Origin of the sequence: Tritonibacter sp. SIMBA_163, assembly GCF_046535935.1 — a bacterium.
Classification (GTDB): Bacteria; Pseudomonadota; Alphaproteobacteria; order Rhodobacterales; family Rhodobacteraceae; genus Epibacterium; species Epibacterium scottomollicae.
Window position 1 is genome coordinate 509,080 of sequence record NZ_JAWJBP010000001.1, and the last position, 223,152, is coordinate 732,231.

The 223,152-nt window shown below is 62.6% G+C and carries 218 protein-coding genes, 2 tRNA genes, 1 other RNA gene and 1 riboswitch (1 of these 222 only partly in view); of the genes, 126 read left to right on the forward strand and 95 right to left on the reverse strand.

The features are described from left to right. Window positions 1-274 precede the first annotated feature (274 nt). The 4 genes from R0J92_RS02340 to trxB form a co-directional block, all read right to left on the reverse strand. Entirely contained in the window at window positions 275-1,993 is a 1,719-nt protein-coding gene (locus R0J92_RS02340) for a bifunctional sulfate adenylyltransferase/adenylylsulfate kinase (RefSeq protein ID WP_106163010.1), read from the reverse strand. Between the two features lie 203 nt (window positions 1,994-2,196). Next, window positions 2,197-3,873, reverse strand: coding sequence for an adenylate/guanylate cyclase domain-containing protein (locus R0J92_RS02345; RefSeq protein ID WP_411050593.1), 1,677 nt, complete (start codon window positions 3,871-3,873; stop codon window positions 2,197-2,199). A gap of 197 nt (window positions 3,874-4,070) precedes the next feature. Next, window positions 4,071-5,099, reverse strand: coding sequence for a fatty acid desaturase (locus R0J92_RS02350; protein WP_106163008.1), 1,029 nt, complete (start codon window positions 5,097-5,099; stop codon window positions 4,071-4,073). 476 nt (window positions 5,100-5,575) lie between these two features. Next, window positions 5,576-6,517 carry a thioredoxin-disulfide reductase gene (gene trxB / locus R0J92_RS02355; protein WP_411050594.1) on the reverse strand — a complete coding sequence of 314 codons (942 nt, stop codon included), beginning with the start codon at window positions 6,515-6,517 and terminating at the stop codon, window positions 5,576-5,578. Between the two features lie 244 nt (window positions 6,518-6,761). Between trxB and R0J92_RS02360 the strand changes: the two genes are divergently transcribed. Beyond that, complete coding sequence (locus tag R0J92_RS02360; RefSeq protein WP_106163006.1) at window positions 6,762-7,262, forward strand: Lrp/AsnC family transcriptional regulator; 501 nt, start codon at window positions 6,762-6,764, stop codon at window positions 7,260-7,262. A 74-nt stretch (window positions 7,263-7,336) separates the two neighbouring features. Here the strand turns inward: R0J92_RS02360 and R0J92_RS02365 are convergent, their stop codons facing one another. The 5 genes from R0J92_RS02365 to lgt form a co-directional block, all read right to left on the reverse strand. After that, window positions 7,337-8,104 (reverse strand): Hint domain-containing protein, encoded by a 768-nt coding sequence (locus tag R0J92_RS02365; protein WP_106163123.1) that lies wholly within the window; start codon window positions 8,102-8,104, stop codon window positions 7,337-7,339. Window positions 8,105-8,355: 251 nt separating this feature from the next. Beyond that, entirely contained in the window at window positions 8,356-8,511 is a 156-nt protein-coding gene (locus tag R0J92_RS02370) for a hypothetical protein (RefSeq protein ID WP_411050595.1), read from the reverse strand. Between the two features lie 268 nt (window positions 8,512-8,779). Beyond that, window positions 8,780-9,547: a peptidoglycan editing factor PgeF gene (gene pgeF / locus R0J92_RS02375; protein ID WP_411050596.1), complete on the reverse strand. Its 768-nt coding sequence runs from the start codon at window positions 9,545-9,547 to the stop codon at window positions 8,780-8,782. Further along, window positions 9,544-10,617: a class I SAM-dependent methyltransferase gene (locus R0J92_RS02380; protein ID WP_411050597.1), complete on the reverse strand. Its 1,074-nt coding sequence runs from the start codon at window positions 10,615-10,617 to the stop codon at window positions 9,544-9,546. Before R0J92_RS02380 ends, pgeF begins: the two co-directional genes overlap by 4 nt. After that, window positions 10,614-11,525, reverse strand: coding sequence for a prolipoprotein diacylglyceryl transferase (lgt, locus tag R0J92_RS02385; protein WP_106163003.1), 912 nt, complete (start codon window positions 11,523-11,525; stop codon window positions 10,614-10,616). The genes R0J92_RS02380 and lgt overlap by 4 nt, the downstream gene beginning before the upstream one ends. Window positions 11,526-11,639: 114 nt before the next feature. On the opposite strand from lgt, the gene R0J92_RS02390 reads away from it, so the two are divergent. The 5 genes from R0J92_RS02390 (at window position 11,640) to R0J92_RS02410 (ending at window position 15,213) form a co-directional block, all read left to right on the forward strand. After that, window positions 11,640-11,885 (forward strand): accessory factor UbiK family protein, encoded by a 246-nt coding sequence (locus R0J92_RS02390; protein WP_106163122.1) that lies wholly within the window; start codon window positions 11,640-11,642, stop codon window positions 11,883-11,885. A 615-nt stretch (window positions 11,886-12,500) separates the two neighbouring features. Beyond that, a complete protein-coding gene (locus R0J92_RS02395; RefSeq protein WP_106163002.1) occupies window positions 12,501-13,001 on the forward strand; it encodes a YbjN domain-containing protein in 501 nt (166 codons plus the stop codon). Between the two features lie 61 nt (window positions 13,002-13,062). Next, on the forward strand, window positions 13,063-13,878 hold the full coding sequence (gene proC / locus R0J92_RS02400) for a pyrroline-5-carboxylate reductase (protein WP_411050785.1): 816 nt from the start codon (window positions 13,063-13,065) through the stop codon (window positions 13,876-13,878). Then, on the forward strand, window positions 13,871-14,221 hold the full coding sequence (locus R0J92_RS02405) for a tRNA-binding protein (RefSeq protein ID WP_106163001.1): 351 nt from the start codon (window positions 13,871-13,873) through the stop codon (window positions 14,219-14,221). The genes proC and R0J92_RS02405 overlap by 8 nt, the downstream gene beginning before the upstream one ends. An 11-nt stretch (window positions 14,222-14,232) precedes the next feature. Next, the gene (locus R0J92_RS02410; RefSeq protein ID WP_411050786.1) at window positions 14,233-15,213 is read left to right on the forward strand and encodes a 2-hydroxyacid dehydrogenase; all 981 of its coding nucleotides are present in this window, start codon (window positions 14,233-14,235) and stop codon (window positions 15,211-15,213) included. Window positions 15,214-15,467: 254 nt separating this feature from the next. Here the strand turns inward: R0J92_RS02410 and R0J92_RS02415 are convergent, their stop codons facing one another. Further along, window positions 15,468-16,061 (reverse strand): thymidine kinase, encoded by a 594-nt coding sequence (locus R0J92_RS02415; RefSeq protein WP_411050598.1) that lies wholly within the window; start codon window positions 16,059-16,061, stop codon window positions 15,468-15,470. 499 nt (window positions 16,062-16,560) lie between these two features. Here R0J92_RS02415 and R0J92_RS02420 point away from each other — a divergent pair, with 499 nt between their 5' ends. After that, window positions 16,561-17,019: a hypothetical protein gene (locus R0J92_RS02420; RefSeq protein ID WP_106162998.1), complete on the forward strand. Its 459-nt coding sequence runs from the start codon at window positions 16,561-16,563 to the stop codon at window positions 17,017-17,019. A 160-nt stretch (window positions 17,020-17,179) separates the two neighbouring features. On the opposite strand, the gene R0J92_RS02425 is transcribed toward R0J92_RS02420, so the two are convergent. Further along, window positions 17,180-18,304, reverse strand: a complete 1,125-nt coding sequence (locus R0J92_RS02425; RefSeq protein WP_411050599.1) for a beta-ketoacyl-ACP synthase III — start codon at window positions 18,302-18,304, stop codon at window positions 17,180-17,182. Between the two features lie 358 nt (window positions 18,305-18,662). On the opposite strand from R0J92_RS02425, the gene R0J92_RS02430 reads away from it, so the two are divergent. Genes R0J92_RS02430 through R0J92_RS02440 form a run of 3 tightly spaced genes read left to right on the forward strand, consistent with a single transcriptional unit; the run spans window position 18,663 to window position 23,273 of the window. Next, window positions 18,663-19,145 carry a MarR family winged helix-turn-helix transcriptional regulator gene (locus R0J92_RS02430; RefSeq protein WP_106162996.1) on the forward strand — a complete coding sequence of 161 codons (483 nt, stop codon included), beginning with the start codon at window positions 18,663-18,665 and terminating at the stop codon, window positions 19,143-19,145. Then, window positions 19,142-20,206: an efflux RND transporter periplasmic adaptor subunit gene (locus R0J92_RS02435; protein ID WP_411050600.1), complete on the forward strand. Its 1,065-nt coding sequence runs from the start codon at window positions 19,142-19,144 to the stop codon at window positions 20,204-20,206. The genes R0J92_RS02430 and R0J92_RS02435 overlap by 4 nt, the downstream gene beginning before the upstream one ends. Before the next feature lie 10 nt (window positions 20,207-20,216). After that, window positions 20,217-23,273, forward strand: coding sequence for an efflux RND transporter permease subunit (locus R0J92_RS02440; protein ID WP_411050601.1), 3,057 nt, complete (start codon window positions 20,217-20,219; stop codon window positions 23,271-23,273). Window positions 23,274-23,850: 577 nt separating this feature from the next. Here R0J92_RS02440 and carB read toward each other — a convergent pair. After that, window positions 23,851-27,213 (reverse strand): carbamoyl-phosphate synthase large subunit, encoded by a 3,363-nt coding sequence (gene carB, locus R0J92_RS02445; protein WP_106162993.1) that lies wholly within the window; start codon window positions 27,211-27,213, stop codon window positions 23,851-23,853. Window positions 27,214-27,417: 204 nt separating this feature from the next. Between carB and R0J92_RS02450 the strand changes: the two genes are divergently transcribed. From R0J92_RS02450 to R0J92_RS02465, 4 genes are all read left to right on the forward strand, one after another. After that, window positions 27,418-28,557 carry an aminodeoxychorismate synthase component I gene (locus R0J92_RS02450; RefSeq protein WP_411050787.1) on the forward strand — a complete coding sequence of 380 codons (1,140 nt, stop codon included), beginning with the start codon at window positions 27,418-27,420 and terminating at the stop codon, window positions 28,555-28,557. Continuing rightward, window positions 28,512-29,162: an aminotransferase class IV family protein gene (locus tag R0J92_RS02455; RefSeq protein WP_411050602.1), complete on the forward strand. Its 651-nt coding sequence runs from the start codon at window positions 28,512-28,514 to the stop codon at window positions 29,160-29,162. Before R0J92_RS02450 ends, R0J92_RS02455 begins: the two co-directional genes overlap by 46 nt. Before the next feature lie 324 nt (window positions 29,163-29,486). Next, window positions 29,487-31,271 (forward strand): aspartate--tRNA ligase, encoded by a 1,785-nt coding sequence (aspS, locus tag R0J92_RS02460; protein ID WP_106162991.1) that lies wholly within the window; start codon window positions 29,487-29,489, stop codon window positions 31,269-31,271. Between the two features lie 38 nt (window positions 31,272-31,309). Beyond that, window positions 31,310-31,750: a thioredoxin family protein gene (locus R0J92_RS02465; protein ID WP_411050603.1), complete on the forward strand. Its 441-nt coding sequence runs from the start codon at window positions 31,310-31,312 to the stop codon at window positions 31,748-31,750. Window positions 31,751-31,878: 128 nt separating this feature from the next. On the opposite strand, the gene R0J92_RS02470 is transcribed toward R0J92_RS02465, so the two are convergent. Beyond that, window positions 31,879-32,598, reverse strand: a complete 720-nt coding sequence (locus R0J92_RS02470) for a response regulator (RefSeq protein WP_106162989.1) — start codon at window positions 32,596-32,598, stop codon at window positions 31,879-31,881. Window positions 32,599-32,783: 185 nt separating this feature from the next. Between R0J92_RS02470 and mce the strand changes: the two genes are divergently transcribed. Both mce and R0J92_RS02480 read left to right on the forward strand, forming a co-directional pair. Further along, on the forward strand, window positions 32,784-33,188 hold the full coding sequence (gene mce, locus R0J92_RS02475) for a methylmalonyl-CoA epimerase (protein WP_106162988.1): 405 nt from the start codon (window positions 32,784-32,786) through the stop codon (window positions 33,186-33,188). A gap of 86 nt (window positions 33,189-33,274) precedes the next feature. Next, the gene (locus R0J92_RS02480; protein WP_106162987.1) at window positions 33,275-33,550 is read left to right on the forward strand and encodes a DUF1467 family protein; all 276 of its coding nucleotides are present in this window, start codon (window positions 33,275-33,277) and stop codon (window positions 33,548-33,550) included. A gap of 253 nt (window positions 33,551-33,803) precedes the next feature. Here the strand turns inward: R0J92_RS02480 and R0J92_RS02485 are convergent, their stop codons facing one another. Both R0J92_RS02485 and R0J92_RS02490 read right to left on the reverse strand, forming a co-directional pair. Next, window positions 33,804-34,496: an EI24 domain-containing protein gene (locus tag R0J92_RS02485; RefSeq protein WP_411050604.1), complete on the reverse strand. Its 693-nt coding sequence runs from the start codon at window positions 34,494-34,496 to the stop codon at window positions 33,804-33,806. Then, window positions 34,493-35,071: a nitroreductase family protein gene (locus R0J92_RS02490; protein ID WP_411050605.1), complete on the reverse strand. Its 579-nt coding sequence runs from the start codon at window positions 35,069-35,071 to the stop codon at window positions 34,493-34,495. The genes R0J92_RS02485 and R0J92_RS02490 overlap by 4 nt, the downstream gene beginning before the upstream one ends. A gap of 243 nt (window positions 35,072-35,314) precedes the next feature. Here R0J92_RS02490 and R0J92_RS02495 point away from each other — a divergent pair, with 243 nt between their 5' ends. Continuing rightward, window positions 35,315-35,593: a DUF167 domain-containing protein gene (locus tag R0J92_RS02495; RefSeq protein WP_411050606.1), complete on the forward strand. Its 279-nt coding sequence runs from the start codon at window positions 35,315-35,317 to the stop codon at window positions 35,591-35,593. Between the two features lie 66 nt (window positions 35,594-35,659). Here R0J92_RS02495 and R0J92_RS02500 read toward each other — a convergent pair whose 3' ends face one another. After that, window positions 35,660-35,902, reverse strand: coding sequence for a hypothetical protein (locus R0J92_RS02500; RefSeq protein WP_106162983.1), 243 nt, complete (start codon window positions 35,900-35,902; stop codon window positions 35,660-35,662). A gap of 154 nt (window positions 35,903-36,056) precedes the next feature. On the opposite strand from R0J92_RS02500, the gene R0J92_RS02505 reads away from it, so the two are divergent. The 4 genes from R0J92_RS02505 (at window position 36,057) to R0J92_RS02520 (ending at window position 38,481) form a co-directional block, all read left to right on the forward strand. Continuing rightward, window positions 36,057-36,716 (forward strand): M48 family metalloprotease, encoded by a 660-nt coding sequence (locus R0J92_RS02505; RefSeq protein WP_106162982.1) that lies wholly within the window; start codon window positions 36,057-36,059, stop codon window positions 36,714-36,716. Between the two features lie 9 nt (window positions 36,717-36,725). Continuing rightward, the gene (locus R0J92_RS02510; protein WP_106163119.1) at window positions 36,726-37,106 is read left to right on the forward strand and encodes a YigZ family protein; all 381 of its coding nucleotides are present in this window, start codon (window positions 36,726-36,728) and stop codon (window positions 37,104-37,106) included. Between the two features lie 99 nt (window positions 37,107-37,205). Then, complete coding sequence (locus R0J92_RS02515; protein ID WP_317386698.1) at window positions 37,206-37,481, forward strand: DUF6455 family protein; 276 nt, start codon at window positions 37,206-37,208, stop codon at window positions 37,479-37,481. A gap of 175 nt (window positions 37,482-37,656) precedes the next feature. Continuing rightward, complete coding sequence (locus R0J92_RS02520; RefSeq protein WP_411050607.1) at window positions 37,657-38,481, forward strand: hypothetical protein; 825 nt, start codon at window positions 37,657-37,659, stop codon at window positions 38,479-38,481. Between the two features lie 66 nt (window positions 38,482-38,547). On the opposite strand, the gene rimO is transcribed toward R0J92_RS02520, so the two are convergent. After that, window positions 38,548-39,951 carry a 30S ribosomal protein S12 methylthiotransferase RimO gene (rimO, locus tag R0J92_RS02525; protein WP_411050608.1) on the reverse strand — a complete coding sequence of 468 codons (1,404 nt, stop codon included), beginning with the start codon at window positions 39,949-39,951 and terminating at the stop codon, window positions 38,548-38,550. 154 nt (window positions 39,952-40,105) lie between these two features. On the opposite strand from rimO, the gene R0J92_RS02530 reads away from it, so the two are divergent. Further along, window positions 40,106-41,518 (forward strand): pentapeptide repeat-containing protein, encoded by a 1,413-nt coding sequence (locus R0J92_RS02530; protein WP_411050609.1) that lies wholly within the window; start codon window positions 40,106-40,108, stop codon window positions 41,516-41,518. Window positions 41,519-41,633: 115 nt separating this feature from the next. Beyond that, the gene (locus R0J92_RS02535; RefSeq protein ID WP_411050610.1) at window positions 41,634-43,559 is read left to right on the forward strand and encodes an AsmA family protein; all 1,926 of its coding nucleotides are present in this window, start codon (window positions 41,634-41,636) and stop codon (window positions 43,557-43,559) included. A gap of 152 nt (window positions 43,560-43,711) precedes the next feature. Here the strand turns inward: R0J92_RS02535 and R0J92_RS02540 are convergent, their stop codons facing one another. Genes R0J92_RS02540 through R0J92_RS02555 form a run of 4 tightly spaced genes read right to left on the reverse strand, consistent with a single transcriptional unit; the run spans window position 43,712 to window position 48,431 of the window. After that, the gene (locus R0J92_RS02540) at window positions 43,712-45,208 is read right to left on the reverse strand and encodes a phosphomannomutase/phosphoglucomutase (RefSeq protein WP_411050611.1); all 1,497 of its coding nucleotides are present in this window, start codon (window positions 45,206-45,208) and stop codon (window positions 43,712-43,714) included. Window positions 45,209-45,231: 23 nt separating this feature from the next. After that, window positions 45,232-46,065 carry a 3-deoxy-8-phosphooctulonate synthase gene (kdsA, locus tag R0J92_RS02545; protein ID WP_411050612.1) on the reverse strand — a complete coding sequence of 278 codons (834 nt, stop codon included), beginning with the start codon at window positions 46,063-46,065 and terminating at the stop codon, window positions 45,232-45,234. Between the two features lie 4 nt (window positions 46,066-46,069). Then, window positions 46,070-47,794 (reverse strand): capsule biosynthesis protein, encoded by a 1,725-nt coding sequence (locus R0J92_RS02550; RefSeq protein WP_411050613.1) that lies wholly within the window; start codon window positions 47,792-47,794, stop codon window positions 46,070-46,072. After that, a complete protein-coding gene (locus R0J92_RS02555; RefSeq protein ID WP_106162973.1) occupies window positions 47,772-48,431 on the reverse strand; it encodes an ABC transporter ATP-binding protein in 660 nt (219 codons plus the stop codon). Before R0J92_RS02555 ends, R0J92_RS02550 begins: the two co-directional genes overlap by 23 nt. A 362-nt stretch (window positions 48,432-48,793) precedes the next feature. Between R0J92_RS02555 and R0J92_RS02560 the strand changes: the two genes are divergently transcribed. Both R0J92_RS02560 and R0J92_RS02565 read left to right on the forward strand, forming a co-directional pair. Continuing rightward, on the forward strand, window positions 48,794-49,366 hold the full coding sequence (locus R0J92_RS02560; RefSeq protein WP_411050788.1) for a uracil-DNA glycosylase family protein: 573 nt from the start codon (window positions 48,794-48,796) through the stop codon (window positions 49,364-49,366). After that, a complete protein-coding gene (locus R0J92_RS02565) occupies window positions 49,359-50,150 on the forward strand; it encodes an SseB family protein (RefSeq protein ID WP_411050614.1) in 792 nt (263 codons plus the stop codon). Before R0J92_RS02560 ends, R0J92_RS02565 begins: the two co-directional genes overlap by 8 nt. Window positions 50,151-50,447: 297 nt before the next feature. On the opposite strand, the gene yghU is transcribed toward R0J92_RS02565, so the two are convergent. Beyond that, window positions 50,448-51,326 carry a glutathione-dependent disulfide-bond oxidoreductase gene (gene yghU / locus R0J92_RS02570; RefSeq protein WP_106162971.1) on the reverse strand — a complete coding sequence of 293 codons (879 nt, stop codon included), beginning with the start codon at window positions 51,324-51,326 and terminating at the stop codon, window positions 50,448-50,450. Window positions 51,327-51,601: 275 nt separating this feature from the next. Between yghU and R0J92_RS02575 the strand changes: the two genes are divergently transcribed. The 3 genes from R0J92_RS02575 to R0J92_RS02585 all read left to right on the forward strand — a co-directional run bounded on the left by R0J92_RS02575 (window position 51,602) and on the right by R0J92_RS02585 (window position 53,499). Further along, window positions 51,602-52,414 (forward strand): NYN domain-containing protein, encoded by an 813-nt coding sequence (locus R0J92_RS02575; RefSeq protein WP_106162970.1) that lies wholly within the window; start codon window positions 51,602-51,604, stop codon window positions 52,412-52,414. Next, window positions 52,414-52,803, forward strand: a complete 390-nt coding sequence (locus tag R0J92_RS02580; protein ID WP_106162969.1) for a DUF4260 domain-containing protein — start codon at window positions 52,414-52,416, stop codon at window positions 52,801-52,803. The genes R0J92_RS02575 and R0J92_RS02580 overlap by 1 nt, the downstream gene beginning before the upstream one ends. 177 nt (window positions 52,804-52,980) lie before the next feature. Further along, window positions 52,981-53,499 (forward strand): YHS domain-containing (seleno)protein, encoded by a 519-nt coding sequence (locus R0J92_RS02585; protein WP_106162968.1) that lies wholly within the window; start codon window positions 52,981-52,983, stop codon window positions 53,497-53,499. Window positions 53,500-53,581: 82 nt separating this feature from the next. Here R0J92_RS02585 and R0J92_RS02590 read toward each other — a convergent pair whose 3' ends face one another. Further along, a complete protein-coding gene (locus R0J92_RS02590) occupies window positions 53,582-54,433 on the reverse strand; it encodes an AraC family transcriptional regulator (RefSeq protein WP_411050615.1) in 852 nt (283 codons plus the stop codon). A gap of 116 nt (window positions 54,434-54,549) precedes the next feature. Between R0J92_RS02590 and R0J92_RS02595 the strand changes: the two genes are divergently transcribed. Both R0J92_RS02595 and R0J92_RS02600 read left to right on the forward strand, forming a co-directional pair. Beyond that, complete coding sequence (locus tag R0J92_RS02595) at window positions 54,550-54,933, forward strand: cupin domain-containing protein (protein WP_411050616.1); 384 nt, start codon at window positions 54,550-54,552, stop codon at window positions 54,931-54,933. Window positions 54,934-54,936: 3 nt separating this feature from the next. Further along, window positions 54,937-55,347 carry a DUF2000 family protein gene (locus R0J92_RS02600; RefSeq protein WP_411050617.1) on the forward strand — a complete coding sequence of 137 codons (411 nt, stop codon included), beginning with the start codon at window positions 54,937-54,939 and terminating at the stop codon, window positions 55,345-55,347. An 81-nt stretch (window positions 55,348-55,428) separates the two neighbouring features. Here R0J92_RS02600 and R0J92_RS02605 read toward each other — a convergent pair whose 3' ends face one another. Continuing rightward, the gene (locus R0J92_RS02605; RefSeq protein WP_411050618.1) at window positions 55,429-56,022 is read right to left on the reverse strand and encodes a GcrA family cell cycle regulator; all 594 of its coding nucleotides are present in this window, start codon (window positions 56,020-56,022) and stop codon (window positions 55,429-55,431) included. A gap of 189 nt (window positions 56,023-56,211) precedes the next feature. On the opposite strand from R0J92_RS02605, the gene R0J92_RS02610 reads away from it, so the two are divergent. Next, complete coding sequence (locus R0J92_RS02610; RefSeq protein ID WP_106162963.1) at window positions 56,212-57,036, forward strand: ABC transporter permease; 825 nt, start codon at window positions 56,212-56,214, stop codon at window positions 57,034-57,036. Between the two features lie 19 nt (window positions 57,037-57,055). Here R0J92_RS02610 and R0J92_RS02615 read toward each other — a convergent pair whose 3' ends face one another. Further along, a complete protein-coding gene (locus tag R0J92_RS02615; RefSeq protein ID WP_411050619.1) occupies window positions 57,056-57,970 on the reverse strand; it encodes a DMT family transporter in 915 nt (304 codons plus the stop codon). Between the two features lie 379 nt (window positions 57,971-58,349). Here R0J92_RS02615 and R0J92_RS02620 point away from each other — a divergent pair, with 379 nt between their 5' ends. Together R0J92_RS02620 and argF are read left to right on the forward strand one after the other, a co-directional pair. Next, complete coding sequence (locus R0J92_RS02620) at window positions 58,350-59,525, forward strand: aspartate aminotransferase family protein (protein WP_411050620.1); 1,176 nt, start codon at window positions 58,350-58,352, stop codon at window positions 59,523-59,525. Between the two features lie 80 nt (window positions 59,526-59,605). After that, the gene (argF, locus tag R0J92_RS02625) at window positions 59,606-60,532 is read left to right on the forward strand and encodes an ornithine carbamoyltransferase (RefSeq protein WP_317386682.1); all 927 of its coding nucleotides are present in this window, start codon (window positions 59,606-59,608) and stop codon (window positions 60,530-60,532) included. 420 nt (window positions 60,533-60,952) lie between these two features. On the opposite strand, the gene R0J92_RS02630 is transcribed toward argF, so the two are convergent. The 3 genes from R0J92_RS02630 to hrpB form a co-directional block, all read right to left on the reverse strand. Beyond that, a complete protein-coding gene (locus tag R0J92_RS02630) occupies window positions 60,953-62,446 on the reverse strand; it encodes an inorganic phosphate transporter (RefSeq protein ID WP_411050621.1) in 1,494 nt (497 codons plus the stop codon). Window positions 62,447-62,561: 115 nt separating this feature from the next. After that, window positions 62,562-63,020: an NUDIX hydrolase gene (locus tag R0J92_RS02635; RefSeq protein ID WP_411050622.1), complete on the reverse strand. Its 459-nt coding sequence runs from the start codon at window positions 63,018-63,020 to the stop codon at window positions 62,562-62,564. A gap of 164 nt (window positions 63,021-63,184) precedes the next feature. Further along, window positions 63,185-65,689, reverse strand: coding sequence for an ATP-dependent helicase HrpB (gene hrpB / locus R0J92_RS02640; RefSeq protein WP_411050623.1), 2,505 nt, complete (start codon window positions 65,687-65,689; stop codon window positions 63,185-63,187). A 310-nt stretch (window positions 65,690-65,999) separates the two neighbouring features. Here hrpB and meaB point away from each other — a divergent pair, with 310 nt between their 5' ends. The 4 genes from meaB (at window position 66,000) to R0J92_RS02660 (ending at window position 68,722) form a co-directional block, all read left to right on the forward strand. Next, window positions 66,000-66,983: a methylmalonyl Co-A mutase-associated GTPase MeaB gene (gene meaB, locus R0J92_RS02645; protein WP_411050624.1), complete on the forward strand. Its 984-nt coding sequence runs from the start codon at window positions 66,000-66,002 to the stop codon at window positions 66,981-66,983. Window positions 66,984-67,301: 318 nt separating this feature from the next. Further along, window positions 67,302-67,592 (forward strand): 50S ribosomal protein L28, encoded by a 291-nt coding sequence (gene rpmB, locus R0J92_RS02650; protein WP_106162957.1) that lies wholly within the window; start codon window positions 67,302-67,304, stop codon window positions 67,590-67,592. A 177-nt stretch (window positions 67,593-67,769) separates the two neighbouring features. Beyond that, complete coding sequence (locus R0J92_RS02655; protein ID WP_411050625.1) at window positions 67,770-68,114, forward strand: hypothetical protein; 345 nt, start codon at window positions 67,770-67,772, stop codon at window positions 68,112-68,114. Between the two features lie 77 nt (window positions 68,115-68,191). Next, window positions 68,192-68,722 (forward strand): copper chaperone PCu(A)C, encoded by a 531-nt coding sequence (locus R0J92_RS02660; RefSeq protein WP_411050626.1) that lies wholly within the window; start codon window positions 68,192-68,194, stop codon window positions 68,720-68,722. A gap of 109 nt (window positions 68,723-68,831) precedes the next feature. On the opposite strand, the gene R0J92_RS02665 is transcribed toward R0J92_RS02660, so the two are convergent. Continuing rightward, a complete protein-coding gene (locus tag R0J92_RS02665) occupies window positions 68,832-69,530 on the reverse strand; it encodes an NAD-dependent deacylase (RefSeq protein ID WP_411050627.1) in 699 nt (232 codons plus the stop codon). A 112-nt stretch (window positions 69,531-69,642) separates the two neighbouring features. Between R0J92_RS02665 and R0J92_RS02670 the strand changes: the two genes are divergently transcribed. After that, window positions 69,643-70,092: a low molecular weight protein-tyrosine-phosphatase gene (locus R0J92_RS02670; RefSeq protein WP_411050789.1), complete on the forward strand. Its 450-nt coding sequence runs from the start codon at window positions 69,643-69,645 to the stop codon at window positions 70,090-70,092. A 4-nt stretch (window positions 70,093-70,096) separates the two neighbouring features. On the opposite strand, the gene R0J92_RS02675 is transcribed toward R0J92_RS02670, so the two are convergent. Both R0J92_RS02675 and R0J92_RS02680 read right to left on the reverse strand, forming a co-directional pair. Continuing rightward, complete coding sequence (locus R0J92_RS02675; protein WP_317386675.1) at window positions 70,097-71,062, reverse strand: LysR family transcriptional regulator; 966 nt, start codon at window positions 71,060-71,062, stop codon at window positions 70,097-70,099. A gap of 257 nt (window positions 71,063-71,319) precedes the next feature. Further along, complete coding sequence (locus R0J92_RS02680; protein WP_411050629.1) at window positions 71,320-71,631, reverse strand: hypothetical protein; 312 nt, start codon at window positions 71,629-71,631, stop codon at window positions 71,320-71,322. Window positions 71,632-71,843: 212 nt separating this feature from the next. On the opposite strand from R0J92_RS02680, the gene lepA reads away from it, so the two are divergent. Both lepA and R0J92_RS02690 read left to right on the forward strand, forming a co-directional pair. Beyond that, complete coding sequence (lepA, locus tag R0J92_RS02685; RefSeq protein WP_106162951.1) at window positions 71,844-73,643, forward strand: translation elongation factor 4; 1,800 nt, start codon at window positions 71,844-71,846, stop codon at window positions 73,641-73,643. A 221-nt stretch (window positions 73,644-73,864) separates the two neighbouring features. Further along, a complete protein-coding gene (locus tag R0J92_RS02690; RefSeq protein WP_411050630.1) occupies window positions 73,865-74,047 on the forward strand; it encodes a CTP synthetase in 183 nt (60 codons plus the stop codon). 7 nt (window positions 74,048-74,054) lie between these two features. On the opposite strand, the gene R0J92_RS02695 is transcribed toward R0J92_RS02690, so the two are convergent. Next, complete coding sequence (locus tag R0J92_RS02695; RefSeq protein ID WP_411050790.1) at window positions 74,055-74,213, reverse strand: entericidin A/B family lipoprotein; 159 nt, start codon at window positions 74,211-74,213, stop codon at window positions 74,055-74,057. A 306-nt stretch (window positions 74,214-74,519) separates the two neighbouring features. Between R0J92_RS02695 and R0J92_RS02700 the strand changes: the two genes are divergently transcribed. From R0J92_RS02700 to R0J92_RS02715, 4 genes are all read left to right on the forward strand, one after another. Beyond that, window positions 74,520-74,798, forward strand: coding sequence for a TraR/DksA family transcriptional regulator (locus tag R0J92_RS02700; protein WP_411050631.1), 279 nt, complete (start codon window positions 74,520-74,522; stop codon window positions 74,796-74,798). Window positions 74,799-75,120: 322 nt separating this feature from the next. Next, window positions 75,121-75,774 (forward strand): protein-L-isoaspartate O-methyltransferase family protein, encoded by a 654-nt coding sequence (locus tag R0J92_RS02705; protein WP_106162947.1) that lies wholly within the window; start codon window positions 75,121-75,123, stop codon window positions 75,772-75,774. A 143-nt stretch (window positions 75,775-75,917) separates the two neighbouring features. Beyond that, on the forward strand, window positions 75,918-77,339 hold the full coding sequence (locus tag R0J92_RS02710) for a TolC family outer membrane protein (RefSeq protein ID WP_106162946.1): 1,422 nt from the start codon (window positions 75,918-75,920) through the stop codon (window positions 77,337-77,339). 76 nt (window positions 77,340-77,415) lie between these two features. Further along, window positions 77,416-78,675, forward strand: a complete 1,260-nt coding sequence (locus tag R0J92_RS02715; protein WP_411050632.1) for a hypothetical protein — start codon at window positions 77,416-77,418, stop codon at window positions 78,673-78,675. A gap of 72 nt (window positions 78,676-78,747) precedes the next feature. On the opposite strand, the gene R0J92_RS02720 is transcribed toward R0J92_RS02715, so the two are convergent. Next, window positions 78,748-80,214 carry a cobyric acid synthase gene (locus R0J92_RS02720; protein ID WP_411050633.1) on the reverse strand — a complete coding sequence of 489 codons (1,467 nt, stop codon included), beginning with the start codon at window positions 80,212-80,214 and terminating at the stop codon, window positions 78,748-78,750. A 312-nt stretch (window positions 80,215-80,526) separates the two neighbouring features. Beyond that, window positions 80,527-80,844, reverse strand: coding sequence for a DUF6280 family protein (locus R0J92_RS02725; RefSeq protein ID WP_106162943.1), 318 nt, complete (start codon window positions 80,842-80,844; stop codon window positions 80,527-80,529). Between the two features lie 226 nt (window positions 80,845-81,070). Between R0J92_RS02725 and efp the strand changes: the two genes are divergently transcribed. Continuing rightward, window positions 81,071-81,634 carry an elongation factor P gene (gene efp / locus R0J92_RS02730; RefSeq protein ID WP_106162942.1) on the forward strand — a complete coding sequence of 188 codons (564 nt, stop codon included), beginning with the start codon at window positions 81,071-81,073 and terminating at the stop codon, window positions 81,632-81,634. Between the two features lie 171 nt (window positions 81,635-81,805). On the opposite strand, the gene R0J92_RS02735 is transcribed toward efp, so the two are convergent. The 3 genes from R0J92_RS02735 to R0J92_RS02745 all read right to left on the reverse strand — a co-directional run bounded on the left by R0J92_RS02735 (window position 81,806) and on the right by R0J92_RS02745 (window position 85,188). After that, entirely contained in the window at window positions 81,806-82,366 is a 561-nt protein-coding gene (locus R0J92_RS02735; protein ID WP_411050634.1) for a hypothetical protein, read from the reverse strand. A 113-nt stretch (window positions 82,367-82,479) separates the two neighbouring features. Further along, window positions 82,480-83,226 carry a YgfZ/GcvT domain-containing protein gene (locus R0J92_RS02740; RefSeq protein WP_411050635.1) on the reverse strand — a complete coding sequence of 249 codons (747 nt, stop codon included), beginning with the start codon at window positions 83,224-83,226 and terminating at the stop codon, window positions 82,480-82,482. Between the two features lie 102 nt (window positions 83,227-83,328). Beyond that, window positions 83,329-85,188 carry an ABC transporter ATP-binding protein gene (locus R0J92_RS02745; RefSeq protein ID WP_411050636.1) on the reverse strand — a complete coding sequence of 620 codons (1,860 nt, stop codon included), beginning with the start codon at window positions 85,186-85,188 and terminating at the stop codon, window positions 83,329-83,331. A gap of 232 nt (window positions 85,189-85,420) precedes the next feature. Here R0J92_RS02745 and R0J92_RS02750 point away from each other — a divergent pair, with 232 nt between their 5' ends. Next, window positions 85,421-86,638 carry a pyridoxal-phosphate-dependent aminotransferase family protein gene (locus tag R0J92_RS02750; protein WP_411050637.1) on the forward strand — a complete coding sequence of 406 codons (1,218 nt, stop codon included), beginning with the start codon at window positions 85,421-85,423 and terminating at the stop codon, window positions 86,636-86,638. A 347-nt stretch (window positions 86,639-86,985) separates the two neighbouring features. Here R0J92_RS02750 and R0J92_RS02755 read toward each other — a convergent pair whose 3' ends face one another. Together R0J92_RS02755 and R0J92_RS02760 are read right to left on the reverse strand one after the other, a co-directional pair. Beyond that, window positions 86,986-87,198, reverse strand: coding sequence for a hypothetical protein (locus R0J92_RS02755; protein ID WP_106162937.1), 213 nt, complete (start codon window positions 87,196-87,198; stop codon window positions 86,986-86,988). Between the two features lie 86 nt (window positions 87,199-87,284). Then, the gene (locus R0J92_RS02760) at window positions 87,285-88,403 is read right to left on the reverse strand and encodes a pyridoxal phosphate-dependent aminotransferase (protein ID WP_411050638.1); all 1,119 of its coding nucleotides are present in this window, start codon (window positions 88,401-88,403) and stop codon (window positions 87,285-87,287) included. Window positions 88,404-88,540: 137 nt separating this feature from the next. On the opposite strand from R0J92_RS02760, the gene R0J92_RS02765 reads away from it, so the two are divergent. Further along, complete coding sequence (locus tag R0J92_RS02765; protein ID WP_411050639.1) at window positions 88,541-89,338, forward strand: crotonase/enoyl-CoA hydratase family protein; 798 nt, start codon at window positions 88,541-88,543, stop codon at window positions 89,336-89,338. Between the two features lie 63 nt (window positions 89,339-89,401). Then, window positions 89,402-90,127 carry a sterol desaturase family protein gene (locus R0J92_RS02770; protein WP_411050640.1) on the forward strand — a complete coding sequence of 242 codons (726 nt, stop codon included), beginning with the start codon at window positions 89,402-89,404 and terminating at the stop codon, window positions 90,125-90,127. Between the two features lie 102 nt (window positions 90,128-90,229). Here R0J92_RS02770 and R0J92_RS02775 read toward each other — a convergent pair whose 3' ends face one another. The 5 genes from R0J92_RS02775 to secG all read right to left on the reverse strand — a co-directional run bounded on the left by R0J92_RS02775 (window position 90,230) and on the right by secG (window position 94,772). Then, the gene (locus R0J92_RS02775) at window positions 90,230-91,132 is read right to left on the reverse strand and encodes a fructose bisphosphate aldolase (protein WP_411050641.1); all 903 of its coding nucleotides are present in this window, start codon (window positions 91,130-91,132) and stop codon (window positions 90,230-90,232) included. Window positions 91,133-91,526: 394 nt separating this feature from the next. Continuing rightward, window positions 91,527-91,946: a hypothetical protein gene (locus tag R0J92_RS02780; RefSeq protein ID WP_317386661.1), complete on the reverse strand. Its 420-nt coding sequence runs from the start codon at window positions 91,944-91,946 to the stop codon at window positions 91,527-91,529. Window positions 91,947-92,040: 94 nt separating this feature from the next. Continuing rightward, window positions 92,041-92,412 carry a VOC family protein gene (locus tag R0J92_RS02785; RefSeq protein WP_411050642.1) on the reverse strand — a complete coding sequence of 124 codons (372 nt, stop codon included), beginning with the start codon at window positions 92,410-92,412 and terminating at the stop codon, window positions 92,041-92,043. Window positions 92,413-92,539: 127 nt separating this feature from the next. Then, window positions 92,540-94,183, reverse strand: coding sequence for a CTP synthase (locus tag R0J92_RS02790; protein ID WP_106162932.1), 1,644 nt, complete (start codon window positions 94,181-94,183; stop codon window positions 92,540-92,542). A gap of 223 nt (window positions 94,184-94,406) precedes the next feature. After that, on the reverse strand, window positions 94,407-94,772 hold the full coding sequence (secG, locus tag R0J92_RS02795; RefSeq protein WP_106162931.1) for a preprotein translocase subunit SecG: 366 nt from the start codon (window positions 94,770-94,772) through the stop codon (window positions 94,407-94,409). A 153-nt stretch (window positions 94,773-94,925) separates the two neighbouring features. Between secG and nthA the strand changes: the two genes are divergently transcribed. The 5 genes from nthA (at window position 94,926) to R0J92_RS02820 (ending at window position 98,298) form a co-directional block, all read left to right on the forward strand. Next, on the forward strand, window positions 94,926-95,576 hold the full coding sequence (nthA, locus tag R0J92_RS02800) for a nitrile hydratase subunit alpha (protein ID WP_411050643.1): 651 nt from the start codon (window positions 94,926-94,928) through the stop codon (window positions 95,574-95,576). Further along, a complete protein-coding gene (gene nthB / locus R0J92_RS02805) occupies window positions 95,573-96,283 on the forward strand; it encodes a nitrile hydratase subunit beta (RefSeq protein ID WP_411050644.1) in 711 nt (236 codons plus the stop codon). Before nthA ends, nthB begins: the two co-directional genes overlap by 4 nt. 2 nt (window positions 96,284-96,285) lie before the next feature. After that, entirely contained in the window at window positions 96,286-96,618 is a 333-nt protein-coding gene (locus R0J92_RS02810; RefSeq protein ID WP_411050791.1) for a nitrile hydratase accessory protein, read from the forward strand. Window positions 96,619-96,739: 121 nt separating this feature from the next. Beyond that, complete coding sequence (locus tag R0J92_RS02815; protein WP_106162928.1) at window positions 96,740-98,053, forward strand: adenylosuccinate synthase; 1,314 nt, start codon at window positions 96,740-96,742, stop codon at window positions 98,051-98,053. Further along, entirely contained in the window at window positions 98,053-98,298 is a 246-nt protein-coding gene (locus tag R0J92_RS02820) for a DUF2842 domain-containing protein (protein WP_106162927.1), read from the forward strand. The genes R0J92_RS02815 and R0J92_RS02820 overlap by 1 nt, the downstream gene beginning before the upstream one ends. Window positions 98,299-98,571: 273 nt before the next feature. On the opposite strand, the gene R0J92_RS02825 is transcribed toward R0J92_RS02820, so the two are convergent. Further along, the gene (locus tag R0J92_RS02825) at window positions 98,572-100,752 is read right to left on the reverse strand and encodes a chemotaxis protein CheA (protein ID WP_411050645.1); all 2,181 of its coding nucleotides are present in this window, start codon (window positions 100,750-100,752) and stop codon (window positions 98,572-98,574) included. Window positions 100,753-100,890: 138 nt separating this feature from the next. Here R0J92_RS02825 and R0J92_RS02830 point away from each other — a divergent pair, with 138 nt between their 5' ends. Further along, window positions 100,891-101,577 (forward strand): thiamine diphosphokinase, encoded by a 687-nt coding sequence (locus R0J92_RS02830; RefSeq protein WP_411050646.1) that lies wholly within the window; start codon window positions 100,891-100,893, stop codon window positions 101,575-101,577. On the opposite strand, the gene R0J92_RS02835 is transcribed toward R0J92_RS02830, so the two are convergent. The 3 genes from R0J92_RS02835 to R0J92_RS02845 all read right to left on the reverse strand — a co-directional run bounded on the left by R0J92_RS02835 (window position 101,528) and on the right by R0J92_RS02845 (window position 104,837). Then, window positions 101,528-102,508, reverse strand: a complete 981-nt coding sequence (locus tag R0J92_RS02835; RefSeq protein WP_411050647.1) for a DMT family transporter — start codon at window positions 102,506-102,508, stop codon at window positions 101,528-101,530. The two genes, R0J92_RS02830 and R0J92_RS02835, sit on opposite strands and share 50 nt — an antisense overlap. A 247-nt stretch (window positions 102,509-102,755) precedes the next feature. Then, window positions 102,756-104,129, reverse strand: coding sequence for an L-serine ammonia-lyase (locus R0J92_RS02840; RefSeq protein WP_106162923.1), 1,374 nt, complete (start codon window positions 104,127-104,129; stop codon window positions 102,756-102,758). Continuing rightward, window positions 104,130-104,837, reverse strand: coding sequence for a glutathione S-transferase family protein (locus tag R0J92_RS02845; RefSeq protein ID WP_411050648.1), 708 nt, complete (start codon window positions 104,835-104,837; stop codon window positions 104,130-104,132). 389 nt (window positions 104,838-105,226) lie between these two features. On the opposite strand from R0J92_RS02845, the gene rpiA reads away from it, so the two are divergent. Then, window positions 105,227-106,015: a ribose-5-phosphate isomerase RpiA gene (rpiA, locus tag R0J92_RS02850; RefSeq protein ID WP_411050649.1), complete on the forward strand. Its 789-nt coding sequence runs from the start codon at window positions 105,227-105,229 to the stop codon at window positions 106,013-106,015. 69 nt (window positions 106,016-106,084) lie between these two features. Here rpiA and R0J92_RS02855 read toward each other — a convergent pair whose 3' ends face one another. Beyond that, a complete protein-coding gene (locus tag R0J92_RS02855) occupies window positions 106,085-106,522 on the reverse strand; it encodes a PACE efflux transporter (protein WP_411050650.1) in 438 nt (145 codons plus the stop codon). Between R0J92_RS02855 and R0J92_RS02860 the strand changes: the two genes are divergently transcribed. The 5 genes from R0J92_RS02860 to R0J92_RS02880 all read left to right on the forward strand — a co-directional run bounded on the left by R0J92_RS02860 (window position 106,521) and on the right by R0J92_RS02880 (window position 112,848). After that, window positions 106,521-107,285, forward strand: coding sequence for a hypothetical protein (locus R0J92_RS02860; RefSeq protein WP_411050651.1), 765 nt, complete (start codon window positions 106,521-106,523; stop codon window positions 107,283-107,285). The genes R0J92_RS02855 and R0J92_RS02860 overlap by 2 nt on opposite strands. 149 nt (window positions 107,286-107,434) lie before the next feature. After that, window positions 107,435-108,790, forward strand: coding sequence for a glutathione-disulfide reductase (gene gor, locus R0J92_RS02865; RefSeq protein WP_411050652.1), 1,356 nt, complete (start codon window positions 107,435-107,437; stop codon window positions 108,788-108,790). A gap of 107 nt (window positions 108,791-108,897) precedes the next feature. Next, window positions 108,898-110,055 (forward strand): FtsH protease activity modulator HflK, encoded by a 1,158-nt coding sequence (hflK, locus tag R0J92_RS02870; protein ID WP_411050653.1) that lies wholly within the window; start codon window positions 108,898-108,900, stop codon window positions 110,053-110,055. Further along, the gene (gene hflC, locus R0J92_RS02875; protein WP_411050654.1) at window positions 110,055-110,942 is read left to right on the forward strand and encodes a protease modulator HflC; all 888 of its coding nucleotides are present in this window, start codon (window positions 110,055-110,057) and stop codon (window positions 110,940-110,942) included. Before hflK ends, hflC begins: the two co-directional genes overlap by 1 nt. A gap of 397 nt (window positions 110,943-111,339) precedes the next feature. Beyond that, window positions 111,340-112,848, forward strand: a complete 1,509-nt coding sequence (locus tag R0J92_RS02880) for a Do family serine endopeptidase (protein ID WP_411050655.1) — start codon at window positions 111,340-111,342, stop codon at window positions 112,846-112,848. 330 nt (window positions 112,849-113,178) lie between these two features. On the opposite strand, the gene R0J92_RS02885 is transcribed toward R0J92_RS02880, so the two are convergent. Both R0J92_RS02885 and R0J92_RS02890 read right to left on the reverse strand, forming a co-directional pair. Next, the gene (locus tag R0J92_RS02885) at window positions 113,179-113,847 is read right to left on the reverse strand and encodes a Crp/Fnr family transcriptional regulator (protein ID WP_106162915.1); all 669 of its coding nucleotides are present in this window, start codon (window positions 113,845-113,847) and stop codon (window positions 113,179-113,181) included. Window positions 113,848-113,974: 127 nt separating this feature from the next. Continuing rightward, window positions 113,975-114,454, reverse strand: a complete 480-nt coding sequence (locus tag R0J92_RS02890; RefSeq protein WP_411050656.1) for a peptidoglycan-binding domain-containing protein — start codon at window positions 114,452-114,454, stop codon at window positions 113,975-113,977. A 559-nt stretch (window positions 114,455-115,013) separates the two neighbouring features. Between R0J92_RS02890 and R0J92_RS02895 the strand changes: the two genes are divergently transcribed. Next, on the forward strand, window positions 115,014-115,337 hold the full coding sequence (locus R0J92_RS02895) for a 2Fe-2S iron-sulfur cluster-binding protein (protein WP_106162914.1): 324 nt from the start codon (window positions 115,014-115,016) through the stop codon (window positions 115,335-115,337). Further along, a complete protein-coding gene (locus tag R0J92_RS02900) occupies window positions 115,337-116,158 on the forward strand; it encodes an FG-GAP repeat domain-containing protein (protein WP_411050657.1) in 822 nt (273 codons plus the stop codon). Before R0J92_RS02895 ends, R0J92_RS02900 begins: the two co-directional genes overlap by 1 nt. On the opposite strand, the gene R0J92_RS02905 is transcribed toward R0J92_RS02900, so the two are convergent. The 3 genes from R0J92_RS02905 to purD all read right to left on the reverse strand — a co-directional run bounded on the left by R0J92_RS02905 (window position 116,155) and on the right by purD (window position 118,876). Next, on the reverse strand, window positions 116,155-117,039 hold the full coding sequence (locus R0J92_RS02905) for a bestrophin family protein (RefSeq protein ID WP_106162912.1): 885 nt from the start codon (window positions 117,037-117,039) through the stop codon (window positions 116,155-116,157). The genes R0J92_RS02900 and R0J92_RS02905 overlap by 4 nt on opposite strands. 110 nt (window positions 117,040-117,149) lie before the next feature. After that, window positions 117,150-117,614: a GNAT family N-acetyltransferase gene (locus tag R0J92_RS02910; RefSeq protein ID WP_411050658.1), complete on the reverse strand. Its 465-nt coding sequence runs from the start codon at window positions 117,612-117,614 to the stop codon at window positions 117,150-117,152. Beyond that, the gene (gene purD / locus R0J92_RS02915) at window positions 117,614-118,876 is read right to left on the reverse strand and encodes a phosphoribosylamine--glycine ligase (protein WP_411050659.1); all 1,263 of its coding nucleotides are present in this window, start codon (window positions 118,874-118,876) and stop codon (window positions 117,614-117,616) included. The genes R0J92_RS02910 and purD overlap by 1 nt, the downstream gene beginning before the upstream one ends. Window positions 118,877-119,007: 131 nt before the next feature. On the opposite strand from purD, the gene xseA reads away from it, so the two are divergent. Then, entirely contained in the window at window positions 119,008-120,537 is a 1,530-nt protein-coding gene (xseA, locus tag R0J92_RS02920) for an exodeoxyribonuclease VII large subunit (protein ID WP_411050660.1), read from the forward strand. A 73-nt stretch (window positions 120,538-120,610) separates the two neighbouring features. On the opposite strand, the gene R0J92_RS02925 is transcribed toward xseA, so the two are convergent. Beyond that, the gene (locus R0J92_RS02925) at window positions 120,611-121,018 is read right to left on the reverse strand and encodes a hypothetical protein (protein WP_411050661.1); all 408 of its coding nucleotides are present in this window, start codon (window positions 121,016-121,018) and stop codon (window positions 120,611-120,613) included. Between the two features lie 128 nt (window positions 121,019-121,146). Here R0J92_RS02925 and R0J92_RS02930 point away from each other — a divergent pair, with 128 nt between their 5' ends. Further along, window positions 121,147-121,782 carry a lysoplasmalogenase family protein gene (locus tag R0J92_RS02930; RefSeq protein ID WP_411050662.1) on the forward strand — a complete coding sequence of 212 codons (636 nt, stop codon included), beginning with the start codon at window positions 121,147-121,149 and terminating at the stop codon, window positions 121,780-121,782. Window positions 121,783-121,855: 73 nt separating this feature from the next. Continuing rightward, window positions 121,856-122,986 carry a signal recognition particle-docking protein FtsY gene (ftsY, locus tag R0J92_RS02935; RefSeq protein ID WP_411050663.1) on the forward strand — a complete coding sequence of 377 codons (1,131 nt, stop codon included), beginning with the start codon at window positions 121,856-121,858 and terminating at the stop codon, window positions 122,984-122,986. A gap of 23 nt (window positions 122,987-123,009) precedes the next feature. On the opposite strand, the gene R0J92_RS02940 is transcribed toward ftsY, so the two are convergent. Next, window positions 123,010-123,501, reverse strand: a complete 492-nt coding sequence (locus R0J92_RS02940; RefSeq protein WP_106162905.1) for an MgtC/SapB family protein — start codon at window positions 123,499-123,501, stop codon at window positions 123,010-123,012. Between the two features lie 92 nt (window positions 123,502-123,593). Between R0J92_RS02940 and R0J92_RS02945 the strand changes: the two genes are divergently transcribed. Further along, window positions 123,594-124,499 carry a DMT family transporter gene (locus tag R0J92_RS02945; RefSeq protein WP_106163109.1) on the forward strand — a complete coding sequence of 302 codons (906 nt, stop codon included), beginning with the start codon at window positions 123,594-123,596 and terminating at the stop codon, window positions 124,497-124,499. Between the two features lie 44 nt (window positions 124,500-124,543). Further along, a complete protein-coding gene (locus R0J92_RS02950) occupies window positions 124,544-125,182 on the forward strand; it encodes an inner membrane-spanning protein YciB (RefSeq protein ID WP_411050664.1) in 639 nt (212 codons plus the stop codon). A gap of 342 nt (window positions 125,183-125,524) precedes the next feature. Here R0J92_RS02950 and R0J92_RS02955 read toward each other — a convergent pair whose 3' ends face one another. After that, window positions 125,525-126,457, reverse strand: coding sequence for an alpha/beta hydrolase (locus tag R0J92_RS02955; protein WP_411050665.1), 933 nt, complete (start codon window positions 126,455-126,457; stop codon window positions 125,525-125,527). Window positions 126,458-126,705: 248 nt separating this feature from the next. Further along, window positions 126,706-126,784, forward strand: a riboswitch (SAM riboswitch). Between the two features lie 75 nt (window positions 126,785-126,859). Here R0J92_RS02955 and metZ point away from each other — a divergent pair. The 15 genes from metZ (at window position 126,860) to R0J92_RS03030 (ending at window position 143,278) form a co-directional block, all read left to right on the forward strand. Then, window positions 126,860-128,047: an O-succinylhomoserine sulfhydrylase gene (gene metZ, locus R0J92_RS02960; RefSeq protein WP_411050792.1), complete on the forward strand. Its 1,188-nt coding sequence runs from the start codon at window positions 126,860-126,862 to the stop codon at window positions 128,045-128,047. A 193-nt stretch (window positions 128,048-128,240) separates the two neighbouring features. After that, window positions 128,241-129,344 (forward strand): GTP cyclohydrolase FolE2, encoded by a 1,104-nt coding sequence (folE2, locus tag R0J92_RS02965; protein WP_411050666.1) that lies wholly within the window; start codon window positions 128,241-128,243, stop codon window positions 129,342-129,344. A 231-nt stretch (window positions 129,345-129,575) separates the two neighbouring features. Then, a complete protein-coding gene (locus tag R0J92_RS02970) occupies window positions 129,576-130,364 on the forward strand; it encodes a hypothetical protein (RefSeq protein WP_411050667.1) in 789 nt (262 codons plus the stop codon). A gap of 47 nt (window positions 130,365-130,411) precedes the next feature. Beyond that, a complete protein-coding gene (locus R0J92_RS02975; protein ID WP_106162901.1) occupies window positions 130,412-131,860 on the forward strand; it encodes a TrkH family potassium uptake protein in 1,449 nt (482 codons plus the stop codon). 136 nt (window positions 131,861-131,996) lie between these two features. Continuing rightward, a complete protein-coding gene (locus R0J92_RS02980) occupies window positions 131,997-133,235 on the forward strand; it encodes an aspartate kinase (protein ID WP_106162900.1) in 1,239 nt (412 codons plus the stop codon). Between the two features lie 350 nt (window positions 133,236-133,585). Further along, entirely contained in the window at window positions 133,586-135,823 is a 2,238-nt protein-coding gene (gene ptsP / locus R0J92_RS02985) for a phosphoenolpyruvate--protein phosphotransferase (protein ID WP_411050668.1), read from the forward strand. Between the two features lie 626 nt (window positions 135,824-136,449). Continuing rightward, the gene (locus R0J92_RS02990; RefSeq protein WP_411050669.1) at window positions 136,450-136,821 is read left to right on the forward strand and encodes a hypothetical protein; all 372 of its coding nucleotides are present in this window, start codon (window positions 136,450-136,452) and stop codon (window positions 136,819-136,821) included. Further along, window positions 136,818-137,372 carry a hypothetical protein gene (locus tag R0J92_RS02995; RefSeq protein WP_411050670.1) on the forward strand — a complete coding sequence of 185 codons (555 nt, stop codon included), beginning with the start codon at window positions 136,818-136,820 and terminating at the stop codon, window positions 137,370-137,372. The genes R0J92_RS02990 and R0J92_RS02995 overlap by 4 nt, the downstream gene beginning before the upstream one ends. Beyond that, window positions 137,369-137,599, forward strand: coding sequence for a hypothetical protein (locus R0J92_RS03000; RefSeq protein ID WP_411050671.1), 231 nt, complete (start codon window positions 137,369-137,371; stop codon window positions 137,597-137,599). Before R0J92_RS02995 ends, R0J92_RS03000 begins: the two co-directional genes overlap by 4 nt. A gap of 613 nt (window positions 137,600-138,212) precedes the next feature. Next, window positions 138,213-139,694, forward strand: a complete 1,482-nt coding sequence (locus tag R0J92_RS03005; protein ID WP_411050672.1) for a terminase TerL endonuclease subunit — start codon at window positions 138,213-138,215, stop codon at window positions 139,692-139,694. Continuing rightward, window positions 139,685-140,026, forward strand: coding sequence for a phage head closure protein (locus R0J92_RS03010; protein ID WP_411050673.1), 342 nt, complete (start codon window positions 139,685-139,687; stop codon window positions 140,024-140,026). The genes R0J92_RS03005 and R0J92_RS03010 overlap by 10 nt, the downstream gene beginning before the upstream one ends. Then, window positions 140,023-140,358, forward strand: coding sequence for an HNH endonuclease (locus R0J92_RS03015; protein ID WP_411050674.1), 336 nt, complete (start codon window positions 140,023-140,025; stop codon window positions 140,356-140,358). Before R0J92_RS03010 ends, R0J92_RS03015 begins: the two co-directional genes overlap by 4 nt. 3 nt (window positions 140,359-140,361) lie before the next feature. Then, on the forward strand, window positions 140,362-141,633 hold the full coding sequence (locus tag R0J92_RS03020) for a phage major capsid protein (protein ID WP_411050675.1): 1,272 nt from the start codon (window positions 140,362-140,364) through the stop codon (window positions 141,631-141,633). Then, window positions 141,633-142,211: an HK97 family phage prohead protease gene (locus R0J92_RS03025; RefSeq protein WP_411050676.1), complete on the forward strand. Its 579-nt coding sequence runs from the start codon at window positions 141,633-141,635 to the stop codon at window positions 142,209-142,211. The genes R0J92_RS03020 and R0J92_RS03025 overlap by 1 nt, the downstream gene beginning before the upstream one ends. 2 nt (window positions 142,212-142,213) lie before the next feature. Continuing rightward, window positions 142,214-143,278, forward strand: coding sequence for a phage portal protein (locus R0J92_RS03030; RefSeq protein ID WP_411050677.1), 1,065 nt, complete (start codon window positions 142,214-142,216; stop codon window positions 143,276-143,278). 135 nt (window positions 143,279-143,413) lie between these two features. Here R0J92_RS03030 and R0J92_RS03035 read toward each other — a convergent pair whose 3' ends face one another. Beyond that, on the reverse strand, window positions 143,414-143,692 hold the full coding sequence (locus R0J92_RS03035) for a hypothetical protein (RefSeq protein ID WP_411050678.1): 279 nt from the start codon (window positions 143,690-143,692) through the stop codon (window positions 143,414-143,416). Continuing rightward, window positions 143,685-143,987 (reverse strand): helix-turn-helix domain-containing protein, encoded by a 303-nt coding sequence (locus R0J92_RS03040; RefSeq protein ID WP_411050679.1) that lies wholly within the window; start codon window positions 143,985-143,987, stop codon window positions 143,685-143,687. The genes R0J92_RS03035 and R0J92_RS03040 overlap by 8 nt, the downstream gene beginning before the upstream one ends. A 543-nt stretch (window positions 143,988-144,530) precedes the next feature. Here R0J92_RS03040 and R0J92_RS03045 point away from each other — a divergent pair. From R0J92_RS03045 to R0J92_RS03055, 3 genes are read left to right on the forward strand one after another with little or no spacing between them, the layout of a single operon-like run. Continuing rightward, a complete protein-coding gene (locus R0J92_RS03045) occupies window positions 144,531-145,157 on the forward strand; it encodes a hypothetical protein (RefSeq protein WP_411050680.1) in 627 nt (208 codons plus the stop codon). Between the two features lies 1 nt (window position 145,158). After that, window positions 145,159-145,365 (forward strand): hypothetical protein, encoded by a 207-nt coding sequence (locus R0J92_RS03050; protein ID WP_239320942.1) that lies wholly within the window; start codon window positions 145,159-145,161, stop codon window positions 145,363-145,365. Next, on the forward strand, window positions 145,352-146,404 hold the full coding sequence (locus tag R0J92_RS03055) for a tyrosine-type recombinase/integrase (protein WP_411050681.1): 1,053 nt from the start codon (window positions 145,352-145,354) through the stop codon (window positions 146,402-146,404). Before R0J92_RS03050 ends, R0J92_RS03055 begins: the two co-directional genes overlap by 14 nt. A 74-nt stretch (window positions 146,405-146,478) precedes the next feature. Here R0J92_RS03055 and R0J92_RS03060 read toward each other — a convergent pair. The 4 genes from R0J92_RS03060 to R0J92_RS03075 form a co-directional block, all read right to left on the reverse strand. After that, window positions 146,479-146,552 (reverse strand) — tRNA-Cys (locus tag R0J92_RS03060). Between the two features lie 345 nt (window positions 146,553-146,897). Beyond that, on the reverse strand, window positions 146,898-147,443 hold the full coding sequence (locus tag R0J92_RS03065) for a YaeQ family protein (protein ID WP_411050682.1): 546 nt from the start codon (window positions 147,441-147,443) through the stop codon (window positions 146,898-146,900). Window positions 147,444-147,791: 348 nt separating this feature from the next. Further along, the gene (locus R0J92_RS03070) at window positions 147,792-149,504 is read right to left on the reverse strand and encodes a thiamine pyrophosphate-binding protein (RefSeq protein WP_411050683.1); all 1,713 of its coding nucleotides are present in this window, start codon (window positions 149,502-149,504) and stop codon (window positions 147,792-147,794) included. A 216-nt stretch (window positions 149,505-149,720) separates the two neighbouring features. After that, window positions 149,721-150,464 carry a CbiX/SirB N-terminal domain-containing protein gene (locus R0J92_RS03075; RefSeq protein WP_411050684.1) on the reverse strand — a complete coding sequence of 248 codons (744 nt, stop codon included), beginning with the start codon at window positions 150,462-150,464 and terminating at the stop codon, window positions 149,721-149,723. 181 nt (window positions 150,465-150,645) lie between these two features. On the opposite strand from R0J92_RS03075, the gene R0J92_RS03080 reads away from it, so the two are divergent. The 4 genes from R0J92_RS03080 to R0J92_RS03095 all read left to right on the forward strand — a co-directional run bounded on the left by R0J92_RS03080 (window position 150,646) and on the right by R0J92_RS03095 (window position 155,828). After that, a tRNA-Gly gene (locus R0J92_RS03080) sits at window positions 150,646-150,719 on the forward strand. A gap of 179 nt (window positions 150,720-150,898) precedes the next feature. After that, the gene (locus R0J92_RS03085) at window positions 150,899-152,701 is read left to right on the forward strand and encodes an ABC transporter transmembrane domain-containing protein (RefSeq protein ID WP_106162895.1); all 1,803 of its coding nucleotides are present in this window, start codon (window positions 150,899-150,901) and stop codon (window positions 152,699-152,701) included. Between the two features lie 179 nt (window positions 152,702-152,880). Next, entirely contained in the window at window positions 152,881-154,773 is a 1,893-nt protein-coding gene (locus tag R0J92_RS03090) for an acyl-CoA synthetase (protein WP_411050685.1), read from the forward strand. A gap of 128 nt (window positions 154,774-154,901) precedes the next feature. Further along, window positions 154,902-155,828, forward strand: coding sequence for an alpha/beta hydrolase (locus R0J92_RS03095; protein ID WP_317386566.1), 927 nt, complete (start codon window positions 154,902-154,904; stop codon window positions 155,826-155,828). Between the two features lie 145 nt (window positions 155,829-155,973). On the opposite strand, the gene R0J92_RS03100 is transcribed toward R0J92_RS03095, so the two are convergent. The 13 genes from R0J92_RS03100 to R0J92_RS03160 form a co-directional block, all read right to left on the reverse strand. Next, window positions 155,974-156,810, reverse strand: a complete 837-nt coding sequence (locus R0J92_RS03100) for an alkaline phosphatase family protein (protein ID WP_411050686.1) — start codon at window positions 156,808-156,810, stop codon at window positions 155,974-155,976. Between the two features lie 181 nt (window positions 156,811-156,991). Continuing rightward, on the reverse strand, window positions 156,992-158,629 hold the full coding sequence (locus tag R0J92_RS03105) for an ABC transporter ATP-binding protein (RefSeq protein ID WP_106162891.1): 1,638 nt from the start codon (window positions 158,627-158,629) through the stop codon (window positions 156,992-156,994). After that, window positions 158,626-159,441 (reverse strand): ABC transporter permease, encoded by an 816-nt coding sequence (locus R0J92_RS03110; RefSeq protein ID WP_106162890.1) that lies wholly within the window; start codon window positions 159,439-159,441, stop codon window positions 158,626-158,628. Before R0J92_RS03110 ends, R0J92_RS03105 begins: the two co-directional genes overlap by 4 nt. A 10-nt stretch (window positions 159,442-159,451) precedes the next feature. Continuing rightward, window positions 159,452-160,408, reverse strand: coding sequence for an ABC transporter permease (locus R0J92_RS03115; RefSeq protein WP_317386565.1), 957 nt, complete (start codon window positions 160,406-160,408; stop codon window positions 159,452-159,454). A 1-nt stretch (window position 160,409) separates the two neighbouring features. Next, window positions 160,410-161,993 carry an ABC transporter substrate-binding protein gene (locus R0J92_RS03120; protein ID WP_411050687.1) on the reverse strand — a complete coding sequence of 528 codons (1,584 nt, stop codon included), beginning with the start codon at window positions 161,991-161,993 and terminating at the stop codon, window positions 160,410-160,412. Between the two features lie 192 nt (window positions 161,994-162,185). Then, entirely contained in the window at window positions 162,186-162,656 is a 471-nt protein-coding gene (gene dtd, locus R0J92_RS03125; protein WP_411050688.1) for a D-aminoacyl-tRNA deacylase, read from the reverse strand. A 21-nt stretch (window positions 162,657-162,677) separates the two neighbouring features. Continuing rightward, complete coding sequence (locus R0J92_RS03130; protein WP_411050689.1) at window positions 162,678-163,358, reverse strand: nitroreductase; 681 nt, start codon at window positions 163,356-163,358, stop codon at window positions 162,678-162,680. 70 nt (window positions 163,359-163,428) lie between these two features. Next, complete coding sequence (locus R0J92_RS03135; protein WP_411050793.1) at window positions 163,429-164,532, reverse strand: TFIIB-type zinc finger domain-containing protein; 1,104 nt, start codon at window positions 164,530-164,532, stop codon at window positions 163,429-163,431. A gap of 113 nt (window positions 164,533-164,645) precedes the next feature. After that, window positions 164,646-165,830, reverse strand: coding sequence for an SPFH domain-containing protein (locus tag R0J92_RS03140; RefSeq protein ID WP_317386563.1), 1,185 nt, complete (start codon window positions 165,828-165,830; stop codon window positions 164,646-164,648). A 153-nt stretch (window positions 165,831-165,983) separates the two neighbouring features. Continuing rightward, window positions 165,984-166,934 (reverse strand): DUF2927 domain-containing protein, encoded by a 951-nt coding sequence (locus tag R0J92_RS03145; protein WP_411050690.1) that lies wholly within the window; start codon window positions 166,932-166,934, stop codon window positions 165,984-165,986. Window positions 166,935-166,944: 10 nt separating this feature from the next. Continuing rightward, the gene (locus R0J92_RS03150) at window positions 166,945-168,135 is read right to left on the reverse strand and encodes a toxic anion resistance protein (protein ID WP_106162882.1); all 1,191 of its coding nucleotides are present in this window, start codon (window positions 168,133-168,135) and stop codon (window positions 166,945-166,947) included. A gap of 21 nt (window positions 168,136-168,156) precedes the next feature. Beyond that, a complete protein-coding gene (locus R0J92_RS03155) occupies window positions 168,157-169,071 on the reverse strand; it encodes a 5-bromo-4-chloroindolyl phosphate hydrolysis family protein (protein ID WP_411050691.1) in 915 nt (304 codons plus the stop codon). Window positions 169,072-169,236: 165 nt separating this feature from the next. Then, window positions 169,237-170,427 carry a pseudouridine synthase gene (locus tag R0J92_RS03160; protein ID WP_411050692.1) on the reverse strand — a complete coding sequence of 397 codons (1,191 nt, stop codon included), beginning with the start codon at window positions 170,425-170,427 and terminating at the stop codon, window positions 169,237-169,239. Window positions 170,428-170,528: 101 nt separating this feature from the next. Between R0J92_RS03160 and R0J92_RS03165 the strand changes: the two genes are divergently transcribed. From R0J92_RS03165 to R0J92_RS03185, 5 genes are all read left to right on the forward strand, one after another. After that, window positions 170,529-170,981, forward strand: a complete 453-nt coding sequence (locus R0J92_RS03165) for a nucleoside deaminase (RefSeq protein WP_317386559.1) — start codon at window positions 170,529-170,531, stop codon at window positions 170,979-170,981. Next, window positions 170,978-171,802 carry an aminoglycoside phosphotransferase family protein gene (locus R0J92_RS03170; RefSeq protein ID WP_411050693.1) on the forward strand — a complete coding sequence of 275 codons (825 nt, stop codon included), beginning with the start codon at window positions 170,978-170,980 and terminating at the stop codon, window positions 171,800-171,802. Before R0J92_RS03165 ends, R0J92_RS03170 begins: the two co-directional genes overlap by 4 nt. Window positions 171,803-171,883: 81 nt before the next feature. Beyond that, entirely contained in the window at window positions 171,884-172,456 is a 573-nt protein-coding gene (locus tag R0J92_RS03175) for a TetR/AcrR family transcriptional regulator (RefSeq protein WP_411050694.1), read from the forward strand. Between the two features lie 28 nt (window positions 172,457-172,484). Next, window positions 172,485-172,778 carry a YciI family protein gene (locus tag R0J92_RS03180; RefSeq protein ID WP_411050695.1) on the forward strand — a complete coding sequence of 98 codons (294 nt, stop codon included), beginning with the start codon at window positions 172,485-172,487 and terminating at the stop codon, window positions 172,776-172,778. Then, window positions 172,775-173,377, forward strand: a complete 603-nt coding sequence (locus tag R0J92_RS03185) for a DNA-3-methyladenine glycosylase I (RefSeq protein ID WP_411050696.1) — start codon at window positions 172,775-172,777, stop codon at window positions 173,375-173,377. The genes R0J92_RS03180 and R0J92_RS03185 overlap by 4 nt, the downstream gene beginning before the upstream one ends. 208 nt (window positions 173,378-173,585) lie before the next feature. Here R0J92_RS03185 and R0J92_RS03190 read toward each other — a convergent pair whose 3' ends face one another. After that, window positions 173,586-174,755 carry a M24 family metallopeptidase gene (locus R0J92_RS03190; RefSeq protein ID WP_106162874.1) on the reverse strand — a complete coding sequence of 390 codons (1,170 nt, stop codon included), beginning with the start codon at window positions 174,753-174,755 and terminating at the stop codon, window positions 173,586-173,588. Next, on the reverse strand, window positions 174,755-175,447 hold the full coding sequence (locus R0J92_RS03195; protein ID WP_106162873.1) for a metal-dependent hydrolase: 693 nt from the start codon (window positions 175,445-175,447) through the stop codon (window positions 174,755-174,757). The genes R0J92_RS03190 and R0J92_RS03195 overlap by 1 nt, the downstream gene beginning before the upstream one ends. A gap of 24 nt (window positions 175,448-175,471) precedes the next feature. On the opposite strand from R0J92_RS03195, the gene R0J92_RS03200 reads away from it, so the two are divergent. From R0J92_RS03200 to R0J92_RS03235, 8 genes are all read left to right on the forward strand, one after another. After that, the gene (locus R0J92_RS03200) at window positions 175,472-175,738 is read left to right on the forward strand and encodes a hypothetical protein (RefSeq protein WP_411050697.1); all 267 of its coding nucleotides are present in this window, start codon (window positions 175,472-175,474) and stop codon (window positions 175,736-175,738) included. A gap of 31 nt (window positions 175,739-175,769) precedes the next feature. Beyond that, on the forward strand, window positions 175,770-176,057 hold the full coding sequence (gatC, locus tag R0J92_RS03205; RefSeq protein ID WP_106162872.1) for an Asp-tRNA(Asn)/Glu-tRNA(Gln) amidotransferase subunit GatC: 288 nt from the start codon (window positions 175,770-175,772) through the stop codon (window positions 176,055-176,057). 3 nt (window positions 176,058-176,060) lie between these two features. After that, window positions 176,061-177,548, forward strand: a complete 1,488-nt coding sequence (gene gatA, locus R0J92_RS03210; protein ID WP_411050698.1) for an Asp-tRNA(Asn)/Glu-tRNA(Gln) amidotransferase subunit GatA — start codon at window positions 176,061-176,063, stop codon at window positions 177,546-177,548. Window positions 177,549-177,588: 40 nt separating this feature from the next. Then, entirely contained in the window at window positions 177,589-178,350 is a 762-nt protein-coding gene (locus R0J92_RS03215; protein WP_411050699.1) for a hypothetical protein, read from the forward strand. Between the two features lie 9 nt (window positions 178,351-178,359). Further along, window positions 178,360-179,019 (forward strand): N-acetylmuramoyl-L-alanine amidase, encoded by a 660-nt coding sequence (locus R0J92_RS03220; protein ID WP_317386552.1) that lies wholly within the window; start codon window positions 178,360-178,362, stop codon window positions 179,017-179,019. A 114-nt stretch (window positions 179,020-179,133) separates the two neighbouring features. Continuing rightward, an RNA gene (gene rnpB, locus R0J92_RS03225) (RNase P RNA component class A) lies at window positions 179,134-179,564 on the forward strand. A gap of 158 nt (window positions 179,565-179,722) precedes the next feature. Continuing rightward, window positions 179,723-179,890 carry a 50S ribosomal protein L33 gene (gene rpmG / locus R0J92_RS03230; protein WP_050927593.1) on the forward strand — a complete coding sequence of 56 codons (168 nt, stop codon included), beginning with the start codon at window positions 179,723-179,725 and terminating at the stop codon, window positions 179,888-179,890. 231 nt (window positions 179,891-180,121) lie between these two features. Beyond that, window positions 180,122-180,247, forward strand: coding sequence for a hypothetical protein (locus R0J92_RS03235; protein ID WP_317386551.1), 126 nt, complete (start codon window positions 180,122-180,124; stop codon window positions 180,245-180,247). An 88-nt stretch (window positions 180,248-180,335) separates the two neighbouring features. Here R0J92_RS03235 and R0J92_RS03240 read toward each other — a convergent pair whose 3' ends face one another. The 3 genes from R0J92_RS03240 to R0J92_RS03250 all read right to left on the reverse strand — a co-directional run bounded on the left by R0J92_RS03240 (window position 180,336) and on the right by R0J92_RS03250 (window position 182,173). Further along, complete coding sequence (locus tag R0J92_RS03240; protein WP_411050700.1) at window positions 180,336-180,815, reverse strand: GNAT family N-acetyltransferase; 480 nt, start codon at window positions 180,813-180,815, stop codon at window positions 180,336-180,338. Window positions 180,816-180,950: 135 nt separating this feature from the next. Continuing rightward, window positions 180,951-181,730: a Bax inhibitor-1 family protein gene (locus R0J92_RS03245; RefSeq protein ID WP_106162866.1), complete on the reverse strand. Its 780-nt coding sequence runs from the start codon at window positions 181,728-181,730 to the stop codon at window positions 180,951-180,953. 230 nt (window positions 181,731-181,960) lie between these two features. Next, complete coding sequence (locus R0J92_RS03250) at window positions 181,961-182,173, reverse strand: DUF1127 domain-containing protein (protein ID WP_411050701.1); 213 nt, start codon at window positions 182,171-182,173, stop codon at window positions 181,961-181,963. A gap of 122 nt (window positions 182,174-182,295) precedes the next feature. Here R0J92_RS03250 and R0J92_RS03255 point away from each other — a divergent pair, with 122 nt between their 5' ends. Next, on the forward strand, window positions 182,296-183,216 hold the full coding sequence (locus R0J92_RS03255) for a LysR family transcriptional regulator (RefSeq protein ID WP_411050702.1): 921 nt from the start codon (window positions 182,296-182,298) through the stop codon (window positions 183,214-183,216). On the opposite strand, the gene R0J92_RS03260 is transcribed toward R0J92_RS03255, so the two are convergent. Beyond that, window positions 183,185-184,159, reverse strand: coding sequence for an NADPH:quinone oxidoreductase family protein (locus R0J92_RS03260; RefSeq protein ID WP_411050703.1), 975 nt, complete (start codon window positions 184,157-184,159; stop codon window positions 183,185-183,187). The two genes, R0J92_RS03255 and R0J92_RS03260, sit on opposite strands and share 32 nt — an antisense overlap. Before the next feature lie 364 nt (window positions 184,160-184,523). On the opposite strand from R0J92_RS03260, the gene R0J92_RS03265 reads away from it, so the two are divergent. Next, window positions 184,524-184,895, forward strand: coding sequence for a helix-turn-helix domain-containing protein (locus R0J92_RS03265; RefSeq protein ID WP_106162864.1), 372 nt, complete (start codon window positions 184,524-184,526; stop codon window positions 184,893-184,895). Between the two features lie 312 nt (window positions 184,896-185,207). Then, on the forward strand, window positions 185,208-185,990 hold the full coding sequence (gene hisN / locus R0J92_RS03270; protein WP_411050704.1) for a histidinol-phosphatase: 783 nt from the start codon (window positions 185,208-185,210) through the stop codon (window positions 185,988-185,990). An 11-nt stretch (window positions 185,991-186,001) separates the two neighbouring features. Here the strand turns inward: hisN and R0J92_RS03275 are convergent, their stop codons facing one another. Then, window positions 186,002-186,226 (reverse strand): hypothetical protein, encoded by a 225-nt coding sequence (locus tag R0J92_RS03275; RefSeq protein ID WP_106162862.1) that lies wholly within the window; start codon window positions 186,224-186,226, stop codon window positions 186,002-186,004. Between R0J92_RS03275 and R0J92_RS03280 the strand changes: the two genes are divergently transcribed. Continuing rightward, on the forward strand, window positions 186,225-187,562 hold the full coding sequence (locus tag R0J92_RS03280; protein WP_411050705.1) for an 8-oxoguanine deaminase: 1,338 nt from the start codon (window positions 186,225-186,227) through the stop codon (window positions 187,560-187,562). The two genes, R0J92_RS03275 and R0J92_RS03280, sit on opposite strands and share 2 nt — an antisense overlap. A 20-nt stretch (window positions 187,563-187,582) precedes the next feature. Here the strand turns inward: R0J92_RS03280 and R0J92_RS03285 are convergent, their stop codons facing one another. Further along, a complete protein-coding gene (locus R0J92_RS03285; protein WP_411050706.1) occupies window positions 187,583-188,116 on the reverse strand; it encodes an NADPH-dependent FMN reductase in 534 nt (177 codons plus the stop codon). 168 nt (window positions 188,117-188,284) lie between these two features. Beyond that, window positions 188,285-189,574 carry a guanine deaminase gene (guaD, locus tag R0J92_RS03290; protein WP_411050707.1) on the reverse strand — a complete coding sequence of 430 codons (1,290 nt, stop codon included), beginning with the start codon at window positions 189,572-189,574 and terminating at the stop codon, window positions 188,285-188,287. A 137-nt stretch (window positions 189,575-189,711) separates the two neighbouring features. Here guaD and mgtE point away from each other — a divergent pair, with 137 nt between their 5' ends. Both mgtE and R0J92_RS03300 read left to right on the forward strand, forming a co-directional pair. Beyond that, window positions 189,712-191,100 carry a magnesium transporter gene (mgtE, locus tag R0J92_RS03295; protein ID WP_106162859.1) on the forward strand — a complete coding sequence of 463 codons (1,389 nt, stop codon included), beginning with the start codon at window positions 189,712-189,714 and terminating at the stop codon, window positions 191,098-191,100. 20 nt (window positions 191,101-191,120) lie between these two features. Next, entirely contained in the window at window positions 191,121-191,705 is a 585-nt protein-coding gene (locus tag R0J92_RS03300; protein ID WP_317386541.1) for a 5-formyltetrahydrofolate cyclo-ligase, read from the forward strand. A gap of 88 nt (window positions 191,706-191,793) precedes the next feature. On the opposite strand, the gene R0J92_RS03305 is transcribed toward R0J92_RS03300, so the two are convergent. Beyond that, window positions 191,794-192,633 (reverse strand): 2OG-Fe(II) oxygenase, encoded by an 840-nt coding sequence (locus R0J92_RS03305; protein ID WP_106162857.1) that lies wholly within the window; start codon window positions 192,631-192,633, stop codon window positions 191,794-191,796. 307 nt (window positions 192,634-192,940) lie between these two features. On the opposite strand from R0J92_RS03305, the gene R0J92_RS03310 reads away from it, so the two are divergent. The 3 genes from R0J92_RS03310 (at window position 192,941) to R0J92_RS03320 (ending at window position 196,704) form a co-directional block, all read left to right on the forward strand. Further along, window positions 192,941-193,753, forward strand: a complete 813-nt coding sequence (locus R0J92_RS03310) for a TIGR00282 family metallophosphoesterase (protein WP_106163103.1) — start codon at window positions 192,941-192,943, stop codon at window positions 193,751-193,753. Between the two features lie 579 nt (window positions 193,754-194,332). After that, window positions 194,333-196,111 carry an SLC13 family permease gene (locus tag R0J92_RS03315; RefSeq protein ID WP_106162856.1) on the forward strand — a complete coding sequence of 593 codons (1,779 nt, stop codon included), beginning with the start codon at window positions 194,333-194,335 and terminating at the stop codon, window positions 196,109-196,111. 164 nt (window positions 196,112-196,275) lie between these two features. Beyond that, window positions 196,276-196,704, forward strand: a complete 429-nt coding sequence (locus tag R0J92_RS03320) for an META domain-containing protein (protein WP_411050708.1) — start codon at window positions 196,276-196,278, stop codon at window positions 196,702-196,704. A gap of 67 nt (window positions 196,705-196,771) precedes the next feature. On the opposite strand, the gene R0J92_RS03325 is transcribed toward R0J92_RS03320, so the two are convergent. Both R0J92_RS03325 and R0J92_RS03330 read right to left on the reverse strand, forming a co-directional pair. Continuing rightward, window positions 196,772-198,445: an FAD-binding dehydrogenase gene (locus R0J92_RS03325; protein WP_411050709.1), complete on the reverse strand. Its 1,674-nt coding sequence runs from the start codon at window positions 198,443-198,445 to the stop codon at window positions 196,772-196,774. 316 nt (window positions 198,446-198,761) lie between these two features. Next, window positions 198,762-200,537 (reverse strand): SLC13 family permease, encoded by a 1,776-nt coding sequence (locus R0J92_RS03330; protein WP_106162854.1) that lies wholly within the window; start codon window positions 200,535-200,537, stop codon window positions 198,762-198,764. On the opposite strand from R0J92_RS03330, the gene R0J92_RS03335 reads away from it, so the two are divergent. Both R0J92_RS03335 and R0J92_RS03340 read left to right on the forward strand, forming a co-directional pair. Next, a complete protein-coding gene (locus R0J92_RS03335; RefSeq protein WP_411050710.1) occupies window positions 200,531-201,376 on the forward strand; it encodes an LEM-3-like GIY-YIG domain-containing protein in 846 nt (281 codons plus the stop codon). The genes R0J92_RS03330 and R0J92_RS03335 overlap by 7 nt on opposite strands. 121 nt (window positions 201,377-201,497) lie before the next feature. Continuing rightward, the gene (locus R0J92_RS03340; RefSeq protein ID WP_106162853.1) at window positions 201,498-202,238 is read left to right on the forward strand and encodes a YebC/PmpR family DNA-binding transcriptional regulator; all 741 of its coding nucleotides are present in this window, start codon (window positions 201,498-201,500) and stop codon (window positions 202,236-202,238) included. Window positions 202,239-202,317: 79 nt separating this feature from the next. Here the strand turns inward: R0J92_RS03340 and R0J92_RS03345 are convergent, their stop codons facing one another. Both R0J92_RS03345 and R0J92_RS03350 read right to left on the reverse strand, forming a co-directional pair. Beyond that, window positions 202,318-203,118, reverse strand: a complete 801-nt coding sequence (locus tag R0J92_RS03345) for a hypothetical protein (RefSeq protein WP_411050711.1) — start codon at window positions 203,116-203,118, stop codon at window positions 202,318-202,320. 125 nt (window positions 203,119-203,243) lie between these two features. Next, on the reverse strand, window positions 203,244-204,134 hold the full coding sequence (locus tag R0J92_RS03350) for a LysR family transcriptional regulator ArgP (RefSeq protein ID WP_411050712.1): 891 nt from the start codon (window positions 204,132-204,134) through the stop codon (window positions 203,244-203,246). A 96-nt stretch (window positions 204,135-204,230) separates the two neighbouring features. Here R0J92_RS03350 and R0J92_RS03355 point away from each other — a divergent pair, with 96 nt between their 5' ends. Together R0J92_RS03355 and R0J92_RS03360 are read left to right on the forward strand one after the other, a co-directional pair. Then, window positions 204,231-204,860, forward strand: a complete 630-nt coding sequence (locus R0J92_RS03355; protein ID WP_411050713.1) for a LysE/ArgO family amino acid transporter — start codon at window positions 204,231-204,233, stop codon at window positions 204,858-204,860. Between the two features lie 94 nt (window positions 204,861-204,954). After that, complete coding sequence (locus R0J92_RS03360) at window positions 204,955-205,896, forward strand: pirin family protein (RefSeq protein ID WP_411050714.1); 942 nt, start codon at window positions 204,955-204,957, stop codon at window positions 205,894-205,896. Here the strand turns inward: R0J92_RS03360 and R0J92_RS03365 are convergent. After that, complete coding sequence (locus R0J92_RS03365) at window positions 205,874-207,493, reverse strand: ABC-F family ATP-binding cassette domain-containing protein (protein WP_411050715.1); 1,620 nt, start codon at window positions 207,491-207,493, stop codon at window positions 205,874-205,876. The two genes, R0J92_RS03360 and R0J92_RS03365, sit on opposite strands and share 23 nt — an antisense overlap. Before the next feature lie 232 nt (window positions 207,494-207,725). Between R0J92_RS03365 and R0J92_RS03370 the strand changes: the two genes are divergently transcribed. Both R0J92_RS03370 and R0J92_RS03375 read left to right on the forward strand, forming a co-directional pair. After that, on the forward strand, window positions 207,726-208,649 hold the full coding sequence (locus R0J92_RS03370) for a DMT family transporter (protein ID WP_110684116.1): 924 nt from the start codon (window positions 207,726-207,728) through the stop codon (window positions 208,647-208,649). 113 nt (window positions 208,650-208,762) lie between these two features. Continuing rightward, window positions 208,763-209,770, forward strand: coding sequence for a DUF1036 domain-containing protein (locus R0J92_RS03375; RefSeq protein WP_411050716.1), 1,008 nt, complete (start codon window positions 208,763-208,765; stop codon window positions 209,768-209,770). A 33-nt stretch (window positions 209,771-209,803) separates the two neighbouring features. On the opposite strand, the gene betI is transcribed toward R0J92_RS03375, so the two are convergent. Beyond that, window positions 209,804-210,394: a choline-responsive transcriptional repressor BetI gene (betI, locus tag R0J92_RS03380; RefSeq protein ID WP_106162846.1), complete on the reverse strand. Its 591-nt coding sequence runs from the start codon at window positions 210,392-210,394 to the stop codon at window positions 209,804-209,806. Window positions 210,395-210,588: 194 nt separating this feature from the next. Between betI and R0J92_RS03385 the strand changes: the two genes are divergently transcribed. From R0J92_RS03385 to betA, 3 genes are all read left to right on the forward strand, one after another. Beyond that, the gene (locus R0J92_RS03385) at window positions 210,589-211,797 is read left to right on the forward strand and encodes a choline transporter (protein WP_106163100.1); all 1,209 of its coding nucleotides are present in this window, start codon (window positions 210,589-210,591) and stop codon (window positions 211,795-211,797) included. 223 nt (window positions 211,798-212,020) lie between these two features. Continuing rightward, window positions 212,021-213,478, forward strand: coding sequence for a betaine-aldehyde dehydrogenase (gene betB / locus R0J92_RS03390; protein ID WP_411050717.1), 1,458 nt, complete (start codon window positions 212,021-212,023; stop codon window positions 213,476-213,478). A 144-nt stretch (window positions 213,479-213,622) separates the two neighbouring features. Next, a complete protein-coding gene (gene betA, locus R0J92_RS03395; RefSeq protein ID WP_411050718.1) occupies window positions 213,623-215,278 on the forward strand; it encodes a choline dehydrogenase in 1,656 nt (551 codons plus the stop codon). Window positions 215,279-215,432: 154 nt separating this feature from the next. On the opposite strand, the gene R0J92_RS03400 is transcribed toward betA, so the two are convergent. Further along, a complete protein-coding gene (locus R0J92_RS03400) occupies window positions 215,433-215,825 on the reverse strand; it encodes an SMI1/KNR4 family protein (RefSeq protein ID WP_411050719.1) in 393 nt (130 codons plus the stop codon). Between the two features lie 655 nt (window positions 215,826-216,480). On the opposite strand from R0J92_RS03400, the gene R0J92_RS03405 reads away from it, so the two are divergent. Next, on the forward strand, window positions 216,481-216,720 hold the full coding sequence (locus R0J92_RS03405) for a YdcH family protein (RefSeq protein WP_106162843.1): 240 nt from the start codon (window positions 216,481-216,483) through the stop codon (window positions 216,718-216,720). 57 nt (window positions 216,721-216,777) lie between these two features. On the opposite strand, the gene R0J92_RS03410 is transcribed toward R0J92_RS03405, so the two are convergent. Together R0J92_RS03410 and R0J92_RS03415 are read right to left on the reverse strand one after the other, a co-directional pair. Then, on the reverse strand, window positions 216,778-218,166 hold the full coding sequence (locus tag R0J92_RS03410; RefSeq protein WP_106162842.1) for a short-chain fatty acyl-CoA regulator family protein: 1,389 nt from the start codon (window positions 218,164-218,166) through the stop codon (window positions 216,778-216,780). A 255-nt stretch (window positions 218,167-218,421) separates the two neighbouring features. After that, window positions 218,422-219,615 carry a multidrug effflux MFS transporter gene (locus R0J92_RS03415; RefSeq protein WP_317386529.1) on the reverse strand — a complete coding sequence of 398 codons (1,194 nt, stop codon included), beginning with the start codon at window positions 219,613-219,615 and terminating at the stop codon, window positions 218,422-218,424. Window positions 219,616-219,967: 352 nt separating this feature from the next. Between R0J92_RS03415 and R0J92_RS03420 the strand changes: the two genes are divergently transcribed. The 5 genes from R0J92_RS03420 to R0J92_RS03440 form a co-directional block, all read left to right on the forward strand. Further along, a complete protein-coding gene (locus tag R0J92_RS03420) occupies window positions 219,968-221,500 on the forward strand; it encodes an acyl-CoA carboxylase subunit beta (RefSeq protein WP_411050720.1) in 1,533 nt (510 codons plus the stop codon). 12 nt (window positions 221,501-221,512) lie between these two features. Continuing rightward, on the forward strand, window positions 221,513-221,860 hold the full coding sequence (locus R0J92_RS03425; RefSeq protein WP_411050721.1) for a hypothetical protein: 348 nt from the start codon (window positions 221,513-221,515) through the stop codon (window positions 221,858-221,860). 365 nt (window positions 221,861-222,225) lie between these two features. Next, window positions 222,226-222,630, forward strand: coding sequence for a DUF6497 family protein (locus R0J92_RS03430; protein ID WP_411050722.1), 405 nt, complete (start codon window positions 222,226-222,228; stop codon window positions 222,628-222,630). Between the two features lie 214 nt (window positions 222,631-222,844). Then, window positions 222,845-222,988 carry a hypothetical protein gene (locus R0J92_RS03435; RefSeq protein ID WP_165798096.1) on the forward strand — a complete coding sequence of 48 codons (144 nt, stop codon included), beginning with the start codon at window positions 222,845-222,847 and terminating at the stop codon, window positions 222,986-222,988. Between the two features lie 69 nt (window positions 222,989-223,057). Continuing rightward, window positions 223,058-223,152, forward strand: partial view of a hypothetical protein gene (locus R0J92_RS03440; protein WP_411050723.1) — the beginning only. 253 nt of this gene lie beyond the right edge of the window; the window shows 95 of its 348 coding nt (coding positions 1-95); its start codon is at window positions 223,058-223,060; the stop codon falls past the right edge of the window.

Here is a 223,152-nt window from a genome sequence, read left to right on the forward strand (position 1 = left end):
TGGCCTCTCCGTTTTTTCACGCGAGCTGCGTGTAACGGTTTTATGACAATCCGGCAATGCGTGACCTGTGCGGTGGTGAAGATTAGATGCGGCTGTGTTCTTGCAGGGCAGGCAGCCGCGCCCTGCTCTTGGACCCTGATGGGCACATGACCTGCGCGGCACGCCGTCCAGATGGCCGCGGAAAAGGAAAACCGCCCCAACTGTTGTCGGGGCGGTTTCTGATGCCTCGGCCAAAGGCCGGGAGAGTGTTCTGAACGGGTGCTCAGCGGCGGTATCAGTTGCCGTTGATGAGGCCCATGCTTTCCAGCTTCAGCAGAACCTGATGGGCGCAATTGTCGACTTCGACATTCTCGGTCTCGACGCTCAGCTCCGGGTTCTGCGGCACGTCATAGGGGTCGGAGATGCCGGTGAATTCCTTGATCTTGCCCTCGCGCGCCAGCTTGTACAGGCCCTTGCGGTCACGACGTTCGCATTCCTCGATCGTGGTGGCGACATGCACCTCGACAAAGGCGCCGAACTGCTCGATCTCTTCGCGCACGTGGCGGCGGGTGGCCGCATAGGGCGCGATCGGGGCGCAGATGGCGATGCCGCCGTTCTTGGTGATCTCGGATGCGACATAGCCAATGCGCTTGATGTTGAGATCGCGGTGCTCTTTCGAGAAGCCCAGCTCGGAGCTCAGGTTCTTACGCACGATGTCGCCATCCAGCAGCGTCACCGGGCGGCCACCCATCTCCATCAGCTTGACCATCAGCGCGTTGGCGATGGTGGATTTGCCGGAGCCGGAGAAGCCGGTGAAGAACACGGTAAAGCCCTGCTGCGCGCGCGGTGGCTTGGTCTTGCGCAGCTCTTCCACCACTTCGGGGAAGGAGAACCACTCTGGGATTTCCAGACCTTCGGACAGGCGACGACGCAGTTCGGTGCCGGAGATGTTGAGGATGGTCACGTCATCCTTGTCGGCGATCTCGTCGGCGGGCTCGTATTGGGCACGCTCCTGCACATAGACCATGTGCTTGAAGTCGACCATTTCGATGCCGATTTCGTCCTGATGTTCGCGGAACAGGTCCTGCGCGTCATAGGGGCCGTAGAAATCCTCGCCGGCGGAGTTCTTGCCGGGGCCGGCGTGGTCGCGGCCAACGATGAAATGGGTGCAGCCGTGGTTCTTGCGGATCAGCCCGTGCCAGACCGCCTCGCGGGGGCCGGCCATGCGCATCGCCAGGTTCAGGAGGCTCATGGAAGTGGTGGCTGCCGGGTATTTGTCCAGCACTGCCTCGTAGCAACGCACGCGGGTGAAGTGGTCCACATCGCCCGGTTTCGTCATGCCCACGACGGGGTGGATCAGCAGGTTGGCCTGGGCTTCACGCGCGGCGCGGAAGGTCAATTCCTGGTGGGCGCGGTGCAGCGGGTTGCGGGTCTGGAAGGCCACGACCTTGCGCCAGCCCAGCTTGCGGAAGTAGGCGCGCAGCTCGTTCGGGGTGTCGCGGCGAGCGCGGAAGTCGTAGTGGATCGGCTGCTGGATGCCGGTGACCGGGCCGCCGAGGTAGATCTTGCCGGCCTGGTTGTGCAGGTAGTTCACTGCCGGATGCGCGTCGTCATCGGCGCCAAAGACCTTTTCGGCCTCGCGGGACTTGTTCGGCTCCCAACGGTCGGTGACGGTCATGGTGGCGAGGATCACACCTTCCTGGTCGCGCAGGGCGATGTCCTGACCGATCTCGATGGAGGCGGCGAAGTCCTCGGAGACATCAAGGGTGACAGGCATAGGCCACAGCTGGCCGTCGGCCAGGCGCATGTTCTCGACAACGCCGTTGTAGTCCTCTTCGGAGAGGAAACCCTTGAGCGGGTTGAACCCGCCGTTCATCAACAGTTCGAGGTCGCAGATCTGGCGCGGAGTCAGGTCGTGGCTGGTCAACTCGCCTGCTTCGATCTTCAGTTTCTGCGCGGAATCGTAAGATACATAAAGCTCCGGAATCGGAGCCAGATTGCTCAACATGGTCATGGGGCGTCTCTTTCGTCTGGCATCATCGCTGCGTCCGCAGCACTCGTGGCGGGCAATACCTTCTTGACATGTCCAAAGTCCACCTGCGCGTTCGAAAAAGGACAGCGTGGGCATATACTGTCTCGTTTGGATCACCATTCACCCAAAGCAGCCGATGTGTGGAACAGAATTCGCCGGGTTTCGCGCGCAGTCGGTCCAGTGGTTCAGGAGCGGAGCGTGGCCACCATCGTATCGAGGCTTGATGCGCGGGGCAGGGGCAGCGCGTCGACGGGGGCATCGACACCGCGCAGGGCAAATGTCTCATACCCAATGTCGGGGGGCGGTAGCTCCGCCGCCTCGAACACCGCGCGCGAGACCAGAAGCTCGACGCCAAGGTCCTTGGTCTTGGCCTCAAGCCGACTGGCAGCATTGACTGCCGCGCCGATCAGGGTGCGCGGGGCCTGACCGGCCGCGCCGATCTCGCCCAACACAACCGTGCCGACATGCAGCCCCATGCCGATTCGCACCGGCGCCTCTCCTTCGGAGGACAGCAGCTGGTTGAAGCGGGCAAGCGCCGCGCCGATATTGGCCGCCGCCGTCAGCCCGGCTGCGGCAGAGCTGTCAGGCGTGTGTGTCTCGAACAGGGCAAGCATCCCGTCGCCCATGTATTTGTCGACGGTCCCCCCGGCGCGGGTGACCTCGGGCACGATGGCGTCAAAGAACCGGTTCAGCAGAAACACAACATCATAGGGCAGCAATCCAGCGGAGCGTGCGGTGAAGCCGCGAATATCAAGGAACAGCACTGCGATGGTTTTCTCCTCGCCCTGTGCCGCATGTAGCTGGCGGCGGCCCTGTGGCGCATAGACCCGTTTCACACTCAGCGCCGAGGTGGGGCGGATCTGGCAGGCCAGCCGCATATTGTCGGCGGCGTTGATGGCGGCGAGGCTGCGTGCTTCGGCGGGGCTGGGGGGAGGGAGATCCTCGAACCCATCGGTGATGGCAACCCGGCAGGTGGTACAGCGCCCCTTGCCACCACAGAGCGAGGGGTGGGGTATGCCTTTCATCTGTGACATTTCCAGCAATGTCAGGCCACGGTCGGCGGTGATTGCGGGACCGTTTTCGTAGGTGATACGCACCGAGCGGCTGCGCTTTATCAGGCGACGCAGGATGTAGGCACCGCAGGCCAGCCCCAAGAGGGCGAAGAAGAGGCAGACACTGGCGCTGGTGATGGTCGCCAGTTGAGCAAACCCGGCGGCGTCGGGCCAGTTGTAATCCGCCATGATCTGCGTGGCAAAGCCGTCTTCGGCAAAGAACCCCCACATCCGGCGCCCCTCGGTCACCAGACCAGCCAGCGCCAGGGCAGGCACCAGCACCGCAAGACCGATCATATAGGGCACATATGCGGCCCACCAGCGGGTCAGGCGCAGCCACATGTGCAGGCCGATGCAGCCGTGTATCCAGACCGCGAGCAACAGCAGATATTGGTGCAGCGCTTCGGGCGAACTCCAGAGCATCAAGATCACCGAGGACATCTCGTCCTGATAGTCATAGACGCGGGCGGCGTAATTGGTGTGCACGATGTGCTGAAACAGCTGCAGTGGAATGAGGATCCCGAGGCTCAGCTGTAGCCACTGGGTGAAGCTCATCCGCAGGGTGCGCCGGGTGGCCACCTGCCAGAGCGCCAGTCCCGCATGCACAAGGAGCGACCCGTAGAGGACGACCTGGCCAACGGGGTTCTTGGTCACCGCCTCGCGCGCTTCCTGTACCGTTTCCAGCAGCTCGGGCGAAACCAGCCCGGCTGCGACGTTCAGAAAATGGAAAAAGGCGAAGGTGAACAGCACCAGCCCGGAGACCAGTCTGCTGCGTTGAATCCAGTTGCCCCGCCAGAGTGCCTGCGCCACGGGTGTTCCGCCTCTGTTGCTGTCTGGTTGGGTGTAGGCGATCCGGAGCGGCCTGTCACCTCTGCGCTACGCGCTGCAGGCCGCGCATCTCTCAACCATGCGAGGGAGGGGGATCGGTCGGGCCCCGGATGTCGGGGCGTCGCTGCCGCGCCACGGCCCGGCCTGCGATAGGCGGCGGGCTGTGGCGCGGCAGGGGCTTAGGCGGGTGTCGGCGTGAAGGCGTCGGCCAGTGTGACCAACCGGCGACGCTCTTCATCCCAGAGCTTCAGTCGCACGCAGCGCAGGCTTTCGCCGAGGCTGAGCCGCTGGGCACCTTCAAGGCCGGGATGGTCCCGCAGCACGGCGGGAAGGCGATAGAAGGGAATGCGGCTGTTGAGGTGATGCACGTGATGCAGACCGATGTTGGCGGTCAGCCAATGCAGCGGCGCGGGCAGGTCGTAATGCGAGCTGCCGTGCAGGGCGACCTCATGCAGGTTCCAGTCCGGCTCGTGTTCATACAGCGTATCTTCGAACTGGTGCTGAACATAGAACAGCCAGACGCCTATCGTTGCGGCGCAGACGGTGGTGGGAAGGAACAGAAACAGCAGCGGATCAAGCCCGCCGAACATCACGACGGCACCAAGCACGAGGAAGACGGCGATATTGGTGCCCATCGCGCTGACCCAGTAACGCGCACCGGCGCGCATCAGACCAAGGGGCAGGCGGTTCTCGAACAGGAACACCCAGGCAGGGCCGATCCCGAACAGCACCACCGGGTGCCGATAAAGCCGATACCGCAGGCGGCCCAGCCGCGATTCTGCGCGATATTCTGCGGTGGTCATCGTGTAGACTTCGCCGGGGCCGCGGCGGTCCAGGTTGCCAGCGGTGCCATGATGGGCGGCGTGGATGCGCTGCCAGACATCATAGGGAGTGACTGTCAGCACCCCAAGCGCGCGCCCGACCCAATCGCCCAGCGTCTTGTTGCTGAACAGGGCCCCATGACCGCAGTCATGCTGGATCACGAACAGCCGGACCAGAAAGAAACCGTTGAAAATCGCGATGGGCACGGCGAGCCAGGGGCTGATCGACAGAGCCCACCACCCCAAACCCCAAAGCAGCAGGAACGGACCGAGCGTCAGGCCAATCTCCAGCAGGCTGCGGCGATCCGATGGGTCGCGATAGCGCGCGAGAATGGGAACCCAGCGCCGCGCGTCTGCGGCTGCATCACTGGGGTGTGGGGCGGTCATGGCAGGAGTCTCCGGTGGAGGGCCCGAACCGGTCTGGCTCGAAGCGCGATGAGATAGAGTGTCCGGCTGCCGCAGGACGCGGACCGGGTCGTGAGCGCCTCGGCGATCTGGACACCTCACATCAGGATCGACCCAGCGCACTGGGTCGCAACGGGTTGAATGTCAGCGAGACAAAATGACGTTTCGCGCATCGGCCTTGTCGCCGTGGACTAATCGACGCAGTCCGTCAACCCCGCCCGTTGCCTTTTTGACCGGATCTGAGGCCCTGAACGCCTGCTGAAGTACCCCTGAACACGAGGAATAAAGTCGCTATTTCAAGAGCTTGCCTTGCTGGTGGCGCGGATACGCTCCCGCAGGCTGAGGCCATCCGCCGCGCGCGCCATGGCTGTCACTGGCGGCTGGAGGTCAGTCGCGAACAGGCTCCCGAGGCGGGCCGCGGGAGCCTGTTCTGATGCGTTACGGGCCAGAAGCGCGGTTTACTCCTGCTCAGCCAGGAACCGCTCCGCGTCGAGTGCGGCCATGCAGCCCATGCCAGCAGAGGTGACCGCCTGACGGTATTTGTGGTCGGTGAGATCACCGGCGGCAAAAATACCGGGGATCGAGGTCTCGGTGGAGCCAGGTTTCACCGTCACATAGCCGCCATTGTGGGTCTCCAGCACGTCCTTCACCAGTTCGGTCGCGGGGGCGTGACCGATGGCGACAAAGACGCCCTTTGCGGCAATCTCGGTGATCTCGCCGGTCTTGGTGTGTTTCACCCGCACGCCCTCGACGCCAAGCGGCGCATCGGTGCCGACAACCTCTTCCAGCTCGTGGAACCACAGCGGCTCGATCTTGGGGTTCTTCATCAGCCGGTCGATCAGGATCTTTTCGGCGCGCAGCTCGTCGCGACGGTGGATCAGGGTGACCTTGGAGGCAAAGTTGGTGAGGAACAGCGCCTCTTCGACGGCGGTGTTGCCGCCACCGATCACCACGATTTCCTGACCGCGATAGAAAAAGCCGTCGCAGGTGGCGCAGGCGGAAACGCCAAAGCCCTTGAACTTCTCTTCCGACGGCAGGCCCAGCCATTTGGCGCGCGCGCCGGTGGCCAGGATCACCGCATCCGCCGTGTAGGTGGTGCCGCTGTCACCCTTGGCCACGAAGGGGCGGGCAGAGGTGTCGAGCGAGGTGATGATGTCGCCGATGATCTCTGTGCCCATCGCCTTGGCGTGGGATTCCATGTTGACCATCAGGTCGGGGCCCTGGATCTCGGTATGGCCGGGCCAGTTCTCCACCTCGGTTGTGGTGGTCAGCTGGCCGCCGGGCTCGATGCCCTGCACCAGGACCGGTTCCAGCATCGCGCGGCTGGCGTAGACTGCGGCAGTGTAGCCGGCCGGGCCGGAGCCGATGATCAGGACCTTGGTGTGGCGCGTGTCGCTCATGGTTTTTCCCCACGTCTGAGTGTTTGCGGTCTTGCCGCCGTCGGAGACTGCATATAACTGCGGCGCGCGCATGCTTAAAGACCCTCGTTGATGCACCCTGTGCAAACCGGGCGACCCGTTCTCTGGGCCAGTCACGGTGCACGGGGCGATGGGTGTTAGAAGAATGTTGTGAGTTTGTGAAATAATGTTGCGTGAATTTGCGTCCCTGCTATAAGAAACGCAACTCTCAGGAGATAGCACCCCAATGGTCACCACACGTCTGGACCCGATTGACCGGAAGATTCTGTCGGAGCTACAGGCCGATGGCCGAATGACGAATGTCGAACTGGCCAAACGCGTCGGAATTTCTGCGCCGCCCTGTCTGCGCCGCGTGCGCGCCTTGGAAGAGGCCGGATTGATCCGCGGCTACCACGCGGAAGTGAACGACCGCGAGCTGGGATTCGAGGTTCAGGTCTTTGCCATGGTCGGGCTGGAAAGCCAGGCGGAGTCAGAGCTGACGGCCTTTGAGGAAAAATGCCGTGGCTGGCCGCTTGTGCGTGAGTGTCACATGCTGAACGGCGAGGTGGATTTCATCCTGAAATGCGTCGCACCGGATCTGTCCACCTTTCAGGCCTTCCTGACCAGCGATCTGCTGACAACGCCGAATGTGGCCAGCGTGAAGACCTCATTGGTCATTCGGGGCGCCAAGGACGAACCCGGCGTGCCCTTCGATGTGCTTGAGGCACGGCTGGCGCGTCAGGCCTAACCTCGCACCTCCGGTTGAGAACATCCTGCTGCCGCTCCTCATGAAAGGGGCGGCATTTTTGTTGGGTCTGTGCCTCAGGCCTGCAGCGCGCGGGCGCGATCAAAGGCGAGCGGGCCAAAATCCGCGATCTTGTCCACATGCGGGAACATGTTCAGAAAGAGCGTCTTGATCGGGTAGCTGACCAGCCGCAGCGCGTCGAGGCCGGGATGGTAGGTTTCAAACTCCAGCCCACCGACGCGGATCACCGCATGGCGCGCAAGGCAGAGGTGATACATGTCCACCGGCGCTGGCGGTGTGGTTTCGACAATGTTCATTCCGTCGAGGAACTCTGTAACCGGGGTCAGCAGCGGGCCATCGCCTTCGGCGTGGCGCAGGTGGGCCGGGGTGCGTAGCAACCGTGCCGAGGGGCCGCTGATTACACAGGACATCGGCTTCTCCATGCCGAGGCTGTCGGCCATGAAACTGGTGAGGGCGTGGCGCGTGCCGGTGGCAGCCTTGCGACCGGGCACCAGGGTTGTCATGCCTTTCCAGATCAACGGCTGATAGCTGCCGTCTCGGGTCAGGACCTGATCGCCGGGATAGAGATCCTCGATCGCCACAGGGCCGAAGTCCGTCTCCACCAAAGAGCCCCGGGTGAAGGCGCAGAAGGCCTGTTCGAACAGCGGCAGCGCCGGCGCAATGTGACGGGTCTCGGCCAGGTTGCCATTGGGCAGCAGGCTGGCGACCTCGTAGCGGCGCAGCTGCGGTTTCGGTCCGGCCTGCGCGGCCGCCTGATCCCGCAACACCGGTTGGGTTTCGGTAATATTTGCGGCAGCGCGCTGCAACGACTGGGGCAAGGTCATCATGCTTGGCCTTCTTTCCCTAAGGGCGCGACCTCCGGCCCCCACCGAAGGTATCGCGCGTGATCTTCAGCCCAGAGCCTGCCCGGCGCGGAGCAGCCCGTCGTCCGCAACCCCTGCCTGCAGAAAGCATGGGGCGGACACAGAAACGAGCGTCTCGGCCGTAGGGCGGGACGGGCAATGCGCCTGCAGGTGGCCTGCAGGTGGGCCGGTTTCTCCGGCGGGTCCGCTCTGTCGAACGATCGATGGATCGTTCAGGCGGATTTCGCGACAGGCGTCGCGTCAACGAGGTCTTTTTGGCGGCGTGCAATCATGGCCTTGCGGGGCGCACCACGGGTCCAGGGCAGGCGGATGTCCTGTGCCTTGGACGTGGCGACGATGGATTTCACAAAACGTGACTGCGCGGGCATTCTAAATCTCCTGTCCGCCAAATTCGGGCAGCTGAATTCTTTCTACCGTCAGTTTTCGTTGAATATTGCGGTCTGAATATGGCCAGCGCGTGGAAACACCGGTCCGACAGCGGAAAAGTCCGCCATCGCCCGGATGCGCCCTTAAGGCATTGAATTTATTGAGTGTTGTGGATGCGGCTTACGCAGGGGAAGGTGATGGCCGGTCATTACGCATTCAAATTATGGCAGAACTGCAAAGCCGCCGCCACAATGCGCGGGCTGCGGCCACTCAAAGCCGGATGCAGGAAATCAGGCGCCCGTAGTCGGCTTCCTTGGCATGGGTTGTGCGACGATAGGAATAGAACCGATCCGGGTCCGAATAGGTGCAGTGCCGGGTCCATTCGCACTGCTGGATGCCTGCGGCGCGCAGCCGTGCAAGTCCCAGGGCCGGCAGGTCGAAGAGCATGCGATCTTCTTTGCCCTGCGCGAAGAAGCGCGCGTTTTCGGGGGACTGCGCCATGAAATCGTCAAAGAACTCCGGCCCGACCTCATAGGCGCGCTGGGAGATCGTTGGGCCGATCACCGCGCGGATGCCCTCGCGGGTGGCCCCGAGCGACAGCATGGTCTCAATGGTGGCCTCAAGCACCCCATCAAGGGCGCCGCGCCAGCCGGCATGGGTCGCGCCGATGACCCCGGCCTGATGGTCGGCAAAGAGCACTGGCTGACAGTCGGCAGTGAGCACAGAGAGCGCCACGCCGGGGGTGGCTGTCACCAGCGCGTCGGCACGGGGGCGCGGGGCGGTGGGATCTTCGGGCAGCCCGTCGATGACTGTTACATCTGCGGAATGAACCTGATGCATGCCCACCAGCGCGTCTGTTGCGACCCCCATCGCCTCTGCCACGCGGGCCCGGTTCAGCATCACCGCCTCGCGCTGATCGGAGGAGCCGACACCGCAGTTCAGCCCCTGAAACACGCCGGAAGAGGCGCCGCCCCTGCGGGTGAAGAATCCATGGTGAGCCGGGGTCAGAAGATCCGAGGTGACGATTTCGAGGGTCATTTTTCCAGTCCTGCGGGGGGAGGGCATTTGGCGGGATAGAGGCCGAGCACTTTGAACAGGGTTCCCATTTCTTCGGGGTGCGTCAACCGTCGATGTGCGGCGATCAGCTGATCCAGCGGCGCGCCGTCCAGATTGGCGGCGAGGGTTTGCGCGCGTTCGGTGATGCCCAGCCGTTCCAGGAACACTCCCTGCGGGGTGACGCGGGTGTGGGCACAGCCAGAGGCCCGGGCGGCGCGGCAGAGCACCTCGAAATCCACATGCGCGGTGAGGTCGGACTGGCCCGGATCGATGAGCGGGTCGGCGGGCGCATGGGCGCGCATCGCCTGCAGCGTATCGCCAAGTGAGCGCCAGTCGCCATAATCCACCAGCAATGCGGCCCCGCCACACTCCGCAACCCGCTGGGCAATGGCTTCGCAGAGCACACCGGCGATCTCGCAGAGCTCTACCAGCTTGCCGTCGGGCGTGTCCTCAAGCCGGTGGTCCAGCGCGGGTTGCGGGGCAGGGGCGCCAAGCCCGAGGCAGAGTGCGGCGCTCTCGGTGTCATAGCCAACCCGGCGTTCGCGCCAGAGGTCGCCATCACGCTGGAACTGACGGATCGGTAGCGCGTCGAAGAACTCGTTGGCGATCAGAAAGAGCGGCTGTTGCGGCAGATCCTCGACCGAGGGCAGCCACTGCGGGGCATAGTCCCGAAGCGCGCTGGCCTGCTGGTCACGCAGGCGCGGCGAGGCCTCGATCAGCACCAGATCCATCGCGTCGTGAAACCCCGGCACCATGCGGGTGGCGCGCAGCATATCCGCCATCAGGGTGCCCCGTCCGGGGCCCAGCTCGGCCAGGGTGAACGGCGCGGGGCTGCCTTGGTCGAGCCAGGATTGCACCAGCGCCAGCCCCAGCAATTCGCCAAACATCTGGCTGATTTCCGGCGCGGTGATGAAATCGCCCTCTGCCCCGATGGCGGTGGCGGTGGTGTAATAGCCAAAACTCGGGTTCAGCAGGCATTCGGACATATAGTCCGCCAGGCTGATCGGACCATCAAGCAGGATGCGGCGACGGAGCGTGTCGGTCAGGCTCATGCTGCGGCCCCGGTCTTGGCGCTGGTGCGGCGGGCCCGAAGTGCGAACCACAGACCCAGTGCGATCATCGGGATCGACAGCGCCTGGCCCTGGGTGAGACCAAAGCCGCCGATCTGCCAGGCCAGCCCCAGCGGATTGCCGTCAGAGATGAATTGCGCGTCCGGCTGGCGGAAGAACTCAACGATGAAACGGGCGATGCCATAGCCAGCGAGAAAAGTGCCAAGGATGCGGCCCGGTGCATGAAAGGCGTGGCGGCGGTAGACCATCCAGAGGATCAGAGCGCCGAGGATCAGCCCCTCCATCGCGGCCTCGTACAGCTGGCTGGGGTGGCGGGCGCAGATTTCGCCCAGTGCCTGACCGCAGTCCTGTGCCGCACGGCCCGGAAAAGCAACGCCCCAGGGCAGATCCGTCGCGCGGCCCCAAAGCTCGGCGTTGACGAAATTCGCCAACCGTCCCAGCAGCAGGCCGGGGGCCACGGTATGGGCCACCAGATCGGCCATGGCCAGTTTGTCGATGCCCTGAGCACGCGCATAGGCCCATGCCGCCACAACCACGCCGAGAAGACCACCGTGAAAGGCCATGCCGCCCTCCCAGATGCGCAGGATCTGGGCCGGATTTTCAAGATAGACGGCAGGTTGATAGAACAACACATAGCCCAGACGGCCCCCCAGGATGACGCCGAGGATGATCCAGGTCATCAGATCTTCGACCTGACGGGGCGCCATGGGGGCGGTGCCATTGGCCCAGAGGGCCGGGGTTTTCACGGCACGCACCGCCAGATGCCAGGCGATCAGGATGCCGGCGATATAGGCCAGCGCGTACCAGCGCAGGGCGAAGTCCATTCCAAAGAGGGAGATGGAGAAAATCTCCGGCGACAGGTTCGGGAATTGGATCATCTCAGCCAGCATGGGGGTCTCTGTGCCTCTTTGGAGCAAGTGCTGTCAACGACTTGCCGTTTGGTGTTCTAGCGCCCATATAGGCAGCAAGCCTCACAGAGGTAAGACATGAAACGGGAGATGGCCATGCAGACCCGCAACAAGATTATGGATGATATTTCGCAGCTGATGACCAACGCCATGGGCGTGGCGCAAGGGGCGAAGGACGAAGCGGAAACCGCGATGTCGGGCATGATCGATCGATGGCTCGCCGATCGCGATTTCGTGACCCGCGAGGAATTCGATGCGGTGCGCGCCATGGCGCAGAAGGCCCGCGAAGAGAACGAAGCGCTTAAGGCGCGTCTGGATGCGCTGGAAGCCAAATCCAACTGAGTGCGCTGATCCTGTCCGAAGGGCGTGCGCCGTGCAATTCGCGGCGGGTCACCGGGATCTGAACGCTCTTTGTCATATGGGAAAAGGGATGCGGCAGTGCATCCCTTTTTCAGTTTGAGCCTCCGCAGGGGCGCAGGGCGCCCCCGGCAGAGGCCGTGGCGTCTGACGCTGCTCGCGATCCCACTGCCCGCATGCGGAGCGGGGGGCCTTGAGCCGGAAGAACGCCGCGGCGCGGGCATGCGGCTGCGGCGTTTGACGTCGGTACAGGGCGGGGAATCGCGGATCGGCGGCTTGGGCGGGCGTTTTACGGTGATGTATTGGTCGTGCCGTTCTGCGGTCACAAAACAGGGGCCGCCTGCCTCCATCCCGGAGCGCCAGTCTAGGCCGCTCGGGTAACGCCTGTGTGTCAGCCTAGCAGAACCCCGATATTTTGCACAAGAATTCCAGTCATCCACAACTTATTGCAGTTGTCCCCAAATAAAGGGTTGCCACGGATGCGGCACGCGCCCACCATATCTGGTAGGGAGCAGGGGAACCCTCCCTGTCCTTAGATAAGACAGCTAGCAATAGGGGCTCACTGCGGGTCCAAAAGCTAGAGACCAGAGAGGTGGCATCATGGCACTTTCCGAGCACGAGCTGCAGGACGACCTTCACCCGATCGACCTTGTCGAGAACCTCGCGTCCCATCATGACTGGGATTTCGACCGTATCGCCGATGACCAGATCGCCATGGCTGTGGAAGGGCAGTGGCGCACCTATTCCCTGACCCTGGCGTGGTCCGATTATGACGAGACATTGCGCATGGTCTGCAGCTTCGAAATGGAGCCGCCGGAGGCCAAGGTGCCGCAGCTCTATGAGCTGATCAACCACATGAACGATCAGTGCTGGGCCGGGGCGTTCAGCTACTGGCCGGAGCATCGGCTGATGCTTTATCGCTACGGGCTGGTGCTGTCGGGCGGGCAGATGGCGACGCCAGAGCAGGTGGATGCGATCGTGCAGGCCGCAGTCAGCAATTGCGAACGCTACTACCCGGCGATCCAGCTGATGGTCTGGGGCGAGCGCCCGGCCAAGGAGGCCATGCAGGTCGCCATTGCAGAGGCTTATGGGCGCGCGTAAGTCTTAGCCCCATCAGCTGACCTCGGGTCGGCATCAACCGGAACGACAGATGGTGGATATCATGGATATGGAACAGATCGCGGCGCGCGGGCTGGTGCTTTTGGGCTGTGGCAAGATGGGGTCGGCTATGCTTGCGGGCTGGCTGGAACGTGGATTGCCACGCGAGGCTGTCTATGTGATGGACCCCAAACCCTCAGATTGGCTGAAGGGCACCGGCGTGCGGATCAATTCGGCCGCGCCCGAGCAGCCTGCAATCGTTCTGGTGGCGTTGAAGCCGCAGGTGATGGCCGCGGCGCTGCCCACAGCGAAATCCTACGGCGGCGGCGACACCCTGTTCATTTCGGTGGCTGCGGGCACCTCCATCGTGACTTTCGAGAAGATGCTCGGCAGTGGCACCCCGATCATCCGCGCCATGCCCAACACGCCGGCGGCGGTCGGGCGTGGGATCACCGCGATCATTGGCAACGCCCATGTGACCGAGGCGCATCTGGCGCAGGCTGAGGGGCTGTTGCAGGCGGTGGGTCAGACCGTGCGATTGGAGAGCGAAGGCCAGATGGATGCGGTCACCGGGGTCAGCGGCTCCGGCCCGGCCTATGTGTTCCACCTGATCGAGACGCTGGCCGCCGCGGGCGTGGCGCAGGGCCTGCCGGAGGATTTGTCCATGCAGCTGGCCAAGGCGACGGTGGCGGGTGCAGGCGCGCTGGCCGAGGCCGCAGAGGAAGATCCGGCGCAGCTGCGGGTCAATGTGACCAGTCCCAATGGCACCACGCAGGCAGCGCTTGAGGTGCTGATGGATGAGACCGCCGGCTTCCCGCCGCTGTTGCAGCGCGCCGTGGAGGCTGCGGCCAAGCGCTCTGAGGAGCTGTCGCGTGGCTGAGATTTCCTTTGATGACTTTCTGAAGGTGGATGTGCGCGTCGGCAAAGTGCTGCGGGCGGAAACCTTTCCCGAGGCGCGTCAGCCCGCCATCAAGATGTGGATCGACTTTGGCGACGAGATCGGGGAGCGCAAGTCCTCGGCCCAGGTGACGGCGCATTACGCGCCCGAGGATTTGGTGGGCAAGCAGGTGATGGCGGTGGTGAATTTCCCGCCGCGCCAGATCGGCAAGTTCATGTCCGAAGTGCTGGTGCTGGGTTTGCCGGACGCCGATGGTGAGATCGTCCTGATCGGCCCTGACGGCGAGGTAACTGCCGAGGTGCCGACCGGCGGGCGGATGCACTGATGTCGGGGGCGATGACAGGCACGGGGACGGGCGCCAGGACGGGCCGGGTGCTGATCACCCGGCCCATGACAGCAGCGGTGGAGGCCCGGGCACGGGCAGAGTTTGATGTGGAGATCCGCAGCCAGACCACGCCGATGACTCCAGATGAAATGATCGCCAGCCTGCGCGATTTCGACGTGGTGGTGCCGACCTTGGGCGATGCCTATGGGGCGGAGATCTTTGCCGCCGCATCGGCGCCGCGCTGCCGGTTGCTGGCCAATTTCGGCGTTGGTTTCAACCATATCGATGCTGAGGCGGCGCGCAGGGCAGGGGTCGAGGTCGCCAACACGCCCGGTGCGGTGACCGATGCGACGGCGGATATCGCGCTGACCCTGATGCTGATGACGGCCCGGCGGGCGGGCGAGGGCGAGCGATTGGTGCGGTCCGGCCAATGGGCGGGCTGGCACCCGACCCAGATGCTGGGGCTACACCTGTCGGGCAAGCGGCTCGGCGTCGTTGGACTGGGGCGGATCGGGGATGCGATCGCGCGGCGGGCGCATTACGGGTTCGGCATGCAGATCGCCTATGTTGCGCGCAGCGACAAGGCCACCGACTATCCTGCCGAACGCGCGGAAAGCCTGATGGCGCTTGCGTCCACGGTGGACATGCTTGTGATCGCCGTGCCCGGCGGGGCGGAGACCCGGCATCTGGTCGACGCGCAGGTGCTGAAGGCGATGCGCCCCCATGCGCATCTGGTCAATATTGCCCGCGGTGAAGTGGTGGAAGAGGCGGCACTGATCGCGGCGCTGCAGTCCGGGCAAATCGCCGGTGCGGGGCTGGATGTCTACGAGTTCGAACCCGAGGTGCCGCAGGCGTTGCGCGACCTCGACAGTGTCACGCTGCTGCCGCATCTGGGCACTGCGACCGAAGAGGTGCGCAGCGATATGGGCCATATGGCGCTGGACAATGTGGCAGCACTTCTGGCGGGGCAGCGCGTGCCGAACCCCGTCTAGTCTGCATCGACCCCGGATAGAGACGGCATAGCGCCCGATGCTTCTGACGCATGCCTTCCGCCAAGACCGATCTTTCACGGCTGTATTGGCGCGGGCAGCCAGCCCGATGGGCTGGCTTTGGCACGCAAGGTGCCAAAGGCACCTTGCGTGCCGGGCCCAACCGAACCGGCGGCGCCTTGGCGCAGCCCGGGTGCGGGCGGGAGGTCCACCGGCCCTGACCGAACCTGAGGTTGGCGATTGCGGTCAGAGCACGCTCAGCTGTTTTCAGGCAGATCGCCCATAGCAGCGCGCCAGTGGCGGCGGCAGAGGGAGACGTAGCTTTCATTCCCACCGATCTGCACCTGATCGCCTTCGGTCAGAACATTGCCCTGATCATCCTGGCGCACAACCATGGTGGCTTTCTTGCCGCAATGGCAGATGGTGCGCACCTCTCGCATTTCATCAGCCAGTGCCAGCAGGGTGGCAGAGCCGGGGAAAAGCTTGCCCTGGAAATCCACCCTCAGCCCATAGGCCAGCACTGGAATACGCAGGTCATCCACCACACGGGCCAGTTGCCAGACCTGATCCGGCGTCAGGAACTGCGCCTCATCCACAAAGATCGCCGCCACCGTCCCCTGCTTTAGCCGGGCGCAGATGCGGGCGTGCAGGTCGTCCTCGGGTCGGAACACATCCGCTTCGGCGCCAATGCCGATGCGCGACGCAATGCGGCCGGCGCCCGCCCGGTCGTCAACGCTCGCGGTCAGCAGATAGGTCTGCATGTTGTTTTCGCGGTAGTTGTGAGACGCCTGCAGCAAGACGGTCGATTTACCGGCGTTCATGGTGGAGTAATTGAAGTAGAGCTTGGCCATGGGCTGGGGTCTATCCGCATCCGCGACTTTAGAAAAGGTGAAAGCTTGCGGCGCCCGAGATGCTGCAAGGAGGCGTATTCTGGCGGAAGCTCGGCGTGTCGCGGGCTGTTTCGGCGGCGTCACGAAGGGTCGGTAACACTCAGCCTAAAAGCTCCAGACCGCACGGAAACCAAAGCGACGCCGAGTGTGATGCCCCCAGAGAGCCGGAGTTGCGATCCAAGGCGTCAAAAGCCCTTCTGAGAACCACGTTCCGTCCCTGGGAGACATCTTTCTCGGCAGACCAATTGCCACTTGAAAAGACAGGCTACTCACTCACAATGCCGATCCTTCCGACCTGTCGTGACTCAAACGCCAACTCACACCACTCTTGAAGCTCAAGTCGTCACGGCAGGTCTGGCAAAGGTATTACAATTCGGTTAAGCAAACTGAATGGGAATTTAATCGTGAGGTTCCCCCAAGCCGTTGGTTCGGGGGGCATACATGTAGGTAAAAGAGTATTATGGCGGATATCGGGACGTATCTGAAAAAACATACCGAAGCACTTGTAAAGGACGTGGGGATCGAGTCCGCTTGCCAGATTACCGGCAAATCCAAGGCGACATTAGGACGGTATTATTCCGAGAATACGGAACACGCGGATCGTTTCATTCCGGTGGATGCAGTGGCAAAGCTCGAGGGGGCGTCTTCGTTCCCGCATGTCACCTCTGCGCTGGCTGATCTGAAGAACATCACCCTGTCCTATTCCGGCACGCCGGGGGCTGTCACCCGGCCCGGTGGGGTCAATACCGACGTGATCGCGTTGAGCCGCCGGTTTGCGCAGCTGATGAGCGAGTATCAGGATGCCATCGCCGATGGAATCATCACCGTGAATGAGGCAAAGCGGCTGTTGAGGGAGACGGTCTTGCTGCAGCAGGTGCTGATCGACATGAAATTGCACCTGGAAGAAGAAAGCGCCTGAAGCCTTTCCGCTGCATTTGAGCGGGGCTGAAATCTTGGTCGTTCACTGAGACAGGTTGCGCAGTTTCGAGCGGATACAATAAAGCACGCGCCCAGATCGGGCGCGTGCTTTTTATGTGCAAGCGCGCGACGCCGGCACTGCGACAGAGAAGACGCACCCGTCAGCCGTGGCGGCGCAGAATCACCGAACCGACCGAGTAGCCCGCACCAAAGGAGCAGATCAGACCGGTGTCGCCATCGCTGAGGTCGTCGGAGAACTGGGAGAAGGCGATGATGGACCCCGCCGAAGAGGTATTGGCGTAGTCCTGCAGGATGTTTGGCTGCTCACCCGCCTCGGGCGTGCGGCCAAGAACCTTCTTGCCGATGAAGTCATTCATGGATTTGTTGGCCTGATGCAGCCAGAGGCGTTTGAGATCGCTGGCGGTCACGTCCTCGGCCTGCATGTGGTCGGCGATGTGCTGGCTGACCATGGGCAGCACTTCCTTGAACACTTTGCGGCCGTTTTGCATGAACTGCATGTCGCGGCGGTCGGCCACGCCGTCGGGGCGGGAGCGGCGCAGATAACCGTTGTTGTTGCGGATGTTGTTGGAAAACTCGGTGGCGCAGCGGGTCGAGAGGATCTCGAAATGCGCGCCGGTGGCGTCCTCTTGGCGCTCGATCAGAGTTGCGGTGGCCACGTCCCCAAAAATGAAGTGGCAGTCGCGGTCACGCCATTCCAGATGGCCGGAGCAAATCTCCGGGTTCACCACCAAGGCGGAGCGAATCGACCCGGAGCGCACCATGTCAGCGGCGGCCTGAATGCCGAACGTGGCCGATGAACAGGCAACGTTCATATCGAAGGCGAACCCCTTGATACCGAGGACCTGCTGGATTTCGATGGCGACAGCGGGGTAGGCGCGTTCCATGTTGGAGGCGGCGCAGATCACCGCATCGACGTCGGCAGCGGTCTTGCCGGCCTGCGCGAGCGCCTTTCGGGCGGCGTCCACACCCATTTCGGCCATGATGCCGGGTTCGTCGTCACTGCGCTGGCGCAGCTGCGGGTGCATCACCTCCGGGTCGAGCACGCCGGATTTGTCCATTACAAAGCGGCTGTGGATGCCGGAGGCTTTCTCGATGAACTCTTCCGAAGAGTACTGCAGCGGCTCGCGCTCACCGGCGGCGATGGCCTCGGCGTGCCGGGCGTTCTGCAGGTCGACATAGGCGTTGAACGCCTGGACCAGCTCCGCGTTGGAGATGCGCTCTGCGGGGGTGAAGACCCCGGTGCCGGTAATGGCGGGTGTGTACATGTTTGCGTCCCAGGTGGCGGGGCCTGAACAGGTCCCCTGTCTCGAGGTGGCGCATATAGGGCCTTTTTCAAGTCGAGAGGTCAAGGGCGGCGGGCTGCATGCCCTCGGGTCAAGAGCAATGTGGTTGGGTCGAATCACACCCGGTGCTCGGCGAAAACCTCAGACGAATAGCTTTGGCGAAAGGTGAGGCGGGATATGCGGTCTGACCGCAGGTCCCGCAGCGGATCTGCGACATTTGCGTGAAATATACGCTTTGACCGGTGAGATGTGACATAATGCTTCGGGATGCGCGCAGAAAGAGGAGGGGCCCCCTTTAAATACTTCAGTTCGTGAACTATTTGGCTCTCAGGAGCGAGACATGACTTCAGATCATTCCGACAATTGGGATCTCCATACACCGGAAGTGCAGGCCATGATGGGGGTCTTTGCACTGCATTGGCAATTGGAGCAGCGCCTGAATGATGCACGTCTCGGGGAACAGCTGGGCCGGATGGAATGCCATCTGTTGCTGCTTCTCGTGCGACCCTGTCGCATGGGGGAGCTGGCGCGGCTGACGATGAAGGCGCCCTCGGCCGTTACGGCCGGAGCAGGGGCGCTGGAACGTCAGGGCCTGATCCGTCGGGTGCGTGATGCCGATGACGGGCGCGCCTGGCTGCTGGAACTGACGCAGAACGGACATGCAAGGCGGCGGCAGCTTGTCGCTGATGCGTCCGAGGTATTTTATGAAACGTCGGGCCTGACGCGAGAGGAAGCACGAATTCTCGCAGGGCTCGCACAGAAAATTCACAACAAGGCCGTTCAGTCGGGCGCTGTAGGACCCTGTGAAGGAGATCAGACATGACAATGACATCAATCCGGGCCGTGCTGCTGGGGGTGGTGCTTGCGGCACCGCTGGCGGCGCAGGCACAGGATGCGGAGCAGGCGGTGGACACATCGCTGAAACCGGTGAAGCTGATGACTGCCGATGGGGGCGCCGCACCGATGGAGCGGCGTTTCTTCGGTCAGGTGGCCGCCAAGGAGACCGTCGATCTGGCGTTTCAGGTTGGCGGCCAGGTGCTGAAACTGCCGGTGACCGAAGGCGATGTGGTGCCACAGGGCGAACTGATTGCGCAGCTCGATCTGGAGACCTTTCAGTTGCAGTTGGAACAGGCGGTGCTGAACAAGCAGCAGGCCGACCGCAACAAGGAACGCAATGCGCGCCTTGCGGGCACGGTGAGCCAGGTGGTGATCGAGGATGCGGAGACCGCGGCGGGCCTGTCCGAGGTATCCCTGCGTACGGCACAGACCAACCTCGACCACGCCACGCTCTATGCGCCCTTTGATGCGCTGGTCGCGCGACGTGAGGTGGCGCTGTTCTCCACGGTGTCTGCCGGAACACCGATCACACGTCTGCACGACATGTCGGAGCTGCATGTGGAAATCGACGTGCCGGAGCTGCTGTTCCAGCGGACCAACGAAAGTGATCGTTTCGAGATCGTTGCGACCTTTCCCGGGTCGGATAAGGAATATCCCCTGGAGATCCTGGAATACACGGCCGAGGCCTCAGCAGTGGGTCAGACCTATCGGGTGACCCTGTCGATGGAGCCGCCGGAGGACCGGCAGGTGCTGCCGGGGGCCTCGACCACCGTCAGCGTGCGGGTGATGATCGGGCGGCATCGGATTTCCCTGCCAGCCACCGCCATCGTGACCACACCTGCGGGGGTGACGGGCGTGATGATCTTTACCCCGACCGGCGCGGATCAGGGGGCTGTGACCTGGACCGAGGTCACGGTCGAGCCGAACCAGTTTGGTGAATTCGAGGTCTTGTCCGGTGTCAATGACGGGGACGAGGTCGTGCTGACTGGCGGTGCGGCGTTGAAAGACGGTCAGGCGGTTCGCCGCTTCACCGGCTTCAGCAACTGAGGCCCGCGACATGGACATTGCACGCGGATCCATTCAACGGCCGCTTTATACGTGGCTGATCATGTTGTTTGCCCTGTTCGGGGGCATCTGGGGCTTTCTCAGCCTCGGGCGGCTGGAAGACCCGGCCTTTACCATCAAACAGGCGGTGATCCAGACCACCTATCCCGGCGCCACCGCCGAACAGGTCGCGATGGAGGTCTCCGAACCGCTGGAATCCGCCATTCAGAAGATGGCGGAAGTGAAAGAAATCAGCTCGATGAACCGGCCCGGCGTGTCGATCATCGAGGTCGAGATGCAGGACACCTATGACGGGTCCGAGCTGCCACAGATCTGGACCAAACTGCGCGCCAAGGTGCGCGATGCGGCGCGGGGATTGCCCGATGGTGTCAGTGAGCCGCTGGTCAATGACAGTTTCGGCGACGTCTTTGGCATTTTCTACGCGGTGACGGCGGAAGGGTTCTCCGACAAGGAGAAATACGAGCTGTCCACCTATCTGCGGCGGGAGCTGCTGACGGTCGAGGGTGTGGCCGACGTCAATATCGCCGGTTTGCGCAACGAATCCATCTATGTCGAACCCGACATGCCGATCGCGACCAATCTGGGCGTTTCGGTGAATGCGATCGCCAATGCCATCGCCACATCGAACTCCGTCACACCGGCGGGGGAGATCAAGGCTGGCACTGTGAACACGCTTCTGCAGACGCCGGAAGGGACCGACTCGGTATCTGAAATCGCCGGTCTCACGGTGGGCGTGGGTGGTGAAACCATCAACATCATCGACATTGCCAATGTCTGGCGCGGGCGCGAAGTCGACCCGAACGAGCTGATCCGGTTCAACGGCATGGAAGCCTTCACGCTGGGCGTGTCGGGCGTTGCCAACGAAAACATCGTCGATGTGGGGCACCGGGTGGATGACAAGCTGGCCGAGTTGGACAGCGAAATTCCCTTTGGTGTCGAGCTGCACCCGATCTACCAGCAGCATATCGTGGTGGAGAAGGCCTCCAACGACTTTCTGGTGAACCTTGCCATGTCGGTGGCCATCGTGATCGTGGTGCTGGCGCTGTTCATGGGCTGGCGTGCGGCGATCGTGGTGGGCACGACGCTGCTGCTGACGGTGGTGGGCACGCTGTTCTTCATGGCGCTGTTCTCGATCGAGATGGAGCGGATTTCACTCGGTGCGCTGATCATTGCCATGGGCATGCTGGTGGACAACGCCATCGTTGTGGCCGAGGGCATGCAGATCACCATGCAGAAGGGCAGATCCTCGCGCGAAGCGGCGCATGAGGCGGCTGCCAAGACACAGATCCCACTGCTGGGGGCGACGGTCATCGGCATCATGGCCTTTGCCGGTATTGGTCTTAGCCCGGATGCCACGGGTGAGTTCATGTTCTCGCTCTTTGCGGTGATCGGGATTTCGCTCCTGTTGAGCTGGCTTCTGGCGCTGACCGTGACGCCGCTGCTGGGGCATTACTTCTTCAAGCGTGGCACCGGCGAGGATCTCGACAGCTATGGCGGTTTGATGTTCCGCGCCTACGGTGGCCTTTTGCGGGCGGCGCTGAAGATGCGCTGGTTCGTCGTAGCTGGTCTGATTGCAGTGACGGTGGTGTGCTTCATGGGCTTTGGCATGCTGAAGCAGCAGTTCTTCCCGAACTCCAACACGCCGCTGTTCTATGTGCACTACAAGCTGCCACAGGGCACCGCGATCGAGACCACCTCGGCGCATCTGGCGGTGGTCGAGGAGTGGCTGGACGCGCGCGATGATGTGGTGTCCACCGCGACATTCGTGGGGCAGGGCGCAACCCGGTTCCTGCTGACCTATGCCGCACAGAAGGCAAACCCGAGCTATGGTCACCTGATCATCCGCACCGAAAACATCGAGCAGATCCCGGCGCTGCAGGCGGAGCTGGAAGCCTTTGGCAAGTCCCGCTTCCCAGAAGGCGAGTTCCGCACCGAACGGCTGGTCTTTGGCCCCGGCGGCGGGGCTCCGGTGGAGGTGCGGTTCTCCGGGCCCGATCCGGCCGTGCTGCGACAGCTGGCACAAGAGGCCAAGGTGGTCCTGGAGACGTCAAGCGACCTGACGCGCGACGTCCGACATGACTGGCGTGAACAGGAACTGGTGCTGAAGCCGGTCTATGCAACGGATCGCGCCCAGACCGCAGGCGTGACGCGGGAGGCGATCTCCAACGCGTTGAAGTTCTCGACCAATGGTTTGACCACCGGGGTGTTCCGCGAGCGGGAGCGTCTGATCCCCATCGTCATGCGCCAGCCGCCGGAAGAGCCATACAACCTGATGAATCAGGTGGTGTTTTCCGAGACTGCGGGCACCTGGATTCCGATCGAGCAGATGCTCGACGGGGTGGGCTACGAGGTGCAGAACACCCTCGTCCATCGTCGGGACCGGGTCTACACCATCACCATCGGTGCAGATATCTCATCCGAGGTGACGGCGGCGACGGTGTTCAGCGAGGTGCAGTCTGCAGTGGAGGCCATCGAGGTGCCGCTGGGCTACAAGATGGAGTGGGGCGGGGAGCATGAGAACTCCGCCGAGGCGAACGAAAGCCTCGGAAAGCAGCTGCCGCTGTCGCTCCTGATCATGGTGCTGATCTCGGTGCTGCTGTTCAATGCCATCCGCCAGCCGATCATCATCTGGTTGTTGGTGCCGATGAGCGTGAACGGCGTGGTGATCGGGCTGATGGGCACCGGGCTGCCCTTCACCTTTACCGCGCTTCTGGGTCTGCTGAGCCTGTCGGGGATGCTGATCAAGAACGGCATCGTCCTGGTGGAGGAGATCGACATCGTGCGCCGCGAGGAGGCGCTGCCCTTGCGCGAAAGCATCGTCAAGGCTTCGGTGTCGCGTCTGCGTCCAGTGATGCTGGCGGCGGTGACCACCATCCTTGGCATGGCGCCGCTGATGAGCGATGCCTTCTTCGTCTCCATGGCGGTGACCATCATGGGGGGCCTGGCCTTTGCCACCGTGCTGACCCTGGTGGCCGCACCGGTGTTCTACCTGATCTTCTTCAAAGGAGTAGAACGCCGCGAGAAGGCCGAGGCGGCTGCGGCGGCCTGATGACCCGACAGACATCCGGTTGCGCCTTTCTTGGCGCGGCCGGAACAAACAAGACTGAGAAAAGCCCCGGGGATCCTGTCCCACGGGGCTTTTCCGTTAAAGGGGAGATCAAGGGTTGGCCATCTGTGAGGGGGTGAGAGAGAAGGTGATGGCCGGAGGGAACATGATCTTCCGCTGCTCTTCTGAGCTGCTCTATGCAGGACTAACTCTGCCTGCGCGATTGAGTCGTCGCAACGCAGACGTCGTGAACGCTCCGTAAACATCTGATTCAATTGTACGAAAAATCACCGAACGCGGCGAGGGATCAGATCAGCGGCACCAAGGGCACATCACATGCAGCCAGCGATAAAAACAGTGAGAGGCAGAGAAAGCGGCGGATCATCATCAGGGCACCTATCAGCAAGAGCACGCGCGTGTCTGATGCGTTCCTAGCATATATGGCGCGTCGCGTATGCAGGTGTGCCTGCCGTGCGGCTATGGCAGTCCCTGGCCCGCCGTAGACCGGACAAAGCCGTTGTAGGGCAAAAGAAAACGCCCCCGGATCGGGGGCGTCTGTCTGTCTTTATGCGATGGAGGCTCAGCCTTGCAGGCTTTTGACCTCTACCTCGCCCTCGGCCTGCGCTTGGATGGCGCGGGCGGCGGCATGGGCACCAGCTGCGGTGGTGAAGTAGGGGATCTTGTCATAGAGCGCCACTTCGCGCATCGGCTTTGAATCCTCCACTGCCTGTGCGCCCTCGGTGGTGTTCAGCACCAGCTGGATGCCGCCATCCTTGAGCATGTCGACCACATGCGGGCGGCCCTCGTAGACCTTGTTGACCACCGAACACGCCACCCCGTGACCGGCCAACCAGCCCTGGGTGCCGCGGGTGGCGACCAGTTCAAAGCCCTGACCCAGCAGGATGCGGGCGGTGTCGAGCATCACTTCGGTCTTGTCGGTGTCGCGGATCGAGATGAAGGCGCGCCCCGACGCGGGCAGCACCATGCCGGCGCCCATCTGCGCCTTGAGGAAGGCGCGGGCAAAGCTGCGGTCCCAGCCCATGACCTCGCCGGTGGAGCGCATCTCCGGGCCGAGGATGGTATCGACACCTGGGAAGCGGGCGAAGGGCAGCACCGCCTCCTTCACCGAGAACCACGGCATGTTCGGGTCGGCCAGCGTCATCGGGTCGGCCATCGGTGTGTTGACGTCATAGCCCGCGTCCGGTTCATACGGCGCGCGTTTGGGGAAATTCGACAGCGGCTCGCCCGCCATCACCCGCGCGGCGATCGAGGCAATGGCGCTGTCGGTGGCCTTGGCCACAAACGGCACGGTGCGCGAGGCACGCGGGTTGACCTCGATCAGGTAGATGTCGCCATCCTTGACCGCGAACTGGATGTTCATCAGACCAACCACATTGAGCGCCTTGGCCAGCGCAAAGGTCTGCACCTTGATCTCTTCGATGATGTCCTTGTCGAGCGAGTAGGGCGGCAGGGAGCAGGCGCTGTCACCGGAGTGCACGCCGGCCTCCTCAATGTGCTGCATGATGCCGGCCACATGTACATCGGTGCCGTCGCAGATCGCGTCCACGTCCAGCTCCACCGCGCCGGAGAGATAGCTGTCCAAGAGCACCGGGCTGTCGCCGGAGACCACCACGGCCTCGTTGATGTAGCGCTTGAGGTGATCCATGTCGCGCACGATCTCCATCGCGCGGCCGCCCAGAACATAGGAGGGGCGGATCACCAGCGGGAAGCCGATCTCGCCTGCAATTTCAAGAGCTTGCGCATCGGTGGAGGCGATGCCGTTCTTCGGCTGCTTCAGGCCCAGCTCGTTGACCAGCGTCTGGAACCGCTCGCGGTCCTCGGCCAGGTCGATGGCGTCGGGGGTGGTGCCGAGGATCGGGATGCCCTCGGCCTCCAGCGCATTGGCCAGCTTCAGCGGGGTCTGGCCGCCGAACTGCACAATCACGCCATGCAGAGTGCCGTTGTCCTGCTCGACGCGCAGGATTTCCATCACATGCTCCATGGTGAGCGGCTCGAAATACAGACGATCCGAGGTGTCATAGTCGGTCGACACCGTCTCCGGGTTGCAGTTGACCATGATGGTCTCGTAGCCCGCGTCCGTCAGCGCGTAGCAGGCGTGACAGCAGCAATAATCGAACTCGATCCCCTGGCCGATCCGGTTTGGACCACCGCCGAGAATGACCACCTTCTTGCGGTCGGAGGGGCGGGCCTCGCACTCGACTTCGCCCATCATCGGGCTCTCGTAGGTGGAGTACATATAGGGGGTCTGGGCCTCGAACTCGGCGGCACAGGTGTCGATGCGTTTGAACACCGCCTTGACGCCGAGGTTGTGGCGGGCGCGGCGCACGTTGTCCTCGTCACGACCGGTCAGCAGGCCAAGGCGGGCATCGGTGAAGCCGAGCATCTTGAGGGCGCGCAGGCCATCTTCGCGCATCGGCAGGCCGTTCTTGCGAACGTCGCGCTCGGCGTCGATGATCTCGCGGATGCGGGCCAGGAACCAGGGGTCGAATTTGGTGACGCCAAAGATCTCGTCATTCGACAGCCCGTGACGCATTGCCTGGGCGATGGTGCGCAGCCGGTCCGGGGTTTGCTGGCTGATCGCCTTGATGACCGCGGCCTTGTCGTCCGAACCGACGCTTTCCCAGTGACCGGCGGTGACGCCGGGGATGGTGACCTCGTCAAAGCCGGTGAGGCCCGATTCCATCGAGGCCAGCGCCTTTTGCATCGATTCGTGAATGGTGCGGCCGATCGCCATCGTCTCGCCGACGGATTTCATCGCCGTGGTCAGGAAGGGCTCGGAGCCGGGGAATTTCTCGAAGGCGAATTTCGGGATCTTGGTGACCACATAGTCGATGCTCGGCTCGAACGAGGCGGGCGTCACCTTGGTGATGTCGTTGTCCAGCTCGTCCAGCGTGTAGCCCACCGCCAGTTTCGCGGCGATCTTGGCGATCGGGAAGCCGGTGGCCTTGGACGCCAGCGCCGAGGAGCGCGACACACGGGGGTTCATCTCGATGACGACCATGCGGCCATCGTCGGGGTTCACCGCCCATTGCACGTTGGAGCCGCCGGTCTCGACGCCGATTTCCCGCAGCACCGCGATCGAGGCGGAGCGCATCATCTGGTATTCTTTGTCGGTGAGCGTCAGCGCCGGGGCCACGGTGATGCTGTCGCCGGTGTGCACGCCCATCGGGTCGATGTTCTCGATCGAGCAGACGATGATCGCGTTGTCCGCCTTGTCGCGGACCACTTCCATCTCGTATTCCTTCCAGCCCAGAAGGCTCTCGTCGACGAGGATCTGGTTCACCGGTGAGGCATCCATGCCGGAGCGGCAGTAGTGGATGTAATCCTCGCGGTTGTAGGCCACGCCGCCGCCTGTGCCGCCGAGGGTGAAGGCCGGGCGAATGATCGCTGGGAGACCTACATAGTCAAGCGTTTCCAGTGCCTTGGCGACGCCCGCGTCGAGGTCCGCCTTGCCGTCGTCCTTGGTCGGAGCGGTGACGATGGTGGCTTTGGGATTTTCCAGGCCCAGCCGGTCCATCGCTTCGCGGAACAGTTTGCGGTCCTCGGCCATCTCGATGGCCTCGCGCTTGGCACCGATCATCTCGACGCCGAACTTCTCCAGCACGCCCATTTCTTCGAGTGCCAGAGAGGTGTTGAGGCCGGTCTGCCCGCCCATGGTCGGCAAGAGCGCGTCGGGGCGTTCCTTTTCGATGATCTTGGCGACCACCTCGGGGGTGATCGGCTCGATATAGGTGGCATCGGCCAGACCGGGATCTGTCATGATCGTCGCCGGGTTGGAGTTCACCAGAATGACCCGGTAGCCTTCTTCGCGCAGCGCCTTGCAAGCCTGAGCGCCGGAATAGTCGAATTCGCAGGCCTGCCCGATGACGATCGGCCCCGCGCCAATGATCATGATCGACTGGATATCGGTTCTTTTGGGCATGGCGTGGCGTCCTCTTGGAAAACTATGCGGGTGGCAGTCTGAATCAGGCGCGGGCAGCGCCCAAATTGTCCTGCGTTATAGGGAGCGAGACAAAAGGTGCAAGGGGGATCGGCCCCGCAACGCAATTTGCCGCTTTCGGGCCTTTCCCGAGGCGATCAAACCGCTATATGCGGGGCTCCAACAGTCTGTGAGGAGACTTTGACGGTGCGACTCCGGTTTGACAATGGCCCTGTGTGTGGTGAGGGCGGCGGTGCGGCGCAATTTGCCGAGCCGCTGCGGATGATCCGTGCCGCCTGCGCACAGGAGGTGCCGGATGCGCTGGCGGCCCTGGATGAGGCGCGCGCCGAGGGCTATTGGGTTGCGGGCTATGCCTCCTATGAGCTGGGCTATGCGCTGGAGCCACGGCTTTCGACGCGGATGCCGGAGCGCCGGCGTCTGCCGTTGATGCAGTTCGGGGTGTACCGCGCGCCGGCGATGGCAGAGGTTCCGCGCTGGGCGGGCGATGCAGGCTTTGGCGAGGCGGTGCCACGCTGGGACGCGGCGCGCTATGCGCAGGCGTTTGATCAGGTGAAGGCGCTGATTGGCGCAGGCGACATCTATCAGGCCAACCTGACCTTTCCCATTGATGTCGCGGCCCGGGGCAGTCCGGAGGCGCTATACGCAGCCTTGGCACAGCGTCAGCCGGTGGGCCACGGGGTCCTGATCGAGCAGGAGGGCTTGCCCGCGATCCTGTCGCGCAGCCCGGAGCTGTTCTTTCGCACCACGGGTGAGGGCGTGATCGAGACCCGCCCGATGAAGGGCACCCAGCCGCGCAGCGCCGATCCGGCAGAGGACGCGCGGCGGCGCGATTTCCTGCAGGCGGACGAGAAGAACCGCGCGGAAAACCTGATGATCGTGGATCTGTTGCGCAATGACATCAGCCGCGTGGCCGAGACCGGATCGGTGCATGTGCCGGAGCTGTTCGCGATCGAAAGCTACACCACCGTGCATCAGATGGTGTCGCTGGTGCGGGCACGTCTGGCGGCGGGCTGTGGTCTGGCGGAGATCTTTGCCGCGCTGTACCCTTGCGGGTCGATCACCGGCGCGCCGAAGATCCGCGCCATGGAGGTGCTGCGCGATCTGGAACCTTGGGCCCGTGACATCTATTGCGGCTCCATCGGCTGGGCGGCGCCGGATGGCCGGTCGGAATTCAACGTGGCAATCCGCACCGTGCTTCTGGACGGCGACCGCGCCACTTTCAACGTCGGCGGCGGGCTGGTCTGGGACAGCACCGCGGCCTCGGAATATGAGGAAGCGCTGTGGAAAGCCCGTTTTGCGCAGGTGACGACCCCGATTTCCGCCTGATCGAGACCTTCGGCTATGTGCCGGGGCAGGGGGCGCGCGTGGCGCGGCTGGATCTGCATTTGGCGCGGATGGCACGGTCTGCGACGGCGTTTGGCATCCCCTTCGATGCGAAAGGAGCCAGCCGTTTGGTGGCGGGCTTATGTGGCTCGGTGCCGCTGCGCTGTCGTATGACCCTTGCGGCAGATGGCGCGCTGGATCTGGCGACCTCTCCGATGCCGCCCGCCGTACCTTTGTGGCGGTTTGCCATCGCCGAGGCGCGGCTGGAGGCAGATGACCCGATGTTGCAGCACAAGACCACTCGGCGGGCGCTCTATGACCAGGTGCGGCGCGACCTTCCGGCTGGGGTGCAGGAGATGGTGTTCCTCAACACGCGCGGGGAGCTTTGCGAAGGAACGATCACCAATATCGCCCTCACCACCGCGCAAGGCGACAGGCTCACACCACCGTTGGCCTCCGGTTGTCTGCCGGGGATCTACCGTCAGAGCCTGCTGGAGGCCGGCGCGCTGCGCGAGGCGGTTCTGACGATGGATGATTTGCGGCAGGCGCGGCAGATCCATCTGATGAACGCCCTGCGCGGGCAGATCCCGGCTCGGCTTGGCGCGTAAACACGCGCCTCTTTCCCGACGGATGTGTAAGACAGGGTGCCCGAGCGGAGGGGGGCAGCCGGTCCCCGCCGGGGACCGGCTGCGGCGCCGCGCAACGCGCGGCGCGCGGCCCAACCGCAAGGTGTTGCCCTGCCTGTGCAGGGCGGCCCGCGTGGGCGGGAGCCCCCCGCGCTGCTGCAGTGGTGCAAAACAGGGCGGTGAGGTCGGTCAATTGGCCCGGTTTGCTTGACAAGACCGGTTGAACCCTGTGTACGGGTGCGGATGAATTTTGCCCGGCGATGATGCCCCGCATCTCGCCAGCCGCAGCCGAGAGAGACCAGATCCATGCACGCATATCGCAGCCATACCTGCGCCGAGTTGAACAAATCCCACGTCGGCGAAACCGTTCGCCTGTCCGGCTGGGTCCATCGGGTCCGCGACCACGGTGGCCTCTTGTTCATCGACCTGCGCGACCATTACGGCGTCACCCAGGTCATGGCGGATCCGGATAGCCCGGTGTTTGCCGAGATCGAAAAGGTGCGCGCCGAATGGTGTATCCGCATCGACGGCGAGGTGAAGGCCCGCGACGAAAGCCTGATCAACGCGAAGATCCCGACCGGCGAGGTCGAAGTCTTCATCCGCGACATCGAGGTGCTCGGCAAATCCGAAGAGCTGCCGCTGATGGTCTTTGGCGAGCAGGAATACCCGGAAGAAACCCGCCTGCGCTATCGCTACCTCGACCTGCGGCGCGAGAAGATGCAGAACAACATGGTGCTGCGCTCGCAGATGATCCAGTCGATCCGCAAGCGCATGTGGGATCGTGGCTTCAACGAATACCAGACCCCGATCATCACCGCCTCTTCCCCCGAGGGCGCACGTGACTTCCTGGTGCCCTCGCGTCTGCACCCGGGCAAATTCTACGCTTTGCCGCAGGCGCCGCAGCAGTTCAAGCAGCTGATGATGGTGTCGGGCTTTGACAAGTATTTCCAGATCGCGCCTTGTTTCCGCGACGAGGACCCGCGCGCCGACCGTTCGCCCACCGATTTCTACCAGCTCGACCTCGAGATGTCCTTTGTCACTCAGCAGGATGTGTTCGACACCATCGCGCCGGTGATGGCGGGCGTGTTCGAGGAGTTCGGCAAGGGCCGCAAGGTTGATGCCGCCGAAGACTGGCCGCAGATCTCCTACAAGGACGCGGCCCTGTGGTATGGTTCCGACAAGCCGGACTTGCGGAACCCAATCAAGATGCAGGTGGTGTCTGAGCATTTCGCGGGCTCCGGCTTCGCAATCTTTGCCAAACTGCTGGAGCAGGACGGCACTGAAATTCGCGCCATCCCCGCGCCGACGGGCGGCAGCCGCAAGTTCTGCGACCGCATGAACGCCTTTGCCCAGAAGGAAGGTCTGCCCGGCATGGGCTATATCTTCTGGCGCGATCAGGGCAACGGCATGGAAGCCGCAGGTCCGTTGGCCAAGAACATCGGTCCCGAGCGCACCGAGGCAATCCGCCAGCAGCTCGGTCTGGGTGTCGGCGATGCGGCCTTCTTTCTGGGCGGCAAGCCAAAGACCTTCGAGAGCGTTGCCGGCCGCGCCCGCAATGTGATCGGCGAGGAGCTGGGCCTGACCGACAAGGACCGCTTTGCCTTTGCCTGGATCGTGGATTTCCCGATCTACGAGAAGGACGAAGAAACCGGCAAGGTCGATTTCGAACACAACCCTTTCTCCATGCCGCAGGGCGGGATGGAGGCGCTGCAGGGCGACCCATTGGCCGTGCGCGGTTTCCAGTATGACCTGGCCTGTAACGGTTATGAGCTGGTCTCTGGCGCGATCCGGAACCACAAGCCGGAGATCATGTTCAAGGCCTTTGAAATTGCCGGCTATGGCAAGGATGAGGTCGAGAAACGCTTTGGCGGTATGGTCAACGCGTTCCAATACGGCGCCCCGCCGCATGGTGGTTGCGCGGCCGGCATCGACCGGATGGTGATGCTGCTGGCAGATGAGGCCAACATCCGCGAGGTCATCATGTTCCCGATGAACCAGCGCGCCGAAGACCTGATGATGGCGGCACCGTCCGAGCCGCTGGCAGAGCAGCTGATGGAGCTGGGCCTGCGGGTGATCCCGCAAGACGATTGATGCTTAGACGTCGACAGATTGTGACGGGAGCTGCCAGTTTGGCGGCCCCTTTTCTTTGGCCGGAGACAGTTTCTGCGGATGCCAGTGCTGCGTCTTTCAACACAGAGGGTATTGCGTGGCACAGCTACGGTGAGGGGCTGGATCGGGCGCAGGCCGAACGCAAGCCGATCTACATGCTGGTGCACGCGACCTGGTGCCCGACGTGTCGCGCATTTCGTTCCGTTTTCTTTGAGCGCCGCGTAGAGGCGCTCTCTCGAAACCTCATATTCGTGTTGGTTGATCGGGACCAGGAACCGGAGATCAGTCAAGCCTACGCTCCGGATGGTGACTATATTCCGCGCTCAATGATCCTGTCACCCGAAGGCGTATTGCAGGAGGCGCTCGATTCCGGGCGCAGTGACTACCGTTATTTTTTGCCAGTGGAAGAGCCGGGCCCGCTGATTGGTCTGTTGGGACAGGCAATGCGCAGCACAGGCTAACGCGTTTTTGGGCGTCGAGGCTGCATCGAATGACGAGAGGCCTCTGCATCAGAGGAGCTTAGACGAGCCTGCACGACCAAGACGATGACCAGCGTCAGCGAAGCGATTAGAAGAGACTGCAGCATGGCTCAGATCGCAATCTTGCGTTGGAGCCGCTCTTGCACGAGATCCGCAATATGGGCGGTCTCAATGGCCAACGGACCTCCGGATTCGCGGGTTTCAGCCAGACGGGTCGCGGCTGTGGCCAGCGAGGAGTCCCCGACGCTGCGGGCGACGCTGCCGAGGAACTGGGCCAGATAGTCCAGCGTCTTTTCGTCCCGGGCTTCGTCGAGAACTTCGGCCGCATGTGCCATATCATCGCGAAACGCGAGAATATCGGGTTCGACCGCCTCGTCAGTGATCGGGCGCGGGCCGATCGGCTGACGCTCCGGTGGCATGTTGTTGAGGATGGCGTTCTGAAACGCGGCGACGGAGACGATGGGCTTGGGCAGAAAACCATCCGCACCGGCGGCCAAAGCGGCGCTTTCAGTGTTTTCGTCCCCCGAGATGCCGAGGATGACGGCAACCTGACGCGAGGCGCCCGACAGAGCTTCGATCAGTTCGGCGCCGGAGCCATCAGGCAGGCCCATGTCGATGATCACCACGGAGGGGCGGTAGACCTGCAAATGTCGGCGGGCGGATTTCAGACTGTCGGCCCGGCGGATGCGGGCCCCGCTGCGCAAACACAGCAGGCGCATCGCCTCGCAGGCGTAGCGGCTGTCTTCTACCACAAGGATCGTCAAACCCAGAAGCGGGCGGCGTCCACTTCCCAGCCGGGTCGCAGAGGCAAAAAGATCCGAATCGTCCATGTTCTGACCTCACTGATTACATACTCCGACGCTATGGAATCTGGGCTAACAAGTTCTTAATAGGGGCCGACGTGACGTCTCGACGCGGTCATATACATCTCTGGCGTGTGCCAGCGGGCTTGCAAGAAACGTAGGGTTTTGATCTTTACGGGGACATATTGTTTCGGATGCTGAGGGAACCTGCCATGATCGGACGACTGAACCACGTAGCTATTGCCGTGCCGGACCTGGAGGCCGCGATGGCACAGTATCGCGATGCGCTTGGCGCAAGCGTGGGGGCGCCACAGGATGAGCCGGACCATGGGGTGACCGTGGTCTTCATCGAGCTGCCGAACACCAAGATCGAGCTGCTCTATCCGCTGGGGGAGGGCTCGCCGATCCAGGGATTTCTGGACAAGAACCCGGCGGGCGGTATCCACCACATCTGCTATGAAGTCGACGACATTCTGGCGGCGCGGGACCATCTGAAATCGGAAGGCGCGCGGGTGCTGGGCACGGGGGAGCCGAAGATCGGGGCGCATGGCAAGCCGGTGCTGTTCCTGCATCCCAAAGATTTCAACGGCTGCCTGGTGGAACTCGAAGAGGTTTGAGACTAGATGGCCCCTGTCGGGCCACGTGTCCGAACTGATTGTCCCGCAGGCTGTCCTGCATTCTGGCCCCGTGAAAGGAACATCCCATGGGTATCACATCCGGTCTCGTGCTTTATGCGGTCATCTGGTTCATGACCTTTCTGGTGGTGATCCCGATCCGACTGGAGACCCAGGGCGATGCCGGAGCGGTGGTGCCCGGCACCCATGCTGGCGCGCCCGAGCGGCATTTCCTGAAGCAGAAGGCCTGGATCACGACCGGGGCGGCGGCTGTGCTCTGGGCGATCATCGCCGGGGTGATCTGGTCCGGTGTCATCAGCGTCAACGATTTCGACTGGCTCAACCGTCTGCCGGACCGTCCCTGATCGGATTATTCGAGAAATCAGCGGCGAGAGGGGCGTTCTCCCGCCCGTTGCGATGGCATGAAACATGCCATCGCGCCCGTTGGGCCGAGCGCCGGACCTGACGGCCCGGCGCGGATCACCTGGCCGGACCCGGATCGGGTCAGTGACGATGCGGTGGCAAGTGACGATGCGGTGGGCGGCGCTGGCGTGCAGGTCGTAGCTACCGGATCAAATTTGATCGCCGCGCCCGCAGGTTGGCTGGCATCTCAGGCGGTCACTCCGCACGCCATAGGGCGTGGAAGATATGGGTGAAGGTCGCCGCTCCGAGGATGGGGATCAGCAGGTTCACCAGCGGAACCGACAGCGGCATTGCCATCAGCACACCGGCCGCCCAGATGGTTGCGCCATGGCGTCGGCGCAGGCGTTTGGCCTCCACCAGTCCCACCCGGCGTGCAGCGGCGAGGGTGAAATACTCACGTCCCAGCAAAAAGCCGTTGAGCCCCCAGAAGATGAACAATGCCGCCGGGGCAAAGAGTGCGTAAAGCACCAGCGCCAGCACGTTGGCGGTGATCAGCACACCGAGGAAATTCACCGTGTCTTTGACGCCTTCCCAGACCGAAAGGCCCGGCACGGGCGCAAGATGCGGATAGTGGCGCGCCTCGACCGCGGCGGCCACCTCGTCGAGGAACATCGAGGTGATCGCCGAGGCGACCGGCACCATCAGGAACACCGACAGCAGCATCATGAAGAAGAACGATCCCACCGACAGCAGGTCGTTCATCCACGTGACCTCACCGATCAGGGGCAGGGAGGTCTCTTGCCCGACCAGCGATTGGATCAGCATCAAAAGCGCGGCATAGGCGGCCACCAGAAGCGCAAAGGTCAGCCCGATGCCAAGCAGGAGCACCCGACGAAAGCGCGGGTCCCCGACCTGGCCCAGGGCCTTGCCAAAAGCGGTAAAGATCATGCGTCGACCCAGGTGGTGATCGTCTCCAGATCCGGGCGCGGGCGCTCGGGCGGCACGGAGCCTTCGGTGGCGATGTGGATCAGCCCGGCGATCCGCTCGTTCGGCGCAAGGTCAAAGGCGGCCTCGCAGAAACCGCGATCATGGCTCATCCAGCCGGACAGCCAGTTGGCGCCCCATCCCGCAGCCAGCGCCGCGTTCAACAAGGCCAGACAGACGGCACCTGCGGAATAAGTGATCTCCAGCGGCGGGATCTTGGGATTGCTCTTCTGGATCTCGATGACCACAACGGCAAGCTGCCCAAGGTCGAACTGGCTGCGGGCCTTGGCGATATCCTCGGCGGATTTTCCGAGCCGCGCGCCTGCCGCTTCGGTCAGATCGCCGAGGCGTCCCATCGCGCCCTGTTCCACCACGATGAAGCGCCAGGGCTCCAGTTTGCCATGATCCGGCGTGCGCGCGGCGGCGGTGAGCAGGGGCATCAGCTCTTCGCGGCTGGGAGCCGGGGCGATCAGGGTCTTGGCCGGGCGAGACCGGCGGGTTTGCAGAAAATCGAGGGCGGCATCATTGCGTTGCGGCATATGTAAAACCTTATTACATCTATCCTGCCCTATGTCGGGCAGCGTGGCGTGGGTTTCAAGAGGCAAGACGCCTTGCATCTGGCCACCTCTGCGATGCAGGGGCCGGGCTGGGAACTGTCCTGTCCGGCGTGTAGTGAAGCAGGTGCGATCTGTCCACGGGCAGGCCCGCACAGGGTGCCCCGCGCCCTTGCACATGGGGTGCACGGCGCACATGGACTGGCGAGCAGGTAGGAGCAGCAGGCGATGGCAAAGCCGAAGGCGCGGCAAATGGCGGACCTCAGCGACCTCGCCGTGGCTGGGGCTGAAATTACGGTGCGGGTGACGCCCAAGGCGGCGTTCAATGCCGTGCAGCGGCAGGGTGATATCATCAAAGTTCTGGTGACAGCCGTGCCAGAGGGCGGCAAGGCGACCGCAGATGTGCAGGCGCTTCTGGCCCGCGCGCTGGGTCTGGCGCCGTCACGGCTGGAGCTGAGACGGGGTGCGACCAGCCGCGACAAGACATTTGTGGTGCGCGCAGCCTGACGCCAATGGCGACAGCTGGATCCCCACCGCAGGCGGTCCCTTGACCGGAGCCACACGGGGACGGCGTCAGCTGTTCTTTTCCAGCACCAGCCGATAGACGCCTTCTGGCAGGTCGAGCGCGGCCGCAAGATCCTGCAGCTGCTCGGGAGAGAGGGTGATGCGCTGAACCGAGTTTGTGCGCGGGTCGAATTGCTCAACCGTGACACATTCGGAAAAGGCGTTGATGATCACATCCTCGTTCAGATGCGCCTTGCCCTCGTCGACGAGGGTGATCACCGTGGAATCGAATTCATGCTCGATGGTAAACATGTCTTCAGCTTGCCACTGGCCGGGCGGCACTGGCAAGCGATGATCTTGGGCCGCGTCAGGTGGCAGGACCGGAATGTGGACGCCCAACGGCGCCAGTTGATTGCACCCTCGCCCGGAACCGGGCTAGCCTGAGTGTGTTCAACCGTGGAATGTCATGCGTCGTTTCTTGATTCTCATTGTCCTGTGGGTTGCCGGCTGTGCCGGTATCACCGCCGACGACCCGACCTATCGCGCCTTTGTCGCGGTGGCGCAGGATGTGGAGCCGGTGGCCGAGGCCGAATGCCGCAAGCGCAATCCCAACCGCAACTGTGACTTCGAGTTGCAACTGGATATGGACCCCAAGGCGCCTGCCAATGCCTTTCAGTCGGTGGACCGCAGCGGGCGTCCGCTGGTGATCTTCACGGCGTCCATGCTGGAGAGCTTCAGGAATCCAGACGAGATGGCCTTTGTGATGAGCCATGAGGTGGCGCATCATATCCTCGGCCATCTGGACCAGCAGCGGCGCAATGCCGTGCAGGGGGCCGTGTTTCTGGGAGAGCTGGTCTCGCTTGAAGGGGGCACGCCGGAGGAAATCGCCAATGCGCAGTATGTGGGCGCTGTGGTGGGCGCGCGCAGCTATTCAAAGGCGTTTGAGTTGGAAGCGGATGCGCTGGGCACGGTGATTACCCATCTGGCGGGCTATCGTCCCAGCATCGGGGTCCAGTTCTTCGATGCCATCCCGGATCCGGGGGACGCCTTTCTGGGCACGCATCCGGCCAACCCCGACCGCATCTTGGTGGTCAAGAAAACCATCCGTAAATACGGTCTGAACTGAGGGCTGATGATGACGAAGAACCCGGACGCTGCGCCCGTGGCGTTGACGAAACTTGGCGTGGTGCTGACGGATCGGGGCTCGAAATATGCGGTCACCGGTGCCCCGGTGGGCAGTCGCGCGGATGTGGATGCGGTGCTGGCGGCGCTAAAGGCAGAGCGCGCTTATGCCAAGGCCACCCACAACACCTGGGCGGCAATGCTGCCCACCGGCGGCCTCAAGGCCGACGATGGCGAGAGCGGCGCCGGCATGGTGATCCTGCGGATGATGGAGCGCGAGGGGCTGTCGGATCACGTCATCATCGTCACCCGCTGGTATGGCGGCAAGAAGCTGGGCGGTGATCGGTTCCGCCGGGTGCAGGACGCGGTGCGCGCCTATCTGGAAGCCCGCTGAGCGGGGGCGGTGGCCATAGGTCTATTTGACCTGCATCAAGGCGTCCGCCTTTGCGCGCTGGCAGAGTGATCCGCGTGAACAGGATCAGGAGCGCGTATCATGACCGACCCGGAACAGCTGAAGACACACGCGGCCCTCTTTGACCGTATGGGCAAGGCCATGGGGCTGGACCTTGAGGAAGAGGCGGTCAGCGGTACCCTGCAGTTCGAGGAAATCGCCGAGGCGGTGCTGCGCTGCACCCGCTGCGCCTGCCCGCAGGTCTGTGATCGCAAGCTGGCGAGCCTTGAGGGCGAGATCGAGCGCACGCCGGATTATTGCCGCAACGCCGATCTGCTCGCCTATCTGAAGGAAGAGCACGCGGTGGCAGCGGAGTAGGGTCCGGGCCGGGGCGAAGCAGCAAGCAGGACCGAAGTCTTCACTCAGAATACAACACAAACTGAACAACGAAAAGCGCCGCTCTTCCGGATCGGAAGGGCGGCGTTTTCTCTTGGTATTATCAGCTAGAAAAGTTAGAGTATTCTTTGGATTGTGTGCTAATTAAAGTAGGCGAATGATAGAGTTTTTTAAGCAAGTGTATTCGGGCGCGCTTGAACGAGTTCGTTCTCCGTTAGCTTTCAGTATTCTCTTGAGTCTGTTGATTTGGAATTGGAGGTCTGTTCTTGTAATTTTTTTCTCTGACTATTCTGTGTTTGTTAGGATCTTGCTGGTTGAGAAGTATAGCGATTTGCACCACTCTTTGATATATCCAGTGTCAGTAGGTTTTAGCATCGGAATTGCTTGGCAATTCCTGTCGTTGATAGGTGCATGGTTTGCAAAATTTCCAAAGTTTCTAATCTACAAGATTGACCAAAGCGAAGTAACGCGGAGAGAAGGACATAGCCTTCATGTCGCAGCAGAGAGGCTGAAAAACAAAGCAGATTTTGAAAGGGCGCGTGCCGAACTAGAAGAGAGGCAAGAGGTGGAAATCATTAAACGTGGGGAGCGGTTGCAACGCGCTTCCGAAACTAACGAGGCCACGGAAAAAGAAATTCTCGACAGTAGAAGAGTTAATTCAACAGATGCATCTGCATGGGTGCTTGAAAGTGATGCGGTGCACGTGTCTGGACGTTATGTTTTGCACATTCTTGCGGAGGCGACGGAGAGTTTGTCGAGGTCGGAAATTGCAGATATGGTTTTAAAGAGTCTTTCAAGCGAAGATAGAAAAATCTTTGAAACATTAATGCGGCTGGAGGTGGAGATTGGCGAGGCTCTTCGTAGGTTTCTTGGTGAGCAAATCGTAAATGAAATTTTGCGAGCTGGAGAGAAAAATTACATCCTCACCTCAAAAGGGTACAAGCTTAGGGATCAAGTTTTGGAGTTTGGAGAAATACTCTGAAGTAATTATTTTTGCTTTATCTCGGGGGTTGTCCGGCATTTCGGCCGGACGTGAGGCCTTGTGAGGTTAGCGCAGCGCGCCCCAAAGATCATACTCCCCGGCCTCGTCCACCTCGACCGTCACCAGATCGCCAACGTTCAGCGCATCGGTGCCCTCGTCGATGAACAGGTTGCCGTCGATCTCTGGCGCGTCGGCCTTGGTGCGGCAGGTGGCGATGCCGTCCGCGTCAATCTCATCCACGATGACCTGCATGGTCTGACCCACCTTGGCGGCCAGTTTCGCCTCGGAAATCGCCTGCGCCTTCTGCATGAACCGCTCCCAGCGCTCCTGCTTCAGCTCCTCGGGCACGTGATCCGGCAGCGCGTTTGAACGCGCACCATCGACGTTTTCGTATTTGAAGCAGCCCACCCGATCCAGCTGCGCCTCGTCCATCCAGTCCAGAAGATGCTGGAATTCCGCTTCCGTCTCGCCAGGGTAGCCGATGATGAAGGTCGAGCGCAGGGTGATCTCGGGGCAGATATCGCGCCAGGCGCGGATCTCGTCCAGCGTCTTGGCACCAGCGGCCGGGCGGGCCATGCGGCGCAGCACATCCGGGTGGGCGTGCTGGAAGGGGATGTCGAGATAGGGCAGCACCGCATTGGCGGGATCGGCCATCAGCGGGATCAGCTCGCGCACATGCGGGTAGGGGTAGACGTAATGCAGCCGCACCCACAGCTCATCTGCGGGGGCGAGTTCGCCCAAGGCGCGGGTGAGGTCGGTGATATGGCTGCGGATCTCGCCCTCTTTCCACGGGTTCACGTCATATTTGCGATCCAGACCATAGGCGGAGGTGTCCTGAGAGATCACCAAGAGTTCGCGCACGCCGGCGCCCACCAGCTTTTCCGCCTCGCGCAGCACCGCATGACCGGGACGCGAGGCCAGCTTGCCGCGCATGTCCGGAATGATGCAGAACTTGCACTTGTGATTGCAGCCCTCTGAGATCTTCAGATAGCTGAAATGCCGCGGCGTGAGGCTGACGCCAGTGGCGGGCAGCAGGTCCACAAACGGATCCGGGCTGGGCGGCACGGCGGCATGCACCGCATCCAGCACCTGTTCGTATTGATGCGGGCCGGTGACGGCGAGGATGCGCGGGTGGTGTTCGCGGATGTAATCGGGTTCGGCCCCCAGACAGCCGGTGACGATGACCTTGCCGTTTTCCTTCAGCGCCTCGCCAATGGCCTCCAGGCTCTCGGCCTTGGCGCTGTCGAGAAAGCCGCAGGTGTTGACGATCACCGCATCGGCGCCGGCGTAATCGGCGGAGATGCCATAGCCCTCGGCGCGCAGCCGCGTCAGGATGCGTTCGCTGTCCACCAGCGCCTTGGGGCAGCCGAGGGAGACCATGCCGAGGCTCGGCTGGTCCTTGCGGGGGGCAGCGCCAAAGGAGGGTTTCGGCGCGAGGTCGGGGCGGAGATCTGGCGGATTGCTGGTCATGGCCGTCCTATAGACCGCGCGCGCGGTCAAGGGAATAGGGGGTTTGCGCGCAATGTGCCCCTGATTGACGGGGCGGGGCGGCCATCTGCCTTTCACGGAACACAAAAGCTGCGCTAGGCTCCGGGCAGTTGATTTGCAATGACGTGAGGCTTTGATGCCCGATTCCGCCGACACGCGCCCACCAGAGACCCCAGAGGGCCTGCGCCCGGCCAATGAAAACCCCTGGTACATCCTGATGACGCTTCATGATGAGCAGAAAGGGGAGTTGATTGATCGGGTATTGCACGAAAAGAACCGCCGGGCGTGGAATGCCTGGTCGGGACACGCGCTGAGTGCTGAGGAGCGCGAAGCGGCGGCGAAGAGTTCTGAAATCGATATGTCAGAGCTAGAGGCCTGGGACGGACTGGCAGAGGAGATCAAGGCACGGTTCGTAGCGGAGTATCAGCGCCGCAATCCAAAGGTCGACGACGTACCAGATCTCCCCGCTCCCGAAGGCCCTATAGAGCTGTCAAAAACAGCCTTCTCCAATACAGTTGTTTTGGAGAAGGCTGTTTTTGCATCACATGCTCAGTTCTCGTCCGCGAGCTTCGCGCGGAACGCTTGGTTCGCCTCGGTCCGCTTCACTCAGGGCGCTTGGTTCGACGCCGCCACCTTCACGAAGAGCGTTTGGTTCTCCGTCGCCACCTTCACGCAGGGCGCTTGGTTTACTTCCGCCACCTTCACGCAACAGGCTTGGTTCATCTCTGCCACATTTAAGCAGGCCGCTCGGTTCGACGCTGCCACCTTTACGCAGGCCGCTCGGTTCGACGCCGCCAGTTTCAGCGGCTTTGCCTATTTCACAGGAACCCGTTTTGGGAGTTCTACTGAAGAACCCTGCATCCCGGATTTCAGTGACTGTCTGTTTGAAAAACCAACCTCCTTCCGTCAGGCGCTGTTCTGTGATGGCTATCCGGATTTCTCGGGCGCGGTGCTGCATGACAAGACCAGTTTTACCGCGCGGATGCTGCCGACTTCGGATGAAATTTCCGAAGATGAAGACCTTGAGGGGCAGACCTACTGGCCTCAGAAAACCAAACAGGACCCGGTCAGTGCGCGTGAAAGCTGCGCCACCATCCGGCATGTGCTGACCCAGCAAGGGCTGCCGGAGGAGGCGCATTTCTTCTTTCGCTGGGAAATGTATTTTGCCGGGCTGCCCAGTGAAGGGTGGAGCCTCGGCGCTCGGCTGCCTTATCTGTTGTTTGGCTGGCTGTCCGACTTTGGGTATTCGATCCAGCGGCCCCTGTGGTGGCTGGTGGGCGTCTGGTTCGTTGGGGTCGCGGTGCTTTGGGCGGTGTTCTCCTTTCCTGGCGCGGCATCCGTACTCACTCAGAGCGATCTTGGCACGGCGGCGGCGCTCAGCTTTTCCAACCTCTTTCCGCTGTTTGGCTTTGGCCGGGTATTTCTGGGGGATGTGCTTGCAGCCCTTCCGCGCGGCGCGCAGGTGCTATGCGGCCTGCAAACCGTGTCTTCACTGCCGCTGCTGTTTTTCCTCGGTCTGGGGCTGCGCCAGCGGTTCCGGCTGCGCTGAGCCATGGTTTTGAGGACACGGCCGGATTGATCCCGCGGGTGAGGGTTGTAATCTGGTGCAAAGCCCTGAACTTGGGCCAGACATCTGCTGAATTCCCAAAAAGGGGCCACGAGCCATGCGCCTGATCCTTCGTCTTCTTACCGCCCTTGTTCTGACCGTCGCTGCGGCCTTTGCCATTCTGGCGTTTATTCCGGGGCAGAAGCTGGCGGAGCTGGTGGGCCAGCAGATCGAAAAGCAGACCGGTCGGCAGGTGGTGTTTGGCGGTGACGTGCGATTCTCGCTCTGGCCGACGCTGGGCATTCAGGCCGACACCGTGGCGCTTGCCAATGCGGATTGGGCGGGGCCGGAGCCGATGCTGACCGCCGGGCGGCTGGTGATCGGCGTGGATGCGGCGGATCTGATCCGGGGCGATGTGCGCATCACCGAGCTGACGGCGATCGTGCCGCATCTCAACCTGGAAACCCGCGAGGACGGGACGGGCAACTGGGTGTTTGAGAGCGCACAGGCCGAAGCGGGCGCAGCGGGTGAGAGCGCCTCCTTTGCGATCGAGGCGGTGACGCTGAACGGGGCTTCGCTGCGCTATGCGCCGCATGGTCAGGACGTGATCGAGATGAGCCAGGTGGACCTGAACCTGCTGTGGCCTGATCCCAACGGCACCGCGACGATAGATCTGACAGTGCGCCCATCGGGAAAACCGGTGCGGGTTCAGGGGGAAGTGGGAAGCTTCAAGCAATTCCTGCTGGGGCAGGTGGCCTCGGTCGGGGCGACGGTGACGACACAGGCCAGCAAGGCGCGGCTGGATGGGCGGGCGGATCTGACCGGCGCATTTGATGGACGTGTGACGGGCGCCAGCGAGGACACCGGCGCGTTGATGGCGGCGTTGGGACTTGCACCGGCAGAGATCCCGCAGGGGCTGGGCCGGACGGTCGAATTTGCTGCCGACACCACCTACACACCGGACGGCCGCATCGCGCTGCGTGACCTGAGCCTGTCGCTGGATCAGAACACGGTGACGGGGGAGGCTGATGTGAACACAAGCGCCTCGCCGCTGCAGCTGACGGCGGCGTTGAAGGGCGATGTCCTCGACCTAAGTGCACTGGATGCTGCACCTGCGCCCTCCGCCGGGGGTGCAGGGACGGGCGGCGCTGCGGCGCGGGGCTGGTCGACAGAGCCGATTGATGCCTCGGCCCTCGCGCTGTTGGACGGACAGATCTCGCTGGATGTGCAGGGGCTGAAAACCTCCTCGCTGACGCTTGGACCAAGCCGGCTGACGGTGGCGGTTGAGCGCGCGCGTGCGGTGCTGTCGTTGCTGCCGGTGCAGGCCTTTGGCGGTGCGGTGCAGGGGGAGTTGATTGCCAACAACCGCAACGGCCTGTCGGTCGCCGGGCGGCTGAGCTTTGCCGAGGTGCAGATGCAGGAGGCGCTGGGCCAGCTGGCGGGATATGACAAGCTGCACGGCGAGGCATCCGGGGCGCTGGATTTCCTCGGTGTTGGCAATTCGATGGACCAGATCATGAGCTCGCTGGATGGCAAGGGCAACGTGGAGCTTGGCAAAGGGTTTTTCACCGGCTTTGACCTGCAGGCGATCATGGACCCGGACGGGGGCAATGGCGGTTCCACCATCTTTGAGGGGCTGACGGCCAGTTTCGCGATGGAAGATGGCACCCTGCGCAATGATGATCTGCGGGCTGCGCTCAAGGTGCTGAAGGCCGAAGGTGAGGGCCGTGTGGGGCTTGGCGCGCAGGATCTGGATTACACCTTCACCCCTACGGCATTCGCCAGCGACACGTCGTCGGGCATATCCGTGCCGGTGCGGATTCGTGGCTCCTGGTTCGATCCGGAGATCAAGCCGGATCTGAGCAAGCTGGTGCAGCCGAAGCTGGATGAGGCTGAGGAAAAGGCCAAACAGGCGGTGCGTGACAAGTTGAGCGAAGAGCTGGGCGTGCCGGTCGAAACTGAACAAGACGTCAATGACGCGCTGAAACGCCGCGTTGAGGAAGAAGCACGCAAGCAGTTGCTGAAGTTCCTCGGCGGCGACTGAGGCGAGGACGGACTGGGGCGCTGCCCCGGACCCCGAGGTATTTGAGAAAAGCTGAAGGGTGCCGTCGCGCTGGTTGGCGACCTGACATGAGAAAGGCCGCGTCTTCGGAAAGGAAGGCGCGGCCTCTTTGGTCTTTGTCGCTGAGGGCGTGCTCAGATGGTTTGGTCGTAATCGCCAACGCCCGGTTCGGTGCGGATGACATCGTCGATATCGGCAAAGATTGCGCGCATCTCGGCTTCGCTCTCAGAGCTTTCGCAGACCACCACCAGATTAGGCGTGTTCGATGAGGCGCGCACCAGACCCCAGGAGCCATTGTCGAGGATCACCCGCGCGCCATTCACCGTGACCACATCCTGAATGGCGCGGCCGGCAACTTTCTCTCCGGCGGCGTGTTTGGCGACCAGCTTGTCGACCAGACGTGCGAGTATGTCGTATTTTTCGGTGTCAGAGGCGTAGGGGGACATGGTGGGCGTCGCCCAGGTCTTTGGCAGCGCCTTGCGCAGGTCGGACATCTTCATGTCGGGGTTGCGGTCCAGCATCTTGCAGACCTCGACCGCGACGCGCATGCCGCAGTCATAGCCGCGACCGATCGGTTCCGCGAGAAAGTAATGGCCGGATTTCTCAAAGCCAGCCAGCGCGCCGATTTCCTTCACCCGGCGCTTCATGTGGCTGTGGCCGGTCTTCCAATAATCGGCCTTCACGCCGTTTTTCAGCAGCTCGGGATCAGACGCATAGAGGCCTGTGGATTTCACATCTGCAACAAAAGTGGCATTTGGATAGATCTTGGACAGATCGCGCGCCATGATCACGCCAACCTTGTCGGCAAAGATCTCTTCACCCTCGTCATCGACCACGCCACAGCGGTCGCCGTCGCCGTCAAACCCAAGCGCCAGATCAGCCCCCGACGCTTTGACGCTGTCGGACATATCATGCAGCATTTCAAGGGCTTCTGGGTTGGGGTTGTAGTGGGGGAAGGTGTAATTCAGGGTGTTGTGACTGGGCACAACCTCAACGCCGATGCGCTCGAAAATCTCTGGTGCAAAGGCCGATGCTGTGCCGTTGCCAGTGGCGCAGACGACCTTGAGAGGACGGGACATTTTGAAGTCGCCGACCAGATCGTCGATATAGGCCTCTTTCACTCCCTCAATAAATTCGTAAGAGCCGCCCTCGCGCCGCTCTCCTTCACCGCGCAGCACGATATCGCGCAGCTCGCCCATCTCGTCCGGACCATGAGTGAGCGGACGGTCAAAGCCCATCTTCACCCCGGTCCAGCCGTTGGGGTTGTGCGAGGCGGTGACCATGGCGACCGCGGGCACATCGAGATGGAACTGCGCGAAATACGCCATCGGAGACACGGCGGGACCGATGTCCTTGACCTTAATGCCAGCCTGCATGAGGCCCAGCATCAGTGCGTTTTTGATGGCAAGGGAGTAGTCGCGGTAATCATTGCCGACGGCAATCACCGGTGCGATGCCCCGGCGGATCATCTGGGTGCCGAGGCCAAGCCCCAGTGCGGTCATGCCGGGCAGGTTGATCTCTTCCGGGTACTTCCAGCGCGCGTCATATTCGCGAAAGCCCGTGGGCTTGATCATCGCGTCGCGCAGGAACTCCCAGGTGTTGGGCGTCACTTCGGGCTGAGGCTTGGTCATATGTGTACTCTTTATCTCGGAGCTCAGAGACGGATCGGATCCGCTTTCGCAAGCGCATCAAACCCCATCAATGTATCAATCAATTGCGGCATATCTTTCAGGTAAATCATATTCGGCCCATCGGAGGGCGCGTTGTCCGGATCTTCATGTGTTTCGATGAAAACCGCGGCAATGCCCAGAGAAACGGCAGCACGCGCCATCACCGGCGCAAATTCGCGCTGTCCACCGGTCGATCCGCCCTGACCGCCGGGCTGCTGCACCGAGTGGGTGGCGTCCATGACGACGGGATATCCGGTTTGCGCCATCCGGGGCAGGCCGCGCATATCGGCGACCAGCGCATTGTAGCCAAAGGAGGTGCCGCGCTCTGTCAGCAGGATCTTGTTGTTGCCGGTGCTCTCGACCTTGGACACCACATTGTCCATGTCCCAAGGCGCCAGGAACTGACCCTTTTTGATGTTCACGGCCTTGCCGGTGTTACCAGCGGCAAGAAGCATGTCGGTTTGACGGCACAGGAACGCCGGGATTTGCAGGATGTCGACGACGTCACCGGCGACGATGCACTGGGCTTCGGTGTGGACATCTGTCAGCACCGGCACGCCAAACATGTCGCGCACCTCGGCGAGCACCTGTAGCCCGGCGTCGATGCCGAGGCCACGCTTGCCGGAGAGCGATGTGCGGTTGGCCTTGTCATACGAGGCCTTGAAGACGAATTGTGCGCCGGCGGCGTCGCAGGCTTCTTTCATCTTGCCGGCAATCATCTGCGCGTGATCGGCGCTTTCCAGCTGGCAGGGGCCGGCAATGACGGTCAGAGGACAGTCATTGCCAATGGTGATACCATTGATGTCAATTTTTTTCATGAGTTTACGAAGATACCTGTTCCCGAAGAATGGATGCCGTCAGGGCACACATCAGGTAGATACCGGAAAAGATCAGGAAAGCCAAAATCGTATTTTCGAACTTGCGCGGGCTGGACGGGCTGTCGGAGGGAACCGGCTCAACCGCGGTGGTGAGGTAGCGCACCTGACGATTGGCCTCCATGCGGGTCTGTTCCACCTGCTGTAGTGCCGATTGCAGCATCATGTCGCGGGTCGCGAGATCAGCCTGCGCCATCTGAATCTTGACACTCAGAGAGGCAAGCGAGTTTTCGCCCTGCGACGCATCCGTCATCCGCTTGTTCAGGTTGTCGATCAGGGTTTCCAGCCGTTTGACATCGGCTGCAGTGCCTTCGACTTTTGCCGCGTTCGGGCGCAGGTTGTCCTGCAAGGCGGCCAGTTCCAGCTTCTTTTGCTGTAGCTGCAGTTCGAACGTGTTGATCTGGCTGCGCAAAGACGCGATCACGCCTTCCGGGTCAAGGACGGCGCCCTGCTGTTGCAGACGCACCAGTTCGGCCTGCGCGTCCCGGCGCTGCTGTTCTGCCAGTTCCAGCGCACGCTCGGCATCGCCGACCTGGTCGTCTCGTTTCTGCTCGGACAGGTGGTTCACCTTCTCCTGCGCGTAGGAAATCAGTCGGCTTGAGAATTCCGCCGCAACCTCAGGCTCGGCAGCGGATACTTCCATCCGCACCACGCCTTCGGTCGGATCATAGCCGATCTTCACATTGCGTTCGTATATCGTGTAGGCGTCGTCGTTGGTGGCGCCAGGTTCCAACCGCTGGATCGGATCAATCCAGTCCTGGGTGAAATGCGCGCGAAAGCCCGCTTCTTCGTCGAGACGGCGCATCGCCTCCTTGGATTGCAGATAGGCCTGCACGGCGATCGAGTCCTGGCTGGTGGCAAACTGAGTGCCGCTGAGCAGGCCGCCAAACCCGGAAGCGCCCGTGCTGTCGGCCTTCAGCACCAGAAATTCCGAATGGGAAGAGTACATCGGCGTGGCGACGTTGTAATAGTAAAACCCCACGACAAATGTGGGGATCATCACGAAGGCCCCAACCCGTGCGCCGAGCAATGCCATCTTGCGCCGACGGCGGCGGGCAATGTCACGTTGGATGGATTGGATTTCACGGTTGCGACGCTCAGCGGGGCTGAGGTGTCCGGGCGTGGGAGGCGCGGCTTTCTCCCGGCTGACTGTCTGCGGCAAGGTCTGTGCATCGGCCCCTGACGGTGATGTCGGGGCGGGCACTGACGCCTGTTTTGACTGCGGAACCACCAGTTCCAGCATGTTCGAGCGTTTGAACGGATCAATACCGATCTGACGCAGCTGGCGCACGGCGTCATAATCCGAGGTCGCCGGCAAATCGTGTTTCTGCGCCACGCGACGGGCCAGGCGGAGTTGGCGCCCCGTGAGGCCTTCGCGTTTGATCTCTTCGATGTCAGTGGATCCCGCGCCCGCAGCTGCGGACGCTGCCTGATCGCCACTGGTTTGCGCGGCGTTTGCGGCTGGTTGCGACGGTGCCGCGGGCGATGGACCTGACGGCTGTGCCTGCTGGTGCTCTGCCCCGGTGGGCTCGGTTGCGGCCGCAAAGGAGGCAGGGCTTTGCCGTGGCGGGTCTACCGGGCGGGCGGTCGCAGAGCTGCGTGCCTCGGCCTCCCCGAAGGAGGACGGTGAACGCCGGATGCGAAATCTCTTAGCCTTGGGTTTCGTAGTCATAGAGCTGTTTCGCTTCTTCCAAGGTTTCAAACATGTGGAGCTGCCCGTTCGACAGCACGGCGGCGCTGTTTGCGAATTTCTCCAGCGTGCTGGGCTGATGGGAGACGATGACAATCGTCGTGGTTGCCAATCGTTCCTGCAAAATGGTGCCAGCCTTGCGATTGAACTCCACATCGGTGGAGCTGGGCATGCCCTCGTCAATCAAATATATATCGAAATCAAGGGCAAGCATCAGCGCAAAGGTGAACCGGGACTTCATACCGGCGGAAAACGTCCCAAGGGGCTGGTCGAAATACTCATTAAGACCACACAGCCAGCGGCAATAGGATTCAACGTAATCCGGGTCCAGACCATACAGGCGGGCGATGTAGCGGCTGTTTTCCATTGCCGAGAGACGTCCGACAACGCCGCCCATGAACCCCAGTGGAAAGGAAATCTTGCAGCCGCGGTAAATTTCGCCATCGTCCGGCTTTTCGAGACCCGCCATCATGTTGATCAGCGTGGTCTTGCCGGTCCCGTTCGGAGCCAGAATGCCAAGCGAGGTGCCAAGCTCTACCTGAAAGGAGACCTTGTCCAGGATCACCTTGCGCTGGGTCCCGGTCCAGAAGGATTTACTGACGTTCACAAATTCCAACATGACCTGCTCGGCTTGCCGTCTCTTACCTCAATCAACAGAGTGTCCATACACCCTGCTATGTTCCCTCAGCGCATTCGCGCCATTCTTGTTGTTCGTCCGCTCGGGCGGTGTTTTCATTCGCGTGATGCGAACCATATGCCCTGCCGGGCGTTCGAAACGACCCGACACATGCCTGTGCAGCGAGTGCTAACACAGGAACGTTAACGGTTTACGCGTTGATTCAGGCGCAAATATGTCGAATTTGAGCGATGTCATGCCATAGAGCAGGAACGATTGCGTTATCGCGCGTGGCACGGTCAGGTCAGTATCGCAGCATTTCAGCGAAAGGAAAACGGGTGAAGCGGGTCTCGGAACTGCAGCAAATGATTGCCGAATGTCGCATCTGTGCCGAGCGGTTCGCGGCGACGCAAACGGCCCATCGGCCGCGTCCTGTGGTCTGGTTCGCGGGCGGTGCACGGATCTTGATCGCCGGTCAGGCTCCGGGGCTGCGAGTGCATGAAAGTGGTAAACCATTTACCGATCCCTCCGGCGACCGGTTGCGCGCATGGCTGGGGCTGAGCGAGGCGCAATTCTATGACCGGGAACGGGTCGCCATCGTGCCCATGGCGTTCTGTTTTCCCGGCTATGACGCCAAGAAGGCCGACCTGCCGCCACCGCGCATCTGTGGTGAAACCTGGCACGACAGCGTGATGGACGCATTGGACGGGGTGCGCCTGCGTATTCTGGTTGGCGGGCATGCGCATCGCTATCACCTCGGCACCCGCAAAGGCGTGACGGAGGTCGTGCGGGACTGGAGATCTCTGCCGGAGGATGTCTTCGCCTTGCCTCATCCGTCCTGGCGCAATACGGCTTGGTTGAAACGCAACCCCTGGTTCGAGGCAGAGCTGCTGCCGGTCCTGCGTGCGAGGGTGAAGGAGCTGATGGATAATGACTGAACTGACCCCGCTGGATCTGGCTCACGCAGCCATGGAGGCGGCTCCGGAAGATGACGCGGCCCGTCTGCGGTTTTTTGAGCGGCTTGCGGATAGCGAGTTGTTCATCCTGCTGGACAAGGAGCCGGAGGGCGAGCGGATCAGCCCGCAGGTGTTTGATACTGGCGAGGGGCAGTTTGTTCTGGTGTTTGACCGCCAGGAACGTCTGGCGCAGTTTGCCGACCGGATCGTGCCCTATGCCGCGCTTTCAGGTCGGGTGATCGCGCAGATGCTGGCCGGGCAGGGCATTGGTCTGGGGGTCAATCTGGAGGTTGCGCCGTCGTCGATCCTGATCCCGGAGGCGGCGATGGGTTGGCTGGCAGAGACGCTCTCGCATGCGCCGGGCGAGGTGGAGGCATCCATATCCGAGGTGCGCCCGCCCAAGGGGCTGCCCGAGGTTTTGCTGACAGCGCTGGATGCCAAGCTGGCGACTGCCGCCGGTCTGGCGCAGACCGCCTATCTTGCGGCAGTGACCTATGAGAGCGGCGGCAGCGGTCACCTCTTGGCCTTTATCGGTACAACCGAAGGGGCCGAGGCCGCGCTGGCGAAGGCCGCCGGCGAGGCATTGACCTTTTCGGGGATCGAGGCCGGAGCGCTGGATGTGGGGTTCTTTGCGGCCAGCGAGGAGATCTCGGCGCGGCTGTCGCGCGTGGGGTTGCGGTTCGACCTGCCGAAGGTGGAAGCCGCCCAAAGCTATCAGCCGCAGATGCCGGGATCAGATCCGGCCAAGCCTCCGCGTTTGAAATAACGATCCGATTGCGCAGAACAGGGACGGGAGCTCTCCCGCCCGTCGCTGGATCACTTGGGTGATCCGCTCCCGTTGGGCGTGGCGCCGGGCCCTTCGGCCCGGCGCTGCCTCCAGCCCCCGATGGGGGCTGGAGGCCCGGCCCAACCCTGCCAGGGTGCTCTGCCAAGGGCAGGGCGCCTGCAGCGGGGGCGGGAGGGCTCCCCGATCTGGGATATGTCACGGACCAAGGCTCATTGGAGAAAAAGAAAACCGCGCCGGGATGCGGCGCGGCTTTGCAGATGTTCTGGGCGGTCGGAGTTATTCCGCCGCTTCGGACTCCAGCTTATCCTGGGTCCGCGTTGCGAAATCCTCCGCCGAATGACGTTCGCGCAATTGCGAGGACAATTCGCCAAAGGATCGGTTGACCATGCGGCCGCGTTGCACGGCAGGGCGGGCGTCGATCGCCTTGGCCCACCGCATCACATGCTCGTAGCTTTCCACGTCTAGGAACTCTGCCGCATCATAGAGACGCCCCAGAACCAGCTGACCATACCAGGGCCAGATCGCGATATCGGCGATCGAATACTCTTCACCGCCGAGATAGGTCTTGCCCGCCAATTCGCGGTTCAGCACGTCCAGTTGGCGTTTGGCTTCCATGGTGAAGCGGTTGATCGGGTATTCGAACTTCTCTGGTGCGTAGGCGTAGAAATGGCCGAAGCCGCCGCCGAGATAGGGCGCAGAGCCCATCTGCCAGAACACCCAGTTCATCACCTCGGTGCGGGCGGGGCCGTCCTTGGGCAGGAAATGACCGAACTTCTCGGCCAGATGCATCAGGATCGATGCGCTTTCGAACACGCGCACCGGTGCCTCGCCAGAGCGGTCGTGCAGCGCCGGGATCTTGGAATTCGGGTTGATTTCGACAAACCCGGAGCCGAACTGATCGCCATCACCGATGTTGATCAGCCAGGCATCATACTCGGCGTCCTTCACGCCCAGTTCCAGCAGCTCTTCCAGCATCACGGTCGCTTTGACGCCATTGGGGGTGGCCAGCGAATAGAGCTGGAACGGGTGATCCCCAACGGGCAGCTCCTTGTCGTGGGTGGCACCCGCGATGGGACGGTTGATGGAGGCAAACTTGCCACCGCTTGCTTGATCCCAGGTCCAGACCTTCGGAGGGGTGTAGGTCGTATCGCTCATGGAGGGCCTCATCATGTTACGTGTCAGACTATGGTAGCGTAGCCACCCATGCTGGGGTGTCGTGAAGCAGACGTCCCGGGGCAGCGTCCCAACTCAGATGGGGACAATAATGAAAATTCCAATGACTGGAAGGTCTGGTGCGGTAAATTTTCCGACACCAAGGACGTCTCCCGGCCTGAAACGGCGAAGAATTCCACGGATCGCGCCATGCCCGGTTTCCATTTCCTGTCATGCGGGTATGTATGGACAAAGCCCTTTCACAGACAGGATCTCCGATGTCCAATAGCGAAAAACCACCCCTTCTGGCGGTCCTGATCGACGCGGATAATATCTCTGCCAAACATGCCGAGGCCATGTTCGAGGAGATCGCCTCGCTTGGCGAAGCCAGCATCCGCCGCATCTATGGCGACTTTTCCGGCGGTGGCCCACAGGGCTGGAGCAAGGAGAAGCTTGCGGCCTATGCCATTGTGCCGCATCAGCAATTCGCCAATACCACCGGCAAGAATGCCAGCGACATCGCGCTGGTGATCGATGCGATGGACATCCTGCATTCGGGCCGCTTCGACGGGTTTGTGCTGATTTCATCGGATAGCGATTTCACCCGCCTGGCCAGCCGCATCCGCGAACAGGGTCTGGATGTCTATGGCATGGGCATGCGCAAGACGCCGGCGGCTTTCGTACGGGCCTGCAAACGGTTCATCTATGTGGAGAACCTGCTGAACGAGGTGCCTAAACCCTCTCGACCGCGGCAGAAACCGGCAGCCCATGCCAGCAGCGCCACGCCGGAACAGGCCAGCGAACTTGCCAGCGACCAGATCACGGAACAGACCGCCGCGGCGCAGGACGACGAGGCCCCGGCAGAGCTGGAGGATCCGCAAAAGCTGGTGCTGCGGGCGATGGATGCGATCAGCCAGGAGGACGAGTGGTTCTCTCTGGGCCAGATCGGCCAGTATATCACCGCGGCCAGCCCGGATTTCGACACCCGCAGCTACGGCAAGCGCAAGCTGTCGGATCTGATCGCCACCATGAAGATCCTGGAAACCCGGCGCGGCGAGGGCAACCAGATCGTGGTGCGTAGGCTGGACTGATGGACGTGCCGGAGCAGTCCGTCATCCGCTGGCAAAAGGCCGAAGGCGCGGTGATCTGCGCCGTTGGTATCTGGCTTTATGCCGGTGCGGAGACGGTGCTGCCGGTCTGGGCGGCGGTGCTGGTGTTCTTTGCGCTGGATCTGAGCTTTCTCGGGTATCTGTTTGGTCGGCGCTTTGGCGCGGTTTGTTACAATCTGGTGCATGTCTATGCCTTCGGCGCTGTCACATTGGCGCTGGGGCACCTGTGGCATGCGCCGCTGGGATGGGAGCTGGGCGCGCTATGGTTAGCGCATTGCGGCTTTGACCGGATGCTGGGCTATGGGCTGAAAACGATGCAAGGGTTTGAATTCACTCATCTTGGCCGCATTGGGCGAGCCCGAAACAGCTGAGGCCGACGCGCCGTTTCCGCATCATCACAGCGATCTCACGCAGGCTCGTCTGCCAACACAGGCGCGTGAGAGCGGCTTCGCAAGGACGATGCTTCGCGTATCTTCTCCTCAGATCCTGCGCTTACTGCAGGTGTCTCAGTTTATGGTGCGCCGCGGCGCCCGAGGAGAGGAATTCGCATGAAACGTTTCGCTTTGGCTGCAGTAGCAGCCCTGACCCTTGGCCTGCCAGCGTTTGCAGGCGAACAATTCGTCGATGAGACAGGCTATGCGGCCTCCGGCTATGATGTGGTTGCCTATCGCAGCCTGACGCAGGCTCCGGTCGGCGAAGCGCAGCCCGCCGCGGTTCCGGGCAAGGCGGAGATCACTGCCGATTACAACGGTGCGACCTTTGCTTTTGCCAGCGAAGAGAACCGCGACATGTTTCTGGAAAACCCTGCGCATTACGCCCCCCAATACGATGGTCACTGCGCCTATGGCGTCTCCAAGGGGGGCAAGGTGCCCGGCAACCCGAACCTGTGGCGTATCATCGACGACAAGCTTTATCTGAACATCACCAAGAATGTGGTTGGCTTCTGGGAAGAGGACATTCCGGGCAACATTACCCTGGCTGAGGGCAACTGGCCGGAGATCGACCCGGCGCCCGCCTCGACCAGCACGATCCCGAACTTCTCCTCGCCCGCACCGGCCCAGAACTGATTCGCTGATCCTGGCCGGGGTTCTGGCCTGATGGCCTGCCAAAGCCCCGCATGTTGTGCGGGGCTTTTTTGATGGGCGGCGCTTAGTCTGGACGACACAGGCGCCGCCAGCGGCCCGGTGACATGCCAACGGCGGCAGTGAACTGGCGGGTCATATGGGACTGATCGCTGAAACCAGCCAAAACGGCGGCTTCAGCTAGGGGGATGTCGGCCAGAATCGCCTGCTGTGCGCGCTCCACCCGGCGCAGGGTCAGGTAGCGGTAGGGGCTGGTGCCAAGCGCGGCGCGAAACTGTCTGGACAGGCTGTAGCGATCCAGCTGAGTGACCTGTTCCAGCTCTTCGGAGGGCACCACCCGCGTCGCATGGGCGTCGAGATAGTCGCGGGCGCGATCCACCGCGCGCATGTCGATACGGGCGCGGCGGGCACGCCCGGCGCTCTTGTCCTGAGACAGCACCCCCTGTGCCAGAAGCGCGATCACCTGATCCTGTTGCAGCGGTTCCAGCGGGCGGTCCATGTCGGCGCAGGCCATGTGCAGCGCCTGCAAAAGGGCGGGGTTGGTCAGCACCGGATCCTTGGCAAAGGGCAGGCTGCGGGCGGCAGGGCCAAGTGCTTCGCGGATGCGGGCGGGCTCCAGATAGAGCATCCGGTAAGAAAACCCACCTTCCTGACCGGCCTCGCCGTCATGTAGCTCGTCCGGGTGGATCACGATCACATTGCCCGCCAGACTGTCGGCGCGGGCGCCGCGATAGCGGAAGCTCTGCACCCCGTCGAGTGTGTAGCCGATGGCGTAGCTGTCGTGGCGGTGCAGCCCATAGGCATGGCCGTCGAAATGCGCCTCGATCCGCTCCAGCCCGGTGACCTTTGGTGCGACGCGCAGCCAGTCGCCCGCACCGGGGAGGGCGCAGGATCGTTCAAGACCGCATGGGCGCGGCATGGCAGTTTCGGGGCCTGAGCACGTGTCGGTCATCGGAGAGCAGTCCCGGGGCGGCGCGGACCACGTCCGGCTGGCCCTGCGCGGGCCGGTTGGTGAATTCAAGAAGGAGTATCCCCGTGCCACCCGAAAAACTCAATATACTCGACCGCGTGGAGGCGCAGATTTCACAGGTCTTCGATCCGCATATCGTGGCGGATGTGAACGACGCCCAGATCAAGGTCGCCAAATTCGGCCCTCGCTTCGATTGGCACAGCCACGGATCGGAAGACGAGGCGTTTCTGGTGCTGCGGGGGCGCATCGCCCTCGATTTCCGCGATGGCGTGGTGGAGCTGGGAGAGGGCGATTTTCTCTGCGTGCCGCGCGGCGTGGAACATCGCCCCCGCGCCCTGACCCCGGAGCCGGTGGTGGTGATGGTGGAGCCAGCGGGGACGCTCAACACCGGCGATGCCGACAGCGCCCTGACCGTCTCCGCGCCCAAGCGCCTGCGGGCAGGGGGCTGAGCGATGCAGTTTGACACCAAGATCGCCATTGTCCTGCGTGCGGACCTCGCCCCCTGGCAGAAGCTGAATGTCACCGCGTTTGTGATGTCGGGGATCGTGGGCGCAACTCCTGGGCTGATCGGTGAGCGGTACCGGGACGGCGACGGCATTGGCTACAACGCGCTGGCGGTGCAGCCGGTGATCGTGCTGGGCACCGATGCGCCGGGGATTCGCAAGATCTTCGACCGCGCCGGAACACGCGGTGCGGCGCTGTCGATCTACACCGAAGAGATGTTTTCCACCGGAGATGATGCGGCCAACCGGGCTGTGGTGGCGGAATACGCCACGGCGGATCTGAACCTGGTCGGCCTGGCGCTGCGCGAGGAGCGCAAGCTGGTCGACAAGATCACCAAGGGCGCGCAGATGCATCCCTGAGCGTGCCACCAGTCTCCCGGCAAAAGAAAAACCCCGGTGCCGAAGGGCGCCGGGGTCTTGCATGTTGATCGTTCCGAAGTCTCAGCGCTTGCGGTCGCGGCGCGAGCTCATCGGCTGGAACGCGACGCCGACATGGGCCTCGCAATAGGGTTTGCCCTGCTGCACCGGCAGGCCGCAGAACCAGAAATCCTCGGTCGCGGGATCGCCCACGGGCCATTTGCAGGTGCGCTCGGTCAGCTCCATCAGGGTCAGCCGCTTGGCCTTCTTCTCGATCTCGTTGACCTTGGCCAGCGCCTCGGCGGGGATCTCGTTGGCCGAGGGCTGCGGCGGCAGCGGCTGGCCAGCCGGGATGATCTGCTTGCGCGTATGGGTCGAGGGCTTCGGCTCCACCGCGGGGGCCTCCGCCGCAACGGGCTCCGGCGTCACCGGGCGGGCCGGTTCGGTCTTTGGCTGGACCTTCGGCTTAGGGGGAGCCTTCGGCGCGGGCTTTTCCTTTGCTTCAGCTGCAGGCTTGCTGCTGCTGGTCGTGGTGCGGTTGGACAGACCGAGACGGTGAACCTTGCCGATGACCGCGTTGCGGGTCACGCCACCGAGTTCCTTTGCGATCTGACTGGCCGACTGGCCTTCGCCCCACATTTTCTTGAGCAGTTCGACGCGCTCGTCTGTCCAGGACATTAGGTGCCTTTCAAAGCGGATAGCGGCCTCAGGGGTCCTGTGGCCGCCATCGAATTCCAAGTTACCTCGCTATATTAATTACTGACGGGCGAGATACAAGTCATGAACAGGTCCGACTGCGGTCAGATCCGCAGCTTGCATCCCTGAAAACAGCCATTATGCAGGCAGGATACAGAAAATGAGGGTGGCATGTCCGACAACAGCACGCAGATGAGCTTTCGTATCGAAGTGGGCGAGCGCCGGTTCGGCCGGATCAACTGGCTGGGGCTGCAGACCCTTGCCGGTCGCGAGATCAAGCGCTTTCTGGTGGTCTACACCCAGACGTTGGTGGCGCCGATGGTGACGGCGGCGCTGTTCCTCTTGATCTTCAATATTGCCATCGGCCCGCGCCGGGGCGACGTGATGGGGGTGCCCTTCATGTCGTTCATCGCGCCGGGCATCATGATGATGACGGTGATCCAGAACGCCTTTGCCAATACCTCCTCGTCGCTGGTGATCTCCAAGGTGCAGGGCAATATCGTCGACACGCTGATGCCGCCGCTGTCGGGGCTGGAGATCCTGTTGGGCTATCTTTGCGGTGCGATTGCACGCGGCGCGCTGGTGGCGCTGGGAATCGGGCTTGGGATGGTGCTGTTCCTCGGGCTGGTGCCGGCACATCCGCTGGTGGCGCTGGGCTTTGTGGTGCTGGGCGCGGCCTTCCTTGGCGGGTTGGGTATCGTCGCCGGGGTGTTCGCCGAGAAGTTCGACCAGATGGCCGCAATCACCAATTTCGTGGTGACTCCGCTGGCCTTCCTGTCAGGCACTTTCTATTCGGTCGAGGCGCTGCCGCCGGTGCTCTATGCGATTTCCCACGTCAATCCGGTTTTCTACCTGATCGACGGGGTGCGCTATGGGATGATCGGTGTCTCCGACAGCGATCCGCTGTTTGGCGCGCTGGTGTGCCTTGGTGCGACCGCCGCCATCACGGCGCTGGCCTGGCAGATGCTGCGTACAGGCTACCGCCTGAAGGCCTGATCCTGAATGTGCTGACGGGTCAGGGCGCGGGGCGGCGCAGGGTTACGGAAGGGCGCTTGCCATTGACGCTCTCGCGCCAGGCCAAGAGCGCCGCACCGGACAGGATGATACAGGCCCCAAGCACGGTGATCGCATCCGGCAACACGCCAAAGATCGCCGCGTCATAGATCGCGGCAAACACCAGCGTGCCATAGGCAAAGGGCGCCACAAAGGACGCATCCGCCCGCGCCATTCCGTTGATGAAACAGGCCTGCGCGCAGGCCATCAGCCCGCCAAGCGCGGCCAGCGCGCCCCATTGAGCCAGCGTCGGCATCTGCCAGACGGCGACTGCTGCGGTGCTGGCGATCACCATGCCAATCAGATTGTTGACCCAAAGGACCTGTAGCGGTGGCTCGCGCCCTGCCAGTTTCTTGATGAAGATCAGCTCCGCCCCCATGGCCAGCGCCGCTCCAAGCGCCAGCAGCGCGGCGGGTTGAAAGCTCTCTGGTGTTGGACGCAGCAGCACCATGGCGCCGCCCAGGGCAATCGCCGCGGCCAGCCAGCGCCAGGGGCCGACTTTCTCGCCCAGAAACGGGATCGCCAGCAGCATGCCGATCACTGGGTTCAGAAAGGAAATCGCCGTGGCATCCGCCAGCGGGATGAAGGCGACGGAGGCAAACATCAAGGTGACCCCGCCCCAGCCGAAGGTCGACCGCCCGATGTGCAGCCCCCAATGCGGCGCCCGGATCTTCTGGCGCATCACCACCACGGCGGCGGAAATCCCGATGAAGGCAAAGACAAACCGCCCCTGGCTGATCTGCAGCGGGTGCAGCGGCGGCCCCAGCGTGTCGGTGCCGAGCGACTTTGCCAGCAACGTGGTGCCAGCGATGAAGACGGTCGCAAGCAGGATCAGCGCGGCGGCCAGCGGGGGATTCTGTGGGGTCACATGCGTCATGGTACAAGCGGTGCGCGAGCTGGGCCGCAAAGGCAAGCGCAAAGGCTGCGGTCTGCGACGCACGGTCTGACGGAATGACGGGCGACCGGACGCCATTTTGTGCGCCATTGGGTGCCAAAGGGGGTTTTCAGGTGGCAAAGCTTCCGTTATGGAGCCTTCCTATGATCAAACACGCATGCCTCCTGTCGACTCGACGTCGACGCCAATGTGCCTGACACGCTGCCACCCGCAGCGCTTTTGATCCCGCGCGCCTCGCTTGTTCATCAAGAGGGCGCGACCTTCTCAAACCCAGACCGGACCAGTTATTGACCGTCGCCCCGTGGTGGGGCACTGATTTGGTCCTGATCCCTGTTAGACCGCACTGCAAAGGATGATCCAGATGATCGCTTCCGTTCTTCCGACCTATAATCGGGCGCCCCTGACCTTCGTCAAAGGCGAAGGCTCCTGGCTGATCGAGGCGGATGGTCGACGCTTCCTGGACCTCGGCTCCGGCATTGCGGTGAACGCGCTGGGCCATGCGCATCCTTCGCTGGTGGAGGCGCTGACAAGCCAGGCACAAAACCTGTGGCATGTCTCCAACCTTTACGAGATCCCGCAGCAGCAGGCGCTGGCGGACAAGCTGGTGTCGGAGACATTTGCCGATACGGTGTTCTTCACCAATTCCGGCACCGAGGCCTGCGAGCTGGCGGTGAAGATGGCGCGCAAGTATCATTTCGAGCAGGGCCACCCGGAAAAGGTGGAAATCATCACCTTCGAGGGGTCTTTCCACGGTCGCTCGTCCGCCGGCATCGCGGCGGCGGGATCCGAAAAGATGACCAAGGGCTTTGGCCCGCTGCTGCCGGGATTTGTGCATCTGCCCTGGGGCGACGCCGAAGCCGTCGAGGCCGCCATTGATGAGACCACCGCGGCAGTTCTGGTGGAGCCGGTGCAGGGCGAGGGCGGCATCCGCCCGATGCCCGATCAGGAGCTGAAGGACCTGCGCGCGCTCTGTGATGAACACGGCATCCTACTGATCCTCGACGAGGTGCAATGTGGGGTGGGCCGCACTGGCAAGCTGTTTGCCCATGAATGGGCGGGCATTACCCCGGACATCATGATGGTGGCCAAGGGCATCGGCGGCGGCTTCCCGCTGGGCGCGGTGCTGGCAACCGAAACGGCCGCCTCCGGCATGACGGCGGGCACCCATGGCTCCACCTATGGCGGCAACCCGCTGGGCTGCGCAGTGGGCTGCGCGGTGATGGATCACGTGGCGGCGCCGGAGTTCCTCGCCGAGGTGAACCGCAAGGCGGGCCTCATGCGCCAGAAGCTCGAAGGGTTGGTTGCCTCGCACCCCGAGGTGTTCGAGGAGGTGCGCGGCTCCGGCCTGATGCTGGGGCTGAAATGCAGGGCGGTGAACGCCGATGTGGTCAAGGCGGGCTATGCCGCCGAGGTCATCACGGTGCCCGCCGCCGACAATGTGATCCGCCTGCTGCCCGCACTGACCATCACCGATGCGGATATCGAGGAGGCCGTCCTGCGCCTCGATGCGGCTGCCACGGCGGTCGAGGCTGCCTGACCTTCATCTTTTCCCAAATATCTCAGGGGTGCGGGGACTGGTCCCCGCATCACCTCCGGCACAACAAAGCGATACATCTCATGAACCATTTCCTCGACATCCATAAGACCTCTCCCGACGACCTGCGTCAGATCATCGATCAGGCCGCGCAGATGAAATCCGCCCGCGCGGGGCGTCCCAAGGGAACTCCCGACGACGATCAGCCGCTTGCGGGGCGCATGGTGGCGCTGATCTTCGAGAAACCCTCGACCCGGACCCGGGTGTCGTTCGACGTCGGCGTGCGCCAGATGGGCGGTGAGACCATGGTGCTGTCCGGCAAGGATATGCAGTTGGGGCACGGCGAAACCATCGCCGACACCGCGCGGGTGCTGTCGCGCTACGTCGATCTGATCATGATCCGCACCTTTGACGAGACGGTGCTGACCGAGATGGCGGAATATTCCGATGTGCCCGTGATCAACGGGCTGACGGATCGGACCCACCCCTGCCAGATCATGGCCGATATCCAGACCTATGAGGAACATCGCGGCCCCATCAAGGGCAAGAAGGTGGTCTGGACCGGGGATGGCAACAATGTCTGCGCCTCCTTCCTGCATGCGGCGGGGCAGTTTGGCTTCGACCTGACGTTCACCGGCCCGTCGCAACTGGACCCGGAGGAGGAATTCATCGGTCTGGCGCGCAAGGCGGGCTCCACCATCACCATCGAACGCGACGCGGCCAAGGCCGTGGCGGGTGCCGATCTGGTGGTGGCGGACACCTGGGTGTCGATGCATGACAGCCAGTCCTCCAAGGAGCGGCGCCACAACATGCTGCGGCCGTATCAGGTCAATGATGCGCTGATGGCGCACGCCAAGCCGGACGCATTGTTCATGCATTGCTTGCCGGCGCACCGCGAGGAAGAGGTGACCTCTGCGGTGATGGACGGGCCGCAATCGGTGATCTTCGACGAGGCCGAAAACCGCCTGCACGCACAGAAGGCCGTGATGCGCTGGTGTCTCGGCGTCTGATCCGCCGGCATCGATGAGGTCGCGGCGGGGAGGCTCCCGCCCGTCGCACCTGCATTGAAATGCAGATCCGCCCGTTGGGCGTAGCGCCGGGCCTTTGGCCCGGCGCGGTGCATTTGCGCAGGCGGTTCACATCTGGTCTCGCCGGGGTGGCTCAGTTAGGGTCCACTGGTGATCGTAAATGACGCTGAGACATTGATGCGTGATCTTGATGTGCCGTGCCTGGAGGTGAGGGCACGGCGCGACGTCACAGGATTACTATGGGGGCGATGCCTGCCGGAACCGGCACAGCTCTGCCCGGTCGCCGCGAAGCTGTCATCGTCGGCGCTGTCGGAGGAGAAGGCGCCAGCAGACAACAGGGCACAGGGTCGGAGGGACCACCTAAGGTCGCGGCAAGGGACATGCGATAGATGACCGCGCGGCTCAGCCTGCAAAGAAACGCAGCACCGTAAACACAAGCGCCGAGACCATGGCAGAGAGCGGCACCGTGATCAGCCAGGCCGCCAGAATGGTCAACACATGGCTGCGCCGCACCAGGCGTCGGCGGCTGCGATCTTCGCGCGGAAGACCGGGGCGGTTTGATTTCCCGCCCGCCCGCCGGGTCTGGGCGGCCGCATATTCGCGATAAAAACCGACACCAAAGACCGCGCCGACCGCCACATGTGTGGAGGAGACCGGCAGGCCAAGCCAGCTTGCGACGATGACCGTCAGGGCGGCGGAGGTGGAGACGCAATAGGCGCGGATGGGATTGAGCTTGGTGATCTGCGTGCCGACCATGTTGATCAGGCGCGGCCCAAACAGCAGCACCCCCATGGCCATGCCGAGTGCGCCGATGATCAGCACCCAGAACGGAACGCTGATCGGGGCAAAGGCGTCGATTTCGGCAGGGTGGGTGCCAATGCTCTCTTGGCCCATGACCTGAACAATGGTGGCCAGCGGGCTGATTGCATTGGCGACGTCATTGGCACCATGGGCAAAGGACATCAGCACTGCTGCGATGACCAATGGCAGGCGGAACAAGGCCTTGATGGCGCCCTTCTGGTGTTCAAGCTGCGCGGCGCGGTAGCGGATGACTGGACGGGCGATCATGAAAGAAAGCCCGCCTGCAAGTGCCCCAACGCCGAGAGCCTGTTCAGGTGTGACGGTGGCGATGGTGTCCGGTAGTTTCAGCGCGAAAAAGGTGCCAAAGGCCCCGCCCATGCCCGCCAGAAGAACTGGCACCCAGCGCCGGGCGGCGGCCATCTTGTCGTCCCGGCTGCTGATCAGGCGCTGGATCAAGGCCAGCAGCGCCATTGCCAGCGCAGCGCCGATCAGCGGGGAGAGCATCCAGCTGGTGGCGATGCTGCTGAAGGTCAGCCAGTCGACTGCTGCGACGCCCGCGGCGGCGCAGGTGGCGCCCAGAATGGCACCGATGATGCTCTGGGTGGTGGAAACAGGGGCAGACAGCCAGGTTGCGAGATTGACCCAGAGCGCCGATGCGATCATCGCCGACATCATCGCAAGCACCACCACTTGGGGGCTGTTCATTGCGGTGGGGTCGATCAGGCGGCGTGATACGGTGTTGACCACCTCGCTGCCGCCAAGCAACGCGCCGGAGACCTCTGCCAGCGCGGCGGCGATCAGCGCGGCGGTCATTGGAAGCGCCTTGGCGCCCACCGCCGGGCCCATGTTGTTGGCCACATCGTTGGCGCCGATGTTGAGCGCCAGATAAGCGCCAAACACCGCCGCCACCATGGCCATGATGGTGGTGGGCGAGGTGCCCATGACCAGCGCGGCTTCAAGCCCGGCAAAGGCCATGAAAGCAAGCGCCAGCCCCAGCCCCAGCAGCGGACGCACCACATAGCCTGTCGCGCGCTCCGTCTGATTGAGACGGGCAAGGTCCTTGTCCAGGGATCTCCAGTCGGGGCCGGTTGTCATGTCGCCTCCTCAGGATGCGCCGCGCAAGCCGGGCCAGTCGGTGGAGTGCCGACGTTCAGGCCCAGTGCGATGGCAGTCGTTTTGGCGGGGAGATGTGACACGCGGATCAAGAGGATCAAAAAACGCTCAATAAATCGCGCAACTGCGGCTCATTCACGAGTTCCGCGGCCTCGGACGGTGTCATCCAGCGGCGGCTGCGTTCATGTGCCTCGGGAAAGTCATCGCACAGCTCTTCTACCTCCAGTGCATAGACCAGGGTTTCCAGCGGTTCGACCGCGCCGCTGTCGAGACGCTTGTCATATTCATAGCGCCCAAGCGGGGTGTCATCAAAGCGCCCCTTGCGCACGCCGGCCTCTTCCCAGGCTTCCTCCGCTGCGCTTTCGGCGCTGGATTTGCCTGCCATTGGCCAACCCTTGGGCAGCACCCAACGTCCGGTGTCGCGGCTGGTGATCATCAGCACCTCGCGCCCGTCGCCCGTCTGGCGATAACACAGCGCGGCCACTTGCAGTCGGCGCGGGCGCGACAGCATGGGGCGCAGTGTCTGAAACCAGAGCTTGTGCAGGGAGCGTTGCATCGGGGTGATAAACAGTCCGGCGTGACCGGGTGTCCTTGAAGGTGAACGGATGTGATTGACCGATGGTGAGTATGCAAATTCGGCTGATAGTGCAACGGTTTTATGACACCGCAGGCCGGGGGGGCGGCGCCTGCATGATACGAATTGGTGCAAATTTTGCGATCTCAGCGCCGGGGGCGGGCGCGCAGGGTGGCCTCGGCCTGGGTCGGATCTTCGGGCCAGGGGTGTTTGGGGTACTGCGCGCGCATGTCCTTGCGCACATCGGCATAAGAGCCGGACCAGAACCCCGGCAGGTCGCGGGTGATCTGGATCGGGCGGCGGGCGGGTGACAGCAGCGTGACCTTGAGCGGCACGCCCGCCACGGTGGGGTGTCGTGTGACGCCGAACATTTCCTGCAGCCGCACCTCGATGCCCGGCACCTCACCGGCGTAGTCGATGGGGATCTTGCGCCCCAGCGGGGTGATGAAGCTGCCCGGCACCTCGCGGTCCAGAAGCTGGGTCTGATCCCAGGTCAGTGTCGCGCGCAGGGCGGGCAGCGCGTCAAAGCCTTTCCAGTCGCTGTCGTTGCGGACAGCGCCGAGCATGGGCAGCAGCCAATCGTCGAGGCTCGCCATCAGCCCGGCGTCGGAGAAATCCGGCAGGTCATGTCCTTCGGCGCGCAGCAGTTCCACGCGGGTGGCCAGCCGCGTGGCCGCCGGGGAGAGGCGCAACCCGAGATCGCGCACCCCGTCGAGCATGGCAGTGGCGACGGCCTCGGGCGGCACATCTTTCCAGATGCGGTCCTCCAGCACCAGCGCGCCAAAGCGTTCCTGCCTGCGCGCCACCACGCGACGATCCCGTTTGGACCAGCTGCAGACATCCTGCCATGTGATCTGGTCGGCAAACAATCCGCGGATCTCGGGCAGGGTGATCTGGGCCGCCAGCCGCACCTTTGCCTCGCGCGGGTTGCCGTCGCTGTCGGTCACCACCAGATAGGGGGCGGAGGCCAGCGGGTCGGAATTTTCCAGCACCGCGCCCTTGCCCCCGGCCAGCACGTAGCGCGCGTCATCGCCCTTGCGCCGCTGTGCCACCCGGTCCGGATAAGCCAGCGCGGCCATGGCGGCGGGGGAAAGGGGCTCGGATGTGAGGGATGCGGCGGGTCCGTCCTTGGCGCTGGCGGCCCTGTCGTTCTGCCCGCCGCGCCGCGTGCGCAGGCGCTTGGCCTCGGCGGTGATCGCCTGGAGGGCGGGGGGCTTGACCTGATAGGGGCGGCGGTCGCGAAAGCGGCGCAGGTCGCGCAGGGCCTCCAGGCGCAGGGCCAGATCCACCGGTGCGCCGCGCAGCGGATCGCGGTCGGCCATCAACGCCGCGAGCAGGGCGCTGTCGGGGCCGGCCACAGCCAGCATATGCGCCAGGCGTGGATGCAGCGGCAGACGGGCCAGTGCGCGGCCATGGTCGGTGATGCGCATCTGCCCATCCAGCGCGCCCAGCATCTGCAGCAACGCGCGGGCCTCCGACAGGCTGCCCGCGGGGGGCTGGGTCAGCAAGGGCAGATCATCGGGTTCTGCGCCCCAAAGCGCCAGTTCCAGCGCCAGTCCGGTGAGGTCGGCCGCCTCGATCTCTGCCGGGGGATAGGCCATCAACGCGCCTTCTTCGCCCTTGGCCCAGAGCCGATAGCAGGTGCCCTCGGCGACCCGTCCTGCGCGGCCCTGTCTCTGCGTGGCCTCGGCGCGGGTCACACGTTCGGTCACCAGTCGCGACATGCCAGCGCCGGGGTCGAACCGCGCGCGCCGGGCCTGTCCCATGTCCACCACCACGCGGATGTCCTCGATGGTGAGTGAGGTCTCGGCAATGGAGGTCGCAAGCACCACCTTGCGGCCTTCGGATGCGGGGGCGATGGCGGCGCGTTGCTCGGCAAAGGGCAGGGCGCCGAACAGCGGGCGGATGTGGCAATCGCCGGGCAGGCGGCGCTCCAGCGCGCTGGCGGCGCGGCGGATTTCTCCCTCGCCGGGCAGGAACACTAGAAGGCCGCCGCCACCACCGCCGCTGTTGCGGGTCTCGGACTCGGCGCGGGTCACGAGGTCCACCAGCGCGTCCAGTTTGCGCGCCCGGGCGGGCAGCGGACTGTCGAGCCAGCGTGTCTCCACCGGGTAGCTGCGCCCTTGGGACGTCACCACCGGCGCTTCCATCAGCGCGGCCACCGGACCGGCATCGAGTGTGGCGGACATCGCCAGCAGCATCAGATCGTCGCGCAGGGCGCCGGCGACCTCGAGGCAGAAGGCCAGGCCCAGGTCACCGTTGAGCGAGCGTTCGTGAAACTCGTCGAAGATCACCGCACCGATGCCCGGCAGGTCCGGGTCCGATTGCAGCATCCGGGTCAGGATGCCTTCGGTCACCACCTCGATGTGGGTCGCCTTGGAGGTCTTGGCCTCGCCGCGCACCCGGTAACCGACGGTCTGGCCGGTGCTTTCGCCCAAGGTTGCGGCCATGCGCTCGGCGGCGGTGCGGGCGGCGAGGCGGCGCGGCTCCAGCATCAGGATGCGACCCTCGGTCAGCTTCGCCTCCAGCATCGCCAGCGGCACCTTGGTGGTCTTGCCCGCACCGGGTGGCGCCTGCAGCACGGCGCGGCCGCTCCGGCGCAGGGCAGAGATCAGGTCGGGCAGCGCGTCATCGATGGGGAGCCGTGTCATGGCGGCGCTTATCGCCAATCGCAGGCGCGAGGTCCAGACAGTGTAACGCCGCCCCTCAACGCGATCGCATCATGAACGGAGCCGATCAGCGCCTTGTCCAGTCCAAAGCCGCGTGTTCGGTGGTCGCGGAGCACCCAGGCAGAGCAACGAGGCGGAGCCACGGGCCGCGTGGGACGGCGATGGTGCCGGTACAGCGGCGTCATTTCTGGCAGACTGTCGGCTGGGTTTTCTATGGGTTTTGCGGCGGGCGCCACTGGACAAGCGCGTCTTGCCTGCGTCATCAATGCGCGGTGAGGACAAGAGGCGCGCCATGGACATCGCACAGCTGAGTGACAGGATCTTGAACGCGGACCGGCGGGCGCTGGCCCGGGCGATCACGCTGGTCGAAAGCGCGCGGGCGGACCATCGCGCTCAAGCCGACGAACTGCTGTCATCGCTCACCAAAAGCGGCCGTCAGGCCTTGCGCATAGGGATGTCGGGAACGCCGGGGGTGGGCAAATCCACCTTCATCGAAACCTTCGGCATGATGTTGGTTGGGAAGGGGCTGCGAGTGGCGGTGCTGGCGGTGGACCCAAGCTCTGCGCGCTCTGGTGGCTCCATCCTTGGCGACAAGACCCGGATGGAGCGGTTGAGCCGCGAACCCGCAGCCTTCATCCGCCCCAGCCCGAGCCAGACTCATCTGGGCGGCGTTGCCCGCCGCACCCGCGACGCGGTCGCCCTGTGCGAGGCGGCTGGCTATGACGTGGTGCTGATCGAGACCGTGGGTGTGGGACAATCTGAAACCGTGGTCTCCGAGCTGTCGGATCTGTTCATGCTGTTGCTTGCGCCTGCTGGCGGGGACGAACTGCAGGGGGTGAAGCGCGGCATCATGGAGATTGCGGACATGATTCTCGTGAACAAGGCCGATGGCGATCTGAAATCCACCGCCACCCGCACCTGTGCCGACTATGCCGGGGCATTGCGGTTGCTGCGCAAGCGTCCTCAGGACCCGGATGGGTTTCCCAAGGCGCTGACGGTCTCTGCGGTGGAGGCGACAGGGCTTGATACCGCTTGGGCAGAGATCCAGGCCCTGGCTGAGTGGCGGCGGCAAAGCGGTCACTGGGATCGCAACCGGGCGGCGCAGGCGCAATACTGGTTCGCCGAGGAGGTGCGTCAGGCGCTGTTGGCGCGGCTCGACACGCCCTGGGCCAAATCCCGCATGACCGAACTCTCCGCCGAGGTGGCCGAAGGGGCGCAAACACCTCAGGCCGCAGCACGGGATTTGCTGACCGGGCTTGGTGTGACCAATCGCTGACGACTCGGGCGTGGGTAGGTCGGGTATAACCGGGGGGCTGCCTGCCGCGATCGGGTGCATCGCCTGACCTCGGGGCTTGTCTGATCCGGTGAAAATTGTACAAGGCCGCCAGCGCTGATGGGAAGGGTGCAGGAATGTCGGTCGGACTGCCACAAAAGCGTCGCATATGGCTTGACCATCCCGGTGATTCCTCCTAAACGCATGCAACCAGTTTTCGGGCGCAGCCAATGGCAGCGCCCTTGTAATTTGGCGACTGACTTCACACGGCCGGGCAGGCCACACAGAGGTCGGGACGCCGCAGATACGAAGGATAACACCATGTCGCGCCGTTGCGAACTGACCGGAAAAGGCCCGATGACTGGCAACAATGTCAGCCACGCCAACAACAAAACCAAGCGTCGCTTTCTGCCGAACCTGAACGACGTCACCCTGCAGTCCGAGATCCTCGGTCGTGGTGTGAAACTGCGCATCTCCGCAGCGGCTCTGCGTTCGGTTGATCACCGCGGTGGTCTGGACGCCTTCCTTGCAAAGGCGAAGGACGTTGAATTGTCCGACACCGCGCTGAAGGTCAAGAAAGAGATTGCAAAGGCACAAGCTGCTCAGGCCTGATTGGTCTGACGCGTCCTTGTGATCCTGCCCAGAATTATAAAGACCGTCGTGCGTTCGCACGGCGGTCTTTGCGTGTGTGATTGCCTCAGACCCGCGCTGGGCGCTGGGCGCGACTCTTTGCCCGCCACATACGCTTGAGGCTTGAGGCAGGGCGGGCTTCCTGAGATATCTAACGCAATGAAACGGCTCAGACAGTATATTGCCCTGCTGCTTGCTGCAGCCCTGCTGATGACCGGCCATAGTGCCGCCGCCAGCCGGTTTGCGCGTGATGCAACGGGACAGGTGATCCTGTGCACCGGCAGCGGGCCGGTGAGCGTCTATGTCGATGAAAATGGCGAACCGACGGGCGCGCCGCATATTTGCCCGGATTGCATCACCCATCTCCTTGATCTGGTTCAGGATCCTTTTGCGCTGACGGCGCCGCATGCGACCGCGCGGCGGGCCGCTCCGGTTGCACCGCGCGCGCAATGCGACGTCGGATCTGCTCCCGTTGCCCGGGCGCGCGCGCCGCCGCTGGTCTGATCTGTAGCACCTCTCACACTCAGATCGGCCGCGCCGCAGGCATCCGGCCAACACCCAGTTTTCAAAGGAGACACGAGATGTCTTTCAAATCCCTCACCCTGTCCGCTGCCCTTTCGACCGTCGCGACCCTTGCCCTCGCGGGCGCCGCCTCTGCACATATGATTATCGAGGACGCCTATGCGCGCGCCTCGAACAAGATGGCGGGCGCCGCATTTATGGAGATCATCAATCACAGTGATGTCGATGACCGGCTGGTTGATGTGCGGTCCGACGTGGCCAAGCGCGTGCAGCTGCACACTCATAGTGAAGACGAAAATGGCGTCATGAAGATGATGCATGTGGAGGAAGGCTTTGCCATTTCGGCTGGCGAGACCCATCAGCTGAAACGTGGTGGCGACCATGTGATGTTCATGGGGCTGACCCGCGAGCTGAAGGACGGTGATACCGTCAACGTCACGCTTGTGTTCGAGAACGCCGGTGAAGTCACCGTCGAGATCCCGGTCGATATGGCGCGTCAGCCCAAGGCTGGCCACGGCAGCCATGAGGGTCACGCAGACCACGCCGATCATGACGGCCATTCTGATCATGGCGACGGCGAGTCCAACTAAGAGACAGGCCATCGCTGCGGGTTTGATCTCGTTGCCATCTTGCAAAGCCCCGGCCCCTGCGCCGGGGCTTTCTGCATCCGGCGGGCTGTTTCAGGCAGGCTGGGCTGAGTCAGGCGGGGTCAGGCAGAAGGCGCGCGACCCACTGCGGCACGACCTCCGACGCGGGGCCATAGTGATGCTGTGTGAAGGCGTCGCTGATCTCTGAGGGTTCCAGGTTCAGCTCTATCGTCTCTGCGCCCTGCATCCTGGCCTCCTGCACGAAGGAGGCCGCCGGGTAGACCTGTCCCGACGTGCCGATGGAGACAAATATATCGGCCTCTTCCAGGTGGGTCAGGATCTCGTCCATATGATAGGGCAGCTCGCCGAACCAGACCACATCGGGGCGGGCCGTGCGCGCGCCACAGGCGGGGCAGGTGGTGTCAGGCGTCATCTCCGGCGGTGCCGTCCATCGGTGCTTACAATTGGCGCAGAGCGCGCCTGAGAGTGTCCCGTGCATGTGCAGAACCCGATGAGCGCCGGCAGCCTCATGCAGGCTGTCCACATTCTGGGTCACGATCACCACGTCACCGGGCCAGTCGCGCTCCAATCGCGCCAATGCGGCGTGGGCGGAATTGGGGACCGCTTGCGCAGCCTGCTGGCGACGCGCGGAGTAGAAGCGATGGACCAGGTCGGGGTCGCGTGAAAACCCGTCCGGGGTGGCGACATCCTCGATCTTGTGCTGCGACCAAAGCCCGCCTTCATCACGAAAGGTGCCGAGCCCACTTTCGGCGGAAATACCTGCACCGGTCAGGATCACGATTTTTGTCATCAGTACTGTGTCCTTCTGCTGGTCCGTGCTTGGCCTGTCGGAGTATGATTTGACACGGAGATTACGCCGGGTAAATCCTCGCATTCCATCATTTCTGATCGAAAGGGGCTATCTGATGAAACGCATCCTGTTTGTCTGCCTCGGCAATATTTGCCGTTCTCCGGCAGCAGAGGCTTTGGTTCGGGATAAATGCCCGGAAATCGAAACCGACAGTGCCGGAACATCGGATTTTCACACAGGGGCTCCGCCATATGGCCCAATGCAGGCCGCAGCGAAAAAACGTTCTATTAATATGTCGGACTTGCGGGCGCGGAAATTCACATCCGAGGATTTTTTGAAATTCGATTTCATCATCGTTATGGATGGCGAAAACCTGCGCAATGTCGAAGACCTGCGACCGAGTGGAAACACCACGCCTGTGGAGTTATTCGCCCCGATGGCACCGGGGCTCGCCGCGCAGAATGTGCCGGATCCGTATTACACCCGCGATTTTGACGGCTGTCTGGATTTGCTGGAGGCCGCGGCGACGGGCCTCCAGCGCAGGATCTTGGGGGCCGGTTAAAGGCTCAGGCGTCGATCACGCGCATCTGGCCAGCGAGCCAGGGAAGCCGGTTGACCGCCGGGGTGATCATCTGGCTCTGAACCAGGCGGCGCACGGTATCTGCAACCTCGAGCGGCACCGTATCGGGCCAGTCCGACTGCGAGAAGAGCGAGATCCGACGCGAAAATCCTGTGAAGGGCAGGGCGAAGGCGTCGATGTCATCGTGAAAGCGCACCGCTCGCATGTATCCAAGCGGCGTAGTGATCGCCCAGCCAATGCGGCGGGCCACCATCGCCATCAGCGCCAGGTGAGAGCCGATCTCAAAGCGGTCCTCGAACTCCAGCTTGCTGCGGGTCAGATGCGACTCGATCTGCTGAGAGATCAGCTGATCGCGCGCGTAGCGCAGCAGGGGGAGGTGGTTCAATTGGCTGCCAATGTCTTCTGGCGCGGTAACTGCGCCGCGCGGTGCCACAAGGATGAAAGGGTCCTCGACCAGGGGGTATTCGGTCACGCCACTGCGCAGCTCCCCGGTCGATGCGGCGATGCCGATGTGCAGGTCCTTGGCTTCCATCGCTCGATAAATATCATGGCTGGAGGACGTCACCATCTTGAACCGGCATTGGGTCAGGCTGTCGGCCAGAATGGTGGCCAGACGCGGCGTGAGGTCATTGTCGAAATCATCGATCAACCCCAGCGACAGGGCCGGCAGATGCGAAAGATCCATGACGGTCAATTCACTCTGTGCCAGTCGCAGTTCGCTGAGGACGGCCTGGGTTCGGGACAGGAAACTGCGGCCTGCTGATGTTAAAACCATAGGTCTGCGCCCATGGTCCACCAAATCGGAACTCAGCGCTTTTTCAAGATTGCGAAGCTGCTGGCTCACAGCTGGCTGGCTCAGCCCGGTAATTTCAGCCGCCTGCGCGACTGAACCCGACTTTGCCAGTGCTTCAAAAACCTCTAGCCCCCGAAGTGTGACGCCTTTCATCAGCATGTAAAAGCTCCAAAAAGTTCAATCTCTCTCAAACTCCATCACGCGATACTTCTGCCGGGGGGAGCGTCCGAACACTGCACAGCACAGGATTTTCCCGCACATGAAACAATATGCAATGGTTCTATTTTTATTTTATTAGTTTGGGAAGAGAAAAAGTTATCAAAAGTGATGATTTGCAAAGGGATTCAGTTTTTTCAAAACTATTTCGTTAACACCCGAGAGGGAATTAACCATTTCCATGTTACGGGCCGGATGATTTAGCCGCAAATCCGTTCCGCATCACTGCCAAAGGTCTTGTATCGCTTCCAGAGCCGCTCATCGCTTCGGCTGGAGGATTGACGAACCTCCTGAGCGCGGTGCGGGTCGGCAAACCATTTTGCGACGGTGCGCTGCTCGGAGCGGGTCAGGCGCAATTCCGCGACCTTCTGGATGCAGCCGCACAGCGACGCTTGTGCGGCACCTCGGTCGGAGCTGCGGCAGGCGCGTTCGATGGTCCCGGCGTCGGCAGTTGGGGCCGTGGCCAGAGTGGAGGATATGCAGAGGCAAGCGGCTAGGGCGAGGCGAAACACGATGTTTGATCTCCGGTTTTGCGCAGTTTGGAAAGGGATGAGAACTGACTGTTTATTTCACATTTCATCCAGACGGATCAATGGGGCAAGGAGGCCCGGACGTCGGGAAGTCGCAGAAGCGGCAACACGTCGCACAGGGACTGCCGGTTGCGCGCATTGCGACGCATGATCCATCTTGACCAAAGGCAAAATCCCAATCATATGCGCTTGTCATGACAGAGCTCTCCAAAATCCGCAACTTCTCCATCGTCGCCCATATCGACCACGGCAAGTCCACGCTTGCTGACCGCCTCATCCAATCGACGGGGACGGTGCAGGATCGTGACATGAAAGAGCAGCTGCTCGACGCCATGGACATCGAACGCGAACGGGGCATCACGATCAAGGCCAACACCGTCCGCATTGACTATGTGGCCGATGACGGCGAGCACTACGTGTTGAACCTGATCGACACCCCGGGTCACGTCGACTTTGCCTATGAGGTCTCCCGCTCCATGCGCGCGGTTGAAGGCTCGCTCCTGGTGGTCGACAGCACGCAGGGGGTCGAAGCGCAGACGCTGGCCAATGTTTATCAGGCGATCGACGCAGATCACGAAATCGTCCCGGTGTTGAACAAGATCGACCTGCCGGCCGCCGATTGTGCGCGGGTGGCGGAGCAGATCGAGGATGTGATCGGCATTGACGCCACGGACGCCATTCAGGTCTCCGCCAAGACCGGCATCGGCATCAAGGAAACGCTGGAAGCCATCGTGACGCGTCTGCCTGCGCCCACAGGCACCCGCGACGCGCCGCTGAAGGCCATGCTGGTCGACAGCTGGTATGATGCTTATCTGGGTGTGATCGTGCTGGTGCGGATCATGGATGGTGTCCTGAAGAAGGGCGACCAGATCAAGATGATGCAGACTGGTGCGCGCTATGGCGTCGAACGGATCGGCGTATTCCGTCCGCCCATGCAGGTCGTGGACGAATTGGGCCCCGGCGAGATCGGCTTTATCACGGCCTCGATCAAACAGGTGCGCGACACCAAGGTCGGCGACACCATCACCCACGAGAAAAAGGGCTCCGAGACGGCATTGCCGGGCTTTAAGCCTTCTGTGCCGGTGGTGTTCTGTGGTCTGTTCCCGGTCGATAGCTCGGAATTTGAGGATCTGCGCAACGCGATCGAAAAGCTGGCGCTGAACGACGCCTCTTTCTCTTATGAAATGGAAACCTCTGCCGCACTTGGGTTCGGGTTCCGCTGCGGCTTCCTGGGGCTGTTGCACCTTGAGGTGATCCGCGACCGGATCGAACGCGAATACAACATCGAGCTGATCACCACAGCACCGTCCGTTGTGTATCACGTCTATGCCAAGGACGGGGAGATGCAGGAGCTGCACAATCCCGCCGACATGCCCGACCTGTCCACCATCGACCACCTGGAAGAGCCGCGCATCAAGGCGACCATTCTGGTGCCCGACGACTTTCTCGGCGATGTGCTGAAGCTCTGCCAGGACCGTCGCGGTATTCAGCTGGATCTGTCCTATGCGGGCTCTCGCGCCATGGTGGTGTATGACCTGCCGCTGAACGAGGTGGTGTTTGACTTCTATGACCGTCTGAAATCGGTGACCAAGGGCTATGCGTCCTTCGACTACCAGATGATCGGCTATCGCACCGACAACCTGGTCAAGATGTCGGTGCTGGTGAATGACGAACCGGTGGATGCGCTTTCGACCATGGTGCACCGCGACCGGGCCGAGCAGCGAGGCCGGGCCATGTGCGAGAAGCTCAAGGATCTGATCCCGCGTCACATGTTCAAGATCCCGATCCAGGCGGCCATCGGCGGCAAGGTGATCGCGCGCGAAACCCTGTCGGCTCTGCGCAAGGACGTCACCGCGAAATGCTACGGCGGCGATGCCAGCCGGAAGCGCAAGCTGCTGGACAAGCAGAAAGCGGGTAAGAAGAAGATGCGTCAGTTCGGTCGCGTGGAAATCCCGCAAGAGGCCTTCATCTCGGCCCTCAAGATGGACGACTGAGCGCGTCTGACACCATGGATGAACAAAAAGCGGGGCGTTTGCTCCGCTTTTTTTATGACAAGACGTCTGGTTCGCGAGGGGCGTATTGAGCGCGCGTCCACGGCGCCGCGTCAAATGGGGGCGAGCCGGATTGAAGCGCAGGTCGTGACCTGACTTAGATCAATGCAAAGAGGTTCAAGGCCGCGTTAGACAGGGCCAAAGTTCAATACATGAGGTTCGACATGCTTCGCTTGGCCCTGATCTTGCACATTTTCATTGGCTCGACACTGGCAGGGAGCGCCGTGATTGCCGCGCTGGTGACCGGATACTCGACGCTTTGGTCGATATTGATCGCCGCGCTGGCGGGGTTCATTGCCGCAGTGCCGGTCAGTGCCATCATTGCCCGCAAGCTCTACTGCGGTTGAGCTGCGATCAGATCGAGTTTTGGACGTTCCGAGCCGTATTGGAAATCGTCTGCCCGGCTTTCTGCAGATCACGGCCTGCGCCTTTGGTCGTTTCACAGGCAGCAAGGCCGAGGACCATGAGGCCGAATAGGAACATGCGAATCATGGGCAAAATCTCTCCATGCATGCGCGGTTCACGAGAGAGAACCGCTTCTGAAGGTTCAAAAATCTCCGATCCCGGCGCAAATGGCAAGGAGATTGAAGTTGCGGCCCGATCCTGCGCTGGTGCCCGGCGTGTGCGCAGACGATTTGGTGATGTTTTTTCGCCCTATGGTTGTGCGATTGTTGTACAGTATTGTGGTGTGTGGACGTGCGATGCTGCCGACGCGTGGTGGCAAGATTTGGCCTGCTCGGGGCCTGATGTGCACAACGACACTTGTTTGTCGTGATGCGCGTTCCAAATCGAGGCGTAGCTGTTGCAGGAGGTGGCGCAATGGATTTCAAGGTTCAGAAGGAAAGTCTGGAAACTCGGTTGAGCGCTTTGTCGATGGGCATGCATGCAGGGGTGGGCTTGTCTGCGCTGGCGAAGATTGAGCGGCCAAGCGGCCGTTCCGTCAATAAAGGCAGCGGCGAAGTGGGGGCTATTCTCACCGCGCTCGACAGGTTGAACGCGGGTGAATACGGCTACTGCAGGATCTGTGGTGCCGACATCGCACCAGATCACCTGCGCGCGCATCCGGAGACCCCGTTTTGCGAATCCTGCTCGGCCTGACCGCTGCTTCGTCGAAATGCGGCCCGAGCGCAGCCTGACGCTGGTCTGAAGTGTTGACCCTTGGGCGCGCGGCTTGTGTGGTGACGCTCCTCTGGATGCGGCGGCTTCGCCTCAGAGAGTTTGGCGTGGAGCCGTCACGGCCGGTAGATACCTCCGCTGAGCGCGGGGGTATTCTTGCTCCGACTATAAAATCAGGCCGTGGAGGGCAGCTTGAGGGCAACAGGCGCGACCGTTCCCGTCGCATTGCACAAAAGGGGCCGTTGCCGCGCTCGCCGCGATGTGTCAGTACTCATGCAAATGCCTGAACATACGAGTTTAGCAGATGACTGATTTCGCCGACCGCCGCCGCATGATGGTAGACACTCAGATCCGCCCGGCGGATGTGACCAAATACCCGATCATTGAGGCCTTGCTTGCCATCCCGCGCGAGAATTTTGCCCCCGACGCCCAGGCCGAGGTCGCCTATGCCGACCAGAGCATTCCGCTGGGCGAGGGCCGCGTCATTCCCGAGCCTCGGACATTGGCCAAGATGCTCGATGCGCTTGATGTGCGCGAAGATGAGCTGGTGCTCGATGTGGGCTGCGGGCTCGGGTATTCGACCGCCGTCGTGGCGCGGCTGGCGCAAATGGTGATCGGTGTCGAAGAAGATGAGGCACTTGCGTCGGAAGCGCAGGACCTGTTGAGCGACAGCAACGCCGACAATGCCATCGTTCACCAGGGCGCGTTGGTCGACGGGGCTGGCGAACATGGCCCTTATGACGTGATGATCATCGAGGGCGGCGTCGAGGATATTCCTGCCGCATTGTTGGCGCAGGTCAAGGATGGCGGGCGCATTGCGGCTCTGTTCATGTCGGGGGCGCTTGGCGAGGTGAAGATCGGATACAAGAGCGGCGATCAGATCTCGTGGCGGTTCGAATTCAATGCCGGTGCGCCGGTGTTGCCTGGCTTTGGCAAGACGGCAGAATTTGCGCTCTGACAAGTTTTGTCTGTTGTGCTATGATCTTTTTGTGCGGATCGAGGGTGCAGGCCCTTTTCAATTTAATGTGACATTCACATATGTTGAGCGCAATCAGACCGTAAACGGGTTTGAACGAACCCCAACAAAACCGAGGCGACAGCATGCAACGATTTGTAAACACAAAGAGGATCAGGGCTTTTGCTGCTATAGGCGTCCTGGCGACCGCTGCGGTCAGCGCACCGCAGGTCCGGGCCGACAATGTGACCGATGCGATGATCGGCGCCTATACCAGCAGTGGCCTGCTCGAACAGAACCGCGCCTTGCTGCGCGTCGCTGACGAAGGGGTCGCGGCCACCGTCGCGCGACTGCGGCCAGTGATCAGCACAGCACTGTCGATTTCCCGTGACTATAACCGCACCGGACTTGGGTCGCTGGGCGCAAGCTCCGACCATCGGACCGGCGCTGCGCTGAGCCTGAGCATGAACTGGCTGCTGTTCGACAACGGCGCCTCACGTCTTGATACTGCCGCCGCGCAAGAGACGGTTCTGGCAACACGCCAGACGCTGTTGGATGTCGAGCAGCAAGTGCTTTTCTCGGCGGTGCAGGCCTATGTGAACGTCTTGACCCAGCAGGACATCGTGTCCCTGCGCAGCAACAACCTGCGTCTCCTGCAGGAAGAACTGCGGGCGGCCAATGACCGGTTCGAAGTGGGTGAGGTGACGCGGACGGACGTGGCTCTGGCGGAGAGCCAGGTGGCCGAGGCCCGCGCCAATCTGACCGATGCCAGGGGTGATCTGCTGACGGCCCGTGCCACCTACGAGGAGGTCGTGGGCCGCGCTCCCGGAACGGTCACATCCTACCCGCCACTGCCGCGCCGCGCGTCCAGCCTTCAGACCGCGCAAGCGCTTGCGCTGCGCAGCCACCCAAGCCTGCGTGCCCAGCAGCATGCGGTCAAGGCGGCGCAGCTGACCGCTGACAGTTCCCTGCGGGACATGGGTCCGACCGTGAACCTGTCCGCATCCGCCTCCCATGGCGAAGTGCGCGGCAACGACACGCGGACCGACAACTTTGATATCGGCGTGTCGCTGAACCAGACAATTTATGCGGGCGGGTCCCTCGCGGCCGCGCGTCGTGCAGATCTGGCACGTCTGGATGCGGAGCGGGGGGCGTTGATCTCCACCCAGCGCAGCATTTCCAGCAACACCGCCAGCGCCTACACGGCGTTTGAGACGGCTGCTGCAAGTCTTGTGTCCTCGAACGAACGGGTGCGGGCCGCGCAGGTGGCCTTCAACGGTGTTCGCGAAGAGGCAACGCTGGGATCGCGCACCACGCTTGATGTGCTGCAGGCCGAGCAAGAGCTGCTGGATGCGCAGACCGCGCGTTTGTCGGCCCGTGCAACGCAGGCGCTTGCCGCGTATGACCTGCTGCAGTCTCAGGGCCTGTTGACGGCGGAGAACCTTAACCTTGCGGTGGAACGCTATGACCCTGAGATCTACTACAATCAGGTACGCTCCGCGCCGGCATTCGTGACCAAGCGCGGTCAGGATCTGGACCGGGTGCTCAAGGCTCTTGGAAAGAACTGATCGTCTGACGTTGCTGTTGTGTGATGGGCGCAAGCTGGCTAGACTTGCCCCTAAGAGGTGATCTTGGCTCATAAAAATGTCTGAACCCGTTACGCACTCCGAAATCGAGGATGTATTGTCCTCCATCCGCCGTCTGGTCAGTGAGACCAATGGTCATGGGGACAATGCATCGCCGACACGCAACGAAGGCAGGCCTGCAACCCGCCTGGTGCTGACGCCTGCACTGCGGGTTCCGGCCTCTGACCTGTCGGAGGATACACCGCAGGAAAGCCAGAGCGCGCCGACCTCTGAAAATGGGCGCGAGGAGCAACCCCAGCAAGATCACGATGCACGCGAGAAGGCGTCGGTTGTGGCGTCGTTCAAGCCCGATGCGACTGCGGCGGCGGAGGATGCATCTGCCCGCGCAGAGTCGGTGCGCCAGATTGCGAAGGTCAACCTGTCCACGCGGCGCGATCCCGTCACCGAGCAATCCCGTAATGAGGCCACGCGCATATTGGCTTCAGCGTCAAAATCATTGCCGCAGGGTGATGCGGAGCTGTCGCCCTGCGAAGGGTCATCCGGGGCGGACAGGGATGAAGAAATTGCCGAAGCGCCTTTCGTCGCGGTGGAGGACACCGAGGAGATCGGAGCGGCGGATCCGATCCAGCTGAGACGGTCGACGAGCTCGCTTGAGGCAGCACTGCCTGCGGGAGGGCCCTCTGTGGAGGCTGGGGGTGACGCACCCTGGCGCGACCCGGAGGCGAAACTGTTTGATAGCCTGGCGGATGCAGAAACAAGCACAGAGACCAGCGCAGAAACAAATTCCGAGGCGCAGGTGACGGATGCGGTTCAGGACCCAGTTCAGGATCCAGCACCCAAGGCGCAGGACACGCCGCGCGAGCAGAGCGCCCGTGTCGCGGCCGTCGTGCGTCGTATCGCGGAACTGGAAACCGCCGGTCGGAACACAGATGAGGCGGCTGCCGACCGTAATGGCACTGCGGTGCCCGACCTGAACGAAGACGATATCGAGGCGGTGCCGCACAGTGGCCCCTCGGTCGAGACCATTCAATGGGAAGATCACCAGCAGGACGACGTTGCAGCCGACAGTTTTGTCTCCGCGCGGGAGCCTGCAGAGGATGAGATCGGTGCAGTGGCACGCGGCGCCACGGAAGAGGTCGCCATGGAGGCCTTGTCTTCTGCCGAGGATTTCCTTGACGAGGACGCGCTGCGCGCGTTGGTGTCCGACATCGTACGAGAGGAGCTTCAGGGCCCCCTTGGCGAGCGCATCACCCGCAATGTGCGCAAGCTGGTGCGCCGCGAAATCCAGCGTGCACTCGCATCTCAAGAGCTGCTCTGACCTGTGAATGAACGCACTTGGACGTCGTGCAACGCACGGCGCCGGTCGCGGCAGGCCTGACGTTTCAGAGCGTCAGCGCGTCAGGCCGGGAATGGGGTCTGCCAATTCCAGCAGGAGATCCACATTCATATATTCTTCGAGGTGCGCGGCCAGCGCATCCAGGGTATCTTCCACCCCGGCATCGTATCCGATGGATGAGCAATGATCGAGAGCGCTCAGGAAGTGGGCTCGAAACGCATCCGATGTGAACAGGCCATGCAGATAGGACCCGCGCACGCGGCCATCTGTTGAGGCCGCACCTTCGTCGCGACCCTGCACTGTCAGCCAGGCGCGCGCGCAGTCGGGGCCCGTTGTTCGGCCCATGTGGATCTCATAGCCGGAGACGGGCAGGGCGCCGTCGCGTGTCTGCGCGTCGCTCAGGGTGACGCGCTTGTCCCCGGCCATCACGGTATGCACATCCAGAAGCCCCAGCCCCTCCACCGTGCCCGGGGAGCCATCGACGCCATCCGGGTCATCTATGGTCTTGCCGAGCATCTGGTAGCCACCGCAAAGGCCGAGCACATGTCCGCCGCGCCGGTGGTGGGCGAGGATGTCGATATCCCAGCCCTGCGCGCGCAGATAGGCGAGATCGCCGATGGTGGATTTGGAGCCGGGGATCAACACCAGATCGGCGTCCCCCGGAAGCGCCCGTCCGGGCGGGACGATTTCGATGGTGACATCCGGCTCGGCGGCCAAGGGGTCCAGATCGTCGAAATTGGCCATCCGCTCCAGCTGAGGCACCACGATCTTGCAGCCTCCGCCCGCGTGGGAGGCGATATCCATCATGTCCTCGGCGGGTAGCTTCCAAGCGTCCCAGAACCACGGCACCACGCCGAGCGAGGGCCAGTCGGTCCAGCGGGAAATATCGTCGCGACCGCCGTCAAACAGGCTAAGGTCACCGCGAAAGCGGTTGACCGCAAAGCCTTTTATGCGGGCACGGTCGCCTGCATCGAGCACCGTATGAGTGCCGACAATCTGCGCAATCACGCCACCACGATGGATGTCGCCCACCAGTACCACCGGCACCCCTGCGGCCTCTGCAAAGCCCATGTTGGCGATATCGCCCTTGCGCAGATTGGTTTCTGCCGGGGAGCCGGCGCCCTCGATGAGAACAATGTCATGCTGGGCGGCAAGGCGATGAAAGCTCTCCAGTGCGGCCTCCAGCAAGCCTGTCTTGTCGCGCATGAAAGAGCCCGCCGCCCGGGTGCCGCGCCGCTTGCCCTGCACGATCACCTGCGCGCCGGTGTCGGTTTCCGGCTTCAACAGCACCGGGTTCATATCGGTATGCGGGGGCAGCCCCGCGGCACGGGCTTGCAAGGCCTGCGCCCGGCCAATCTCGCCTCCGTCAGAGGTAACGGCGGCATTGTTGGACATGTTCTGTGACTTGAATGGTGCAACCGACAGGCCCCGCCGACACAACGCCCGTGCCAGACCTGCGACAAGCATCGACTTGCCCACATTGCTGCCGGTGCCCTGTATCATGATTGCCTTGGTGCCCATCGGGAGTCTCGCTTGCCAGATCTACTGGGGACAGTTGCACCGTCGCGGGCCGCTAGGTCAATCACGCAAGCGACGGATCAGGGATCGCGAGGGGCGTCAAACGGCCGGAGCACGCTTTTCGCGTGGTGCGCCACGTGTGTTTCGGCGAGGTTGCCGCGTGGCGCCCTTGGGCCACGTGATTGCGGTCCAAAATCGCCTGAGAGCCTACGGCCTGTACGGCTCAGCGATGCGCTAAACGTATCGCCCAAAAGAAAAACGCGCCCCCCAGGACGCGCTTTTCTCAAATCAGCTTGGCAGCTTATTTATGTGCGATCAGGCCGCTTCGGCCTGCGCAGCATTCCGGCGTTCACTTTCTTCGCGCGACAGCGCGACAGAGGTCCGAACACCGCGACCAACGAAGTCCATCAGGCCTTCGACCACACGCTCGTTGGGGTCGATACCTGCGCAGGTCAACACTTCACGCCCATCGCGCGAACGTGCCCAGCGGGCGATCTGCTCGGGTCCGTTGCCGTATTTCTTGTCGTCGGCAATGGCATCATCCAAGGCAGCCAGCACAACAGCGGCAAAAAGCTTGCGCGCCCGGTTGCCCTGTTCGTTATTGAATGCGGTGCCGTCAACGAAATCTCGCATCTCGTTTCCTTTGTTGTTCTTGCTATTGCATTTTCGGCGTGTCGCTTCTTATGGCGGAATTGTGACGATTCGGGTACCCCAAAGATGCATATCATTTATGCACCTTGTGCATGCCTATTTCGCGGTCGTTAGACCATGACACACGATATATCGTCATCTTGTCAGCCTTTCCTCACCCGGATATAGGAGGGGCAAAGCTGTCATCAACCACCTGAAAGAGTTTTCCATGCCCAAGATCAACGGCAACGAGATCCGCCCCGGCAACGTTCTGGAGCACAACGACGGTCTGTGGGCCGCGGTCAAGGTCGACCATGTGAAGCCCGGCAAGGGGGGGGCCTTTGCCCAGGTCGAGATGCGCAACCTGCGTAACGGCTCCAAGTTGAACGAGCGGTTCCGGTCTGCGGACAAGGTCGAACGCGTACGTCTGGAGCAGAAGGATCAGCAGTTCCTTTACGAGACCGACGGCATGCTGGTGTTCATGGATACCGAAACATACGAGCAGATCGAATTGCCGGCCGAGCTGCTGGGCGAACGTCGCCCGTTCCTGCAGGATGGCATGACCATCGTGGTGGAGTTTTATGATGCCGAGGCGCTGAATGCGACCGTACCGCAAAAAGTGACCTGCCAGATCGTCGAGACAGAGCCGGTCGTCAAAGGTCAGACCGCGGCGAATTCCTTCAAGCCGGCGATCCTGGACAATGGTGTGAAGGTCATGGTGCCACCCTTCGTCGGCCAGGACGAGATGATCATCGTCAACACCGAGACCATGGAATATTCCGAACGGGCCTGATCCGCGCCACAAGATGACCAAAGCCCCGGGCCAGCGCATGGTTCCGGGGCTTCTTTGTGTCAGGCGTCTGGGTTGATCGCGCCGCGCAGCGGCGCCCGGCCCAACGGGAGATGTCGCATGTCCCATGCGATAGCGCCGGGCGGGAGCGCCCCCGTCGCCACCTGACATGCTCTAGCGTGGGATCTCGATCGAGTGACCGCAGCTGTCCATCATTTTGCCATAGGCTGCGGTGAAGCCGTTCATCGACGCAACATAGACCTGATTGCTCGCTTGGTAGGCATCCAGGGCGCGCACCTCCATCTGCGAGGCGGCCTTCATCCACAGCAGCATATTCTTCACATCCTGCCAGCGCGGGCTGGCAGCGGCCCAGGCGATCCCCTCTTCGTCGATGCCGCCCTCGGCAACGCCAAAGAATGTGCCCTGTTGGTCAAAGACAAATGCCACGCCCTGTGCGTTGCCCACCTGCGTGCGATAGCCGCGCGGTGCGCTGGTGGAATATGTCGGGGTTGGATAGCCATGTGGCGGGCCTGCATCGCCATCGCTGAATTCCAACCATAGCGTCGGCATGCCATCGCCACCGGTGCTTGCGCGGCAATATCGACGCACGTTCTGGCCTGCGGTTTCGTCAGTAATGTTGACCCGCCAGTCGCCATATTCCCAATAATGGTCTGCCGCTGCTGGCAATGCCAGAACCGTTAGCCCGACCGCACCCATCAGATGTCGAAAATTCATAAATTTGTTCCCTTTGCGCCTCCCAAACGGAGGCGGTCGGCGACACCTTAGAGCGCAAATTTTAAATATTCCACAACTGAGATAGGCTGGGCTGTGCTCCGGGGGAGGGCGGTTTAGGAGGTCGCGCCCGATGGCCAGCGCAGCTCGGCCTCTTCGGCTTGCAGCGCACCCTTTGCACGGTCATAGCGCAGATAGGCGATCGCCTTGCCCTCAGCCTGCGTGAAGACCTGCCCAACCGGTTTGCCGTCGGCGGTGATCTTTGCGCCGACCGGGGCGCTGCCCTCGATCTCGACCTGTTGCAGACCTTTGCGCAGTTCTGTCTTGTGCTTCATGCGGGCAGTGACCTCCTGACCGACATAGCAGCCTTTGCGGAAATCGACGCCATTCAGCCGCTCGAACCCGACTTCGAGAATGAAACTGTCCGGGGACAACTCAATCCCGGTTTCGGGGATCACATGCGCCACGCGGATCGCGTCCCAGTTGCTGCCGTCATCTCCTGCCTCTTCTCCATAGAGCCGCCAGCCGAGATCGGGATGACGGGGATCGGCAAAGGCGCCATCGGGCGCCTCTCCGGTGCCCCGGCGCAGCTTCAGCGTGCTGTCCTCAAGGGTGACATCAGCGCGCAGCTTGTACATCTTCAGGCGTTTGCTTAGCCCATCCGCGAGCTCTTCTGCCACGTCCAGCAGCACGGCATCGCCATCGGGGACCATAAAGAAATCCGCCAGGTACTTTCCCTGCGGGGTGAGCATCGCGGCATAGACCATCCCCTGATCCAGCTTGCCGACGTCATTGGTGACCAGCCCCTGCAGGAAATCGCGGGTTTCTGAGCCGGATAGGCGGAGGATGCGGCGGTCTGCCATGCTGGGTCTCCCTCTCTTGGGTTTGGGCGTTGGCCAAGATGTGACGCGGCCAGAGCCAAAGTTCAAGCGGTCGTCCAAACTGGGGAAGGGCCAGCGTATTGGTCAGCCGAACAGACGGCGGGCAAACCGACGCAACAGACCGGCTTGTTCACCATCGTTGCGGTTCTCGTTGCGTGTGAGTTGCGCATTGACCCCATCGGTATCGATCACCGTTTTGCCATCCTGAAACTGCAGCCGGTAAAGGTCGGCGTAGATCCCGCCGCGCTCCAACAGCTCCTCGTGACGGCCTTCGTCCATCACCCGGCCGCGTTCCATCACCACGATCTTGTCAGCGGCACGGATGGTCGAGAGCCGGTGTGCGATCACGATCGTCGTGCGTCCGCCAGAGAGTTTCTCCAACGCCTGCTGCACCACCTTTTCCGATTGTGCATCAAGCGCCGAGGTCGCCTCGTCCAGCAGCAGCAACGGTGTGTCGCGCAACAGGGCACGGGCAATCACCACCCGTTGGCGTTGACCGCCGGACAGGGCAGAGCCGCGCGGCCCCACCCGTGTCTCAAGCCCGTCTGGCATCTTGTGCAGAAAGTCCGACACATGGGCCGCGTCCAGAACTTCGGTCAGGCGCTCGTCGCTGACATCGGTCCGCCCCAGCAGAATGTTCTCCTTGAGGGTCTCGTCGAACAGCAATGCATCCTGCGTCACCACGGAGAACAGGTTGCGCAGGTCGCCGAGATCGAGATCCCGGACCTCCGTGCCATTCAGCGTCACGGAGCCTTCCTGCGGGTCCACAAGACGTGTCAGGATGTTGAAAATGGTGGATTTACCCGCCCCGGAGGCGCCCACCAATGCGGTGGTCTTGCCAGCTTCGGCGACCAGTGACAGATCGCGAAGAATATGTGCCTCGCCGTAGAACAGGTTCACGTTGTCCAAGCGGATTTCGGGCAGGCCGGTCGGGGCTGGCTTCGGATCTGTCGGCGAGACCAGTGTAATCGGCGCATCTATCAGCTCCTTGATGCGCTCCATGGCGGCGGCGGCGGCCTGCCAGACCCCCATGATCGAGGCGAGACGGCGCATCGGGTCGAAGGCGAGACCGATCGCGGTGAAGAAGCTCATGAATTCGCCAACGGTTTTGTCCCCGTTGATGATCTCGCGTCCACCAAACAGAATCACGCACATCACTCCCAGTCCGGCCATCAGGTCCACCAGACCAGAGGTCGACGAAGCACCAAGTGCCGCCTTGATCTGAGCGCGCACAAACGCTGTTGTCGCGGTGCGGTAGCGCCCGGTTTGATAGCTCTCAAGCCGGTTCAGCTTGATCGGGACGATGCCGTGAAACACTTCGTCGAGACGCGTGGCCTGCACCGCGCCAAGATCGCGCGCCTGGCTGGCCTTCTTGCGCACGTAGCGCTGTACGATGGAAAGCGGCAGCACCAGAAGGGGCACGCCGATCAGCATGATGGCGGTCCAGCGCCAGTCAACGCTGATCGCCACGCCAAGCACCGCGACGAGCTGCGCCACGTCGCGTCCGGACCCTGTGATGATCGCCTGCCAGACCTGGTTGATGGCAGAGACATCGGATTGAACGCGCTGGATCAGAAAGCCGGGCGGGTGATGCTGGTGAAAGCTGGCGTCCTGATGGATCAGCCGATCCAGCATATCGGTTCGCATATGCGCTTCGGAGCGCTGGTTGATGGTGGCCAGAATGACCTTCTGCGTCACCGAGCTGATCCCGCGGAGCAGAAAAATGCCAAAAAAGGCAATGCTGACCCACATCAGCGCATCCGAACTGCCGTCGACGAACACCAGGTCAAACATCGGCTGCATCATATAGCTGAGCCCACCGACGGAGGCCCCTTCGAGCAGCATGAAGAAGATGGCGATCGACAGCAATCCCACATGATGCCGTAGGTAGCCGCGCCAGAGCCAGCGCAACAACTCGCGCGAGGACATGTATTGCGTGCTCATTGTGCTCTTCCCATGCGTAGAAACGTGTCGATGCGCCGCGTTTCTTGCGACAAGTCCCGACATTTAAGCAGCTTAGCTGCAGCGTGCAAGCCATCTGCAACGGCTGGGTTGGCGCCTGCTTGGCAATTGACCTCAGCCGGGGCTGCGCTAGGCTGCCTGAGATTTTCAAATACGCTCCGGGTCGATTTTGCGATCAGACCCTGACTTGGAGCACCCAGCAGGACATTCGAACATGCGCGATTCTGTGAAACTCTCGTCCGGGCGATCATATCTGGCGATCCCGGGGCCGTCGATCATGCCCGATGAGGTGCTGCAAGCCATGCACCGGGCCTCGCCGAATATCTACGCGGGCGAGCTGGTGGATATGACCAACACATTGCCCCCCGACCTGCGCAAGGTCGCGCGCACCGAGCACCATGTCGCCATTTATATCGCCAATGGTCATGGGGCCTGGGAGGCGGCCTTGTCGAATACTCTGAAGGAGGGTGACAAGGTGTTGGTGCCGGCGTCGGGGCGATTTGCCTATGGTTGGAGCGAGATGGCCGAGGCGCTTGGGCTCAACATCGAGGTGATGGATTTCGGTCTGCAGGCCCCGTTTGATCTGGCGCGGGTCGCGGATCGTCTGGCCTCCGACCGGGGGCATGAAATCAAGGCTGTGCTGGGCGTCCATACGGATACTTCCACATCAATTCGAAATGATATCAGCGGGTTGCGTGATGCAATGGATCACTCAGATCACCCGGCGTTGTTGATGGCCGACTGCATTGCTTCGCTGGGGTGTGATCGGTTTGAAATGGATGCCTGGGGCGTTGATGTGATGGTCACGGGCAGCCAGAAGGGGCTGATGGTGCCTGCGGGGATGTCGTTTGTGTTCTTCAACGACAAGGCCGCCGAGGCCCGTGCTGCGCTGCCGCGCGTCAGCCGGTACTGGGATTGGACCCCGCGCGCCAACCCGGAGTATTTCTATCAGTTCTTTGGCGGCACCGCACCAACACATCACCTTTATGGGCTGCGCGCGGCGCTGGACATTCTCCACGCCGAGGGGATTGAGCAGGTCTGGACCCGTCACGAAATGCTGGCCCGGGCCATTTGGGCGGCGTGTGAATGCTGGAGCGAGGGTGGTGCGCTGGCGATGAATGTTGCGGACCCCGCGCTGCGCTCTCACGCGGTGACGGCGTTGCGGTTGCCATCGCCACGGGCGACGGAGCTGCGGATGTGGCTGGAAGAGAACCTTGGCCTGACCCTTGGCATCGGGTTGGGCATGGCGCCGCCTGACAGTTCGGAATGGCACGGGTTTTTCCGCCTTGGCCATATGGGGCATGTGAATGGTCACATGATTATGGGGCTACTGGGAGGGATCGAAACAGGGCTGAAGGCGCTGAATATCCCTCACGGCACGGGCGCGCTCGACGCCGCAACACAGGTCCTGTCCGGCAACCATTCGGGCTGACGGCGCGATCCCTCTCATTGTCAGAGAACCTGCCAGCGAAAGGCGGGGGCGGGCGTTCCACCCGTGACCGCCTTTTCAACCACGAGTGATATCTCCTCTGTCAGGCTGATCGCCTTCGCGGGTTCCGGTTTCAAAACGGCGTGCACATTTGCGGGGCAAGAAGAAGAGTCTGAGCGCAGCGGCGCAAAGCCGGATTCTGGTCCGCCTTTGCCATAGAGCGCACTTAGAATGTAGACACATGGATCGCGGCCCGCATCTCGCGGGCAGATCAATTCCGCTCCGCAGGCGCCTGCCAGAGACGACGCGCAGACGGCTGCCATCCCCACAGGCGGATCTTGCGAGCTGCCTTAGGCGCGTCGCTCCGACTTCTGGTGAGCCCACAGCATGCGAACCTCCAGTCGGTTGATCATGTGGTTCATCACGACGGCCAGCAGAAGCACCGGCGCAAGCCCGTAGAGCAACCACAGCACGATGAAGATCCACAGCAGGTTCACGGTCAGGAAGCTGAGCGTGGCGGACAGCAAGTCCGTCGAGGCAGGCGGTACATCATGGCGTCTCATATTACCCCTCCAGACAGGCAATGTCCGTTCAGACTAAAGCCAAAGAGGTAAATCCCGAGTAAAGCCGCTGGCGCGCGTGCTCCGGTTTATCGGTCTGCTTGTGATCGGGCCTCCGCCAAGGCCCCTGGCAGGGCCGATGCGAAGGCCGCGCGCTCGGCCTCCGGGCCGCAACTGACACGGATGCATCGGTTCTGTGGCGCCGCAAAGGGCATCCGCACGAACATGCCACGGCTGACCAAAGCGTCCAGCACCGCCTTGGCGAACGCACCGTCCTGGCCACAGTCGATGGCGACAAAATTGGTGGCCGAGGGCAGCGGCGTCAGACCGTTCTCGATGGCGATCCGGGAAATCTCGTCCCGTGCGGTGGCAACCTCTGCCTGCACGTGAGCCAGCCAGTCCTGATCCTTGATTGCCTCCGTCGCGCCGATCTGCGCGCAGCGGTTCATGCCAAAGTGGTTGCGCACCTTGTGAAAGGCGGAAATCATCTCAACCGCGCCCAAGGCATAGCCCACGCGGGCGCCAGCCATACCATAGGCCTTGGACAGCGTGCGCATGCGGATGACGCGGGGATCATTTACATCAACTGGCGCTGCCGTGCCGTCGGGCGCGCATTCCACATAGGCCTCGTCCAGCAGCAACAGACTGCCTTCGGGCAGGTCGTCCAGCGCTGCCACGATATCTGCGCCGCGATGCCAGCTGCCCATCGGGTTGTCGGGGTTGGCGAGGTAGACGATCTTTGCGCCCACCTCATGCGCCTTTGCCATCAAGGCTGCGATATCCTCGTGATCATCGCGATAGGGAACCGTGTGCAGCACGCCGCCAAAGCCCGCCACATGGTAGTTGAAGGTCGGATAGGCCCCAAGCGAGGTCACAACCGCATCACCGGCGCCCACATATAGCCGCACCAGATTGCCCAGCAGCCCGTCGATGCCCTCGCCAACCATGATGTGATCGGGCGAAATCCCGTGCAGTGCGGACAGCGCCTGCCGCAGCTCGTAGCTTTCCGCGTCGCCGTATTTCCAGATCTCACCCGCTGCGGCCTGCATTGCCGAAACCGCTTTGGGGGAGGGGCCAAAGAGGTTCTCATTCGCGCCGAGCCGCGCAACAAATGGCGCGCCGCGCTGGCGTTCATGGGTTTCCGGTCCCACAAACGGGACGGAGGCGGGCAGGGACTGGGCGAGCGGGGTTTGGCGCAAATCTGTCATGGGCCAAGACCTAGCCGGGCGGGCGCAGCTGGGCAAGTGTGCATGATGCGCCAACCATGCCCCGGCGTCAGGCTGGAAAGCGCGCCCGATGCGCTGCAAGCTGACGACAAGAGAGATTGCCAGAGGGAGGAGCCATCATGGCAGAGGACAACGCCCGCGTTTCAGTCGAGATCCGCGACCATGTCGCCCATGTCACGCTGACCCGCGCCGACAAGATGAACGCCGTCGACAAGGACATGCTCGCCGCCGTGATCGCCGCCGCCCATGAGGTCGCTGCGTCAGACGCGCGCGCGGTGGTGCTGTCGGGGGCGGGCAAGAGCTTTTGCGCCGGGCTGGACGTGATGAGCTTTGCCGCCATGGGACAGATGAAAGACAGCGCTTGGATCATGGACCGCACCGAGGGGGAGGCGAATGATTTTCAGGCGGTGGCAATGCTGTGGCGCGCACTGGAGATCCCGGTGATTGCCGCCCTGCACGGGGCCACCTTCGGGGCCGGTCTGCAGATTGCACTGGGGGCGGATATCCGGATCGCGGCACCGGAGGCCAAACTGGCGGTTATGGAGATGAAATGGGGCCTGATCCCCGACATGGGCGGCATGGCGCTGCTGCCGCAGCTGGTGCGCTCGGATGTGTTGCGGCTGCTGACCTATACCGCCACGCCGGTGGAGGCGACGCAGGCCGAACGTTGGGGCTTGGTGACCGAGATCGCGGAGGATCCGCTGGCCCGTGCGCAGGCGCTGGCCACTGAGATCGCGGGCAAGGGTCCTAATGCCATCTGTGCTGCAAAACGTCTGGTTGCCTATGCCGAGAGCGGTGCCAGCAGTGCCGAGGTGCTTTTGCGCGAAAGCGAAGAGCAGGCGGCGCTGATCGGCAAGCCGGAACAGATGGAAGTGGTCATGGCCAATATGCAGAAACGCGCGCCGGTCTTTAAGTAGACCATTCAAAACGGGAGCCCGATGGGCGGCCCAACAGACAGGTCCAATCGGGGAGGAGCGGACATGATGCGGTTGAAACTCTTGCTGTCGCACCCATCGGTGCCGGTGATGCTGGGCGCGGTGGGGCTGGGTCTGGCGATCCTTTTGTTGCAGGGGGCGACCTGGCAGTGGGGCTTTGTCGTGCTGGGAGTAGGCCTGCAGATGCTCAATGAATACGGGCTGCATCGCTATATCTTTCACCTGAAGCCGCCGCGTCGCCAATGGGCCTTTGATCTGCTCTATCAGGCGCATTACGGCCACCATGACTTCCCCACCAATCACCAGCTGTTCTTCGCGCCGATCTGGGTGGCGCTGCCGATGCTGGCGGTAAATTTTGCGGTGATTTACGGGCTGTTGTGGCTGGTGGTGCCGCCGCATGCACTGTCTCTGGCGGCGGCGATCGTGCTGGTCGGGGGCGTGGCAACCTTTCTTGGTTACGAGTGGTTCCACATGACCGCGCATTTGAACGTGAGCAAAACGCGGGTGGAGCGCCATGTGACCCAGCTGCACAACCAGCATCACTTTCGCGACTTCTCCAAATGGTTCCATGTGTCACCCGGCGGCGAGGTGATCGACCGCGCCATGGGCACTGCCATCGACCGCGAGGCGCTGAAGCGTCAACAGCGCATCGAGTTCATCCGCACGCTGGGCATGAGCCCCGATGACCCGCGTCTGGTAGCGGCACGCCTGCGGTTTGCGCAGCGCTACGACCTCAGCACAGAGGACATCGCCCGCGCCGCCCGCGGCTGATGTCCTCTGGTCGTCTTTTGACCCGATCCAAAACAGACGGGCCGCAACTGTTGTTGCGGCCCGTTTCAATTCATATGGAATGTGCCCCCGTAGGAGCCAAGATCAGATCGAGGCCTTATAGATCTTGTCGATATTCGCCCCCAGCGCGGCATTGTAGTCGGCATCCGACATGCCAGCGTTCAGCCCCTCGGTCAGCGCGCGGCTGAAGGAGGCTATCATCTTGCCGTTCTTGGACAGCCGTTCGCAGGCGTCATCGGTGAAATAGCCGCCCGACAGGGCCACCACGCGCACCACGGCGGCATGATCGGCCAGGCTATCATACAGACCGGCCTCATTGGGGATGGTCAGCTTCAGCGCCACCTTGGTGCCGGAGGGCAGGGCGTCCAGCTGTGCGGCGATCTCCGCCTTCAACAGCGACTCGGCCTCGGATTTGCTGGCGGAGTGGATGTCGACTTCTGGTTCGATGATCGGCACCAGACCCGCCTTGGCAATCTGCAGGCCAACCTCGAACTGCTGCGCAACCACGGATTTGATGCCAGCCGCATTGGCGTCTTTGACCACCGAGCGCATCTTGGTGCCGAAGATTCCGGCAGCCTTGGCACGCGTGAGCAGCGCATCGAGATCGGGCATCGGCTTCATCAGCTGTACGCCGTCGGCCTCATCCGCAAGACCCTTGTCCACTTTCAGGAAGGGCACCACGCCACATTTTTCCCACAGGTAGGTCGGCACTGGCGTACCATCGATGGCATTGTCCATAGTCTTTTCAAACAGGATCGCGCCGAGGATCTTTTTGCTGTTGAAATCCGGGGCGGTGATGATGCGGGCGCGCATCTTCTGGATTTCGGCGAACATTTCCTCATCGTTCGAATAGGCATCTTCCATCACTCCATAGAGCGCCAGCGCCTTGGGGGTGGAGCCACCGGACTGATCCAGCGCGGCGATGAAGCCCTCGCCGGTTGCGATGCGGTCAAACTGTTGCTCATGGGTTGCGGTGTCTGTCGCCATGACGCGCGGCCTCCTTGGGAAATGCACGGGTGTTGTGTCGCTCCTTCTATACCGCCGCCGATGAGAGAAACAACAAGCGCTTTCTGGTGGTTGCGCTAACCTAGGCCGTGATCCAGCGAAAAAACGCCCCCATTGGGAGCATGTGCGGCCATGTCGTGCATCTCCAGAATGATGAGGGCGATTATGACTGGCGCGGCCTGACGGCTGCACCGCTGGCCGGAGGTGTTGACGTTTTCAATGCCAGTGAGCCTGCACAAACTGCGCAGACACCTCAGTCCGATGCACGAACCCGACCGCATTGCCGACAGAGCCGGTGAGACCGGCGCCGCATCGTAGCAGTCCTGCAGCGGGGCGCTCCGGCGATTCCAGTTGGGCAGGAAGCTGGCATGGCTGCCTAGGCGGCGGCTGCCGAGCCGATGAAATGGCGCAATGCCAGTTGGGGCGCGCGCTTTTCGCGGGTGCGTCCAGCCAGGCGTACGGTGTCGAACAGCACCGTCAGGGTCATGTCGCTGAACGACAGGCTCCAGTAGCGGGCATCCATTGCGGCCCAGCGTGCGGCCTTCTCGCTGCCGCAGATCTCGGTGATATTCCAGGCGGATACCGGGTAGGGGGAATCGGACAGCTCATCGACATTCATCGGGTCGACACGAAAATCCAGCACGTCATCGAATTCCAGAATGGCCAGCCCGCCGCCGGCGATCGGCGCGACCTCGTAACACAAGAGCAGCTTGTCCCCGTCGAAAAAGACGGCCGGGACCTCTTCGGTTCCGATCACCGGGAACTCTTCCCGGGGCTCCTTGCCTGTTTCTGGCATTTGCTTGTCTCCAGCGGCCATTCTCGGCCTCGCTTTGATCGCATCGTCGACTCGGGACGATAGGCGATTCAGGCTTCCAAATTGCTAACAAAGATCAATTGTTTGCAGAGCTTCCGGCGCGACTGGACACGGAGACCGAGTTGCCGCTGGGGTCCTTGCAATTGGAAAACTGGTAGCCATCAGCATCGTGTATAGTCCCAAAGGCAAACCCGGCATCAGCAGCGTCGGCGCAGAATGCGGAGACATCTGCGACGTCAAAGACCAGTTTCACGCAGGCCTGCCCCTGTTTCTGGCTGCGGGCGGCCGGGTGCAGAAGGATTGGTATGCCCGCGGTGGACGGGCGCAGCTCGACGATGCGGTCCCCCGGAACATCCTGTCGGGTGTAGCCGAACAGCACGGTGTAGAACGCGACCATCTCGTCGATGTGCCTCGTGTAGAGAATGATGCGGCCCAGTCCAGCTTGCATAGCTCGCTCCTTCTAGCTTGGACGAGAGTGTTGCACCCCTCAACTCTCGTGCCAAGATAACAAAAAAGGGCACCCCGCGTTGGGATGCCCTCCTAAAATCATGCTGCTATGGCAGACGTTCCTGGCCTCAGACCAGACGCGACGTTTCCTTGGCCGCGCGGACGAAGTCCTTGAACAGCGGATGTGGATTGAACGGCTTGGACTTCAGCTCCGGATGGAACTGCACGCCAATGAACCACGGGTGGTCGGTCCATTCCACGATCTCCGGCAGGCGGCCATCGGGGCTCATGCCGGTGAATTTCAACCCGCAGGCCTCAAGCTTGTCACGGTACTTGATGTCGACCTCATAGCGGTGACGGTGGCGTTCCTCGATGGTGGTGCTTTCGTAGACCTCTGCCACCCGAGAGCCCTCGGCCAGAGATGCATCATAAGAGCCCAGGCGCATGGTGCCGCCCTTGTCGTCATCGGCGCTGCGGCTGACCCGGTGGTTGCCCTGCACCCATTCCTTTAGGTGGTAAACCACGGGTTCAAAACGCTTTTTACCCGCCTCATGGTCAAACTCTTCCGAACCTGCTTCCTCGATGCCCGCCACATTGCGGGCGGCTTCGATCACCGCCATTTGCATGCCGAGGCAGATGCCAAGGTAAGGCACCTTATGCTCGCGGGCATATTGCGCCGCCTTGATCTTACCTTCGGTGCCGCGCTCGCCAAAGCCGCCGGGGACGAGGATCGCGTGGAAACCTTGCAGGTAGGGTGTCGCGTCTTCCGTGTCGAACAGCTCCGCGTCGACCCATTCGATACGCACCTTCACCCGGTTCGCCATACCGCCATGGGTCAGCGCCTCGGCGATGGATTTATAGGCGTCCTCAAGCTGGGTGTATTTGCCGACGATGGCGACTTTGACCTCACCCTCGGGGTTGTAGATGCGGTCGGCCACGTCTTCCCAGGTATCCAGCGTCGGGCGCGGGGCAGGGGCGATGCCAAAGGCGTCCAGAACCGCCTGATCGAGACCTTCGCGGTGATAGGCCAGCGGCGCCTCGTAGATGGATTTCAGATCCTGCGCCGCGATCACGCTATCGGCGCGCACGTTGCAGAACAACGCGAGCTTTTCGCGTTCCTTCACGGGGATCGGACCCTCGGAACGGCAGACCAGAATATCGGGGGCCAGACCGATGGAGCGCAGCTCCTTCACGGAGTGCTGGGTCGGTTTGGTCTTCAGCTCGCCAGAGGCCTTGATGTAGGGCAGGAGCGTCAGGTGCATGAAGATACACTGACCGCGCGGCTTATCCTGGCTGAACTGGCGAATGGCCTCAAAGAAGGGCAGCCCTTCGATGTCGCCCACGGTGCCGCCAATCTCGCAGAGCATGAAATCGACCTCATCCTCACCAATGGAGATGAAGTCCTTGATCTCGTTGGTGACGTGCGGAATCACCTGAATGGTCTTGCCGAGGTAGTCGCCGCGGCGCTCCTTCTCCAGCACGTTGGTGTAGATCCGGCCGGAGGAGATCGAGTCGGTATTGCGCGCAGGCACACCTGTGAAACGCTCGTAGTGGCCTAGGTCGAGGTCGGTTTCCGCACCGTCATCCGTCACGAAGACTTCGCCGTGCTCAAACGGGCTCATGGTGCCCGGATCGACGTTCAGATACGGATCGAGTTTACGCAGGCGTACCGAGTAGCCCCGCGCCTGCAGCAGCGCGCCAAGAGCGGCGGATGCCAGCCCTTTGCCCAGTGATGAAACAACACCGCCAGTAATAAAGATGAAACGCGCCATGTTTTCGGCTGCCCCCGTGAGATCGTGTCAGGTCCAAATCGGTTCAGTCGCGACCCGGGAACCCCCGGATCTCTAGCTGCCCGGCGGTTGTTCAAAACGTGAATTTTCACGCCGGAAAAACCGCAGCATCACGGGACTTAACAACTATCAGATTCGCACAGCATGCGCAAGGGAACCGCAAGATGCTGTTACGGTTCCCGAAAGTTTGTCTAGGTTTTGTAGGTTAGTCGGCGCTGGGTACCAGCGGCGCGTTTTCGTCCTGGCTCGGCGGCAGCAGGTCGCTGCCCAAGGGAGAAGCGGGCGCGGAGGGTGCGCCATTTTCCGCCGGTGTGCCGAGACCGTCGGTGATCGAGGAACGGCTGGATTTCTGTGCTGCCAACACCGTGAGGGTGATGGAGGTCGCGATGAACGCGATGGCCAGAACCCATGTGATCTTGCTCAATGCGGTTGCTGCGGCACGTCCGCTCATGGCGCCGCCGCCACCGCCGCCACCCATGCCAAGTCCTCCGCCTTCGGAGCGTTGCAGAAGAACAACGGCAATGAGGCCGAGCGCCAGAAGAAGATGGATGATGAGAACGACGTTTTCCATAGGTTCCTGCGGCTGTTGGCTGAGTATCGAGCGGTTCATAGGGAAGATTGCCGGTCGGGGCAAGGGCCGAGTTACGGCGTGCCCGCCCCTGTGGCCTGTCATTCCGTCTCGAACATCTGGACAGGGCGCATTTGCAAGGGCAAGGTCCAGATCATGCCGCATGACATAGATGACCCGCACAGCCAGCCGCATTCCCATTTGCCCTCTGACCCGGTGCTCCGGGTGCGGGCGCTGGAGACGATTCTAACCCGAAAGGGGCTGATCGATCCGGCTGCCTTGGATGAAATCATCGACACTTACGAAAACCATATCGGCCCGCAAAATGGCGCCCGCGTGGTCGCCCGGGCTTGGGCAGAGCCAAAGTTTCGCGAGGCGCTGCTGGCAGATGCAGATACGGTTCTGGCAAAGCTCGACCTCAATGGGCGGCAGGGCGAACATGTAGTGGTGGTGGAAAATACGCCCGCGCGCCACAACATGGTCGTCTGCACCCTGTGCAGCTGTTATCCGTGGCCGCTGCTGGGCATTCCGCCGGGGTGGTACAAGTCTGACGCTTATCGCGCCCGCGCCGTGAGGGAGCCGCGCAAGGTGCTGGCGGAATTTGGCGTGACCCTGCCTGCCGAGGTGGCCGTGCGTGTCTGGGACTCCACCGCCGAGGTCCGCTATCTGGTGCTGCCGATGCGTCCGGCAGGAACCGAGGGCTGGAGCGTCGAGGCGTTGGAGCGGCTGGTCAGCCGTGATTCGATGATTGGCACCGGCCTTGCCCTCCAGCCAGACGACGCCTCAGCCCGGGGGGCGCAGCGGTGAGCCGTCTTCATGACATGGGGGGGCGTTACGGTGACGGCCAGATTGAACCCGAAGCGGAGGACGCGCCGGTCTTCTCCGAGGATTGGCACGCCCGCGCGCTTGCAGTGACGCTGGCATGTGGCTCGCTCGGCCAGTGGAACATCGATATGTCGCGCCATGCGCGCGAGCGGCTCAGCCCTGTGGATTACGCCCGGTTCAGCTATTACGAGAAATGGATGGCAGCCTTGGCCAATCTGCTGGTGGAGCAGGGGGTGTTGAGCCGTGAGGATCTGCGTGACGCGCCGGGCATCGTATCGGAGGGCGCGTCGGAGGGCGAACACCCTGCCAAGGTGCATCCACTCAGCCCGCGCCGACTGGCAGCTCAAAAGGTCGCGGGTGTGTTGGCAGCGGGTGGTCCCGCGGATCGCGCCAGCGCGGTGGAGGTGCGATTCCAGCCCGGAGATCGCGTGCGCACCCGGCGCAGCGCCAATACGCTGGTGGATGGCGGTCACACCCGGCTGCCGACCTATGCCAGTGCCGCGCAGGGGGTGATCCTGCGCCAACATGGCAGTCACGTGCTGCCGGACTCCAATGCCCACGGTCTGGGCGAGGCGCCGGAGCCACTTTATGCGGTGGTGTTCAAGGCTGGCGCGCTGTGGCCACATGCCGAGCATCCCGGCGACGAGGTGGTGCTGGATCTGTGGCAAAGCTATCTGGAGCCCGTGTGACCATGCCGCAATGTGACACTCTCCCCACGCCGGTGTTTGAGGCGCCTTGGCATGCGCAGGCCTTTGCTCTGGCCGTGCATTTGAATGAAAGTGGCCTGTTCACCTGGCCCGAATGGGTCACGCAGTTCTCTGCTGCGCTTCAGGAGGCCGGGCTGGCGCGGGAGCTGAACGGTGGGGACGATTACTTTGAGATCTGGCTGGCGACCATCGAAGCCATGATGACCGCCGAAGGACATGTGACGGCCACCGAGGTCGAGCATGTGAAGCAGGGCTGGGAACGTGCCTACCTCGCAACCCCGCATGGCCAGCCGGTGCATTTGCCAGAGGGCGTCTGACAGCAGCATTGAGTGCCGTGATTGCGGTGAAGTCGCGTCTGATAGAAGTTTCCGGTTTCATCGCCCGCACCGGCTCGCTATACGGGGCGTCGGTTTCAACCCAGCATGCAAAGGACCTGAGATGGCCAATGTCGTGGTAGTCGGCGCCCAATGGGGCGATGAAGGTAAAGGCAAGATCGTTGACTGGCTCAGCGAACGCGCCGATGTGATCGCGCGCTTTCAGGGCGGCCACAATGCCGGCCACACGCTGGTCATCGACAGCAAGGTGTACAAGCTGCACGCGCTGCCCTCGGGTGTGGTGCGCGGCGGCAAGCTCTCGGTCATCGGTAATGGGGTTGTGCTTGACCCCTGGCACCTGATGAAGGAGATCGCCACGGTGCGCGCGCAAGGCGTGGAGATCACGCCAGAGACGCTGATGATCGCGGAAAACACGCCGCTGATCATGCCGTTCCACGGTGAGCTGGACCGCGCCCGTGAAGAGGCCGCCTCCAAGGGCACCAAGATCGGCACCACCGGGCGTGGCATCGGCCCCGCCTATGAGGACAAGGTCGGCCGCCGTGCCATCCGCGTCGCTGATCTCGCCGATCACGCAACACTGGAGGCCCGCGTGGATCGCGCGCTGCAGCACCATGACCCGCTGCGCAAGGGTCTGGGTGTGGAAGCGATCGACCGCGATGCTCTGGTGGCATTGCTGAAAGAGATCGCCGGCGAGATCCTGCCTTTTGCGGCCCCGGTCTGGAAGGTGATGAACGAGAAGCGCAAGGCCGGCAAACGCATCCTGTTCGAAGGCGCTCAGGGCGCGCTGCTGGACATTGATTTCGGCACCTATCCGTTTGTTACTTCGTCGAATGTGATCGCAGGCCAGGCCGCCACCGGCGTCGGAATTGGCCCCAATTCGATCGATTATGTGCTGGGCATCGTGAAGGCCTATACCACCCGCGTCGGCGAAGGGCCGTTCCCGACCGAGCTACTGGACGCCGAGGGCAAGCCCGACGCAGATGGCGACCGGCTCGGCACCCGTGGCCATGAGTTCGGCACCACCACCGGCCGTCAGCGCCGCTGCGGCTGGTTCGATGCCTGCCTCGTGCGCCAGACCTGTGCCACGTCCGGCATCAACGGTATTTCCTTGACCAAGCTCGATGTTCTGGACGGGTTTGAGACGCTAAAAATCTGCACCGGCTACGACCTGGACGGCGAACGGCTGGACTACCTGCCCACTGCCGCCGACCAGCAGGCGCGCTGCAAGCCGATCTACGAGGAGCTGGAAGGCTGGAGCGAATCCACCGAGGGCGCGCGCTCCTGGGCGGACCTGCCGGCGAATGCGATCAAATACGTGCGCCGCGTCGAGGAGCTGATCCAATGCCCCGTCGCGCTTCTGTCCACCAGCCCGGAGCGGGACGACACCATTCTGGTGACCGATCCCTTCGCCGACTGATGGCGCGCGAGGGTCTGAGCTATCGCGCCCGCCGGATCTGGGCGCTGGTGATCCTCTTGGTGGGGATGCCGGTTTATATCGTATTGGCGGTGACGGTCCTGAACCTTCTAGATCGTCCGCCGCTCTGGCTCGAACTTCTGGTTTATGTCGCGCTGGGCGTGGCCTGGGTGCTGCCCTTCAAATTCGTGTTCAAGGGCGTGGGCAAGGAAGACCCGGACGCGCTGCACGACGAACACCCGAAGTAGCTGACATAACGGTCGGGGACCAAAGGGCGGGGGAGGCTCCCGCCTGGTCTCAGTGTCCCTGGCGGAACACATCGTCCAGTTGGGCCCGGCGCCGCACCCCCCAAGGGGGTGCGGCGCCGGGCGCTTCGGGCAAAGCCCGAAGCGAAAAACCTCTCTTTCAATGCGCATTTTGACGGGCGCACAGGGCGTGTTTGATCACTTGATATGCAAAACGCCGCTCCGGAATGGGGCGGCGTTTTGCATGTGATCTCTCTGGTGCAGACCGGGGCGTGTTCAGCCCGCAGCGCGATTGTCGGGGCGAAAGCCAATCTGGGAAGATACTGAGAAGCGGCCGTTTGACGCTTTCTTCAGCTTGCCTTCGCGCAGCAGCAGCCCAAACGAGCGCAGGCCATCTTCGCGGTTGAAGCCATCCTTGGCCGTGTCCAGCGTCCGAACCTTGTTGATCAGCTGCGGCCGGGAGAAACTTTCGCGTCCTTCGACAAAACTCATGTAAGAGGCCGCGGCCTCCAGCAGTTCACTTAGCTCGACAGCTCCTTTGTCCGACGCATAGTCAGCAAACGCGCCGTCCTGCTGGGTCGCGCTCGTGGCCTCATCTGGCTCTGGTGTCAGAAGCGCGCTGGAGACGCGACGCGGGCGCACAGGCGCGGTGGCCGCCTGGCGTGCGCCTTCGGCCACGGCCGAGGCAACCTCGGAGGGAGTGTGTTTCTCCGACGGGTCGATGCGCTGTTCCGCAACCAATTTCAGCGGTGCGGACGGCGCCTTTGCGCGCATCGGTTCTGCCGCGGTATCGCCCGTTGCGTCGGAGGCGGGGCGACCGGGGCGCACAACGCTGGCCAGATCATCGCGGAAGGCGCGGGTGCGCGCCTCGCGGCGGGCCTCGTCGGACCCGTCACTGTCGGCCTGAGCGGCGGCCACGGCTGCGCGCAGCTGATTGTAGGTCTCGCGTGACGTCGTGGCGTCTTCGTCGTTTAGCCGGTGATCTGCTGCGGCCATCAGGCGCGACACATCCCCATCCGAGGCGCTGTCGCGTGACGTAAGAATGTCGCGTGCCGGGCGGGCGGAGGCCGCTTCGTCTGCTGCGCTGCCACTGTCAGCGAAATGCTGGCTGGCTTGCGGCGTGACATAAGGCGCGTCCTCTTCCTCCGAAGTGTCATCCTTCGCAGCGTCATCGTCAGCCCTGTCTGTCGAAGATGCCAGAAGCTCGGCCTCAACGGCTGCCAGTTCCGCAGCCAAATCGGCCTCGTCATCCTCGGACAGGCTGCTGGCAGCGGCGAGGGCGGGCGTCTTGGACGGTTCGGAGGGCTGCGGTTCGGCCACAGGCTCGGCGGTTGCGTCGATCAGATTGGGGTCGACCTGAGCCCGCTTCACGCGGATCACTCGGCCTTGCTTGGGGCGGCGTGGCGTTACCTTTTCGCGTGGCGGGTCCCCTGCCGGTCCTGAACTGGCGGCTCCTGCATCGGCAGCTTCTGCATCGACAGGTGATGCTGCGGTCGGGGGCGTTGCGGCCACGGGCGCGTGTTCCGGCTGGATTTCAGCCTCGTCCTCGATCTCCTGAGCGACGGCCTGTTCTTCGATCTCATCGGCGGGATCTTCGGCCGCGTCACGGGATGCGGCGCGCGACCCGGTGAGGTCCAGCCGGTCCAGTATGTCGCTGACCGATTCCTCTTCGGAGGCAGATACCGCTTCGCTGTCCGCGTCATCGCCGGTGGTCAGGACATCCTCCAGTTCGGAGGTCTCCTCTGTGACGACGGTCTCTGCGTGCTCATCTTCGGTGAAATCATCGTTGTCTGCGGGCGTTTTTGCCACAACCGCGCGGATGCGCTGCAGCTTGGCGGCAATGCTGTCCTGCGCAGGTACGGTATCTTCACGCGGCTGTGCTGGGGCTGGCGACGCCGGGGTGATGTCTTCGGCGTCCGGGTCTGCCGCGGCCACGGGCTCAGCCGGGGTGAGCGTGGTGTTGACGCTCCAGAGGATGGCGTCGGAGGCGTCGTTGTCCGTGTCGTCCTCGTCGCGCGCCGTCGCGGTTTCTGCATCGGTGGATTCTGCATCCTCAGCAGCCGCGAAGGACTGCGTGGGCGTCGGGTTCTCGGGCTGCGAATCAGTCTGCGGCGCTTCGGACACGGAGGGCGCGACCTCGGCTGCGGTTGAAGGTGCTGAAGTCAGGGCGGGTTGGGCCGGCGCAGGTGGCTGCTCGGCGGCCGCCGCCGCGCGCAGATGGATGCCACCTTCGCCGCTGCGGGCCTCGACCTGACGGGCGATCTCTTTCTGGGCGATACGGGCCAGCATGTCGGCGTCGGGCTGTGGAGGCTCTGCGCCAAAGTAGCGATCATCAGATGCGAGGTCGCGAAAATACTCAGCGATCACCTTCATGGTGCCAAAGGAGTCCTCAAACCCCTCGAGCGTGCATGAAAACGTCCCATAAGAAACCGTTAGAACTTTGTTATTATGTACCATTTGTCGGTTCGTCCTCACCAAAGTCGCACCGTTCACCCTATTCATCCTCAGGTCAAATTCGGCCCGAATCCTAGCAATTGTTCGTATAATTTTGTGTTTAGATTGTGGCTTGTTTCCATTTCTGCGAGGTATCCTCTCATGACAGAGGTGATTGTTCATGAAACCGCCCCGGTAACGCTGATTGGCGGCGGAGAGGTGGCAAAGTCCGACCTTGCGGACGCCCTGAGCTATGCGCCGTTTCTGGTTGCGGCCGATGGCGGTGCCGATCAGGCGCTGCGTCTGGGCTATGAGCCGCGCGCGGTGATCGGCGATTTCGACTCGCTCTCTGCAGCTACACGATCATCCCTGTCAGACAGTATACTGCATCATGTACCTGAACAGGAAACCACTGATTTCGATAAGGCCGTGAGGGCGGTCACCGCGCCGCTGATACTGGCTGTGGGGTTCCTCGGGGCGAGGGTGGATCACCAACTGGCGGCCCTGCACGTCTTGGCGCAACCGCATGACACGCCCTGTATTCTGATCGGGGCGCATGAGGTCGTGGTGCATGTGACGGCGCCACTTGAGCTGGAGCTGACACCGGGCGATGTGGTCTCGCTGTTTCCACTGGCACCGGTGACGGGGCGGTCCAGCGGGCTGGAATGGCCCATCGAGGGGCTTGATCTGTCGCCCATGTCGCGGATTGGAACCTCGAATCGTGCCACTGGGGCGATCCGGATCGAGGCAGATGGGCCGGGGTTGCTGGCGCTGCTGCCGCGAGACTGCCTGCCGGCGCTTATTCCGGCGATGCGGGCAGGCCGCTCTCCGTCGTTGCAGCGGGATTGACCTCGCGCGCGGCGCGGTTGACCTGCCGTTCGCGCAAGACAGCATAGAGCCCGGCCGCCACGGTCAGCGCGATGCCACAGGCCGCGATACTGTTGGGCAGTTCAGAAAACACCAGCCAGCCGACAAAGACCGCCACCGGAATTTCAAGATATTGCATCGAGGCCAGCGTGCTGGTCGGCGCGTAGCGCAGCGACCAGGTCATCAGCAGATGCGCCATCGTCCCAAGCACGCCTGCAAGGGCCAGAAGCTCCAGTTCCGGTGTCGCGGGCAGGGTGGTGTTCAGCTCCTCAATGGAAAAGCCGTAACCCAGCGCGAAAAAACCGGCCATCAACAGGCAGGCAATGCCGCCGGAGACCGCCTGGATGGCGATCGGGTCGGTGTCGCGGGCGAGGGTGCGGGTGACCATCATGAAGACTGAGAAGATCACCGCCACAGCAAGTGGCCAGAGCGCGTTGAGGCCGACCTCGGCAAAGCTCGGCTGGATCACCAGCATGGTACCGGCAAAGCCCACCACGCAGGCCAGCAAGCGGCGCAGGCCGACTTCTTCCTTCAGGACGTATTTGCCCAAGAGCAACATGATGAAGGGCATCACGAAGGCAATCGCCACCGCATCGGCCAGCGGCAGGTAGCGCAGGGCCATGAACATTGCGGTGATCCCGGCCATCTGCAGCAGCGTGCGCAGGATGACCTTCGGCATCACGCGGGAAGGTAAGCGCAGTGAGATCCCCAGCATCAGGGCAACCGGGGCGAGGATGAGGCCCTGTGCGGCAAAACGGGCCAGGACGATCTGCCCGACGGGGATGCGGGTGGAGAGGATCTTTGCCACCGCATCGCCAAGCGGGATCAAGGCGCAGAAGCCCAGCATCAGGGCAATGCCGAGCAAGGGGCGATCTGTCTCGGAGCGGCTTTGGGCTGCGGAGGAGGTACTCATGAGGGGACGCTAGGGGCGGGGTGGGACCTTGGCAAGTGCTGAAGATGTTCAGGAGTTTGCAATAGCAGTCAGAGCCGCCGTCGTTCGGGCATTCGCTTCGGGCTATGCCCGAAGCGACTCGCACCGCGCGCCCCTGCGGGGGGCGCGGCGCGCTCGGCCCAACCGGAGGGGCCGCATTTTCAATGCGGGTCGCACGGGCGGGAGCAGCCCCCGTGTTTGGCACGCGCGTCGATTGGGGGGCCTTGTGTCAGCAGTTCGGTACGTTCACTGCAAGGCCACCAAGCGAGGTTTCCTTGTACTTCTCATGCATATCCTGACCGGTCTGGCGCATGGTCTCGATCACCGCATCCAAGGGCACAAAATGCTCGCCGTCGCCGCGCAGGGCCAGCGAGGCGGCAGAGACCGCCTTGATCGCGCCGAGACCGTTGCGTTCGATGCAGGGCACCTGCACCAGCCCCTTGACCGGATCGCAGGTCATCCCGAGGTGATGTTCCAGCGCGATCTCGGCGGCATTCTCGACCTGCTCCACGCTGCCGCCCATGACGGCACAGAGACCGGCAGCAGCCATGGCGGCGGCGGACCCCACCTCGGCCTGGCAGCCCGCCTCGGCGCCCGAGATCGAGGCATTGTATTTGACCAGCCCCCCGATCGCAGCGGCGGTTAGCAGGAAATCCTCCATGTGTTTCTCCGACGCCCCCGGCACATGGTCGAGGTAATAGCGCAGCACCGCAGGCAACACGCCTGCCGCGCCATTGGTGGGGGCGGTCACCACCTGTCCCCCGGCGGCGTTTTCCTCGTTCACCGCCATGGCGTAGACGCTCATCCAGTCGTTGATCGTATGCGGCGCGGTCAGGTTCATGCCACGCTCGGCCATCAGCGCATCATAAATGCCCTTGGCGCGGCGGCGCACCTTGAGGCCGCCGGGCAGGATGCCATCGCGCTCCAACCCGCGGTTGATGCAGTCGTTCATCACCTGCCAGAGCCGCGCGGTGCCGCGGTTGAGGCTTTCTTCGCAGCCGCGCGACACCTCATTGGCGCGTTTCATCTGGGCGATGGTCAGGCCGGAGGATTTTGCCATCTCCAGCATCTCGACGGCGGATTTAAAAGGGTAGGGGATCGGGTCGCCCTCATCGGTCGCCTTGCCCTGCGCCAGTTCTTCTTCGGTCAGCACAAAGCCGCCGCCGACGGAGTAGAACACCTGCCGCAGGGTGACATCGCCCTGCGCATCGGTGGCCATCAGCACCATGCCGTTGGCGTGGCCGGTGAGCGCATGATCGTAGTCGAAGATCATGTCTGCCTTGGGATCAAAGCGCAGAGTGCCAAGACCGTCCAGTTCGATGGTGCCGGTCTCGTTGATGGCGGCCAGGGTCGCCTCGGCCTTGTCGTCGTCGTAGGTGTCGGGCCGGAACCCGGCGAGGCCGAGGATTGTGGCGCGATCAGTGGCATGGCCGACGCCGGTGAAGGCCAGCGAGCCATGCAGCGAGGCCCGCAGCCCGTGAAAGGCAAAGGGCGACGCGCGCATCATGTCGAGAAAGCGCGCAGCCGCGACCATCGGGCCCATGGTGTGCGAGGAGGACGGGCCGATGCCGACCTTGAACATGTCGAAGACGGAGAGGAACATTTAGGTGGCTGATCCTTCTGGAGGGGTGGCGAGTATGGGGGCGGTGAAGGGCGTGGCGCCCAGCCCTTCGGCACGTTGCGCCGCATGGGTGCTGGCGCGGGTCTCGGCCCGTTGGCAGACATGCAGCAGGGCTGGGTAGGTGGCGAGGTCGAACCAGGGCGCCTCGGGCGGGTCGGCGTAGAGCTTGGTCCATCGCAACAGACAGGGCAGGTAGAGGTCAAGCACCGTCGGCTGATCGCCGCCGGCCAATGCGGGCGCCTGCCGCAGGGCGGCGTCGATCATGCGCAGATCATTCTGCAGGCGCCCGCGCAGCATGGCGCGCAGCTGCGCCTGATGGGCGCGGTCATCGCCGATGTATTTCTCTGGATAGAAGCTCTGGCGCAGGTCGATATGCAGCGTGTTGGAGCACCAGAACAGCCAGGTGAGACATCTGCCGCGCGCGGGCGCCTCCGGTGCCGGCAGCAGGCGGCGCTCCCGGTCGGCGAGCCAGAGCAGGATAGCAGCGGTCTCGAACATCGCACCATCGGGCGTTTCCAGCACCGGGATGGTGCCATTCGGGTTCATTCGCAAGTAGTGCGGTGCAGTTTGGCCGCGGGTCTTGCGATCCACCAGCACCGCCTCATAGTCCAGCCCAAGCTCTTCCAGCGCCAATCGCAGGATGAGCGAGGCGTTGTCGGGCGCATAGTGAAGGCGAAGCGGTGCAGTCATGCGGCGATCCTAGTCTCGCTCCGCCGCCGCGAAGCGTTCGTTTCCGACGTTTCCGATAGGAAACGCGCAGCTGCAATCTATGTTATATGTGCCTGAGTGCAACCGTTGCGGCGATCTGTTCATGATCTGCCTGTGGCATTAGGGTTTTCGCTTCGGGCAAGGCCCGAACCGACCCGCGCCGCGCGCCTATGGCGCGCGGCGCTTGGGGAACCTCGCAGCGGTGCTTTCTGACGCGTTGGCAGGCGTGGATCGCAGCGCTTGCCTTAGAGGCGATGCGCATTTCGGGTGCCACTTCGTCCCTCGCACAGGGCGGACAATCGGCCTATACCTCTTGCAAAATCGGTGAGTGCAGTCATCGTCCAATTCAAACACACGGAGGTCACGAGATCATGAGCGGAGAGCTTTCCCCTATCGACAAGGCCAAGTTCGTGGCCGCCAAACGGGCCGCTGAAATGGTCGAGGACGGCATGCGCGTGGGGCTTGGGACCGGGTCCACGGCCGCTTGGCTGGTGCGCTGTCTTGGCGAGATGGTGCGCGAGGATGGTCTGAAGATCACCGGCGTGCCTACCTCTGCCCGCACAGCCGCGCTGGCGCGTGAAGTTGGCATCGAGGTGATCACTCTGGATGAGGCCAAATGGCTCGATTTGACCATTGATGGGGCGGATGAATTTGACAGCGATCTGAACCTGATCAAGGGAGGTGGTGGCGCGTTGCTGCACGAGAAGATCGTGGCCACCGCCTCGGACCAGATGGTTGTGATCGCCGACAAGGCCAAGGAGGTGGCAACACTGGGGGCCTTTCCGTTGCCGATCGAGGTTATCCCCTTCGGCTGGCAGACCACACAGGCCCTGGTCGAGGAAACGCTGATCTCGATGGATGTGATGGGCCGGACCTCCACCCTGCGGATGAATGGTGCCAGCCCCTATGTCACGGATGAGGGCAATCACATTCTCGATCTGCATCTGACCCGTATCGGCAATCCGCGTCAGTTGGCGCTGGTCATGAACCAGATCCCCGGCGTGGTGGAGAACGGGCTGTTCATCGACATCTGCGATACGGTGGTGATCGGCTATGGTGACGGCAAGGTGGAGGTGCGCGACATCAACGAGGGCACGGTGGAGACTGATCGCATCGACTTTGTCGATGATGAGAACCTGTTCACCGACCTGAGCGAGTAGGCGCGCCGGTCCCAGGCCCGCCCAGGCCCGCCGTGCCGGGCGCGCACGAAGGGCGCGCGCCCCTGCTCCTTAGCTGCCCTGCCGGACGTTCTGCCACTCCGGCAGGGGAAACAGCCGGTCGTAGGCCCAGTTGAAGCAAAAGGCATAGGCCATGTAGAACAGGGCGAAGGACACATCCATCACGAAGGCCTGCCAGAGACTTACGCCGAGATACCAGGCGATAAATGGCATCAGGACCAGCAGCAGGCCGACCTCAAACAGCACCGCGTGAAAGACCCGTATCGGTGTGGTTTTCAGCGTCGTGCCCGTCCGGCGTTTCAGAATGCTATCAAAGGCGTAGTTGTAGACGAAGTTCCACAATGTCGCGAGCGTGGCGCTGACCACGCCGACCGCCCCGATGTCATGAATGGGGAGGTGGAACAGATAGGCCCCCAGCGGGATAACCATCAACAACGCGATGATCTCAAAACTCAGGGCATGACGGATACGGTCAAGGGGGGAGCGCATGGGCGACCTCATCTTCATGGTCGGGTCGTCCCGAGGCAAAACCAACGGCCGCGCCATCGTGGCAGAGCCATTGTCGGGGTCGTCCCCAACGGATCGCAATCTGGGAGAGTGGCGGGCATTTTTCAAGCCCCGGTGTGGCGTTGCATGTTGGGTATGCGTCTTGACAGGACGATCCAAAAACTCGCAGGTGCGCGCTTATTGTATTTTTGCTTTTTGCAATTTGGATTTGGCGCCGATGTATTCTGAGAAGCCTGATCAGCACGACGGATCACCCACCGCAGATTTCCCGATGAGGGACAAGCCTCCCTTGTGGCTCATTCTTCTGCTGTTGGTCGCAAGTCCGCCGGTTCTGACATCCCTTCTGCCCGAGAGTATCCTCGCGTGGTTCTCTGGACCTAAACTCCTGCGTGATATCTGGAGCCTCGGGACTGGCGGGACGATTATGGTGCTGTGTTTACGAGGCTCGCGGAACGATCTCTTGTTGCGCATGAACGCTTGGGGCATTCATTATGGAACGAAGAAAGGGGCAACCTGCGCACTGCGCTGGGCGGATGTTGTGTCTGTCGCTTATACGCCGAAGAGTGTGCTCACCGGCTATGCGCGGCTGCGTGTCCGGGCACAGGTCCCGCTCGGGACGCGCAATGATCTGACGTTCAAAATTGTGCCCCTTGATCCGAAGTGTTCAAACCCTGTCGACCCTGAGGTCGCACGGGCTCAGGCGGCGCTGGATCGCTACTGGCCAGAGTGGCGCAGTCAGAAATAGCACGCGTTGTTCTTCACGCGGACTTCACGCTTTTGCGACAAAAGCCCTGACAGGCATATGAAAAGTCACGCCGCGCCCCCACTTGCGACACTGGCAATTCACATCGCGCTGTGGGATACCTCGCGCAAGACCAAAGAAGGGCGAAGACTATGAGCTTTGATTATGATCTTTTTGTCATTGGGGGCGGCTCCGGTGGGGTGCGCGCAGCGCGCGTTGCAGCCGCAGGCGGTGCATCGGTGGCCCTGGCGGAAGAGGACCGCTATGGCGGCACCTGCGTCATTCGCGGCTGCGTGCCGAAAAAGCTGATGGTTTTTGCCTCTGAGTATGCCGGCATGGTCGAAGATGGCCGGGCCTACGGCTGGGATCTTGAGAACAAAGGCTTCGACTGGGATCACTTCAAGACCAAGCTCAACACCGAACTGGACCGGTTGGAAGGCATTTATCGCAACCTGCTGAAAAACTCCGGCGTGGAGAGCTTTGACGCCCGCGCGAAGCTGGCGGATGCCCACACAGTGGAGCTGTCTGACGGCACCCGCAAGACCGCGAAACACATCCTGATTGCCACCGGCGGTCGCCCTTGGGTGCCGGAGTTTCCGGGCTCCGATCTGGCGATCACCTCGAACGAGATGTTCCACCTGGAGACGCTGCCAAAGCGTATCCTGATTGTGGGTGGCGGCTATATCGCGTCCGAGTTTGCCGGCATCATGAACGGCCTCGGGGTGGACACCACGCAGTATTATCGCGGCGCCCAGATCCTGCGCGGCTTTGACGAGGAAGCGCGCGGTCTGGTGGCCGAGGAAATGATCCAGTCCGGCATCGACCTGAAACTCGGCACCAACGTGCTGGAGATGCGCAAGGAAGGCGACCAGATCTGGGTCAAGGCCACCAATGGTGACGAAAGCCTGTTCGATCAGGTGATGTTTGCCACCGGCCGCAACCCAAATGCGGATGACCTCGGGCTGGAGGAATTGGGCATCGCGCGCGGCAAGGGCGGCGAAATCAAGGTAGATCAATACAGTCAGACGGCAGTGCCGTCGGTCTATGCGATCGGCGACGTGACTGATCGCGTCAACCTGACCCCGGTGGCGATCCGCGAGGGCATGGCCTTCGTCGAGACCGTGTTCAACGGCAATCCCACCAGCCCCGACCACGAGCTGATCCCCACTGCGATCTTCACGCAGCCGGAAATGGGCACCATCGGCCTGAGCGAGGAAGAGGCGGCAGAACAGGAAACGATCGAGGTCTATTCGACGTCCTTCAAGCCGATGCAGCAGAGCTTTGCCGGGCGGGCGCAGCGCGTGCTGATGAAACTGATTGTAAGTCAGGCCAGCCGCAAGGTGCTGGGCTGTCATATTGTCGCACCCGGTGCGGGCGAGATGATCCAGCTGGCGGGAATTGCCGTCAAGATGGGGGCGACAAAGGAAGATTTCGACCAAACTGTTGCAGTTCATCCGACCATGTCGGAAGAATTGGTAACACTAAAAACCCCTGTCCGGACGCTTTGACGCGTTCGGTCACTTTGGGAGCTGCTCCGCCTTGAATATCGGCGCGGTGACCACAGGTTAGAGGGCAATATCCGCTGATACGGCGGGGAGAGATGGATAGGAGACACATGGCTGGGAACAGTGGTGGCCCCTGGGGGGGCGGCGGTTCCTCCGGCGGCGGAGGCAACCGGGGCAATAATGGTGGTGGTGACGGTAGCGGTGGCCGCCGTCCGGAAGACAACCAGATCCCCGAGATCGACGAGCTGGTGAAGAAAGGGCAGGAGCAGCTGCGCGTCCTCATGGGCGGTCGTGGCGGCGGTGGCAACGGCAAGGGCCCGCAAGGTGGCGGCTCTGGCGGTGGCAGCCCGCTCTTTTCCAAAGGTGGCGTCGCACTGGCGGCCTTGGTGGCGGCGGGCCTCTGGGTTTACGGCAGCTTCTATACCGTGAAAACGGAAGAGAAGTCCGTGGAGCTGTTCCTGGGCGAATTCTCCAGCGTTGGCGAACCCGGCCTGAACTTCGCTCCGTGGCCGCTTGTCACCTATGAGGTGGTCCCTGTCAGCGTTGAGCAGACCGAAAGCATCGGCGCGGGCGCCCGTGGCTCCGACGCTGGTCTGATGCTGACGGGAGATGAGAACATCATCGACGTGGATTTCCAGGTGGTCTGGAACATCTCCGCGCCGGATCAGTATCTCTTCAACCTGCGCGACCCCAAAGCGACCATTCAGGCGGTGTCTGAATCCGCCATGCGCGAGATTATCGCGCAGTCGCAGCTGGCACCGATCCTCAACCGCGACCGGGGTTTGATCTCTCAGCGCCTTGAGGAGCTGATCCAGTTCACGCTCGACAGCTATGATTCCGGCGTCAACATCGTCCGGGTCAACTTTGACGGGGCCGATCCGCCTGAGCCGGTCAAGGACGCCTTCCGAGAGGTGCAATCCGCTGGTCAGGAACGTGACCGGCTTGAAAAGCAAGCGGATGCCTACGCCAACCGCAAGCTGGCATCGGCCCGTGGTCAATCCGCCCAGACGCTCGAGGAGGCCGAGGCCTACCGCGCGCAGGTGGTGAACGAAGCCCAGGGTGAGGCGTCGCGCTTCTCCGCCGTTCTGGCGGAATACGAGAAGGCCCCCGAGGTGACCCGCAAGCGTCTCTATCTGGAAACGATGGAAGATGTGTTCAGCCGCGTCGACAAGATCATCCTCGACGAAACCACCAGTGGCGCTGGCGGACAGGGGATCGTTCCGTATCTGCCGCTGAATGAAATCCGTCGATCGGGAGGAGACAACTGATGAACCGCTCTGTCATTTCTTTGGTTGTTCTTGCCGCTCTGGTCTTTGCAGGCCTGTCGGCGGTCTTCATCGTGGACGAACGGGAAAAGGCGCTGGTGATGCGCTTTGGCCGGGTCGTGAACGTGCAGGAGGCCCCGGGCCTCGCCTTCAAGATGCCCTTCGTCGACGAAGTGGTGAAATACGACGACCGTATTCTCAGCCTCGAAGTTGGCCCGCTTGAGGTCACACCTCTGGACGACCGCCGCCTGGTGGTCGACGCCTTCGCGCGCTATCGCATCACCGATGTGCGTCGTTTCCGCGAAGCGGTGGGTGTCGGCAATATCGGCGCTGCCGAAAGCCGTCTCGACAACATCATGCGCGACCAGACCCGTGAAGTTCTGGGTACCGTCAGCTCCAACGACATCCTGTCGTCGGATCGTGCGGCGCTGATGCTGCGCATCCGCAACGGTGCCATTGCACAGGCCGAAGGTCTCGGGCTCGAGGTGATCGACGTGCGTCTGAAGCGCACCGACCTGCCGCAAGCCAACCTCGAGGCGACCTTTGCCCGGATGCGCGCTGAGCGTGAACGCGAAGCCGCCGACGAGATCGCCCGTGGTGAAGAGGCCGCGCAGCGTGTGCGGGCCCAGGCCGACCGGACCGAGGTCGAGCTGGTCTCCGAAGCCGAGCGCGAGGCGGAAGTCATTCGTGGTGAGGCTGATGCACAACGGAACAGCATCTTTGCCGAAGCCTATGGCGCGGATCCGGAGTTCTTTGAATTCTACCGCAGCCTGACCGCCTATTCTCGGTCGCTGCAGGCGGGCAACTCCTCGTTGGTGCTGTCTCCGGACAGCGAGTTCTTCAACTACCTGAAGTCCTCGCAAGGGACCGCTGGCGCGGCGCGCGAGTGATCGCATCTGCGAAAGCATGAGAAAACAGGAAAAGGCCGCTCTTCGGAGTGGCCTTTTTCACAGGTGGCTTCGAGAGGCGGCTTCGACAGGCCGCTTTAATGCGTGACAGCGGCTGACAGGGCGGATGTCCCGATATGGCAGCCATCATTGGGCGAAGATCCGCCTGTTGCCGCCGCGACGCCGTCGCGGAACCTTCACCAGCCTTCACGTCGAATTGAGATGAACCCAACCCCCATTGCGACCTCTCGCGGAGTGGCTACATTGTAGCCAGAGATTTCACCCCGGCGTGTGTCGACCCGAGCGTCGGCGCGCTGCAAGTGCCTGAGGCAGGGTGGCGCCCTTTCCCCTTGTCCGCAGGGGCGGGCAAAGACAGAGTTGACAGGCCAATTCAAGGAGTATGTCCGTGCATCCCATCACAAGTACCAAGACACTGAGCCAGGACCGTGCCCTCCCGCGCACGCAGACCGGTTGGCGTCTGTTCTGGATCGCGGTCCTCGGGACCGCAATGCTGGTCCTGCAGACATTGTCGGCAGCGGCACGGCCCGAAAGCCTCGCGCCGCTGGCCGAAAAGGTCAGCCCCGCCGTGGTGAATATCACCACATCGACCGTGGTCGAAGGGCGGACCGGTCCCCAGGGCATCGTGCCCGAAGGCTCCCCTTTCGAGGACTTCTTCCGTGAGTTCCAGGATCGCAATGGCGGTGGCAACCGCCCGCGTCGTTCTTCGGCGCTGGGATCGGGTTTCGTGATTTCCGAGGACGGCTATATCGTTACCAACAACCACGTAATTGATGGCGCTGACGAGATCGAGATCGAGTTCTTTCCCGGTGATGGCCAGCCTGCCGATTTTCTGCCCGCAACCGTTGTGGGCACCGATCCCAACACCGATATTGCGCTGTTGAAAGTGGACGCTCCGATGCCACTGAAATTCGTCAAGTTTGGGGACAGCGATGTCGCCCGCGTTGGCGACTGGGTTGTCGCCATGGGCAATCCGCTTGGGCAGGGGTTCTCTCTGTCTGCCGGGATCGTGTCTGCCCGCAACCGGGCGCTGTCGGGATCCTATGACGACTACATCCAGACCGACGCGGCCATCAACCGCGGCAACTCGGGTGGTCCGCTGTTCAACATGGACGGCGAAGTGGTTGGCGTGAACACCGCCATCCTGTCGCCCAATGGTGGCTCCATCGGCATCGGCTTTTCCATGGCCTCCAATGTGGTGACCAAGGTGGTCAGCCAGTTGAAGGAATTTGGCGAAACCCGTCGTGGCTGGCTTGGTGTGCGTATTCAGGACGTGACCGATGATCTGGCCGAGGCGATCGGCCTGACAAACGACGAAGGTGTGCTGATCACCGATGTGCCGGAAGGCCCGGCCAAGGAAGCCGGCTTGCTGGCCCGTGACGTGATCACCAGCTTTGACGGTTTCGAGGTCAAGGATACCCGTGATCTGGTACGCCGCGTTGGCGATACCGAAGTGGGCAAGACCGTGCGCGTGGTGGTGTTCCGCGATGGCAAGACCGAGACCGTCCGCGTGACACTCGGGCGCCGTGAGGATGCGGTTGGCAACGATGCTGGCACCGGCACCGGCGATGATGTTGTGCCGGATGAGAGCGAGAAAGAGATCCTCGGCCTCACTGTCGGCGCGGTTCGCGATGATATGCGCGAGGAGTTGAACCTCGATGCAGACACGCCCGGTCTGGTGATCCTGTCGGTGGACGAAACCTCTGCTGCTTGGGAAAAAGGCCTGCGGGCGGGTGACGTGATCACCGAGGCGGGGCAGAACAAAGTGGCCTCCATCGCCGATCTCGAAGCCCAGATCGAGGCCGCCGAGGAAGGCGGGCGCAAGTCCATCTTCCTGATGGTCCGTCGGGCGGGCGAGCCGCGCTTCGTGGCGCTGAACCTCGACGACTAAACTGCCCCGACCCTTGTGAGGGGCAGGGCGTGACATCAAAAGATCGGCCGGGCCATTGGTCCGGCCGATTGTCGTTCGGGGTGCAGCAGCAGGCGGCACGTGGCGGGTTCAAGGAGTGCAGAATCCAAAGAGCCATGTGTCGGGCGGACACATGGCTCACGATGGGACGGACGATCATTGGGATGGATAGGAGAATGACCGCCTTGCAAATCTTATGGCAGGCGCGCGCCCGATGTACTGTGAAACAGATCACATTGGGGTCGGGTATTTTGCTTTCTGGCGGGAATATTGCATACCGCCCCGTGGGGAGGTTCGCCAGAGGGGCGCCGCTCAGATGCCCTCGGGGTCGGCCAGAACCGCCAACCCGCCGCGATCCTTCAGTTGCAGCCCACCACGGCTGATCTCGATCAGTCCGGCCTTGCGCCAGTTCGACAAGGTCTTGGACACCGCTTCACGGGTCGCGCCGACAAATTCCGCGAGTTCGGATTGCGACAGGCTGAGATGGCCGTTGCCCTCTGCCGGCGTGAGATACAACAGCTTGCGCGCCAGCCGCACTGGCATCGGCAGGAACACCTGTTCGTTCAGCTGGGTGTTCATCCAGCGCATGCGCTGTCCGGCAAGCTTCAGCATGTCGCCAGCCAGTTCCGGGTGCCTGGTCAATTGTCCCAGCACATCGCGGTGACGCAGACGGCGCAGATGGCTCGGCTCTGCTGCGGTGGCGGTGGCGGTGCGTTCGCCGGGGTCGAACATGGCGATTTCGCCAAAAATTGCACCGGGGCGCATCATATCAAGTGACAGCTTCCGCCCCGCTGCCGAAAGCGTGGAAATTTCCAGCGCACCGGAGATGATCGCATAGAGCGCATCGCCTTCGTCGCCCCGTTCGAACAACACGTCGCCGGTGGCCAGATGCACATCCGTGGCCTGACTGTCGAGCATCGCCCTGAGGCGCTCCGAGGCTCCGAACAGGAAGCTGGAGGCAGGAAGCGGGGCGACGGGCATAGGAGATCTCCGGCAAGGGCGAACGATATCGGGGCGATGTTCGGCTTTTAGGCGGCAAGGCGGCGTCGCGCAAGCTCAGCCATCAAGACTGGAATGTTTGCGGTGCCATTGTGCAGCAAATCGCGGCTCAGCGGTCCACCACCACGGCACTGAGCCCCAGGCTGCGTGCGCCGCGCAATGACAGGCTGGCGCTGTCGATGCCGATGTCTTTTTGATAGCTGCGGATGGCGGCGCGGGTCTCGGCGTTCAGGGTCCCGGTGATCTCGCCTTGATAGAGGTCACGGGCCGCCAGCGCACGTTGCAGCGAGGAGACATATTCGCGGGTCATGGCATCGGGGCAGGGGGTCTGAAAATAGGTTTCCTTGCGCGGGCGGGTGATCTCCTGCCGGGTTTCTGTGGCAAAGACCGCAGGTTTTGTCACCGAACCGTCGGCGGCTGTGTCCGGCGGCGAGACCATGACCTGCTCGGTAATGGTCTCCACCCGTGCAGGTTCAATCAGCGTATCCCAGCAGGTTCCGGGTAAAGCGCCCGGCGGAGCTGGACGGCCGACACCTTCAAAGGGGGGCGGGGCCAGACAGCCGCTCAGGAGGGTGAGATTGACCGTCATCAACGCGGCCAGCCGACGCCGTGAGGACGCAGATCTGGGCACCACAACCCCGTCCGGGACCGATGCACGCACATGCAGCTGTCGCATAAGGAACAGGTTCAGGACATCGTGTCGCAGAAAAGCGAGGCCGGAACGCGGAGGCAGCGGGGCGGTCATATGCTCTGACAGGGTCCTCGGGTAAAGCGGGCTTCGGGATCCTGTAGTGACCCGATCATGGCGGATGCTATCTTAAATCCGAAGCGCGCGCAAAGCCCGCATTCGCGCTACGGTCCTGTTTTGCCGACAGAAGATGCTGCCTTTTGCTGGCACCGTATGCGGTGAGGGTTTCAGGCGGTATGGCGCGAGGGTCGGTTGCGGGCGTCTGACGCGGCTGCATCTGATGGCGCGTCATCGGCGCGCAGGGCTGTCGGCCGGGGCGCGCGCGTGGCGGGGTGAGAACAAACATGGAAAATGCAGCCGGAAATGACACGCGACACCGGGGATGACGTAAATGGGGCTGGAACGGCTGGGATACGCTCGCTACACACGGGGGCGAGTACCGAAAAAGGGAAGACGGATCATGGCAAAAATCACCTACATCGAGCACAACGGGACCGAACATGTGGTCGACGTCGCCAACGGGCTGACCGTGATGGAAGGTGCGCGTGACAACAATATTCCGGGCATCGAGGCTGATTGCGGTGGCGCCTGTGCCTGCTCCACCTGCCATGTCTACATTGCACCGGATTGGGTTGAGAAACTGCCCAAGAAGGACGACATGGAAGAGGACATGCTGGATTTCGCCTTTGAGCCGGATCCGGCCCGCTCGCGCCTGACCTGCCAGCTCAAGGTCTCGGACGCGCTGGACGGTCTGGTTGTGCATATGCCCGAAAAGCAGATCTGATGCGGACGGCGGGCCGGGCGCGGCGTCTTCTGACACGCACCAGGCCCCCGGTCACCCGCCGCGCGGCGCAGGTGTTGTGCCTGTCGCTGGCGGGGGCGGCGAGCGCGCTGAACGCGCAAGAATCCTGGCAGGTCACGGGCGCAGACTTTGATGCGCCCACGACCCGCTACGGCCATGCGGTTCTGGGGGATGACGTCGAATACGGCCAGCTTCGCATTCATGTGCAACAGGATGCGGGTGGCAGCTCATTGCGAACCTCGGCTGTGTTGCGGCGAGATGTCTTTGAGGTCGATCTGCCGCTGGATCATGTCTTCGAGGATCTTGCGCCGCGCCTCTGGGATATCACTGGCGACGGGTTGCCCGAGGTTGTGGTGATCGAGACGGATGTGGCGCGGGGCGCCCAGTTGGCGGTCTACAACAGCACGGGCGACAAGATCGCCGCCACGCCCCATATCGGCCAGACAAACCGCTGGCTCGCGCCTGTCGGCGCTGCGGATCTGGATGGCGACGGCCATATCGAGGTGGCCTATATCGACCGGCCCCATCTGACCAAGACCCTGCGCATCTGGCGGTTTCACTATGGCAAGCTGGTGGACGTCGCCGCCGCGCCCGGCCTGACGAACCATCTGATCGGTGAGGATGTCATCACCTCCGGGCTGCGCGACTGCGGGGAGGGGCCGGAGATCGTGACTGTCGATGCCGATTGGTCCCGCATCATCGTCTCACGTCTCGACCCGGACGGCAGCATCAGCCGCCGCGATCTTGGCCCGTTTGACATTCAGACCCGGCTTGGTCCCGCGCTGGACTGCCAGCAGCCCTAGCTCAGGTAGTAGCCGACCGGTTTCAGCGGCGCCGGAGCCTCCTCGCCCAGCTGCGACAGCAGAGAGATCTCGATGGTGCGGCACATGGCATCCAGCGGCAGGCCGTTCACGGTCTCGCCAAAGGGGTTGGACAGCTCCTCGGTCACCTCGGCCAGGCCGAAGAAGACATAGGCGATGATGGCCACGAAGAGCGGTGTCATCCAGCCCGCGCCCTCCAGCAGGGCGAAAGGGAACAGCAGGCAGTAGAGGTAGGTCGTGCGGAACACCAGCAGCGTGTAGACAAACGGCAGGGGCGTCGCCGCGATACGCTCGCAGCCCGCCTGCGCCAGCGCGATGGAGCCGATGCGCTCGCTCAGCGCCTTCTTGGCAAACCCGTCCGGTGCATGATGCGCCACGTCCCGCGCCATCAGGTCGAGCGCGGCGCAGGGCGGATGCGGCGCATCCCGCAGATCCTCGCCGTCTTCCAGCCATGTGTGCCCGTCGTCATAGTGGCTCAACCGGCGCAGGTTGGCGCGGTGCAGGTGGATGAAGGCCAGCGCCAGCCGCAGGGGGCGGCGCTGGTGACCCTCGGGCTGGAACATCACCACCTCGCGCCCCAGTGCCCGCATGTCGGCCACCAATTGCCCCCAAAGCCGGCGCCCCTCCCACCAGCGGTCATAGGCGGCATTGTTGCGAAAGCCGAGGAACAGCGACAGCGCCACGCCAAAGACCGCAAAGGGCGCAGCATTGGTGTGGGGCAGGGCCAGCAGGCTGCCGTCAAGCCAGACCAGCAGCGCGGCCAGGGCCGTCAGTGCGAGAATGCGCGGCAGGATTCGCGGCAGTACGGAGCCATGGGTGGCGATCAGCAGTTCCAGGAAGCCGGGTTTGTGGCGGACGATCATCGGGAGCACTCCGTTGCGGTTGTGCCCTCAAGAGCAAATTTCGCGTCTGTCATCCTGTCGTCAAACGCCGGATCAGGGCCGCGCTGCGACGGGTATGGCGATCGGAGCGATCAGAGCGAGCGGCGCAGGACGACGGAGGTCGGCCGGGTGTATCCCGGATGTGCGCAGGTCGCCGTCTGCACGAAGTCCAGTCGCGCAAAGGTGGCATGGTTTTCCAACAGCTCCACCCGGGTCTGCAGCTCCAGTGCCTCCAGCCCATGGGCGCGGGCCCGCTCGGCGGCCAACTCAACCAGCTGCCGTGCCAGACCGGTGCCGCGCTGGTCCGCCGCAACAGCCAGCTTGCCAAGATAAAGCACATCTGTTCGCGGGGTCAGAACCACGCAGGCCACTACCGGCGTGCCGATGACCCAGACTTCACCCGCCTCGGCCTGCGCGGCGAGATCCGCAACGGTGAGATGATGCATGGAGGAGGGCGGATCGATCCGCCCGTCCATATCGGCAAAGCTGCGCCGGATCAGCTCCAGAACCTCGATCAGCGCGGGGCTGTCGGAGGGGAGCTGAACCGGCGCGGGCATTACAAGGCGCGCCAGCCGATGTCGCGGCGCACAAAGCCTTCGGGCCAGTCGATCTGATCCACCATCGCATAGGCACGATCCCGGGCTTCCTCCAGGCTGTCACCGCGCGCGGTGACATTCAGCACCCGACCGCCATTGGCCAGGATCCGGTCGCCGTCTGCCTTGGTGCCGGCGTGAAAGACCATGTTCATGCTGTCCTCGGGAAGCGCCTTCAACCCCTTGATGTCAGAGCCTTTCTGATAGGTGCCCGGGTATCCCTCAGCGGCCATTACCACGGTGATCGCATGATCCTCGGCCCAGTTCACCCGGGCCTCCGACAGGCGGCCCTCGGCGGCGGCCTGCATCAGGTCCAGCGCCTGCGCGCCCAGGCGCATCATCAGAACCTGGCATTCCGGGTCGCCAAAGCGGACGTTGTATTCCACCAGGCGCGGCTCTCCGTCCTTGATCATCAGACCGGCGTAGAGCACGCCCTGATAGGGCATGCCGCGTTCGGCCATCACGCGCATGGTGGGCTTGACGATCTCTTCCATCGCGCGCGCCTCGATCTCCGGACTCAGCACCGGTGCCGGGGAATAGGCGCCCATGCCGCCGGTGTTGGGGCCGGTGTCGCCTTCGCCGACCCGCTTGTGGTCCTGCGCTGTGCCGATCGACAGGATCTCCTCGCCATCACAGAGCACAAACAGCGACGCTTCCTCGCCCTCCATGAACTCCTCGATGACCACCTCGGCCCCGGCGCCGCCAAAGGCCCCGCCGAACATGTCATCAATTGCATCCAGCGCGGTCTGCTCGTCCATCGCCACGATCACGCCCTTGCCGGCGGCCAGACCATCGGCCTTGACCACGATCGGCGCGCCATTCTCGCGCACATACGCCTTGGCGGCCTCGGCTTCAGTGAAATGGCCGTAGCCTGCGGTCGGCGCGTTTGCAGCGTCACAGATCTCCTTGGTGAAGCTCTTGGAGACCTCAAGCTTGGCCGCCGCCTCGGAGGGGCCAAAGACCAGGATGCCCGCCGCTCGCAGCCGATCCGCCACGCCCGCCGCCAGCGGCGCCTCTGGGCCGATGATGACGAACTCGATGGCGTTTTCCTCGGCAAATGTGACCACCGCACCGCCGTCCTCGGCGTCGAGGCTGGCGCAATCGGCGATCTGCGCGATGCCCGCATTGCCCGGCGCCACGATCAGCTTGTCACATTTCGGGTTCTGCATCACCGCCCAGGCAAGTGCATGTTCCCGCCCACCGCTGCCGAGGATGAGGATATTCATGAGCCGTTCTCCGATCTGCTTGGCCTCCGTTGTCGCGCGTTCTATGCTGTGCGCGACGCATAAACAAGAACGCCCTGTGCCACGCGGGCGTCAAACCCATCCACCCGAGCAGCCAAGAGCAAGAGTTTCCCATGTCCGACCTCCTCGACGACCCGACACCCGGTCAGAACGCGCCCGAGTTCTCCGTCTCCGAGATCTCCGGCGAGGTGAAACGCACGCTGGAAGGCACCTTTGGCCGCATCCGCGTCAAGGGCGAGGTGGGCCGGGTGTTCAAGGCGCGGTCGGGGCATCTCTACTACGACATCAAGGATGACCGATCGGTACTGGCCTGCACCACCTGGAAGGGCCAGGTGAGCAAGCTGGCGGTGGTGCCCGAAGAGGGGCTGGAGGTGGTGGTGACCGGCCGCCTGACGGCTTTTGGCGCCCAGTCGAAATACAACATGAATGTCGAGGAGGTGGCGGTCGCCGGGCAGGGCGCGCTGATGGCGCTGCTGGAAAAGCGCAAGACCCAGCTGCAGTCCGAGGGGCTGTTTGCCCCCGAACGCAAGAAGCCGCTGCCCTATCTGCCGCAGATCATCGGCGTGGTGACATCGCCCTCCGGCGCGGTGATCCGCGACATCCTGCACCGGTTGCGGGATCGTTTTCCACGTAAGGTGCTGGTCTGGCCGGTGGCAGTCCAGGGCAGCAATTGCGCCCCCGAAGTGGCCCGCGCCATTGACGGCTTCAACAGCCTCAGCCCCGGCGGCGCCTTGCCCCGGCCTGATCTGATCATCGTGGCGCGCGGCGGCGGCTCGATCGAGGATCTCTGGGGTTTCAACGAAGAAGCCGTGGCGCGCGCGGTGGCGGCCAGTGACATCCCGTTGATTTCCGCCGTGGGGCATGAGACCGACACCACGCTGATCGACTATGTCTCTGACCTGCGCGCGCCCACTCCCACGGCGGCGGCGGAACATGCGGTGCCGGTGCGGCTGGAGCTTCTGGGATGGGTAGAGAACCAAAGCGCGCGCATGGCCCATGCCATGACCCGCGCAGTGCAGCTGCGCCGGCAGCGGCTGGGCGATCTGGCGCGGGCGCTGCCCAAGCCCGACACGCTGCTCGAATCGCCGCGCCAGCGACTGGACCGGGTCTCCGACCGGCTGCCCAACGCGCTGATCGCGGGCGTGCAGAAACGCAAGCTGACCCTCAGCGATCGTGCCGCCTCGCTGCGCCCGGCCACCCTGCGCGGACTGGTGGAGCGGCGCCGGGATCGGCTGAACAATCTCGCCTCGCGGCTGAGCCTGCGTCCAATTGAACAGGACGCGCGCCGCAAGCGCGACGCGCTGGATCAGATTGCCAACCGGCTCGATGCCGCGCAGACCGCGCGCATCCAGCGCCCGCGGGATCGCCTGATGGCCACTGGACGCCAGCTGGAGATCCTCAGCTACAAGGCCACCCTCAGCCGTGGCTACGCGGTGGTGCGCGACGGCAAGACCTTGGTGACCGACACCGCAGGCGCGAAGGCGGCACAGGCGCTCAGCATCGAATTTGCCGATGGTATCACCGAAATCGGCGGCGCAAGCAGTGCCGAGACAAAAGCCCCGGCCCCTTCCAATCCGGCCACCGCCAAGCCGGCAAATCCCAAACGGCCAAAGACACCCGGCGAACAGGGCTCGCTGTTCTAGCAGGCAGCCAGCCCCTTCATCTTTTCATAAATACCTCGGAGCGCGAGGCAGAGCCTCGCTCCCTGGGCTCGCCTCAGACACCCACTTCGGGGCCGAGACAAACCATGTCCTTGGGCGGATCAGGCTGTTCGGTCAATGTGAGCGCCGGCCCGTCGCCCGTGATCGTGACGCTGAGACCCTCGCTGCCGATCTCATAGCTCCAGCACTGCGCCTCCGGTCTGTCCTCATAGACAAAACAGATCTCATCGCCCTGCGCATACCACTCCCCCTCGACGCAGCGCCCGTCGAGAAAGGACCATTGCACCCGCTGGCCGGGCAAATAGCGTTCCGCGCCGTAGTGCTGCCCCAGAAAATCGAAGTGAATGGTCCGTCCGCGGGTGTAGCTGTCGAATTGCTCCGCGTCGGCTGCACTCAGAGGCGCGGCGACACAGGAGAGGCCAAGGATCATGGCGCAGAAGCGCAGGGGGACGGAGTTAAACATGCCCTCACCATGGCGCATGTCCGAAGCCGCGCCAAGGGTACAATTGCCGGTGCTGGCTGGCGCAAGGTCAGCTTTGACCTGTCGGCCATCCCTGGCGCAGGCTGAGGCAAATCGGCAGGGAGGCCGCGATGACGGTGCAGATGATCGGACTGGGTGCGGCTGCTGTTTTGGCGCTGGGATATCTGGCGCAGGTGCGGGCGGCAGAGAGCTGGCCGCGATCGGCGCTGAAAACCGGCGCGGTGGCGCTGCTGGCCGTCCTTGCCCTTGGGCAACTGCCTCTGCTTGGACTGGCGCTGGGGCTCTGTGCGCTGGGGGATCTGGCCCTGTCGCGCCCAGGCGAGCGCGCTTTTCTGGCGGGGGTGGCCAGCTTTGCCGCCGGGCATCTGGCCTATGTGGCGCTGTTCTTGTCGCGTCCTCCATCTGATCTTGCGGCGCTTCTGACCGCTCCGATGATCTGGGGGCTGGCGACACTTGTGTTGGTGGCGGCTTTGATGGCGCGGGTGCTGACGCGCCATGCGGGCGAGATGCGCGGAGCGGTCCTGGCCTATGTGCCGGTGATCCTCGCCATGGCGCTGGCTGCACTGACGCTGCCACTGCCGCTGCTGTGGGTGGCGGCGGTGATGTTCATGATCTCGGACATGGTGTTGGCGCTGGAAACATTTGTGCTGCCGCCAGCCCATGCCTTGCGTCGCATCACCAGGCCAGTGGTCTGGGTGCTCTACTGGGGGGCGCAGGCGCTGTTTTTCGCGGTGTTTGCGATGTGACACAGCCGCATTGCGCTTTGCATCCCGCCTCAAAGGGCATTAGGTGAATATCAAACGACCTGCGGAGACCCAGATGGCGCTTTTCTCGAAGCTCAAGGAACGGTTGCTGAAATCCTCATCCCGCCTCGGCAAGGAGGTGGATGCGATCGTGGAAGAGGGGGCCACGACCCCGGAGCCCACACCAGCAAGCCCACCGCTCGCCCCCACAGGGCGCGCGGCGGCAGAGCCTGCCGGGACGTCGCAAGCAGGGGCTTCGACTGAGGCGCCCGCCGCAGATGTGCCCACCGCCCCTGCACCGCAGGCAGAGGTGTCCAGACCGGGCCTTCTGGGGCGGCTCATGGGCCGCAGTGCCGCGACCGAGCCGCGCCGGGTGCTCGATGACGACATGCTGGAAAGCCTTGAAGAGATGCTGATCGCCTCCGACATGGGGGTGGACACGGCGCTGCGGGTGACCGGCAATATCGCCGAGGGCCGCATGGGCCGCCGCGTTTCGGGTCGCGAAATCCGCGAATTGCTGGCACAGGAGATTGCACGGGTGATGGAGCCGGTGGCGCGTCCGATGCCGCTTTATCCTTCCAAACCGCAGGTGGTGCTGGTGGTGGGGGTCAATGGCTCCGGCAAGACCACCACCATCGGCAAGCTCGCCAGCCAGTTCCGCGCTGCCGGGAAATCCGTGGTGATCGCCGCGGGCGACACATTCCGCGCCGCCGCGGTGGAACAGCTGCAGGTCTGGGGCGACCGCGCCGGTGTGCCTGTGCTGACCGCGCCCGAGGGCTCCGACCCCGCCAGCCTCGCTTTTGATGCGATGACCAAGGCCGAGGCCGATGGCGCCGATCTCTTGATGATCGACACGGCCGGGCGGTTGCAGAACCGCGCCGACCTGATGGAAGAGCTGGCCAAGATCGTCCGCGTCATTCGCAAGAAGGACCCCGAGGCACCGCACAACACGCTGTTGGTGCTGGATGCCACCACCGGGCAGAACGCGCTGTCGCAGGTGGAGACCTTCCGTCAGCTGGCGGATGTGTCGGGGCTGGTGATGACCAAGCTTGACGGCACCGCCAAGGGCGGTGTGCTGGTGGCGCTGGCGGACAAGTTCGGCCTGCCGATCCATGCCATCGGCGTGGGCGAGCAGATCGACGACCTGTCGCCCTTCGACCCGGAGGAATTCGCCGCCGCGCTCACTGGGCTTGAAGACGGGGCTTGAAGACGGGGCGTGAGGATCGCGGATCAATGCCGGCTCATCCATTTCTCCACATGGCGGAGCAGGAACAGCACCGTGAGGACAATGGCCGTGGCCATCGCCGCCAGCGGCATCTGACCGGCACCGCACCCAAGGCCAATGGCCCCCACCAGCCAGAGCGACGCGCCGGTGGTCACGTTGCGCACCCGGTCGCCGGAGGTGAAGATCAGCCCCGCCGCCAGGAAGGCCACGCCCGCCGTTACCGCCTCGATCATGCGCAGGGGATCGTTGCGCTGCGCCTCGGCGCCAAAATCCAGCGCCGCGATCTCCCGCCCCAGCACCACAAACAGGCAGGCGGCCACGGAGACAAGGATATGGGTGCGCAGGCCCGCGGGTTTGTCCTGCAACTCACGCTCCAGACCGACCAGGGCGGCCAGCACACTGGCAGCCAGAAGCCGCGCGAAGGCAATCGGTGCCGGTATCACGGAAAAGGTGCTGGTGAGCTCTTCGATGATCTGTTGCAGGGCGGTATCGAACATGGGACCTCGGGCGCTGGTGGACGTGTCTTAACGTCTGCCCCGCGCGGATGTTCCGAAAACCACCACGTTCACAACAAGGATGACAGCATATGCTGAGCGACTGGCTGATTTCGCTTGAGGGCACCGAACAGGGCCATCAGGTCGCGCTGATCCTCGCGGTCTCGGCAGCGTTTCTGCATGCGGTTTTTGGCGCGCTGCAAAAAGGGCGGCATGATCCCTGGCTGTCACGGGGGGCGATCGATGCCTCCTACGGGCTGATGGCGGCACCCTTCGCGCTGTTTGTGGTGCCCTGGCCGGAGCCGCATATGTGGCTGATTTTTGTGGGTGTCTGGGTGATCCATGTGCTCTACAAGGTGCTGCAGGCGATGGCCTATACCAAGGGCGCCTATACGGTGGTCTACCCGGTGGTGCGCGGGACCGGGCCGCTGTTTGCGGTGATCGGGGCCTATTGGCTGTTTGGCGAGACCTTCACGCTGGTGCAATGGCTGGGCGTCGGGGTGCTGCTGGCCGGGATCTTCGGGCTGGCGGTCTATAACTTCATCTTTCTCGTCACCGCGCGCGACACGTTGGTGATCGCGCTGGTGCTGGCGGTGGCGACGGGGCTGTTTGTCGCGCTCTACACCACCTATGACGCCTATGGCATCCGGGCGACGGCGGATCCGTTCACCTTCCTGGCGTGGTTCTTCATGATCGACGGGCTGACCATGCCGCCCTATGCCTATTGGCGCTGGCGTCGGATGGGGGCAGAGCGGCCCACGGTGGGCCCGCTGATGCTGCGCGGGTTTTTCGGCGGCTTGGTGGCCTTTGCCTCCTTTGGGTCGGTGATGCTGGCGACGCGGCTCGACAAGGTGGGCGAGGCGGCGGTGCTGCGCGAGACATCAACGGTGTTTGCCGCCCTTATCGGCTGGCTGGTGCTGAAGGAAACCGTCGGCCCGCGCCGCATCGCGCTGATGGCGCTGATCGCGGCGGGCGCGGTGATTGTTGAAATGGGTGGCTGAGAGCGCCATCTGTCAAAGATCAATTGGGACATATGAGGCAGCGCATGAGCGAACAGACAAGTGAGCAACCGGTGGACAAGGGGCGTCCGATCAACCCGCTGCTGAAGTCGGTGTTGGAGTACGGCCCCGTTGTGCTGTTCTTCATCGCCTATCTGCGGCTGAAGGATCAGGCGTTCGAAATCGGCGGCACCTCCTATGAGGGTTTCATCGTGGTCACTGCCGGATTTGTGCCGCTGATGGTGCTGTCGACGCTGGCGCTGTGGAAGCTCACCGGCAAGCTGTCGAAGATGCAGGTGATGACGCTGGTGCTGATCGTGGTGTTCGGCGGGCTGTCGGTCTGGTTCAACGACGAGCGGTTCTTCAAGATGAAGCCGACGATGATCTATCTGCTGTTCGGCGGGTTGCTGGGCTTTGGCCTGTTGCGGGGGCAGAGCTACCTGCGGGTGGTGATGGAAGAGATGATGCCGCTACAGGACGAGGGCTGGATGATCCTGACCCGGCGGCTGTGCGCGATGTTCTTTGCGCTGGCGGTGGCGAATGAGGTTATCTGGCGGATGATGAGCACCGAGTCTTGGGTCTATTTCAAGACCTTCGGGCTGACCGCAGCGATGTTCCTGTTCTTCATGACGCAGGCGAGACTCTTCCAGACCTACGGGCTGGAAGAGGACAAGGACGCAAGCTGATAGAGCACCAGACCTCAGCAGTCCTCATCTGAGGGTTTGCGCTGCGCGTCGCGCATCGCGGTGGGGCGGGAGCCGCGCCTTTCAGGCGCGGCCCCCGCCCGGCCCAACGCATTGGGTGCAGCCTCGGGCTGTGCGGCAAAGGGGCGGGAGCGCCACCGGCTTTTCCTGACCGGCCGAGTTTGTGCGGGGCAAGGTGTTCCGGCGGATAGGTCATCAGGGGTGATACTTTTTGTGCCCGTTGCGTCCTCAGCGCGCGCATAGATCTGGGTTGCGTCCCCGGCGGGCGCTGACGTCACCAAAGAATGAGCGCTTGAACAGGCGCGCGGCTGCGGGCGGCGTGGCTCAGATACGTTGCCAGATCGGCATCGGGCCGGGCAGGGGTCGCAGGGTCAGCAGACGGGACCACCGCCGCGCAGGGGTTTCCGGCAGCACCTGCTGCATCAGCGGCAGTGGCGTGCGTTCCGGCTGCCGGATCAGGCGCTTGTAAAACCGCAGCGCACCGGGGCGCATGTAGGCGGACCAATGGCACACACGCCGCTCCGGCAGGCCGATGGGATGGCCCATTTGCGACAACTGCTTCAACGTATCCAGGCAATCGAGCTGCAGCGTCACCGCGTTCACCGCCTCGAACCCGTGGCCGATTGCACGGTCGCCGCGCGTGGGCGAGCGGGTGAGGCTTTCGAACATGAAGTCAAACGCATCGTTTTCGCGGCTGGTCACGTTGAAGAACTCGGTGCTGCGACCCGCAGGTGTCGACAGGGCCTTGTCCACCCGGCTCTGATAGCTCGCACCTGCAAGCGAGATGACCCGGCGCACCGCGCCCGAAGGGAGCCAGTGCAGCGCTTCCAAGGCAACTTCGGTGCCCAGAGAGTGGGCGATAATATGGATGCCGCGCTCTGGTGCATCGGCGTGCAAACTGCGGATCACACGGGCGAGCGCGCGCCCTGCAGCAACGGCGCGGACCTGGGCCGAGGCCAATGTCCCGCGGGCATCCCAGCCAAACGCGACCGCCAGCCCTTCGTCCTTGCGCCCGAGACCAAAGCCCAGCTGACGCGGCCAGGAAGGCGCGCGCCAGGGCAAATGTTGGGGGTCGAGAGACAGGATATGTCGATGCGGGCAGTGGTTCGGATTGCCGGGCTGATATTTATAGCCATGCACCATGATCACCACTGGTCCCGGCATGCGGGCCACTTTGGCGATGCCCTCGTTGATCGACCTTGGCCGGGCATGAAATACCGGCGTCTCACCTAGTGCGTTGATACGGATCAGTGCCATCACACGGCCCCTCAGCAGCCCTGACTTTTCCTGTACGATAGCCCGCTCGGGTGACGGCAAGGTGACGTCTGCGTAACGGCTGGGTGACGTGGGGCGCGGTGTGGGGCACGCCCCGGTCGCGCGCGCGGCGGGGTCCTCAGTAGGGGCTGGCACATGCGGTGTCGTTGGGGCCAGCAGCAGGCGCGGCGCAGCACGGCCCGCCGCGCCCCTCTTGACTGAGGCGCGCTGCAGGCGTATCCGAGGCGCGACATGAGAACCGTGGCGATTTGTTTACCGGATTGCGGGCCACGTTAAAGAAGTCGCTAAAGAGGTCAGGACGACGGGACTCCCTTTCGCTTGGCCGGACGGGAGTTTTTTTATGCCCGGACCGCAGGTCAGTGCGGATCCGGCGGAGGCGAGATGATGACTGAGACCTGGAACAAACGCACCAAACTGGTTCATGGCGGCACCCGGCGCAGCCAATACAACGAGGTCAGCGAAGCGATCTTCATGACCCAGGGCTTTGTCTACGACAGCGCCGCCCAGGCCGAGGCGCGGTTCATCGAGAGCGGCCCGGATGAGTTCATCTATGCCCGCTACGGCAACCCCACCGTCGCCATGTTCGAAGAGCGTATCGCGCTGCTCGAAGGCGCCGAGGATGCCTTTGCCGCCGCCTCCGGCATGGCCGCGGTGAATGGTGCGCTGACGTCGCTTCTGAAGGCGGGGGATCATGTGGTGTCGGCCAAGGCGCTGTTCGGCTCCTGTCTCTACATCCTGGAAAACATCCTGGCCCGCTACGGTGTCGAGGTGACATTTGTCGACGGCACCGATCTGGAGCAGTGGCGCGCCGCCGTACGCCCCGAGACTAAGGTGGTGTTCTTCGAGAGCATGTCGAACCCGACGCTGGAGGTGATCGACATCGAAGGTGTGGCGCAGATCGCCCATGCCGTCGGCGCCACCGTGGTGGTGGACAATGTGTTCTCGACGCCAGTGTTCTCCAACGCCATCGCGCAGGGGGCCGATGTGGTGGTCTATTCCGCGACCAAGCATATCGACGGTCAAGGCCGGGCGCTGGGCGGCGTGGTTCTGGGCAGCAAGGACTATATCCGTGGCACGCTGGAACCCTATATGAAACACACTGGTGGGTCGCTCAGCCCGTTCCATGCCTGGATGTTCCTGAAGGGGCTGGAGACCATCGATCTGCGGGTGAACGCGCAGGCCGACAGCGCGCTGAAGATCGCCGAGGCGCTCGATGGCCATCCGGCGCTGGCGCGCACGATCTACCCGGGCCTGAGCACCCATGCGCAGAATGATCTCGTGCAGCGTCAGCTTGGCGGCAAGGGCGGCACGGTGCTGTCGCTGGACCTCAAGGGCGGCAAAGCGGCGGCCTTCGCCTTCCTCGACGCGCTGTCCATCCCGGTGATTTCCAACAATCTGGGCGACGCCAAATCCATCGCCACCCATCCGGCCACGACGACGCATCAACGCCTGTCGGTGGACCAGCGCAAGGAGCTGGGCATCACGGACGGGCTGGTGCGGTTCTCGGTGGGGCTGGAAGACACCGACGATCTGATCCGCGATCTGAAAAACGCGCTTGCCCGTATCGGTTGAGCCGTCAGCCACCTCCGCGCCCCTCCGCCAGCACCACATCGCGTCTCAGTGTCCTGGACGCAGGCGGAGGGGGCAAAAGGTCAGAAGTGGGACATGTGCTGGCGTTTTTTGGTGATCTATTTTGTGTTTGGTGCCGTACTACCCTACATAATGAGATGCAGCGCCGTCGCTGTAGGGACAGGAGTACACGACAATGAACGTCCACTCTGGTGACTTGAGAGACACCCCGGATCAGTCAGACGCCGCAGAGGCGCTGGCGGTGTTGCGGCGCTGGGCCAGCAAGGCGAGCGCGACGGAAGTGGCGCAGCTCGATCCGGCGATCGCTCGGCTGTTGCCGGAACGTCAGGTGCAGAACTACCCGGATCTGAAGCGCCAGTATCCAGAGGAGTTCGAGGCAGACGCGGGCTATCGTGCAACGCTTCCGGATTTGCAAAACGGCCCGGCCAGCCTGATCCGCGGCGCGCAGGAACAGATCCAGCATGTCGGCATTTCCAATTTCCGGTTGCCGATCCGGTTTCACACCCGGGCGGGCGGCGATCTGACGTTGGAGACCAGTGTGACAGGCACCGTCAGCTTGGATGCGGAGAAGAAGGGCATCAACATGTCCCGCATCATGCGCAGCTTCTACCGACATGCGGAAAAGACCTTTTCCTTTGAGGTGATGGAAGCGGCGCTGGAAGATTATCTGAGCGATCTGGAAAGCGGTGATGCGCGCTTGCAGATGCGGTTTTCCTTCCCGGTGAAGGTGGAAAGCCTGCGCTCAGGCCTGTCGGGCTATCAATACTATGACGTGGCCCTGGAGCTGGTGCAGACGGGCGGTCAACGTCACAGCATCGTGCATCTGGACTATGTCTATTCCTCCACCTGTCCCTGTTCGCTGGAGCTGTCGGAACACGCCCGCCAGTCCCGTGGCCAGCTGGCAACACCGCATTCGCAGCGCTCGGTGGCGCGGATTTCCGTGCAGATGGAGCCGGGCACCGGGTGCCTGTGGTTCGAGGATCTGATCGACCATTGCCGCCGCGCGGTGCCGACCGAGACCCAAGTGATGGTGAAGCGCGAGGATGAGCAGGCCTTTGCCGAGTTGAATGCGGCCAATCCGATCTTTGTCGAGGATGCGGCGCGCCTGTTCTGTGAAGCGCTGCAGGGCGATGCGCGGGTGGGCGATTTCCGGGTGGTGGCAAGCCATCAGGAGAGCTTGCACAGCCATGATGCGGTGTCGGTGCTGACGCAGGGCAAGACCTTTGCCAGCCAGAGCCTTGATCCAAAGCTGTTTTCGACGTTGATCCACCAGGGTTGATCTTGCCGATGCGAGGGGCGCTGCCCCTCGCGCTCCCCGAGATATTTTTGAAAAGATGAAGAGGGGTGGCGCTGGGCACGGGCGCGCCGCTCAAATTTGCCGCAATGCGGCATTTTTCTGCTACTGCGAAGAAAAACCATGTTACCGTGATCTTCAAGGGGGCGCTTGCGTCATTCGTCCAGGCGCCCGCCCTGTTCGAGTGTTGTTTAAGGTCGACCCTGAGGAGATCACATGATCCGGTTTGAAGGTTTGAAGGACATCCCCACCACCCCGCAGGCCTGGGCTGGCTATGCGCTGGGGCGGCAGATGAAAATGTTTCGGTCCGTTGCGGCCCTGACGGCAGAGGCGCCACAGCGGCAATTGCACCTGACACAGGCGTTGCTGAAAATGCAGCAGGAGTGGATCAGCGGGCTGCCTGGTTCGCTTTCGACGGTCACCAAGGCTGTCTCGGCGCCGGCTGCAACACAGTCCTCCAGACAGGCTTCAGCGACAGAGGCCGCGCCGTCCCAGACTGCGCCTGCCGATGTCACCGCACCCGCAACCACAAAACCGAGGCCGAAAAAGCCCGCTGCGCCGCGCAAGGCCCCCGCCCGCAAGAGCGCAAGCGCGACGAAATCTGGCGTGCGAAAGGCTGCTCCGGCGGCAAAAACATCCTCCGCCAAAGGCGCTGCATCAGCCACGGCCGCTGCCGCAAAGCCCGCGCCCGTCAAATCCGCGCCTGCGCCATCAGCAAAGCCCACCGCCCGAAAGCCCGTTGCGGCCAAACCTGCGCCAAAGGCGGAAGCCTCCGTTGCGCCGAACACGAAGTCGGTGTCTTCGTCAAAGCCGAAAGCGCCGGAAGGCGCGCTGGCTGAGCGACCCGCTTCGGGCAATGGTGCTGCGACCAATGCTGTGCAACATGACGCGCGCGCCCCAGAACATGGCGCCAAACCGCCGCGCCGACGTCCGCGCGCGCCCGCCACTCCGCCGGTGATGCCGGAGGCCAGTGCGGGGAAGGGCGGAACAAACGACGAGTCGTGATCGCTTTGGCTTGACAGTCTGACCGGGGCTTGCCAACGCTTCGCGTCATGTTGGATCTGCGCCCGGTTGGATATGTCATTGGCCTTCTTGTCACCATTCTGGGCGGCATGATGGTCTTTCCGTTTCTCCTTGACCTCTATGATGGTCAGGGGGAGTGGCCGGTGTTTCTGGAAAGTGCCATTTTCTGCCTGCTCTCGGGCGGTCTTTTGGCGTTATCCTGCGCCAATGGGGTGGGGCGCGGGTTGTCGATCCGCCAGACCTTCTTGCTCACCACATTGGTCTGGGTCGCGCTGCCCTTCTTCGGGGCGCTCCCGCTGATGCTGGGGGCCACGGAGCTGAGCTTTACGGATGCGTTCTTCGAGGCGATGTCGGGGCTGACCACCACAGGCTCCACCGTGATTTCCGGCCTGGATGAGCTGCCGCGCGGGCTGTTGCTGTGGCGCGGCATCCTGCAATGGCTGGGGGGCATCGGTATCATTGTGGTCGCGATGGTGTTCCTGCCCGAGCTGCGGGTTGGTGGTATGCAGATCTTCAAATCCGAAGCCTTTGACACCATGGGGAAAATCCTGCCGCGCGCGCAGGAAATCGCCAAGCAGATCTCGGTCATCTATCTGGTGCTGACGATGGTCTGCGCGTTGGTTTACACGGTGTTGGGCATGGGCCCCTTCGATGCGGTGGTGCATGCGATGACCACCGTGTCCACCGGCGGGTTTTCCAACTATGATGCCTCTTTTGGCACCTTCTCCGGCCCGGCGGAATATGCCGCGTCTTTCTTCATGGTGGCGGCGGCGTTGCCCTTCGTGCGTTATGTGCAGATGGTGAACGGCCACATGGTGCCGCTGTTCAAGGACAGCCAGATCCAGACCTTTCTCGCCACGATCACGGTGCTGGTTCTGGTCACCGCAGGGGTGCTGGTCACGATCTTTCCGCATCACCCCGAACAGGCGGTGCGCGAGGCGCTGTTCAATATCATCTCCATCATGTCAGGGACCGGCTATGCCAGCGTGGACTACATGCAATGGGGGTCTTTCCTGATCATGCTGTTCTTCTTCATCGGGCTGATCGGGGGCTGTGCGGGGTCGACCGCCTGTTCGGTGAAGATCTTCCGCTATCAGCTGCTGTTTGCCTCGATCCGGGTGCAGGTGCAGCGAATCCGTTCGCCCAATGGCATCTTCGTGCCGCGCTATCAGGGACGGGCGGTGACGCCGGATGTTCTGAGTTCGGTGATCTCGTTCTTCATGTTCTTTGTCATCACCATGGGCATCGTGGCCTGGGCCCTGGCGCTGACGGGGCTGGATTTCATCACTGCGATCTCCGGTGCGGCAACGGCGGTGGCCAACATCGGCCCCGGTCTGGGGCAGACCATCGGCCCGGCAGGCAACTTCGCACCGCTGAATGACACGGCCAAATGGATCCTCGCGATCGCCATGCTGATCGGACGGCTGGAACTGATGGCGGTCTACGCCATCCTGACGGTTCGTTTCTGGCGCAGCTGAGGTCGCATGCAGACAATGCTTGCGCAAATCGCCGGGGTGCGGGCAAGAAACGGCGCCGCCCATCTTGCCCTTGCTGGGACGCTCGCCTAGAAACGCGCGAACCTTAACCCCGCAAGCGGAGGGAGTCTCAGGCCCCATGCCCCTACTTGTGATGAAATTCGGTGGCACATCTGTCGCCAATCTCGACCGCATCCGCCGTGCTGCCAAACGTGTCGGCGTTGAAGTGGCAAAGGGCTATGACGTGATCGTCATCGTCTCTGCCATGTCCGGAAAAACCAACGAGCTGGTGGGCTGGGTTGGCGAAACCTCGCCGCTCTACGATGCGCGCGAATATGACGCCGTGGTCTCCTCTGGCGAGATCGTGACCGCCGGTTTGATGGCGTTGACCCTGCAGGAGATGGACGTGCCGGCGCGCAGCTGGCAGGGCTGGCAGGTGCCGCTCAAGACCAACTCCGCCCACAGTCAGGCCCGGATCGAGGAAATCGGCACCGAGCATATCAACGCCAAATTCGGCGAGGGCATGAAGGTCGCAGTGGTTGCGGGCTTTCAGGGCATCAGCCCCGAGGGCCGGATCACCACGCTGGGCCGGGGTGGATCCGACACCACCGCGGTGGCCTTTGCGGCGGCCTTTGGCGCCGAGCGCTGCGACATCTACACCGATGTGGACGGGGTCTACACCACCGATCCGCGGATCTGCGACAAGGCGCGCAAGCTCGACAAGATCGCGTTTGAGGAAATGCTGGAGCTGGCGTCCTTGGGCGCGAAGGTGCTGCAGACCCGCTCTGTTGAACTGGCGATGCGCTACAAGGTGAAGCTGCGCGTGCTGTCGAGTTTCGAAGAACAATCCGACGAGGCCGGAACCCTGGTCTGCGACGAGGAGGAAATCATGGAATCCAATGTTGTCAACGGCGTTGCCTACTCTCGTGATGAGGCCAAGCTGACATGCCTGTCGGTGGCCGACCGTCCCGGCATCGCGGCGACCATCTTCGGCTGCCTGTCGGATGCGGGGGTCAATGTGGACATGATCGTGCAGAACATCTCGGAAGATGGCCGCACCGACATGACCTTCTCCTGCCCGACCGATCAGGTGCAGCGCGCCGAACTGGCCCTGAACGCGTTCAAGGACAAGGGTGAGCTGAACTACGCGGAACTGGTGGCCGACACCGGCGTGGCGAAGATCTCTGTGGTTGGGATCGGCATGCGCTCGCAATCCGGCGTTGCCGCCAAGATGTTCAAGGTGCTGTCGGATGAGGGCATCAACATCAAGGTCATCACCACGTCTGAGATCAAGATTTCGGTGTTGGTCGACCGCAAGTACATGGAGCTGGCCGTGCAGGCGCTGCATGATGCGTTCGAACTGGACAAGGCCAGCTGATCCGATCACCAGCACGAGACTTGAAACGCGCCGGAGCTGAGCATTCGGCGCGTTTTTCGTGATGGGGGGCAATGGCTGCGTTGGCCCGCGTGCAATGCGGTGGTGCAGCCCGATTTTTCAGCCTTTCATGGGGGCGCCGCTCCGGTGAGCAGGAGGTGTAACCCTGCGTGTCGCAGACGTAAAACCACTTGCCAGCGCCCGGAGCAGCCGACACATTGCCAAAGACCACCAATGGTCTGCGTGAAGATTGTTGATGCGTATGAGCGTCATCTGTTATTCCGAGCGCCGGGCCCAGCCAAACATCTGTCAGGCACCGCGGTGGTCTAAGGAAAACCCGAGAAAGGGCGAACATGGTTGAGAACACGGAATCCGAGAGCAGGAAGCTTCTGGTTCGTCTGCGCGAGGCCATGGCGGGAGATGACGCCGGGCAGGCGCGCCTCGACAAGATCACCCAGCTGATTGCCGACAGCATGGGCACCGAAGTGTGCTCCATCTATCTGTTTCGCGACGAAGAAACGCTGGAGCTCTGTGCCACCGAAGGGTTGAACCGCGAATCCGTGCACCAGACTCGCATGCGCGTCGGCGAGGGGTTAGTGGGTCGTGTTGCCCGCACCGGCAAGGTTATCAACACACCCGATGCGCCCAGTGCGCGGGGCTTTCGCTACATGCCGGAAACCGGCGAAGAGCGGTTCTCCTCCTTCCTTGGCATCCCGATCCAGCGGTTGGGCGAGATGATGGGCGTGCTGGTGGTGCAGTCCAAAGAGACCCGCGACTACTCTGCCGATGCGGTCTATGCGCTGGAAGTGGTCGCCATGGTGATCGCAGAGATGACCGAGCTGGGGGCCTTCGTCGGCGAAGGCTCCGCCATGTCGCCGCTGCACCAGCACTCGGTGCTGCTGAAGGGGATTACCGGCCAGGAGGGCGCGGCGGAGGGCCATATCTGGCTGCATGAGCCGCGCGTGGTGGTGACCAATCCCTTTGCCGATGATCCACACCGCGAGTTTGAGCGCCTGCAAGAGGCGGTGGACGAGCTTCGCGTTGGCGTCGACAAGATGCTGCAGGTCTCGGGGGGGAATAAGGAACAGGCCCAGGTGCTTGAAACCTATCGCATGTTCGCCAATTCCAAGGGCTGGATGCGGCGCATGGAAGAGGACATCGCACGCGGTCTGAGTGCCGAAGCGGCGGTTGAGAAAGAGCAATCGCTGGCGCGCGGTCGCATGGCGCAGGTGCAAGACGCCTATCTGCGCGAACGGCTGAGCGACCTTGATGACCTGTCAAACCGGCTGCTGCGTATCCTGACCGGGCAGGGCAAGGACACCGGGGCCGAGCTGCCGGAGAACCCCATTCTGGTGGCCCGCAACATCGGCCCGGCGGAATTGCTGGAGTACGGCCGCAAGCTGAAGGGGGTCATCCTGGAGGAGGGCTCCGTCGGTTCGCATGCGGCGATCGTGGCGCGGGCGCTGGCGATTCCGCTGGTGGTGCGGGTGGGCCGGATCACCACCGAAGGGCTGAACGGCGATCATGTTCTGGTCGATGGCGATCACGGCGCGGTGCATTTGCGCCCCGATGATCCGGTGGTCAGCGCATTCCGTGACAAGATCGCGATGCAGGCGCAGGCGCAGGAGCGCTACACGTCCATACGTGAGAAACCTGCCGTAACCAGAGATGGACAAACGGTTAATCTTCTGATGAATGCGGGTCTCATGGCCGACCTGCCATCATTGGAAAACTCTGGTGCGGAAGGCGTGGGGCTGTTCCGGACCGAGTTGCAGTTTTTGGTGCGCAACCAGATGCCGAAACGGTCAGAGCTGGTGGTGCTCTACCAGCGCGTGATGGAGGCGGCGCGTGGCAAGCGGGTGGTGTTCCGTACGCTGGACATCGGGTCAGACAAGGTCTTGCCCTACATGAAGCCGCAGGACGAACCCAATCCGGCGCTTGGTTGGCGCGCAATCCGCGTCGGGTTGGACAAACCCGGCGTCATGCGCATGCAGTTGCAGGCCCTGATCCGGGCAGCCAACGGCGGTCCGCTCACCGTGATGTTCCCCTTTGTGGCGCAGTTCGAAGAATACCGCCAGGCACGTCAGGAGGTCGACAAGACCATTGAGCGCGAGAAGCGGCTTGGGCATGTGCTGCCATCAAGTCTGGAAGTCGGGGCGATGTTGGAAACACCGTCTTTGGGATTCGCACCGCTTCGTTTCTTCGAGGAAGTGGATTTTCTGTCGATCGGCGGCAATGACCTGAAGCAGTTCTTCTTTGCTGCCGACCGCGAGAACGAGCGGGTGCGCAAGCGCTATGACTCGCTCAATGTGAGTTTCCTGAGCTTCATTGAACGCATCGTGGAGCGTTGCGATATCTCCGGTACGCCGCTGAGCTTCTGCGGTGAGGATGCGGGCCGCCCGATCGAGGCGGTCTGTCTGGCGGCCATGGGCATCCGCACCCTGTCGATGCGCCCGGCCTCGATCGGCCCGGTAAAGTCGCTGTTGTTGCGGGTCGATTTGGCTGAGCTGCGCAATATCATCTCTGACGCGCGCCATCGCGGGGATCAGACCGTGCGACCGGCGGTCATGGAGTATCTGCGCGGCCTCTGACGCCGCCTCTTTGTGTTTGTCGGCTTGCCCGCTTATCACGGCGGGGTCGCATTTGCGCTCGACACGCATCACGGTGTTGAGCGCCAGTGCAAATTGCAGAGGGCGCACGTCAGGTTGAGTGTATTTCAGATGGGGTGCCTGCGACGGTGAGGCGCTCTAAGTACATCAGAACAATACCAACATTGCCTGGCCGCTTCCTTGCACGGCATCCCTGAAAGCCACGCTGGATAGGGCAAATGACAGCTTGCCCACGATGCCACATCCCTCATGTCATATTCGTGCGCGCGCCGAAGGATCTGCGATGGACTGCCACACAATGGCGCTGGTGACGCGCGGCAAATCATGAAAGCGAGACAGGCCGCAGACAAACGCAGTTGGACGAAGCCGTACCACAACAAGAACCTGATACCGTCAGTGGTACCGAGGAATCGAACGAATACACAAGTTATTGAAAGTGTTGGAGGCGAGTACCGGAATCGAACCGGTGTTCACGGATTTGCAATCCTTCGGATACCTCTGAAAACGCAAGACAAAGCTGTAAACACCCCCCCTTTAAGGGTGTCCAAAAATCAAACGGTTACGCGCCGCCTGTAAACAGAAAAGGCGGATCCAACCTCGGCCGCTTCATGAAACCTGCGCACAAGCGCATGTCACGGATGATCGGCTATTGCCTCACCCTTGGCACTGCCGATGCCTGGTCCGGTTTTAGCTTGGTGGCAGCGAGGAGGCTAACTGAGACCGAGCGCGCGGCGCTGGCGTTCTCGGCGCTCAATTCCCTTGAATTGGATCACGCTGAAATGACGGCGGCGGCGTCTATCGGTTCGGCCGGTACGCCTTTGCCCCCGTTTCTCGGAGGCATGGAGGATGCTCGGTTCTGGGCATCATACGCCAGCCGCTCAGAACTAAAGGCATATGCCCTCGCGTGTTTCAACGCCATGTCCGCCAGCGACCAGGCGGCGTTCTTTCAGCACATCAGCGCAAAGGAGGTGGCAGCATGAAGATGCTTGTGCGCCAAACCCCGGTTGGCAGTGAACTGCCTTTCGTACTCGACCTGTTGAAAGGCCACATCCGGGCCGATCCCAGCGATACCAGCGAGGATGTCGAGATCACGAACCTCGGACTGGCGGCGGCGGCGGAAATTGAGCAGGCAAGCCAAATCGCGCTGCTGGAAAAGACAGTCCGCGTGACGGTGTTTGAAGCATCCATGGGCGAGCTTTGGCGGCTTCCCATTGGACCGGCTAAAGATACCGCTACACCGACCGTGACGATCAACGGCCAGCCCTTCTCAGACTATACTTTCTTTGGAGGCAACCGCCCTCTCCTGAAGTGGGGCAACAGCTTCGCAAACCTGAGCTTGAGTTGGGTTCAGATCGAGTACCAGGCAGGCTTTGGCGACACGGCATCCAGCATCCCGGCTGATTTGTCCTATGCACTGATGGATCAGGCCGCGCTCCTATATGATGCGCGTTCTCCACTCAACACCAAGTCCCTCACTCACTCCCCGCATATGGCGCGCATTGGCGCCAAGTATCGAGGAGTGAGCCTGTGACCGAAGAAGAGCTGGATCTCATCATGACATTCCGGTGGCCGCGTGTAGTGCGTCAGGTCATGGGCTTAGCCAACGATGACCGGTTGATGGGCTTTGTCTGCTCAATCGCCAGGAATGGCAAGCGTCGCAACTGGCACCCCTCCAAGAAGCAAGAGGCATGGATGCGCAACATCCTGGCTGACTTCGACGCAGCGCATGAGCCGGAAATTCAGCTGATCGAGAGGTGATAAGCGGCGACCCTGCGCGCCAACCAACGCAGGGCCGAAGTCTGTTGGATCGGTGATGCAATAACGGTGGCGACCGACTTTGGAAGGATACCACGGGACGGGGACATATCCAAGCGCGGCCCTCAGGTCTGGGCGCGTCCCCCTGCGCAGCGTTCACGCGCAGAAAGCAGAGACCGCCTGACCAATCGGAACGCAGATTGGAAGGGGCCCAAGGTGACGGTGCGGCTCCGGTCGGAACGATTACTGCGGTGCAGGGGGCAGCCTGAGCAAACGCTCGGGACTGCCTCCCTGTGCCCTGGCTCAAGTGCTCTCCCATCGGAATGAAGGGCAAGAGCGCAACGATTGAACGAAGCGCAACGCGCGAAACGAGGAAACAATGTCAGACGCGGCAAAGAAAAAAAAGGACAGGCAGTGGCGCAAAGCAGACGGCTCAAAGCTGCCGACGCCAGCCCCCGTACCGACGCTTGCGGAACAACGGGAACAAGACCTCTTCGGAAATGGTCCCAATGCCGAGACTTTGAAGAATGCAGGTAACCGAGGGTATGAGTTTTCTCTTTTCGCGCAGGATGAAAAGTTCGCCGCAGCGCCGCCAGCCGAAAGAGCTATGCAATTCATGCATAGCCTGGCCATTCCCGAAGGTCCGAACGCGGGCACTCCGGTCATCCTCGCGCCGTTTCAACGCCAGTTCATCGAAGGCGCACTAGCTGCCGACACTGCCAACGCCATTCTCAGCATTGGACGCGGCAACGGCAAATCCGCAATCACGGCGGGCTTGGCGCTCGGTGGCCTGATCGGCATCTGGGACCGCCAACCACGCCGTGAAATCATCGCTGCCGCCCGGACCCGCGACCAGGGCCGGATTATTTGGGACTTTGTGGCAGGCTTTGCGGCCTCTCTGCCCCTCGAGATCCAGAACCAGTTGATCTACCGCCGTGCCCCGCGCTTGGAAATCGAATTCACTGGCGACGGTGGCGGGCATGTTCTGCGGGTGATCGCGGCTGACGGTAAATCCGCCCTGGGCGGTGCTCCTACCATGGCAATTCTGGACGAACGCGGACACTGGGCGCTTGATCGCGGTGATGAGCTGGAACACGCTTTGCTGTCTGGCCTGGGGAAGCGCAGCGGGCGCGCGTTCTTGATCAGTACCAGCGCCAGCGACGACACCCATCCGTTTTCCCGGTGGATCGATCAACCGCCGCCCGGATCCTATGTCCAGGAGCACCGTCCAGCTCCTGGACTTCCTGCCGACGACAGTGACAGCCTGCTGGTCGCAAACCCCGGCGCTCTGCACGGGATTGGCGGTTCCCTGGAATGGCTCGAGGCGCAAGCCGCCCGCGCAATCGCGCGCGGTGGCTCTGCGCTGACGACTTTCCGACTGTACAACCGCAATGAGCGCATTTCAGGGGATTCCCTGAACATGCTGCTGACCCCGGATGAATGGCTGAGTTGCGAAGTTGCGCAGTTGCCACCGCGATCCGGAGGTGTGGTGATCGGCATCGACCTCGGCGGCTCGGCTTCGATGACGGCGGCGGCGTTCTATTGGCCGGAAACCGGGCGGCTAGAATGCCTCGGCACCTTCCCCAGCATGCCCAGCCTTCTTGATCGGGGCCAGGCGGACGGCGTGGCTGGCCGATACGTCGAGATGCACGAGCGCGGTGAGCTGACCGTCCTAGGCGATAAAACCGTGCCGGTTGCCCCATGGCTGGCCGAAGTCATGCGAAATGTTGAAGGCGAGAACGTGATGGCAATCACGATGGATCGCTACAAACAGGCGGAACTATCAGAGGCCCTCGACCGCGCTGGCATCCGGGCACCGGTTGTGTGGCGTGGGCAGGGATATCGTGATGGTGGTGAGGATTGCGAGCGGTTCCGCCGAGCTGCTTTTGACGGCCAAGTAAAAGCCCAGCCTTCACTTTTGCTACGCTCGGCCTTCGCGGATGCGGTCTGCAAGACCGACGATGCCAATAATCTGAAACTGACAAAGGCCCGTTCAACCGGCCGCATAGATGCGGTGGCGGCTTCCGTTCTGGCGGTCGCTCAAGGGGCGCGGATAGCAGCACAATCGAACAAGAAAGCGAGAATGGCATGGTTCTGAACGCCGGAAGTCTCAACCGCCGCATTCAAATCCAGCGAAAGATTCGGACCCCGGATGGCTCCGGAGGCTTCATTAACGAATGGAATAACCACGGTCCGACGATCTTCGCTAGGCGGCGCGACGTGTCCGACATCGAGCGTCTGAGTGCCGGTGCTTGGAATAACAAGCTTGTCACTCGCTTTGTCATCCGCGCCACTGCATTCGGCAAAGGGATCCGCCGCACAGATCGCTTGGTGCACGATGGCGTTACCTTCGAAATCAGCGGCATCAAAGAGGTTCCGGACACCCGCGCATTTCTCGAGATCACAGCCGAAACGGAAGAAACACTGTGAGCGCGCGCAAGGAACATCACCGGCATTCCCGGAAGGTCACCCGCACCAAGCGCTGGAAGGCGCTGCGCGCGGAGATCCTCGAACGTGACCGCTACCGCTGCAAGTCTTGCGGCTGCGGTGGGCGGCTCGAAGTGGATCACATCAAGCCGGTCAGGACGCACCCCGAACTGTCTTATGCCCCCCACAACCTACAGGCGCTCTGCCCGAGCTGCCACACACGAAAAACTCGGATCGAGTGCGGGCACCCCCCGCCCCGAAAGGACCGCCAGGACTGGCGGAACATGGTCGAGTCGCTTGAGCGGCCCGGCACCCCTGATGAGCAGAAAGGATAACCAATGCTCGAATCTGTGAAGATCGCCCGGCGGCAAAGCGAAATCCGCCAGAGTCTCGCCGAGTTGGCGGGCAAGGAAGCCCCGTCCGAGGAGGAAATCCGTTCAATGGACGAACTGGATCGGGAGTACCGCTCCAACGAAACCAGATATCGCGCCGCCCTGATCGCGGAAGACACCGAGCGACGTGATGCTGGCACCGAGCTGGAAACCCGCTCCGCCCAGGAATGGGCCGAACTGATGGGTGGTTTCGAGCTGCGCCAGGTCGCACTTGCGCTCGATGAAGGGCGTCAGCTCGACGGGCAAACGGCCGAGATCGTGACGGAGCTGCGCAGCGCGGGTGGCTTCCGTGGTATTCCCGTGCCCTGGCAGGCGCTGGAAGTTCGGGCAGGTGAGACCGTCGCCACCGGCACCCCGAACCCGATCCAGACACGCCCCATCATCGACCGGCTTTTCCCGGACAGCGTGGCGGCGCGCATGGGAGCGCAGATGATCAGCATCGACGCGGGCGCGGTGGAATGGCCCGTAACCACCTCGGCCGTCACGGCGGGATGGGCCGACGGCGAGACGGCGAACGTGGCCGGGCCGACCACCTACGCCACCGCCGACCGCGCAATGTCGCCGGACCACAACCTCGGCATTCAGATGCGCATCACACGCAAGACGCTTAAGCAGTCTGGCGCGGCGCTGGAGCAGGCGGTGCGCCGGGACATGAGCGGGGCAATGGGCGCGGCGATGGATCAGGCGGCTTTCCTCGGCACGGGGGCCAATGGTCAGCCGCTCGGCGTCATCACCGGCGCGGCGACCTATGGCATCACATCTACGGGCGTGAATGCACTGGCGAGCTGGGGAGCGTTTCGCTCGGCCGTCACCCGCTTCATGACGACAAATGCCGCCGGTTCACCGGACGCGGTGCGGGCACTGATCCGGCCCGAGCTGTGGGACTTTCTGGACGGCGCACTGATCGACGGCACGGCGGTGTCCGAATGGGACCGCTTGGTGAAGAACCTGCCCTCGGCCAACATCGCCATGACGAACAATGCGCTTACTGCACCGTCCGGATCCCCCGCGGCCACATCTTCGCTGCTTACCACTGCGGCGGGCGGGGTTGCTCCGATCTTCATCGGTGCATGGGGCGCGGTGGACATGATCCGCGACCCTTACAGCGATGCACAGTCCGGTGGGCTGCGGATCACTGCACTCGCGACCATGGACGTGACCGTAGCTCGCCCGGCCCAGCTTGAACTGCTGACCGGCCTCCAATTGGCGGCGGCGTAATGCTCTGGGGCGCTCATACCGGCAGCATTGAGCTGCGCAACGAGGGCGGGGAAACCCGCCTTCGGGCAACCTTCCCCTATGGCCGGGAAACCGTGCTAGCCGAGCGCGTGGGCATGGGCCGTGAGCGTCGTGAGATGATCGCAGCCCGTGCCTTCGCGGATCGGATCGAGCGCGGCGAGGACGTGCACTTTCTGTCCGGCCATGACTTCAACAAGCCGCTGGCCTCACGTTCGGCCGGCACCCTGACCCTGACGGAATCGGATAACGCGCTGACGGTAGAGGCGACGATTAGCGCAGACATGGGTCAGGTCAGCTATGTCCGGGACTTCCTCTCGGCCCACGCGGCCGGTCTGGTGCGAGGTCTGTCCCCAGGTTTCCGCGTCCGGCCGGGCGGCGAGGCAGTCGAGGAACGCGGCAACGCGATCCTGCGGACCATCAAGGCGGCTGACTTGATCGAGATCAGCGCCGTCACGAAACCCGCCTATCCCCAAGCCCAGATCGAGGCCCGAAACTGGCAACCCGTCGGCGAGGTGGTCAAACGCCTGACGCACCGCCCCGCCGCAATCCGATGGAGGTGACCATGTTTGGATGGCTCATGAACAAGCTGCGCCCGATCGAGGCCAGGTCCAGCGGATCTGGCTATACCGCCCAGGTCATGGCGGCGCGGGACAGCTTTATCAGCGGCCGGCGCGGCGTGGCCGAGCTGACTGCAACGGTGCAGAGCTGCGTCAGCCTTTGGGAAGGCGGGTTCGCAATGGCGGACGTGTCCGGCACCGAGTTGCTGACCCGCCAGACGATGGCGATGATTGCCCGTGCGGCCGCGCTGAATGGCGAGGCTGTCTATCTGATCACCGAACTGGGGCTTGTGCCGGCGACAGATTGGGACGTCACAACCCGTGATGGCAAGCCGCGCGCTTATCGCCTGTCCATTCCCGAGGCAGGCGGTGGGCGCACGGTAACCGCTCTTGCTGCCGAGGTGCTGCACCTTCGGATCGGCTCGGACAACCTGACGCCCTGGATCGGCACCGCCCCGTTGCGCCGGTCCAGCCTCACCGGGGCCATGCTCCACGCCGTGGAATCGGCCCTGGGCGAAACCTTCGAGAATGCCCCGCTCGGCTCTCAGATCGTGCCGCTGCCGGACACCGGGGCCGAGGATATGGCATCAATGCGTGATGAATTTCGTGGGCGGCGCGGCTCCACGTTGGTGATCGAGGGTGTAGCGCAGGCGACGGCGGCGGGCATGAACCCCCAAATCGGGCAGAAGCCGGATCAGCTCTCGCCGGACCTGTCCAAGAGCATGACGGCTGAGACGCTCGCCGCAGCCCGAGAGGGCATCCTCATGGCCTATGGCGTCCTGCCGTCGCTGGTGAACCGTGCTGCCACTGGCCCCGTCGTCAGGGAAGCGCAGCGCCAGCTCGCAATCTGGACGTTGCAACCTATCGCCGCCCTGCTGGCCGATGAGGCATCCGCCAAGCTCGGCGGGCTGGTGGAGATCGACACGATCCGGCCGCTGCAAGCCTTTGATGCAGGCGGGCGCGCCCGCGCCCTGTCCGCGATCATCAAGACGATGGCCGAGGCGAAAGAGGCGGGCATTCCGCCCGGTGACGTGTCCGGGGCCATGCGCATGGTGGATTGGAAGGAATAGGCAGGGCGCGCCTCGGGTAGCTTTATCCAGCTTGTTCAACCCGGAAGCGCCTCGGATCAGTCGGTGAGTGCCGTATCAACCCCGACAGCGCGCGGCCCAATGCTCCAATTCCAGCGGGCGCGGCGCGCATTATTTTTAATGTTCCCATACAGCGTAGGCATAAGAACCTTCCAGCATCCTGATCCAATCCATGACTAACTTTTCCGCGACTTCAGCGTCAGTTGCTGTCGTGTAGCTATCAGAATAGTACGACCCCGCCCCTTCAGTCGGCGTCAGCACATGCGAATGCCGAATATCATAGCGACCTTCACTCGGGCCTTCGTAAACTATCGCTGAGTAGTCAATTAAATCGCCAGTTCGTTTATGATGAATGTCGGCGCGATAACGCGCTACCTCTTTGTAAATTTCAGCCATCAGATTCTCCGTGCTCTCCGTTCCCACTATGACGTAGCCGCACACCAGCGCCGCCACCATTTTCGTAAATAAACTCAATGCCCGCTTTCTCCAAAGCAGCCTTGATCATGTAAATTGTTCTCTCCAGCATTTCTTCGCCACGCTCAAAACGAGCAACTGTGTTTGGGGAGACATACGCCAACCTCGCGAGGTCCCTCACGCCCAAGCCAAGAGCAGCACGCGCCATGCGACTTTGGACCGGGAGGATAAAACGGAGATCCGAATTAGTAACCTCGTTACTATCTGTTGACTGCATGATTGTTCCTCAGTTAAAGTAACAGTGTTACTATACCAGCCATGGAGCTTATGACAATGTCCAATACCCGCGTTCGCGCGCATGGCGGAGCTGTGTCTCGCCGCGCCCTCCTGGCATCGATCCCCGCCAGCCCGCTAGCTCTTTCACTAGTTGAGCCAGTCGCAGCCCGTTTCACAGACCCCCTAGTCGCGATGCATGATGAGTGGATGTCTCTTCGTCGAGAGTGGGACAAACTAGCAAAGCTCCCTGGCAACGAGAGCTTGGCCACGCCTCCAATGGTCGAATTAGAGGATAGGTGGATCGAGCTAGAAGAGCGTATGGCGGATTGCACGCCAACCTCACTGGAAGGCATCGCTGCGCTTGCTTCCTTGTCCTGGTACTACCTAACTATGGAAGGAGGCAGGGATCACGCTGAAAACCGTGCAGTTTGTTCCATATGGCAGGCATGCACAGGAAAGGCAGGCAACCCGCTCATTTAGCACTTAGTGCGTAATCATCATTTAGGATTGACGGCCACCCTTAATAACGCTTAGTCATTTAGGCATGCGTAAGGGACCGTTCATATCAACTTTAGCCGCCTTCACCCGGATCGAGGAGAAGACTGTGCAGATGTACGCTCGTGAGCTCATAAACAATGGCCTGTTTTCAACCGGTGCCAGAGGCGTCAACGCTCCGCATATGACAAAGAGTGACCTGTCCAATACGCTTAGCGCGCTATTGGTCACAAACCGCCCCGCCCACGCTCCTGAACTGGTCCGGTACTTTGGTGCGATGCAATTGAGCATTCCAGAGGCTTGGCGTTCCAGTGGGACGCTTCCCAGTGACCCAGATCACACATTTTCTGAACTCTTGGAGTGTTTTTGCGATCCGCTTAACAGAATACCTAGCGGGATCCTAATCAACATCATCGGAACGTCTTCAGTGGAAGTCTGCAACCAAGATGTTCTCGATGATAACGGCGAGCCGCTTTCCTTCACGTATTACTCCCGTGAACTGATGGCTCGCCTAATGGATGGAGAATATTCTCCACTTCTAGATCAGCGCGGCATTACGCGTTCCAGCTCGATTGATGCGATTACGATTGAGCACATCAAAGCGAAAGTGTTCGAAGGTGTTGATCCGGCTCAAGACCCTCACCTTTCGAACTCTGCGACGAGTGAGGAGGTCTGAAATGGAGCGCCGCCCTGCCGCGATCCGCAAGTCTGATCTCACGCCCGCTTTCGAAGCCGCGAAAGCTGCGGGCTATGATCAGGTGTCCATCGTCGTCGAAACCACTGATGGCAAACGTTTCCTGATCACGGCGGGGACCGCCGGCGATGCTACCAAGCCGGACATGACCCCGCTCGAAAAGTGGAGGGCAGGCCGTGCCACAAGCTGATCTGCCCAAAGGTGTGCACCGCGTCCGGCGGAAGCTGGCGAACGGCAAGAGCCGCTTTCACTTCTATGCATGGCGTGGCGGTCCCAAATTCTGGGAAGATGACCACCGCAAGCCGAACGACCCTGCGTTCTATCAGGCATTCGCGGAAGCCGCTGCGCGCCCGAAACCGGCCGACTACACGACGCCCGAAATGGTGGATGACTTCCTGTCCAGCACCGCCATGCCCAAGGGTGAACGGTCCCGTGCCGACATTCGGAAATGGGGACTGCGGTTCGCGGACCATTTCAAGGATGCGCCTGCCGTTATCTTCGAAGAACGCGGCGCACGCGGCGAGGTGAACGCATGGCGGGCGCTCTGGAAGCACTCGCCCAAGCAGCACGATATGGCGGGCACCCACGCGGTTCGCATTCTCAATTGGGCGGTGGATGAGGGCAAGCTGTCCGAACATCACTGCCACAAGCTCCACCGGCTCTATGAGGTGGATCGCTCGGAAATCGTCTGGACCCCCGCCGACCGGGAAGCCTTCAACGCGGCCGCGCCGGAATGGGTGCGCCGCATTCTCTGTGCCGCCTGCGAAACCGGCTTGCGCCCCGCCGACTTGATCAAGTTGACCCCGGCCCATGTCGAGCAGACGCCGCGCGGCCGTCGCCTTCGCGTCAGGACGAACAAGCGCAAGCGGCTGGCCCATATCCCGATCACGCCCGCGCTGGCTGAGGTGATCGACACGACCCCGCCGGGCCGGTTGCTGATCCTCACCAATGCCAACGGCAATGCCCTGACCCCGCACCGCGCGTCCGAGGGTGTCCGCCAGTGGCGCGACAAAGCCAAGCTGTCCGATGAACTGCGCCTGTACGATGCGCGGGGAACGGCTGCAACGCGCCTGCTGAATGCGGGCCTGTCCCTTGCCGAGATCGCCAATCACATGGGCTGGTCTGTCCGCTATGCGGCGAACGTGATCGAGCATTACGCCCGTGTATCGCCTGACGAAACCGACGCTGTTCTGGTCAAGCTGGCGCAATCGAAAGGGGGCGCAGCGTGAACAAAACTGTAAACGGGTGTGTAAACGGAGCAGGCCGCGCAAGCGGTGGTGAAACGCAAGTACTTGAAAATAAATGGAGGCGAGTACCGGAATCGAACCGGTGTACACGGATTTGCAATCCGCTGCGTCACCACTCCGCCAACTCGCCTAAGCCGCTGTGGTTGCGACTAGTTAGGTGATTCCGAGAGGAAGCGCAAGAGGCCTAGCGCACTGTTTGCCATACATTCCCTCGCAGCAAAGAGGGGTCGTTAAGCGCCCAGCGACGTGGGGCCTGTAGCCATCCAGTGACGGGCGGGCCATGTGTCCGCTTCAGTTCGTCGACGCCGCGACAGACCATACGCTCACAGCGCGCCGCCGTGCTCAAGAACACGGTGAAGCGACCTTACACGCCTCTCTGCAGGCACGGCGATCATTGCGACGGAGTGCAGACCGGCGCGCTGTCGAGCGTGGCGCGCAGCTTGGGTGGTTTGATCTGTCGGTGAGCGCAGCGAACCTAGGCTGCGCCTTTCCATGTGACGGGGTTCAGATAGACGAGGCTTTCACCGCAGCTGACCATGACCTCACCATCCTGAATATTGACCTGCAGCTTCATCGACCGGCTGGCCAGCTCTGCCAGTGCAGCGGTGTCGGCCTCCGAAAGATTGATGACGTGCAGGTTATCGAAACGGGTGGTGGCGTTCTTGACCTTGTCCCACCACACTTCGGCTGTCCGGCCGCCGTAGGGGTAGACAATCACACTCGACGCCTTGCTGCAGGATTGCCGCATGACCTTCTCGCTGGGCAGCCCAAGCGCCACCCACAGATCGATTTCACCGCTCAGGCTTTTTTGCCAGATGTCGGGCTCGTCATCTGTGGACAACCCTTTGGTCAGTTCCAAATGCTCATGTGCATTCAGAGCAAAGGCGACAAGGCGGATCATCAATCGCTCATCGGTCTCCGAGGGATGCTTGGCCACCGTCAGTTTATGGGTCTCGTAATAGTGGCGATCCATGTCAGAGACCGACAACTCGACTTTGTAGATGGTGGCATTTTGCGCCATGATTTTTCCCAATACGTTCTGAAATCGGGCTGCGTACCCCGGAGTGCGCTGCGTATCCCGTCCGGCCCTCTATGGGAAGTCGATATAGCGGTGGTACTCGACAAAGCATGCGGAACTGTGGCGAGAGGGTGCGGCTGCGTTTCGCGATGCGGATATAGCGGGTGGAGCTGTTTGGGGAGACTCAATTTATCCTGCCGAAGGAAATTCTGGTCCTGCCTGGTGTCGATCTCGTGCCGAGGCTGGTCGTGTCGCTGCTCAGCCTAGGGGGCGAATACGGCGCACATGACGCGGCACGCGGTGCCACGTCATGCGAGTGTTCCAAGTCAAGCAGAGCATTCAGCCGGATGCTTACTCCGCTGATTTTGCTTCACCTTCTGCACGCACCGCAGACAGAGACTGGTTCGGCGTCAGGGCCTCGGGGTCGACGACGATCTCGATCAGATAGCCGCCCTTTGAACTCTGCGCCCGCTCCAACGCGGCTGGGAAGCCGTCGGTGGACAAGACCCGCTCTCCGGCAATGCCAAACGCGGCGGCATAGGCGACAAAATCCGGGTTCACCAACTGCGTTGCCATCACCTTGCCCGGGTGGTGGCGCTCCTGATGCATGCGGATTGTGCCATACATGCCGTTGTTGACCACCACATAGATCACGTCGGCGCCGTGCTGGGCGGCGGTCGCCATCTCCTGCGAGGTCATCATGAAACAGCCGTCCCCGGCCATAGCCACCACGGTGCGCTCCGGATGCTGCAGTTTGGCCGCCACCGCCGCCGGCACCCCGTAGCCCATGGAGCCACTGGTGGGGGCAAGCTGGGTGCGATAGGCGCGGTGCTGATGGAAGCGATGCAGCCAGACCGTGTAGTTGCCCGCGCCATTGGTGTAGATCGTATCCTGCGGCAAGGCCTCGCTCATGTGGCGCACCACTTGCCCCATGTTCACATCGCCCGGCACATCGGTCGGGGTCTGGAAGGCCAGGTAGTCGGCCCGCTGCGCCTGCAGCCAATCGGACCAGACATCTGCTCCATCCGGACCGGTGATGGTGTCCGCGGCATCAAAGAACAGCTCGGGATCGGATTGGATCGAAAGGTCCGGCTGGTAGACTTGGCCGAGCTCTTCCGCGCCGGGATGCACGTGCACGAACGTCATCTGCGGATGCGGAATATCGATCAGCTCGTAGCCCTGTGTGGTCATCTCGCCCAGCCGCGGACCCACCGCGATCAGCAGATCAACCTCTTCGCGCAACCGCTTGCGAAGGTTGGGAACCGGGGCAATGCCAACCGCTCCGACGAAATTGTCGTGCCCGTTGTCGACGTAGTCCTGACTGCGAAAGGACGTGGTGACGGGAAGGCCCAGTCGCTCCGCAAAGGCCAGCGCCTTGTCAGCACAGCTTTTGCTCCAGGACGGGCCGCCCACCATCAACATCGGTCGTTTTGCCTTGGCGATCATGGCTTGCAGGGACGCGATGTCCTGTGCGTGTGGCGCGGGCCGAGGCCGGGGTGTCGGGCGCAGATCCTGTGCATGGACCTCATCGGTCAGCATGTCCTCGGGCAGGGCCAGCACCACGGGGCCGGGTCGCCCCGATTGCGCGATTTTCCACGCGCGGGCCATGTATTCCGGAATGCGCGCCGCGTCATCAATCTGGGCCACCCATTTGGCCATTTCGCCAAACATGCGACGATAGTCGATCTCCTGAAACGCCTCGCGGTCCATCATGTCGCGGCCGACCTGACCGATCAGCAGGATCATAGGCGTCGAATCCTGAAACGCGGTGTGCACCCCGTTGGAGGCATTGGTGGCCCCCGGACCGCGCGTCACCGCACAGATGCCGGGGCGCCCGGTCAGCTTGCCATAGGCATCTGCCATGTTGGAAGCACCGGATTCGTGGCGGCAGGTCACGACATTGATCGCGTCCTGATGGGCATGGAGCCCGTCGAGCAACTCCAGGTAGCTTTCTCCGGGGACGCAATAGATCGTGTCCGCTCCCAGGATCTGCAACTGGTCCGCAAGAAGTCTGCCACCGCTGCGAAGGGGGGTGGCGTTGGGCTGTGCTCTGTCGCTGGACATCTGTTGGTCTTCCTCTCCTGATCGCGGCGATCATATCCAAAGCGCGCTCGAGGCAAAGGCCTAGTCCTTGAGAAAACGACAAATTCACGGCTGGTCAGTCAAATTGACGCAAACCCTTGGTCGCGCCCGTCAAAGCCCGCGGGCGGTTCGGCAGCACAGGCACGATGTCCGAGGATTTTCATCACGGCACAGACCGCGCGCCACGCGTCGGCCGGTTCAGGGCAGTTCGGTGTCCGCTTTTGCGGGGGACGCCGACAGCTCCGCCGTCTCAGCCCGGCAAATGGCTTGTGCAATCAATGCAGGCACGCCGGGCAATGCGCCGAGAACCGGCAAAAGATCGCCTTTGAACTCCGCCTGTGCCAGCGCCTCCGGGATGTCATGCCGGACATGCGCGCCGGATTGCGCAAAAAACGGCAGGCAGAGGGATCGCGTCCCAAGCGGGCGCGCTGCGGCGTCGACAAAGGGCGCCTGTTCCACAAATCCTGTCGTCAGTCTCAATCCGGGCAGGGCAGGGCGCAGGGTTGCTGCAAATTTTTCCGCCGCTTCGGCCGCCTTTGGGCCACGGGCAGAGCCATGGGCCGCAAGCAGTACATCGGTGTCGGTGACGTCCCAGCCGCGGGTTGCGATCGCGTCTTGCAGCGCAGTCACCGTGAGCGCGGGCAGTGCGGGGTCAAGTCCGAAGGGCGTGGCCATACGATAGCGCCAGCCCGCCAGACGTTTGGGCAGCACCTTGCCGGTGAACCAGCCGCGCGCCATGAAGAACGGATAGATCACCGCACCGTCCTCTGGCATTGCGGCCTCCAGAAACCCTTTGGACGACAGCGTGGCAGAGCGCACCTCCCAGCCCGGCAGGTGATCCTGCACCGCGGCGGCAACTGCGGCGAGATGGATCTCCGGCGGGGGCGGGGCGGAGGGCTGACCATGCGAGGTCAGAATGGCGATGCGCGGATGTGCTGTCATGGGGTCCGTGGGAAAGGCGTTGGCGTCAGAGGTCTGAACCTAGGGCGGGCGGCAGCCGCAGGGAAGGGGCAAGTGCGGGTCTCTTGTCCTGGCGAAACGTGTGTCACGCCATCTGTCGCAGAAAAACTCCGCATAAGTGGTTGACGGCAAAAAGTCCTTCACATAGACCACACGATACGAAGCGGGTATGGTGAAATGGTATCATAAGAGCCTTCCAAGCTTAAGGTGCGGGTTCGATTCCCGCTACCCGCTCCAAATTCTCTCCCCACTTGCTAAATCATCGTGGTTTCAAATGGTTGTCGCGCGCTCCTGCAGCGATTGTTCCCACTGTGCGACCCAATGCAGCCTTGACCTGCCTGTGAGGCAAGGCCATGACACGAGGCGGCAATGGCGCAATGCGCGTCAGACTTCAGGCGGCGAGCAAAGGAGCGCTCATGGCACGACGTGCGGTGAAAACCCAAGGCGGCAACGAAGAGCGTGAAGGCTCCCGCAAGATCGGGGTGCTGAAGGCACTCTGGCCGTTCATGCGCCCCTACAAGACCATGATCTTCGCGGCACTGGCGGCCCTGACACTGACTGCGGGCGTCTCTCTGTCGCTGCCGCTGGCGGTGCGCCGGGTGGTGGACAATTTCCGCATCACCGATGCCGCGCTGCTGAACCAGTATTTCACCGCCGCGATGGTGATGGCGGCATTGCTCGCGGTTGGCACCGGTCTGCGCTACGCGTTGGTCACCAAGCTGGGCGAGCGGGTGGTGGCCGATATCCGCAAGGCGGTGTTTGATCGCATCATCGGCATGAGCCCGGCCTTCTTTGAGCGGATCATGACCGGCGAGGTGCTGAGCCGGATCACCACAGACACCACTCTGATCCAGTCGGTGCTGGGCTCTTCTGCCTCGGTCGCGCTGCGCAACCTGCTGATCTTTCTCGGTGGTCTCGTTCTGATGCTGCTGACCTCGGCGAAACTGACGGCGCTTGTTTTGCTGATCGTGCCCGCGGTGATCGTACCCATTCTGGTGCTTGGACGACGTCTTCGGGTGATCTCGAAGGAGAATCAGGACTGGATTGCGGCCTCCTCCGGCAACGCGGGCGAGGCGCTGAGTGCAGTGCAGACCGTGCAGGCCTTCACCCACGAAGACATGAGCCGCGCGCATTTCTCGGATATGACCGAGACCGCATATGACGTGTCGCGCCGGCGTATCCAGACCCGCGCCTGGCTGACGGTGATCGTGATCTTCCTGGTGTTCTCCGGCGTGGTAGGCGTGCTGTGGATCGGCGCCAACGATGTGCGCTTTGGCGACATGACCGAAGGCGCGCTGGTGCAATTCGTGATCTATGCGGTGATGGTGGCAGGCTCTGTCGCGGCGCTGTCGGAAATCTGGAGCGAGCTGCAACGCGCCGCAGGGGCGACGGAGCGTCTGGTAGAGCTGTTGCAGGCCGAGGACAGCGTGACGGACCCCGCAGCCGCACAGGTGCTGGCCGAGCCGGTGCGCGGCGAGCTGACCTTTGACAACGTGTCCTTCACCTATCCGTCGCGTCCCGACACCTCTGCACTGGATCAGGTGCAGCTGACCATCCAGCCCGGCGAAACCGTGGCCTTTGTTGGTCCTTCGGGGGCGGGCAAGACCACGATCATCCAGATGATCCAGCGGTTCTATGATCCGCAGTCCGGCGAGGTGCGTCTGGACGGCGTGCCGCTGACGGCGCTTTCGCGCGGTGAGTTCCGGCGTCATATTGCCATGGTGCCTCAGGATCCGATCATCTTTGCCGCCACCGCGCGCGAGAATATCCGTTTTGGCCGTCCGGACGCCAGCGATGCCGAAGTTGAGGCCGCCGCAGAGGCTGCGGCCGCGCATGATTTCATCATGAAACTGCCCGAGGGCTACGACGCCTATGTGGGTGAGCGTGGCGTGATGTTGTCGGGCGGGCAGAAACAGCGGATTGCGATCGCACGTGCCATCCTGCGCGACGCACCGGTCTTGTTGCTTGACGAGGCGACCTCGGCACTCGACGCCGAGAGCGAAGGTCTGGTGCAAGCCGCCTTTGAGGATCTGAGCCGCGATCGCACCACCATCGTGGTGGCGCATCGCTTGGCGACCGTGAAGAAGGCGGATCGCATTGTGGTGATGGATCAGGGACAGATCGTGGCGGTGGGCACCCACGACAGCCTTGTGGCCGAAGGGGGGCTCTATGCCCGTCTCGCGCGGTTGCAGTTCACCGATGGTCAGGCCGTGGCCTGAGCCCGGATTTGCCTGCGCGCCGTCTCCCTGACAGTGCGCGCAGGCATGAAATTGCGCAGCGTCATATCTGAACTTCCTTTACGTGAACCTCGTGTCTTGCTTGCACGGCCAAGGTATTCCAATCATCGTGGCCCTGAGGAACAATCAAGATCCGTGGGACGGGCTAGGGGAGGAAGAACATGGCTTTTGCAACGACCGCGGATGTCGCGGCGATCGAACAGGAATGTGCCTGGGCGGATCGCGACGTCCCCAAGACGCTCTATGGTCTGCTGTCGCGCACTGCGGGCAACTTTCCAAACAACCGTGCCGTCAGCTACCAGATCTTTTCCGGTCCGACCGACAAGGCAGAAACGCTGACGTGGTCCGAGTTGAAAGACAAGACCACGCAGGCGGCCAATCTGTTCCGGTCCCTGGGCGTGGGCGAAAAGGACGTTGTTGCCTACGTGCTGCCCAATGCCAACGAGACGCTGATCACCATGCTGGGCGGCGCGGTGGCGGGTATCGTGAACCCGATCAACCCGCTGCTGGAACCAGAGCAGATCGCGTCCATTCTACGCGAGACCGGCGCCAAGGTTGTGGTGACGCTCAAGGGCTTTCCCAAGACCGACGTGCCGCAGAAGGTGGCCGAGGCGGTGGCCCATGCGCCCAGCGTCAAGACCGTGCTGGAGGTGGATCTCAACCGCTATCTGACGCCGCCGAAATCCTGGATCGTGCCGCTGATCCGGCCCAAGGTGAACAAGGCCCACGCCCATGCGGACTACAAGTGTTTTCGCAAGGAAATGGCCAAGCAACCGACCGAGCTGACCTTCCCTGACAGCGACGGCGACCGGGTGGCCTGCTACTTCCACACCGGCGGCACCACCGGCATGCCGAAAGTCGCACAGCACACCTATCAGGGCATGATCTACAATGGCTGGCTTGGGCACACGCTGCTGTTTACCGAGGAGGACAACATCATGTGTCCTCTGCCGCTGTTCCATGTCTTTGCCTGCCATGTGATCGTCATGGCGGCTGTTGCGTCTGGCGCGCATGTGGTGTTTCCGACGCCGCAGGGATATCGCGGCGATGGGGTTTTCGACAATTTCTGGAAGCTCTGCGAGCGCTGGAAGATCACCTTTATCATCACCGTCCCCACGGCGATCTCTGCCAAGATGCAGCGCCCGGTGGATGCGGATGTCTCTACCATCAAGACCGCGTTCTCCGGCTCGGCCCCGCTGCCGCTGGAATTGTTCCGCCGCTTTGAAAAGGCCACCGGGGTCACGCTGGTTGAGGGCTATGGCCTGACCGAGGCCACCTGCCTCGTCTCCTGCAACCCGGTCGAGGGGGAGAAGAAGGTCGGCTCCATCGGCATTCCATTCCCCTATGCCGACGTGAAAATCATCAAGGGCACGCCCGAGGGGCTGAAGGAATGCGGCACTGACGAAATCGGCGAGATCTGCGTCTATACGCCGGGTGTGTTCCCCGGCCATACCTACACGGAGACCGACAAGAACATCGATCTCTACTATCAGGACAAATACCTGCGGACCGGGGACTTGGGGCGCGTGGATCCGGACGGCTATCTCTGGATCACGGGCCGGGCCAAGGATCTGATTATTCGCGGCGGCCACAACATTGACCCGGCGGAGATCGAAGAAGCCCTGCTTGGCCATGATGCGGTGGCCTTTGCCGGTGCGATCGGCCAGCCGGATGCCCATTCGGGCGAGCTGCCCTGCGCCTTTGTCGAGCTGGTCGATGGGGCCTCCGTCACCGAAGAAGAGCTGCTGGCGCATTGCAAACGCCATATTCACGAACGGGCGGCGATCCCGAAGCATATGACCATTCTGCCGGAGCTGCCCAAAACCGCTGTCGGTAAGGTCTTCAAGCCGGATCTGCGCCGTCACGCGATCATTCGCGTCTATGATGCGGCGCTGGAGAAGGCAGGGTTGGACGCGCGCGTGACCTCTGTCATCGATGACAAGAAGCGCGGGCTGGTGGCTCAGGTCACATTGCACGGCAGTGGCCCCGAGGACGTCGGCAACGTGTTGTCTGCCTTCACCCGGCCCTGGGACGAAGCCAAGCCCGCGTCCTGACATCTGCGATCACGCCGTATCACTGGAAAAGCACGCCACCTTTGGTGTGCTTTTTCCATTTTACCGTTTCCAACCCGGACTTGCGGTCCTAGGCTCGACCTGACTGAGGACGCCGATGGGTGGACACTATGGATTATGAAAAGCAAATTGACGAAGAAACCTGGGCCTTTATCCGGGAGACGGGTCGTCATTACCCCGAAGACACCGTGGATCTGAGCATCGACGAACAACGCGCGGTCTACAACAAGATGGCCGCGGCCTTTCGCAAACCGCGTTCCGAGGTGGTCGAGGTCACCGAGAAGACGGTCGAGACGGTTTCGGTGCGCATCTACGAGGCCGGAGATCCCACCCGGACGGTGATGTATTGTCATGGCGGCGGCTTTGTCGTCGGTGATCTCAACAGCCATGATGATGTGTGTTCCGAAATTTGCGAGCAGACCGGCTACCGTGTGGTGGCCGTGGACTATCGGCTTGCACCTGAAAACGAGCACCCGGCGCAGTTCGACGACGCCTGGACGGTGCTGCAATGGATCGCCACGACATATGACGGGGGCGTGGTTCTTGCAGGTGACAGCGCGGGCGGGACGCTCAGTGCCTCAGTGGCACATCACGCGCGTGGTCGTGTTGATGCGGTCTTGGGCCAGGTGCTGATCTATCCGGGGCTTGGCGGTGAACACACTCTGCCTTCCTACAACGAACATGCTCACGCGCCGATGCTGACGCTGGAGGATGTCAAATTCTATGCAGACGTGCGCAGCGGCGGCACACCGGTCAGCAATGACCCCACCTATGCGCCGTTACAGGACAGCGATTTTGCAGGACTGCCGCCGACGGTGATGTTTTCTGCCGATTGCGATCCGCTGCGCGATGATTGCCGCGCCTATCGCGATGCCATCCACGCGGCGGGCGGAGTCGCGGAATGGATGAATGAGACGGGTCTGGTGCATGGATATCTACGCGCCCGTCACAGCGTGGGCCGTGCGCGTGATAGTTTCGAACGTATCGTGCTGGCGATTGAGGGGCTGGGACAAGAAATTTGGCCCTACGACGAGTGACCTCAGCGAGCGTGGCCAGCTCTTGACCTGATAGCGATGTGGACCGGGGCGAGGACGTGTCGCGCTGGTGACCGCGTGACGTTGAGCGGATCGGGCTTGCCCGCATGAATAGGCCGCCGCGGAGACGCGGCGGCCTGTTGTTTCCTCAGCGCAAGAATGCCCCGGCTTTCATGCTGTCTGCAACCGGCGCGCCAAGGCGGTTCAGGATCGTCGGCGCCAGCTGCCGCTGGTCGATCACGTCGTCCGGCGCCGGCCCCTCGGCCTCGCCAAAGTAATAAAGCGCGGTTTCCTGTTGCAGCGGGTGGTGTCCGCCGTGGTGGCCTCGGTCGTCCTGGCCATGGTCGGCAGTCACGATCACCTCATAGCCCATGGCACGCCAGCGCGGAATGAAGGGGGCCAGCATTTCGTCCATCACGAAACAGGCTTTGTCCATCTCGGCGCTTTCGTGAAAGAACCGGTGCCCCATGCTGTCCAACGTGCAGGTGTGCAGCATGCCGTAGTTGAGATCGAAGCGACCACAGAGGTTGGTCAGCGTCGCAAAGAGATCCACATCTGAGGGCGTCATTTGATTGTCGTGGCCGTAACCGGTCATGGAGTGAAACCGACCATGGTTGATGGTGGTGCTTTCGGGTTCGTCATACTCGATGTCGCGCACGTAATCGAAGGGCGAGCGGTTGAAGAACTCTGACCAGAAGCTATGCGCCACGGCGCCTGTCGTGCCGCCGCCCTTGCGGACCTGCGAGAACACATCGTCCTCCTTCAGGCGGAACACATTGCCGTTGCCGGTGCAGCCATGCACCTGCGGCGAAACGCCTGTGTGGATCGAGGCGTAGCAGCTGGCCGAGATCGACGGCAGCACGGCGCGGTGTTTCCAGACGCGCGCCTCGCCCGACTGAACCCAGCCTTCGAGGTTGCCGAACAGGCGGCGGAAATTGCGGTAGGGCACCCCATCAAGGATGATGAGCAGGAGTTTGCGGTCCATGTGAGAGGTCCTGGGCTGGGGGTGGTCTGTTGGTGCTCAGGACAGCGCCCGAGCCTAGGGTGGGCGTGAAGCGCCCTCCCTGGGGGGAGGGTCGGGCCCTGTCCGGCCTTGCGGCCGAACAGGGCTTTTGTTGTCTTGCGCCCGCATCGAGCGGACGCTGCCGGTTGGCAGGAGGCGGGCATCAGTTGCCCGCGCTCTCCATCTTACGATTGGCGATGACCTCTTCCAGCCAGCCCAGCTTCATCTCCGGTACGGAGCTGAGCAGGAGGTCGGTGTAGTCATCAAACGGCGGGCTCAGCACCTCCGTCTTGCCGCCGTAGCGCTGCACCTTGCCCTTGTACATCACCGCGATGTTGTCGGAGATCGCCTTTACCGTCGCCAGGTCGTGGGTGATGAACAGATAGGCCACATCCTCGATCTTTTGCAGGTTGAGCAAGAGTTTCAGGATGCCGTCCGCCACCAGCGGATCCAGCGCCGAGGTGACCTCGTCGCAGATGATCACCTTGGGCTTGGCCGCCAACGCGCGGGCAATGCAGACACGCTGCTTCTGACCGCCCGACAGCTCTGCCGGGTAGCGGTCGATGAAGCCGTCGCCAAGTTCGATCTCATCCAGCAGCTCCTGGATCCGCTTGCGCTTTTCCGCGCCGCGCAGACCGAAGTAGAACTCCAGAGGCCGACCGATGATGGTGCCCACGGTCTGACGCGGGTTCATCGCCACATCCGCCATCTGGTAGATCATCTGCAACTCGCGCAGATCCTCGCGGGTGCGGTTCTTGAAGTCCGGCGACAGGGTGCGACCGGCAAATTGGATATCGCCCTCACGTGGGGGCAATAGCCCGGTGATCACCCGCGCCAGCGTCGATTTGCCGGAGCCGGATTCGCCGACCACCGCCAGCGTCTGGCCGGGGTAGAGGTCGACGTTGACGTTGTGCAGCACATCGAACTTGGTGCCGGAATAGCGCGCGGTGACATTGCGCGCCGACAGCACCGGCTCCTCGGTGGGGGCCTTTTCCTCGTGATCGATGGAGCGCACGGAGACCAGCGCCTGGGTGTACTCCTCCTGCGGCTCATTGATGATCTGGTTGACGGGGCCGTATTCCACGGTCTCGCCCTGACGCAGCACCATGATGTCATCGGAGACCTGTGCCACCACCGCGAGGTCGTGGGTGATATAGAGCGCCGCCACCCCGGTGTCGCGGATCGCTTCCTTGATCGCCATCAGCACGTCGATCTGGGTGGTCACATCCAGCGCCGTCGTGGGCTCGTCAAAGACCACCAGATCGGGTTCGGGGCAGAGCGCCAGCGCGGTCATGCAGCGCTGCAGCTGACCACCGGAGACCTGGTGCGGATAGCGCTCACCGATGTTGTCCGGATCGGGCAGGCCCAGCTTGTCAAACAGCGCCCGCGCCCGGGCCTCGGCATTCTTGCGAGAGAATTTACCCTGCTCGACCGCAGCTTCGACCACCTGTTCCATGATGGGTTTGGCCGGGTTGAAGGAGGCGGCGGCGGATTGCGACACATAGGTCACCTCGCCACCGCGCAGCTTGCGGATATCGCTGAGTTTGGACTGCAGGATATCGCGGCCGTTGACCCAGACCTCGCCGCCGGTGATCTTCACGCCGCCACGGCCATAGGCCATGGAGGACAGACCGATGGTGGACTTGCCGGCGCCGGATTCCCCGATCAACCCGAGCACTTTGCCCGGCATCAGGTCAAAGCTGACCCCATGCACGATCTCGATATCATGGGGCTTTTCGCCCGGCGGGTAGACCGTGGCGCCGATTTTCAGGTCGCGGACCTTCAGAAGTGGTTCGCTCATCCGCGGCCTCCTTTCAGCGATGTGGTTCGGTTCAGGACCCAATCGGCCACCAGGTTCACCGAGATCGCGAGGGTCGCGATGGCGAAGGCGGGGATCAGGGCGGCGGGAATGCCGTAGACGATGCCGTCCTTGTTTTCCTTCACGATACCGCCCCAGTCAGCTTCGGGCGGTTGCACGCCAAGGCCGAGGAACGACAGGGTGGAGACAAACAGCACCATGAAGATGAAGCGCAGGCCCATCTCGGCCACCAGCGGCGAGAGAGCGTTGGGCAGGATCTCGCGAAAGATGATCCAGACCGTGCGCTCACCGCGCAGGCGCGCAGCTTCGACAAAGTCCATCACCTCGATGTCCACGGCGACCGCGCGGGCCAGACGGAACACGCGGGTGGAGTCCAGAAGACCCATGACGAGGATCAGCATCGGCACGGTGACAGGTGTCACCGACAGCACCACCAGAGCAAAGATCAGCGTCGGGATCGACATGATCAGATCGACGAAACGCGACAACGTCTGATCCACCCAGCCACCTGCCACCGCGGCAAAGATGCCGAGGATGGAGCCGGTGGTGAAGGAGATGATGGTCGCCACGGTGGCGATGAAGATGGTGGTCCGGCCGCCATAGATCATGCGGCTGAGGAGGTCGCGACCGATGTTGTCGGTGCCCAAGAGATAGTCGGCGCTGGAGGGCTCCCAGACATCGCCGACCACTTCGGCCATACCATAGGGCGCGAGCAGGGGCGCAAAGATCGCGCCGAGGAAATAGAGGGCCGTGAAGAACAGGCCGATGAGGGCGGATACGGGTATATTTTTCATGTCCGTGTCCTTACTTCGGGTGCCGCAGGCGCGGGTTCGACAGGATCGAGACGATATCGGCAACCATGTTGAGCCCGATGTAGACTGCGGCAAAGATCAGACCACAGGCCTGCACCACCGGCACGTCGCGTTTCGACACGTGATCGACCAGATACTGCCCCATGCCTGGGTAGACGAAGACCACTTCGATCACCACGACGCCGACAACCAGATAGGCGAGGTTCAGCATCACCACATTCACGATCGGAGCGATCGAGTTGGGGAACGCGTGACGCCAGATCACCTTGAAGGTCGAAAGCCCTTTCAGTTCAGCGGTCTCAATATAGGCGGACTGCATCACGTTCAGGATCGCCGCACGGGTCATGCGCATCATGTGGGCAAGCACCACAAGCGTCAGCACCGCAACGGGCAGGGCGATGGAATTGAGCTTCTGCCACAGGCTCATGCTGTCGTTGATCATGGCGACAGAGGGAAACCAGCGCAGTTTCACGGCGACCAGATACATCAGGACGTAGCCGATCAGGAATTCAGGGATGGAGATCGACGCCAGCGTGACGCCGGAGATCAGCTTGTCCGGCCAGCGGTCCTTGTAGCGCACCGACAGAAGGCCGAGAAAAATCGCCAGCGGTACGGCGATCAGCGCGGCCCAGAAGGCCAGGAACAGCGTGTTCGACAGGCGTGACCCGATGGCGGATGTGATGTCCTGCCCAGAGGTCAGAGCAGTGCCAAGGTCTCCCTGCAGGGCGCCAAAAAACCATTGGAAATAGCGGGTCACGGGCGGATCGTTCAGGCCCAATTCAGCGCGCAAATTCTCCAGCGCTTCGGGCGTTGCGGACTGTCCGAGGATGGACTGGGCGACATCGCCTGGAAGGATCATGGTACCGGCAAAGATCAGCACGGAGATCATCAACAGGAGAATGAGACTCAGCGCAATGCGCTGAGTCAGTAGTTTTAGGACAGGGTGCATATCAGGCTTTGACCCACATTTTCAGCGGGGCATATGCGTTCATCAGGGCGTGGCCTTTCACGCCTTCAACCCAGCCGTCTACCTTGTCGGATGTTGCATCGACGAAGTCGTTGAACATCGGGCAGATCAAGCCGCCTTCGTTGCGCACCATGTCGGACATGTCCGCATACATCTGCGTCCGCTTGGCATTGTCCAGCTCGCCGCGCGCGGCGATCAGCATCTGGTCGAACTGCTCATTGTTGAAACGGGTGTCGTTCCAGTCTGCCGTGGACAGATAGGCGGTGGTGAACATCTGGTCCTGAGTCGGACGGCCACCCCAGTAGGAGGTGCAGAAGGGCTGCTTGTTCCAGACTTCGGACCAGTAGCCATCATTCGGCTCGCGCTTGATTTCAAGCTCGATACCGGCTGCCGCCAGCGATTGCTGGAACAGAGCCGCCGCATCCGGCGCACCCGGGAAGGAGTTGTCGGAGGTCCGCAGAAGAATGGAGCCGTCATAGCCCGACTTCTTCATGTGGAACTTCGCCTTGTCCGGGTCGTATGTGCGCTGCTCGGCCGCGGTGAACAGCGGGTAGGAGGCGTTGATGGGGCTGTCGTTGCCGACGGAGCCAAAGCCGTTGAGGATCTTGTCGACCAGTTCCTCACGGTTGATGCCGTATTTCAGCGCCATCCGAACGTCGTTGTTGGCAAAGGGATCCGTGTCGCAATGAGCGATGAACACATAGTGGCCCGGACCTGCGGTGGAATGCACGGTGATGTTGGGCGCGCGGTCCACCAGTTTGGCGGTGCGGGGCGGCACACGGTCGATCATATCCACCTGACCGGCCTGCAGCGCGGCGACGCGCGCGGTGTTGTCGTTGATGACCACGTATTCGATGGTTTCCGCGTTGCCCAGATCGCCCCAGTAGTTGGGGTTTTTCTCGGCCACGAAACGCACGCCCATGTCGACGGCCTTCATCACGTAGGCGCCGGTGCCGATCGCTGCGGCTGGGTCGTCCTTGCCGCCATTGGGCTGGATTACAAGGTGGTAGTCGGTCAGCAGATAGGGCAGGTCGGCGTTCGGGCTGTCGAGTTCAAACACCACGTTGTCGCCGTCAGCCGATACTTTGGTGATCGACCGCATGATGCCAAGCGCGCCGGATTTGGTGTCTTCGCCGGAGTGGCGCTCCATGGTGGCAACCACGTCTTCTGCGGTCACGGCTTTGCCATTGGAGAAGGTGATGCCGGAGCGGATCTTGAAGGTCCAGGTCTTGGCGTCGGCAGATGCTTCGAAGCTCTCTGCAACCATTCCGTCCAGACCGCCGTCTTCGGCCAGTTCGACCAACGGCTCGCCCCAGAGGCGGATCACCGAAAGCGCAACCTGATTGGTGGCCAGCGCCGGATCCATACTGTCGGTGGTGGAGCCACCCTGCAGGCCGACACGCAGCGTGCCACCGGCCTGAGGACCGGCCGCCTTTGCAGCGGATGCCAGCAGCGTGTTTGCACCCAATGCGGTGACACCCAGCGCCGCGGCGCGGCCGAGGAATTCGCGTCGGCCCATACGGCCCAGAGCGGCTTCCTGTGCGAGGTGTTTGAGATAATCGTTCATGCGTTGTCTCCCTATCGAGGTTACGAGTAGGCCCCGGTTTTTTCTTGAATGGTGGTACAAGATTTGCCGATTTGGCACACTGGGGCAAGGAATAATGCCAGAAAATTGCGTCGGACTTGCTGGGAGTGCCGGGATAACCGGCCCTTGAGAGCTCCCATCATGGCCTGCGAATGCTCTGGCTGAGCGGGGGTGTTACCCCGGTCTTGCGGACTTGTTAGGACGATCATCGGTGTCCAGCCAGACTGTAACAGGACCGTCGTTTACAAGTGAAACTTTCATGTCAGCTCCAAATGCGCCGGTCGCAACGGGCAGACCCGTAGCCCGCATTTTGTCGCAAAAACAATGATAAAGCTCTTCTCCTTTTGATGGTGGCGCGGCTTTGGAAAAACCGGGCCTTGTGCCGCTGCGGGTGTCTGCGGCTAGCGTGAACTGGCTGACCACCAGCACTGAGCCACCGACATCCGCAACCGAGCGGTTCATCTTGCCCGCGTCATCGCGAAAGATGCGCAGGCGTGAAATCTTGTGCACCAAATGTTCGGCCTCGACCTCGCTATCGCCCTGCATGGCGCAGATCAGGATCAGTATTCCGGGGCCGATCTCGCCGATGGTGGCAGAGTCGACGGTGACGCTTGCCGCGCTCACACGTTGCAACAGGGCGCGCATGGCTGTCCTTCCTGCGGCGGTTCAGGCGCCGCGCCAATCGGTGAAGTCTTTGATCGCGGCCCGAGTGGTGCGAAACCCGTTGGCGGGATGATCCGGATCCTCGTAGCCGAAGCTGATCGCACAGAGGATCAGCCGATCCTCCGGTATATCATAGAGCTGGCGCAGCAGCGGCGCATGGGACGCGACGGCGGCTTGCGGGATCGTTGCGACCCCCAGCGCCTGCGCCGCAAGGGTAAAAGCGGCGACAAAACCGCCGCAATCCATTGCGCCATAGGAGCCCAGTTCAGCCGGGCTCGACAGGATCGCGCAATGGGGGGCACCAAAGAGGGAGAAGTTCTCCATCATCTGTCGCGCGGCCCCCTCCCGGTCGCCCTTTTGCACGCCGACCGCCTCATAAAGCGCCCAGCCGCAGGCGCGTCTGCGGGCCTGATAGGCGCCGGAATACCGCGTGGGAAAGGCAAGGTCAGGTTCATGGTCACCGGCAGTTGCAGCCTCGGTCAGAGCCGTGCGCAGCCGGTCGGTCTCCGCGCCGCTGGTAATCGTGAGCGCCCAAGGTTGAGCGTTGCACCAGGAAGGCACTTTGCAAGCGGCGTCCAAGATCCGGGTGATCACCGTGCGGGGTACTGGATCGGGCCTGAACCCGCGGCAGCTATGCCGCGTGCTTAGCAGGTGGTCTAACTCGCTCAAAGCGCTGTTGGACAATGTATCGTCTCCCCGGAATTTGGCGCGAACATGCAGGGGGAGTCGCGAAAAGGCAAGCAGGTGTCGGAATTTAACTCTGTGACGCGAGGTAGGCCACGCCAGCCGCCACGATCAGACCCAGCACAACGGCGCCTGCGATCTTCCACGCGGAATAGGGGCGTTCGCCCTGCACCCGGCCCGACTGCCCGTTCACCACAAAGCGATAGCTTTGACCGCGGTATTTATAGGCGGCCATCCAGACCGGCAGCAGCACATGTTTGAACGTCACCGCGCTCACATCGGTATCGACCGAGCTGATGCGCTGGCGGTCGCCGCCGATATCGAACTTGATGTCGCGTTCGATCACCCGGTCCATTTTCCGGCTGGCATCGGCAAAGCCGGGCTCAAGGTCGATGGTATAGGCCTCAGCCCGGAACCCGGCCAGATATTTGGGCTGATAGGGGGCCAGCTGCGACAGATCCCAAGGCTCCAGCCCTTCGGTATATTTGCGCGGCAGGCTTTTGGAGGCGAGCACCAATACGTCGTCAAAGAACCGCTGCACGCGCCCACGGACATTGGACCAGCGCACGCGAACTTCGGTGCGCACCTGCGGTTTGCCGTCGACCATTACGGTGCGGCTGACGGTATATTCCGTGCCGCGCTGGCCGGTGTATTGGCTGTGGGTCTGGGCGTCATAGGTCCAGTAGGGGACGTAGATCCCATCCATCTTGCGCCCTTTACGGGCATATTCCTTGAGGCCATTTGGCGCAAACCACAGCCCGCCCAGCCAGTCTTCCATCGCCGTGTGCGCGGCGCGTTCGTCGAACTGAAAGGGCAGGACACCCTTGGGTTTGATGTGACGGTTCTCGCCGGTGTCCGCCACCACGGGAGTGGCGCAGAAGGGGCATTCCAGCGCATGCACCGAGGGGTCAAACTCCACCTGCGCGGCACAATTGGGGCAGGAGGAAACGCGGGTCACTTCCATCTCGGCGGCAGGAAGCTGTTCGCGCAACGCGGCGAGGAAATCTAGCTCCTTCAGGGCGCTGCCGCCCCATGGGCTCTCTGTCAGGTCTTTTTGGTGGCCACAGTGATCACAGATCAACGCGCCTTCTGCCGGCGCAAAGCGATAATCGGCTCCGCATTGTTCACAAGGAAAGCGGTGCGTTTCCTCTGCTTCTTGGGGGGCTGTGTCCATTGCGGGCGGGGGCGGCGGTGTCTGGGTCACGGCGATGGGGCTCTTTGAACACGGTCAGGGCAAAAATGGCCGGGCACCAAAGCGCCCGGCCAGAATAGGGATCGGCGAGTGGGTCAGCTGCCAGCAGGCGGCGGAGGCGGCGGGGGCAGGATGGTGAAGAGCTGCGCCAGCTCAGTCACGTCGCCTGCGCGCATCCAACCGTCTTGTCCCGGGGTCCAGACATGGGTGTCACGTGTCAGCTGGCCTTCCTGCGCCATGCGCCCCATGCGCGCCTTGGAGAATGGCCCGGAGGTTTTGCCATTTTCAGCAGTATGCCAGACATGCTCCACCGGCGGGGGCGGCGGGGCCATCGGGGCGGCCTGCGCTGGCGCCTGCGAGGCAGCGGGTGCGGGCCGTGTGCCCCAGGGACCGGTGGTCTGACCCGCTGCTGCCGGGGACTGCGCCTGGTGCAAGGTCTGACCCATCTGCTGTGCCATCGCCATGCCCATTCCCATGCCAAGGCCCGCGCCCATGCCGCTGTTGGGGGTCTTGGCGGCGGCTTCCATGGCTTCGGCGGCCTTGAACTGCGTATAGCGGCCCAGGTCGCCGATGATGCCCATCTGGGTGCGCTTGTCCATCGCCTGCTCCACCGCCGGCGGCAGCGAGATATTTTCCACATAAAGCTCTGGGATGGCGAGGCCGTATTCCGCCACGACGGGGCCAATCTCGGCCGCCACCAGCTTGCCCAGATCGGCGGTGTTGGCCGCCATGTCCAGCACCGGGATGCCCGATCCTGCAATGGCGCGCGAGAACTCCTGCACGATGATGTTGCGGATCTGATAGGAGATCTCGTCCATGGTGAACTGACCATCGGTGCCGACGATCTCGGTCAGGAAACGCGCCGGATCCACCACCCGCACCGAGTAGCTGCCAAAGGCGCGCAGGCGGACCGGGCCAAACTCCGGGTCGCGGCACATGATCGGGTTCTTGGTGCCCCATTTGAGGTCATTGAACCGCGTTGTCGCGACAAAGTAGATCTCGGATTTGAACGGCGACTGAAAGCCGTGGTCCCAGTGCTGCAGCGTCGTCATCACCGGCATATTGTTGGTCTCAAGCATGTAAAGACCGGGCGTGAACACATCCGCCAGCTGGCCTTCATGCACAAAGACCGCCGCCTGACCCTCGCGCACCGTCAGCTTGGCGCCGTATTTGATCGCATGGCCTTCGCGTTCAAACCGCATGACCATGGTGTCGCGGGTGTCATCGGTCCAATGGATGACGTCGATGAATTCGCCTTTGAGAAAATCGAAAATGCCCACGCTGTGTCCTCCCACGGCTGTTTCCCAAGATGTAGCAACCCCGTTGCCTCGAAACCAGAGGGCAGGGCGTGGAACTTGCGATTCTGCCGGAGACATGGCGCTTTTCCCCGCAACCGTATGATGCACGTGTCGAGGGGGTGCAGGGATGGCGTCCTAAAGAGACAGGTCGCCCATGATCTCTTGGGCGATACGCGCGACGGTCGGTCGGGCTTCATCCGCGCTCATGGCCACGCGCAGACGGGAATCATACAGGATCTGCAGCAGCTTCTCGTCGTGGCTGGTCAGGCGGGCGAATTCGTCATCATCGTTGAAGATGGAGGGCCGCGCCCTAGGGCTGTCGTTGCGCAGGCCAAGGCCTTGCGCGATTTCTTCGTGAATGCAACTGTCGCGCATCAGTTCAGATTGCTCGGCCCGGATCAGCGCAACCCCGCGGGAGTAATTCAGCGGGTCGCGTTGCGGGCCGCCTGCAAAGACCAGGCAGTAGAACTTGCGCGGCGGGGTCGCAAACAGGGCGACGTCACTGGCCGAAAGATTGGGCAGGAGCTGGCGCACCTTGCTTTCAACATAGTCAGCGTCATCAATGCCTGCAAAGATCACGGTGAAATTGCCGCTGGCGCCGATCGTGACGGGATGCCCGGTGATGCGCGCGAGACGGGCGGCATATGCAGCAAGTGTGGCGCGATCCCGTTTGGCCTGCGCCGCGGACACCGAGGGGCCAAAGACCGGCACCAGACGCACCGGTTGCTCCCAACGCCCAAGGCCCCCGGCACCGCCATCAGAGGCCGTGGCGTATTCGTCGTAAAACGCAAGGGTTTCAAAGTTTTCCGCCAGGTCCTCGGCGTCATACGGCGTTTCCGGCCCGCCGCCATCTGTGCGCAACAACCCGCGGGTCAGCAGATCCTGTTCAAGGTCAGCGTAGTACTTCGTCAGGGCCTGTGCCTCGACCGACGGGGTGTAGATCGGTTTTTCCGGCCGTGGCGTTGGGCGCGGCGTGTCCTTGGGGCCGGGCGCAAGCGCCAGACACCCGCTGAGCACGACAGTCGCGCCCAGCGACAGAACCGCGCCGAGGCGGCGGTTCCGGGTCTTATTGTGTCGAGGCGTCACGCGCCCATGCTCACTTTGGCACGGCGGTGCCGGCATTGTCGCCGACACCATCCTTGCGCGCCTTGGCGGAGGCCAGCGTGTCGCGCAGTTCGGTTTCCATCTTCTTCAGCTCGGTCTCTGCCTCGGCGCGCTTGCGCTTGCCCTCGTCGGCGATCTGAAGGCTTTCCTCGATGGTGCCGATCAGATCCGCATTGGCCTGTTTTACGGCCTCGATGTCAAACACGCCGCGTTCCATTTCCTGCCGGATCACCTTGTTGCTTTCGCGCAGGTTGGAGGCATTGGCAGTCAGCAGCTCGTTGGTCAGGTTGTTGGCGTCGCGCACCGCATGCGCCGCCTCGGCGGAGCGCTGGATGGTTACCGCCTGCGCCAGCTGGGTTTCCCACAGCGGCACGGTATTCACGAGGGTGGAATTGATCTTGGTCACCAGCGACTTGTCGTTTTCCTGCACCAGGCGGATCGAGGGCAGCGACTGCATTGTGACCTGACGGGTCAGCTTGAGGTCATGCACCCGGCGCTCCAGATCGTCGCGGGCCGCACGCAGATCGCGCAGCTCCTGCGCCTTGATGACCTTGTCGTCTTCTGGTGCCGCCTCGACGGCAGCTTCTTTTTCGGGAATGTCTGTGGCGTCTAGCTCTGCCAGTTTTGCCTCACCGGCAGCAATATAAAGCGCCAGCTCGTCGTAGAAGTTCAGCGTCTTCTCATAGAGCACATCAAGGGATTTGATGTCCTTCAGCAGCGTATGCTCATGGCCCAGGAGATTGTCGGTGATCCGGTCGATCTGGCCCTGGATGGTCTCGTATTTGGCGGTGAACTTGGCAAAGGGCGCGGCACGGCCCAGCAGCCGTTCCCAGAAGGTGGGCTTGCGGCGCACATCGAGTTCGGAGACCGAAAAGCCCCGGATGGTGGTGACGATATCGCGCAGGGAATCGCCGGCGGGGCCGACATCCTTGTTGCGCACATCCGTCAGCATCGCTTGGCTGATCTGCTGCAATTCGCCCTGTGCGGCAGAGCCGAAGGAGATGATCGAATTGGTGTCACCCATGTCGATCTCGCCGATGCGGCGACGGATCGCGGTGGTGGTCTCCGGGTCTGCGGCCTCCAGCGTGGCCAGCTCGCCCTTGGGCTCAGCCAGGGCAACCTCGGTCACTTCCTTCACCAATGTTTCGGCTTCGACGGCTTTTTTCTGAATGGTCTCGGACATGGGCCAGGCCTTTCTGTCAGGTTAAGAGGGGCGGTCCATCTGGACGCCTTCGCGCTCCAGCCGGGCGCGCAATACATCAATTTCAATCGTCAGGTCGCCACGGTCCTCCAGCAGGAGTTTTTCGGTCCGGGCGGCAAAATTCTGTTCCAGATCGTCAAGCAACGCCAGATAGTCGGCGCGGGCCTGTGCGTCGCCACTGCGCGCAAAGATATCGGCAAACTTGATGGACGCGTCGCGGGCCCCCATGAGGTAGACGGTCAGATACTTGCGCGCGGCGGTCAGATCGCGCGGGTCTTCCTCCACCGTGCGGCAGAGGTCACGGGCCACGGACTGGAACTGGTCCACGCGCAGCTCGACCTGACGATCCTTGGCACGCAGAACGGCATCCTTCATCGCGGCCAGATGGGTTTCGGCCTCATCCACCACGCGGGCCACGCGGGAACTTTGGAATTCGTCCACCCCCGCGACGCCCTTGTCGCTGAGCGGGTCAACACCGAATGCGGCGAAATGCAGCCCGCTACAGGCCAGCCCATAGAGCGCAGCTGTGATCACGCCAGGCTCGCTGGCCCAGGCACCGACCGCGCCGCCGAGACCACATAGAAGCGCGGCGAGGATTTTGCGGGGCAGGGCGGGGCGACGCGCCACCTTGCGCGCAGCATAGGCGGCTTCGGCCTTCAGCCCTTCGCGCAGCATCACAGCGGAGCCGACCCAGAGACCTGCGCCGATCAATCCGATCACCAGGGCCGAGGCACCGGCGCCAAGGGAGAACAGCATCAGAACAGCAGCAGGTACGAACATCAGATTGGCGCGCAGGCCCACGGGGTTCACCTGTGCGTTTGCCATCATCCGGGAGGAGCTTGAGGGGCGACCGTCCGGACGGCTGCCGGAGGGGTCGTTGCCCGAGGGGCTGAATTTGCCACCAAAACGCTGTGCCATGTGTCTAGACCCCAACGATCCAGCCGGTCCCGATGCCCAGCATCAGGATCAGCAACGCGACATAGGCGATGGATTTCACCGTTTTGGCCCCCAGACTTTCCTCAACGCATTGAAACCTAGGAGATCTCAGGCCCGCGTACTAGGGGGAAGTCCGCTCAAGGGCGCTCAACCTTGCGGTTTTTTGCCAAAACGCCCTGATTTGCCACTTGGTTTGCCGCTGGGTCTACCGCCTGTGGCGGGCCCGGACTTTCCCGGGCGTGTGGCGCTGCTGGAGGTTTTGCTGCCAAAGGTCTTGCCACGGCCCATGCTCGCTCCGCCATCCTTGCCACCGCCACCCTTGCCCGTGGGCTTGCCTGCCGGGGCCTTGCCCGCTGGGCGACCCTCAGACCTGCCACCGGGCTGGTCGGGGCGACCCTGCGGTTTGCCGGGGGCATTGCGTGGCCCGCGCGAGGGGCGCTGCGGTTTCTTTTTCGCTTCGCCATCACCTTCGGGCGCTGGCAGGCCAAGCTGGTCACGGACAACCCGCGACCGCAGCTCTTCGACTTCGCCTTCTTTCAGCGTGCCAAGTTGGAAAGGACCGTAGGACACACGCAAAAGCCGGTTGACGGGATATCCCACCTCATCCATCGCACGACGGATTTCGCGGTTCTTGCCCTCGCGCAGACCGATCGTGAGCCAGGCATTGGCGCCCTGCTGACGGTCGAGAGTGACGGTCATCGGCTGGAACCGTTCGCCGTCGATCACCACGCCCTTGCGCAGGATCTCGAACTCATGGTCCTGAGGGCGGCCATTGATGCGCACCCGGTAGCGGCGCAGCCAGCCGGTGGAGGGCAGCTCCAGTTGGCGTTTGACGCCGCCGTCGTTTGTCAGCAGCAACAGCCCCTCGGAATTGATGTCGAGCCGTCCGACGGTCATCACCCGGGGCAGATCCTCGGGCAGTTCGTCAAAGATCGTGCGACGGCCCTTTTCGTCCGAGTTGCTGGTCACCAGCCCGGTGGGTTTGTAATAGAGCCACAGGCGCGGGGCCTCGGCCTCGGGCAGGGGCTTGCCATCCACGACGATACGGTCGTTGTCGGTCACATTCAGTGCCGGGCTGTCGATCACTTTGCCGTTCACCGCCACGCGGCCCTCGGCGATCATCCGCTCTGCCTCACGACGGGAGGCAACGCCAGCACGGGACAGCACCTTGGCGATACGGCCGCCTTCGGACGCGGGTTGTGCGTTGACCGACGCATGACCCTGCGGGCCTTGCGGCGCGCGCGGCTTTGCCGACGGTTTGGCCTTTGGCCGGGAGCCGGGCGCGGCACCGGTGGCTGCGCGATGCTTGGAAGGGGCGGATGGGGTTTTCTTGCTCATGGCGCTGCCATAGCCTATTCGCAAGACCTGCGAAAGCACCCATTGCAGGGTAAGGCTGCCCCGGATCTCGGCGGCATCGGCGACAAAGGAGCACCACAGGGATGGAGTTTCGATCCTTCATGGCAGAAGCGCTGATTGAGGCGCGCGCCGCCGCCGCCCGCGGCGAGGTGCCGGTGGGCGCGGTGCTGGTAGGCCCCTCGGGCGAGGTGGTCGCGCGGGCTGGCAATCGCACACGGGAACTCAACGACCCCACTGCCCATGCAGAGGTTCTGGTGATCCGCGCGGGGTGTGCGGCATTGGGAAGTGAGCGGCTCCTGGGGCACGATCTCTATGTGACGCTGGAGCCTTGTGCGATGTGCGCCGCTGCCATCGCCGCTGCCCGTGTGGCGCGCGTCTATTACGGCGCGTCCGACCCGAAATCCGGCGGTGTGGCCCATGGCGCCTGCGTGTTCGACCACCCGCAGGCCCATCACGCGCCGGAGGTCTATGACGGCTTTTCCGCGACACAATCTGAGGCGCTGTTGAGGGATTTCTTCGCGAAACGGCGCGGGTGAGCCTGCCACCGACAGACCTGTTGCAGCGCTTTGGCCTGAGCGTGCCCGAGCTGGTTGCAGAGACCGCGCGTGCGAAGGTCTGGCGCGTACGCCGGGGGGCGGACGCATGGGCGGCGCTGAAGTACTATCCCGCCGGTCATATGGGGAATGAGGCAAGCGGCCTTGCCTATCTCGAACGCTGCGAGGGCGCGGGAGCCGTGCGGGTTTTCGAGCGCAGTGCGGATGCGGTTCTGATGGAGTGGCTTGAGGGGCCATCATTGGGGGATCTGGCGCGTGCGAAGGGGGCAGAGGCGGCGGATTATGGGGTGACTGACGTGGCCGCTCGATTGTGTGCCACCCGCATCTCAGGCGCCGGATTGCTGCCGGTATCAACGGTCATGTCGCCCCTGCGCGACGCCAGTTTCACCTCGCCTGAAGCGAAAGACGCGCAGGGGGTTGCGCGGGCCTGTCTGGATCAGTTGCAATGCGGTGTGGGGGAAGACGTCGCCCTGCACGGTGATCTGCACCACGACAACATCATCCAAACGGCTCAGGGCTTGCGGGCCTTTGACGCCAAGGGGTTGGTGGGGCCGCGCGCCTATGAGTTGGCCAATGCGTTTCGTCATCCGCGTGGATGTCGCGCCCATGCCGCAGACCCGCAGGTGATCCGGCGTCGCGCGATGATGTGGGGGCGTGTTGCGGGCTGCACTGCGCGGGAGCAACTCCATTGGGCAATTGCGAAGCTGCTTCTGTCGATGCTCTGGTCCGGGCAAGAAACCCTGGATGACCGTATGCTCTTGCGGCACATGCTCAGCGTTGCGAAATCGGGCTTGCAGATCTAGGTCAAGTGACCTAAATGTGAGGTGGGTCAATTGACCTAATCGTCAGACCTGCTCGGGTTTCACACGTGGATGGAGAGACCGATGACACGCACGGGAGATCGAATTGTCAGTCAGGCGGATGTGCTGTTTTACGAGCGCGGGTTTGAGGCCACGTCCTTGGCCGATATTGCCGGGGCGCTGGGCCTGTCGCGCGGGAATTTCTACTATCATTTCAAGACCAAGGATGAGATTTTGAATGCGGTCATAGACCTGCGCTTGTCTCGCACGGCGGCGATGTTGACGGCGTGGGAAGCAGAGAGCGACACGCCCCTTGCGCGCATCACCTGTTTCATCCGCATCCTGATCCGCAATCGCGCCAAGATCATGTCCTGGGGCTGCCCGGTGGGCACATTGGTCAGCGAGCTGTCAAAGCTCGAACATGCCGCACAAGGTCGCGCGGCGGAGCTGTTCACGCTCTTCATCGACTGGCTCGCAACGCAATTTCGCAGCGCTGGTATCGAGCGAGATGCGAAGGCACTGGCCACCCATCTGATGGGGCGCAGTCAGGGCGTGGCGGCGCTGGCGCAGGCCTTTGGTGATGAGGCGCTGATCGAGGCAGAGGTTGCGCAGATGACAGATTGGGTCGAGCAGCAAATCGCGACGCAGGCCCCATAGCCCATTCAAAACAGGAGCGAGGGTCGCGATGTTTGTGATCTATTTGAAATTCACTGCAGAAAAGGCGCGCGCCGCGCAGGTCATGGAGGCGCATAAGGCGTGGCTGGCGCAGGGGTTTTCCGACGGCGTTTTCCTCGTGGCGGGGTCACTGGAAGAGGGGCAGGGCGGGGCGATCCTTGCATCGGGAGAGGACCGTAGAGCGTTGGAGGCCCGGGTCGCCGCAGACCCCTTTGTGGTTGAAGGAGTTGTCGTGGCGGAGATTACCGGGTTCACGCCCGCCCGCACCGATGCGCGGCTTCAATTCCTGAAGGTGGCCGCATGAGCCGGATTGTCACCGGCGCGGACGGACGTGACCGCTGCGCATGGTCTGCCTCCGCGCCGGAGTTCGACGCCTATCACGATGCGGAGTGGGGCTTTCCGGTGGGCGAGGATCGGCGGTTGTTTGAAAAGATCTGTCTGGAAAGTTTCCAATCCGGCCTGAGCTGGCGCACCATCCTGTCAAAGCGCGAGAACTTTCGCGCGGCCTTTGATGGCTTCGATTATCACGCGATGGCGGGCTATGGGCCGGAGAAGGTTGCGGCCTTGTTGCAGGATGCCGGTATCATCCGTCATCGCGGGAAGATCGAAGCGGTCATCAACAACGCCGCACGGGCAATCGAGATTGAAGCGCGCGAAGGCTCTCTGGCCGCGTTTTTCTGGCGCTATGAGGTCAAGACACCGCCAGAGCCGCAGACGGTCTCTACCTGTCCCGAGTCGGTGGCGTTGTCGAAGGACTTGAAAAAGCGTGGCTGGAAATTCGTCGGACCGACCACCTGCTTTGCCTTCATGCAGGCGATGGGGTTGGTCAATGACCATGCCGAAGGCTGTTTTTGCCGCCCGTTGGCGGCTCAGGCGCGTTGGGCGTTCACAGTCCCGGTCTGACTTTCGGACCTGTCCCGACTGATTTTTGATTTGATGGCAGATGTCTTGTCTGAGCTGTTTCGCTTTGGGCTTTGCCCAAAGCGACCCGCGCCGCGCGCCCGAAGGGCGCGCGGCGCTCGGCCCAACGGAAGGTGTGGTTTTTTATAAACCATGCCGACGGGCGGGAGCTCACCCGCCCGGCAGTGTGGTAAGCGATTGACCTGCGGTGTTATTTCACCACGATTTCGCGCGGCACATCCACCAGCGGCTCGCCGCCGTTGGGAGTCACAACAAAGGTCTCGGTGATCGCCATGCCCCAATCCGGTGTCCACAGGCCCGGCATCAGGTGGAAGGTCATGTTCTCTTCCAGCTTGGTGGTATCACCGGGGCGCAGCGACATGGTGCGCTCGCCCCAGTCCGGCGGATAGCTGAGACCCACCGGGTAGCCGGTGCGGTTGCCCTTGATATAGCCCGCGCGGCCAAAGCTCTCGTAGACGCAGGCGGCGACTTCCTCGCAGGTCACACCCGGCTTGGCGACGGCGAAGGTGTCCTCGATCGCCTGCAGGATTGCCTTTTCACCACGGCGGATGTCCTCGGGCGGGCTGCCGAGGAACAGCGTGCGGCTGATCGGGCAGTGGTAGCGGCGCACACAGCCGGAGATCTCGAAATACGTCGCCTCGCCGGGGGCCAAGGGGCGGTCGTTCCACGTGATGTGGGAGGCGGAGGCCTCAATCCCCGAGGGCGCAATGGGCGAAATCGCCGGATAGTCCCCGGCCAGGAGCGGCAGGCCTTCGATGCCGGCGGCCTGCACCCGCGCGACCAGCGCGTTCTTTGCGATACCCTCGTTGAAGGAGGCACGCAGCACCCCGTGCATATGCGCCGAGAGCTTGCCTGCGGCCTCCATCAGCTGCAGCTCCTGCTCGCTCTTGACCGCGCGTTGCCAGTTCACCAGGCCGGTGGCATCGGCCAGGGCGTCGCGACCAAGGGCGGTTTCAAGGATCTCATGGCTGCGGGCGGAGTAATAATAGTTGTCCATCTCCACCCCGATGGCCTCGGTCCAGCCGAAGTCGCGCAGCAGCTCCACCAGCGAGTCGAACGGATGGTGGTCCGGGTGCTGCACATGCTCCTCGGGCCAGTCGAACAGGTGATCGGCCTCCAGCCAGGTGGTCAGCGCGGCGCCCGGCTTGTCCTGGGTGCGGCCCCACCACATCGGCATGCCGGTCTCATGCAGAATCACCGCCTGTGGAACATAGAAGCTCCAGCCGTCATAGCCGGTGAGCCAGGCCATATTGGAGGGATCGCAGATCACCAGTGTTTTAAAGCCCTGCGCGGCCATGGCGCGGCGGGTCTTTTCCAGTCTGCGGGCGTATTCGGTGGTGGTAAAATCGTTGGCTGGCATTAGAACTCGATTTCTTTCAGAACCTGTGGCTCGATGACGTTGACGCCGGGAAGCCCGTCAATCAAGTCCTGTGCGCTCTGTTCCAGCAATGGAAAAGTGCGATAGTGGCATGGAATGACCGTTTTGAAGGCAAAATAGCGCTTTGCGGCATAGGCGGCGGCCTTCATGTCCATGGTGAAATGACCGCCAGCGGACAGGATGCCGATGTCGGGCCGGTAGTAATCCCCCATCCAGTCCATGTCGGCCATGATGTCGGTATCGCCCGAGACATAGATCATATGCCCCTCGGCCTGGATCATATACCCAACCTCGCTGCCGGCGGTGCGCAGCCCGTCGCGGGTGGAAAACGTGTTGGAATGCGAGGCCGGCACCATGGAGACGCGGGTGTCGCCCACCTCGACCGTGCCACCCTTGTTAAAGCCGAGGGTCTCCACGCCCTCGGTCTCGCCCCAAAACCCCATCAGGTCGTATTGGCCGATGATCGGCACGGAGAGATGCTTGGCCAGACCGAGCACATCCGCAACATGGTCAAAATGCGCATGGGTCAGCAAGATGTGGGTGGTGCCGGCTGTCGCAGCCTCGTGCTGGTGGTCCTCCAGCATCGGGTTGCCGGTCAGCCAGGGGTCGATGAGGATCGTGGTGTCGCCGGTTTGCAGGCGGAAGCCGCCATGACCAAGCCAGATCAGTTTCATATGCGCTCTCCCTGTGGGTGGTTCATGCAGGATGCCTTTTTTGCGACCCTATCAGGGGTTTCGGAAAAATCCATTGATCTAACGCGCAAGATTGCGTGTCAGAGTAAACACGTCCTGGGCAGCAAGATCCTGTGGCTCGGGGCGTGGCGCGCGCGGCGCGGTCTTTACGAGAGTCTTCTCGACTGCGGCGACCCGGACCAAGCCAGCAAGCGCCCTGGCGCAGCACTTCATTTGGCCTTTGAAGCGGAGAAATCCCAAGGCAGGCTTGCGGCGCGCAGGCGCGGGCGGTAAATGCGGGGGCAACACGAGATGAGGGTTATTGATGTCGATTGACCAAAGCACAGCCGCGAAGGTGGCCAAACTGGCCCGGATCAAGGTCGAGGAGGACGCTCTGCCCGCGCTGGCAGAGGAGTTCAACACGATCCTTGGATTCATCGAGCAACTGAACGAAGTGGATGTCGAAGGCGTCGAGCCGATGACCTCGGTCACCCCGCAGCGCCTCGCGCGCCGCGTCGACGAGGTTACCGACGGCAACCAGCAGGACAAGGTGCTGGCCAATGCCCCCGATGCCCGCGAAGGCTTTTTCGCAGTGCCCAAGGTTGTGGAGTAAGACATGTCTGACCTGAACAAACTGGGCCTTGCAGAGGCCCGCGATCTGCTGCGCAAGGGCGAGACCACCTCGGTCGAGCTGACTGAGAGCTGCCTCAAGGCCATCGACGCGGCAAATGCCCTCAACGCTTTTGTGCACAAGACGCCTGAGATCGCACTGGAACGCGCCAAGGCGGCGGATGCGCGCATCAAGGAGGGCGACGCGCCCGCGATGTGCGGCCTGCCGATCGGCATCAAGGATCTGTTCTGCACCAAGGGCGTGGACAGCCAGGCGGCTTCGAACATCCTCAAGGGCTTCAAGCCGGAGTATGAATCCACCGTCTCGCAAAAGCTGCAGGACGCTGGATCGGTGATGCTCGGCAAGCTGAACATGGACGAATTTGCCATGGGGTCGTCGAACGAGACCTCCGCCTATGGCAATGCGATCAGCCCCTGGCGGCGCGGCGCGGATGAGACCGCGATCACCCCCGGCGGCTCCTCCGGTGGCTCCGCCTCTGCTGTGGCGGCTGACCTGTGCCTTGCGGCGACCGGCACCGACACGGGCGGGTCGATCCGACAGCCTGCGGCTTTCACCGGCACCGTCGGCATCAAACCCACCTACGGGCGCTGCTCGCGCTGGGGCATTGTTGCCTTTGCCTCCTCGCTGGATCAGGCTGGTCCGATGACCAAATCGGTGCGCGACGCGGCGATCATGCTGGAGGCCATGTGTGGCCATGATGCGAAGGATTCGACCTCCGCAGACCTCGCTGTGCCGAACTTCGAGGCAATGCTGACCGGCGACATCAAGGGCAAGAAGATCGGCATCCCGCGCGAATACCGTATGGACGGCATGCCTGCCGAAATCGCCAAGCTCTGGGATGATGGCACGGAGATGCTGAAGGCGGCCGGTGCGGAGATCGTCGACATCTCCCTGCCGCACACGAAATACGCGCTGCCGGCTTACTACGTGATTGCCCCGGCAGAGGCGTCGTCGAACCTGGCGCGCTACGACGGGGTTCGCTTTGGCCACCGTGCCAGCCTCGACGCCGGCGACGGCATCACCGAGATGTATGAGAAGACCCGCGCCGAGGGCTTCGGCTCCGAAGTGCAGCGCCGGGTCATGGTCGGCACCTATGTGCTGTCGGCAGGCTTTTACGATGCCTATTATAACCGCGCCCGCAAGGTCCGTACCCTGATCAAGAAAGACTTCGAGGATGTCTTTGCCGCCGGTGTCGACGCGATCCTGACCCCGGCCACGCCCTCCGCGGCCTTTGGCCTGGGCGAGATGAACGACGCCGATCCGGTCAAGATGTACCTGAATGATGTCTTCACCGTCACCGTGAACCTCGCCGGCTTGCCCGGCATCTCGGTGCCGACCGGGCTGGATGCACAGGGACTGCCGTTGGGTCTGCAGCTCATCGGCAAGCCCTGGGACGAGGGCGATCTGCTGAACACTGCCTATGCGCTGGAGCAATCGGCGGGCTTTGTGGCCAAACCGGCGCAGTGGTGGTAAGACAAACGGCAAAGCAAAACTGAGCAGACAGGTGAGACCTATGCGAGTTCTGGGAACCATGGTGGCGGTGAGCGTGATTGCGCTCGCAGCCTGTAGCCCGCAAGTGCCCGACAGCGCCGCAGGGATCGGGGATGACACGAGCCCCTTCAATGCGCCGCCCGCGGTGGAGCCGGGGCAGACACTGAACGGCGACCCGCTGGTGTCTCCCACGCGCCTGTCTGACGAGAACGCCTCCAACACCGCCAACTGGCAAGATCCACGCCCCTCTGGCGCTGCCTCTGCGGGCAATGACGACATTGCCCGCGAAGCTGCCGCTGCGATCAGCGCATCCGGTCAGAATTCGGGCCAGGCACCGCTTGAGGCCAGCCCGTCCAATCCGGCGCCTGCACTTGTTGGTAATCCGACGATTTCGGATGAGAACAACTTTGAAGCGGTGGCCGCCCGGCAGACCATCGAAAGCGATGCGGAGCGGATTGCCCGGCAGCGCGCGCAATATGAGGTTGTCACGCCTACAGCGGTGCCGGACCGTCCACAGGACCTGTCGCCGAACATCGTGCGCTATGCCCTGTCGACCTCGAACCCCCGGGGGCAGCGCATCTACAGCCGCACCGGCCTCAATCTGCAAGCCCGGTCCCAGCGTCATTGCGCCGAATACGCTTCGCCAGATCTGGCGCAGACAGCCTTCCTTGAACTGGGAGGGCCGAAACGGGACCGCAAGGCATTGGATCCCGATGGCGACGGCTATGCCTGCGGCTGGGATCCGGCCCCCTATCGTGCCGCCGTGCGCGCTCAGAGCCAGTAAGGACCCTGCTTGACCGGCTGTGCGCCTCTCTGGCACCCGAGCCCCAACTTCGGGCCGCGGCGCAACGGTCTGCGTCCGCAGCTGATCGTATTGCACTACACCGCGATGGCCAGCGCAGAGGCGGCATTGAGCCGACTGTGTGATCCCGCGCATGAGGTCTCGGCGCATTATCTGATAGGCAGTGATGGGACCCTTTGGCAGATGGTGCGTGAAGATATGCGCGCTTGGCATGCGGGGGCTGGCGAGTGGATGGGGCACACCGACATCAATTCGCGCTCGATCGGGATCGAGCTGGACAATCGCGGCGATCACCCGTTCCCAGACCCGCAGATGCAGCGCCTGGAGGCGCTGCTGCCGCGCATCATGACGCGGTGGAGTATCGCGCCAGAGGGGGTGATTGGTCACTCCGACATGGCGCCTGGCCGCAAATGTGATCCGGGGCCGCGCTTCGACTGGCAGCGGCTTGCGACCCTCGGATTTGCGCGGCCCGCCCGCCGGTCAAATGCCGCCACCGCCGCCACGCCGCAGAGTTTTCGCAAGGCCGCGCGGGCCTGCGGGTTCACCGCCGAGGTTGACGATGCCACGCTTCTTGAAGCCGTGCGTCTGCGCTATCGGCCCTGGGGGGAGGGGCCATTGTGCCCCGACGACCTCACTCCGCTTCTGGACTGATTTTCACCTTTTTAAAAATACCTTGGGGTGAATGCGCATCCGCGCAGAGGGGCAACGCCCCTCTCCTCCGTGCCACCTTGACGCAACGCCCACGCAGGCGTAGGCAGACCGCGCGCAGAGAGCCGGATGGCCGCGTTGGGGTGCAAGCCCCCGCGAGGAAAGTCCGGACTCCCTGAAACGACGGTGCCGGGTAACGCCCGGGCAGGGCAACCTGACGGAAAGCGCCACAGAAATGAAACCGCCTCGCCAAACCGGAGGTTCGCCGAAGGGGACGTTGCGGGGTAAGGATGAAACGGTGGGGTAAGAGCCCACCGCGCCGCTGGCAACAGGGGTGGCACGGCAAGCCCCACCGGGAGCAATGCCAAATAGGGCCTCCGCGCGGGCCGGTCGGGGCAACCCGATACCGCCGCTAGGGATGTTTCACCCGAGAGAGGCCGGGTTGGCAGCTACAGGCGTCCGGCAACGGGCGTCGCAGAAGAATGGTCATCGAACCTTGTCCTTCGGGGCAGGGGGAACAAGATCCGGCTTACAGGCTCTCTGCGCAAATCATAGTGGTCGGCCCGCAAGGACCGCCATTTCAACGGGCAGCACATTTATCCCGGCGAATCCTATTGACACTCGCCACGACAAGGGTAAAACCGCACGCTCATATAGGAATTAGACCCGAGAGGCCCCCTGCCTTTTCGGACGCAGGAGAAGCACAATGGCGAAGCCGACCACCATCAAAATCCGCCTGAACTCGACCGCGGGCACGGGCCACTTCTACGTGACCAAGAAGAACGCACGCACCATGACCGAAAAAATGTCCGTACGTAAGTACGACCCGGTCGCGCGCAAGCACGTCGAGTACAAAGAAGGCAAAATCAAGTAAGGCTTTCGGGATCAGACAAGATCTTTTGATTTGAAAAGGGTCACGCATATCGCGTGGCCCTTTTTTTTGTGGAACCTGTAAAAAGGGCCACGCCGCGCGTGCTCAGGTCTGTCGTAGTTTTCTAAAATGCGCGACGAGCTGCCATTTGACGCCGCCGCGCTCACACATTCCAACCACATTCTCCCTGCAGAAAAGACTTCTCAGTAGTGTGTGTTGATCGGGGTGTTTGATATGAAAAAAGTATTGGGACTATCGGCGCTCATTCTTTTGCTTCCTGCGGTGGCCGTGGTGAAAGAGAGGGACGACACCGCCGAGGTGATGGGACCGCCCTCACAGATCGTCGTAGAACTGCTCTGAGGGCATAGTCCCTAGCTTTCTGACCTCTTCTCCACACTGGCGAGCCAGAGTACCTGACAGCACGGCCCGCGCATGTCACGCATCGCTATCAGCCCTCCAGGCGCCATTCTGCAACGGTTGTGACCGGTTGCAGCCCCATGCTCTGCATCAGCCCGGCTGACGCGGTGTTGAACGGCGCATAGGTCACGCCGATCACCGTTGCCCCATCGGCGAGCGCGCGGCGTTTCATCTCCGCCATCAGGGCCTTGCCGACACCGATGCGACGGAACGGTTTTGCGACGGCGATGTGGTGCACCATGGCGCGTCGTTCTGCCGCGCGGACGGGCAGCGCGGCGCGATCCTCAACCTCGTAGATCAGATAGCCCATCACCGCGTTCTGCGGGCTGAGCGCCACCAGAGCGACGGTCTGCGGCTGTGACAGCCACTCCTGCAGCCAGAGCGTCAGCGCATCGAGTGCGGGGTCTGCGGGGTAGCGGGCGGGCTGCTGCGCGACATGCAGCGCGTGCAAGTCTTGCAGGAGCGGGACAAGGCGCGGGGCCTCGTGTGGATCAAGTGGTGAAATCCTCATGTGATAATCCTCATTTCTGATGTCGGTTCAAATGGCTGTCGCAAAATGGGCTTGGCGAACAAAAGGGATAGGCGAACAAAAAAGGGGCGGATCTGAAAGATCCGCCCCGGCTGTCATATGGTATGGGAGAGTGCGTTATTCGCGGTTCCCAAACAGCTGGAGCAAGAACATGAACATGTTGATGAAGTCCAGATAGAGGCTCAGAGCGCCCATGATCGCGGACTTGGCCAGCCACTCCTGGTCACCGGCATGTACCATCTGCAGATAGTCGTTCTTGATGCGCTGGGTGTCATAAGCGGTCAGACCGGCAAAGATCAGAACGCCAAGCACGGAGATCGCAAACGCCATGGCCGAGGAGGCCAGGAAAATGTTCACGACGGATGCAACGATCAGGCCGATCACACCCATGATCAGGAAGGAGCCCATGCCGGAGAGGTCTTTCTTCGTGGTGTAGCCCACCAGAGACAGACCCGCGAAGGCGACGGAGGTGATCAGGAAGACCTGAGCGATGCTCTCGCCGGTGAAGACCACGAAGATCGAGGAGATCGACAGGCCCATCAGCGCGGCAAATGCGTAGAACACCAGCTGCACGCCGGACGCGGGCAGGCGTTTCGCTGCGGCACCAAAGCCGAAGAAAATAAACGCCAGCGGCGCGAACATGATCACCCACTTCAGCGGCGAAGCGTAGATCGCGTAGCCAAAGTTGGTCAGGTAATTGTCACCGCTCAGCTGAGCGACCGCGTTGGCCGGATCAGACGTGACCGCGAGGCCCGCGATCGCCCAAGCGGCGAGGAACGTGATGAGCGTGCCCACGGACATCGTGCTGTAGACTTTGTTCATGTGGGCGCGAAGCCCTGCGTCGATCTCGGCGGTACGTGCGCCGGCAGCAGACCGAATGCTGTCAAACTGTGCCATATGTCATGGTCTCCGTCTAGAATTCTCCCTCAGAGCACATCCGCGACGCGGACCTGCCTGTTGTGCCAAATATTGGCCTTTGGGCCCTCATGTTCAAGGGGTTCCGGACTGCAAACCAACGAAAAGCGACGCGACAAAGACATGTTTTTTAGCGGAACCGGCACGGCAGGTGATGGCAGGCCGGTTCCAATGGTTTTTTCGGCAATATCAGAGAGATCACTGTGGCGACCTCAACTCTGCCAGTGATGGGGCGCATCCCACGGCTTGCGACGGACTTCGGCGTCAACTTCTGCCCGGCTGAGGCCGATGTCCTTCAGCTGGGTGTCGGACAGTGACGCCAGGGCGCGGCGCTGCCGACGAAGCGCAACGACAGCGTGAAGGCGCGCAAGCAGCGAGAGGCGGCTGCGGGGGAGTGGGGTGCTTTGGGATATGCTGCAGGTCATGATGGGCTCCATAGTATCGTTTGTGATGAGTGAGCTTTCTTGCATCACTTCTGTTGATATATAGAGGCGAATAGGTGTATTCTCAAAACGAATGATTTTGAAGTAACCCATCAAGAGGTGTGATGATGCGAAATCTGGACATAACCACGCTGCGCTCGTTTGTGGCCGTCGCCGACACGGGCGGCGTGACGCGCGCCGCCTCCTTTTTGCATCTGACGCAATCGGCGGTGTCCATGCAGCTCAAGCGGCTGGAAGAGATGTTGGGCGAGGAGTTGCTGGACCGCAGCGGGCGCAGTATCGGCCTGACCGCAGCCGGAGAGCAGCTCTTAGGGTTTGCGCGCAAGATGCTCAGCCTCAATGACGAGATCATTTCCCGCCTGACGGACCAGGCGTTTGAGGGCGAGGTGACCCTGGGGGTGCCGCATGACGTGGTGCATCCGGTGATCCCGATGGTCTTGCAACGCTTTAACGCACAATTTCCGCGGGTGAAGGTGAACCTTTGCACCTCTCACACCCGGGGATTGAGGACGGATTTTGACCTCGGGCGGTTCGACCTGATCGTCACGACCGAAAGCGTGGCCGGGGCCGGTGGTGAGACCATCCACCAGATGCCGCTGCGCTGGATCGGGGCCCTCAACGGGCAGACCTGGCGTCAGCGCCCGTTGCGCATTGGGTTTTGCCGCAACTGCATCTTCCGCGGGCTGGCCACCGCGGCGCTCGACGATGCGGGCATCCGTTGGGAGATGGCCGTAGACAGCGAGTCGGATCGCACGGTGGAGGCCACCATCAGCGCGGATCTGGCGGTGGGCGTGCTGCTGGAAGGCACCCAGCCCGCGCATCAGCAAGCGATCGACCACGGCGGCGCCCTGCCATCGCTGCCGGGGCAGCACATCAACCTCTATGGGGCAGAGCGGGCGCGTGCCCAATACGTTGAGCACCTGGCCGGGTTGATCCGGCAGGGGTTTGCCGGGCTGTCCCAACCCGGCCTACGTATGGTCGGCACCGAGGTCGTCAGCCCGTCGTCTCAGGTCGGGGTTGCATGATCACCTTGCCCGTGGCTTTGCGGCTGCGGATCAACTCCAGTCCCTGTGCGGTCTCGCTAAGGGGCAGGCGGTGGCTGATGTGCGGGGTGATCCGCCCCTCGGCCAGCCAGCGCATCAGCTTGTCAAAGGTTTCGCGCCCCAGCTCCGGGCGCAGGCTCACCAATCCGCCGAGGTAGAAGCCGATCACGGTGAGGTTCTTGACCAGCAGGTGATTGGCCGGGATCTGCGGCACCTCGCCACCGGCAAAGCCGATCGGCAGCAGACGCCCGCCTGGATTGGTGGCCCGGAACGCCGCCTTCCAGGTCTCGCCTCCGACGGCATCATAGACCACATCGGCGCCACCCAGCGCCTTCACGCGCAGGCGCAGATCCTCGGATGCGTCGATAAGGTGATCTGCGCCCGCAGCTTTTGCCACTGCAAGCTTCTCCGCACCGCGCGCCTGCGCGATGACTGTCGCCCCCAGATGTTTCCCGATCTCAACTGCCGTCAACCCGACGCCTCCAGCGGCGCCGGTCACCAGCAGCGTCTCGCCCTTCTGCAGCCGGGCCTGTTGTTCCAGCGCCAGCAGGCTGGTGCCATAGGCGATCAAGGATGCTGCCGCCGCGTCGTAGCCCACCGACGCGGGCAAGGGGACCGCCCGCGCCGCATCGAAGACGCCGAACTCGGCCAGACCACCCTGGCCCCCAAAAACTGCAACACGATCTCCGATTTGGAATTCCGAAATGTCATCGCCCACTGCGGTAACCCGCCCTGCGCATTCCAGGCCCGGAGTGAAGGGCAGGGGCGGTGTATCCTGATAGCGCCCCTCCACCATCAGAAGATCGGCGAAGTTGAGCGCGCATGCATGGATTTCCAAACCGATCTGACCGGGGCCAGGAGCGGGGGTGTCAATTTCCATCAGATTTCCGCAGGACCCCTGTTTTCCTATACGAAAGGATAGCATAGATGTTTTACTCCCTGATTCTTGCGCTAGCGATTCGGCATTGATGCAAGCGCATATACAACGATTTACAGCCTCGCTATTTATGGCGGGTGGCTGGAAACCGTATTTGCGGTATTAACCATTCTAAATTTTGATGCATAAAATCATATATTTGCTTGGCCCGGCCCGTTGTGCGCGTGTTGCTTTACTTGAATTCAACCACGAAGAGCGTACACTTTCCACATAACTGAACCTTTGACTCTAACCAAAAGATACCGATGACGGTTTGTGCGCCATCGGCCTGCGGGTCCGGAAATAGAATTGTGGGCCTTGTGAAGGCTGCACCGCCAGCATTCTGGGCTACCGTAACTGGGAGATACTTTAAATGGCACATCCCGTCGACACTCACGTTGGCAAACGCATTCGACATCGCCGCTGGCTGATTGGAATGACGCAGCAGCAATTGGCTGAAAAAGTTGGAATTAAATTTCAGCAGATCCAGAAGTACGAAACCGGCGCGAACCGCGTCAGCGCGTCGCGACTCTGGGACATTTCTGATGCGCTCGGCGTGAACGTCAGTTTCTTTTTCGAAGGGCTGCAGGATGAGGACAAGGCCGTCGCTGAAAAGGCGCGTGTGCCTGCGGACCTCATGGGCGACAAGGAAGCGCTTGATCTCGTGCGGTCCTACTATGCCATTCCGGAAAACCAGCGCCGCCGTCTTTTTGAACTGGCGCGTGTTCTGAGCGACGTCGCCTGACAAAACTGATATGTTGGACGTGTCTGTTCCGAACATATTCGCTTTACACATCCGCATACCCGAGGAGGCCGCAATTGCGGCCTCCTTTTCGTTGGGATGTATCCATCGTTTCATCACGGCGGTGTGTTTTCATCACGGCGATGTGTTTTCATCGCTTTGCAGCATCGCTCTGTGCCTTCCGTTGGGCGGATTGGCGGAATTGCATTCGTTTTTTCTGCGATGGGTTTGCCTCGGGCTTTTCTCTTGAAAGCATCCGCGCGCCGTGGCACCCGCAGGACACCGCTATCTTTTGATTTGACCGGGACCCTTGCCATGACGATGTCTGACCTCGACGTTGCGCGACAGCTTGCCGATGCGGCGCGCGCTGTCATTCTGCCGCATTTCCGCAATGCCAATACGACCGCTGACAACAAGCTGCATGACGGCTTCGACCCTGTCACCATTGCAGACCGCGCCGCAGAGGAGGCGATGCGCTCTGTCTTGGGCGACCTGCGCCCGGAGGATGGCATTCTCGGCGAGGAATTTGCCCCGAAGCCGGGAACAAGCGGGCGTACCTGGGTGCTGGACCCGATCGACGGCACCCGCGGTTTCATCAGCGGCACGCCGACATGGGGGGTGTTGATCGCTCTGTCGGATGATGATGGCCCGATGCTGGGTATTGTCGATCAGCCCTACATTGGTGAGCGTTTTGAAGGCAGTCGTGACCACGCTCAGGTCGTTGGCCCGCATGGCACCCGACCGCTGGTCACGCGCCGCACGGACAGTCTTGCGGATGCGATCTTGTTCACCACCTTTCCCGAGGTTGGCACCGAGGCCGACCGCGCCGGGTTCGAGCGGGTGGCGCGTGAGGTCAAGCTGACCCGCTATGGCATGGATTGCTATGCCTATGCGCTGCTGGCGGCCGGCACGGTGGATCTGGTGATCGAGGCCGGGCTCAACGCCTATGACATTCAGGCCCCCATCGCGGTGATCGAGGCGGCAGGGGGGATCGTCACCAATTGGGAAGGCGACCCCGTGCACAACGGCGGTCGCGCGCTTGCGGCGGCCAACCCGCAGATTCACGCTGCTGCTCTGGCTTTGCTCAAGGCGGGCTGACCCGAACAGCATCAGACAAAGCGCGCCGCGATCCTGTTCCGGTCCAGTGCCCATGATGCGGCCATGTCAGGGTTGATTTTCAGGATTTCGGCAAAACGCTTATGCGGGTTGCCGAACTTGCCCCATCGCGGCAGCGGTTGTACCAATAGGGGCGCGCCGAGTCCTTTGCCCCTGTTCTGTCGGCGCATCATCACCTCCACACACCGAAACGGGCGATAGATGGAGCGTGAAATCATGTCTGCTTTTTTGATCAAGAACGTCGAAACCCTGCTCACCATGGATGACGCACGGCGGGTGCTGAAATCCGTCGATATCCGGGTTCGCGACGGGGTGATTGCCGAAATTGGCACCGGTCTTCAGGGCGAGGAACCTGTGGTGGAGGCCCGCGGCACGGTGGTCACCCCGGGGTTGGTGAATACCCATCACCACCTCTACCAGAACCTGACCCGCGCGGTGCCGGGCGGGCAGGATGCGCTGCTGTTCGGTTGGCTTCAGACGCTCTACCCGATCTGGGCGCGCATGGGGCCTGCGCATCTGCAGGTCTCCACCCAGCTGGGGCTGGCAGAGCTGGCGCTCTCGGGCTGCAGCCTGACCTCGGATCACCTCTACCTGTTTCCCAACGGTGGACGGTTGGACGATACCATCCATGCCGCCGCAGAGGTGGGGCTGCGCTTTCATCCCACCCGCGGCGCCATGAGCATCGGCGAAAGCGATGGCGGCCTGCCGCCCGACAGCCTGGTGGAGCGCGAAGCGGATATTCTCGACGACATGATCCGGGTGGTGGACGCCTTTCACGATGCGGGCGAAGGCTCCATGTGCCGGGTTGGCCTCGCGCCCTGTTCGCCGTTCTCGGTCAGCCGCGAGCTGATGCGCGACACGGCGGTTCTGGCCCGCGACAAGGGCGTGATGCTGCACACCCATCTGGCGGAGAATGACGAGGATGTCGCCTATAGCGAGGCGCAGTTCGGCTGCCGCCCGGGTCAATACGCCGAGGATCTGGGCTGGACCGGCGAGGACGTCTGGCACGCCCATTGCGTGAAACTCGACGGGCAGGAGATTGATCTCTTTGCCAGAACCCGCACCGGCGTGGCCCATTGCCCCTGCTCGAACTGTCGCCTCGGCAGCGGCATCGCGCCGGTGCGTCAGATGCGTGATGCCGGCGTCAAGGTCGGCCTCGGGGTCGACGGTTCCGCCAGCAACGACATCGCAAACATGTGGGAAGAGACCCGTCAGGCCATGCTCCTGCAGCGGGTTACCAATGGCGCCGATGCGATGTCCGCCTACGAGGCGCTGGAGATGGCCACCCGCGGTGGCGCCGATGTGTTGGGGCGGGCGGATTGTGGCCGCATCGCGGTTGGCAAACGCGCCGATCTGGCGATCTGGGATATCTCCGGTCTGGCCTCCAGCGGCAGCTGGGATCCAGCGGCGCTGGTGCTGGCCGGGCCGCGCCAGGTGCGCGACCTGTTCGTCGAGGGGCGTCAGGTGGTCCGCGACGGCGCCGTCACCACGCTGGACCTGCCGGGGGTGATCCGCCGCCATGGCGAGATGACCCGCGTGCTGGCCAACGGATAGGCCAACGGCGGCTAGCCGTCTCAGGCGGATGTGCAGCGGCTGCGAAACAACTCCAGATACTCCGCGACCGCCGCGCGCATCTCATCTGCCCGCATCTGCGTCACGATCTCTTCCGGGCTGCGCTTCAGCAGGTCCAGACGCAGAAACGGCTCTGCCATGAAACCGCTGCTCACCGTTGACAGCACTCGGCGCAATTGCGCCAGCATCTCATCGCCCCGATGCGAGCCATGCATCAGGGCGATGGGTTTGGCGATGATCTCCTCGCGCGACACCAGCCAATCGATGGCGTTCTTCAGCCCGCCGGGCAGGGCGTGCACATATTCCGGACTGGCGAGGATCAGCCCGTCCGCCTCGGCGATCTGATCGGCAAACGCCTGCACCGCGGCGGGCAGCGGCGCGGCCTCCAGATCCGGAGAGAACACCGGCAAGCCTGCCAGCCCTGCAAAGACGGAGATCTCGAAAGGGGGCGGCGCAACCTCTGCCACCGCCCGCAACAGCGCGGTATTGCTGGAGGCTTGCCGGGCGCTGCCGGAAATCGCCAAGAGTTTCATCATCTTGCTCTTTCTGCGTCGCTTGGGGGCACCCTAAAAGGGGCAAACCCCGGATGCCTATGTCTTTTGATCGCAAATATCCCTGGGGTGAGGCCCGTCAGGGCCGAGGGGCAGCGCCCCCTGCAGGCTCGGGCCCCTTGGGGCCTGAGCCACCGGACATCCACGCCGCACTCACACCACCTTGCGACCGGCAATCCGCACCTCCGATATGGCGCGGTCATCGCCCATCATCACGGTGGCAAACAGCGCTTCCCAGAGGTCAGCTGCCCGCGCCACCCGCTGCGCGATGGCCGGGGTCGAGGCCAGGTCGAGCACCACGAGATCCGCCTCCATGTCGACCGCGAGGTTGCCGACCTTGCCCTCCAGCCGCAGCGCGTGGGCCGAGCCTTGGGTGGCCAGCCACAGCAATTGCGCCGCATGCAGGGGCGTGCCGCGCAGCTGCGCCACCTCATAGGCGGCGGCCATGGTGCGCAGCATCGAGAAACTCGACCCGCCGCCGGTATCGGTGGCCAGCCCGATCCGCTGCCCCTCCGCCATCAGGCCGTGCAGATCAAACAGGCCGGAGCCGATGAAGGTGTTGGAGGTCGGGCAATGCACCAGGCTTGCACCGCTTTCGCGCAGCCGGTCGCGCTCGCGCGGCTGCAGGTGGATGGCATGGCCAAACACCGCCCCTTCGCCCAACAGGCCAAAGCCTTCATAGGTATCGAGATAATCGCGCGCCTGCGGGAACAGCCCGCGCACCCATTCGATCTCGTCCAGCTGCTCGCTCAGATGGGTCTGCATCAGGCAGCTCGGGTGCGCCGCCCAGAGTGCGCCAAGCGCCTCCAGCTGTTCCGGCGTCGAGGTGGGCGAGAACCGTGGCGTGATCGCATAAGTCAGCCGGTCGACCCCGTGCCAGCGCGCGATCAGCGCGGCACTCTCGTCATGGGCCGTTTGGGGCGTGTCGCGCAGGCCCTCGGGCGCGTTGCGATCCATGCAGGTCTTGCCCGCCACCACGCGCTGGCCGCGTGTCTGAGCGGCGGCAAAAAGCGCCTCGACGCTTTCGGGGTGGATGGTGCAGTAACTGGCGACCGTGGTGGTGCCACAGGCGGTGGTCAGGTCCAGATAGCGCGCCGCGATCTCTGCCGCATAGCCCGCATCGCCAAACCGCATCTCCTCGGGAAAGGTATAGGTGTTCAGCCAGTCGATCAGCCGCTTGCCCCAGCTGGCGATAATCGCGGTCTGCGGATAATGCACATGCGCGTCGACAAACCCGGGCAGGATCACCTTGTCCCCATGGTCCAGCAACTGCGCCCCCGGCAGCGCCTTCACCAGCGCCGCCTTGGTGCCAAGCGCCACGATTCGACCACCGCGCAGGGCAATGGCCTCATGCTCCTGCACCGCGGCCTCCGGTCCGGTCTCGGAAAATGGAGAGGCCACAAAGGACAGCACCCGGCCCAGAAGAATGAGATCTTGTTCCATCGACGCATCACACCTGTTGTAAAATCATGCAGACACAGGATAGGCCTCCCACAGCCGAGGGTAAATCGCTGACGGACCGTTGCGTTCTCCCGGCACCTTCCTTTAGGCAGATGGTTCAGAAAACCGGAGGGCTGCGGATGACCACAGGCGAGGACACCCCCGACGTCGAAGCCACGGGCGAGGACGCCTACGAGCTGGACCGCAAACGGGTCGCGCAGATCCTCTTTGCGCTCGATCGGGATGAGCGCGAAACGCTCGTCGAGCTGATGGAGCCGCTTCACCCGGCCGACATCGCCGACCTTCTGGAACAGATCAATGCCTTTGACCGGGGGCGGTTGATCCGCCTCTACGACAAGGAATTCGACGGCGACATCCTGTCGGAACTCGACGAGTCGATCCGCGAAGAGGTCATCGCCGCGCTGACACCACAGGTGCTGGCGGATGCGGTGCGCGACCTCGACAGCGATGATGTGGTCGACCTGCTCGAGGACCTCGAGGAGCCGCAGCAGGAAGCCATCCTTGACGCGCTGGAAGACAGCGACCGGGTAGCGGTGGAACAATCGCTGGCCTACCCGGAGAACTCCGCCGGCCGTTTGATGCAGCGCGAGGTGGTCACCGCCCCTGAACACTGGAGCGTCGGTCAGGTCATCGACCACATGCGCGAGGCCGAGGAGCTGCCGGAACAGTTCTACCACGTGGTGATCGTCGACCCGCGCATGCACCCCGTAGGGCAGGTGACGTTGGGTCGGCTGATGAGCTCGCGCCGGACCCTGCCGTTGCTGGAGATCATGGAGGAGACCTTTCAGGTCATCCCCGCAGATCAGGACGAGGAAGACGTCGCCTATGCCTTCAATCAGTATCACCTGATTTCCGCCCCGGTGGTGGATGGCGACGGGCGACTGGTCGGCGCCATCACCATCGACGACGCCATGGTGGTGCTGGACGAGGAACACGAAGAAGACATCCTGCGCCTTGCCGGTGTCGGCGACGGCAGCCTGTCGGACAAGGTGTCGGAAACCACCAAGCAGCGCTTTCCCTGGTTGGCGGTGAACTTGGTGACGGCGATCTTCGCCTCACTGGTGATCGCCCAGTTCGAGGCCACCATCGCGCAGTTTGTGGCGCTGGCCGTGCTGATGCCGATCGTCGCCTCCATGGGCGGCAACGCAGGCACCCAGTCGCTGACGGTGGCGGTGCGCTCGCTGGCCACGCGCGACCTGACCGGCGCCAACGTCTGGCGGGTGATCCGGCGCGAGGTGCTGGTGGGGCTGATCAACGGCGTCATCTTTGCCATCGTCATGGGCATCATCGGCGTGATCTGGTTCGGCACGCCCATGTTGGGCGTCGTCATCGGTGCCGCAATGGTGATCAACCTTGTCGTGGCGGGGCTCGCAGGTACGGTGATCCCGGTTATTCTGGATCGTATCGGCGTCGATCCGGCGCTGGCCTCCGGCGCCTTTGTGACCACGGTGACGGATGTGGTTGGCTTCTTTGCCTTCCTCGGTCTTGCCGGAGCGATATTGCTGTAACAGGTCGGCAGGAGCAGGACATGAGCGAGACGGATCAGGACGCCAGCGCATTGGCAGCGATCAAGGCGGCGGCGCGCAAGGCGGCCTTCGTGCGCCGCAAGGGCGCGTTTGAGGCGCAGCATCCAGGCGCGGCAGGCCATCTGGCTGAGGTGCTGGCCGGCTATCGCGGCGTGCCGCTGGCCGGTTACATGGCGATCCGCACCGAGATCGACCCGCTCGCGGTGATGGCCGAAGCCGCCGCCCATGGCCCCGTAGGCGTGCCGGTCATTCAAGGCGCGGGTTTGGCCTTGGAGTTCAGCCGCTGGCACCCCGAGGGCGCGCTGCGGGATGGGCCCTTTGGTGCCAAGGTGCCGGAGGTGGACGATTATTTTGACCCGGAAATCCTGATCGTGCCGCTGGTGGCCTTTGATGCTGCGGGCAACCGTCTGGGCTATGGCGGCGGCTTTTACGACCGCACGTTGGAACGGCTGCGCAGCCGTCGTGCTACGCTGGCCATCGGTTTTGCCTTTGACGCGCAGGAGGCCGAGCAGCTGCCGTTGGAGCCCACCGATCAGCCGCTCGACATGATCGTGACCGAAAGCCGGATCCTGGATTTCAAACGCTAGGAACAGCCCGCACGGACCCGACCGGGCCGCCAGCCGGTGCATTTAGGTTCGGCGCCGTCAGCGGTCCGTGTCGGCGTCCCTTGAGAGATCAGAACCCCAGCTTCTCCAGCCGCCACGCCAGTTTGCGGTGGATCACCGGCGGCAGCAGATCTTGCAGCAGCTCGCGCCGTGCCACCTGCCGGTCGCGCTGGTCCTTGCTGCCGGGGCGGGGCTTGAACAGGGTGGTGTGGCTCTTGCGGGTGCTGTCCCAGGTCGCGGTATAGTAATACAGCGCGATCGACATGCGCGGCTCGCCATCGGGGTGGTTCACCGGCTCCGGGTTGCCGTGCCAGCTGTCGGAGGAGGTGGAGAACATGCACATCCGGTTGAACTCCGGCACGTAACTGCCGAGCTTGTTGGACATATTCTCATCCCAGACCTCGAAGGAGCCGCCATACTCCGCGCGCCAATCCTTGTTGAGATAGATCAGCATATTGACCCGTCGTTCGAGGTTCAGCCCGGCGTGGTGGTTGAAATCCGCATGGATGTCCAGATGGCCGCCATTGGCCACCACATGCACGCCGCCACCGGCGAAATAGGGATCGGGGATCAGCCCCTTGATGCCGGTCAGCTCTTCCACAAACGCCAGCACGGGACGCGAATTCAGCGCGTAGAACAGCTGTCGGGTGTACATCGGCAGGCGCTCCGGCACATAGGAGGTCTTCAGCCGTTCCTGCGGGCGGTCATAGCTGTTCTCCGCCTCCGGCAGCTGCTTCAGCTCCTCGCGCACGCGCTCCAGGATCTCCGGGTCGAGGAAACCGTCGTAGCCACCGTAGTTGAAGGGGCCGCGCGACTGATACTCCGGCGCCAGCGCAGTGGCCGCAGAGCGGGCATCCTTGGTGGACATCAAAAGCGTGTCGGGGTCGAGGCTCAGAATCGGTGTGGACATGATAAAACTCTCGCAAACGGCGGATGCAAAGGGGCGGCAGGCGGATCTGCTCTTGCTAAGGCTCGTCGCCTCGGCTCCATCTCGCAACCAATTTATCTAAAAACTGTAATTTTTGCAGGGTGAACCGGATAAAGCTCGCGGCAATCTCCTATGGCATGCAGGATTGTTTGCCGCATCGCAACAGTTTCCATGCAAGGGCGCGCGCGTCGCGGGGCAGGGCTGTGCCACCGGTTGAGAGCCGTGGTGCAACATCGCAGCGGCAGCTTTGGCTCTTGTGGCGCATCGCGACAGCGCCTATTCGGGGACTATGCGAATTCTGTTTCTTGGCGATGTCATGGGCCGCGCGGGACGTGCGGCGATTTCCGAAAACCTGCCGCGTCTGCGCGACGACTGGCGGCTCGATTTTGTCGTGGTGAATGGCGAGAACGCCTCCAACGGCATGGGGCTGTCGGGCGAACACGCCAAGCTGCTGTTTGATGCGGGGGCCGATTGCGTGACGCTGGGCGACCATGCCTTCGATCAGAAGGACATGCTGCAGTATATCGAACAGGACAGTCGGATCGTGCGGCCTTTGAACTTTGCCAAGGGGGCACCGGGGCGTGGGCACCGGCTGTTCACGGCGCGTGGCGGCCAGAAGGTTCTGGTGCTGCAGGCGCTGGGGCAGGTGTTCATGAAACGCGCGTTTGACGATCCCTTTGGCGCTGTGGAAGGCGTGCTGAAATCGCACCCGCGCGGGGGCTTGGCACAGGCGATCATCGTCGACATGCATTGCGAAGCCACCTCGGAGAAGATGGCCATGGGGCATTTTTGCAATGGCAAGGCCTCGCTGGTGGTGGGGACCCACACCCATGTGCCGACCGGCGATGCGCAGATCCTCGAGGGCGGCACCGCCTATCTGAGTGATGCGGGCATGTGTGGCGACTACAATTCGGTGATCGGCATGGACAAGGCGGAACCGATGCGTCGCTTCCTGACCGGCATGCCCAAGGGGCGGTTTACACCGGCCTCGGGCGAGGCGACCTTGTCCGGCGTCTATGTGGAAACCGATGATCGCACCGGGGCTGCCAAACGCATCGAGATGGTGCGCCAGGGCGGTTTGCTGCAACAGGCGGCGCCCTGAGGCAGAGGGATCTGTTTCGCCTCTCCTGAGACGATGACTGCCCGATCTTTTCAACGCAAGAGTTCGCCATTGGAAAGGGTGTGCCCTGCGCACTTCGTTCGCGTTGCTGAAGATTGCCTAGTCGCTGTCTCGCCTGTGTTTAGTCCGAGTCACGCAGCGCCCTAAACGGGGCGCGAAATGAGTATCGGCCGGACCGGTGGCACCCTCCGGGCCGGGGGGGGCTCCCGCCCGTCGTCATGTTTTTTGACAAAAACCCTCCTCCCGTTGGGCCGGGCACCGCACGCAAGCGTGCGGTGCCCGGCCCAACCGAGACCGTTTCTCTGGCGCAGGCCAGAGCAGCGTGTCTTGGGCGGGAGCATCCCCGCCAGTTGGTCCGGGGCAGCAGCTCCCGAAACCTTTGCCGACGCTCGGCGACCAGCAGCGCGTCTCGCATCCGCGACGTCTGCGTCGATCATACTGCGTTTACTGCATTTTTGCTGCGACAATCGCTTGCTGTGCGACGCGGGATCGGTGAAACTGACCGCCAGCCGACACGCCCTCGCGGAGTGCGGCGGGATAACCCTGGCATAGTGGATCTACATGTTTCTCTTTCAATCGGGTGACACATCGAGCGCCATTCTCGCGCTGTTGATCGTTCTTGCGATGTTCGTGGCGTTCTTGCGCGAGTCCTATCCGACCGAGGTGGTCGCCATCTGTGGCGTGTCTGTCATGCTTGTCACCGGCGTGCTGCCGTATAGCGAAGCACTGCCGGTCCTTGCCAACCCGGCGCCCTGGACCATCGCCGCGATGTTCGTGATCATGGGGGCGATGGTGCGCACGGGTGCGTTGAATGCCTTTACGGCTGTGGCGCGCAAGAAGGCCGAGGTCAGCCCGAGACTTGCCGTCGCCCTGCTGATGGGGTTCGTGGTGATCGCCTCTGCCTTTGTGTCCAACACGCCGGTTGTTGTCGTGATGATTCCGGTGTTCATCCAGATCTCGCGCACGCTCAATGTGTCGGCCTCCAAGATGCTGATCCCATTGTCCTATGCCGCTGTGCTTGGCGGGACGCTGACGCTGATTGGGACCTCGACCAACCTGCTGGTGGATGGTGTCGCGCGCGCGCAGGGGCTGGAGCCGTTCTCGATCTTCGAAGTGACCCCGCTGGGGATTGTGGTTGTGATCTGGGGCATGCTCTACCTGCGCTTCATCGCCCCACATCTGCTGCCGGAGCGCGACAATCTGGCGATGATGCTGTCGGATCGCTCCAAGATGAAATTCTTCACCGAGGCGGTGATCCCCCCGGACAGCAACCTGATCGGGCGCGAAGTGACCGGCGTTCAGCTGTTCAAACGCCCCGGTGTGCGTTTGATCGACGTGATCCGTGGCGATGACTCGCTGCGCCGCAACCTCGAAGGCGTGCAGTTGCAGGTGGGGGACCGGGTGGTCCTGCGCACCAAGATGACCGAACTGCTCAGCCTGCAAAGCAACAAGGAGCTGAAGCGCGTCGATCAGGTCTCCGCAGTGGAGACCAAGACCGTCGAAGTCTTGATCACGCCCGGCTGTCGTCTGGTTGGCCGCAGCCTTGGCGCGATGCGTTTGCGGCGGCGCTACGGCGTCTATGTGCTGGCGGTGCACCGGCGCAATCAGAACATCGGCGTGCAGCTGGATGATCTCGTCGTGCGCGTCGGCGACACGCTGCTGCTGGAGGGGGCCCCTGGCGACATTCAGCGGCTTGCGGCGGAAACCGACATGGCTGACGTGTCCCAACCCACGCAACGTGCCTATCGCCGCAGTCATGCGCCGGTCGCTGTGGCCGCGATGGTCGGCATCGTGATTGGCGCGGCCTTCGGGCTTGCGCCGATCTTCATGCTGTCGATCCTTGCTGTGGCGCTGGTGTTGGTCACCCGTTGCATCGATGCGGACGAGGCCTTCTCGTTTATCGATGGGCGCTTGCTGGCCTTGATCTTTTCCATGCTGGCCATCGGTGCGGCACTGGAAAGCTCTGGCGCGGTGCAGCTGATCGTGACGGCGATCGGGCCCTCGCTTGCAGACCTGCCGCCATTCTTCCTTGTCTGGGCGGTCTATCTTCTGACGTCCGTGCTGACCGAGCTGGTCTCCAATAACGCGGTCGCCGTCGTTGTCACGCCGATCGCGGTGGGGTTGGCGCAGTCTATGGGGCTCGATCCCCGCCCGCTGGTGATCGCGGTGATGATCGCGGCGTCAGCTGCCTTCGCGACACCGATCGGCTATCAGACCAACATGCTGGTCTATGGGCCCGGCGGCTACAAGTTCTCGGACTTCCTGCGCGTTGGCATCCCGTTGAACCTGTCCATGGGGCTGCTGGCCTCGGCGGTGATCCCGCTCCTGTGGCCGCTCTGACGGGGATCAATTGGCAGCAACTGCGCGTCTTTCCGCGCATCGCTGCGTCGCGCCCAACGGCACCTCTTGTGGTGGCCTGATTGCAGTCCCACATTTGATAAGTGAATTAGAAATTGGGAATGGGACCCATGCAAACAACCCGACGCGCATTTATCGCAGCAATTATGATTTCGGCGTCCGCCATTGTCATCGGGGTGCAGACACGTGCCACCGAAGTGGGCCACTCTGCGCTCACCGAGACGGATTGGACACTGAGCCAGATCGAGGGCGCCGAACCGCTGGAGGGACGTGGTCTCGATCTCAGCTTTGCCGAGGATGGACAGTTCGGAACCAGCGCTGGCTGCAACCGGTTCATGGGCGAGGCGGAGATCGACGGCGAGGCGATCACCTTCCCGGACAAGATCGCGGGCACCATGATGGCCTGTCCGGAAGGGCTGGCGGAGCAGGAGGAAACAGTGCTGGCGCTGCTGGCCCGGGTGACCTCCTACCAGATCGAGCCGACGGCGCTGATCCTGCTGGATGAGGAGGGCACCGAGCTGCTGCGCTACAGCCGCGACGCCGAAGAGGAAGGCCTGGTGGAAACCAGCGGCTGACCCGGTCTGCGCGCGCCCTTTGGGGGCGTAATTGACCTGTCAGCGATGCTTGCCCGGATGCGTTGCCTCAGGCGATCTTGTTCGAGCGTCCCGCCTGTCGGCCTGAAAACAGGCACCCGCCCAGAAAAGTGCCTTCCAGCGCATTGTAGCCATGATAGCCGCCGCCACCAAAGCCGGCGGCTTCTCCCACCGCAAACAGGCCGGGTAGGGGCTGGCCATCTGCGCCCACCATCTGACTGTCGAGATTGGTTTGCAGTCCGCCCAGCGTTTTGCGCGTCAGGACGTTGAGCCGCACGGCGATCAGCGGCCCGTTGGCGCGGTCCAGAATGCGATGCGGCTTGGCGGTCCGGATAAGCCTGTCGCCGCGGTAGTTGCGCGCTGCATGTATCGCCTGGATCTGCCGGTCCTTGGCAAAGGGATTGTCGACCTGCGCATCCCGCGCCTCGATCTGGGCCCGCATATGGGCTTCGTCCACCGCAACATCGCCAATATCGTTCATGCCCAGGATCAGTTCCGACAGCGTGTCGGCGACCACAAAATCGGCGCCGTGTTTCTTGAAGGCCTCCACCGGCCCTGGTGCCTGTCCGCGCGACAGTAGACGGGCGCGCAGCACCTCGCCCCATTTGCCGGAGGTCAGGTCCGGGTTCTGTTCAGAACCGGACAGGGCGAATTCCTTCTCGATGATCTTCTGACTGAGGATGAACCAGCTGTAGTCCTGTCCGGTGGCGAGGATCGCCTTCAAGGTGCCCAGCGTGTCGAACCCCGGCAGCGCCGGGGCGGGCAGGCGGCTGCCATGAGCGTCGAACCACAGCGACGAGGGGCCGGGCAGGATGCGGATGCCGTGGTTGGGCCAGATCGGGTCCCAGTTCCGAAGGCCCTCGCAGTAATGCCACATGCGGTCGTTGTTGATGATATGGCCACCCGCGGTCTGCGCCACCTTCAGCATGCGCCCGTCGACGTGGAAGGGCACGCCAGAGACCATGCGGTTTGGCGCGGGGCCCAGACGCTCCACCGGCCAGTTGGCACGCACCATCTCCAGATTGCCGCCAATGCCACCCGAAGCCACGATCAGCGAAGGGGCATAGACCTCGAACTCACCGACCTCCTGGCGGCTGGTCTGAGCGCCGATCGGGCTGGCGTCCTTGGCGAGGATCTCGCCCGACACCCCCTTGATGAGGCCGCCCTGCTGGATGACGTGGCTGACCTGATGGCGAAAGCGTGCCTCAATGCGCCCAGCCGCGATATGCGCCTCGACCCGTTGGGCGAAGGGTGCCACCACGCCCGGCCCGGTGCCCCAGGTGACGTGAAACCGCGGCACCGAATTGCCATGCCCCTCGGCGCGTCCATCGCCGCGCTCGGCCCAGCCCACGACCGGAAACCAGCGCAGGCCCAGACCATGCAGCCACTGGCGCATGTCGCCTGCGGCAAACTCCAGATAGGCCTTGGCCCATTGGCGCGGAAAGTGATCCTCGTCGCGGTCGAATTGCGCGCTGCCGGCCCAGTCACGCCGTGCCAGATCGAGGCTGTCGCGAATGCCCATGCGGCGCTGTTCCGGCGTGTCGACCATGAACAGCCCGCCAAGGCTCCAATGCGCCTGCCCACCTAGGAAATGCGGCGGTTCCTGATCCAGCAGGATCACCCGCTTGCCCCGGTCGGCCAGCTCGTTTGCCGCCACCAGCCCGGCCAGCCCGGCGCCAATCACGATGACATCGGCGCTGTTGTCTCTCTGCGCGGCGGCCATGGCTTTCCTCCCCGGTTCGCGGTGCTCTTCTGTCTGAGCCTAGGCGCAAGGGGCCGCGCCGCGCAATCCTTGCGTGTGGCGCTGTCGCGAGGGCAGGTGCCGCGGCGCGGTAGTGCCGTGCCTCTCGTCCGTGCGACATGAAAGGTCAGCGCCACAGAGGTGTTGCGCCGCACCCTGTGCGTCGCGAGGGGGCGGGGGCCGCGCCTTCGGCGCGGCCCCCGCCCGGCCCAACGCTTTTGATGGTGGCTCTGCCGCAGGCAAAAGGGGCGGGAGCCCCCCCGCAGTCTTCAGCTGTGCGGCTGCGTCAACGAGCGGTCTAAAGCGGCCAGAATAGCAGGATCGCGGGGATCGAGACGGTGATCACCAGGATCTCCAGCGGCAGCCCCATGCGCCAGTAATCGCCAAACCGATAGCCGCCGGGCCCCAGAACGAGCGTGTTGTTCTTGTGCCCGATCGGAGTGAGGAAGGCCGCCGAGGCCGCCACCGCCACCGCCATCAGGAAGGGATCGGGCGAGACATCCAGCGCATTGGCCATCGAAATCCCCACCGGGGCCGCCACGATCGCCGTGGCGGTGTTGTTCAGCACATCCGAGAGGGTCATGGTCACCACCATCAGCACCGTCAGGATCGCCCAGGCGGGCAGCCCCTGGGTCAGATCGACCAGCGCCGTGGCGAGCAACTCTGTGCCGCCGGATTTCTCCAGCGCCTGCCCCAGCGGGATCATCGAGCCCAGCAGCACAATCACCGGCCATTCCACGTGATCGTAGATCTCCGCCACCGGCAGGATCTTCAGCAGCACGTAGCTGATCGCCACCAACCCCAAGGCGATCGGGAGATACACCAACCCGAAAGAGGCCGCCGTCACCGCCGCCGCGAAGAGACCGATCGCCCACCAGGTCTTGTCATTCGCCGTCACCGACAGGCCTCGTGCGGCCAGCGGCAAACAGCCCAGCCAGTCGGCCACTTCTGTGCCGCGATCACGCGGGCAGAGGATCAGCAGGATGTCACCGGGAGCGACTTCGGTCTGGCGCAGATGCTTCTTCAGCCGCTGACCCTGACGCGCGATGCCCAGCAGCACCGCGCTCTGCCGCCAGGCCAGCCCCACCGCCTGCGCACTGCGTCCGGCGATGCGGGAATGTTCGGGCACCACCACCTCGATCAGCTCCAGCCCGTCGCCCGCCGCCTTCAGTTTCTCCTCGCGCGCTGCATCGGAGAAGTCGAGCTTCAGGGTCGAGCGGAACTCGTCCAGCGCCTCCGGCGTGGCCTCCAGCACGATGGTGTCGCCGGCCTGCAGGATCGCCCCCGCCGAGCGACCATACCGCCGCTGGCCGCTCCGCATGAGCCCGAGAATGGCCACATCGGCCTTCTCTGCTTCCGGGTCCAGACCGCCCAGGCGCTGGCCGATCAGCTCCGACTCTTCCGGCACCGTCAGCTCCGCCACGTAAGGAGAAAGCTGGCTCTCCGTGGCGCCTGCCGCGCCGGAGCGATCCGGGATCAGCCGCCAGCCCACAAGGGCGACAAAGGCCAGACCGGCCGCGGCAGCTGCAAGGCCCACGGGGGCGAAATCGAACATCTTGAACGGTTCGCCGAGCGTGTCATGGCGGATACTGGCGATGATGATGTTGGGCGGGGTGCCGATCAGCGTCGCCATGCCGCCGAGGATGGTGGCAAAGGACAGGGGCATCAGGCTCTGGCCCGGCGCGCGCCCCGCCTTGCGCGCAGTCTGGATGTCCACCGGCATCAGCAGCGCCAGGGCCGCCACATTGTTCATGAAGGCCGACAGCACCGCGCCGACGCTGCCCATCATGACAATATGTGCCCCCAGCGAACGGCTCTGATCCACCAGGGTGCGGGTGATCAGATGCACCGCCCCGGATTTCACCAACCCCGCAGAGACAATCAGCACCAGCGCCACCACCAATGTGGCCGGATGACCAAAGCCTGCGAAGGCGTCCTTGGTTTCCACCAGCCCCAGCACCACGGCCACCATCAGCGCGCCAAAGGCCACCAGATCATAGCGGAATTTTCCCCAGAGGAGCAGGCCGAATACGGCGGCAAAGAGGCTGAAAAGCAGGGTTTGGTCCAATGTCATCGTTGGCTCCGGGGTTTTTAGTAGGCATCACCTCAGCACCTCAGGTAATGCTCTGGTATTACAGCAGTGAACAATCAGTCGAGGAAAATCAATTGGCTACGCAGTTTCCATATTTTAAGGACGTGCTCCTGGACCGGATTGGTCACTATGTCTATGCGCTCATTGATCCACGCAACGACCAAATATTTTACATTGGAGAAGGCAAGGGGAACAGGCTCTATAGCCATGTTGCCGAGAAACAGATCAGCGAGGACATGCGCTCCGCGAAGTTGAGCACGATCCACGAGATCGAACAGCGTGGACAAGAGGTTCAGTATTTAATCTTGCGTCATGGTCTAACCAAAAAAGAGGCCAGATTGATCGAGAGCGTTCTGATTGATCTGTTGCGCCACCGCGGTCAGGACTATGGTGCTGCAGATCTCGCCAATTTTCAATCTGGTCACAAATCCTGGAGCCATGGACTGATGACGGCAGATGAAATCCAGCGCCGATATGTAAGCGCGGAGTTGGACACGCTTCCGGAGGATGCGATGCTGATCAATATCAATCGGGAGTACACCCGCTTTGATGACTCCGAAGGGGTTCTCGAAGCAGTCAAAGGCAATTGGGTCATGGCCAAATGGCGCACCGAAGAGAACAAATATGTGCTGGCGGAGTTTCAGGGCTTTGTGATCGAGGTCTTTGAAGTGACGGCCTGGCGTCACCATCCAGAGATTGGGCGATACGGGCGGTATTCCTTCTCAGGAGTGCCTGCGCCGGATGATGTGCGGAATAGGTACCTCAATCGCCGCGTGCCCAAGAAACGCGGTCAATCCAACCCGATCAGATACACGCTCTGAGCGGCCTCGAACCCGTTAGGGGACGGGGAGTCGGCCATGCAACCAAAGCCCCGGCTTGAATGCCTGTACACTCCGGGGCTATATGAGCGCCAGTTTCTGAAATCAAAACATAGGATGCACCATGGCAGGCCATTCCAAATGGGCGAACATCCAGCACCGTAAAGGTCGCCAGGATGCTGCGCGATCCAAGCTGTTCTCCAAACTCTCCAAGGAAATCACCGTCGCCGCCAAGATGGGCGACCCGGATCCGGAAAAGAACCCGCGCCTGCGTCTGGCCGTCAAGGAGGCCAAGTCGAACTCCGTGCCCAAGGACGTGATCGACCGCGCCATCAAGAAGGCCACCGGCGGCGATGCGGAGACCTATGACGAGATCCGCTATGAGGGCTATGGTCCCAGCGGCGTCGCGGTAATCGTGGAGACGATGACCGACAACAAGAACCGCACCGCCTCCACCGTGCGCTCGACCTTCTCCAAGAACGGCGGCAATCTGGGCGAGACCGGCTCTGTCGGCTTCATGTTCGAACGCAAGGGCGAGGTCGCCTATCCCGCCGAAGTTGGCGATGCGGACACGGTGATGATGGCGGCGATCGAGGCCGGCGCCGAGGATGTGGAAAGCTCCGAGGACGGTCACATCGTCTATTGCGCGGACACCGATCTGAACGACGTGTCCAACGCGCTGGAGGCCGAGCTGGGCGAGAGCGACAGCACCAAGCTGATCTGGAAGCCCACCACCACCACCGAGCTGGACCTGGAAGGCATGCAAAAGCTGATGCGGCTGGTGGATGCGCTGGAAGACGACGACGACGTGCAGCGGGTCACCACCAACTTCGAGGCCTCCGACGAGGTGATGGCGCAGCTCTGAGCGGCCCCTGACAAAGTAACCCGAGAACGGCCTCGCCCATCTGGCGGGGCCGTTTGTCGTTTGGGGCATTTGGGATCGTCTAGTCGCGGAGCCAGCCAGCGGCTCTGAGCACGCTCAGGTCCGGGAACCACATGTCCTGTGCCGGGGTGTCATACATGCGCGCGACAAACATCGGGTCGATCCCATGAGACAGAAAAAACGCGCGATCCTTGTCCTGTGCCGCCTCGATATCATAACCGGGCAGATGCACCACCGTCGCAAATCCGTAGCCATGAAATCCAAGTCGCGCATCCGGGGCGAGGCTGCGGCGCTGCCCGGCTGCGAACAACAATGTGCAGGCCGAGGTGCAGTCCCCCTCCACGTAAGTGTCGAGCCCTGCGGCCGAGATCACCTGAGCCGTGCCACGGGCCTCGTAGACATGGCCGCCGGGGCTGGTCATTGACATGCGGCGCAGGTTCGGATGTGCCACAAGAAGGCCCGTGAGCCGTGCTTTCAGCCCATAGGTGATTTCGCCCTCAAACCGCAGTTCGGTGCCGTCTGAAGCGACCTCCAGCACATAAAGCTGCTCTCGCTCGCGTTGCATCTGCTGGTCGAATGTTTCTTCCACGGGCGGGCGCGTTGCGATCAAAACCAGATCCCACCACAGCGTTGCAGAGGTGAGCAGCGCCAGAAAACAGGCGAAGTACCCGCCCCAGCTTGCCACCATTGCGCCGGTGTCGCGGATATGGGCGTCGGCGCTGTGATGGTATCGTGTGATCTGCCATATCAGCACGAGCGCATCACTGGCGATCACCGCAGAGGCCAGCGTCAGCGGTATGTCAGCCAAGTGGGTCAAACCCCAAAGCATCGCAATCACCAGCGCACGCGGCATCGCCAGCATGAGCCAGAAGGTCCACCCGAAGGACCGGGGCGATGAAGGAAGGGCGCGCCGCATGCAACCAGCCTAGCACTGTCCGGCGCGCGCTCGCTAGCGGCAGGTGAGCGGCCGGTGGGGTGCGTGCTCGCCTAGGCGTCTACAGGCGTCAGCGTCCTTGCCGCCGCACGGCGCGCGGCTTGGGTGATGTCGCGCAGGGCCGGGGCCATGATCCGGCTCACCTGCCAGTAGAGCGGCGTACCAAGAGTGCTGCCCGGCACCAGTTCCACCAGATCCCCGCGCTCCAGATAGGGGCGGGCCAGTTGCACCGGGTTCATGCCCCAGCCGAGGCCTGCAGTCGCTGCATCCAGAAAGGCCTGTGTCGACGACAGGTAATGGGCGGGCGGCACGACATCCGGGGTCACATGGGTCGCCAGCCAGCGGTGCTGCAGGCGATCCTTGGTGTTGAAGATCATGCAAGGCGCGCGTCCAGCGGCCTCCGGCGTCAGCCCGTCTGCGAACCAGCGCGCCATGAAGGCGGGGCTGGCGGTGGCCACATAATCCAGCTGCCCAAGCGCAAAGGCATCGCAGCCCGCCACCGGGCGTGCCTCGGCGGTCACGGCGGCAGAGACCTCGCCCCGGCGCAACCATTCGGTGCTGTGGTCCTGATCGTCGATCACCAGTTCGAACAGCACATCGCCCGCCGCCACCATGGCCTCGACAAACCAGGTGGCAAGGCTGTCGGCGTTCACTGCAACCTTGAGCCGGGCGGGCGCGCTGGTGGTGTCCAGCGACAGATCCCGGCTCAGCCTTTGCTCCAGCAGGGCGACATCTTCGGCATGTTTGGCGATGCGCAGGCCGGTTTCGGTGCCCGTGCAGGGGCTGGTGCGGTTCACCAGCGGTGTGCCGATGCGATCCTCCAGCGCCTTGATCCGCTGCGAGACGGCCGAGGGCGTCACCCCAAGCAATGCGGCAGCTGCGTCAAAGCTGCCAAGATGGAGGACCGCCGACAACGCGGCCAGTTGAGGGGGATCAAATCGCATTAGCTGTGCTTAATCCAAGTGAGTATCTTTAATTGGATTACCGAAATGCATCGGGGTAGTCAAAGTGACATTGACCCAGAAAGAAAGAGCCACGCCATGTTTTCGCCTCTGCTTGCTGTCGATGCCTTACCGACCCTGATGGCGGGCTTTGGCCTCGCCTTCAGCCTGATCCTGGCCATCGGGGCGCAGAACGCCTTTGTGCTGCGCCAAGGCATCCGGGGCCAGCATGTGCTGCCGGTCGTGCTGACCTGCGCTGTGTCGGACGCGGTGCTGATCACCGCCGGGGTGGCCGGATTTGGCAGGCTCACCACTGCGCTGCCGTGGTTTGAGACCGTGATGCTGATCGGCGGTATTCTGTTTCTGACGTGGTATGGGCTGCGCGCTCTCAAGGCGGCCTGGACGGGCGGTGCCGCGCTCAGAACCGAAGGGCAGGGCGCCCAGATGGCGCTCTGGCCCGCAGTTCTGACGTGCCTGGCGTTCACGTGGCTCAACCCGCATGTCTATCTGGATACGGTGGTCCTGCTCGGGGCGATCTCGGCGCAATATACGCCGGCGTGGATCTTTGGCCTTGGTGCGGTCACCGCGTCCTTCGTGTTCTTTTTCACGCTGGGCTATGGCGCGCGGCTCTTGGCGCCGGTCTTTGTCCGACCGCGCGCGTGGCAGGTGCTGGATGCGCTGATCGGCGTGGTGATGCTGGCGTTGGCGCTGAAACTCGCCCTGATGTGAGGCCGCGCGCAGGGCCTGTGCAGAACCAACAGGCTGTCAGACGGTCTCGCATGGTCTATCTTGAAAGGCAGAGTTGCGAGGAAAGGACAGGCCCATGAGCTGGAACCCGACACTGGAACCAAAGTGCCCCGATGCGGGCAGCCTCGACAGTATCGAGACGCTGATCATTCCCCGTGCCCGCGATATCGGTGGGTTTGAGGTGCGCCGCGCCTTGCCCGCGCCGCGCCGCCAGATGGTGGGGCCGTTCATTTTCTTCGACCAGATGGGCCCGGCGGAGTTCCTCACCGGCGGCGGCATCGACGTGCGTCCGCATCCCCACATCGGCCTTGGCACCGTGACCTACCTCTATCAGGGCGAGTTTGAACATCGCGACAGCCTCGGCACCCATCAGATGATCCATCCGGGCGCGGTCAACTGGATGGTGGCCGGCAAGGACGTCACCCATTCCGAGCGCACCTCGGAAGCCACCCGCAAGGGCCAAAGCAGCCTCTTTGGTATCCAGACATGGATCGCCCTGCCGGAAGACAAGGAAGACATGGCGCCGGTGTTTGAACACCACGGCAAAGAGGCGCTGCCTTACCTGACGGGTGAGGGCAAGGAGGTGCGCCTGATCCTCGGCACCGCCTGGGGAGAAACCGCGCCCGTTACCATGCAGTCAGAAGCCTTCTATGCGGACGTGATCCTTGAGGCGGGCGCCAAGCTGCCGATGCCCGACAACCATGAGGACCGCGGGCTTTATATCACGCAGGGTGCGGTAGAGGTCGCGGGCCAGACCTTTGAGACCGGCCAGATGATGGTGTTTCGCCCCGGCGATGCCATCACCGTCACCGCCGGGCCGGAGGGCGCGCGGCTGATGGCGCTGGGCGGCGAGACCATGGGCGGCCCCCGCCATATCTGGTGGAACTTCGTCGCTTCCTCGAAAGAAAAGATCGAAGAGGCGAAGCAGGCCTGGGCGCGCGGCGATTTTGCCAATAACCCGCGCTTTCATCTGCCGCCGGGGGACGACAGCGAATTCATTCCGTTGCCAGACCGCTGAGGCCCTTGTCCGAAAGCGAAATGCGGCGGGTCAGGTTGATGCGCTCCAGAAACGGCTGGTCGTGGCTCACCACCATCAGCGCCCCGGTGTAAGCCCGCAATCCGGCCTCCAGTGCCTCAATCGCGTCCAGATCAAGATGGTTCGTGGGCTCGTCCAACACCAACAGCTGCGGCGGTGAGGGCCGTCCCAAAGTGCAGGCCAACCCCGCCCGCAGCCGCTGTCCACTGCTGAGGGCCCCGGCCTTGCGGTCACCGTCGCCCGCCCGGAAGCGAAACCGGGCCAGCGCCGCGCGGGCGTCGGTTGCGGTGGCCTCCGGGTTCAGGCGGTGGTAATTTTCCGCCAATGTCTGATCCCGCGCCAGAAGGCTGACGTGTTGATCCAGCAGCACCGGATCCACGGTCAAGGCGATGTCTCCCGCAGTTGGCACCAACTGGCCAAGGATCACCGACAGCAATGTCGACTTGCCACAGCCGTTGGGACCGGTGAGGGCGATCCGCTCCGGGCCGGTGATCTCCAGCGACACGTCCCGGAGGACCGGCGCGGCCTCGGCATATCCCGCCGTCACATTGGCCATTTGCAGCACCCGTCGCGTGGCCGACAGGCCGGTGTCGGCGATCTCCATCCGGATCGGTTCCAGCACCTCGATCCGCGCCCGGGCCTCCGTCAGCGCGTCCTCGGCAGTCGCAAGACGGTCTTCATGCAGCCGCGCCGCTGCCCCTTTGGAGGCCTCGGCCCGTTCCTTTGCCTTGTCGAGCAACATCTTGGGCTGACTGCCAGAGGCCCGCGCGGCCTTGCCCGCCTTGTCGCGCCGTGCCTTGCGCTCTGTCGCCTCTTGCACCCGACGACCGAGCTGCTTGCGGGTTTTCTCCGCCTCCGCCAGATCATGATGCGCCGCCGCCAGGGCCGCGTCCCGCTCAATCCTGAAACTGCTGTAGGGACCGGTATAGCGCGTCGCGCCAAGCGCGGTCAGTTCGACAATGGCGTCCATCTCTTCGAGGATATCGCGGTCATGGCTGACCACCAGCGCGGTCCCGCGCCAGGTCCGGAGGATCTCACGCACAGCGGCGCGCCCCTCGATATCGAGCGTATTTGTCGGCTCGTCCAGCAACAGGATGTCGGGGGACTGAAACAGCAATGCCGCCAGCGCGGCGCGCGTGCGCTGGCCACCGGACAGGCCGGCCAGCGTGGCCTCCGGCGCAATCTGCAAGCCGCAGGTCGCAAGGGCGGTCGCCATGCGGGCGGTCAGGGTCCAGTCGGCCTCGGCTAGATCCGTGGTGGTGGCCGTGCCTGCGTCCGCCCGGTTCAGCAGGTCCAGATGCGGGGCGACGCCAAACAGCTCGGCCAGACTCAGCGTCTCATCAGAGGCCACGTCCTGTTGCATCCACCCCAATGACCCGGTGGTGATGACCCGCCCCGACGCGGGGCGCAGCTTCCCTGCGATCAGGCGCAGCAGGGTCGTCTTGCCGGTGCCATTGCGACCGACAATCCCGGTACGTCCGGGGCCGAATGAGAGGGAAAGATCGTCGAAAAGCGGCCGGGCGTCAGGCGCGGACCAGCAGAGGCTTTCGAGAATGACGGAGGCGGAGGGAGACGGCATGATAAAGAACCACGTGCAGCGACACAAAAAGGGCGAGTGCGGCAAGGGTCTGGATCATGGATGCGGTCTTCCTCTGTTACCTATCCTTCAAACATAGAGAGCCTGGAGCCAATGGCAAGGGGGCGACCGGTCAGGGCGGGCCGCTTGTACCCGTGACGCGGATGTAAAAGGGGTACAATATTTCACAAGTGAAGGGTTGTCTTGCCCCAGCAATGGGTGTCTGTTTTGCGCCATGACCGATGCAACGACCCTGACAAGCGAGCCGACCTCCAACCCTCTGCGTGGTGTCTTCTGGATGCTGGTGACGGGGCTCAACTTCGTGGCGGTGACGGCGCTTGTGAAATACATGGGGCCGCGCATCCCGCCAGCCGAGAGCGCCTTTCTCCGCTACCTCCTGGGGCTGGTGTTTCTGATCCCGATGATTGGCTCGCTCAGGGCGGTGAACTGGACGCGGCAATTGCACGGGCTTTTTGCGATGCGGGGCGCGGTGCATGCGCTTGGGGTCATCATGTGGTTCTTTGCCATGACGCGCATCCCATTGGCCGAGGTCACGGCGATGAATTACCTCTCGCCGGTCTATGTCACGCTGGGGGCCGCGCTCTTCATGGGCGAAAAACTGGCGTTTCGCCGCATCGCGGCCATCGCGGTGGCGCTGCTGGGCGTGGTGGTGATCCTGCGCCCCGGCTTTCGCGAGGTCTCGCCGGGCCATTTGGCGATGCTGGTCACCGGATTTGCCTTCGGCCTGTCCTATCTTCTGGCCAAGACCATGGTCGGGCGGACAAATCCGACCGTTGTGGTGGCGATGCTGTCGCTCTGGGTGACCCTTGGCCTCGCGCCCTTTGCGCTGATGAATTGGGTCACGCCGACACTGGCGGAGCTGGGTCTGCTGTTCTTGGTCGCCTGTTTTGCAACCGCCGGCCACTACACCATGACGCTGGCCTTTGCCGCCGCGCCCCTGACGGTCACGCAGCCGGTGACCTTCCTGCAGCTGATCTGGGCGACGCTTCTCGGGGCGCTGGCCTTTGGCGAAGGGGTCGATGCCTGGGTGGTTCTGGGCGGCACCATGATCCTCGCGGCCGTCACCTTCATCACCTGGCGTGAGGCGATGCTGAAGCGGCGCACGGTCACGCCAGCGCCATATGCGATGAAATCCTGACCGGGCGAGGTCTGGCCAATTCGGAATTTTGAAATATTATGCGCTCCGCCTGTCGTCAGGGCGTTACACTTGTGTGATACGCCTGACTGCGGAAATACGAAGTCAGTGGTGCCATGCTTCATCATCTCTTGAGACGGCTACTCTGGCTGGTGCCCGCTCTGGCGGTGTCTTCCGGCGCGCAGGCGGCATTGGATGTTTGCAACGACACCGCTGCCAGTCACAACGTCGCCATCGGCTATGAGAGTGAGCAGGGCTGGATCTCGGAAGGGTGGTGGCAAGTGCCCGCAGATGGCTGTGCGCGCGTTGTCTCCGGCGATTTGCCGCGCCGCTTCTATTACCTCCGGGTTGAGACCGAAGGCTGGGGGTTTCTCGACGACAAACTGGGATTTTGCGTTGATGACAAGGCCTTTGCCATTGTGGACGACGACAATTGCGCCCGGCGGGGATATCGGCAGGAAGAGTTCGCCCGGATTGACACGGGACCGGACACACCAGATTTCACATATGCCCTGAGCGCCAACCTGAAACGCGATTTCCTCAACTCCGCCCCAAGTGCTGCATCATCGCAGCTCAGGCATATCGCTGTGTTTCAGGGCTGTTTGCGCGAAGTGGACCCCTACGTGAGTTTCTGCACCTTCATCGGCGAAGGGCGGCGGTTCGTGGTCTATGATGACGGTCGGACACCAGATGCGCTGCTGCAGCAGATGCATTCGCTCCCGCAGGGGCGGAGCGTCGCGCTGACGGGCCAGCGTGAAGATGTGTTTGATACCACGTCGGAATTGATCCTCAGCAACATCGAAGTGCTGCCGATGGACCGCTTTGATCGTCTTTTGGCACGGCTTCAGGGCCGCTGGCAATCGGTCGATGATCCCAATGACAGCTTTCGCGTGACCGGCGCAGAGCGCGTGAACACCTATGCCGGTGCGGAAACATCAGTGGAGTATATCTCGATCCAGACGCAATGCGCCGGCAGTAAAGACGAACAGGGGATGTATCTGTTCACCTGGGACCGCAATGCCGGGACCAGCCTGTGCTATCGCATTGCACAGGCGTCCGACGAACAGCTGTCGCTGGTCTATCTGCCGATCGGGACCCAGCTGACCTATCGGCGTGAGAGTTGAGGGGGGGGGCAGGGGCCTGCGCCGGGTGGCGGTTCAGGCGACCAGCTCTCGAGAGGTGACCAGATCCACCACCCGATGCGCGGCGCGGCGGGCGCTTGCGCTGTCGAGCGGGTCGTCCGACTGCGCCGCCTGAAGCCAGACACCATCCATATAGCTTTGCAGCGCCAGGCGTGCGGTTTCGATCTGGTCGGCGGGGACAAGCTGGCTCAGCTCGGCCACAAAGTGGCTCCGCACCCGCGAGCGGTTGATGCGGTGCAGGCGGGCCAGTTTTGACGAATAGGGCGCGCTGGCCCAGAACTGCATCCAGATGCTGCATTGCGGCACAGTGAAGAGCGAATCTGAGAAGTTCGCATCCATCAACGCATAGAGCCGTTCGTGTGGCGATTCGGCCTGTCCGTAGCCCGCCACCATGGCGTAGCGCAGCTTGCGCAACAGATGCCGCATGGTGGCCTCCATCAGCCCTTCCTTGGAGCCGAAATAATAGCTGATCGAAGCGGCGGAGGTGCCAGCTTCCTGTGCGATTTCCGCCATTGTTACAGTGCCATAACCCCGTTTGTGAACGGTGACGATGGTGGCTTCAATCAGTTCTTCGTTTCGGATGTCGCGGATGCGTTTTCGTGCCATGAAATAAGAGTGCGTCAGCCCGGATGAGTGTTCAAAAATTGGCGTCCAAAAACCAAAACTTGAATGACCATTCAAAATTTGGTTAGGTTATGCAGACCCTGATTATCACGATCACGGTCTCCAACAACAATAACATCGCCCCGCCGGGACGCCAGTGTGTGTTCCTGCGACCAATTCACTGGGAGGTGAAATTCATGACCTATTTGATCTCAGCAGGTATTCTTCTGGCGTTCGCGCTGGTCGCATTCTGCGTCATCAAGTGGTGGAACCTGGAGGTGGTCGGCGTCACACCCGTGCCGCTGTTCACGTTCATCGCAATCCTGTTTACATCCGGTCTCGACGTGGGGCTGATCATGTTCCCGCTGGCCTGGGACTTCCCGCTTTATGCGGATGTGGAAAACAATCCCGCCTATGGGTTCACCAACCCGCTGGCGCTGGAGTTCGGTTTCTGGGGCTTCTTGATCTGGGGCTTCTATTTCCTGACCACCTTCTACTTCTGCGTCATCGAACCGCGGGTGAAGTTCTTCGAGATCCCGGTGGTCAAGTGGATCAACAACATCGTAATCATCGGCACCTGTGCCTTCACCGGCGCATTGTTCCTGATCTATCTGCCGTATTACGCCACCTTCATGGGCGACGGTGAGACGGTGATCCCGGCCTTCTATGTCATCACCTTCCTGGTGATCCTGTTTGCCGCCTTCTCCTCGACCGACATCAAATACGTGCGCATCCTGTCGCTGGGCTCCACCGGCCTGTTCATGGTGCTGATCCTGGGCATGTGGGCCTATTCCGGCATGGGTCTGGGTGAGTTTGCGGGCACCGCCGGCAACATCGGCGGCTATTTCTCCAATATCCACAAGTTCGTGCTGCCGCTCACCGATTACCACGAATTCTACCTGTTCTGGTGGTTCGCCTGGTCGATCATGATCGGTCAGTTCACCTCGCGCTTTGTCGGCGGTCTGAAGACCTGGCAAGTGCTGGCCGCGCTGCTGATCTTCCCGTCGATCCCGCTCGGCGTGTGGTTCTCGGTGCTGTACTACTACCACCTGAACGAGATCCCGACGACGCTGTTCATCAATGTCTCGATGATGGTTGTGGGCGTTGTCTTCGTGATCAACTCGTTTGACTCGCTGATCCGCCTCTATACCGACAACCTGAACCTCACCACCAAACGCTTTGGCAAGCTGCCCTATGTGCTGGGCAACGCGGTTGTGCTCTTTGCGCTGACCGTCGCCTTCCAGAGCCAGTGGCTGCAGATCCAGTGGATCGGTGCGGTGGTGATCGGGCTCTACGTGAGCTGCCTGATCTACATCTTCGCGGTCAAGCGCAACGAGGTCATGGCCATCGAGGCCAGCCCGGATGAGAACGATCTCGATTTCTCCAAGATCGAAGCCGTGCACTAAGACGCACCTCGGTGTCGCCCTGCCTGTGCCCGCAGGTCGGGCGGCACCACCCCGGGTCCGCTCCGACCCATGCACGATCGACGCCTCCTGCGCCCATCCTGCATGTGCCGGTCCCCGAAAAACCGCACAGCTTCGTGTTCCGCATCTGCGGGCACGAAGAATTCCACACCTTCCCGCGCCCTGCGGGGCACCACGCTGACCTGAGAAGGAAAGAGGCGAGACCATGACACATCCGGCCCAGCCCAAAGCCAGCCATTTCATCAATGGCGAATATATCGAAGACACCTCCGGCACCCCGATCCCGGTGATCTATGCCGCCACTGGCGAAGAGATCGCCCGCGTGTATGCTGCCACCCCCGCCATCGTCGATCAGGCGCTGGCGTCTGCGCAGGCGGCACAGAAGATCTGGGCGAAGATGTCCGGCACCGAGCGTGGCCGGGTGCTGCGCCGCGCCGCCGACATCATGCGCGAGCGCAACCATGATCTGTCGGTGCTGGAGACCTATGACACCGGCAAGCCGTTGCAGGAAACTCTGGTGGCAGACGCCACCTCGGGCGCTGATGCGCTGGAGTATTTCGGTGGTCTGGCGGCAAGCCTGACGGGCGAGCATATCCAGCTGGGCGAGGATTGGGTCTATACCATCCGCGAACCTCTGGGGCTCTGCGTCGGCATCGGCGCCTGGAACTACCCGACGCAGATCGCCTGCTGGAAGGGCGCGCCTGCATTGGCCTGTGGCAACTCGATGGTGTTCAAACCCTCCGAGACCACGCCGCTCTGCGCGCTGAAAGTGGCTGAGATCCTGATCGAGGCCGGTGCGCCTGCGGGGCTGTACAACGTCATTCAGGGCATGGGCGAAGTGGGCGCTTCTCTGGTCACTGATCCGCGCGTCGACAAGGTCTCGCTCACCGGCTCTGTGCCCACCGGCAAGAAAGTCTATGCCGCTGCCGCCGAAGGCATGAAGCATGTGACCATGGAGTTGGGCGGTAAATCCCCGATGCTGGTGTTTGAGGACGCCGACATCGAAAGCGCCATCTCCGGCGCGATCAACGGCAACTTCTACTCCTCCGGTCAGGTCTGCTCCAACGGCACGCGGGTATTTGTGCACAAGGACATCAAGGAAACCTTCCTCGCCCGTCTGGCCGAGCGCACAGCGACCGCCAAGCTGGGCGACCCGATGGATGAAGAGGTGAACTTCGGCCCGATGGTGACGGAAAACCAGATGAACATCGTGCTGGGCTATATCGAGAAGGGGAAGGCAGAGGGCGCACGGCTGATCTGCGGCGGTGCGCGCGCCGAGATGGACGGCTACTACGTGCAGCCCACCGTCTTTGCCGATGTCACCGACGATATGACCATCGCCCGCGAGGAGATCTTTGGCCCCGTCATGTGTGTGCTCGACTTCGAGACCGAAGAAGAGGCGATCGCGCGCGCCAATGACACCGAGTTTGGCCTGTCCGCCGGTGTCTTCACCAAGGATTTCACCCGCGCCCACAGGGTGATCGGTCAGCTGGAAGCGGGCAGCTGCTTCATCAATTCCTACAATGACGCGCCGGTCGAGGCGCCGTTTGGCGGTGTGAAGGCCTCTGGCGTGGGGCGTGAAAACTCCAAGGAGGCGATCAAGCACTTCAGCCAGGTGAAGTCGGTCTATGTGCGCATGGGCGATTGCGAAGCAGCCTTCTGAGGTCTGCACCTAAACGATAGGGCGCGTCCTTTTGGGCGACGCCCACCCACCCACCCCGTCGCCCAAAAGGACGCGCGGGACCAGAGAAGCTATGCCTTGTGGTCAGCCCCTACGGGTCGGCCCTGTGACAGGAGAATGGACGCGATGAACGCGGATTACGTGATTGTTGGGGCCGGCAGCGCAGGCTGCGCCATGGCTTACCGTCTGAGTGAGGCGGGGAAATCGGTGCTGGTGATCGAACATGGCGGCACCGATGCAGGCCCGTTCATCCAGATGCCGGGCGCCTTGAGCTACCCGATGAACATGGCGATGTACGACTGGGGTTACAAATCCCAGCCCGAGCCGCATCTGGGCGGGCGCGAATTGGTCACGCCGCGCGGCAAGGTGGTCGGCGGGTCGTCCTCGATCAACGGCATGGTTTATGTGCGCGGCCACGCCGGCGACTACAACCACTGGGCCGAGAGCGGTGCCACGGGCTGGTCCTATGCCGACGTGCTGCCCTATTTCAAACGCATGGAAACCTGGGACGACCGCGGCCATGGCGGCGATCCCGACTGGCGCGGCAAGGACGGCCCGCTGCATGTCACCCGCGGCCCCCGCGACAACCCGCTGCATGATGCCTTTGTGAAGGCCGGGCAGCAGGCGGGCTATCCGGTGACCAAAGACTACAACGGCGAGCAGCAGGAGGGCTTCGGCCCGATGGAGATGACGGTCTACAAGGGCCGCCGCTGGTCCGCCGCCAACGCCTATCTCAAGCCCGCCTTGAAGCGCGATAATTGCACCATGATCCGGGCGCTGGCCCGCAAGGTGGTGATCGAAGACGGCCGCGCCGTCGGTGTCGAGGTCGAACGCGGTGGCCAGATCGAGGTGATCCGTGCGGATGTGGAGGTGATCCTTGCAGCCTCATCGCTCAACTCGCCGAAACTCCTGATGCTGTCGGGCATTGGTCCCGCCGCGCATCTGGCCGAACACGGGATCGAGGTGATCGCAGATCGCCCCGGCGTTGGGCAAAACCTGCAGGACCACCTGGAGTTCTACTTCCAGTTCGCCTCCAAGCTGCCGATCACACTCTATAAATACTGGAACCTCTTCGGCAAGGCGCTGGTCGGCGCGCAGTGGCTGTTTACCAAAACCGGCCTGGGGGCCTCGAACCAGTTCGAAAGTGCCGCCTTCATCCGTTCCGACAAGGGGATAGACTACCCGGACATTCAGTATCACTTCTTGCCCATCGCAGTGCGCTACGACGGTCAGGTCGCTGCCGAGGGGCACGGGTTCCAGGCCCATGTCGGCCCGATGCGCTCCGCCTCGCGCGGTGAGGTCACGCTGGCCAGCGCCGATCCCAACGCTGCACCAAAAATCCTGTTCAACTACATGTCGACCGAGCAGGACTGGATCGATTTCCGCAAATGCGTGCGCCTGACGCGCGAGGTCTTTGCTCAGGATGCGATGAAACCTTACCTGAAACACGAGATCCAGCCCGGCACCGACCTGCAAACGGATGAGGAGATCGATGGTTTCCTACGCGAACACGTCGAAAGCGCCTATCACCCCTGCGGCACCTGCAAGATGGGCGCGGTGGACGACCCGATGGCCGTGGTTGACCCCGAATGCCGGGTGATCGGCGTCGAGGGCTTGCGGGTGGCGGATAGTTCGATCTTCCCGCGCATCACCAATGGCAACCTCAACGGGCCCTCAATCATGACCGGCGAGAAGGCCTCCGACCATATTCTGGGGCGCCGTCTGCCGTCCTCAAATGCAGAGCCTTGGTTCAATCCGGATTGGGAGACCTCGCAGCGCTGAACCCTGCACTGTCGGTCACGCCTAGCCGCCCCCTGCATCCGCAGTGGGGCGGTTTTTTATGGACATGTCTGAAATTCGTGTTGGTCGGTGAGCGGGACGAAGCGGGATTTCGCTGCGGATGTGTCAAAGACTGCTTCCAATTTAGAAAACCGTATCACGCCCTTGGGAGTGCGGAAAAGTCTTTCGCAACTTTTTCCGTTTCTCCAGTTTCATGGTTCCAGCGGTGAACAGCTTCATCGAAAGAACTTGAACGGCCGGAAAAGATCAATACGTCGCCAGTACCGTTTGCTGCGATGCAAACGGCATCACTCGGCCAACCGGTCCAATTGGCCATCGCCCTTGTCTCCCGCACCACGTCGTTGACAGTTCTCTTGAGCCGCTTCTTGTCCGACTTGTCCCAAATGGGATGCAAATTCCACGTATCGCCGTCGCACACGACGACGCCACCATTTTGGTCCATAATTGAAATTCGATAGCTGTCTGGAAACGTGAAGCCCAATGCGCTTTCGCAGTCCTCAACATAACTCTCAGCAACTGGCCACGGCATCCTTCTCGATCCATTCATAGAGTTAAACTTGCAGTGAGTCGAACTTGATCGCAAACGACTTTTCTTGTCTAGCAAGATATCGGGTTACAAAGGCTCGAGTGTTTGACTGCAGCCTAAGCGGTCATAGGTGCGTGACGCAGCATCCTTCAAGATGGGCTCAAAGCTGACCAATCTGACTTGAAGGCTGTCCCTTTATTCCTCTCCCTGTGCCCGATCAGACAGCTACTCCTTCTCGTAGTGGGGGGAGTTGCTGTACGGCTCTTCACACGGCTCAAAACCTTTGCCACCCAAGGCGCACAATGTTGCGGCGCTTCAAATCGGGCGTTGGTGCGGGAGCCTGACTTGAAACCCGGATGTCGTAGACGGTCCGACCAGCCTATTCCCGCGCGTGTACACAGCGGTCGAGGAGACGGGAGCCGTGACCCGGGGCAGGCTCGGCGCGGTGAACTCACTGCTTGTGCGGTCTCCGGGCGCTGGTGAATGCTTGCAAGCGCGTCGAACAACGATACCCACTATAGAACGGGATCGTCTCTTGGCTATGCCTACCGCAAGTCATTCGGGGTTTGGAATTCCTCCAAAACTTGATCCCGGTCAAAGTGTGTCTGCGAGTCATCTTCTAAGCTCTTGTCAAACAACACAGACAAGGAGCGAACAGATGTCGCATACCCCGCATGAACTGGCCGAGGAATTCCCCGAAAAAGCCGCGCTGATCAGTGATCTGAAGCAGTCGGACGCTCATTTTGCAAAGCTTGCGGATGAATACCACGACGTGAACCGCGCCGTGCACCGCGCCGAAACCAATGTGGAGCCGGTCTCGGAGCAGGCCGAGAGCGAGCTGCGCAAGACACGCGCGACGCTCAAGGATGAGATCTGGGGGATCCTGTCCAAGGCCTGAGGGCCGAGGGAGCGGTGAACCACGACGGGCCGCAGCAAATCTGCGGCCCGTTTTGCGTCAATTCACCCGGTAGGGCAGCACGCTGCGTTCATTGGTGTCCACCGTGAGGCGGCGTTCCAGTGGTGGCACCGAGCGCTGATGGCAGTGCTGGCGCTCGCAGATGCGGCAGGAAATCCCGATCGGCTCAAACGCCGAGGCCTGCGTCACATCCAGCCCGTCTGCAAAGACCAGCGCATCCGCGTGGCTCACCTCGCAGCCCAGTGAGATCGCATAGCGCCGCACGGGCGCGCCAAAGGATCCGCCCGGTTTCGACACATCCCTCGCCAGCGAGATATAGCGCACCCCGTCCGGCGTCTCGGCCAGTTGCCGCAGGAAGCGGCCCGGTGTCTCAAAGGCGCGGTGCACGTTCCACAGGGGGCAGGCGCCGCCAAAACGGGCAAATTGCAGCCGGGTGGCAGAATGGCGCTTGGTGATGGTGCCGGCCTGATCGACGCGCACAAAGAAGAATGGAATGCCCTTGGCACCCGGGCGCTGCAGGGTCGACAGCCGATGCGCCACCTGCTCGATCGATGCGCCAAAGCGGATCGCCAACAGCTCCAGATCGTGACGGCAGGCCTGCGCAGCCTCAAGGAAGCGGGTGTAGGGCATCAGCGCCGCACCGGCGAAATAGTTGGCAAGACCGATCTTTGCAATCGACCGGGCTTCTTCGGTCTGGAACTTTGCAAAATCCAGCGTTGCATCCAGCAGGTCGCCGTAGCGCAGGAGTGCCAGCTGCAACAGCATCTGAAACAGTCGGGTCTGCGGCGCGGAGCGATGCGACAGCGCCAGCACCTTGGTTTCCGGATCATAGGCACGCAGGCCTTCCATGTCGCGCAGGGTCAGGGTGACGCCCATCTCCTGCAGGGCGGTTTCGGCGTTGAGGCGGGTGTCGCCGCTGCCCGAAAACCGCTCGGCCGCGCGGTCGACCGCGTCGATGTAATTGTCGCAATAGTGAAAGAAATCGCGCACCTCCTCCCAGGGGCTGGCCTGAATGCGCGCATCCTCGCGCCCCAAGGCTTCGTCCAGGGACGCAAGTCGCTCGTGGGTCTGGCGATAGGCGCGGTGCAGGCTGAGAAAGGCGCGCGCCAGTGCTGGCGCGTTGGAGGCGGTAAGACGCAGATCCGCCAGCGGCGGCACATCATCGGCAAAGACCGGATCGGCCATGGCCTCGCGCATGTCGGAGATCAGCCGCTCGCTGTCCCCGGATGACAGCTCCGTCACATCCAGCCCGAACTCCTGCGCCAGCGCCAGCACCACGGTGGTGGAGACGGGGCGGTTGTTGTTCTCCATCTGGTTTAGATAGGGCAGGGACACGCCGAGCTTCGCGGCGAAGTCCTTCTGGGTAAGGGCGAGGCGGGTGCGCATTTCGCGCAGCTTCGCCCCGGCATAGAGCTTTTGGGTGGCCATGCAGCATGCCTTTGCAAATAGGATCCGCTAAAACTGTAGAAGTGCAAAGTCAGGCTGGCAAGTCGTGGAATGTCGCCAGCGTCTGCGTTGCGTCTGACGCGAGGCTCCCGCCTGCGACGCCCAGCTTTGAAAAGCTGACGTTGCAGTTGGGCCGAGCGCGTCGCGCCCCGAATGGGGCGCGCGTCGCGCGGGTCGCTTCGGGCGCAGCCCGAAGCGAAACACCAGCCTTCGGCGTGGCGTTAGGCCGGAAAAGGCTTAGACCGTGAGGCCAAGCTGACGTTCTCGTTTTATCACGTAGAGGATGGCGATCAGCCCGAAGATACTGCTGGCAAACATGATTTCCAGCAGTGGCGAGGCGTTGGAGCCCGGCGCCAACAGCCAGCTTGCGGCCGCCGACAGCGCAGCCCCGGCGCCAATCATGATCGCCGAAGACAGACCCGCCGCCGTGCCCGCCAAGTGCGGGCGGACGCTGATGGCGCCGGTGGTGCCATTGGGGATCGCCATGCCGTTGCCAAGGCCGACAAAACACATCAGGCCAAAGAAGCTCCACACCGTATCCCAGCCGACCAGGGTGATTGTCAGCGACAACCCGACCCCGAAGATGTTCACGATCGCGCCCCAGAATACCATGGCATTGATCCCGACGCGCTCCGAATACCGGCCTGACAGGAAATTGCCCATGAAATAGCCGAGGGCCGGCGCGGAGAGGTAGAAGCCCAGTTCGGCACTGTTGAGCCCGTAGACTTCGCTGCCCACAAACGGGCTGCCACCGAGGTAGGCAAAGAAGCTGCCCGCTGACAGGCCTGAAGCCAGCGAATAGCCCCAGAACCGCGGCGAGCGCAGCAGCTCGGGGTATTCGCGGAACTGCTGCAGCAGTGTCTTGCCGCTCTTGGTTGCGGTCTCGCCAAAATCGGCGTGAAAAATCGCCAGTGTCGCCACGCCGCTGGCAAACAGCAGCCAGAAGCTGGAATGCCAGCCAAAGGCCTGATCCAGAACCCCGCCAAGCGCCGGACCGATCATCGGAACCACGGTCATTCCCATGGTGACATAGCCGATCATGCTGGCCGCTTTGGGGCCATCGTGCATGTCGCGAATGGCGGCCCGGCTCAGCACCATGCAGGTGGCCACCACCGCCTGCGCCATGCGGAACGCGAGAAAGATGGGCGCTGTGGGCGAGAAGATGCAGCCCAGCGTCGCCAGAAGAAACAGGATCAGCGACGCCATCAACACCGGCCTGCGACCCATCTTGTCCGAAATCGGGCCGATGAAGATCTGCACCACGGTGCTCGACGCGAGGTAGAGCGGCACGGAGAGCGCGATCATGCGATACTCGACCCCGAAATATGCTGCCATGCTGGGAAGTGAGGGCTGAAAGATGTTCATGCCAAGTGCGGACAGGCCGGTGAGCAGGATCAGCGTCCAGATGGTCGGGGGCGTGGTGCGGGTCACTATACGTCTCGGTTTAGTTTGCGTGTTAATCGTCTAGTCCGGCGCTTCGTCAAAGTCCAACAAAGCTGCCGGTGTGGTACAATTTTGCCGAGTGGCGACACCCGTTGGCCAAAGGCCTCGCGGGTCGTGGGCGCTGGAGCCACATTGCATCTCCCATAGATGCGGCGCCAATGGTCGATTTCCACAGTTGGTTTGCGAATTTGCTGCTTTGCACTCGGGGTATGCATTGCATTTGCAAATTTGCGATATTTGCCTTGGGCTGATGCTGGCTGCGCGTTAGGGTCGCCGATAACGAACCCGGTTCAAAATACGTTCGAAACATTGGGCCCAAACTGATCAGGGGGCATTTGCCATGAAGGATATCCTTGCCGAACTCGAAGAGCGCCGCGAAGACGCGCGCCTTGGCGGCGGACAGAAACGCATCGATGCACAGCACGCCCGCGGCAAGCTGACCGCGCGCGAACGCATCGAACTGCTGCTGGACGAGGACAGCTTTGAAGAGTTCGACATGTTCATCAGCCATCGCTGTACCGATTTCGGCATGGAGGACAACAAACCTGCAGGCGACGGGGTGATCACCGGCTGGGGCACCATCAATGGCCGTCAGGTCTATGTGTTCTCTCAGGATTTCACGGTGCTGGGTGGCTCGGTCTCCGCCACCCACGCGCAAAAGATCTGCAAGATCCAGGACATGGCGATCCAGAACGGCGCGCCGATCATCGGTCTCAACGATTCTGGTGGTGCGCGCATTCAGGAAGGCGTCGATGCGCTCGCCGGCTATGCCGAGATCTTCCAGCGCAACATCATGGCCTCCGGCGTGATCCCGCAGATTTCCGTCATTATGGGGCCTTGTGCGGGCGGCGCGGTCTACAGCCCCGCGATGACCGACTTCATCTTTATGGTGAAGGACACATCCTATATGTTCGTGACCGGCCCGGATGTTGTGAAAACCGTGACCAACGAACAGGTCACAGCCGAGGAGCTGGGCGGCGCCTCCACCCACACCAAGAAATCCTCCGTCGCTGATGGCGCTTTTGAAAACGATGTCGAGGCCCTGGCCGAGGTGCGCCGTCTCGTGGACTTCCTGCCCGCCAACAATCGCGAGAAATCTCCGGTGCGCCCGTTCTTCGACGATCCGGCCCGGATCGAGGACAGCCTTGATACGCTGATCCCGGAGAACGCCAACACGCCGTATGATATGAAGGAACTGATCACCAAGATCGCCGATGAGGGTGATTTCTACGAGATCCAGGAAGACTTCGCCAAGAACATCATCACCGGCTTTGTGCGCCTTGAGGGGCGGACCGTGGGCGTGGTGGCAAACCAGCCGATGGTGCTGGCCGGCTGTCTGGACATCGATAGCTCACGCAAGGCCGCGCGGTTCGTGCGCTTTTGCGATGCGTTTGAAATCCCGATCCTGACCTTTGTCGACGTGCCGGGCTTCCTGCCGGGCACCTCCCAGGAATTCGGCGGCGTCATCAAGCACGGCGCCAAGCTGCTGTTTGCCTACGGTGAGGCGACCGTGCCCAAGGTCACGGTGATCACCCGTAAGGCCTATGGCGGCGCCTATGACGTGATGGCCTCCAAGCATTTGCGCGGCGATTTCAACTACGCCTGGCCGACGGCGGAGATAGCGGTGATGGGCGCTAAGGGCGCGACCGAGATCATCCACCGCGCCGACCTGAACGATGCGGAGAAGATCGCAGCGCATACTGCGGATTATGAGGACCGTTTCGCCAATCCCTTTGTAGCGGCAGAGCGCGGCTTTATCGACGAGGTGATCCAGCCGAAATCGACCCGCCGCCGGGTGGCGCGCGCCTTTGCCTCTCTGCGCAATAAGAAGCTGCAGAACCCGTGGAAGAAACACGACAACATCCCGCTTTGATCCCGGATCCCCATGGCACCTCGCTGGCACATATCCCGCGCTGAGGGGGAGCTGACGCTCTCCCGACAGCTGCCCGCCCGGTTTGACGTGGTGGCCACCACCACTCTCCCTGTGGGTGATCCCTTGCGGCTGGCGCATCAGATCCGTCAGGACATGTGGCGGGCGCTGCAGCGGGTGCGGGGGTTCTCTCCGGTGGTGCGGCTGACCCGGCAGGGCGAGGTGATTCGCGTTGAGGCGGGAGGGCGAGTCGCGGCCCCGGTGGCGCCGGGTCTGGCGGCAGAGATCGGGGCGGTTTTGGCGTGCCCGGCGCGGCGCGCCCGTTGGGTGGCTCAGGCGCAGCGCTCCGGGAGGACGCTTTGATGCCGCTAGAACAGCGCAATAATAGGGGAATGTTCGGGCAAATTGCATCCAGGGTGACGCAATTGCGCCGGTATGCCGCCAGCATGTTCCCAAACAGATCGCAGGTTGGGCGGGATCATATGGTTTTGCACAAATTTGTAACAGGGTTTGACTCAGAGGCCGAATCGGTTGCATGCTCTGCCACAGCCGAATTGAGTTTAGCGCGCGCCCTAGGCGCTGCGCCCGCAGCCCCGGCAGGAGGAGCCCGATCTGATTGGGGTCGGGGCTGCGGCAAATTTGGATCTTTCCCACAATTTCCAGCACAAGCAGTGGTTGAAGTTGCGCCCGTCAGTCGGCGTTCTGCGCCTGTGCAACACCTGTGTGCCGTGGCTATTTCATGCGTCGCGCTGGTGCTCGGCAGCGGCGCGGACGCCGCATCGGGGCAGGGCGAGGCACCGGCTGCCAGCGCAATCACAGTTCCCTCTGGCCAGCCTGTGACCCTCTCCGAGGTGCTGCTGGACACGGCGCCCGGTGCGCTCTGGGCGCGGTTTCGCTTTGTGGCGCCGCAGATTGCGGAGCAGACCACGCAGGAGGCCAGCGCCACTGATATTGATTTCCTCTGTGCCAAGCTGGCCGTGCCATACCTGACACACCACGCGCTGGCGCCGGACCGCGTGGTGATTTCGCTGGCGGATCGCGATCTGCCCTTTGGCAGCACCGCACCCGAAGCGACGCAGTTCTTCGAGACCTACCGCGTCGATGATGGTGTTTGCGTCTGGGAGGGGTTCTGATGCTGCTGCCAGAGACACCACATCGGCACTTTTCTGCGATTTTCGCGCCACAGGCCGCTGGAGACGCGGAATTTTCATATAACCTTGAAACCAATGCCGCTATGCTGCGCGCAGGACGCAAAAATGCGCCTCGGTCGGGTGGGTTTTCCGCCAGGCTGACAGAGGTACGGGCACGCGCCCGTGCAGGTTTCATCAATGATCTTAGGAGACTGACATGTCCAAGAGCATCAAACTTCTCACTCTCGCCGGTCTCGTGGCCGCCGTTTCCGCATGCGCAGGCCAGCGCGAAGAAGAATTCGTCGTGGTCGAGCCCGAGCCGATCTCGCAAGAACCGGTCTACACCGGCAAATACAAGTAATCACTTCAGGGGTCCGGCCCTGTGGCCGGACCTTTCCGACCTGCGGGGTGCCGGACCGGAGGCACACCCATGCTAAAACATCGCGGCTTTCCGGGCCGTCTTCCGGGCACAGATTTCCAATATATTATCCGCCGCCCCAATCCCAAGGGCGTCACACCGATCAC

Excerpts from the sequence above, each read along its gene's own strand:
- R0J92_RS02995 (WP_411050670.1), top strand. The coding sequence starts at position 136,818 with ATGAAGATGCTTGTGCGCCAAACCCCGGTTGGCAGTGAACTGCCTTTC.
- rimO (WP_411050608.1), bottom strand. The coding sequence starts at position 39,951 with ATGACCAGCAATCCGCCAGATCTCCGCCCCGACCTCGCGCCGAAACCC.
- R0J92_RS03435 (WP_165798096.1), top strand. The coding sequence starts at position 222,845 with ATGTCCAAGAGCATCAAACTTCTCACTCTCGCCGGTCTCGTGGCCGCC.
- R0J92_RS02720 (WP_411050633.1), bottom strand. The coding sequence starts at position 80,214 with ATGGGCACCAAGGCAATCATGATACAGGGCACCGGCAGCAATGTGGGC.
- R0J92_RS02755 (WP_106162937.1), bottom strand. The coding sequence starts at position 87,198 with ATGAGACGCCATGATGTACCGCCTGCCTCGACGGACTTGCTGTCCGCC.
- R0J92_RS03075 (WP_411050684.1), bottom strand. The coding sequence starts at position 150,464 with ATGACAGCACATCCGCGCATCGCCATTCTGACCTCGCATGGTCAGCCC.
- efp (WP_106162942.1), top strand. The coding sequence starts at position 81,071 with ATGCCCAAGATCAACGGCAACGAGATCCGCCCCGGCAACGTTCTGGAG.
- R0J92_RS03375 (WP_411050716.1), top strand. The coding sequence starts at position 208,763 with ATGCTTCATCATCTCTTGAGACGGCTACTCTGGCTGGTGCCCGCTCTG.
- R0J92_RS03120 (WP_411050687.1), bottom strand. The coding sequence starts at position 161,993 with ATGAACGATTATCTCAAACACCTCGCACAGGAAGCCGCTCTGGGCCGT.
- metZ (WP_411050792.1), top strand. The coding sequence starts at position 126,860 with ATGACTGAGACCTGGAACAAACGCACCAAACTGGTTCATGGCGGCACC.
- R0J92_RS02365 (WP_106163123.1), bottom strand. The coding sequence starts at position 8,104 with ATGACCTTGCCCCAGTCGTTGCAGCGCGCTGCCGCAAATATTACCGAA.
- R0J92_RS03005 (WP_411050672.1), top strand. The coding sequence starts at position 138,213 with ATGCATAGCCTGGCCATTCCCGAAGGTCCGAACGCGGGCACTCCGGTC.
- R0J92_RS03115 (WP_317386565.1), bottom strand. The coding sequence starts at position 160,408 with ATGCACCCTGTCCTAAAACTACTGACTCAGCGCATTGCGCTGAGTCTC.
- R0J92_RS03010 (WP_411050673.1), top strand. The coding sequence starts at position 139,685 with ATGGTTCTGAACGCCGGAAGTCTCAACCGCCGCATTCAAATCCAGCGA.
- R0J92_RS02690 (WP_411050630.1), top strand. The coding sequence starts at position 73,865 with ATGCTTCGCTTGGCCCTGATCTTGCACATTTTCATTGGCTCGACACTG.
- R0J92_RS03195 (WP_106162873.1), bottom strand. The coding sequence starts at position 175,447 with ATGAAACTGATCTGGCTTGGTCATGGCGGCTTCCGCCTGCAAACCGGC.
- R0J92_RS02350 (WP_106163008.1), bottom strand. The coding sequence starts at position 5,099 with ATGACCGCCCCACACCCCAGTGATGCAGCCGCAGACGCGCGGCGCTGG.
- R0J92_RS02840 (WP_106162923.1), bottom strand. The coding sequence starts at position 104,129 with ATGTTCCTCTCCGTCTTCGACATGTTCAAGGTCGGCATCGGCCCGTCC.
- R0J92_RS02885 (WP_106162915.1), bottom strand. The coding sequence starts at position 113,847 with ATGCCCGTCGCCCCGCTTCCTGCCTCCAGCTTCCTGTTCGGAGCCTCG.
- xseA (WP_411050660.1), top strand. The coding sequence starts at position 119,008 with ATGTCCGACCTCCTCGACGACCCGACACCCGGTCAGAACGCGCCCGAG.
- R0J92_RS02665 (WP_411050627.1), bottom strand. The coding sequence starts at position 69,530 with ATGACAAAAATCGTGATCCTGACCGGTGCAGGTATTTCCGCCGAAAGT.
- R0J92_RS02785 (WP_411050642.1), bottom strand. The coding sequence starts at position 92,412 with ATGCAAGCTGGACTGGGCCGCATCATTCTCTACACGAGGCACATCGAC.
- R0J92_RS03190 (WP_106162874.1), bottom strand. The coding sequence starts at position 174,755 with ATGCCAGCCAACGATTTTACCACCACCGAATACGCCCGCAGACTGGAA.
- R0J92_RS03200 (WP_411050697.1), top strand. The coding sequence starts at position 175,472 with ATGCAGGATGCCTTTTTTGCGACCCTATCAGGGGTTTCGGAAAAATCC.
- hrpB (WP_411050623.1), bottom strand. The coding sequence starts at position 65,689 with ATGACACGGCTCCCCATCGATGACGCGCTGCCCGACCTGATCTCTGCC.
- R0J92_RS02700 (WP_411050631.1), top strand. The coding sequence starts at position 74,520 with ATGGATTTCAAGGTTCAGAAGGAAAGTCTGGAAACTCGGTTGAGCGCT.
- R0J92_RS03135 (WP_411050793.1), bottom strand. The coding sequence starts at position 164,532 with ATGGACACAGCCCCCCAAGAAGCAGAGGAAACGCACCGCTTTCCTTGT.
- R0J92_RS03400 (WP_411050719.1), bottom strand. The coding sequence starts at position 215,825 with ATGCCGTGGCCAGTTGCTGAGAGTTATGTTGAGGACTGCGAAAGCGCA.
- ftsY (WP_411050663.1), top strand. The coding sequence starts at position 121,856 with ATGGCGCTTTTCTCGAAGCTCAAGGAACGGTTGCTGAAATCCTCATCC.
- R0J92_RS02940 (WP_106162905.1), bottom strand. The coding sequence starts at position 123,501 with ATGTTCGATACCGCCCTGCAACAGATCATCGAAGAGCTCACCAGCACC.
- R0J92_RS02555 (WP_106162973.1), bottom strand. The coding sequence starts at position 48,431 with ATGTTGGAATTTGTGAACGTCAGTAAATCCTTCTGGACCGGGACCCAG.
- R0J92_RS02440 (WP_411050601.1), top strand. The coding sequence starts at position 20,217 with ATGGACATTGCACGCGGATCCATTCAACGGCCGCTTTATACGTGGCTG.
- meaB (WP_411050624.1), top strand. The coding sequence starts at position 66,000 with ATGGACATCGCACAGCTGAGTGACAGGATCTTGAACGCGGACCGGCGG.
- lgt (WP_106163003.1), bottom strand. The coding sequence starts at position 11,525 with ATGCTGGCTGAGATGATCCAATTCCCGAACCTGTCGCCGGAGATTTTC.
- R0J92_RS02765 (WP_411050639.1), top strand. The coding sequence starts at position 88,541 with ATGGCAGAGGACAACGCCCGCGTTTCAGTCGAGATCCGCGACCATGTC.
- rpmG (WP_050927593.1), top strand. The coding sequence starts at position 179,723 with ATGGCGAAGCCGACCACCATCAAAATCCGCCTGAACTCGACCGCGGGC.
- R0J92_RS02630 (WP_411050621.1), bottom strand. The coding sequence starts at position 62,446 with ATGACAACCGGCCCCGACTGGAGATCCCTGGACAAGGACCTTGCCCGT.
- R0J92_RS02710 (WP_106162946.1), top strand. The coding sequence starts at position 75,918 with ATGCAACGATTTGTAAACACAAAGAGGATCAGGGCTTTTGCTGCTATA.
- nthA (WP_411050643.1), top strand. The coding sequence starts at position 94,926 with ATGCCGCATGACATAGATGACCCGCACAGCCAGCCGCATTCCCATTTG.
- R0J92_RS02535 (WP_411050610.1), top strand. The coding sequence starts at position 41,634 with ATGCGCCTGATCCTTCGTCTTCTTACCGCCCTTGTTCTGACCGTCGCT.
- R0J92_RS03110 (WP_106162890.1), bottom strand. The coding sequence starts at position 159,441 with ATGAAAAATATACCCGTATCCGCCCTCATCGGCCTGTTCTTCACGGCC.
- R0J92_RS03335 (WP_411050710.1), top strand. The coding sequence starts at position 200,531 with ATGTCATCGTTGGCTCCGGGGTTTTTAGTAGGCATCACCTCAGCACCT.
- R0J92_RS02490 (WP_411050605.1), bottom strand. The coding sequence starts at position 35,071 with ATGCCGCAACGCAATGATGCCGCCCTCGATTTTCTGCAAACCCGCCGG.
- R0J92_RS02675 (WP_317386675.1), bottom strand. The coding sequence starts at position 71,062 with ATGCTGATGAAAGGCGTCACACTTCGGGGGCTAGAGGTTTTTGAAGCA.
- R0J92_RS02480 (WP_106162987.1), top strand. The coding sequence starts at position 33,275 with ATGGGTATCACATCCGGTCTCGTGCTTTATGCGGTCATCTGGTTCATG.
- R0J92_RS02890 (WP_411050656.1), bottom strand. The coding sequence starts at position 114,454 with ATGACGGTCAATCTCACCCTCCTGAGCGGCTGTCTGGCCCCGCCCCCC.
- R0J92_RS02970 (WP_411050667.1), top strand. The coding sequence starts at position 129,576 with ATGATCCGGTTTGAAGGTTTGAAGGACATCCCCACCACCCCGCAGGCC.
- R0J92_RS02835 (WP_411050647.1), bottom strand. The coding sequence starts at position 102,508 with ATGAGTACCTCCTCCGCAGCCCAAAGCCGCTCCGAGACAGATCGCCCC.
- R0J92_RS02540 (WP_411050611.1), bottom strand. The coding sequence starts at position 45,208 with ATGACCAAGCCTCAGCCCGAAGTGACGCCCAACACCTGGGAGTTCCTG.
- R0J92_RS02880 (WP_411050655.1), top strand. The coding sequence starts at position 111,340 with ATGTCCGTGCATCCCATCACAAGTACCAAGACACTGAGCCAGGACCGT.
- hflC (WP_411050654.1), top strand. The coding sequence starts at position 110,055 with ATGAACCGCTCTGTCATTTCTTTGGTTGTTCTTGCCGCTCTGGTCTTT.
- R0J92_RS02575 (WP_106162970.1), top strand. The coding sequence starts at position 51,602 with ATGTCCAATAGCGAAAAACCACCCCTTCTGGCGGTCCTGATCGACGCG.
- mgtE (WP_106162859.1), top strand. The coding sequence starts at position 189,712 with ATGACCACAGGCGAGGACACCCCCGACGTCGAAGCCACGGGCGAGGAC.
- R0J92_RS02750 (WP_411050637.1), top strand. The coding sequence starts at position 85,421 with ATGCGCGATTCTGTGAAACTCTCGTCCGGGCGATCATATCTGGCGATC.
- R0J92_RS02790 (WP_106162932.1), bottom strand. The coding sequence starts at position 94,183 with ATGGCGCGTTTCATCTTTATTACTGGCGGTGTTGTTTCATCACTGGGC.
- R0J92_RS03030 (WP_411050677.1), top strand. The coding sequence starts at position 142,214 with ATGTTTGGATGGCTCATGAACAAGCTGCGCCCGATCGAGGCCAGGTCC.
- kdsA (WP_411050612.1), bottom strand. The coding sequence starts at position 46,065 with ATGAAAAAAATTGACATCAATGGTATCACCATTGGCAATGACTGTCCT.
- R0J92_RS02580 (WP_106162969.1), top strand. The coding sequence starts at position 52,414 with ATGGACGTGCCGGAGCAGTCCGTCATCCGCTGGCAAAAGGCCGAAGGC.
- R0J92_RS02735 (WP_411050634.1), bottom strand. The coding sequence starts at position 82,366 with ATGAATTTTCGACATCTGATGGGTGCGGTCGGGCTAACGGTTCTGGCA.
- R0J92_RS03235 (WP_317386551.1), top strand. The coding sequence starts at position 180,122 with ATGAAAAAAGTATTGGGACTATCGGCGCTCATTCTTTTGCTTCCTGCG.
- R0J92_RS02485 (WP_411050604.1), bottom strand. The coding sequence starts at position 34,496 with ATGATCTTTACCGCTTTTGGCAAGGCCCTGGGCCAGGTCGGGGACCCG.
- R0J92_RS03420 (WP_411050720.1), top strand. The coding sequence starts at position 219,968 with ATGAAGGATATCCTTGCCGAACTCGAAGAGCGCCGCGAAGACGCGCGC.
- R0J92_RS03105 (WP_106162891.1), bottom strand. The coding sequence starts at position 158,629 with ATGAGCGAACCACTTCTGAAGGTCCGCGACCTGAAAATCGGCGCCACG.
- carB (WP_106162993.1), bottom strand. The coding sequence starts at position 27,213 with ATGCCCAAAAGAACCGATATCCAGTCGATCATGATCATTGGCGCGGGG.
- R0J92_RS02360 (WP_106163006.1), top strand. The coding sequence starts at position 6,762 with ATGGTCACCACACGTCTGGACCCGATTGACCGGAAGATTCTGTCGGAG.
- R0J92_RS03155 (WP_411050691.1), bottom strand. The coding sequence starts at position 169,071 with ATGGCACAGCGTTTTGGTGGCAAATTCAGCCCCTCGGGCAACGACCCC.
- R0J92_RS03315 (WP_106162856.1), top strand. The coding sequence starts at position 194,333 with ATGTTTCTCTTTCAATCGGGTGACACATCGAGCGCCATTCTCGCGCTG.
- R0J92_RS03340 (WP_106162853.1), top strand. The coding sequence starts at position 201,498 with ATGGCAGGCCATTCCAAATGGGCGAACATCCAGCACCGTAAAGGTCGC.
- R0J92_RS02590 (WP_411050615.1), bottom strand. The coding sequence starts at position 54,433 with ATGCCGCGCCCATGCGGTCTTGAACGATCCTGCGCCCTCCCCGGTGCG.
- R0J92_RS03425 (WP_411050721.1), top strand. The coding sequence starts at position 221,513 with ATGGCACCTCGCTGGCACATATCCCGCGCTGAGGGGGAGCTGACGCTC.
- R0J92_RS02620 (WP_411050620.1), top strand. The coding sequence starts at position 58,350 with ATGATCGCTTCCGTTCTTCCGACCTATAATCGGGCGCCCCTGACCTTC.
- rpmB (WP_106162957.1), top strand. The coding sequence starts at position 67,302 with ATGTCGCGCCGTTGCGAACTGACCGGAAAAGGCCCGATGACTGGCAAC.
- R0J92_RS02925 (WP_411050661.1), bottom strand. The coding sequence starts at position 121,018 with ATGTTTAACTCCGTCCCCCTGCGCTTCTGCGCCATGATCCTTGGCCTC.
- R0J92_RS03025 (WP_411050676.1), top strand. The coding sequence starts at position 141,633 with ATGCTCTGGGGCGCTCATACCGGCAGCATTGAGCTGCGCAACGAGGGC.
- R0J92_RS02390 (WP_106163122.1), top strand. The coding sequence starts at position 11,640 with ATGCAGACCCGCAACAAGATTATGGATGATATTTCGCAGCTGATGACC.
- R0J92_RS02500 (WP_106162983.1), bottom strand. The coding sequence starts at position 35,902 with ATGTTTACCATCGAGCATGAATTCGATTCCACGGTGATCACCCTCGTC.
- R0J92_RS02910 (WP_411050658.1), bottom strand. The coding sequence starts at position 117,614 with ATGCCCGCGCCGGTTCAGCTCCCCTCCGACAGCCCCGCGCTGATCGAG.
- R0J92_RS02340 (WP_106163010.1), bottom strand. The coding sequence starts at position 1,993 with ATGACCATGTTGAGCAATCTGGCTCCGATTCCGGAGCTTTATGTATCT.
- R0J92_RS02715 (WP_411050632.1), top strand. The coding sequence starts at position 77,416 with ATGTCTGAACCCGTTACGCACTCCGAAATCGAGGATGTATTGTCCTCC.
- R0J92_RS02470 (WP_106162989.1), bottom strand. The coding sequence starts at position 32,598 with ATGGACGATTCGGATCTTTTTGCCTCTGCGACCCGGCTGGGAAGTGGA.
- R0J92_RS03095 (WP_317386566.1), top strand. The coding sequence starts at position 154,902 with ATGGATTATGAAAAGCAAATTGACGAAGAAACCTGGGCCTTTATCCGG.
- R0J92_RS02495 (WP_411050606.1), top strand. The coding sequence starts at position 35,315 with ATGGCAAAGCCGAAGGCGCGGCAAATGGCGGACCTCAGCGACCTCGCC.
- R0J92_RS02520 (WP_411050607.1), top strand. The coding sequence starts at position 37,657 with ATGATAGAGTTTTTTAAGCAAGTGTATTCGGGCGCGCTTGAACGAGTT.
- aspS (WP_106162991.1), top strand. The coding sequence starts at position 29,487 with ATGCACGCATATCGCAGCCATACCTGCGCCGAGTTGAACAAATCCCAC.
- R0J92_RS02560 (WP_411050788.1), top strand. The coding sequence starts at position 48,794 with ATGATTGCCGAATGTCGCATCTGTGCCGAGCGGTTCGCGGCGACGCAA.
- R0J92_RS03250 (WP_411050701.1), bottom strand. The coding sequence starts at position 182,173 with ATGACCTGCAGCATATCCCAAAGCACCCCACTCCCCCGCAGCCGCCTC.
- R0J92_RS03065 (WP_411050682.1), bottom strand. The coding sequence starts at position 147,443 with ATGGCGCAAAATGCCACCATCTACAAAGTCGAGTTGTCGGTCTCTGAC.
- R0J92_RS02695 (WP_411050790.1), bottom strand. The coding sequence starts at position 74,213 with ATGCATGGAGAGATTTTGCCCATGATTCGCATGTTCCTATTCGGCCTC.
- R0J92_RS03365 (WP_411050715.1), bottom strand. The coding sequence starts at position 207,493 with ATGCCGTCTCCCTCCGCCTCCGTCATTCTCGAAAGCCTCTGCTGGTCC.
- R0J92_RS02975 (WP_106162901.1), top strand. The coding sequence starts at position 130,412 with ATGTTGGATCTGCGCCCGGTTGGATATGTCATTGGCCTTCTTGTCACC.
- R0J92_RS02980 (WP_106162900.1), top strand. The coding sequence starts at position 131,997 with ATGCCCCTACTTGTGATGAAATTCGGTGGCACATCTGTCGCCAATCTC.
- R0J92_RS03260 (WP_411050703.1), bottom strand. The coding sequence starts at position 184,159 with ATGCTATCCTTTCGTATAGGAAAACAGGGGTCCTGCGGAAATCTGATG.
- R0J92_RS02380 (WP_411050597.1), bottom strand. The coding sequence starts at position 10,617 with ATGAGCCTGACCGACACGCTCCGTCGCCGCATCCTGCTTGATGGTCCG.
- R0J92_RS02740 (WP_411050635.1), bottom strand. The coding sequence starts at position 83,226 with ATGGCAGACCGCCGCATCCTCCGCCTATCCGGCTCAGAAACCCGCGAT.
- R0J92_RS03385 (WP_106163100.1), top strand. The coding sequence starts at position 210,589 with ATGACCTATTTGATCTCAGCAGGTATTCTTCTGGCGTTCGCGCTGGTC.
- R0J92_RS02760 (WP_411050638.1), bottom strand. The coding sequence starts at position 88,403 with ATGACAGATTTGCGCCAAACCCCGCTCGCCCAGTCCCTGCCCGCCTCC.
- R0J92_RS02395 (WP_106163002.1), top strand. The coding sequence starts at position 12,501 with ATGGCACTTTCCGAGCACGAGCTGCAGGACGACCTTCACCCGATCGAC.
- R0J92_RS03305 (WP_106162857.1), bottom strand. The coding sequence starts at position 192,633 with ATGTCCACACCGATTCTGAGCCTCGACCCCGACACGCTTTTGATGTCC.
- R0J92_RS02905 (WP_106162912.1), bottom strand. The coding sequence starts at position 117,039 with ATGATCGTCCGCCACAAACCCGGCTTCCTGGAACTGCTGATCGCCACC.
- R0J92_RS03020 (WP_411050675.1), top strand. The coding sequence starts at position 140,362 with ATGCTCGAATCTGTGAAGATCGCCCGGCGGCAAAGCGAAATCCGCCAG.
- R0J92_RS02855 (WP_411050650.1), bottom strand. The coding sequence starts at position 106,522 with ATGCGCTCCCCCCTTGACCGTATCCGTCATGCCCTGAGTTTTGAGATC.
- R0J92_RS03350 (WP_411050712.1), bottom strand. The coding sequence starts at position 204,134 with ATGCGATTTGATCCCCCTCAACTGGCCGCGTTGTCGGCGGTCCTCCAT.
- R0J92_RS03300 (WP_317386541.1), top strand. The coding sequence starts at position 191,121 with ATGAGCGAGACGGATCAGGACGCCAGCGCATTGGCAGCGATCAAGGCG.
- guaD (WP_411050707.1), bottom strand. The coding sequence starts at position 189,574 with ATGGAACAAGATCTCATTCTTCTGGGCCGGGTGCTGTCCTTTGTGGCC.
- ptsP (WP_411050668.1), top strand. The coding sequence starts at position 133,586 with ATGGTTGAGAACACGGAATCCGAGAGCAGGAAGCTTCTGGTTCGTCTG.
- R0J92_RS02825 (WP_411050645.1), bottom strand. The coding sequence starts at position 100,752 with ATGGTACATAATAACAAAGTTCTAACGGTTTCTTATGGGACGTTTTCA.
- R0J92_RS02410 (WP_411050786.1), top strand. The coding sequence starts at position 14,233 with ATGACAGGCACGGGGACGGGCGCCAGGACGGGCCGGGTGCTGATCACC.
- R0J92_RS02415 (WP_411050598.1), bottom strand. The coding sequence starts at position 16,061 with ATGGCCAAGCTCTACTTCAATTACTCCACCATGAACGCCGGTAAATCG.
- R0J92_RS03325 (WP_411050709.1), bottom strand. The coding sequence starts at position 198,445 with ATGGCCGCCGCGCAGAGAGACAACAGCGCCGATGTCATCGTGATTGGC.
- R0J92_RS03275 (WP_106162862.1), bottom strand. The coding sequence starts at position 186,226 with ATGATTTCACGCTCCATCTATCGCCCGTTTCGGTGTGTGGAGGTGATG.
- rpiA (WP_411050649.1), top strand. The coding sequence starts at position 105,227 with ATGAGCGGAGAGCTTTCCCCTATCGACAAGGCCAAGTTCGTGGCCGCC.
- R0J92_RS03175 (WP_411050694.1), top strand. The coding sequence starts at position 171,884 with ATGACACGCACGGGAGATCGAATTGTCAGTCAGGCGGATGTGCTGTTT.
- R0J92_RS02775 (WP_411050641.1), bottom strand. The coding sequence starts at position 91,132 with ATGGCGACAGACACCGCAACCCATGAGCAACAGTTTGACCGCATCGCA.
- R0J92_RS02430 (WP_106162996.1), top strand. The coding sequence starts at position 18,663 with ATGACTTCAGATCATTCCGACAATTGGGATCTCCATACACCGGAAGTG.
- betA (WP_411050718.1), top strand. The coding sequence starts at position 213,623 with ATGAACGCGGATTACGTGATTGTTGGGGCCGGCAGCGCAGGCTGCGCC.
- R0J92_RS02425 (WP_411050599.1), bottom strand. The coding sequence starts at position 18,304 with ATGTACACACCCGCCATTACCGGCACCGGGGTCTTCACCCCCGCAGAG.
- R0J92_RS03040 (WP_411050679.1), bottom strand. The coding sequence starts at position 143,987 with ATGCAGTCAACAGATAGTAACGAGGTTACTAATTCGGATCTCCGTTTT.
- gor (WP_411050652.1), top strand. The coding sequence starts at position 107,435 with ATGAGCTTTGATTATGATCTTTTTGTCATTGGGGGCGGCTCCGGTGGG.
- folE2 (WP_411050666.1), top strand. The coding sequence starts at position 128,241 with ATGAACGTCCACTCTGGTGACTTGAGAGACACCCCGGATCAGTCAGAC.
- R0J92_RS03085 (WP_106162895.1), top strand. The coding sequence starts at position 150,899 with ATGGCACGACGTGCGGTGAAAACCCAAGGCGGCAACGAAGAGCGTGAA.
- R0J92_RS03100 (WP_411050686.1), bottom strand. The coding sequence starts at position 156,810 with ATGGACCGCAAACTCCTGCTCATCATCCTTGATGGGGTGCCCTACCGC.
- R0J92_RS02770 (WP_411050640.1), top strand. The coding sequence starts at position 89,402 with ATGATGCGGTTGAAACTCTTGCTGTCGCACCCATCGGTGCCGGTGATG.
- R0J92_RS03410 (WP_106162842.1), bottom strand. The coding sequence starts at position 218,166 with ATGGCCACCCAAAAGCTCTATGCCGGGGCGAAGCTGCGCGAAATGCGC.
- R0J92_RS03050 (WP_239320942.1), top strand. The coding sequence starts at position 145,159 with ATGGAGCGCCGCCCTGCCGCGATCCGCAAGTCTGATCTCACGCCCGCT.
- R0J92_RS03405 (WP_106162843.1), top strand. The coding sequence starts at position 216,481 with ATGTCGCATACCCCGCATGAACTGGCCGAGGAATTCCCCGAAAAAGCC.
- R0J92_RS02605 (WP_411050618.1), bottom strand. The coding sequence starts at position 56,022 with ATGTCCTGGACAGACGAGCGCGTCGAACTGCTCAAGAAAATGTGGGGC.
- R0J92_RS03360 (WP_411050714.1), top strand. The coding sequence starts at position 204,955 with ATGAGCTGGAACCCGACACTGGAACCAAAGTGCCCCGATGCGGGCAGC.
- R0J92_RS02810 (WP_411050791.1), top strand. The coding sequence starts at position 96,286 with ATGCCGCAATGTGACACTCTCCCCACGCCGGTGTTTGAGGCGCCTTGG.
- R0J92_RS03370 (WP_110684116.1), top strand. The coding sequence starts at position 207,726 with ATGACCGATGCAACGACCCTGACAAGCGAGCCGACCTCCAACCCTCTG.
- R0J92_RS02510 (WP_106163119.1), top strand. The coding sequence starts at position 36,726 with ATGACGAAGAACCCGGACGCTGCGCCCGTGGCGTTGACGAAACTTGGC.
- R0J92_RS02830 (WP_411050646.1), top strand. The coding sequence starts at position 100,891 with ATGACAGAGGTGATTGTTCATGAAACCGCCCCGGTAACGCTGATTGGC.
- R0J92_RS03255 (WP_411050702.1), top strand. The coding sequence starts at position 182,296 with ATGATGCGAAATCTGGACATAACCACGCTGCGCTCGTTTGTGGCCGTC.
- R0J92_RS02585 (WP_106162968.1), top strand. The coding sequence starts at position 52,981 with ATGAAACGTTTCGCTTTGGCTGCAGTAGCAGCCCTGACCCTTGGCCTG.
- hflK (WP_411050653.1), top strand. The coding sequence starts at position 108,898 with ATGGCTGGGAACAGTGGTGGCCCCTGGGGGGGCGGCGGTTCCTCCGGC.
- R0J92_RS02370 (WP_411050595.1), bottom strand. The coding sequence starts at position 8,511 with ATGCCCGCGCAGTCACGTTTTGTGAAATCCATCGTCGCCACGTCCAAG.
- R0J92_RS02420 (WP_106162998.1), top strand. The coding sequence starts at position 16,561 with ATGGCGGATATCGGGACGTATCTGAAAAAACATACCGAAGCACTTGTA.
- R0J92_RS03185 (WP_411050696.1), top strand. The coding sequence starts at position 172,775 with ATGAGCCGGATTGTCACCGGCGCGGACGGACGTGACCGCTGCGCATGG.
- R0J92_RS02820 (WP_106162927.1), top strand. The coding sequence starts at position 98,053 with ATGGCGCGCGAGGGTCTGAGCTATCGCGCCCGCCGGATCTGGGCGCTG.
- R0J92_RS02655 (WP_411050625.1), top strand. The coding sequence starts at position 67,770 with ATGAAACGGCTCAGACAGTATATTGCCCTGCTGCTTGCTGCAGCCCTG.
- R0J92_RS02565 (WP_411050614.1), top strand. The coding sequence starts at position 49,359 with ATGACTGAACTGACCCCGCTGGATCTGGCTCACGCAGCCATGGAGGCG.
- R0J92_RS03150 (WP_106162882.1), bottom strand. The coding sequence starts at position 168,135 with ATGTCCGAGACCATTCAGAAAAAAGCCGTCGAAGCCGAAACATTGGTG.
- R0J92_RS02705 (WP_106162947.1), top strand. The coding sequence starts at position 75,121 with ATGACTGATTTCGCCGACCGCCGCCGCATGATGGTAGACACTCAGATC.
- proC (WP_411050785.1), top strand. The coding sequence starts at position 13,063 with ATGGATATGGAACAGATCGCGGCGCGCGGGCTGGTGCTTTTGGGCTGT.
- R0J92_RS02660 (WP_411050626.1), top strand. The coding sequence starts at position 68,192 with ATGTCTTTCAAATCCCTCACCCTGTCCGCTGCCCTTTCGACCGTCGCG.
- R0J92_RS03070 (WP_411050683.1), bottom strand. The coding sequence starts at position 149,504 with ATGTCCAGCGACAGAGCACAGCCCAACGCCACCCCCCTTCGCAGCGGT.
- R0J92_RS02860 (WP_411050651.1), top strand. The coding sequence starts at position 106,521 with ATGGGCGACCTCATCTTCATGGTCGGGTCGTCCCGAGGCAAAACCAAC.
- R0J92_RS02815 (WP_106162928.1), top strand. The coding sequence starts at position 96,740 with ATGGCCAATGTCGTGGTAGTCGGCGCCCAATGGGGCGATGAAGGTAAA.
- gatA (WP_411050698.1), top strand. The coding sequence starts at position 176,061 with ATGTCTGACCTGAACAAACTGGGCCTTGCAGAGGCCCGCGATCTGCTG.
- R0J92_RS02515 (WP_317386698.1), top strand. The coding sequence starts at position 37,206 with ATGACCGACCCGGAACAGCTGAAGACACACGCGGCCCTCTTTGACCGT.
- R0J92_RS03265 (WP_106162864.1), top strand. The coding sequence starts at position 184,524 with ATGGCACATCCCGTCGACACTCACGTTGGCAAACGCATTCGACATCGC.
- R0J92_RS02615 (WP_411050619.1), bottom strand. The coding sequence starts at position 57,970 with ATGACGCATGTGACCCCACAGAATCCCCCGCTGGCCGCCGCGCTGATC.
- R0J92_RS03320 (WP_411050708.1), top strand. The coding sequence starts at position 196,276 with ATGATTTCGGCGTCCGCCATTGTCATCGGGGTGCAGACACGTGCCACC.
- R0J92_RS02600 (WP_411050617.1), top strand. The coding sequence starts at position 54,937 with ATGCAGTTTGACACCAAGATCGCCATTGTCCTGCGTGCGGACCTCGCC.
- argF (WP_317386682.1), top strand. The coding sequence starts at position 59,606 with ATGAACCATTTCCTCGACATCCATAAGACCTCTCCCGACGACCTGCGT.
- R0J92_RS03090 (WP_411050685.1), top strand. The coding sequence starts at position 152,881 with ATGGCTTTTGCAACGACCGCGGATGTCGCGGCGATCGAACAGGAATGT.
- R0J92_RS02610 (WP_106162963.1), top strand. The coding sequence starts at position 56,212 with ATGTCCGACAACAGCACGCAGATGAGCTTTCGTATCGAAGTGGGCGAG.
- R0J92_RS03285 (WP_411050706.1), bottom strand. The coding sequence starts at position 188,116 with ATGATGAAACTCTTGGCGATTTCCGGCAGCGCCCGGCAAGCCTCCAGC.
- R0J92_RS02635 (WP_411050622.1), bottom strand. The coding sequence starts at position 63,020 with ATGCAACGCTCCCTGCACAAGCTCTGGTTTCAGACACTGCGCCCCATG.
- pgeF (WP_411050596.1), bottom strand. The coding sequence starts at position 9,547 with ATGACCCTCGAAATCGTCACCTCGGATCTTCTGACCCCGGCTCACCAT.
- trxB (WP_411050594.1), bottom strand. The coding sequence starts at position 6,517 with ATGAGCGACACGCGCCACACCAAGGTCCTGATCATCGGCTCCGGCCCG.
- yghU (WP_106162971.1), bottom strand. The coding sequence starts at position 51,326 with ATGAGCGATACGACCTACACCCCTCCGAAGGTCTGGACCTGGGATCAA.
- R0J92_RS02550 (WP_411050613.1), bottom strand. The coding sequence starts at position 47,794 with ATGACTACGAAACCCAAGGCTAAGAGATTTCGCATCCGGCGTTCACCG.
- R0J92_RS02930 (WP_411050662.1), top strand. The coding sequence starts at position 121,147 with ATGACGGTGCAGATGATCGGACTGGGTGCGGCTGCTGTTTTGGCGCTG.
- R0J92_RS02900 (WP_411050657.1), top strand. The coding sequence starts at position 115,337 with ATGCGGACGGCGGGCCGGGCGCGGCGTCTTCTGACACGCACCAGGCCC.
- R0J92_RS02990 (WP_411050669.1), top strand. The coding sequence starts at position 136,450 with ATGAAACCTGCGCACAAGCGCATGTCACGGATGATCGGCTATTGCCTC.
- R0J92_RS02725 (WP_106162943.1), bottom strand. The coding sequence starts at position 80,844 with ATGCGAGATTTCGTTGACGGCACCGCATTCAATAACGAACAGGGCAAC.
- R0J92_RS03160 (WP_411050692.1), bottom strand. The coding sequence starts at position 170,427 with ATGAGCAAGAAAACCCCATCCGCCCCTTCCAAGCATCGCGCAGCCACC.
- R0J92_RS02845 (WP_411050648.1), bottom strand. The coding sequence starts at position 104,837 with ATGACTGCACCGCTTCGCCTTCACTATGCGCCCGACAACGCCTCGCTC.
- R0J92_RS03035 (WP_411050678.1), bottom strand. The coding sequence starts at position 143,692 with ATGGCTGAAATTTACAAAGAGGTAGCGCGTTATCGCGCCGACATTCAT.
- R0J92_RS03240 (WP_411050700.1), bottom strand. The coding sequence starts at position 180,815 with ATGAGGATTTCACCACTTGATCCACACGAGGCCCCGCGCCTTGTCCCG.
- lepA (WP_106162951.1), top strand. The coding sequence starts at position 71,844 with ATGACAGAGCTCTCCAAAATCCGCAACTTCTCCATCGTCGCCCATATC.
- R0J92_RS02435 (WP_411050600.1), top strand. The coding sequence starts at position 19,142 with ATGACAATGACATCAATCCGGGCCGTGCTGCTGGGGGTGGTGCTTGCG.
- R0J92_RS02950 (WP_411050664.1), top strand. The coding sequence starts at position 124,544 with ATGAGCGAACAGACAAGTGAGCAACCGGTGGACAAGGGGCGTCCGATC.
- R0J92_RS03355 (WP_411050713.1), top strand. The coding sequence starts at position 204,231 with ATGTTTTCGCCTCTGCTTGCTGTCGATGCCTTACCGACCCTGATGGCG.
- dtd (WP_411050688.1), bottom strand. The coding sequence starts at position 162,656 with ATGCGCGCCCTGTTGCAACGTGTGAGCGCGGCAAGCGTCACCGTCGAC.
- secG (WP_106162931.1), bottom strand. The coding sequence starts at position 94,772 with ATGGAAAACGTCGTTCTCATCATCCATCTTCTTCTGGCGCTCGGCCTC.
- R0J92_RS02745 (WP_411050636.1), bottom strand. The coding sequence starts at position 85,188 with ATGAGCACGCAATACATGTCCTCGCGCGAGTTGTTGCGCTGGCTCTGG.
- R0J92_RS03345 (WP_411050711.1), bottom strand. The coding sequence starts at position 203,118 with ATGCTGGCGATGCCGCGTGCGCTGGTGATTGCGATGCTTTGGGGTTTG.
- R0J92_RS02505 (WP_106162982.1), top strand. The coding sequence starts at position 36,057 with ATGCGTCGTTTCTTGATTCTCATTGTCCTGTGGGTTGCCGGCTGTGCC.
- R0J92_RS02780 (WP_317386661.1), bottom strand. The coding sequence starts at position 91,946 with ATGCCAGAAACAGGCAAGGAGCCCCGGGAAGAGTTCCCGGTGATCGGA.
- R0J92_RS03045 (WP_411050680.1), top strand. The coding sequence starts at position 144,531 with ATGCGTAAGGGACCGTTCATATCAACTTTAGCCGCCTTCACCCGGATC.
- R0J92_RS03330 (WP_106162854.1), bottom strand. The coding sequence starts at position 200,537 with ATGACATTGGACCAAACCCTGCTTTTCAGCCTCTTTGCCGCCGTATTC.
- betB (WP_411050717.1), top strand. The coding sequence starts at position 212,021 with ATGACACATCCGGCCCAGCCCAAAGCCAGCCATTTCATCAATGGCGAA.
- R0J92_RS02955 (WP_411050665.1), bottom strand. The coding sequence starts at position 126,457 with ATGGCACTGATCCGTATCAACGCACTAGGTGAGACGCCGGTATTTCAT.
- R0J92_RS03245 (WP_106162866.1), bottom strand. The coding sequence starts at position 181,730 with ATGGCACAGTTTGACAGCATTCGGTCTGCTGCCGGCGCACGTACCGCC.
- mce (WP_106162988.1), top strand. The coding sequence starts at position 32,784 with ATGATCGGACGACTGAACCACGTAGCTATTGCCGTGCCGGACCTGGAG.
- R0J92_RS03165 (WP_317386559.1), top strand. The coding sequence starts at position 170,529 with ATGGAGTTTCGATCCTTCATGGCAGAAGCGCTGATTGAGGCGCGCGCC.
- gatC (WP_106162872.1), top strand. The coding sequence starts at position 175,770 with ATGTCGATTGACCAAAGCACAGCCGCGAAGGTGGCCAAACTGGCCCGG.
- R0J92_RS02530 (WP_411050609.1), top strand. The coding sequence starts at position 40,106 with ATGCCCGATTCCGCCGACACGCGCCCACCAGAGACCCCAGAGGGCCTG.
- betI (WP_106162846.1), bottom strand. The coding sequence starts at position 210,394 with ATGGCACGAAAACGCATCCGCGACATCCGAAACGAAGAACTGATTGAA.
- purD (WP_411050659.1), bottom strand. The coding sequence starts at position 118,876 with ATGAATATCCTCATCCTCGGCAGCGGTGGGCGGGAACATGCACTTGCC.
- R0J92_RS03215 (WP_411050699.1), top strand. The coding sequence starts at position 177,589 with ATGCGAGTTCTGGGAACCATGGTGGCGGTGAGCGTGATTGCGCTCGCA.
- R0J92_RS03180 (WP_411050695.1), top strand. The coding sequence starts at position 172,485 with ATGTTTGTGATCTATTTGAAATTCACTGCAGAAAAGGCGCGCGCCGCG.
- R0J92_RS02895 (WP_106162914.1), top strand. The coding sequence starts at position 115,014 with ATGGCAAAAATCACCTACATCGAGCACAACGGGACCGAACATGTGGTC.
- hisN (WP_411050704.1), top strand. The coding sequence starts at position 185,208 with ATGACGATGTCTGACCTCGACGTTGCGCGACAGCTTGCCGATGCGGCG.
- R0J92_RS03280 (WP_411050705.1), top strand. The coding sequence starts at position 186,225 with ATGTCTGCTTTTTTGATCAAGAACGTCGAAACCCTGCTCACCATGGAT.
- R0J92_RS03310 (WP_106163103.1), top strand. The coding sequence starts at position 192,941 with ATGCGAATTCTGTTTCTTGGCGATGTCATGGGCCGCGCGGGACGTGCG.